The following is a 227605-nucleotide window of genomic DNA, read 5'->3' on the forward strand; positions in this document are numbered from 1 at the left end:
TATTATGATGTCGACATCGATCGTACCCTGACTCAGGAAGATATCGACCTGCTGGAAAAACGCATGCATCAGTTGGCTGAAACCAACTACGATGTGGTGAAGAAAAAGGTCAGCTGGCAGGAAGCACGTGACGTCTTTGCGGCGCGCGGCGAAATTTACAAGACCACCATACTTGATGAAAACATCAGCCATGACGATAAACCTGGCCTGTATCATCACGAAGAATATGTCGACATGTGCCGCGGTCCGCACGTGCCGAACATGCGGTTCTGCCATCATTTTAAACTGCAGAAGATCTCCGGTGCCTACTGGCGCGGCGACAGCAGCAACAAAATGCTGCAGCGTATTTATGGCACCGCATGGGCAGACAAAAAGCAGCTGGCAGCCTATCTGCAGCGTCTGGAAGAGGCGGCGAAGCGTGACCATCGTAAGATTGGTAAGCAGCTGGATCTCTACCATATGCAGGAAGAAGCACCAGGCATGGTCTTCTGGCATAATGACGGCTGGACCATCTTCCGCGAACTGGAAGTGTTTGTCCGCAGCAAATTAAAAGAGTACCAGTACCAGGAAGTTAAAGGTCCCTTCATGATGGACCGCGTCCTGTGGGAAAAAACCGGGCACTGGGAAAACTACAAAGAAGCGATGTTCACGACCTCGTCTGAGAACCGTGAATATTGCATCAAACCGATGAACTGTCCTGGGCATGTTCAGATCTTCAATCAGGGTCTGAAATCTTACCGTGACCTGCCATTGCGTATGGCGGAGTTCGGTAGCTGTCACCGTAATGAACCATCAGGTGCGCTGCACGGTCTGATGCGTGTACGTGGCTTTACCCAGGATGACGCGCACGTCTTCTGTACTGAAGAGCAGGTACGTGACGAAGTAAACAGCTGTATCCGCATGGTTTATGACATGTACAGCACCTTCGGCTTTGAAAAGATCGTGGTGAAGTTATCCACCCGTCCTGAGAAGCGCATCGGTACAGATGAAATGTGGGATCGTGCCGAGGAAGACCTGGCTGCCGCGCTGAACGAAAACAATATTGAGTTTGAGTTCCAGCCTGGCGAAGGTGCGTTCTACGGTCCTAAAATTGAGTTCACGTTGTATGATTGCCTTGATCGCGCCTGGCAGTGCGGCACAGTTCAGCTAGACTTCTCCCTGCCAAAACGCCTTGAAGCAACGTATGTGGGTGAAAACAATGATCGTCAGACGCCAGTGATGATTCACCGTGCGATTCTGGGATCAATGGAGCGTTTCATCGGTATTCTTACCGAAGAATTTGCCGGTTTCTTCCCAACCTGGCTGGCACCGCTGCAAGTCGTGGTAATGAATATTACCGATGGACAAGCGGAATATGTTGAGTCTTTGACGCGTAAGCTGCAGAATGCTGGCATTCGTGTGAAAGCAGACTTGAGAAATGAGAAGATAGGCTTTAAAATCCGCGAGCACACATTACGTCGCGTCCCTTATATGTTGGTCTGCGGTGATAAAGAGGTGGAAGCTGGCAAAGTTGCCGTTCGCACCCGCCGTGGTAAAGACCTTGGGTCGATGGATGTCGATGTGTTTGTTGCGAAATTGCAACAAGAGGTTCGCAGCCGAAATCTTCAACAATTGGAGGAATAAAGTATTAAAGGCGGAAAACGAGTACTACCTACGCGTCCGAACAAGATTAACAGTGAAATTCGCGCAACTGAAGTGCGCTTAACAGGCATGGATGGCGAGCCGATTGGCATTGTCACATTACGCGAAGCTTTGGAAAAAGCTGAGGAAGCGGGCGGCGACTTAGTCGAAATCAGCCCGAATGCCGAACCGCCGGTCTGCCGTATTATGGATTACGGCAAGTTCCTCTATGAAAAAAGCAAATCTTCTAAGGAACAGAAGAAGAAGCAGAAAGTTATTCAGGTCAAGGAAATCAAATTCCGTCCTGGAACCGATGATGGCGACTATCAGGTCAAACTACGCAACCTGATTCGCTTTCTGGAAGATGGCGATAAAGCCAAAATCACGCTGCGTTTCCGCGGTCGTGAGATGGCGCACCAGCAGATCGGTATGGAAGTGCTTAACCGCGTCCGTAAAGACCTGTGTGAAGATCTGGATTTGGCCATTGTCGAATCCTTCCCTTCGAAGATCGAAGGCCGCCAGATGATCATGGTGCTCGCTCCTAAGAAGAAACAGTAGGCTTTCAAGTAGCAGTAATCGCGCAACGCTTGCGTTGTGCGATTGTCTGTTCGCCTGTCTGGGTCATGTTATTAACAATGCGAAGTGGATATTTTTAAAATGCCAAAGATTAAAACTGTACGTGGCGCGGCTAAGCGCTTCAAGAAGACCGCTTCTGGCGGCTTCAAGCGTAAACACGCAAACCTGCGTCATATTCTGACTAAAAAATCTACTAAGCGTAAACGTCACCTGCGTCCGAAAGGCATGGTGTCTAAAGGCGATCTGGGTCTGGTTATTGCCTGCCTGCCGTACGCATAAGTAAATTTTTTTCTTTAATTCAGAATATTAAACAGGAGAGCTAAATGGCTCGTGTAAAACGTGGTGTAGTTGCTCGCGCACGTCACAAAAAAATCTTAAAACAAGCTAAAGGCTATTACGGTGCACGTTCACGTGTTTACCGTGTTGCTTTCCAGGCTGTTATCAAAGCTGGTCAGTATGCTTACCGTGACCGTCGTCAGCGTAAGCGTCAGTTCCGTCAGCTGTGGATCGCGCGTATTAACGCAGCGGCACGTCAGAACGGCATGTCATACAGCCGTTTCATCAATGGTCTGAAGAAAGCAGCCATTGAGATTGACCGTAAGATCCTGGCCGACATCGCTGTATTCGACAAAGTGGCATTCTCTGCACTGGTCGAAAAAGCGAAATCAGCCCTGGCGTAAGTCAGATGGAAAAGGGAGCTTGCTCCCTTTTTTATTGCCTGTAACTTACGCAAATGATTGACATTTTAGTCGCTGAGCATTTCAATAGTACCCCTGTATAGCATCACAAGGTAACCGCAAGCATGAATGCTGCTATTTTCCGTTTCTTTTTTTACTTTAGCGCCTGACATTCGGGGGCTTTTGCGCATAAGAGAAGAAACGAAAAATCGCGCTGAAAGCCTCCCTCGTGGAGGCTTTTTTGTTTCTGGCGCTAGCATATTGGACCGGCAGGTCCCAACGAGAACTGACCAGCCTGACTGGAAAAAGAGGAAATTATGTCCCAACTCGCAGAACTGGTGGCCAGCGCCACGGCGGCCATCGACGGGGCGACGGATATCGCCGCCCTTGACGCGGTGCGCGTCGAATACCTGGGTAAGAAAGGACATCTGACACTGCAGATGACCACATTACGCGAGCTGCCAGCCGAAGAGCGTCCTGCAGCGGGCGCTGTTATCAACGAAGCGAAACAGCAGGTCACCGAGCGTCTCAATGCCCGCAAAGATGCGCTGGAATCCGCAGTGCTGAACGCCCGTCTTGCGGAAGAGACCATTGATGTTTCTCTGCCGGGCCGTCGTATTGAGAATGGCGGTCTGCATCCGGTGACCCGCACCATGGATCGCATTGAGACTTTCTTCGGTGAGTTAGGCTTTGCTGTCGTGACCGGACCAGAAATTGAAGATGATTATCATAACTTCGATGCGCTGAATATTCCTGCCCATCATCCGGCGCGTGCCGATCATGATACCTTCTGGTTCGACGCTACCCGCCTGCTGCGCACCCAGACCTCTGGCGTACAGATCCGTACTATGCAGGCTCAGCAGCCGCCAATCCGCATTATTGCACCAGGCCGCGTCTACCGTAACGATTACGACCAGACGCATACGCCGATGTTCCATCAGATGGAAGGGCTGATTGTTGATAAAAACATCAGCTTTACCAATCTGAAAGGGACGCTGCACGATTTCCTTAACAACTTCTTCGAAGAAGATTTGCAGATCCGTTTCCGTCCTTCTTACTTCCCGTTTACTGAGCCGTCCGCAGAAGTGGACGTGATGGGTAAAAACGGTAAATGGCTCGAAGTGCTGGGTTGCGGCATGGTACATCCAAACGTGCTGCGTAATGTCGGCATCGATCCGGAAGTCTATTCCGGCTTCGCCTTTGGTATGGGCATGGAGCGTCTGACCATGTTGCGCTACGGCGTGACCGATCTGCGTGCTTTCTTCGAAAATGATTTACGTTTCCTCAAACAATTTAAGTAAGGGCAGGATATCCAATGAAATTCAGTGAACTCTGGTTACGCGAATGGGTAAATCCAGCCCTGGACAGCGCTGCGCTGTCTGAACAAATCACCATGGCTGGCCTGGAAGTAGACGGCGTTGAGCCGGTTGCGGGTGCGTTTCATGGCGTCGTGGTCGGTGAAGTGGTGGAGTGCGGTCAGCACCCCAATGCCGACAAGCTGCGTGTGACCAAAATCAATGTGGGCGGCGAGCGTCTGCTGGATATCGTCTGTGGCGCGCCGAACTGCCGTCAGGGACTGAAAGTCGCCGTCGCGACCGTGGGTGCCGTGCTGCCAGGTGATTTCAAAATCAAAGCGGCCAAACTGCGTGGCGAGCCGTCTGAAGGTATGCTCTGCTCGTTCTCCGAGCTGGGCATTTCCGACGACCACAACGGCATTATCGAACTGCCTGCCGATGCGCCCATTGGCACCGACATCCGCACATACCTGCAGCTGGATGACAACACCATTGAAATCAGCGTCACGCCTAACCGCGCCGACTGCCTGGGTCTGATCGGTATCGCCCGTGATGTCGCTGTGCTGAACGGTTTACCGCTGAACAAGCCGCAGATGCAGCCGGTCACGGCTACGCTCAACGAGACATTCCCGATCCAGGTTGACGCAACAGAAGCCTGTCCGCGCTATCTGGGCCGCGTAGTGAAAGGGATTGACGTTGCGGCGGCGACGCCACTGTGGATGAAAGAGAAGCTGCGTCGCTGCGGCATTCGCTCAATCGATCCGGTTGTAGACATCACTAACTACGTTCTGCTGGAACTGGGTCAGCCGATGCACGCCTTCGACCTCGACCGCATTGACGGCGGTATCGTGGTGCGCATGGCGAAAGAGGGCGAAAAGCTGACACTGCTGGATGGCACTGAAGCCAGTCTGCAAAGTGATACCTTAGTGATCGCCGATCACCAGAAAGCGCTGGCCATGGCCGGTATTTTTGGTGGCGAACATTCAGGTGTGAACGGCGAAACGCAAAACATCCTGTTCGAGTGCGCATACTTTGACCCGCTTTCTATCACCGGTCGCGCACGTCGTCACGGTCTGCATACCGACGCGTCACATCGCTACGAGCGTGGCGTTGACCCGGCGCTGCAACACACCGCGCTGGAGCGTGCGACCGAGCTGCTGCTGTCAATCTGCGGCGGTGAAGCGGGCCCAGTCATCGATCAGACCCATCAGACAGCACTCCCTGTACCGGCGACGATCACCCTGCGCCGTGAAAAACTGGACCGTCTGATTGGCCACGTCATTGCGGATGATCAGGTCACTGACATCCTGACCCGCCTGGGCTGTGAAGTCACTGTGGGTGAAGGGCAGTGGCAGGCTGTGGCCCCGAGCTGGCGTTTCGATATGGCGATCGAAGAAGACCTGGTCGAAGAAGTGGCGCGTATTTACGGCTATAACAACATTCCGGATGTGCCAGTACAGGCCGGGCTGGTAATGACCCAGCACCGCGAAGCGAACCTGTCGCTGAAGCGCGCTAAAAACATGCTGGTGGATAAAGGTTATCAGGAAGCGATTACCTACAGCTTCGTTGATCCAAAAATCCAGCAGCTGCTTCATCCGGGTGAAGAGGCGCTGCTACTGCCAAGCCCGATCTCCAGCGACATGTCGACGATGCGTCTGTCACTCTGGACTGGCCTGCTCAGTGCAGTGGTTTACAACCAGAACCGTCAGCAGAGCCGCGTACGCCTGTTCGAGAGCGGCTTACGTTTTGTGCCCGATAGCCAGGCGGATTTAGGTATCCGTCAGGATCTTATGCTGGCTGGCGTGATCAGTGGCAACCGCGTTGAAGAGCACTGGGATCTGGCGCGTCAGACCGTTGACTTCTATGATTTGAAAGGCGATTTAGAGTCGCTGCTCGATTTAACCGGCAAACTGGATAACATCAGCTTCCGTGCTGAAGTGAATCCGGCGTTGCATCCAGGACAGAGCGCGGCGATTTATTTGCATGATGAACATATCGGTTTTATCGGCGTGGTTCATCCTGAGCTGGAACGTAAGCTTGATCTTAATGGCCGCACCTTAGTCTTTGAACTGCTTTGGAATAAGGTCGCAGACCGCGTCCTGCCTGACGCGCGCGAGATTTCTCGCTTCCCGGCGAACCGTCGTGATATTGCTGTTGTGGTGGCTGAAAACGTCCCTGCAGCAGATATCATCGCAGAGTGTAAGAAAGTTGGCGTAAATCAGGTAGTTGGCGTAAACTTGTTTGACGTGTACCGCGGTAAGGGCGTTTCTGAGGGCTACAAGAGCCTCGCAATCAGCCTGATTTTGCAGGATACCAGCCGGACACTCGAAGAAGAGGAGATTGCCGCGACCGTTGGCAAATGCGTTGCGGCATTAAAAGAGCGATTCCAGGCAACCTTGAGGGATTGAACCTATGGCGCTTACAAAAGCTGAGATGTCAGAGTACCTGTTTGAGAAACTCGGGTTAAGCAAACGCGATGCCAAAGAGTTAGTGGAGCTGTTTTTCGAAGAGGTTCGCCGCGCTTTGGAAAATGGAGAACAGGTTAAACTGTCTGGGTTTGGTAATTTCGACCTGCGTGACAAAAACCAGCGTCCTGGCAGAAACCCGAAAACGGGTGAAGATATTCCGATTACTGCGCGTCGCGTAGTAACGTTCCGCCCAGGACAGAAGCTGAAAAGCCGCGTAGAGAACGCTACACCCAAAGAGACTGACTGAATTTCAGCGTTTCAAAAAGGCCGCGAAAGCGGCCTTTTTTCATGGTTCCGGCACACAACATCACCGCTCCCCGCGCCGTTAATCGCCACGTCAGGCCTGCGCAAACCGCCTCATCAGCCTTTCTTTTTTCTGCAATCTCTCTACAATCAAATCACTGTTTTCTCAGCTAATCCTGCTTATGTCTCTGCTCGACACGTTCGCGCGCCAGTCCGACCAGCGCGGCCAGAAATGGCTGATTGCGCTGGCTCTTACGCTCTGTGCACTGCTCTGTCTCAGCCTCTGTGCCGGAGACAGCTGGATCGCGCCCGCAGCGTGGTTCACCGAGAGCGGCAGACTCTTTGTCTGGCAGTTGCGGTTGCCCCGCAGCCTGGCGGTGGTGCTGGTGGGGGCGTCTCTGGCGATATGCGGTGTGGTGATGCAGGCGCTGTTTACCAATCCGCTGGCAGAGCCTGGCCTCCTTGGCGTCTCGAACGGCGCCGGTATTGGCCTGGTGCTCGGCGTGCTGCTGGGCAGCGGCTCGCTGTGGAGCCTCGGGTTGGCGGCGATGGCCGGTGCGTTGATTATTACGCTGATTCTGCTGCATTTTGCGCATCGTCAGCTTTCGGTCACCCGGCTGTTGCTGACCGGTGTGGCGCTGGGGATTATTTGCAGCGCCATCATGACCTGGGCGGTCTACTTCAGCACCAGTCTCGATCTGCGTCAGTTGATGTACTGGATGATGGGGGGATTCAGCGGGATTGACTGGCGCTATGGCTGGATGATGCTGGCGCTGCTGCCGGTGATGCTGGCCCTGGGAGCGACCGGGCCAATCCTCAATCTGCTGGCGCTGGGCGAGACATCCGCCCGTCAGCTCGGACTGTCCCTCTTTTACTGGCGTAACCTGCTGGTGCTGGCGATGGGATGGCTGGTGGGTATCAGCGTCGCGATGGCCGGTGCCATTGGTTTTGTCGGGCTGGTCATCCCGCATCTCCTGCGCCTGAGCGGTATCAGCGATCACCGTTATCTGCTGCCGGCCTCGGCGCTGGCGGGCGCGGCGGTGCTTCTGGCCGCCGATATCGTGGCACGTCTGGCGCTGACCTCGGCGGAATTGCCGATAGGTGTCGTGACCGCGACACTGGGCGCGCCGCTGTTTATTATTTTACTGGTGAAATCTTCGCGCTAGCTTCGGCTGGTTATTCTGGATCCACAACAGCATCCACAAAGGAAATAGCATGAACATTTATGAGACTGAACTGGTTACGCTCGATGGGGAAAAAACCACGCTGTCACAGTGGCAGGGCAAGGTTCTGCTGGTGGTCAATGTGGCCTCTAAATGTGGTCTGACGCCGCAATATGAAGAGCTGGAAAACCTGCAGAAAGCCTGGCAGGATCAGGGCTTCAGCGTACTCGGTTTCCCCTGCAATCAGTTTCTGGAGCAGGAGCCGGGCAGCAGTGAGGAGATCAAAACCTTCTGCAGCACGACCTATGGCGTCACGTTCCCGATGTTTGCCAAAACCGAGGTCAACGGCGAAGGTCGTCATCCACTCTATGCGCAGATGATCGCGGCCCGTCCTGACGCGGTGCGTCCGGAAGGCAGCGGCTTTTACGAGCGTATGGAGAGTAAAGGCCGCGCGCCGAAAGCGCAGGGCGACATTCTGTGGAATTTCGAAAAATTCCTGATTGGCCGTGACGGCAGCGTGATCCAGCGTTTTGCACCTGATATGACGCCGGAAGATCCAATCATTCTGGAAACCATTAAGCAGGCGCTGGCAAAATAGATGCTGTTACGCCTGCATCAGGCTGCTGTTCCCGGGCGGCTGCTGCCAATGAACGGTGAACTTGCCGCCGGTCAGCTGCTGCATGTGGCAGGCCCGAATGGCGCAGGTAAAAGCACCTTACTGAGTGTGATTGCGGGTCTGCAACCCGCCTCAGGGAGGGTGCTGCTGGATGAAAAGCCGCTGAGTGACTGGCGCGGCGCGGCGCTCTCCAGGGTTCGGGGCTGGCTGCCCCAGCAGCAGGCGCCGCTGAGCCAGATGCCGGTCTGGCACTATTTACGTCTGCATCTGAAGCAGGCGGGGTCGCAGTCCGATGTCCGGCTCAGTACGCTGCTGCAACAGCTGCAGCTGCAGGATAAATTAACCCGTTCCCTGACCAGACTCTCCGGCGGTGAATGGCAGCGCGTCAGGCTGGCGGCAGTCTGCGCGCAGATTGATCCTCTCATCAATCCCCACGGGCGATTGTTAATTCTCGATGAGCCAATGACGGCGCTGGATATCGGCCAGCAGAAAGCGGCAGACGATCTGATTGCGGCGCTGTGCGCGGCAGGTATCAGCGTTATCGCCAGTAGTCACGATCTCAACCACAGCCTGCAACACGCCGATCGGGTCTGGCTGATGAACAGGGGACAGGTGGTTGCGCAGGGCGAACCGGCAAAGGTCCTGACGCCGCAGCGCCTGACTCCCCTTTACCAGATAACTTTCCGGCAGATTCAACTCGAAGGACGCACGCTACTGACCGTCCTGCCCTGACACTTGCTACATGGCGGGCTTTACCGCTACATTAAGCCGGTTGTAACTTCTGATAAGGACATTTGGCGATGCGCCTGGGTTTGCTGATTTTAGTTCTGCTGCTGTCGGGATGCAGTCATCACGCTCCGCCGATTAATGGCCGTCTTTCCGATTCGATCACTGTGATAGCGGAACTGAACGATCAGCTCGGTCACTGGCGTGGCACGCCTTATCGCTATGGCGGCATGAGTCGTAACGGCGTTGACTGCTCTGGCTTTGTCTATCTGACCTTCCGCGACAAATTTTCGCTACAGCTGCCGCGCACCACCTCAGCCCAAAGCGATATTGGCACCCGAATCAGTAAAGATGAACTGTTGCCAGGCGATCTGGTCTTTTTCAAAACCGGACGTGGCGAAAATGGCCTGCATGTGGGTATTTATGACACCGATAATGCCTTCATCCACGCGTCAACCAGCCAGGGCGTAGTCCGCTCTTCGCTCGACAATGTCTACTGGCGGAAAGTGTTCTGGCAGGCGCGCCGTATTTAAACGCCGTTCGCCAAATCTGACTTAAGTCCAATTTTAAATAGAGCCGAAACAGAGAGTAAAAGCTTTATTTTAAATGACAGTTATTGACTGTGGGTTTTAATAACCAGAATAAATGCTTTTTTAATTCCACTAATAAGCGGTATTTTATCGCTATTATTTGGCTTAAGCGTGACTGCCTGTTGTCAAACGGCGGTGGAAGGGCAAAGAAGTCCGTCTCTTCAATGATTTGGCACTATTGCCTGTACCCAACCATTACTATACGATATCTCCATCGCCGCTTATTCTGGCATCAAAATGAAAATTCATCTCTCGGCCGACTATCAGTCGGAAATCTGGTTCTATCCTGTCTGTGATGTTCACGGACGGTTGACCGCTGTCGAGCTGGTAACGCAGTTGGTGCATGAAAGTGCTCCCATCACTCTGCCGCAGGATCTGTTGCTGCCGCAGCTTGATGAGTCGCAGCAGCTGCGCCTTCTGCAAAGTCAGATTGGATTGCTGGAGCAGAATCGCGCGTTATTTGAAGCGCATTCTGTGTCAGCATTTATCCGTATTGATGAAGGGATGGCCCGGACACTGCTGGCCAGTGAATTAGTTATGCGGAAAATAAAGCAGCTGCCGTTCATTCTGTTGAATATCACTGAAACGTTTCCGCAACTGAAACTGGGCACAAATAATCCCTTACTGGCTGACCTGCACGCTGAATTTAATTTAGCACTTTCACATTTCGGCGCGGGTAAGACACCCTCTAATGCAGTCTACGATAATTTATTCAGTTGTATCTGTCTGGATAAAGAGTTTATTCATTCGCTGGCAAAACGCGCGTCATTCGTGCCGTTTATTCAGAGCATTATCGATAATTTTCGCGCCCATTGTGACCGACTCATTATTTGTGGCATTGACGATGAAGTGTTGTTCGATAAAGTCAGCCAGCTGAACGGTGTCGACTTCCAGGGTGCGCTCTTCCCGGTAGTAAAATCGGATGCACTGCGTTCACTGCTCTGCGCCGATGATCGTATGCCATCTTCTCAGCATCCTGGTTGATACCCTCTTTTAATCCCCGCTATCAGCGTTACACTAGAGGACTCATCTACGTACCGCTGAGCAGCGCATGGGAGAAATAATGTCTTCTGGTAAGGCCATTTTTGACAACACCTGGTTTCGGGAACTGACAGGGTGTTACACCGCGCTAAACCCCACACCGCTGACAGGCGGACGCCTGCTGTATCACAACGCACCACTTGCAACCTCAATGGGTCTGGATAGCGAACTCTTTGCCGGTAACGGTCATGACGTCTGGCACGGCGCAGCCCTGTTATCCGGCATGCAGCCGCTGGCGCAGGTCTACAGTGGCCATCAGTTTGGCGTCTGGGCGGGCCAGCTTGGTGACGGGCGCGGCATTCTGCTGGGTGAACAGCGCCTTGATGATGGCAGTAAACTTGACTGGCATCTCAAGGGCGCAGGCCTGACGCCTTACTCAAGGATGGGGGATGGTCGCGCTGTAATCCGTTCCAGCGTGCGAGAGTTCCTCGCCTCAGAGGCGCTGCACCATCTTGGCATTCCCACCACGCGAGCATTGACCCTGTCGATAGGCGATGAGCCGGTCTACCGCGAAACCACCGAACGTGGCGCAATGCTGATGCGTATCTCACCGAGCCATCTGCGGTTCGGGCATTTCGAGCATTTCTTTTATAGTCAGCAGCAGGAGAAAGTGCAGCAACTGGCCGACTACGCGATTCGTCATCACTGGCCGCATCTGGAAGCGGAAGCGGACCGCTATCAGCAATGGTTTACCGACATTGTGTTACGTACCGCGCGGCTGATTGCCCTGTGGCAGAGCGTGGGTTTTGCGCATGGGGTGATGAACACCGACAACATGTCGATTCTTGGCCTGACCATCGACTATGGCCCCTTTGGTTTTCTGGATGATTATCAGCCTGACTTCATCTGCAATCACAGCGACTATCAGGGTCGCTACAGCTTTGAAAATCAGCCGATGATTGGCCTGTGGAATCTTAACCGGCTGGCGCACGCGCTTTCGGGTCTGCTGACCACGGAGCAGTTGCGGACGGCACTGAGCGCCTATGAACCTGAACTTATGCGGGTCTGGGGCGAGCGGATGCGGGCGAAGCTCGGTCTGTTGACACAGCAGAGCAACGATAATGAGATTCTGACCGATCTGCTGGCCCTGATGACCCAGGAGCACAGCGATTACACGCTGACGTTCCTGCTGCTAAGTGAGACTCAACAGGCTGAAAGCCGCTCACCGTTGCGCGATGAGTTTATCGATCGTGAGGCGTTTGATGGCTGGTATCAGCGCTATCGCAGCCGTCTGATGGACGAGCAGGTCAGTGATACGGAACGTCAGGCAGTGATGAAGGCCGCTAATCCGGCGGTGATTCTGCGCAACTATCTGGCACAGCAGGCGATTGAAGAGGCGGAGCGGGGCGAGCAGGATGCGCTGGCACGCCTGCATCAGGCGTTACAGCAGCCCTTTAGCGATGAGACGGCCGCTGAATATCGTCAGCGGCCGCCAGACTGGGGCAAAACGTTAGAGGTGAGCTGCTCCAGCTAACTGAAAATCAGAGGCGATGAGAAACCGCCTCGGCCAGCAGGGCGAGCACTTTTTCGCTCTCCTGCCAGCCGAGGCAGGGATCGGTAATCGACTTGCCGTAAACCAGCGGTTCGCCGCTCACCACTTTCTGATTACCCTCTTCCAGGAAGCTCTCAATCATCACACCGGCAACAGCCCGCGATCCTGCTTTAATCTGCTCCGCTACCTCTGCCGCCACATCCATCTGACGACGATGCTGCTTCAGGCAGTTGCCGTGACTGAAGTCGATTACCAACTGCTCTGGCAGATTAAAGGCAGACAGACTCTCCGCCGCTGCAGCGACATCACTGGCATGATAGTTAGGCTGCTTGCCACCACGCAGGATCACATGTCCATGCGGGTTGCCGCTGGTCTGATAGATCGTCATCTGCCCCAGCTTGTCCGGCGACAGGAACATATGGCTGGCGCGTGCGGCGCGAATCGCATCCACGGCAATCTGAACGTTACCGTCGGTGCCGTTTTTAAAGCCGACCGGGCAGGAGAGGGCCGACGCCATTTCTCGGTGGATCTGGCTTTCGGTGGTGCGTGCGCCAATCGCTCCCCAGCTGATCAGGTCGGCAATAAACTGGCCGATCACCATATCCAGAAACTCTGTGGCGGTAGGCAATCCCAGCGCGTTGATATCAATCAGCAGTTTGCGGGCGATACCAATGCCCCGGTTTACATCGTAGCTGCCATCCAGGTTCGGATCAGAGATTAAGCCTTTCCAGCCCACCACGGTGCGCGGCTTCTCGAAGTAGGCGCGCATCACAATCTCCAGCCGATCGTCATAGCGGCTGCGCAATGCGTTCAGACGCTCTGCATACTCCAGGGCTGCTTTCGGGTCGTGCAGTGAGCAGGGGCCAATCACCACCAGCAGGCGGGGATCTTCACCGGTCAGAATACGGGCTATACGTTTACGGGCAGCCGTGACATTGTCGGCAATGGCCGGGGAAACGGGATGGTCAGCCGCCAGGCTGGCGGGGGTAATCAGACTACCAATGCGTGCGGTACGCAGTTCGTCGGTTTTGTTCATGAGTTTCTCGAAAACGGTTCTTCGCAGCGGTGAAATACCGGGAAGTGATGGTGGTCACAATAAACCATTAGCCTGCGAATTCAACCCGGGATTTGATAATGAAATCAAAAGCGACGGCAGCATCGCTTTACAACTCAGCATCGATAACACTCTCAGTACATGCGGCGCGTCAGACCCATGATGTCGAGAATTTTGGTGGCAATCTCTTCCACCGAGTAGTTGGTGCTGTTGAGATAGCGGATCTGATGGGTGCGAAACAGCGCTTCTACTTCGCCCACTTCCAGTCGGCACTGACGCATTGAGGCGTAACGGGTATTTTCCGCCCGCTCCTGACGTATCGCCGCCAGGCGTTCCGGATCGATAGTCAGCCCGAACAGTTTATTCTGATGCGCGCGCAGCGCGGGCGGCAGTTTGAGGTTATCCATGTCATCTGCGATGAACGGGTAGTTGGCGGCGCGCACACCAAATTGCATCGCCAGATAGAGGCTGGTGGGAGTTTTACCACAGCGCGAGACACCCAACAGAATAACCTGCGCATCCTCGAGTCCGCGCAGCGAGATACCGTCATCATGCGCCAGTGCGTAATCGATCGCCGCAATACGCGCATCATATTTACCCAGATTACTGGCATCCAGTCCGTGAGTACGGTGAGCAACCGGTGCGGGGGACAAACCCAGCTCCTGCTGCAGCGGTGCCACCAGCGCCTGCACGATATCCTGACAAAAGCCGTCGCTCTGCACGATGATGTCGCGCACTTCCGGGGTGACGATCGAGAAAAACACCAGTGGCCGCACACCGCTCTGCTGATAAAGGGCGTTAATCTGGGCTTTAACCGCCAGCGCACGCTGGACATTTTCTACGAAGGGCAGCGTCAGACTGGTGATATTAACCGGAAATTGTGACAGCACCGCATGACCCAGTACTTCAGCCGTAATGGCCGTACCATCGGAGATATAAAAAACGCTTCTGTCAGTTGTCATAACGTAATCAGCCTCAGACAAGAGTGAGCCGTTAGCATGAGCCATGCGCTTAAATAATTCATCTCTGATTTTAGTTTCTGTAATGCCTGTCCGGATTTTTTGTCTGCTGTTTCATCAGGATAATTAAAAACTAACCGCGGTTTCGCTTCACCGGGATGCTTTAAACCCTTATTACGCTGCAAATAGTCACGCAACTGTTGCGCAACAAAACAGAGGGATTAAATGGCTGAAAATCTGTCATTTCCTGCTGCATCAATCATTTAGCGAAAAATAGCGTCATTGCGCAACAGCAAAAAATTTCGCTCACAATTCTGAAACTGTTGCTGAAATTCTGCTTTAACGATTCAACACATCGTTATTGAGGGGGTGATATGCCAGGCTGAAAAGAGATAACTCCCTGTGTCCATTCATTGTTAATTGATAAAGGATAAGCGCAATGTCCATTAATGGCGAACCGCCACTCGTGCTCTGGTATAACCAGCTTGGTATGCATGATGTTGATCGGGTAGGCGGTAAGAATGCCTCTCTGGGTGAAATGATTACTAATCTCTCTTCGCTGGGTGTTTCTGTACCCAATGGATTCGCGACGACATCCTATGCCTTTAACCTGTTTCTTGATCAAAGCGGGCTCAATCAGCGAATTTACGCGCTGCTGGACGAGACCGATATTGATGATGTGAATGCGCTGGCATCAGCGGGTAAGCAGATTCGTCAGTGGGTGGTGGAGACCCCTTTTCTGCCGGAACTGGAGTCCGCCATTCTGGATGCCTATCAGCAACTTTCTGCCGATGATGAGGCCGCGTCGTTTGCTGTCCGCTCCTCGGCCACCGCGGAAGATATGCCCGATGCCTCCTTTGCTGGTCAGCAGGAAACCTTCCTGAATGTGCAGGGTATCGACGCCGTGATGGTGGCGGTGAAGCATGTCTTTGCTTCGCTGTTTAATGACCGCGCTATCTCTTACCGCGTGCACCAGGGCTATGATCACCGTGGCGTGGCGCTCTCTGCGGGTATTCAGCGCATGGTGCGCTCTGACCTGGCCTCTTCAGGTGTGATGTTCACCATTGATACGGAGTCTGGCTTTGATCAGGTGGTCTTTATTACTGCTGCGCTGGGACTGGGTGAAATGGTGGTGCAGGGTGCCGTTAACCCGGACGAATTCTACGTCCACAAGCCCACGCTGGCAGCGGATCGTCCCGCTATCGTGCGCCGCAATATGGGGTCGAAAAAGGTTCGCATGGTCTATGCCGATTCTCAGGCGCATGGCGAGCAGGTTCAGATCGAAGATGTGCCTGAAGCCGAACGCGATCGTTTTTGCTTAAGTGATGAGGAAGTGCAGGCCCTGGCTAAACAGGCTGTCTTAATTGAACAGCATTATCAGCGTCCGATGGATATTGAGTGGGCCAAAGATGGGCACACCGGTAAGTTGTTCATCGTTCAGGCGCGTCCTGAAACTGTGCGCTCAAATGGTCAGGTCATGGAACGTTATACGCTGCAGGGTCAGGGCAGCGTGGTGGTGGAAGGCCGTGCTATCGGTCATCGTATTGGCGCAGGCGTGGTGAAGGTCATCCACGATATCAGCGAAATGCACCGCATTGAAAAAGGTGATGTGCTGGTGACGGATATGACCGATCCGGACTGGGAACCGATCATGAAAAAGGCGTCAGCGATTGTCACTAACCGTGGCGGACGAACCTGTCATGCGGCAATCATCGCGCGTGAACTGGGTATCCCTGCTGTCGTTGGCTGTGGCGATGCAACCGATCGTTTGAAGGAGGGTCATCAGGTCACGGTTTCCTGTGCTGAGGGCGACACCGGCTACGTCTACGATCAGCTGCTTGATTTTGATGTCACCAGTTCTCAGGTCGATTCGCTGCCTGAACTGCCGCTGAAAATTATGATGAATGTGGGCAACCCCGATCGTGCCTTTGATTTCGCCTGTCTGCCTAACGAAGGTGTCGGTCTGGCGCGTCTGGAATTTATCATTAACCGTATGATTGGCGTCCACCCTAAAGCGCTACTGGAATTCGATCAACAGACACCGGAACTGCAGCAGCAGATCCGTAAAATGATGAAAGGATTTGATAATCCGGTCGAGTTTTACATTGGCCGCCTGACTGAAGGAATTGCCACACTTGGCGCGGCATTTGCACCGAAACGTGTAATTGTCCGACTTTCCGACTTCAAAACGAACGAATATGCCAATCTCGTGGGCGGTGAGCGCTACGAGCCTGAAGAAGAAAACCCGATGCTGGGGTTTCGTGGTGCAGGTCGCTATGTAGCGGACAGCTTCCGCGACTGTTTCGCGCTTGAGTGTGAAGCGGTGAAGCGTGTTCGCAATGAGATGGGCCTTACGAACGTTGAGATCATGGTTCCGTTTGTCCGTACCGTGGATCAGGCGCAGGCGGTGGTGGAAGAGCTGGCACGTCAGGGACTGAAGCGCGGCGAAAACGGACTGAAAATCATTATGATGTGCGAGATTCCGTCCAATGCGCTACTGGCGGATCAGTTCCTGCAGCACTTTGATGGCTTCTCAATTGGATCTAACGACATGACCCAGCTGACGCTGGGGCTGGACCGCGACTCCGGCGTTGTCTCTGCACTGTTTGACGAGCGTAATGAAGCCGTGAAAGCGCTGCTTTCCATGGCGATCAAAGCGGCCAAAAAACAGGGTAAATATGTCGGAATTTGTGGGCAGGGACCGTCCGACCATCAGGATTTTGCCGCATGGCTGATGGAAGAGGGCATCGACAGCCTGTCGCTGAACCCGGATACCGTAGTGGAAACCTGGGTGAGTCTGGCGCAGTTAAATAAAACCGCCTGATCCCCGCTGTAGCAAGCATAAAGGCCCGCATTGCGGGCCTTTTCTATTTATAGCTGGCTTATTTCAGGCAAAAAAAAGCCCATCACAGGGGATGGGCAAAGACTACACACAGCAATTCTTTACTCTACTCAGGGGAATAAGTTTGTCTGAAAATCATCAGGTTGATTTCGAACATAGGAAACATGTTATTCATACGGCTGGCTGTCGTCTTTAAGAATCCTCTTATTAGTTTAAAGCCGATAATCTTTTGTCATCTTTACCTGGTCATTTGGCTTAAGAAACAGTGCAGAAAGTAATCTTTTTTAGCCCTGAATGGTCGTTTTTAGGTCAAAGATGGCTTTTTTATTAAAAATCGTTAATGAAAAACAGAATTTATCTGAATGATGAAGAGAGGTGCGGTTAATCATCATTAACCGCACTAATCAATGTACATCAGGGGGATTGGCGCAAAGTGCCATTGCACCGCATTATACAGCTGGTGGGGTACCCTCGTGATCGGCCAGTGCATCAGCCGAGGCCATCGGGTCTTTATCCGGGGCGGGCGCTTCATGTACCCAGACCGAAACCAGACGGTAGGAAACCGCCAGAACCACCGGGCCGATAAACAGACCAATCATGCCGAACGCGAACAGGCCACCAATCACGCCTGAGAGGATCAGAATCATCGGCAGGTCTGCACCCATACGGATTAACATCGGGCGCAGAACGTTATCCATCGTGCCGACCACACAGCTCCAGACCAGCAGCACGGTGCCCCAGGTGGTATCGCCGCTCCAGTAGAGATAGATGATGGCAGGAACCAGCACCAGCAGTGGACCGAGCTGTACCAGGCAGCAGAGGATCATCAGTACCGTTAACAGCGTGGCATAAGGAATACCGGAAATCGCCAGACCGATGCCGCCCAGCACACCCTGCACCAGCGCCGTCACCACCACACCCAGCGCTACGGCACGAATGGACTGTGCCGCCAGCAGCACCGCAGCATCACCGCGTCGTCCCGCCATACGAAACGCGAAGTGACGGATGCCCTGGGCAGCCTGTTCGCCACGCCAGTAAAGCAGCACGCTGAACAGTAACATCACGCCCAGATGGATCATAAAGCGCCCGAAATGACCGGCCTGAGCCACAAAAAAGCCTGTGGTGCGGCCGATGTAAGGCTGTATTTTCGCCATCACGCCGGCACCGCCACTCGCCACCAGCGTGTCATAACTGACATACAGCTTTTTACCCACCATCGGGATTTCCCTGAGCCACGTCAGTTTCGGCATAGTGTGGCCCTGGGTCACCCAGGCAATCACAGGCGCACTGTTATCGATCAGGCTGCTGACCAGCAGGGCAATAGGAATAATAAACAGCAAGAGCAGCAGCAGTGTCATGACGATCACCGCGAGTGAACGGCGTCCCCATAACAGTCGCTGGAATTTCAGCATCAATGGCCAGGTGGCAATCACTACCATGCTGGCCCAGGCAAAGCCCAGAATAAACGGTTGCACCACCCATAAACAGGCGACGATCAGCAGCAGAATGAACATCAGGGTGAAGAGTATTTGCGGTAAATCCATATCCCGGTACTGGCTTTTCATCATTGACTCATAACCTCGTCTTAATCCTTCATTTTCGGGCATTCGGATGCCTGTTTTTATCATGATCTATTTGCCAGGGATTAAACAGCGTCGTGGTGAAAGGTTTTTGCCTTTTCTGAAAAAAGGGCAGACGCAGGAAAAATATGATAAAACGAGAAATCGCTAACGTATAAACGCAAACGTTTACAACACCTTCGGTCAGACAATCATGATCCCACAGATTTCGCAGGCGCCGGGCCTCGTTCAACTGGTGCTGACGTTCCTTGAGTCACTGAAAGAGCAGGGTTTTACCGGTGACATGGCAACCAGCTATGCCGATCGTCTTTCACTCTCTACCGATAACAGCATCTATCAGTTGCTGCCCGACGCGGCGCTCTTTCCACGTTCAACCGCCGATGTTGCACTGCTCGCCCGCGTGGCCGGCGAAGCGCGCTTTGCCAGTCTGGTTTTTACCCCACGTGGCGGCGGCACTGGCACCAACGGGCAGTCGCTGAATCATGGGATCGTGGTGGATATGTCGCGCTACATGAACCGCATCCTGGAGATTAATACGGATGAGGGCTGGGTGCGGGTTGAAGCCGGGGTGATTAAAGATCAGCTGAATGCCTGGCTGAAACCATTTGGCTTTTTCTTCTCGCCAGAATTATCGACCAGTAACCGTGCGACACTGGGCGGAATGATCAATACCGATGCGTCTGGTCAGGGCTCGCTGGTTTACGGCAAAACGTCGGATCACGTTCTGGGCTTGCGGGCTGTGTTGCTGGGCGGCGATATGCTTGATACGCGGCCCATGGCGACGGCGCTGGCAGAAACACTGGCACAGACGGCCACCCCGGAAGGGCGGATCTATCAGCAGGTGCTGACGCGTTGCCGCGAGCATCGTGCGCTGATTCTGGAAAAGTTTCCAAAGCTGAATCGGTTCCTGACCGGCTATGATCTGCGCCACGTTTTCAGTGACGATATGCAGACCTTTGACCTGACACGCCTGTTGTGCGGCGCTGAAGGAACGCTGGCCTTTATCACCGAAGCGCGACTCGATATCACCCCGCTGCCAAAAGTGCGGCGGCTGGTGAACATTAAATATGACTCTTTTGACTCGGCCCTGCGCAACGCGCCATTGATGGTGGAAGCGCAGGCGCTCTCAGTCGAGACTGTTGACTCTAAAGTACTGAATCTGGCTCGTGAAGATATCGTCTGGCACTCGGTGAGTGAATTAATTACTGACGTACCCGACAAAGCGATGCTGGGTCTCAATATTGTTGAATTTGCCGGTGACAACGCAGCGCTGATCGATCAGCAGATTGAACAACTTTGCGCCCGCCTTGACGCGCTGATGGCGCAGCAGCAGGGAGGCGTCATTGGCTATCAGTTCTGTAACGATCTGGATGGCATTGAGCGCATTTATAACATGCGTAAAAAAGCGGTGGGTCTGCTGGGGAATGCCAAAGGCCGCGCTAAGCCGATTCCGTTTGTGGAAGATACTGCCGTTCCGCCGGAAAAACTGGCGGACTATATTGTCGAATTTCGCGCCCTGCTGGATAGCCACGGTTTGAGTTACGGCATGTTTGGTCACGTCGATGCAGGCGTCCTGCACGTGCGTCCGGCGCTGGATATGTGCGATCCGCAGCAGGAGATGATGATGAAGCAGATCTCCGACGATGTGGTGGCGCTGACTGCGCGCTACGGCGGCCTGCTGTGGGGCGAACATGGCAAAGGTTTCCGCGCCCAGTATAGTCCGGCATTCTTTGGCGAAACATTGTTTAACGAACTGCGCCGCATCAAAGCCGCCTTTGACCCGTTAAACCGTCTTAACCCAGGTAAAATCTGCACGCCCTTTAACCGCAACGACGAGATGATGCAGGTGGATGCAGTGAAGCGCGGCACCTTTGATCGGCAGATTCCGGTCACGGTGCGGGATGAATGGCGTGGGGCGATGGAGTGTAACGGCAACGGGTTGTGTTTTAACTTTGATGCCCGCAGCCCGATGTGTCCTTCCATGAAGATTACCCGCAACCGCATTCACTCTCCTAAGGGACGGGCGACGCTGACGCGGGAATGGCTGCGGCTGCTGGCTGAACAGGGTGTCGATCCCCTTGTACTGGAAAAGCAGCTGCCGGAAAACACGCTGTCGCTGCGCGGCTTGATTACCCGCACACGCAACAGCTGGCACGCCAGCAAAGGGGAGTATGACTTCTCTCACGAGGTAAAGGAGGCGATGTCGGGCTGTCTGGCCTGTAAGGCCTGCTCGACCCAGTGTCCGATCAAAATTGACGTACCCGCGTTCCGTTCGCGCTTCCTCCAGCTTTACCACACCCGCTATCTGCGGCCGGTCAGCGATCATCTGGTGGCGGCGGTTGAAAGCTATGCACCCCTGATGGCGAAAGCGCCGAAGGTGTTCAATTTCTTCCTGCGTCAGCCCTGGGTGAAAGAGTTAAGTAAAACGCATATCGGCATGGTCGATCTGCCTCTGCTCTCGGCGCCAAATCTGAAACAGCAGCTCAGCGGTCATCCCGCCATGAACATGACGCTGGAACAGCTGGAAGCGTTGCCAGCTGCCGATCGCGCAAACTGTGTGCTGGTGGTGCAGGATCCGTTTACCAGCTTTTATGAAGCCCAGTTAGTAAATGATTTTGTCAGGCTGATTGAGAAGCTGGGCTACCGTCCGGTACTGCTGCCATTCTCGCCTAACGGCAAAGCGCAGCATGTGAAAGGTTTCCTGCAGCGTTTTGCACGCACGGCAGCTCGCACCGCCGATTTTCTTAATCGGGTAGCAAAACTGGAACTGCCTATGGTGGGTGTGGATCCCGCTACCGTGCTCTGCTATCGCGATGAGTATCGTCAGACGCTGGGTGAGTCGCGCGGCGACTTCAGCGTATTGCTGGTACATGAGTGGTTAGCGCGTGCGCTGGCAGAACGTGACGTGCAGGCAACAGGCGGGGAATCCTGGTATCTCTTCGCGCACTGCACTGAGGTGACCGCGCAGCCTTCCACACCGAATGAGTGGCAGGGTATCTTTGCCCGGTTTGGTGCAAAGCTGGAAAACATCAATGTCGGCTGCTGCGGCATGGCGGGCACCTACGGCCACGAAAGTAAAAACCTCGAAAATTCGCTGGGAATCTATGCACTCTCCTGGCATCCACAGCTTCAGCGACTGCCTCGTCAGCGCTGCCTGGCCACGGGTTATTCATGCCGTAGTCAGGTCAAGCGTGTAGAAGGCAATGGCATGCGCCATCCGCTTCAGGCATTGTTAGAGATAATGTAAAAAAATTGTGCGCGACGTCACGCCGTGGCTGGATTAGAATATCCAGCCTGCGTGACGCATAAAGTCACTTTGCAGCACGGTGGCTTTGTTCCATTCTCCGACCATGGCCAGTTGATGGCAGAGTCGGGTCAGGGACAATCGCGCCAGTTGATAAGCCTGAAGGCGAAACAGGCGATCGCGATCGTTGTTTCCCATCTCCTGCAGCAGTCGGTGATGCAGTTTACCCATGGCGTGCAGGTAACTCTGATCGTCACCGTTCATCTGGCAGATTTCTGCCATATCCTGACAGGCATCATTGAACTGACGTAGCTGATGGATCGTGCAGTCGGCCCGGTCAAGTTTTGCCTGTGCCATATAAAAGTCGACGGTGATATCCCGCATCGAAAACTGGTATTCGTCGATTTTATGCTGCAGCCAGGCTGAGACAGAAAGGGTCATCGCGTCGCCCTGAATGTTAATGATAATAATTATCATATTCATCCCGGCCGTGATTGCAACGGGTGGGCAGAAAAATTTATCGATTTATCCTGCCTGTCGGTATAATCGGAAATAACAATCTGTTTACATCAAAGAAAGGCGTAACCTATCAATAAGCACTTTGATCAAAAATGGTTTTTTTAAAAAGAGTGATTTATTAATAGGTTATCACCCGCTTATTGACGCTGATTCTCTTACCGCAGGGTGAGCGGGAGCAGCTATGCTTAATAAATAAGCAGATAAAACAGCACTAGATGATTATCCCTGCAAAACAAGAGGTTGAAGTGATTGTACAGATCACTACCATAGGGGGATAGCCTGAAAAGGTCCGGACTCAAGAGGTATCAACATGGCATCCGTTAATACAGACTCTTTCTCACCCGACGATTTTGTCTGGAAAGGGTTGACGCTGACTGAAACCGCAGCACAACAAATTCTCAATCTGGCGGCTCAGGATCCTGAAGTCAAGGGTCTGCGGCTTGGCGTGAAACAATCAGGTTGCGCCGGGTTTGGCTACGTCATGGATCTGGTTAAAGAGCCTGTCGAAGACGATTTGCAGTTCTCATTCCACGGCGCAACGCTGTTTGTGCCGCTTCAGGCGATGCCATTCGTTGATGGCACCGAGCTGGATTACGTTCGCGAAGGCCTGAATCAGATTTTTAAATTCAATAACCCTAAAGCTCAGCACGCCTGCGGGTGCGGTGAAAGCTTTGGCGTCGAGTAAGTGAAATATGTCACGACACAGCGAAACATCTGACGATGTACAAATCTGGGAAGGCAAGCTCAACTATAAAGAGGGCTTCTTTACCCAACTGCAGACCGAAGAATTTGCCAACGGCATCAATGAAGATGTGGTGAGGGCGATCTCGGCCAAGCGTAACGAGCCAGAGTGGATGCTGGAGTTTCGTCTAAAGGCTTTTCGTGCCTGGCTTGAAATGGAAGAGCCACACTGGCTGAAAGCCCACTACGAAAAACTCGACTACCAGGATTACAGCTACTACTCCGCGCCCTCCTGCGGCAACTGCGATGACAGCTGTGCTTCCGAGCCGGGTGCCATGCAGGCTTCAGGCAGCGCGCCAGCCAGCGACTATCTGACGCAGGAAGTGGAAAATGCGTTTAATCAGCTGGGTGTACCGGTACGTGAAGGCCGTGAAGTGGCGGTTGACGCCATTTTCGACTCCGTGTCGGTCGCGACCACCTATCGTGGCAAGCTGGCGGAGCAGGGGATTATCTTCTGTTCATTCGGCGAAGCCATTCAGGAACATCCTGAGCTGGTGAAGCAGTACCTCGGCACGGTGGTTCCGGCGAATGATAACTTCTTTGCTGCGCTGAACTCAGCGGTCGCTTCAGACGGCACCTTCGTCTACATCCCGAAAGGGGTGCGTTGCCCGATGGAGCTGTCGACCTATTTCCGTATTAACGCGGCGAAAACCGGTCAGTTCGAGCGCACCATCCTCATTGCCGATGAAGGCAGCTACGTCAGCTACATTGAAGGCTGTTCCGCGCCAGTACGTGATACTTACCAGCTGCACGCGGCCGTGGTGGAAGTGATTATCCATAAAAATGCTGAAGTGAAATATTCGACCGTTCAGAACTGGTTCCCTGGCGGCGAAGGTGAGGGCGGTATCCTTAACTTCGTGACCAAGCGTGCGCTGTGTGAAGGTGACCACAGCAAAATGTCCTGGACGCAGTCTGAAACCGGTTCTGCTATCACCTGGAAGTATCCGAGCTGCATTCTGCGCGGGGACTACTCGGTAGGCGAATTCTATTCAGTGGCATTGACCAGCGGTCGTCAGCAGGCCGACACCGGCACCAAGATGATCCACATTGGTAAAAACACCAAATCGACCATTATCTCTAAGGGGATCTCGGCCGGTAAAAGTCAGAACACCTATCGCGGGCTGGTGAAGATCATGCCAACCGCCACCAATGCCCGTAACTTTACGCAGTGTGACTCGATGCTGATCGGTCCGGATTGCGGTGCGCATACTTTCCCGTATGTCGAAACCCGCAACAATACCGCCCAGCTGGAGCATGAAGCTACTACCTCACGTATCGGCGAAGATCAGATGTTCTACTGTCTGCAACGCGGTATCAGTGAAGAAGATGCGATCTCGATGATCGTGAACGGCTTCTGTAAAGACGTATTCTCGGAGTTGCCACTGGAATTTGCCGTGGAAGCCCAGAAATTGTTAGCCATCAGCCTTGAGCACAGTGTGGGCTGATGCCGTCACACGCCTTGCCGGAAGCAATGTGAAGGAATAAGAATGTTAAGCATTAAAGATTTGCAGGTCAGTGTTGAAGATAAAGCCATTCTGCGTGGCCTGAATCTCGAAATTAAACCAGGCGAAGTGCATGCCATCATGGGCCCGAACGGCTCAGGTAAAAGTACGCTGTCGGCTACGCTGGCAGGCCGCGAAGATTATGAAGTCACGGGCGGTTCGGTGACCTTCAAAGGCAAAGATTTGCTGGAACTGGCGCCTGAAGAGCGTGCCGGTGAAGGCATCTTTATGGCCTTCCAGTATCCGGTCGAAATTCCAGGCGTCAGCAACCAGTTTTTCCTGCAAACCTCGGTGAACGCGGTGCGCAAATATCGTCAGCAGGAAGAGCTGGATCGCTTCGATTTCCAGGACTTCATTGAAGAGAAAATTCAGCTGCTGAAGATGCCGGAAGATTTGCTGACCCGTTCAGTTAACGTCGGCTTCTCCGGTGGTGAGAAGAAGCGTAACGATATTCTGCAGATGGCAGCGCTGGAACCTGAGCTCTGCATCCTGGATGAGACCGACTCCGGTCTGGATATTGATGCCCTGAAAATTGTTGCGAATGGCGTGAACAGCCTGCGCGACGAGAAGCGCGCCTTTATCATCGTGACGCACTACCAGCGTATTCTGGACTACATCAAGCCAGACTTCGTTCATGTGCTGTATCAGGGCAAAATCGTGAAATCTGGCGACTTCTCGCTGGTGAAACAGCTGGAGGAGCAAGGTTATGGCTGGCTTACCGACGAAGAGTGATTCTGCGCTGCAACAGTGGCATCACCTGTTTGAATCACGCGGCGACGTGCGTTCTCTGCAGGCTCAGCAGCACTGGCAGCAACTGATGCGCGTTGGCCTGCCAACCCGCAAGCATGAAAACTGGAAGTACACGCCGCTGGATACGCTGCTGTCTCAGCAGTTTGTGCTGCCCGATGCGCCTCAGACCCTGAGCGCTGAACAGGTTGATGCGCTGGCACTGCCGCTGGATGCGATCCGTCTGGTGTATGTTGACGGTCAGTTTCAGCCTGAATTCAGCAGCCGCGACGTCGAACTGTTCGAGGTTCAGCACAGCATGGCCGCTGAGCGTCCTCCGCTCCCCGCTGCGGTTCAGCCGGAAATTTTCCTGCATCTGACAGAAAGTCTGGCGGAAGAGGTGACGACCCTGCGTCTGGCACGCGGTAAATCCGCTGCGCGTCCGATCTACCTGCTGCATATCACCAGCGGCCAGCAGACGGGCATGAATACGGTTCACTATCGTCATCATCTGCAGCTTGAAGAGAGTGCAGAAGCGGAAGTCATTGAGCACTACGTTTCCCTGGATGAGCGCGCCCATTTCACTGGCACGCGCTTTACCTTTGCGGTCGGCGACAATGCAAAGCTGACCCACACTAAGCTGGCCTTTGAAAGCAGTGCCAGCTACCACTTCGCGCACAACGATCTGGTTATTGGTAACGATGGCCAGGTCAGCAGCACCAGCTTCCTGCTGGGTGCCGGCCTGTCGCGTCACAACACCAGTACGCAGCTGAACGGCGAAAATACCACGCTGGCGATTAACAGCCTGGTGCTGCCGGTGAAACAGGAAGTGGCGGACACCCGCACCTACCTGGAGCACAATAAAGGCCACTGTATGAGCCGCCAGATGCATAAAACCATCGTGCGTGATAAAGGCCGTGCGGTGTTTAATGGTCACATCAAAGTGGCTCAGCATGCGCTGAAGACCGACGGGCAGATGACCAACAATAACCTGTTGCTGGGCAAACTCTCTGAAGTCGATACCAAACCGCAGCTGGAAATTTATGCGGATGACGTGAAATGCAGTCACGGTGCCACCATTGGTCGCATCGATGATGAGCAGATGTTCTACCTGCGTTCGCGCGGTATTGAACAGGATGCGGCGCAGACCATGATCATTCATGCATTTGCCGCAGAACTGACAGAAACGCTGGAAAACAGTGTGATGCGTCAGGCCGTGCTGCAGCGTATTGCTGAACGCTTTCCCGGAGGCGACGTATGATGAACTTCGATCTCGAACGCATCAGGGCTGATTTTCCTATCCTGAAGCGTGAGGTCAACGGTCATCCGCTGGCCTATCTTGACAGTGCAGCCAGCGCACAGCGTCCACTCTCGGTGATTAACGCCGAGAGTCATTTCTACCAGCATGGCTATGCGGCCGTGCATCGCGGCATTCATACGCTGAGCCAGCAGGCAACCAGCGACATGGAGAATGTGCGCGAACAGGCTGCCCGTTTCATCAATGCGCAGTCGCAGGAAGAGATCGTCTTTGTCAAAGGCACCACCGAAGGTATCAATCTGGTGGCGAACACCTGGGGTAGCAGTAACCTCCAGGCGGGCGACAACCTGATCATCACCGAGATGGAGCATCACGCCAATATCGTTCCCTGGCAAATGCTGGCACAGCGTACGGGTGCAGAAGTGCGCGTGCTGCCATTAAATGACAATGGTGAGCTGGCGCTGGAGCATCTGGCGGGTCTGATTGACAGCCGCACCCGGTTACTGGCCGTCACGCACGTTTCAAACGTACTCGGCACCGTTAACCCGGTTAAAGCGATTGTTGCCCAGGCCAAAGCCGCTGGCGTCGTCACACTGGTGGATGGCGCACAGGCGGTGATGCATGACAAGGTCGACATGCAGGATATCGGCTGCGACTTCTATGTCTTCTCCAGCCATAAACTCTATGGCCCGAACGGCGTGGGTATTCTTTACGGCCGCAAAGCGCTGCTGGATGAGATGCCACCGTGGGAAGGCGGCGGTTCGATGATTGGTCAGGTCATGCTGCCCACCGGCACCACCTGGAACAGTGCGCCGTGGCGTTTTGAAGCGGGTACGCCGAATACCGGCGGTATCATCGGCTTTGGTGCGGCACTGGACTATGTACAGGCGCTGGGGCTGGACACCATTCATCAGCGTGAAACTGCACTGATGAACTACGCGCTCGATAAGCTGGGCACCGTACCCGATATTCAGATTTACGGCCCGCAGTCACGTGCCGGTGTGATTGCCTTTAATCTGGGTAAACATCACGCCTACGACGTCGGCAGCTTCCTGGATCAATATGGTATTGCGATTCGCACCGGACATCACTGTGCGATGCCGCTGATGCAGCACTACAATGTTCCGGCGATGTGCCGTGCCTCCTTCACCTTCTATAACAGTGAAGAGGAAGTGGATCGTCTGGCTGCCGGTCTGACGCGCATTCATCGTCTGCTGGGCGGCTGAACAGTTTTAACGGAGTGAGTGATGGCGACTTTGCCTGAAAAAGAGAAACTGGTTCGCAACTTTAATCGTTGCGCCAACTGGGAAGAGAAGTACCTCTACATTATCGAACTGGGTTCAAAGCTTCCGGAATCTTCTGAAACCTTACACCAGCCGGAAAACGTGATTTCGGGTTGTCAGAGTCAGGTGTGGATCAGAATGACCCCGCAGGAAGATGGTTCGATTGCGTTTGAAGGCGACAGCGATGCCGCTATCGTTAAAGGACTGATTGCTATCGTATTTAGTCTTTATCAGAACCTTCAGCCCGCCGACATTCTGGCGCTGGATGTGCGCCACTGGTTTGGCGAACTGGCCCTGATGCAGCACCTGACGCCCACCCGGTCACAGGGGCTGGAGGCGATGATTCGGTCTATTCGCCATACCGCTCAGAACCTCAGCTAAGTTACACTCCACAGACGCCATCCGGCGTCTGTTTTTTATCTGACGAGAAAATTGCATGAAACCTGCTTTACGTTTAGCCGGTGCATTGCTGCTGACCTGTTTTGGGCTCTCTGCACCCGCGTTCGCCACCGAATATCCGCTGCCACCGCCTGACAGTCGCCTGATTGGCGAGAACGTCCTGACACAGGTTCCCGATGATAAACAACCCCTGGAATCGATCGCGTCCCGTTACCAGGTCGGCCTGCTGGGTCTGCTGGAGGCAAATCCCGGAACCGATCCCTGGCTGCCCAAAGCGGGCACCCAGCTGACGGTGCCGCTGCAGATGATCCTGCCCGATACGCCGCGCGAAGGGATTGTGGTGAATCTCGCCGAGCTTCGCCTCTACTACTATCCCAAAGGGGAAGATAAAGTCATCGTCTATCCCATCGGCATTGGCCAGCTGGGCGCAGCAACACCCGTCATGGTGACGCAAATCAGCCAGAAAATCCCGAATCCTACCTGGACGCCCACTCCGAACATCCGCAAGCGTTACGCCAAAGAGGGCATTACGCTACCCGGCGTGGTCCCGGCCGGACCGGATAACCCGATGGGACAGTTTGCCATGCGTCTGGCGCGCGGCACTGGCCAGTACCTGATCCACGGCACCAATGCGAAGTTTGGCATCGGCATGCGCGTCAGTTCAGGCTGCATCCGCCTGCGCTCAGAGGATATTGAAGCGCTGTTTAACGCGGCGCCAAAAGGCACGCGTGTTCAGATCATCAATCAGCCGGTGAAGTACGCCGTGGAGCCGGATGGGAAACGCTACGTGGAAGTACACCAGCCGCTATCCCATAGCGACAAAGACGATCCCCAGACCATGCCGATTGCGATCACCGGTGACCTGAAGAAGTTTATGAAAAGTGAGAAGAGTGATAGCGCGCTGATTAAAGCCAGCTTAACGCGCCGCTCAGGCATGCCTGTGCTGGTGAGCAGTGGAGATCCGGTACAGAGTGATACCGTGCCGCCTGCGGGGCTGGAGAGTGCCTCTGCGAGCGCGGAGAATCCGGTTTCACAGACTGAAGGTAAAGCGGTTCAACCCTGAAGCAACACGTACCCGAAAGGGTGCTGAATTCAGGCAAAAAAAATGGCGCCATAAAGGCGCCATTTTTAAACCAGAACTCTTACTTACGGTAAGAGTGAGCCTGGTTGTCCAGACGCTGGTTAGCGCGAGCTGCGTCATCTTTAGCAGCCTGAACGTCTGAACGCACTGCGTTCACGTCGTTGCTCAGCTGGTCAACTTTAGCGTTCAGAGTCTGAACGTCTGAAGACAGCTGGTCGATTTTAGCGTTGCTTGAGCAACCAGCCAGCATAGTTGAAGCCAGAACTACCGCGCCCAGTACCAGTTTAGTACGATTCATTATTTATACCCTCTAGATTGAGTTAATCTCCATGTAGCGTTACAAGTATTACACAAAGCTTTTTAAGTTGAGAATAAATTTTTGATGAGAAGATGCTTAAATTTGATCGTTCGCTCAAAGAAGCAGCGGATCACAGAATATGATAAAAAAATTAAGGGAAAACAGAGAGATTTAATCGGATTAACCTTAATATTAAGAGTATTTGAATAGTTATTTTCGATTGGAATTTTCTGGTATTTGGTTTAGGTAGAAATAAAAAAAGCGCCTGACTCAGGCGCTTCAAAATAATGGCTTAAGAAAGTTTTACAGGACGTGAACGGAAGCGGTGTTGGTAGTTCCGCTTGGTACTAATGCACCGGACACCAGAACCACGACATCACCTTTCTGGCCAAAGCCACTTTCCAGCGCCGCTTCTTTACCCAGACGATAGAAATCGTCGGTTGATGCGATCTCAGTCACCAGACGCGTCTCAATGCCTTTACTCAGGATCAGCTGACGTGCAGTGGTCGGATTGGTAGTCAGCGCCAGGATAGTTGCGTTCGGGAAATATTTACGTACAGATTTCGCCGACTTACCGCCTTCGGTAGCCACCACAATCAGAGGCGCTTCCAGCTTCTCAGCGGTCTCAACAGCACCACGGCAGACGGCTTCTGTGATACGCATTTTGCGGTTATCACTCTGGCTGTCGATGCGTGACTTCATCACACGGTCGGTACGTTCGCAGATGGTCGCCATAATGGTGACTGACTCCAGCGGATAACGGCCTTTGGCGCTCTCACCTGACAGCATGACAGCATCAGTCCCATCAAGGATGGCGTTGGCGACGTCACCGGCTTCTGCGCGGGTAGGGCGCGGGTTCTTGATCATGGAATCAAGCATCTGGGTGGCTGTGATAACCACTTTGCGTGCTTTATTACATTTTTTGATCATCATCTTCTGCGCGAAGATCACTTCTTCAACCGGGATCTCAACGCCCAGGTCACCACGTGCAACCATGATGCCGTCTGACGCTTCGAGGATTTCGTCGAAGTTGTTCAGGCCTTCCTGGTTTTCAATTTTGGAGATGATCTGGATGTGTTCGCCACCGTTCTGTTTCAGGTGCTCACGAATTTCCAGCACGTCTGAACGTTTACGGATGAAAGAGGCAGCGACAAAGTCAACGCCCTGCTCACAACCAAAAATCAGATCGCGCTTATCTTTTTCAGCCAGAGCGGGCAGCTGGATAGAAACACCTGGCAGGTTAACGCCTTTGTTCTCGCCCAGATCGCCATTGTTCAGGACTTTACACACCACGGTATTTTCAGTGACTTCGGTGACTTCCATGCCGATCAGGCCATCATCGACCAGCACTGTGTTGCCGATTTTCAGGTCAGCCGTGAAGCCTGGATAGGTAACTGCAACGCGTTCGCTGTTACCGATCACGCTCTGATCAGTCGTAAAGGTAAATGTCTGGCCGGCTTTCAACGCTGCATCGTTACCGCCTTCCAGCTTCATGGTGCGGATTTCAGGGCCTTTGGTATCCAGCAGGATCGCGGCCTGACGACCGGTTTTTTGCATAACGGCACGCATATTGGTGATGCGCTGACCATGCTCGGCATAGTCGCCGTGCGAGAAGTTAAGACGCATGACATTCATGCCAGCTTCGAGGAGCTGAGTCAGCATCTCTTCGGATTCGGTTTTCGGGCCGATTGTACAAACGATTTTAGTCTTTTTCATGACGGATTTTCTGTAAGTTGTGATGGATGAATAAGGGCGGAATTCGATGGCAGCGCATCGAAATGAAATTTCTGATTGAGACTGAAAAGGGCAGTACTGAGTAAGAATAGGTGACGAAGGCCAGGCGTGCAGGGAAGTTGTGCGGTTACGGTTGGTAACCACCACGCTGTTGTTGCGCAAATCATTTGAGTTATCGCAGTAAGCACGTGATCGCTGAAACCTTTCAAGTAAGCAACGCGGGACAGTATAGACGCTAAGTATGCGAAAACCAATCAAAAAGCAGAGGGGAGAAACGATGCAGATCAATAAAAGGAGGCGTTGCGCAAACTGAAGGAATTCTGAAAGTGGTGCGCTCTAATGGACTCGAACCATCGACCCCCACCATGTCAAGGTGGTGCTCTAACCAACTGAGCTAAGAGCGCATACTAAATATTGGTGCGTCCGAGTGGACTCGAACCACCGACCCCCACCATGTCAAGGTGGTGCTCTAACCAACTGAGCTACGGACGCACTTGGTGCGCTCTAATGGACTCGAACCATCGACCCCCACCATGTCAAGGTGGTGCTCTAACCAACTGAGCTAAGAGCGCAACATGCTGTCAGGGCGACAGCGGGGACGAATATTAACGGCAGTGTGTAAGCCTGGCAAGGGGAAAATAGTTTTTTCGCCATGACTGAGCAGCAACTGTGCTAACCGTCGTTTTTTTCGACATTGCGGGCCACGAATGACCCGCGTTTAAAAGCTATCGCGCTGCACGCGTCAGGATGATGTCCGCCGGTAACTGCTGTAACCGTCTGATACGCCAGAGCATCATCAGCGCCGCTGAAGTCAGACCGATAATAAAACCGCACCAGAAACCCGCCGGACCCATCCGCGGCACAATCCAGTCGGTCAGTGCCAGCAGGTAGCCCGCGGGCAGTCCCAGCAGCCAGTAAGCAATAAAGGTAATAAAGAAAATCGACCGCGTATCTTTATAGCCGCGCAGGATCCCGCTGCCAATCACCTGTATCGAGTCCGAAAACTGATAAATGGCCGCCAGCAGCATCAGCTGTGCCGCCAGTGTCACCACCTCGGGATTATCGTTATAGAGCAGGGCGATCTGATGACGAAACGTGACGGTAAAAATCGCGGTCAGCGCGGCCATGCTGATGCCCACACCCTGGGCGGTCCAGGCCGCGACCCGTGCCTGCTCGGTGGAACCCTGACCCAGACGATAACCGACGCGAATGGTGGTCGCGACACCCAGCGACAGCGGCAACACAAACATCAGTGAACTGAAGTTCAGCGCAATCTGGTGACCCGCCACATTGACGATACCCAGTGGCGAGACCAGCAGAGCAACAACGGCAAACAAGGTGACCTCAAAAAAGAGTGCCAATGCCACCGGCAATCCCAGCGTCATCAGGCGGCTCAGAATCGGACGCGAAGGAGGCGACCAGCGGCTCTCAAGCCGGATATCACGCATGCTGCCCATCCGGCGTACCCAGAAGCGCATACAGATAAACATCACCCAGTAAACAGAGGCGGTCGCTACACCACAGCCGACACCACCCAGGGCAGGCATGCCGAAGTGCCCATAAATAAAGACATAGTTGAGCGGGATGTTGAACATCAAGCCCAGAAAGCCCAGCACCATGCCGGGTTTGGTTTTCGACAGCCCCTCGCACTGATTGCGCAGCACCTGAAAGAAGAGATAGCCAGGCGCGCCAAACAGCAGGGCATGCAGATAGCCTTCTGCTTTCAGCGCCAGCGCAGGATCGATGTCATGCATCGCCCGGATGAGATAGCCTGCATGCCATAACAGCACCATAATCAGCAGCGAGACGAAGAAAGCGAGCCAGTATCCCTGGCGAATCTGTTCGCCGATGCGTTCGCGGCGACCTGAACCGTTGAGTTGCGCAACGGTGGGCGTCAATGCAAGCAGAAGACCATGACCAAACAGGATGGCCGGAAGCCAGACAGAGGTGCCGACAGCAACGGCGGCCATATCCGTGGCGCTGACTGCACCGGCCATAATGGTATCCACAAATCCCATTGCGGTTTGCGCCACCTGAGCAAGGATGACTGGAATCGCAAGGGCCAGCAATTGACGCGCTTCTGTTAAATACTTCTGCACGTTAACACCTGACTTGTTGAAAGAATTAAAAGGGCAGAAAAGCCCAGGAAATTGCGCGGGCTAGTGTAACTGGCGCAATAGCATTCGCCAATCTTTGTCACACAATGCGTTTTACGCCGTCATTAAATAGAGGGCGTCGGCTGAAATCTAACACCTGACCTGAGCTGTGATAAACTAGCGCAAACTTCGCAGAGGCAAAGACTATGTTTACCGGTATTGTGCAGGGCACCGCAGAAATCGTGTCCATTGAAGAGAAAGAACTGTTTCGTACCCACACTGTCCGACTGCCGGAAGCGCTTTTACCGGGTCTGGCGCTGGGCGCATCTGTCGCGCACAACGGTTGCTGTTTAACCGTGACGGCAATTGACGGCGACTGCGTCAGTTTTGATTTAATTAAAGAGACCTTGCGGGTAACTAACCTGGGTGATTTACGTCAGGGTGATGTGGTCAATATTGAGCGTGCAGCCCGATTCAGCGATGAAATAGGCGGTCATCTGATGTCAGGTCATATTATGACCACCGCTGAGATCTGCAAGATTATCCAGTCAGAACATAACCGCGAAGTCTGGTTTAAAATCCAGGACCCGACGCAGATGAAATATATTCTGCATAAAGGTTTTGTCGGCATCGACGGTATCAGCCTGACAGTCGGCGATGTGACGAAGACCAAATTCTGCGTCTATCTGATCCCGGAAACGCTGGAGCGCACCACGCTGGGCGCGAAGACGTTTGGCGATCGGGTTAATATTGAGATCGATCCACACACGCAGGCAATCGTAGAGACCGTTGAGCGGGTATTAGCACAGCGCGATGCCGCGGCAGCGATGAGCATGCTGACCGGCCAGACTGACGCCGAGAGCTAATAAGCGTCAAAGATTGCTGGGGAGCCAATCCGGGCGAATCTGGCAGCGATATAATAGCCTGAAGCACAGGGAACACAGTCAGAAGAGGAAAGCGTCCCCCGCCACGGATAACGGGTTTGTCTCTTTCAAATCTTTCTGTGTTCCTGTGCTGTTACACGCTCAAAACTGAACAGGCCCCTTTTTAAAGCCTTTAGCGCGGCAGCATCTTCTTAACATGACCCTACCGCGCCACCCGTAATCCGCCCTCAACACCGCGACTGAACACAATCTGCCACAGCTGAATATCACGCGCCCGGAAGGCACCGGCACAGGCATTGAGATAATAAGAGAACATCCGCTTAAAGCGTTCACCATATTTATCAGCCAGTTCTGGCCAGGCCTGCACAAAGCGTTCATGCCAGGCCATCAATGTTTTGTCGTAATCAGCACCAAAGTTATGCCAGTCTTCCAGAATAAAGTGGGGCTCGCTGGCATCCGCTACATGACGCACTGACGGCAGACAACCATTGGGGAAGATATATTTATCGATCCAGGGATCGACGCTCATATCGGTCTTAATTGCACCAATAGTGTGAAGCAGGAAAATACCGTCAGGTTTTAAATTACGATCGACCACATCAAAATAGGTGGCGTAATTTTTTGGCCCGACATGTTCGAACATTCCCACTGAAACAATACGATCAAACTGCTCATTCAGATCGCGATAATCCTGCAACAGAATTGTGACGTCTAATCCGTTACAGCGCTGCTGCGCCAGTTTTTGCTGTTCGGCGGAAATCGTCACGCCATGCACTTTGACGCCGTAATGACGTGCAGCAAATTCCGCGAGTCCGCCCCAGCCACAGCCAATATCCAGCAGCGACATCCCGGGTTCCAGCGCTAATTTCCGGCAGATCATATCCAGCTTGGCTTCCTGTGCTGTCGCCAGCGTCGTGGCCTCTTTCCAGTAGCCACAGGAATATTGCATATAAGGATCAAGCATCAGTGAAAAAAGATCGTTGCCGAGATCGTAATGTTCTTTACCGACAATCCAGGCCCGTTTTTTTGATTGCAGATTCGTTAAGCGAGCGGCGGCAATGCGCAACGTATCTTTAAAGTGGTGAGGCAATTGCTGATCGAGTTTATGTTTAAGTACGTGGTGAAAGAACATATCCAGCCGGTCACACTCCCACCATCCATCCATATAGCTCTCACCGAGCCCAAGTGAACCCTCCTGCAGAACACGTTTAAAAAAACCTGGATGCGTAACATGAATATCCCATGGACGTGAACCATTGATTTCGACATCCGCTGATTCCAGCAGTTCATGAACGATGCGATACCAATGGTTCTCTTCCGGGCTCACTACTTCAGCATAAGATGAACTCATAGCTTTTCCACCACCTGTCCAATCTGAACCTGAACAAAGAGTAGCCAATTTCGTCAGGCATTGAGAAACGTTACGGATGACTCCGCACACCGGTTATTGTGTGATACAGAGGACTGGAATAGCCTGCAGCTGGACGGGCAAGATGAGAATAACGCGCGCGAATACCGTCCCGGCAACAGGGTGCCAATCAGATTATTACGTTATTATATTGTTGATTTATTACAGATTTGTTGACCCGAATGAGTATATTCTCACGCGGGTCAATATTCAATGACTTATTGTTAGGATGCTAACTAAGAAGTCAGTGTGTCAGTGATTATCCTGGCAGGCAGGTTGCGCTGAGGCAACAACACTTTGTGCGCTGTCGGCACGCTGCATGGCGAAGCCGAACAGCGCGAGCACAATGGTCGCCGTCATCGTGAGTGTGGTGGTAAACAGCGCCTGAGTTAATCCGGCTGATACCGCCAGGCTTGCGGCGAAGCACAGACCTAACTGCAGTGTGTTCTGCAATGCGGCCGCTTTGCCGGTAGCATTCGGGAAGGGCATTAATGCACTGGAGACCACAATCGGATAGATCGCGCCGTTCGCCAGCGCCATGCCGCAGAATGGAACCATCAGGCTAACCAGCGTGCTGTTGCCGGCAAGCGCAACAGCAAACAGCGCCAGAATGCTCAGGCTATAGATACCCAGTAACCATGGCAGCAACTGTGAACCGTTAAAGCGGTTGAGCAGGGCGCGACAGCCGAAGCCACCTATCAAAAAGGCGAGGGTCTGTGGCACATAACTCAGGCCGATGTCGGCAGGCGAGAGACCTAAATCTGCCAGAATAAACGGCGAACCCGTCAGCCAGGCAAAGAAGCTGGCAGAACAGGCTGAGTAGATCAGCACGTTGCCGCTATAAACCCGCGATTTGAGCAGGGTAAAGAAACCCGGCTGTGCCTTTTTTTCACCTGCGACTTTGCGAACAGTGGGCAGACGCAGCGTGGTCAGAATCAGCGCTACCGCAATCAGGGTCAGCACCAGGAAGATTGAACGCCAGTGGAAATGACCAATCAGCCAGGCGCCCAGCAACGGGGCCAGTGCCGGAGAGAGTGCAACCAGCGGCATAATGGTGGCGAAAACTTTGTTGGCACGTGCGGCAGGGTAGCGATCCACGACCAGTGCCTGCCAGCTAACGGCAGCAGCACAGACGCCAATCGCCTGAACAAAACGTAGCGCCAGCATCAGATAGATATCATTGACCCACAGCATGCCTGCACAACCGATCCCAAACATGGCCAGCCCGGTCAGCAGCACAGGTTTACGGCCAATGCGATCGGAAAGGGGTCCCCAGAAGAGCTGACCCACAGCGAAGCCTCCCAGAAAAAGACTCATACTGGCGCTGATCAGGCCGGGTGAGGTGTTAAACGTTTGCTGCATCGCGCCGAAGGCGGGCAGGTACATATCGGTGGCTAAAAAGCCGAGCATGCTCAGCAGGGCAAGGTAAGGCATAAATCCTTTATTCGACAACATCTCATTCTCATTTTTGCAGGATAAACGCGGCAGAGTGTAAAAGGTGCGTTTGCTGCTGTGAAACGGTAATATTTGCCGCTTGCTGTTAAAAATTTTGAAGGCAGATTATGTGGTCAGAATATGCATTAGAAGTGGTTGACGCAGTCGCCCGTGGCGGCAGCTTTAGCGCTGCTGCGCAGGAGTTACATCGGGTGCCCTCTGCCATCAGTTACACGGTGCGGCAGCTGGAGAGTTGGCTGGCGGTGCCGCTGTTTGAGCGTCAGCACCGTGAAGTGGTACTGACTCCGGCAGGCGAGCATTTTGTCCGTGAAGGGCGCAGCGTCATCAAAAAAATGCTAGCCACACGACGACAGTGTCAGCAGCTGGCCAACGGCTGGCGCGGTCAGCTCAGCATCGCGGTTGACCGTATCGCTAAACCTCAGCGCACCCGGCAACTGGTTAAAGATTTCTATCGCCATTTCCCCGACATGGAGCTGATCATCAGTTATGAAGTTTTTAACGGCGTCTGGGATGCGCTGGCCGATGGCCGGGTAGAAGTGGCCATTGGGGCCACCCAGGCGATTCCGGTGGGCGGACGTTTTGCGTTTCGCGATATGGGCACACTCAACTGGCGCTGCGTGGTCGCGCCCGATCATCCCCTGACGCAGGCGAGCCAGATCGATGACGACACGCTGCGTAGCTGGCCGTCACTGGTGCTGGAAGATACTTCACGCGCACTGCCGCGCCGAATGACATGGACGCTGGATAACCAGCGCAGGCTGGTGGTGCCGGAATGGCAAACCGGGCTGGAGTGCGTGCAGGCGGGATTGTGTGTGGCGATGGTGCCCGGTCATCTTGCCAGGCCACTGCTCGACAGCGGCGATCTGGTTGAACTGACTCTGCCGGTGGCGTTTCCGGACAGTCCCTGCTGTGTCAGCTGGGCTGAGGATCGCGCATCACCGGCGACTGGCTGGTTGCTCAGCTACCTGGGTGATGCGCAAACGCTTAATCAGGAGTGGTTAAGCGAGGATTAACGGCGATAGTCGCGGAATGGACCGTCGGCCACCGAGCGGCGCTCAATCAGCGTAGGGTGTACTTCAATCGTCTGTGACACTTCACGCTTACTGGTGATGCGGTCCAGCAGCATATCCAGCGCTTTTTCACCTAACTGAGCTTTAGGCTGATGCACGGTGGTCAGGGCCGGTGCGAAATAGCGGGCGTTGCGCACATTATCATAACCGATCACCGAAATATCCTGCGGTACGCGCAAACCCATTTCGTCGGCGGCGCAAATTGCACCCATTGCCATGATATCACCACCGCAGAACACCGCCGTCGGGCGCTGTTTCTGTGACAGGATCTGCTGCATCGCCTGATAGCCCGACTCCGGCTCAAAGTCACCCTGGACAATCCACTCGGCGCGCGGCTGAATGCTGGCTTCTTCCAGCGCCTTCAGGAAACCGGCATGACGTCCGCCACCGGTATTACGCTCCATCTGACCGGGGATAGCACCAATGTCGCGGTGACCGCGTTCAATCAGATAGCGTCCTGCCAGATAGCCGCCCTGGAACGCGTTATCCAGAACCGTGTCGGTGAAGTCGGCGCGCGATTCGCCCCAGTCCATTACCACCATCGGGATGTTACGGTTCTCTTCCAGCATCTGCAGCAGGTCGTCTGGATATTCTGAGCACATCACCAGCAGACCATCGACACGCTTCTGCGCCATCATGCTGAGATAGGCGCGCTGTTTTTGCAGATCGTTATGCGAATTCCCCAGAATCAGCGTATAGCCTTTGTCAAAACAGTGATTCTCAATCGCTTCAATAATCTCTGCGAAATAGGGGGCTTCGCTGGAGGTCGCCAGCAGGCCCAGCGTTCTGGTGTGATTCACTTTCAGGCTGCGCGCCACGGCGCTTGGCGAATAGTGCAGTTCTTTTATCGCCTGCCAGACCGCGTTACGCGTCTCTTCTGCGACAAAGCGGGTTTTATTGATGACGTGCGAAACCGTCGTCGTTGAGACGCCAGCGCGTTTCGCCACATCTTTAATTGTTGCCATGAAAATCGGACTCCAGTGCTTATCTAACTCTATGATAAGCGTAGTGTTAAACGTTTGCGTCTGCTCAGGGTTTTTTCCGCAAAAATGCCGCGTTTTTGGCCGGTTTACAGGCCGCTGGCGGAAATAAAACGCCTGAAAACCGGCGCAAACGGAATCAGGATTGCGCGCGTTGCGCAACAAAGGCGGGATTCTAACAAGGCTGAACGGATAAAACGAGATTTTTACCGGGCCCTGTGGGAAAATGCGATATCCCCACAAATTGTGTGACTAAGGAGCAAACAATGAGTACCGATCTTAAACTGGCTTTAATGACGACTGCGGGCTGTCTGCTGATGATTGTAGCCTTTAGTTTTACCGCCATTCTGCACTAAAAAAAAGCCGGGAATCTCCCGGCTTTTTACGACTGTTTTCTGGTTAGCGTATGGTTTTCGGCGTCATCACACGACGGGCACCAATGTAATGACGCTGCCAGTAATCTTCCCCTAATGCGCTAATCTGAATGTCTTTTCCGGTACGCGGTGACTGGATAAACTTGCCATCTCCCAGGTACACGCCAACGTGATCCGCTGTACCGCGACCATTAATACGGAAGAAGACCAGATCGCCTTTCTCCAGCGACTCACGCTTGATGGGTGCGGCGTCACGCAGGTGATACATCTCATTAGCGGTACGCGGAATCTTAAACTTCACCAGATCTTTATAGGCGTACCAGACCAGGCCGCTGCAATCGAAGCCGGTATGCGGCGAAGTGCCGCCCCACTGGTAGGGTTTACCCAGCTGGCCCATCAGTTTGGTCATCGCGGTTTCGCGAGCCTTCTGATAACGCTGACGGTGGGATTTGCTCATTTTAATCGTGCCCGGCTCGCTGGTGGTGACCTCAGCGGTTTTTAGCAGGCGCTGATGGCCATAGCGTTTCTTCTCTTTGTTCTTTTGCTGGCTTTTGCTTATACGGGCGGTTTTAAGCGAGGTCTTCTTAGCAGGCGTCTGTTTGGCAGTGAGTTCGACTTTTTTCTGTTTTTTCGTTTTAAGTTTTTGAACAGGGCTGAGGCGAGTCTTTTTCGTCACCGTTTTTACCTGGCGACGTTTGCGGCGTTCATCGTCGCGCGCACTCTTTTTTTCTGCTTTATGCGTACTGACGTTCACCGGCGTGTGCGGCGAAGCAGCAGCGACGTTGAAAAACAGTTGCGCAATGGCCAGCATGAAAAGCGTAATGATTAAACGCATAGTCCGTTGATTAGTTAAGTTGTCAGGGCCACTACGCACCGCGACAAAGTTGAGATTAATCTGATCCAGGATCAGGGCCCAGGCCATTCTAGTCCAGTTCGTTTAAAAACTGTAATGCCTTTTAATATTAATCTGTGCAACCCACGTAATCGCGCTGAAAATGAACATTTTCAGCGTCTTATATCAGCGAAATTATTACGAATTATTAAACTGTTACCCGCTGTTAATAATCAGAGGGTCGTGCATCCCGCTGCAGGACTTAACAATGATGGCGGTATAATCGGTAGCGGACAAAATCTCGTTTTCAGTCACGCTGCGAAGTCGCTACAATAAACAAACACGAAGTCACGATTTAAGGAAGGCAATTATGAGTACTGTAGAAAAAATTCAGCGCCAGATCGCAGAAAATCCGATCCTGCTGTACATGAAAGGTTCCCCGAAACTGCCTAGCTGCGGTTTCTCTGCACAGGCGGTACAGGCGCTGTCAGCCTGTGGTGAGCGTTTTGCTTACGTGGATATTCTGCAGAACCCGGACATTCGTGCCGAGATGCCGAAATTCGCTAACTGGCCAACCTTCCCGCAGCTGTGGGTTGATGGCGAGCTGGTCGGTGGCTGCGACATCATCGTTGAGATGTTGCAGCGTGGTGAACTGCAGACGCTGATCAAAGAGACTGCAGAAAAATTTAAAGAAGCAGAATAAAAAAAGGCCGACATCACGTCGGCCTTTTCCATTGCAGCCTCCCTTATGCGGATGCACTGGCTTCTGCATCGCCTTCCGCGAAAGGCAGTGGCCAGCCGCCTAAGCGTTTCCAGCGGTTCACCAGCTCGCAGAACAGTGTTGCTGTCTGCTGCGTGTCATAAAGCGCCGAATGCGCCTGGGTACTGTCAAACTCCATTCCCGCCGCAATACAGGCTTTCGCCAGAACCGTCTGACCCAGCACCAGTCCGCTGAGTGCCGCGGTGTCAAAGGTGGCAAAGGGGTGAAACGGATTGCGCTTCAGGCTGGCACGCTCTGCCGCTGCTGACATAAAGTTCAGGTCAAAAGTGGCATTGTGCGCCACCATAATGGCGCGATTGCAGCCACTGTCCTTAATCCCCTTGCGCACCATTTTGAAAATGGCATGCAGCGCTTCATATTCACTGACTGCTCCGCGCAGCGGATTGCTGGGATCGATACCGGTAAACGCCAGCGCTTCAGGATGCAGCAGCGAACCGACAAAAGGTTCGACGTTGAAATGCAGCGTCTGGTCAATCTGAATCCAGCCCTCTTCATCCATTTTCAGCGTGATGGCAGCAATCTCCAGTAACGCATCGGTTTGCGCGTTGAAACCTGCGGTTTCAACGTCGATCACCACCGGATAGAAGCCACGGAAACGTTGATTGAGTGCATTAGGGGAATTCGATTCAGACATCAGGATCTCGTTGCAGAAAAAGGGCAGCGCGTATTATGGCAAAAAACGGGGCCGGGTGCAGCAGATGAAGCGCAGAGAAGGGGATTCAGCCCACCCGAACGGGCAAGCTGAGGGGCAGGTTTAGTTGCCCAGGCCGTTGCCGGCATCTTTGTTTTCGATCAGCTCGATTTTGTAACCATCGGGATCTTCAACAAAGGCAATAATGGTAGAGCCGCCTTTGACCGGGCCAGCCTCACGCGTCACGTTGCCGCCATCTTTACGGATGCGTTCGCAGGCAGCTGCCGCGTCATCCACGCCCAGTGCAATGTGACCATACGCATTACCGAGGTCATACTTATCGACGCCCCAGTTATAGGTCAGTTCGATTACCGCACCTTCGCTCTCGTCGGTGTAGCCCACAAAGGCCAGGGTATATTTATATTCGGTGTTTTCGCTCTGACGCAGCACGCGCATGCCGAGCACACGAGTGTAGAAATCGATTGAACGTTGCAGATCGCCAACGCGCAGCATGGTATGAAGTAAACGCATAACATCCTCTTTTAAATAAAACGCCATCGCCGGATGACCCAGGCGATAAGTATAGCGATGAAAATCGCCATTGAATAATGGCTGCCGTCATCGTCCCGGACGGCAGCCCAAAACGATTACAGCGTCGGGTAGTCGATATACCCTTCAGCGCCGCCGCCGTAGAAGCTTTCCGGGCGCTGTGGATTGAGCGGCGCATCCTGCTGCAGACGCTCAACCAGGTCCGGGTTAGCTATGTAATCGCGACCAAAGGCAACGGCATCGATCAGACCACGACCAATCAGGTCATCGGCTTTCTCAACGGTGTAGGCACCCGCACCGATGATGGCACCCGGGAAGAGATCACGCACTTTCTGGCGGAAAGCGTCGGTGTAAGGCTGACCACCGGCCCAGTCTGGCTCAGAGAGGTGCAGATAGGCGATATTGCGTTTTGCCAGCTCGCCGATGTACCACAACGCCGCTTCTTCTTCGTCCGGACCGTTATCCAGATTCTGGAAGCTACCGATAGGTGATACGCGAATACCAATGCGATCGGCAGACCAGTTAGCAATGACCGCATCAACTACTTCAAGCGCAAAGCGACCGCGTTTTTCAATGCTGCCACCGTATTCATCGGTACGCTGGTTGGAGTCTGGTGCCAGGAACTGGTGAATCAGATAACCGTGCGCCGAGTGCAGCTCAAGCAGATCAAAGTCCGCTTCACGTGCGTTGGCCGCAGCCTGACCGAAATCGGCCACGATCTGCTTGATCTCCGGCACGGTCAGTTCACGCGGTGTTGAGGTATCTTCGCGATAAACGCTGCCATCTTCCGCACGCAGTGAAGTACGGGTGCCTGCAGCAATCGCCGAGGGAGCCACCGGTGCTTTACCTTCCGGCTGCACGCTGTTATGAGAGATACGACCGGTATGCCAAAGCTGCACGGCGGTGTGGCCGCCAGCCTGATGCACGCCTTCGTTAATCGCTTTCCACGCTGCAATCTGTGGCTGCGTATGTAAGCCTGGTGCACCAGCATAGCCTTTCGCCTGGAAAGAGATCTGGGTTGCTTCAGTGATGATCAGACCGGCGCTGGCGCGCTGACGGTAATATTCCGCCATCATCGGGGTAGGGATGTCGCCAGGCTCGATGCTGCGCAGACGGGTCAGCGGTGCCATGAATACGCGGTTTGGGACGGTAATTGCGCCGACTTTCAGCGGATTAAACAGCTGGGTACTCGCCATAATAGCTCCTGATTAGTAGACCAGTCGTCTACAAATGCGTTTTTTAAAAATCAGTGGCTCTTAAGCCACTGTTCGATGGTACTCAATGCCAGGCGCAGTGGCTGCGCCTCGCGGGAAATTTTGCTCTGCAGGCTGGCGCCAAGCCACAGCAACGACAGTAATTCCGCCATCTGCGCGGGAGGCTGTGGCAGGTTCATCGACTCCTGCTGTTCTGCAGCGATCAGCGTCCGGGCGTAGAGGGCCGTGATTTTCGCTGCGCCCTGCTGCAGTGCGTCACGCATTGGCTCAGAAAGATCGCATACCTCAGCGGAGATCTTAACGCCCAGACAACCCATAATGTGACCCTGCTGCACAAACAGCTCAACGGCCGCACGAAAGTGGTTCAGCAGACGCTCACGCGGGGTGCCGCTGGTCTGGTTGAGCTGCAGCTCGACATCCTGCAGGAAACGCGCAAAGTAACGTTCCAGTAACGCCACGCCAAACGCTTCTTTAGAGCGGAAATAGTAGTAGAAGGAGCCTTTCGGCACCGCCGCCTGCGTCAGCAGCTCACTGAGGCCCATTCCGGCAAAGCCGCGCTGAAGACAGAGTGTCTCCCCTGTCTGGAGCAGGTGTTCACGGGTTTCATTACGTTGCAGCGTCTTATTCATGGCTCTGAGATTAGTAGACCAGTCGGTCTAACGCAACTCAGTCTGTTGCATTTGGCACAGAGTGTTCACCCCAGAGAGAAAGAAAAGGATAATTCTGACCGGTCAGGATTTTCTTCCTGCGCAACCAGGCTACGCTTTTGAGTGGACTGATTTTGCTTTTTATTTAATGAATCTGGAGTCGTGGTGGCCGAGCAGCTTGAGTTTTTTCCGGTTCCCAGCCCCTGTCGCGGCATCTGCCAGACGGATGCACGCGGTTACTGCCTGGGATGTTTACGCAGCCGCGATGAGCGGTTCAACTGGCTGCGCTTTAGTGATGCGCAAAAGCGTGAGGTGATACGCCTTTGTCAGCAGCGTCGACAGCGTCTGCAGCGTCAACAGAAAGGCGACGAGCCACCCGAGCCACAACAGCCAGAGTTATTCTGACGACTTTGCGCTTTCCGTTATACTCTCTGACACATTAATTACAGCCCACGCGCAACAGGGAGAACGTCATGTTAGAACCGCAAGCCATCGCTTCACAGGGGCCAGAATTTTCACCGCTGGTTATGGGGTACTGGCGCCTGATGGAGTGGGGCATGTCACCTCAGGAGCGCGTCGCGTTTATTGAGCACCATCTGCGGCTTGGCATTACCACCGTTGACCATGCCGACATCTACGGTGACTACCAGTGTGAAGCGGCATTTGGCGAGGCGCTGAAACTGGCACCCGGACTGCGCGACCAGCTGCAGATTGTGACCAAATGCGGTATTGCTACCCGCGCCCGGCCTGAGCATCAGATTGGCCACTACATCACCGATAAAAACCATATCCTGCAGAGCGCTGAAAACTCGCTGCGCCATCTCCACACCGATCGCCTTGATTTGCTCCTGATCCATCGCCCCGATCCGCTGATGGCGGCTGACGACGTGGCTGAAGCCTTTATGGCATTGCATCAGAGCGGCAAGGTTCTGCATTTTGGCGTCTCAAACTTCACACCCTCTCAGTTCTCCCTGCTGCAATCCCGCCTGCCGTTCTCGCTGGTCACCAATCAGCTGGAGATTTCACCGGTTCAGCAAAGCGTGCTGCTGGATGGATCGCTGGATCAATGCCAGCAACTGCGCATTCGTCCGATGGCCTGGTCCTGTCTGGGAGGAGGCCGCCTGTTTAACGATCCGCACTATCAGCCACTGCGTAACGAACTGGAAGCTGTGCGGCAGGAAACCGGCGCCACCAGCCTGGATCAGGTCGTTTATGCCTGGATACTGATGCTGCCGTCGCGCCCACTGCCCATTATCGGTTCAGGTAAAACATCCCGGGTCAGCGAAGCCGCTGGTGCACTGAATGTCATGCTGACACGTCAGCAGTGGTTCCGCATTCGTAAGGCGGCGCTGGGTTTTGATGTGCCCTGAAGCGTAAAAGTGCGTCAATCTTCAGCAAAATAGCGCAACAGCGACCAGACTTACCTCAATCCCTGGGATGAAAAAGGAGTCATCATGAAAATGAAAGCTGTTGCGCTATTCGCCCTGATCGCCTGCGGTGCAGCACAGGCTGCCAGCGAGCAGGTTACGGTCCATCAGGTTACCGCTGAAGGCATCGGAAAATCGGTTGGCACGGTAAAAATTGACGAGACACAGTATGGTCTGCAGTTCACGCCCGATCTGAAAGGCCTTCAGCCAGGCATTCATGGTTTCCATGTCCATGCTAAAGGCAGCTGTGAGCCGGGCGAGTCTGAAGGCAAAGTGGTCGCCGCCGGTGCTGCGGGCGGTCACCTTGATCCTGCCAACAGTGGCAAACATCTGGGGCCTTACGCTGAGGGACATCTCGGGGATTTGCCTGCGATTTATGTCGATGACAAAGGCAATGCAACCTATCCGGTGCTGGCACCTCGTCTGAAATCCTTAAACGAGATCAAAGGAAAAGCGCTGATGGTGCATGCTGGCGGGGATAACCACGCCGATCATCCTAAACCGCTGGGCGGCGGCGGGGCGCGTTATGCCTGCGGTGTAATCTGAGTGTCAGGGCGGCAGATAATGGCCGCCCGATTTTCTCCTGACTGTTTATGAAATGTTGTACCATCCCTGACATTTCCCCCCTATGATGTTGATTCAGGTAAGAAAGCGTGATGGGGAAAGGAGCAGGATAATGAAATTCAAGGGCGCATTACTGCTATGTCTGCTGCTGGTGGGATGCGATAAACCCAATGATACGCAGCTGGTGACCGAAACCGGTCGGGAACTTCAGCGCACCATTGATACCAGCCCGATGCGTGCCACCTGTGAAAAGATTGCTCAGGGTCGTGAATGGCTGAGTCGCAGCAGGGTGCGTAAGCTGGAGGCACAGGGTTGTGATCAGGTTTTTCGTAGCGCAACCGAAACCAATTTCACGGATACCACCATCTATCGTCGCACCATGACGATGGTGTGTGGTGGCATCCACGGTCAAAGTTTTACCGGCACTGAACTGACACGCCGGTTCATCTTTTCACCCGACGAGAAAGCGCTGGTCATTGAACCGATGACCGAGATGGATAAAACCCGCTTTGAAGGTCATAAAACGCTGCAGCAGTTGCAGGAAGATTTTAACCGGCAGCAACAGCAATATTGCCAGTAATCACGCCGGCACCGCCTGTTTCAGTTGTGCGAGCGAACAGCGCAGACGCCAGATAATGCCAGCCAGTTCGCTGGCTTCGTTGTTTTCCAGCGCCAGTAATGCGGTGATACTCTCCTCCAGTTCCCTTAGCATCTGATCCAGCGAGGTGTGGCGCACGCCACGGCTGCTGATGATCTGCTGCAGATTGTGCAGACTGCTATCACGAAACCCTGTCAGGGCCGCCGAACCGGCGCGCCATTCACGCAGTTGCCAGACAATATGTGAGCAGTTGAGTAGCACTACGCCCCAGCGAAGTAGCCAGGTGCGCGCCTGCTCATCCCGGCTATGGCTGAGCTGGCTGATGCGGTGGTAAATCTGCGATTCGAAGCGACTCTCACTGAGTCGGGGCCGCTGCCGCAGCTGATCGAGAAATGCCAGCCGCAGCGCGCGGATATGGCGTCGGCTGCGCCGCGCATCAGAGCTGGGCCGCAGAATCTGGAACGCCAGCCAGGCGAGCAGCACCCCGCAGACTTTGGCAATGTTATCGTTGAAAAAGTCCTGATAATCCCAGGTCGGTGGGTTTGTCACTGCGATAAACGAGCCCATAAAGACGATGAACTGTCCCCACATCCCGGCGCGCTGTTTCTGCTGCAGCTTGAAGAGTTGTAACGTCACCAGCAGCGGAAAGAGAAACAGTAAAAACGGCCACAGCTGACTGATCTGCACCATCAGGCCAAACTTCATCACAAAACTGAACGCAAACAGCCACAGCAGGGTTTTCAGCAGCAACGTGACGCTGCCGCCGGGTGAGGGCACGGAGGCGTAAAGCACGCAGGCAATAGCGGTCAGGGTGAGCGCGGAAGCGCCGGAAGACCATTGTGTATTGATCCAGAAGGCGCAGCCCAGCACGATCACGCAGAAGGTGCGCAGGGCGCTCCAGCCCGCTTCGGCACTGTCACTGTCGCGCGCCAGCGCCGGAACCGGCGGGGGTTGAAAGCGGGTATCGGCATCGGCACGATCCAGCAGACGAATCCAGCGCAGTACGTTGAGGTACATCCAGCAGAAGTAGCGCAGCCGCTGACAAAACGCGCGCTGCCGGTAGTCGCCGTCTGCGCCAGGCGTCACGCTGCGCAGGATTTGCGCAAGACGATATTTATCACACGCCGGTTTCGCCAGCTCAGCCAGCAGGCGCTGCAAGGCTTCAAACAGCGGCTCTGGCGCATCGGGCCAGTTCAGCAACATGCGCCGCAGGCTCGAAAGCACGCTGGTGAGTCGCAGCTGCTGATGCAGCACATAGTTCAGGACGTTGTTCTGTCGGCGAAAGCGGTAGTGGCTCCAGAACGCCTGAATCCGCAGCAGATTCATGGTCAGGATCTGGCTGATGACGTTTTCATGCGCGACACGAATGGTATCACTGGCCGAGGGCTGCAGCAGTAACACCGCATGCTCCAGCAAACGGGCATGCATCTGCTTCAGTGAGGTAATCAGCGCCTCGCCATCCGAGGTACTCGGCAGCACCATCATCATCAATCCGGCGCAGAGAATGCCGGAGATCACCTCGCAGACGCGTGCCTGCGCAATCGTCCACAGCGTGGTGATATCGGTGATATTCACGCTGCTGAAAGCGATGATGGCAGCGGTGTAACCCGCCAGTGAAAACGCGTAAGCGACGTTGTTCTGGTAGTGGTTCGAAATGCCGGTGCAGAGCGCCAGCCAGCCGGCAATGGCAAAGGTAAACAGCCAGGGCTCGTTCAGGGTGTGGCCGGCGATCAGCAGTGCGGCGGTGGCCCCCAGCAGGCTGCCGACAATGCGGCCAAGACTTTTGCTGATCGCGCCGCCAACGGTGGGAAAGCTGATCACGGCGGCAGAGGTCATCGCCCAGTAGGGTTCATCGAGATCCAGTCCATAGGCGATGCTCAGTGCCAGACACATGGCGATCGCGTTACGTAACGCATAGCGCCACTGGCCTCTGTTCGCTTTAATCCAGGGCAGTTGATCCCAGGCCAGCCACTGAACATTCATGGCTGGATGGTGATGGTGCAGCTGGTGCCGGCCACCAGATCAGCATTGGCCGGAAGCGAATCGAGACGAATGCGTACCGGTACCCGCTGCGCCAGCCGCACCCAGGGCACGTTTGGCTTGATATCGGGCACCAGGCCGCTGTCAGTCTCAATGCTCTGGTCATAGATGGCGCGGCCAATGCTGTCTACCTTGCCCTGCAGCCGCATGCTACTGCTGTAGAGCACCACCTGTGCCGTTGCGCCTGGATGAATATGGCGCAGCTTGGTCTCTTCGAAATAGCCCATGACGTAGTAAGAGTGGCTGTCGACCAGGGCAAACAGAGGCGAACCCGCAGTGGCATAGCTGCCGGGCCGAAGCGTGAGATTAGTGATCCAGCCATCCGCCGGTGCGGTCAGCGTTGTCTGTTGCAGATTCCAGCGCGCCCGTTCCCACTCCGCCTGCGCGGCTTTAGTGCTGGCAGCCGCAGCTCCGGCGCTTAAGCGTGCCGCATCGAGATCCTCGGCAGAGATGATGTTGCGCGGCAAGCTGCTGCGCCGGTTAAACTCGTGCTGCGCTTTCGCCAGGTCCGCTTGCGCTTTGCTGAGCTGAGCGGCGGCGTTGTCGAGCGCAATCTGCCACGGCACCGTGTCCAGCGTGACCAGCAGCTCGCCCTTGTGCACAAATTGATTGTCTTTGACCTTCAGTTCCGTAACCCGGCCCGAGACCTGAGGCGTGATATCCACCAGCTCTGCCCGCACTTTCCCGTCACGGGTCCAGGGCGACTGCATGTAGTAGTTCCACAGCCAGCCGCCGGCCAGTAACGCCAGTGCAAAGACAATGAGCGTTGAAAAATATTTTACCGCGTTAAATTTCATATCGATTATCCATGACCGATGAGCCAGAGAGCGGCGGTGACGCACAGCACAAACAGCGAGAGATCAAACAGGGTGGGATGCCAGATATCACCGGAGTAGATCCAGCCGCGCACCAGCGGGTGAATCAGCAGCCAGAAAAAGAAACCGAGGATCACCGCCTTGAACATCGGCGGGAAAAAGAGTGAGGCGCCAACCACCAGATCGGTCAGCGGGTTCTCACCTGAAAAAGCAGGAGTGAGCACGTGATAACATCCTTCGTTAACCCAAACAGCAGACGGGATGCGCTGCCGCGTTATCGTGGCCTGGCCCGGGATTTGTAATTTGTCCTGTAAACTCGCAGAATAGTGTAAAATCTGGCTTGATAGCTAGCAAGCTAATTATAAGGAGATGAAATGGATACGCCCCTCGGAACGGATTTATCTCGCCTGGTGCGCATCTGGCGCGCGTTGATTGATCAGCGGCTGAAACCGCTTGAGCTGACTCAGACACACTGGGTGACGTTGCACAATATTCATCAACTGCCGCCAGAACAGTCGCAGATTCAGTTAGCCAAAGCAATTGGGATTGAACAACCTTCGCTGGTGCGCACGCTGGATCAGCTGGAAGAGAAAGGACTTATAACCCGTTCGACCTGCGCTAACGATCGTCGTGCCAAGCGAATTAAGCTGACGCAGCAGGCTGAGCCAATTATCGAACAGGTTGAGACGGTAATTGATGAGACGCGGGATGACATTCTTTCCGGCATCAGCCAGGAAGAGATCCGTCAGATGGTGACGCTGATCGCCCGGCTTGAGAAAAATATTCTCGAACTTCAGAACAAAGAGAAATAAAAAAACCGACGCACAGGCGTCGGTTTTTTGTTTCACAACATCAGCGAGGTGAAACCGTCACCTGGCTGCCGTTGGATGCCATTGCAACACGCTGGCCAACAGAATAGCGCGAGGCGGCCTGCTTCTGAACCACCATGATGGTGTTGCCATCATCCTTACGGATTTCCAGCTCTACGCCATCCGTTTTATTCACTGCGCCCTGAACGCCCTGACCCGCAACGCCACCCAGAACGGCACCACCGGCTGTCGCCAGGCTACGTCCGGTGCCGCCACCAATGGTATTACCCAGGAAGCCACCTAACACCGCACCACCAATGGCACCGATGACGTTGCTCTCATCGCCGCCCTGGATCTTCACAGGACGAACGGAGACTAAGGTACCGTACGAAACGCTCTGGATTTGCTTTGCTTCACTGGCACTGTAGGTATCACCCGACAGCGTACTGGTATTGCTACAACCTGCGAGCATAGCACCGGTCAGAGCGACCACAATTACACGCTTAATCATTTGAAACTCCTTTAGTCGAGAAGGCGCCACGTTTACCGCTGTATCCTGCACACAGTATAAGACACAAACCTGGCAAATTAATCCCTGTCCGAATAAAACACGGTTGAACGAAGCATAGACTATGCAGGATTAACAATAATTCAATCGTGGTCTAAAAATAGTCCCATAACGTTATCAGTGAGCACGATTGGATAAAAACAATTTAATCATAGAATTAGCGATCATTATTTGTCAGGCTAGCCGCAGACGAATTGCACTTCCTGCCGGAAGTAAGGAATAGCTATGAAATCAGGACGCTATATCGGTGTGATGTCAGGCACCAGCCTGGATGGGGTGGATGTGGTGCTGGCTGCCATTGATGAAAATATGGTGGCACAGCAGGCAAGCTACTGCCATCCGATGCCAGCCGCGCTGCGTCAGGCGATTCTGGGAGTGTGTCAGGGGCAAACTCTGACGCTGTCGCAGCTTGGCCAGCTTGATACCCGCCTCGGCCAGCTCTTTGCTGAAGCCGTGGTGACATTGATGAAGCGTGAAGCGCTGGAGGCCAGTGACATCACGGCGATTGGCTGTCATGGTCAGACCGTCTGGCATGAGCCCCAGAGTGACGCACCTAATACGCTGCAGATAGGTGACAATAATCAGATTGTCGCGGCGACCGGCGTGACGGTGGTGGGTGACTTCCGCCGCCGTGACATGGCGCTGGGTGGGCAGGGTGCGCCGCTGGTGCCTGCCTTTCATCAGGCGCTGCTGATGGATGCCACTGAACGCCGCATGGTGCTGAATATTGGTGGCATTGCCAATCTCTCGCTGCTCATCCCGGGTCAGCCAGTGCGCGGCTTTGATACCGGCCCTGGGAATATGCTGCTGGATGCCTGGATCTGGCGCAATCAGGGGCAGCCGTATGACAAAGATGCACAGTGGGCGCGCAGCGGAACCGTGATTCAGCCACTGCTGGAGGCGCTGTTGCGTGAGCCATGGTTTGCGTTGCCGCCGCCGAAAAGCACCGGGCGCGAACACTTCAATCTTGGCTGGCTTGAACAGCATCTGCGCTATTTCCCGGGGCTGGCCCCACAGGATGTGCAGGCCACACTGGTTGAGCTGAGCGCCATCACTATCACGCAGCAGGTGTTACTCAATGATGGCTGCGACCGTCTGCTGGTGTGTGGCGGCGGGAGTCGTAATCCCCAGCTGATGGCGCGCCTGGCGGCGCATCTTCCTGGAACGGAAGTCACCCCTACTGATGCGGCGGGAATCAGTGGCGATGACATGGAAGCGCTGGCATTTGCGTGGCTGGCGTTTCGCACACTCTCCGGCCTGCCGGGCAATCTGCCTGCGGTAACGGGCGCACGGGAAAAGAGTGTGATTGGCGCAATCTATCCGGCCAATTCTCTCTATCGCCGTTAAGCGGGGATGGCGGGGGCACTTTGCCCCCGCGCTATGACAAGCGGCCGTCAGGCGGCGCCGGAGAGGTGCGTCAGATTGCGGACTCCGGTAATGACCGTAGCAACCATGGTTTCGCGTCGGGTAATCACCTCAACCTGGTAAAACCGGCTGCGGTAGGCGATAGAATAGATAATGGGATGGTACTTATTACCTTCTCCGTAGCGTGAGTAGTGCGCTTCAAGCGCACGGGTCGCTGCCAGGATATGGGAGGGCTCTTTATCACCGCGGATGATTTGCTTCATTCAGTTCCTCAAATGCTGTCCCTGGAGTCACGTCGCACGCATGGCGCGTAGCGCTGGCCTAAACACTGAACATCTGACTGCTAAACATTTAATCACTGACTGGGTAAGGTCTGACTGTGACGCGGGAAGATGACAGAAAGATGATCCCCCGGCGCTGTTAATTATTTAGCAGCCGCCGGGAAATCCAGCAAGGCAGGGGATTGAAAATTCATCCAAATCGTAGTGGAATTAAACCAGCTCGGGCCAGGCGACGGCTGCAAGGCCATTAAGTTGCGGTTGTGAGAACAGGAAACCCTGGAACTGAGTCACGCCTGCCGCTTCAAGCCACATCCACTCTTCTGGCTTTTCAATGCCCTCGGCGATAACGCCGATCTCCAGCGAGGAGCAGCATTTCAGAATGGCATGAATGATCGCCTGCTTGGGCCCGCTTTTATGCACATCCGAAATGATGGCACGATCAATCTTAATCTTGTCGGGCTGAATGCGGGTCAGCAGCGAAAGCCCGGCAAAGCCGGCACCAAAATCATCCAGCGCCAGGCTGATGCCGGCGGCTTTCAGCTGCCTGATAGCGGCTTCAAATGCCTCAGGTTGCGAGATGATTTCATTCTCGGTGAATTCCACCATAATCTGCTCCGGTACCAGCCCCTGGGCAGCAATCTCAGCCAGCAAAAACGGCACCGCGTCGGGCATTTCCACCAGAGTCATCGGCAGCAGATTGATCGACAAGGTCATCCCCTCGATCCCCAACTGCTTTGCCTGGGCAAACGCGACCTTTTTAGAGGTCAGATCAACCTGATAGAGCTGCTCCCGAGACAATCGGGAAAAATAGGCCAGCGGGGATTCACCCTGTGGGCCACGCAGCAGGGCCTCCAGCGAGACAATTTCGCAGGCAAAAGGATCGACGATAGGCTGAAAAGCAAAGCTGACGGCATTCTCAGCCAACAGTGCCGCGTCGCCTTCGCGCTGTTCTGATTCGTTACGGATAAACGTCCAGCCGCTGGCGGCTGGAATTTCAAAATAGTTCTCTTTTTCCCGCGCTTCGACAAAAGTTCGCAGGAACTGCAGGGCACGATCAGCGTAGGTCAGCTGATATTTCGTGGTGCATTTTGCCAGCACCGCTTCCAGCACCGTCTCTTTATCATGCAGCCGCAGATCGAACAGCTCCATTCCGACGTGACCAAAACGACGCGCTGGGGCGTAGTCACGCAGCAGTTCGACCAGATTATGATGGCGCGGGTCCTGGCAAATCCGGCTGTAGACCGCCTTAACCGCCGCCTCTGGACCTTCGAGCAGTTGGAAAAAGTGCGTGCCATTGAACAGCAAAATTCCGGTGACATTGGATGATTTATTGATTTTATTCGCTTTTAACGCCAGATCATTCAGGGTTTTCAGCGGCACATTCTCTGTAATGTGGCTGCGATAAATGATTGTCGACAACATAAAGTTTTCCGGAATTTTTAATTTTTGTTAACACACTTTACCAGAAGGTTCTCTACGGGAGAACGTGGGGCCGTGTGCCTTTCTCGCCAGCGCAATATTTAGTCTTTACTCGGTAACGCTGAATCGCCCAGTCCCAGAGTACGCTGCATAAAAACGGTATCCAGCCAGCGGCCCTGTTTAAAACCCACCGATCGCAGAATGCCGGTCATTTCAAAGCCCGCGGCGCGATGCAGGGCAATCGAACCCTGATTCTCGCTGTCACCAATGTTAGCGATCAACTGGCGATATCCTGCCTGCTCAGCCCACCTGATGGCATGTGCTAACAGATGTGAACCGGCTCCACGCTTTTGAAATCCGGGATCGATATAAATAGAGTCTTCCAGCGTATGCCTGTAGGCATGCCGTGGACGATAGGGGGCCAGATAGCAAAATCCACGGACGTCACCTTCACTGACAGCGACGAACCACGGCAGGCCCGCCTGCTGAACTTTACCTATCCGCTCGCCAATCGCGTCAGCGTCGGGCGGCACGGTCTCAAAGGAGCCGGTTCCGTTAATGACATGCCAGGCGTAGATTTGCTGAATCGCTGTGATGTGGCGCTCATCAGCCTCAAAAATTTCCATTATCTGGTTTTACCCCAAAAATCTGCACCTGGTGAAAAAACAACGGTATAGCGAGAGGTAAGAGGTCGCAATATAAATATTTCGCCTTTCAATGATTTTTTATAGCGCCGTTCTCCAGGAAAAGTCCTGGCAGGTATAGTTAAATAAAACAGGTGGATTTAGTGCCACGACTCAATGGCGGTTAAGCCTATTCTGAAAACGGTGTTCGTCAGATGATCCGGGCCAGAGTTAACGTTATTATCTTTGCAATCAGGGCAGGGGCGATTATTTATCTGGAGGCGTGGCGTGATGCGATTTGTGGATTTTCTGAATAGTAAGCAGGGGCTGCATGCAGCCAGAAATCACTGCTTTGAATTAAATGGCGTGGTGCTGGGCCATTTCACGGCGCTATTTCTGCACGACAATCAGATTATTTTCACTAAAGACGGTAAGCAGTGCGCTGTGCCTTATTACCTGGGTCCTGAAGACGATTTACTCCAGCAGCAAATTAATCCTCGCATTAAAAATATCCGCGCTATCTGATTCGCGCGGGTGATTGTTATCACGCGATAGAGTCCGCCACGTAAAATTATTACGCCTCATTCTCCGGATACCTATTTTCGGGCTGTCTGGCATGGCACGTTAGCGACTATTAATTACGTTTGCCGGCGATTTTATTTCTTTCATCTCCGCCTGTTTATTTAACCGCCTCACCGCTGTTCTCTGCCGGTAAAACAAACAGCAACAGCAGAGCAACGATCGCAAAGAGCGTTAAGGCCGTAGTGGCACCCCAGCAGGCGTAGAGCTGGCCAAACAGCAGCGATCCCACAACCTGACCTACCGCCAGCATAAAAAACAGGATGCCGACGCCAGTCGCCGGGTCTTCGGCGGTGGCGCGAGCGCCCCAGACCAACAGCACGCCCGACAGGGTAACGTAACCTGCGCCGCAACAGGCAACCGCGATACCTAAGCCGATAGATTCACCATGACTCAGGGCCAGCACCAGCAGCGGCAGTGCCATACCACACAATGACAGCCGGTAAACGCCATTTAGCCCTATACGGGCAGCGACCAGGCCGGTTGCCGCACCCACAATGCCTGCACTTCCCGCAATCAGCCAGAGTAAGCGGGCGGTATCTGCATCAACACCGACATGCTGACGCAGAAGCGCCGACCCAAAGCTCCACCAGGCTGCACTGACCAGGCCCGACGTCAGCGCGATACCCATCAGCTGACGCATAGCGCGGCGATACAATCGCTGCTGCCAGTGACGCACTCTGGAGGTACGTTCCGCCGCTTGATCCTTTAACACGCGTATTACCGGCTGCACACAGAACAGTGATAGCAGGGCAAACAGCAGGCAGGCCGCGCGCCAGCCGCCTGGCAGCATGCTCAGGATCACTACCGTCAGGATAATGCCCGCGCTGGTACCTGCATTAATCAGCGTATTTATGCGCGGCTGACGTGCTGCAGGAATTCTGTGACTGACTGCCGCGGCCAGTGCGGGTGAAGCCAGACCAGAACTCAATCCGGCGATAAACAGTCCGGCCGCCAGCATCAGTACTGACGAGGCACTGGCGAGCAGAAGCAGACCTGCCGTTGCACTGAGTGAGGCCAGCAGCGCGGTCACGCGTGTGCCATAGCGATCTGTCAGCGCGGCTGAAGTGAGAATAGTGAAGCAGTAAGCCGCAAAGCTGCATGCCGACAGCAGCCCCGCCTGCTGTGGGGTAAACGGGATATCTGACGAGATAGCGGGCAGCATCAATCCCCATGAGAAGCGGGCCATGCCATAAGTCGCGGCGATCAGACTGAAGCCGGTGAGTGCCAGGGCGGTAGACGATCTCATCCGGTCACGCCGTTTTGACGCAGTAGCTGACGGGCGACCTGAGCCGCCTGTCGGGCTGCGGCGGGACCGGTGAGCAGCGCCGTAGTAATCGCGCCTTCGAAGAGTATCCAGATGGCATCACTCAGTTGCCGATCTTCAGCACCGTACAGATGCGTCACACACTGTGTTATGTAGTGGCGCATTGTGGCACGGAAGGCCAGTGCCTGAGCGGCCAGCTCACTGTCACGCTCAGCGTATTCCCCCCAGGCTTTCAGGAAGAAGCAGCCGTGGGCACCGTTCGCCCTGGTCCAGTCGCCCAGCACCACAAACAGCTGCTCTATCGCCTCTGGCTGTTGCGGTGGCAGCAGTTCAGCCATAAAACGCTGCTCGCGCGCACTCAGCACGGCAGAGGTCAGTGCTTCGCGTGAAGCGAAATGATGATAAAACGTACGCGTAGAGACGCCGGCTTCCCGACAGAGTTGATCGGTGCTGGTGGCGTGAAAGCCATGTGTGTAGAAGAGCCGCTCGGCAGCCTGAATGATATCGTTTCTCTTTTTCATGACTCAAAAGTAAACCGATCGTTTTACTTTTTCAAGCCCATTCCTATTCTTTGCACACGGCGGTATTGATAAATCCCCGACGGCGGGCACACTGGCGCTTCGCTTAAAGGGGCGCTGGAGGCTGCTTTTTTTCTTTTTCAGTCTCTGTTTATCAATACTCATACTTACCCCGGCGGGGGTTAATTTTGTTAGTTGTGATTCTAATCATAACGGAGGGTACTTACAGGGAATGCTTGCCGGTTTAATCATTAGACTGTTGTTTTTAATGCATTATTTTAAGTTTTGCTGATTTATTGATGCATTAGCATTACAAATACAATCGGGGGTGTAAAACGGGTGGGAATGTTTCAGTGCGTCGAATGCCTGAAGCGATGTAAACGGCAAAAAAGGGTATATTCTCAAAGTCAGTTTGAGTTACGCAATAAAGTGGTTTTAGGGATAATTCTCAGTTAGTTTAGTAACACTTCAGATTACAACAAAAACCTCTTACGAATTTTGGTTCGTTTTTTAAGATACATACAGCAACTATCAGGATGACTACCATGCTTAAAGCCAGCTATTATTATCTGTGCCCGCGCCCCATGGGTGGATGGATTTTACACAAAGAAGGTTGCGTTAATCTGTCAAAGAACGACAAACGCATTTTTATTGGTTCACTTTATACCCGCCAGCAGGCGCTGGCCGTGGCAAAAGTTCATCACGCAAATGCTATGCTCTGTAATGCCTGCCTGAGCACGTTTATTTGCCCGACCAGTAGCAGTACGGCAATTAAAACGGCGCGTGCGGCAACGCCAACCCGTCATACGCCAAGACATTAATGTATTCACATTAATTTGCTGTATAAAAAAGAGAATAAAGCGAATTAATCAGGGCAGGTGCTCAGAATATACAGGCAGCGTAATAACGCTGCCCTGATATTTATGCCTGCTTAGGCTGACCATTTGATGCGGTAATTCCGCCATCGACCGGCAAATTAACACCTGTAATATAACTGGCTTCTTCGCTGGCAATAAACAGAATGGCATGGGCGATATCATCGGCTTTCCCGGCGCGCTGCAGCGGAATACGATCGTAAAAGCGCTCCATCAATTCCTGGTCCTGACTGGCATCTTCAGTCAGATCGGTTAAGGTAAAGCCAGGACAGATTGCATTGACCCTTACGCCATCTGCGCCGTAGTCCATAGCCAGCGCACGGGTGAAGTTGGTAATCGCCCCTTTGGCTGCATTATAAATGCTCATGCCCCAGTCGCCGCCTAAGCCGGAAACGGAAGAGATGTTGACCACGTTGCCTTTGCTTTTTAGCAGGGCAGGCATGAAATAGTGCACACCATGGAAAACGCCATCAAGGTCGGTTTTCATCAGGGTTTTCCATGCGTCGAGTCCGACTTCATGAACGCGGCCCTGCACGATAACGCCTGCATTATTCACCAGCACGTCAACACGGCCATATTTCTTCAGCACGGTTTCTGACAACTGCTTAACCTGTTCGGCTTCTGAGACGTCGCATGCTGCCACCAGGTGGTCGCCCGGTGTCATCCCAGCCAGCGTCTCTTCCAGTTTCTGTGCGGTACGTCCCACCAGCACCACTGATGCCCCTTCTTCAGCGAAGCGCTTCGCGCTGGCTTCGCCAATGCCGGACCCGGCACCTGTCACAACCACAACTTTCTGCGTAAATCTGGACATCATGCCTCCTTATCAGCATCAATTCTTACTATTAACAACCGGTTAAGCCTGGCACCCATTGGCAGAAACACAAGCGCAGCGCGAAATGCGCTGCGCCAGATGACGGCTTTTTAACCGGAGTTAACGGCTAGGGACGTCTGAAAAGGGCGAAACTGCGTCCTTCCAGTTCGAAATCCTTCTCTTTGGTGATCACCAGACCGCGCTTCGCGGTGTCGCTGGTGGTCAGCTCCAGCACCCAGCCACCTTCACCGAACTGCGGAATGCGGAACGGCACATTGCCTTCAAACGGGTTAAGCAGCATCAGTACGTCATGCCAGATGCCTTCCTCGGTCTGCAGATCCGGCCGGCCGATATAAACCCCCAGCGTTGAGCCTTCATCCCACTGCTCAGACTGCTGGAAGCCGCCACCGGCGTTAAACCATTTGATATCCATACCGTCGCGCCAGTTTTCGCGGCGCAGCAACGGCTGTTGAGCACGCAGCGTCAGGATCTGACGAGTAAACTCGCGCAGTGCCTCAGCAGACTCTGGCAGGTTATCCCAGTGTACCCAGGAGATTTCGCTGTCCTGACAGTAGCCGTTGTTGTTGCCCATCTGGCTGCGGCCAAATTCGTCGCCTGCCAGCAGCATCGGCGTGCCGTGAGAGAAGATCAGCGTTGCAAGGAAGTTACGTTTCTGACGCTCACGCACCGCGTTAATGCCTTCGTCATCGGTCGGGCCTTCAACGCCGTAGTTGTATGAGCGGTTGTCGTTGTGACCGTCGTTATTATCTTCGCCATTCTCATCGTTATGTTTGTCGTTGTACGACACCAGATCGTTGAGGGTGAAGCCATCGTGTGCGGTAATGAAATTGACGCTGGCCCACGGACGACGGCCGTGCTGATCGTAAAGGTCGCCAGACCCCAGCAGGCGGGCGGCAAAGTCGGTAGAGACGTTGTTGCCTTTCCAGTAATCACGCACGGTATCGCGGTACTGATCGTTCCATTCTGCCCAGCCAGGCGGGAAGCTGCCCACCTGGTAGCCGCCCGGACCGATATCCCAGGGTTCGCCAATCAGCTTTTTCTGCGACAGGATTGGGTCCTGCATGATGGCATCGAAGAAGCCGCCGCGCGGGTCGAATCCATCGGGCTCACGACCGAGAATGGTGCCGAGGTCAAAACGGAAACCGTCGATATGCATCGACTCTGACCAGTAACGCAGGGAGTCGAGCACCATCTGCAGCACGCGCGGATGTGAGGTGTTGACGGTATTGCCGGTGCCGGTGTCGTTGATGTAGTAACGATGCTGGTCTGGCATCGTACGGTAATAGGAAAAGTTATCGATGCCCTTAAACGACAGCGTCGGGCCCAGCTCATTGCCCTCGGCGGTGTGGTTGTAGACCACGTCGAGGATCACTTCGATACCGGCATCATGGAAGGCGCGCACCATGTCACGGAAGCCCTGAATGCCGCGCGGCCCGAAATAGCGGGTCGCGGGCGCAAAGAAGCCCAGCGTGTTGTAACCCCAGAAGTTTTTCAGCCCTTTATCCAGCAGATGCTGATCATCCGGGAACCAGTGCACTGGCAGCAGTTCAACCGAGGTAATGCCCAGGCTTTTAATGTAGTTGACGGTCGATTTATGGCTCATGCCGTCAAAGGTGCCGCGCATCTCCGGTGGCAGTGCCGTGTTGAGCTGCGTGAAGCCTTTGACGTGGGTTTCATAGATGACGGTTTTCGGCCATGGCACGTTCGGGCGGTTTTGATCGTGCCAGTCGAATTCATTAGGATCGATAACCCGGCACTTTGGTGTAAACGGTGCGCTGTCGCGGGTGTCGAACGTCAGATCTTTATCGTCGTGGTAGAGATCGTACGCGAAGTGTGCCTCGTTCCAGGCGATATCACCTGCCAGTTCACGCGCGTACGGGTCGAGCAGTAACTTGTTCGGGTTAAAGCGATGACCATTTTCCGGATCATAAGGGCCATAGACGCGATAGCCATAGAGCGCGCCGGGTTTCAGCCCCGGAATGTAGCCGTGCCACACTTCATGGGTATATTCCGGCAGTTCCAGACGGGCAATTTCCGTTTTGCCGCTGGGATCGTACAGACAGAGTTCAACCCGCTCGGCGTGGGCGCTGAACAGGGCGAAGTTCACGCCCTGACCATCAAAGTTTGCCCCCAGTAAATGGCTGTAACCCGCCGTAATTTCAAAACGCTGACTGTTTGACATTTATGCCTCGTTATTCAATGAACAGATTGACGCGTATAAAACATTAATGCCGGTTTTCATTTTGCGACCAGCACAGCGCACCACTGTGCCGCCAGCGCTGTAAGCGGCAACTGGTCGCCTGCATCAAGCGTTTTACCGCTCAGGACATCCTGATACTCACGCTGGCCCAGTGCTGCAGGCAGGGCGATAACCGTATCAGCCCAGCGCGCGGCGGGTGGCTGATCGAGATTCTCTGGCAGCGCGTTAAACACCCGGCGTGACACAATCACAATCACCGCCTGATCCTGAAGCGTGCGGGCAAAAGCCAGCACCTTATCCTGCTGCTCGCCCTCCGCCGACAGCGCCAGATAGTCGCCGCGACGGAACAGCTCAGGCTGCGCCTGACGCAGCGCCAGCAGCTTCACAATTGCCTGCTGATTGACCTGACCACGCAGCCAGTGTGCTTCGCTGCCGTCGTGCTGTGGCGCGGTAAGCATCGCCGCCAGGGCATCGAAATCAGGCTCGCGGCGGTTATCGGGATCGACCAGGCTGAAGTCCAGCGCCTCGCTGCCCTGGTAAATATCGGGTACGCCAGGTGCGGTAAGTTTCACCACGGTCTGGGTCAGACTGTTAACCAGTCCGGCACGCATAAAGGGTTGCAGCGACTGGCAGAAGTCATTGAGGAATGCGCTGTTAGCGGGCGCGAGCAGGTGACGGGCATAACCCAGCACCGCCTCTTCATAGGCGTCGTTGTTATCGGCCCAGTCGGTGCGGAGTTTGGCTTCACGCAGCGCTTTCTCCACATAGACCACAAAGCGGGCTTCCAGCGCCGCCAGGCCGTCGGCATCCTGCGGCTGAAGCGTCGTGGGCCAGACCCCGGCCAGTGCTTCATACAGCATCCACTCGACGGCCGGCTCCGGTGCCGGACCATCTTTCAGCCGAACGACATGGTCCTGATTGATCTCCCGCCAGCGGCTGACGCACTCGGCCCAGCGCTGCGGCGCTTCGGTCAGCGTATAGAGACGCGCACGGGCATCTTCACCGCGCTTGGTATCGTGCGTTGAGGTGCCTGACAGCGCATCAGGCTGATGTTCGCGCCGCGCCTGCATCTCGGCATGAAACTGATCCAGCGAGAAGTGACGTGCCAGCGGTTCAGCGCCGACTTCATTCAGCGCCAGCGCCATATGCTGACGGAAGAAGAGGGTGTCCTCGACTGACTTCGCCATCAACGGCCCGGTCAGCTGCTGGAAGCGGGTGCGGAACTGCGTGGCATCGTCGCGAGCAGCGTCGGCAACGTCAGCGCGCAGAATACGCGTCAGGAAGTCGAGCGCCTGGGTGTCTGGCGCGTGGTCGCTGGCTTTGACCTCGCTGACCACCTGTTGCAGCAGCGCGGTGTCGGCGGGTGTCAGGCCTTCTGGCGTGCCATAGGTGCGATAAACCGGAAAGGCAACCAGCAGTTCCCGCAGCGCATTTTTCAGTTCCGCCTCCGGCTGTGGTTTGCCGTCTGCATCGGCAATCTTCAGTGCCAGTTGTTGTAACCGGTTAAATTCACCGGCGAAATTGCGGTTCGCCATCAGTAGTTTGGCGGCACGCAGCTCTGCTTTCATGTCAACGGTTTTGCCGATAACGGCCTGATACGCCTTGCGCAGGCCGCTCAGGCGGTCGCTGTCGACCAGCAGATTGGCGAGAGCAGCCATAAACTCATACCCGGTGGTGCCGGAAACCGGCCACTCGTCAGGCAGCTGTTCATTGTCGCCGAGGATTTTCTCCACGGTAAGATAGCAGTCGGGACCGGCAGCCTGGCGTAACTGCTCCAGATAGCCGCGCGGGTCGGCCAGACCATCCACGTGGTCAACGCGCAATCCCTGCACCGCGCCGCTGTGGACCAGTTCGAGGATCAGCTGATGTGCGGCATCAAAGACCGTTTTATCTTCCACACGCACGCCCACCAGACCGGTCACTTCGAAGAAGCGACGGTAGGAGAGATTGTTGGGCGCATCGCGCCAGGAGATCAGTTGCCACGGCTGCTGGTCATGCAGTTCAGCAATCTGTGCGGCATCACGCAGGGCCAGTACGGCCTCTTCCCGATCCTGCCAGGTCTCCGGCTTCAGCGGATAGAAATTATCGAAGTAGGCCAGCGCCGGTTTGCCGGTTTGCGGATCCCGCTGCACGCTGATTTCACCTTTTTCCAGCACCGCCTCAAAAGTGTCACCGAGGAACGGCAGCGTCAGGCGGCGTGACCAGTCGATATCGAAATAATGGGCATAGCGACTCTGTTCGCCATGCTCAATAACGTCGCGCCACCAGGTGTTCTCCAGCGAGGCGGCCATATGGTTAGGGACGATATCGAGAATCAGCCCCAGACCGGCGGCTTTCAGTGCGCCAGCCATGCGATCAAAGCCTTCACGGCCGCCAATCGACGGCTCGATCTGGTTAACGTCGGTCACGTCATAGCCGTGAGTCGACTCTGCGGTCGCGCTGAAGATCGGCGACGCATAGAGATGGCTGATACCCAGCTGTTTCAGGTAGGGCACCAGCGCCGCCGCACGGTCAAAGGTCATGCCGTTGCGGAACTGAATGCGGTACGTTGCGGTTGGAATATTCATTCTGCTTCTCTCTTTTCCAGACGCACGACAATCGCGTTGGGAATCAGTTCGGTGGCGGTCTGCGGCCAGGCAAACAGGGTTTCGCCCGGTAAATCCGGGATCGGCTGCGTGCTGTCGCCGACGTTCAGCGCCAGTGACAGTGTACCCAGCGGGAAGTCCCAGCGAACGGCCAGGAAACCTTCTGACGTTTTCACTATCTGACCGGCATCACCCCCGGCCGTCTGCAGCAGCGGCACAATATGTTCCTGACGCAGCGCCAGCAGATGACGCGTCAGCGCCAGCCACTGCTGACCTTCCGGCGTTTCTGTGCGCGGCCAGTTAAGCTTCGACTGTTCAAAGGTGGTGACATCATTGGGATCCGGCACCGTTTCGCCGTGACCGGCATGGCCTTCAAACTCGCGGGCGCGACCTTCACGCACAGCTTTCGCCAGATCGCCGTGGAAATCGGTAAAGAACAGGAACGGCCGGGTTTCACCATACTCTTCACCCATAAACAGCAGCGGGATGTGCGGCGAGGCCAGTAACATGGCCAGCAGCACCTGCGTCCGCTCTGCACCTGCCAGCGAGACCAGCCTTTCGCCCTGTGCACGGTTACCCGTCTGATCATGGTTCTGGATAAAGTCGACAAAGGCGACAGGCGGCTGACGGCTGCTTTTCACGCCGCGTGGCTCACCCGACTGCGGTGAAACCTCGCCCTGATAGACAAAGCCTTCGGCCAGCGCCCGCGCGACCCGCTGTTCCGGCTGGTCGGCGAAATCCTGGTAGTAAGCGTGCGTTTCACCGGTTGCCAGCACATGCACGGCGTTATGGAAGTCATCGTTCCATTCGCCGGTGAACAGCGGCGCTTCTCCGTTTTCATCACGCGGATGCAGGAAGGTGACGTTACGGCAGTCTTCGGTAGTGAGATGAACAGGGCGGTCGGTAATGGTGGCGCGGATGCGCTCAGCAATCTCAATCAGCACATGTTTTTCGCTCGGATCATCAATCTGATCGATGGCGTCAAAGCGCAGGCCATCCAGATTGAACTCCTGCAGCCAGTAGAGCGGCGCTTCCACGATATAGCGGCGTACCGCATCCACGTCATAGGCGATACCCGCGCCCCACGGCGTCTGGCGCTCTTTGTGGAAGAAGTCTGGCGCCAGCAGCGGCAGATAGTTGCCCTCCGGGCCGAAGTGGTTCAGCACGATATCCAGCACAACAGACAGACCATGGCCGTGCGCCGCATCGATAAAGGCTTTGAAATCATCGGGCGAACCGTAGGCAGCATGGGGTGCATAGAGCAGTACGCCATCGTAGCCCCAGCCGCGATTACCGCCAAACTGCGACACCGGCAGCACTTCAATCATGGTGATGCCGGTTTCAGCCAGCATCGGCAGTTTTTCAATTGCCGCCCGGAAGGTGCCTTCAGGCGTAAAGGTGCCGATGTGCAGTTCGTACACTACCGACTCCTGCCACGGACGGCCCTTCCAGCCTGTGTTTTGCCACTGATACGCATCAGGATCGATCACCAGCGACGGGCCGTTAACCTCCGCTTTCTGAGCACGGGCGGCGGGATCGGGCACGGCCGTGCCATCCGCCAGCACAAAATCATATTCGGCATTTGCTGCCACACCCGCGACCTGGGTTTCAAACCAGCCATCCGCCTGCGGTGTCATTTCAATGTCTTTACCGGAGAGCCGCAGCGTCACGCGTTGCTGACCGGTTGCCCAGAGGCGGAAACGCACCTCATCACTGGCAACCCGTTCAGCGCCCCAACTTTTGAAAAAAGATTTGGATTCCATTCAGTTGCCTCATTTAGCCTGGAAATACGCGATGGTGGCCACCGCGTGAAAAGGATGTCGATGACGTAAGCGTCAGAAATCATAAACCGTGCAGCGAGACCAGGATGCCAGGTGGGCTGGCGCGTCTCTTCAGCCAGAACGCAGGACTGATGTTCAGCGTTATGCGGCGGGAAGGGGGGAGTGAGACCGCTTCCACGCGGCATACAGAAAGTAATCATAGACTAAGATGTTGCAATCGCAGGGCGGCGAGGTGTCTGGTGGCATTAATTTGCGTTAATTACCCTGAATCGGCCTCTGCCTGGGGAAAGGAGACGGTGCAGGCGCAGAAAACCCTGCCGGATAGCGAGGATTCGCTATAAGCTTAAGCGCGATCGCGCAGGTCGTACTGGATGACCTGCGGCGCTGAACACTTCAAAAGGATGTTACGTGAGGAAACGCGTTCTGTTAGCCACGCTTTTACTGCTCGCCGCCTGTTCTAATCGGGTCGGACATCGGCTGGACAACAGTAATCTGCAGCAGATTCATGCCGGTCAGACCACCAAAGCTCAGTTGATTGCGCTGTTTGGTCAGCCTGACAGTGAAACGCCTTACCCGGACGGACAGCGGCTGCTGAAATGGACCTACAGCGAGGCGCGCACCCTGAACACCACCGAGGGGCAGACGCTGACCGTGCAGATGAAAAATGACAAAGTGCTGAACTATGCGCTCAGCAAGAGCTAAGGCTTAGCTAAGTTTACTACGGCGGTGGCAGGAGATTGCCACCGCGCATCATCGGTTACTGTATGCCGCTCTGCTGCGCATCCCGGCTCTCGGGCCGTGGCTGAGCCAGTCGGGCGAAATCGGAACCTGCCGGATGCTGGTAGATTTGCAGTTCAAACACGCGGGCTATTGCATAGATATACTCAAAAATCGCCGCCTGGGTATTTTCATAATCCGCCCAGAAAATTGATGAGGTGAAGCAGTAGATCTCCACCGGCAGCCCATCCGGCGACGGCTTCAGCGGTCGTACCACGATATACATCTCTTTCATAATGTCATCGCGTTGGGCCAGCCAGGCAGACAGGTATTTACGGAACACCATCAGATTAGTGATGCCGTTCTCCATAAACCAGCGTTCGCCGACGGCATTGATATCGCGTCCATCCAGCAGCTCAGTGATCGTTTCGCCTGCAAGGCGGATCTGGCTCATCGATTGCAGCATCTCCTGATTCACAAAGGTGATCGACTTCTGATCCAGATGAAAGCTGCGCATGATGCGGCGCGCACCCGACGAGAACATCGCCTGCCAGTTGGTGTAGGTTTCGGTCAGGAAGTTCTTGGTCGGAATACGTGAAATAGTGTTATCCCAGTTGCGGATAGTGATGGTATGCAGCGCAATGTCGATCACTTCGCCGCTGATGTTTCTGTCCGGCATCTCAATCCAGTCGCCCAGTTGCAGGACATCGTTGGAGGAGAGCTGAATGTTCGCCACCAGCGACAGCAGCGTATGCTGGAAGATCAGCATCAGCACCGCGGCAACCGCACCCAGCGAGGAGATAATAATGGCAGGTGACTTATTGGACATAATCGCCAGAATCATGATTGCGGCGATGATATGCACCAGGATTTTGCCAATCTGGATATAGCCCTTGATCGAGTGATTCTTGCGCTTGGATTTGCGCGTATAGGAGTTGTTAACAATCTCCAGCACTTCGTTGAAGAAGATCGACAGATAGACAAAAAACAGGATGCCGCAGATGGTCTGAATCGCCACTTTCAGGTTTTCAGGCAGGCCTGGCATAAATTGCAGAAAGTTGTAGACCACAATTACCGGCACAAAATTTGACAGCTTCTGAGAGAGGCGAATGTCCTTATCCAGTGGCACACCCTTTTTATGGCTGCTGAAAAAGACCTTCCTGATCACTTTGACGATGAAGAATTTGCAGATCAGGTGAGTGACCAGCCCGGCCACGATCAGCAGCAACAGGCTAAAGCTGATCGACAGCACTCTGTTTCCCTCTATAAAACTCATCAGACTCTGAATGTAATGCATGTTAACCACGTGCGAAAAAGTAAGGGGCGAATTCAACCACAGCACAGGGTCGGTTGTTAAGCGTCAAATGCGTTCAGGCAGAGCCGCAACTTTATTCTGTCCTGAGCGGCGCGCTGGCTGCGCCCGGCAGGTGGCGTCTTGTTAACTTCTTTGTTCGCAGACTCAGATAAATCTCAAGCCAGCCGATAACCACTCTAACTTCTCTGATATGAGCCTGCAGACATGCTTAAAAATCTTAAAATAACCCACGGTATTCTGGCGGTGCTTGCCGTCTTTATTACGTTACTGACCCTGACCGGATTTCTGTTTTACAACGGCGTCTCAAACGCCGACAAAAACTTCGTGGCAGCAGAACAGCTGACCCTGCAGCAGCAGCACCTGAGCGATGCGGTGAAAACCCTGATTAAAACCCGCGTGACCATCAACCGCGTCGCTATCCGTTTCCTGAAAAACCAGCAGGATCCTAAATCACTGGCCGCCATCGCCACGCTGCTGGAGCAGGCGGGCCAGTCTGCGGACAGAGCCGATGCCGACTTTAAAGCCTGGCAGGCGATGCCACGCAAAGAGGGGCAGAGCGAAGCGCAGTCGGCGCAGGTTCAGACCGCCTATCAGCAGATGCATGAGACCATGCTGGCCTCAATTACCTTTTTAAAGCAGGGTAATTACGCGGCCTATGGCAACCTCGAAGCACAGGCGGCGCAGGACCAGCTCGACAGTGCCTATGAGGCCTGGCGTGCGGTGAACATCCAGTTGATGAAAGATACTTCAGAACATAACCAGCGTAGTCTGACAGATGCGCTCTGGGCGCTGCTGACGATTAGCCTGATCACTGGCGTGATTGGCGTGGCGGTCTGGTTGGGACTGCAAAAATTGCTGATTAGTCCGCTGGCCAGGCTGACAGGGCATATGCGCACCATTTCGGCAGGTGATTTAACCTCTGATATTCAGCACGAAGGCCGCAATGAGATGGGCCTGCTGATTCAGGAGCTGCAACAAATGCGCGATGCGCTGGTGGTGACCATTACTTCGGTCGATGACGCGACCCGCTCTATTTTTACCGGTGCCGCGGAAATTTCTGCTGGCAGCACCGATCTCTCTTCCCGTACTGAACAGCAGGCTGCTGCACTGGAACAGACCGCCGCCAGCATGGAGCAGCTCACCTCAACGGTGAAGCTCAACGCAGACAATGCGCAGCAGGCGACAACGGTGTCGAAAGAGGCGTCAGCCACCGCCCTGCAGGGCGGCGAAACCGTTGCCCGCGTTATCGCCAACATGGATCAGATCAGCGAAAGCTCGAATCAGATCGCCGGTATTATCGCCATTATCGACAGCATCGCCTTCCAGACCAATATTCTGGCGCTGAACGCTGCGGTTGAAGCCGCGCGTGCCGGTGAGCAGGGGCGTGGATTCGCCGTTGTCGCAGGTGAAGTACGCTCGCTGGCCGGACGCAGCGCCAGTGCCGCGCAGGAGATTCGTGGATTGATTGACCGCTCAGCCGAGCGCATTAAAACCGGTGCCGGTCACGCTTCCCAGGCGGGTATCGCCATGGAGAGCATCGTGAAGTCGGTGAGCCGGGTGACGCAGTTGATCGAAGAGATCGCTGCCTCCTCCACTGAACAGACCCGTGGTATTGAGCAGGTCTGCATTGCGGTTTCTGAGATGGATGGTGTGACGCAGCAGAACGCCGCGCTGGTAGAGGAGTCCGCGACTGCTGCTGCCTCACTGGAAGAGCAGGCGAGCTACCTGCGTAAAACGGTATCGGTCTTTAAAACCGGCAGCATGCACGCCGCGTTCTCCGCCGCACCGGTTGCGAAGGCGATTGCCGTGCCCAAACGTCAGCCTGTCGCCGTGACAGACAATGAGAACTGGCAGACTTTCTGATAACGGAATATCTGACGGATCACTGCGCACGCGGCCGTGCTACAGTTTCAGCATAAAAAAACCGCCCCCAGGGGCGGTTTTTTATTCACTTAACGCATCAGGCAGGAACGGACTGTGCCTTCTGGCTGCGTGACCAGACGCGGTGCGCTTTCATCGCCTGCGTAAAATCAGACATCAGTGCGTCCTCCGCCGCGTCGCCCTGCACAATGCCTTCTTCCTGATCGGCATCTTCCAGACCGAACTGCGCTTTAAAGCGACGCGCGTCGCCCACCAGACCAATCACCTTGAGGTGTTTGTAGGCTTCCAGCAGGAAGTAGCGGGCATCGCCGCTTAACAGCAGGGCATCAATATTACCATTCGGCACCATCACCGCATCAAAAGTCAGAGACGGCAGGCCGGCGAAGGTGGCATCGATCGGCAGCACAGAACCGTCATCCGCGCGCACCTGGCCCATATGCGGCGCCAGCAGTTTTGTGTGCACACCTTCCGCTTTCAGCGCCTGCAGAATCGCCAGCACATCCGCCGCCTTCACACCATCGCTCAGCAGTAGTGCCACCTGACGGCCTTTAATCTCACCATCCGGGATAGCGTAGAGGCTCAGGCTGTCATCTTTCGTCAGGCCATTCACCGCCGCAGGAGGCTGGATATTGCGCTGCTCATCGGTCAGGGCGAGGCCCAGATTATCCGCTACGCCCTGTGCCAGTTTAGTATCGATGCGTGCCAGAAGATCCACCACGCGCTCACGGATGTAGGCACGGCCCACTTTACTCAGTTCAAATGAGTAGGCACCAATGATGTGCTGCTGTTCGACTTCCGTCTGGCTGTTCCAGAACAGGCGCGGCTGGGAATAATATTCACCGAATGACGGGCTGCGCTCGCGCACTTTGTGGCCCTCAACGCGCTCCTGATAGCTCTCGAAACCGCCGCCTTTCGCAGCCGGTGGCGTTTCGCGCGGCCAGTTGTCGTTGATCGAGTTTGGCTCGTAGTTCGCCGGGTTGGTGTCGATGTCCTGGCGATGCATGCCCTGACGCTGGAAGTTATGGTACGGGCAGGTTGGACGGTTAATCGGGATCTCATGGAAGTTCGGTCCGCCCAGACGACTGATCTGCGTGTCGGTATAGGAGAACAGACGGCCCTGCAGCAGTGGATCGTTGGAGAAATCCAGGCCCGGCACGATATGGCCCGGGTGGAACGCCACCTGCTCGGTTTCCGCAAAGAAGTTATCCGGGTTACGGTTCAGCACCATCTTGCCGACAATTTCCACCGGCACCAGCGCTTCCGGGATCAGCTTGGTGGCATCCAGAATATCGAAGTCGAATTTGAATTCATCCTCTTCCGGGATTAGCTGCAGACCCAGTTCATATTCCGGGAAATCACCGGCTTCAATCGCTTCCCACAGATCGCGGCGATGGAAGTCGGGATCGCGACCGGTCAGTTTCTGCGACTCATCCCACAGCAGCGAAGCTTTACCGGCCACCGGCTTCCAGTGGAAGCGGACAAAGGTCGCTTTGCCTTCGGCGTTGATCAGGCGGAAGGTGTGAATGCCAAAACCTTCCATGGTGCGATAGCTGCGCGGAATACCCCGGTCAGACATCGCCCAGATGACGTTGTGCATGGTTTCCGGCTGCAGAGAGACGTAATCCCAGAAGGTGTCATGGGCACTCTGACCCTGCGGGATTTCATTGTGCGGCTCCGGCTTAACGGCGTGCACAAAGTCAGGGAATTTATGGGCATCCTGAATAAAGAATACCGGCGTGTTGTTACCGACCAGGTCAAAGACACCTTCTTCGGTGTAGAACTTGGCGGCGAAACCGCGGATATCACGTACGGTATCCGCAGAGCCAGCACCACCCTGAACCGTGGAGAAACGCACGAACACCGGCGTGGTCTGCTCGGGGTCGCTCAGGAACTGCGCTTTGGTCAGATCTTTCAGTGAGCGGTAAGGCTGAAAATAGCCGTGTGCGGCAGAACCACGGGCGTGAACGATACGCTCCGGGATACGTTCATGGTCAAAATGCGTAATTTTCTCACGCAGTATAAAGTCTTCCAGCAGCGTCGGACCTCGCGAACCCGCGAGCAGTGAGCTTTGGTCATTGGCGATGCGCGTGCCCTGGTTCGTGGTGAGGGCCTGATGGGTGCCGTTTTTACGGCTGGCTTCAAGCTGGTCAAGTTTGGCGCTGTGTGTCTGTGGCGCTTTCAGGCTGCCCGGGGCGGTGGGCTGTTTGCCTGGCGGGGTCGGTTCGGCTGGGGGCTGATGCGAACCATCTTTCGGTGCCAGCGATCCCAGACCCGGTTCTGATGATTCCGGACCGGTGGTGGGGGCGTGTTCGCTCAGGGGTTTCTTCTCTGTTTCTTTCGACATGAATCTATGCTCCAGCTGTTATTTTACTTTCGACGACACTAAATATAGAACAACCTGAACAATACTGAGGGTAAACCGGCCATTTAACCGCTGTCACTGTCCCTTTTTTGTCCGGCAGAAAAACCACGCTTACGTCTGAATGTCTGTTATCGCTTCGCTTATCCACGCCTTGTGCCGTCTGGCTTAGCGGCGTGTCAGCCCGCACCCGCTATGCTGGCTACCTGCTTTGTAACCCTGTCAGATTCGCCTCTCGCCGGACTGCGTGATATTCCGCGAGAGGGTGAAAATCTATAAATAAAATTAATAGGGAGAGGTGTCATTCCTGATTGAGTTTAGAAATGTTATATCATAACATTTCATTTTGTAATGTTGACTGAGGATCAGGCTTTGACGAATCATGCAGGTAAATGGATGGGAATCATGGGCGCGCTGCTCATCAGCCAGCAGGCGCTGGCACATAGCACGCATACACATGGCAAACCGCTATCAGTAATGGAGCAGAAAGCAGCCGAAGGGGTTTTTGCTGACAGCGACGTGAAAGATCGCCCACTCTCTGACTGGGACGGGCTGTGGCAGTCAGTTTATCCGCTGCTGCAAAGCGGCGAGCTGGATCCGGTCTGGCAGAAGAAAGCGCAGCAGGACAAGAGCAAAACGGCAGAGGAGATTAAAGCTTATTATCGCAAAGGCTACGCCACCGACGTCGATACTATCGGTATTGAAAACGGGGTAATGGAGTTCCATGTCGGTGATCGGGTCAGCGCCTGCCACTATCGCTATGCAGGCCACAAAATCCTGACCTATACCTCAGGTAAAAAAGGGGTGCGTTACCTGTTTGAGTGTCAGGACGCCAGCAGCAACGCCCCGAAATATGTGCAGTTCAGCGATCATACCATCGGCCCACGCAAGTCTGCTCACTTCCACATCTTTATAGGTAATCAGTCTCAGCAGACGTTGCTGGCTGAAATGGACAACTGGCCAACTTATTACCCTTACCAGATGACAAATCCACAGGTCGTGGAAGAGATGCTGCACCATTAAGTGAAGGGCCGGGATCGGATGGCCCGCTGATGACAGCGGGGTTTCTGTGACGCGCTGCCACCGCCGTCATCCCACCCAGGCCTGACGGCGTGAGGCGGGGATGCCGCGCACCACTCGCTGATACGACTCTTCAACCAGTTGCTGAATCAGGCCGGGTGAGAGGCCGTCACCCGGATACACCGTGATCCAGTGACGTTTATTCATATGATAACCGGCGGTGATCGAGGGATAGATCACCCTGTGCAGCTCTGCCTGCTGCGGTTCACACTTCAGGGTGATAATCGGCACGCCCCGCAGTTCCGTCAGCAGTAAAAACACTTTTCCACACACTTTATAAACCTGATGTTCCGGCCCGAAAGGATAGCCTGATTCGGCGGCGGGCAGCCGTTCAGCCGCGTCGATAGCGGTGCGCTGGATCTGGTGACCCTGCATGGTGATTCTCCCTGTCATGGTTAACCCCGATCTCTGTGGCCCGCGACTGGCTGGTCGCCAGAGGCCTGTTACACTTCTGATAAGCATAAATCAGGAGCAGACATGAAATTAGGTTTTGCATGTAAGTATCTCAATAGCGACGGTAAACAGTTTTTCCCGTTTCGCGCCACCACCCGTAAACGATTTCTGAGTTTACCTCAGGCTGAACGTCATCAGCTGATTCATGAGATTACCGTTACTAACCTTAATAATCTCTACCTGACACTGGAGCATCTGGCTACGTTACCGGCGCCACTCAGAATGATGCGCATCGGCAGCGACCTGCTGCCGCTCTATACGGTTCCCGAAGCCACGCCGCTCTTTGCGGAATTTCTGCCTGAGCTTTATCCACTCTTTGCCCGCTGTGGCGAGCTGGCGCGGACGCATCAAATCCGGCTCTCATTCCATCCGGGACAATATACGGTGCTGGCTTCCGATAATCCGGATGTGGTGACGCGCGCACTGGAAGATGTGGAGTATCACGCGCTTTGCGCCTGTCTCATGGGCTACGGTAAGACCTTCCAGGATTTTAAAATCAACATTCATATGAATGGCAGGGCGGGATTCGACGGTTTTAAACGCGCGTTTACTCAGCTCAGCCCGGAAGCGCGGCGGATGCTGACGGTTGAAAATGATGAGATTTCCTGCTCGCTGGATGATGTGCTGCAGGCGGCACCCCTCTGTCCGGTGGTGCTGGATATTCACCATCACTGGGTAAAAGAGAGTGAGTTTATTCAGCCGGATGACGCGCGTGTTGCCAGCGTCATTGACTCATGGCGGGGTATGCGGCCGGTGCTGCACTATTCGATTTCTCAGGAGGGAATTATTCCGGAGGAGGGCTGGCCCGATCAGCAGCAGCTGGGTGTGAGCAAAAGCAAACTGCGGGCGCACTCCGACTACTTCTTTAATCCGACGCTGAATGCGTGGGCACTGTCGTTCCAGGATTTCGATATCATGTGCGAAGTGAAAATGAAGAATCTGGCGCGGGACCCGCTTTATCAGTGGGGGATCGCGCAGAAACTGATAGGAAATTCCCTGGCCGAAGAGACCAGGGAAGCGGCGAACGTTAAATAATAGCCACGCCGCCCGTAACGGCGATAGTCGCGCCGGAAATGTAGCTGGCTTCGTCACTGGCCAGCATCACGTAGGTGGGTGCCAGCTCAGCAGGTTGACCGGCACGCTGCAGCGGCACTTCACTGCCAAAGTTTTTCACCTGTTCAACCGGCATGGTCGAGGGGATTAGCGGTGTCCAGATAGGACCGGGCGCGACCACATTAGCTCGGATACCTTTCTCTGCCAGCAGGGCAGCCAGGCCTCCGGAGAAGTTAATAATGGCGGCTTTAGTCGCGGAGTAGGCGAGCAGCTTCGGTTTCGGCTGGTCGGCATTGATCGAGGCGGTGTTGATGATCGATCCGCCCGCTGGCATGTGCTTTGTGGCCGCTTTAGTGATGTAGAACATCGCGTAAAGATTCGTTTTCATGGTGCGATCAAACTCGTCGTCGCTGATCTCCTCCAGCGACTCGCGTGTCATCTGATATGCCGCATTATTGACCACAATGTTAATCTCACCAAAGGCTTCAACGGCTTTATCAACCAGCGCATTACAGTGTGAGGCATCGGTGATGTCGCCTGGCACCAGCAGCGCTTTCTGACCGGCGGCCTCGACAAGCCGGGCGGTGTCCTGCGCATCCTCATGCTCATCAAGATAAGAGATCAGCACATCGGCACCTTCCCGGGCAAAGGCAATGGCCACGGCCCGGCCAATGCCAGAATCCCCGCCGGTAATAATCGCTTTTTTACCCGCCAGACGGCCGGAACCCTGATAGCTCTCTTCGCCGTGATCGGGCTGTGGCTGCATCGCGGCAGTACTGCCTGGCCACGTCTGCTGCTGCGCGGCAAAAGGGGGGAGTGGACGCTGAGTGGATGACATGACTTTTCCTCCGTAAAAAGGGATCAACCCTGTCAGGGCATTGGACCCTGACAGGCGAGGGATTAAGGTTTTGGTGGTGTGACGCCATCGATCTGTTCTGACTGTGCACCGGAACCGGGACGGGCATTGCCGAGTATCGGTTCATCACCCAGAATATCGGGCTGCTGTTTCGCGCTGAACTGACCATGACCATCGTAAGCTGGACCACTGCTCCAGCGACCTTCCGGCAGCGGTTTATCCAGCGAGGTATTCAGGCAGTAGTAAGCGTGCTCCTGCGCTTCATGTTCCTGCGGGAAGCTGTTGGGGATCGGCAGCGACGCGTTCAATCCGCCCATCTCTTCGATCACCGCCAGCCACTGCTGCTGGTGCATGGTGTCACGGGCAATCAGGAAGGAGAGGAAATCCTTCATGCCTTTGTCTTCGGTCATGTTGTAGAGGCGGGTCGCCAGAACACGACCGGTGGCTTCTGCGGTGACATTAGCCAGCATATCGGCGGCCACGTTGCCGGACGCGTAGATGTGGCTCATGTCGAACGGCATGCCGTTGGCGTTTACCGGCATCGCGGCCAGACCGGAAGAGAGAATATGGCGTGGGTTCATGCCGCCCAGAATGGCATTAACCACCGGGTCTTTGGCTGATGCTTCCTGGTAAGAGAGCGGTGCGCCTTCAAGGTTCAGCGCCACAGCGTAGCCCAGCATTTCGATATGACTCAGCTCTTCGGTGGCGGTGGAGATCAGCAGATCCCGAATCCGCGCATCACCTCGCGCGCCCATCGCCTGGAAAAAGTATTGCATCGCTACACGAATCTCACCTTCGACGCCGCCGATGGCTTGCTGTAACAGCATGGCAAACTCTGGGTCGGGCTTCTCTACACGAACCGGGAATTGAAGTTTTGATGAATGATGAAACATAGCTATTTTCCTCGCCTGTGTTTGCAGTAGATGCAGGAAAAGCCTGGACACAGATATCGGATAAATAAAGCGAAACGAGAGCAATTAATCGGAATTTACGGTAAAAAAAGCGGGGAAATAGGTCATTTTCGGAGCTATATCTGGTACGACAGGACAGGCAATATCAACGATGAGAAAGTGACATATGACTCAGTGCAGAAGAGATAAAAAAGCCCCCATTAAAAGGGGCTGATTCAGTACGGGAAAGCATCCTCACTTCCGCTATAGCTGTTTAACAATTCAGCTTTCACTGGTGGCCGTTGCACGTTGCAAAACGTGTTCCAGAGCCTGACGGTAAATATCCTGCTTAACTACGTCACGCTCGCTCTCCAGGCGATGAATCAGGCCCAGCACAATGTCTTTATCTGAGACATGGGCTTTTGAATGGGCGAGTTCAGCGTGAACCGCAGCGATAACCTGTTTTTCTGTCGTCATCGCGGCGCCAGAGTTCATAAAGTAATCAGAAATCTGAGACTCTGTATTCATTGTTGTTTGCATGTCAGGCCTCATAAAGAATTGGGGAGTGTGCGTCGGTTGATAGCCGGTTGCCGGCTGACGCAAAAAAATTGCATCTGAAGGTGGAAATCCACAACACCTTCAGATGCGGTGCAAAGCACCTCGTTACAAGTGATTTAACATCACGAGATAAAGTTATACAGGAATTTAAAAGTTGTACAAGAAACTTTGACAGAATATTTCATTTTTTTAGCCTGGTATAAGCCGTGGTAAAGTGCGCTGAATGCGATTTTTTTATTTAATTAAACTAATACAATAAGTTATGAGTTTTTTTGTCAGGCGGGTTTTTTTGAGGCGGCCGTTTCTGCGTTTTTTACCCGGATTGTCTGACGGGGTGAAAACGGTTTTTCAGGAGAATTTTAGCAAAAGCTGTACAGCTTTTTACACCACAAATGGAGAGCAGTGTCAGAGTGCGGTGGCAGGCTGCTGCAATCTTGTGCTTCTGACGGCACAGGCTGCATAATTCACTTCCCACGCCTGATGCAGAAAGCTAAGGTGGCCTCTTATTCATCACAAGGAAATGATCATGGTTCACGACTATTTCGCGATTCCGCCTGCGGGCGTGACTCAGGAACAACATAAACGTTCAGTTGCTGTGGCGGCCGCGCTGTCAGTGGCAAAGGAGTCCGTCAGCGCTTCTACGTCGGCAACCGGCTCAAAAACCTCCTGGGACCTGCAGGCTGTGGCGAATGAAATTGGTAATCTGGCCGATGCGATTCAGGATGCGCTGGAGAGTGACAGCCAGCCTTAATCTCTGACCGCTTCGCCTGAAACGGCTGCTGAAGCAGGCCGATCAGGGAAGGGCAGCGTTCAGGAGCCGATAACGTCGTCGGCAAGCGAACGTTGCCCAACGTTTGCTTATTCCATTGCGGGCGGTTCATATTTAATATATTCACGCAGGGCATCATGGATGGCCTGATTATTACCTTCCTCCAGACCGCGTTCGGCATATTCTTTCGCCAGCGCCGCCAGTACATCGTCAAACTTCCCTTTGTAATTGAGATTATTCAGTGCAATTTGCTGACCGAGTATCGCTTTTAATACCGTCGTCTCAACGGTTAACTGTGCGACTGCCTCTTCCAGATGTTTGATGCGATCGTCGTCTGCCATAACCCCTCCATGCTTTAAAAAGGCAGAATAACCAGCCCGCGCTAAATATTCAAACCTCACCCCATGCCAGAGAGTCGTTGTCGGATTTTCCTTAAGTCAAAATAATCGGCGGATTAATTTATAAGAGGCGTGACTGTAAGTAAAAAGCGAGACTATTACCGCAGTGCGGCGAAAGTAACCTGTTTCCGTTTATTCTCACACCAGTAAGAGAAAAACGGTTAAAAAAAAGTGCATTACCATCAATCTCTTCGCGTAAAAGGGGTCCACGTCACTTGATTAAAAGGGGGATTAGCTATTACTGTATTTATATACAGTAATCTGAAAAAGGAGTGTAATTGTGGAATTCATTAAACCTGCGGACGTCCGCGCCGTCATGTCTTTACCGCTTTATATCGAACGTGTGCCGTGTGGATTTCCCTCACCGGCGCAGGATTATGTCGAACAACGTATCGATCTCAATGCGCTCATGGTTCAGCATCCCAGCGCCACCTATTTTGTGCGGGTCAGCGGTGAATCAATGATTGAGGCGGGCATCAATGATGGTGACATGCTGGTCGTCGACAGCTCGCTCACCGCCTCACACGGCGATATCGTGGTCGCTGCCGTCGACGGTGAATTCACCGTTAAACGTCTTCAGCTTCATCCCTGCCTGCAACTGATGCCGATGAACACCAAATTTAAACCGATCGCTATCCAGACCGAAGATGCGCTGGAGGTGTTTGGCGTAGTGACGTTTGTGATTAAAGCGACACATTGAGCATGTTCGCGCTGGTGGATGTGAACTGCTTTTATGCGTCGTGCGAAACCGTTTTCCGGCCTGACCTTAAAGGCAAGCCCGTCGTCGTGCTATCGAACAACGACGGCTGTGTGATTGCGCGCAGCGCCGAGGCGAAGAAAGCCGGCATCAAAATGGGCGCGCCCTATTTCAAAATGCGCGAAGCGCTGACCCATCACAATGTACAGGTTTTCAGCTCAAATTACGCGCTTTACGCCGACATGAGCCTTCGGGTGATGACGATTCTGGAAGAGATGGCGCCGTCGGTGGAGATCTACTCGATCGATGAGGCCTTTATGGATCTCACCGGCGTGCAGAACTGTATGGCGCTGGAGAGCTTTGGTCACCAGGTCAGAGAGCGGATACGCAAAGAGACCCATCTGACGGTGGGCGTTGGCATTGCACAGACCAAAACGCTGGCCAAACTGGCGAATTTTGCGGCCAAAAAGTGGAGCAAAACCGGCGGCATTGTCGATCTGTCGGATCCCGAACGGCAGAAAAAACTACTGGCCCTCGTCGATGTGGCTGAGGTCTGGGGTGTCGGTCACCGTATCGGCAAGCGGCTCAACGCCATGGGCATTACGACGGCGAAAGATCTGGCCTGCCAAAGCACCGAGTCTATTCGCAAACAGTTCAGCGTAGTGCTGGAACGTACCGTCAGAGAGCTGCGTGGTGAATCCTGCCTGGAGCTGGAGTCGGTGATACCGGATAAACAGCAGATCATGTGTTCGCGTTCGTTCGGCAGCCGTATTTCCAGCTACGACCAGATGCGCGAAGCCGTCTGCGCCTATGCTGAACGTGCGGCAGAGAAACTACGTCGTGACAATCAATATTGCCGTCAGGTAGGGGTCTTTGTGCGTACCAGCCCCCATGCTACGGATGAACCCTTTTATGGTAATCAGTCTACCGGTCAGTTGCTGATCCCGACGCAGGACACGCGCGACATTGTCGGCGTTGCGATGGCGTGTCTGGATAACATCTGGATTGAGGGGCATCGCTACATGAAAGCGGGCATCGTACTGGGAGATTTTTTCAGCCATGGCGTGGCTCAGCTTGATCTGTTTGACGAACATCAGCCACGCCGCAATAGCGAAGAGCTGATGACGCTGATCGATAATATTAACAAAAGCGGCAGCGGCAAACTCTGGTTTGCCGGGCAGGGGATCAACAAGGCCTGGGCGATGAAGCGCGAGATGCTGTCACCTGCCTATACCACGCGGGTAACGGATTTGCCGGTGGCGGCGGTTAAGTAGGTTGGGTGGTTTTCCTCAGCTACTGAAACCGCAAGGTCTGCTAAATTTCTCTTAACCTGGTTTCTTCCGCAAAGCACTGCTCCAGCGCCGTAATCACTGCCCTGATACGTGCGACTTTTTGCAGATCCGGATGGAGCACCAGCCAGATATCAACCGGGTCGCGCTTTTCAGGAAATACCGGGATTAATTGCGGATCGCAGTTAGCTAAAAATGTCGAAAGCAGGCCGATGCCAATCCCGCGTTTAATAGCGGATTGCATCAGCAGTTGTGTATTACATTCCAGCACGACTTGCTGGCTGTTTACTGCAAAGCCACACAGGTTTTGTCGATGACGAGGCACCATGTCTGCCGGAAACATGACCAGTTGATGATCAGTCAATCCGCTTTCTTGCTGCGGTTCTCCGAGCCGATCAAAATAACGCTGGCTGGCGTAAAGCCCCATATCAATGGTCGCTAGTCGTTTAACTATTAACTCTTCAGAATCGGGTCGGGCACCACGAATGGCTATATCCACACTACGGTAAGAGATATCGGAGAGGCCTATTCCGGTCAATAAGGTTACGGTGATATCCGGGTATTGTTCGCGCAGGCGCTGAATGGCAGGTATGACAAACACAGTGGCGAGTGTGTCTGTGCTGGCGATGCGAACGTTACCTGCAGGGATGCTATCGCCGCAGGCGGCTTTACGACTCATCGCCTGCATAGCGCTTTCCATAGCACTGGCTTCTGCCATCACCTGTTCGCCAAACTCGCTCAGCATAAAAGCGCGGGGCGTACGTATAAATAACCGGGAACTGAGCGCGCTTTCGAACGCGGCGATACGGCGCCCGACTGTCGCCTGATCGACGTTCAACGATTTTGAGGCACCCCGCAACGTTTTTTGTCTCGCTAATGCGAGGAAAAAGCGAACATCATCCCAGTTCATCCACTGCTCCATGTTATTTTTAACTAAACGGATATCTTCAGCGTGGCTAAAAAATTATCAAAACTCATAAGCCATATCATAAACAGCACCATAAAATTATAAGTATTTTTGCATTGTTGCGAAGCATTAATGCAACTTTAATAATTTCGAATTGTGACTATGATGGGCCGTTTTTTGGATATAGGCGCGATGTGTTTTGTTATGTGAAGCCTTTCATATAACGCACATTTTTTCCTCATTACTTCTGATTATCTTTATTTTTATTCTAATGGATTTAGAAAATGAAATTTTTTGAAGATGATTTTTTTAACACTACCTGCCCGGCGTTTACCTCAGATAAAGTTGTTGGAAGAGAAACTATCAAAGCAGATGTTGCTTTGAATTATGCCGAGGCCCTTATTGCTCAATTACAGAATAAGCAAATCAGTCACATTTATACGAGTGGTTATCTATCCTTCCATATGTTTGAGCTTATGGGGATCGAAAAGCGGTAGTTATAAATGATTAATAGCAGCGCTAATTAATCATTTTTTTATGGGCAGGCCTTATTAGCGATTTGCATTGCTATAACCCGTATCCAGCGTAACACGACACATTCAGTGCGGATTATCAAGCTGCATAAATGAATGCTTGTGATGCAATCTTGTCTCTACCATAGGGAATAAGCAGGTTTTATCATCACTTTGTTTGCTGCTCTGTGGTATTCGCATTCGCTGCACAGAGTTGATTTATCTACAGCTCAGGAAATAAAAATGTCAGAAGTGTTAACTATTGATAGTCGTCCGACAGACAAAAAGAATTCTGCTTCCAAAAAGAGCGTTTTATTCTTTCTTGCACTGGCGCTAGTCGCTGCCTTATTGAACAGCAGTGCACCAACGCCGCTTTATCCCCTCTATCAACAGCAGTTGGGCTTAACCGCCGTCAGCCTGACAATCATTTATGGCGCGTATGCGGCAGGTGTTTTGATTGCGTTGTTCAGTGTAGGAAATCTTGCAGGGAAAGTTGCTGACCTGCGCAGCCTGATGATGCCTGCACTACTGGCCGTCTTCGCAGGTGCATTGCTGTTTTCACTCGCCGATTCGTTTGCCTGTCTGTTTATGGCACGCCTGCTGGCGGGCGTAGGAACCGGGGCATTAACCGGCGCAGCTAATATTGCCCTTTTGCGTTTTGGCCCTAAAGATGGCGGTAAAGCTGCAGCTCTGCTCGCAACGCTTTCTTTCACCACCGGTCTGGCACTGGGGCCAGTTTTTAGCGGCGTGGCGATTCAGACAAATTTCCACAGCCAGACGTTGCCGTTTCTGCTGATTATGATCACGGCTGCGATTGCCCTGATCGGATTACGTTTTAGCTGGCCAGTGCGTCATCACGATCAACCCAAGGCTGCGCCATCCTCGTCTGCCATTTCAGCGGGTACGACACTTAAAGCCGGACTGAAAGCGACTGGCATACGTTTTTTCCTGTGCGCTGGCGCTCTGTTTATGAGCTGGGAGTTTGCCGCCAGTATTTTGTCGATTGGACCGGCAGTATCGGAGCATCTGCTCGGCATTCATAGTCAGGGCGTTTATGGCTATGTGATTGCGGTATACTTAATGGTGGCCGGTATCAGTCAGATTTTGAGCCGCCGGATTAGCGCTCGCACATCTCTTGCTGCCGGCTGTCTTACTCAGGCCATTTCGATTGTGTTTTTTACCTGGGCTATTAGCACCCACTCTTTAGTATGGGCATGCACAGGACTGCTTGTGGCTGGATATTCCTATGGCGCCATCTTTGTGGGAAGTGCGACCCTGCTAAATATGATCTCTCCTGCAGCCAGTCACGCAAAACTGATTTCATTGTTCTACGTCATTGCCTATATCGCTAACTGGGTGCCCGTGCTGTTAGGTGCGGTGGTGGATCATGCCAGCCTGAATCTGGCTGTTGATTTGCTGTTCAGCGTCGGTGCTGTTATCTGTCTACTGCTGAGCATCGCGGTATTTTGGATAAAGATGGAAAAACGCGACTAATTCAGAATCAGACCGTGCCTGATTCCTCCCAGGCCGGTCTGAGGACCGTCGAATGGACGCTTAAAATCACATCAACTGACTGTCTCGATCAGCAAAGCCGTGCTTCACATCATTTTGCTATTGAGGAATACACCACTCATCGTCTGATGCCGCTGATTAATAAAATTAACAAACCTGGCAGCAGAAAACTCTGGTTTGCCGGGCAGGGGATCAACAAGGCCTGGGCGATGAAGCGCGAGATGCTGTCACCTGCCTATACCACGCGGGTAATGGATTTGCCGGTGGTTGTGCTGAAGTAGGTGCTGGCCCGCCATCATCATGAATATGAGCTTTACGCGGTCGACGATAACAGCGATATAAAAAACCGACTCTTTTTATATTTTGCTGACAATGAGAACCACGCCAGGCTGTTAATTAAGCCGCTCAGATTATGGCTGACCATAATAAACACACAGCAACGGGCTGATTGCCGCAAAAAAAACGCGTTACTACCTGAGTGAATCATGAGCGGTTTGTCCTGTAACCTGAGCCGGATTGCAGGTCACAACCGGTTACACCCCCTCTGCCATTCAGCGACAGGAACAGAGATCTGTCCGAATGTATGCTGCGGGCTGATCGCCGCCAGCTATACTTGTTACCCGAGCCTGGGATAGAATCCCTGTTGATTCTGACAGGAACGCACTTCTTCAGGCCGGTAATTAATGAGCACGACAGCGACAGCGCATAAAAACAAAGAGCGGGGACGGCCCAGGGAGTTCGACATTGAACAGGCTCTGGATCGTGCCATGATCGTTTTCCGGCAAAAAGGCTATCACGCGGCATCAATAGGCGATTTGGGGGAGGCGATGAACCTCTCCGCAGGCAGCATCTATAAAGCGTTTAAAGACAAACGCTCCCTCTTTCTGCTGGTGTTCGAACGTTATCTGTTGCTGAGAAATACCGAACTGCGCCGCCGTCTGGCACCCTGTGTCAGCGGACGGGATAAAATCACGGAGTTGTTACAGTTCTACCTGGATTCGGCGCGTGCCATTGAGGGGCGATGCGGCTGTCTGGTGGTGTCCAGCGCCATTGCGCTGCAGACGATGGATGAAGACCTTGCGCAGCGCATTGATGATGTCATCAAGCGTAGTCAGCGCTTCCTGGTTTCATTGCTGGAGTTGGGACAACAGGATGGCTCTATCAATCGCACGCTGGACAGTGAAGCGGCAGCCGGTTTAATTCTCTGCATCGCATACGGTATGCGCGTGTCGGGCAAAGTCAGTGATGTGATCCATGAAGAGCAGACGCTGGCGCTGGCATTGAAAATACTGGGATAAGTGTTCTGAGTGGGGACAGCAGCATCCGTAAACAGGCGCTTCTCTGATATACGCTTTCCGGACAGAGGAATTCTTCCGCTTCCTTTCCCCGGGTCTGATTATGTGCCAGGCTTTTACGCTTTATTCTATTGCGTGGAAAATTAAGGCCCGTTTCGTGAAAACTTCAATCTTACTGACACTCGTGGCAGCCATTGGCTGTTCTGTTTTTGCCGCCCGTGGTGGGTTTGAAACCCAGACAGCGAAACATCCTCAGGCACAGCGGGTGACGGAGAGTGGGGAGCCACTGACGCGCTGACCGGGGCGAAGCGTGGCGATGATTAACGACCAAACAGCAGGCTGATGAGCGCGCGATAGTGGCGCTCTTCTTCCTCAGTGGACGCTGTTTCGAGGCGACGCAGGAGTTTGGTACAGATCGACTTACGGTTCACATTCCCGCCGGCATGCAAAATTTCCACGACTACCTGTCCCAGTGTCTCCTGCTGTGAGGGCAGGCTTGCCGCATTGAAATAACGGGCGATATCGTCTGCCGTCCGCGGCAGTCTCGGGTTCGGGTACATGGTGCGTTTCCTGGCTGTTGATGTAAAAACGATCGAATAGCCGCGAAGTTATACGCAAAAAGTGAATCTGTACAGTTATTTCAGCGTAATGATGAATGACGTTTTTTGGTCAGGATGCCGGGCAGCGAGAGAGCGGCCGTAAAGAGAAGCAAAGGGACAGCAGTATGAAGCGCATGAGAGCCAGAAGGGCGTCCGGCTCTCATGAGAAATAAACGTCGAAGCCTTATGACTACCGATAATCTTTCAGGGAAACCGGTGCCTGCCCGGTCTCGACCAGCCAGTTTAATTCGGCGCGGTCACGAGGCGAATCTTCAATGAAACCTTTGAGCCAGTGTCGTGCATCAGCAATCTGCTCTACACGTTCATCGCTGCACTCCTTTTCGGCCATTTCGCCCAACTGACGAATCAGCGATACCAGCGTAATATCCTGTTCTTCAAATGCCAGATTAATTGCTGCTTCACCAAGAATCATATGACCAGTCGTTGTATCGTGATAAATCATTTATAGCCTCCTGATTGATAGCGATATAAATAGTCTAGTTAAAGAGGCGCTGGACTAAAAGGTCATAAGTTACAGACGGCACCAGATAATTATGTTAAAAATAAAGGGAACCTTTGTGTCATGATATAACTTCATGATAGTAAATAATAAAAAACAATAGATTATTTTTGAAGTGAACAGGTTGAACTATTGTTCTGGTTAAAGAAGCAGACGTTTGCCTGAAATTCAGATAAGTGATGTGGCCTGTGCGCAACAGCATTTTCCAGTCGGTTTTTTACGCCTGTATAAACGATAAATTGCACAGTTCCTTATAATGCTCTGCAATATTATTGCCATATCGCATCGGATATTTCTGCTTTAAAAAAGCCCGCTCTGAGAGTGGGGCTATATCAGGTAAAAGGCGAAAAAAAGGCAAAAATAAAGCCGCTCTTAAGCGACTTTATTAACGCGAGAACAGCATTGCGATTATTTGTGCGGAACTTCAGAGACGGCTTTAACGTCTGCTTTATTAATCTGCTGCTTCACACCATTGGCATCGGTATAGGCCAGCAGGCCAGCGTCCGATTCAGAAGGCTTGCCATCACTAATAATGGTGCGTCCATCGTTAGTCTGAATCGCATAACTGGTACGGGTGCAGCCAGTTAATACGGTCATACCAATCAATGCGGCGAGAGGTAAAATCAGCGCTTTTTTCATCGTCTTCACCTTATATTAGTTGTCGAGTTCGCTCATATTACTGATTTCATTACGATTGATCTGCTCAGTTTTTCCTGTCTGAGCATCACGGTAAGAAACAAGACCGGTATCTGAATCAATCTGCGGTTTGCCGTCAGTCACAATCGTGCGGCCATCGGTCGTCTTAATAGACTGATTCGAGGCGCAACCTGCAAGCGTACCTAAAGAGAGTGCCAGCAGCGCGATGGCTGACAGGGTTTTCATTTTCATTTTTCTGCTCCATGAAGTATATCCAGACGTTTACAGCATAGACGGCTTTATAAATTTTGCTGGCTCTGTCGCGCGTCGATGCCTGTTTTTTATACAAAAACAGAGTGTATTGCGTTAATTAGCAGGCATGGCGCCGGCGAATAGCATTTATTGCAAATGCATGCGGCTGTTTATGCGTTTCAGCTGAGCCCTGACCGCATCGAAATAAAAAACGGAGCAAAAGCGGGAAATAGAGAGCGCAGATAATTCCGTTAACGCGGAAGAATCGCATGCAGGATGCCACGTCGATGGCGGCACCTGGCGCTATTCGCGGGTCCGACGCCTGAAGGGCTATCGGACCCGTGAAAAAAGGATCAGAGAATAGAGTCTTCGCCCGCTTTGGCGGCCGCTTTTTCCGCTTTCATGGCGCTGACCGGGTCAGATGCGCTCAGCCAGCGGTCAAACTTCTGGTAGGTGTCGATAAAGGTTTTAAAGTAGCTGCTGGCGATGGTGGCATTCTCTTTATGGTTCATAAACGCCACGGCCAGCTTAAATGCATCTTCGTTATCAAATTTCATGTTTGTCTTCCTCGCTTAAGATCTATAGAGCGTAGCCTGATAACACGGCCTGTGCATTCAGACAACCGTCTGAAAAGGCGCAATAATTCAGCCTGGCTGACAGCATCCTCCAGATTGGCGCGGATTCCCACTTACTTCGCGACAAATCCTTCTTATAATGCCAGCTTCACTCGTGAAGGAGACCCGCTTATGTTGAAAGGATTAACCGTTGTCGCGGTGCTGCTATTGTCAGGCTGTAGCCTGATGCATAAACAGCCGGCATCGCCACAGACCCTGCATTATCGCTGCGGAACAATGCCCCTGACCGTGACGCTGGACGAGGCGCAGGAGCAGGTAAGTTTCATTATGGATGGCAAGCCTTTAACGTTGAAGCAGACCGTCTCCGCCTCCGGCGCGCGCTACAGCGATGACACCTATGTTTTCTGGTCCAAAGGAAACGGCGCATTTATCGAACGTAACGATAAAATTGTCGTGAATGATTGTGAGCTGCAACCTGCCAGCTGACTTTATCTCTGAATAGGCGAGCATTAATGAGCGACAGCGAAACGCTACACACCATTGCCCATCTGCGGCGTGAATATACCCGCGGCGGATTGCGTCGCAAGGATCTGCCGGACAATCCGATCGCGCTGTTTGAACAGTGGCTGAGCCAGGCCTGTGAGGCAAAACTGCCCGATCCTACTGCCATGACCGTGGCCACCGTGGATGAGCAGGGTCAGCCGTGGCAGCGTATTGTGCTGCTGAAACACTTTGATGCGCAGGGCATGGTGTTTTACACCAACCTCGGCAGCCGTAAGGCGTTACAGCTGGCGCACAATCCGCGCATTTGCCTGCACTTCCCGTGGCACTTTCTGGAACGTCAGGTGATGGTGCTGGGCGAAGTGGAAAAACTGTCGCCGCTGGAGGTGCTGAAATATTTCCACAGCCGCCCGCGTGACAGTCAGATTGGTGCCTGGGTATCGAAGCAGTCGAGCCGGATTTCGGCGCGCGGGATTCTGGAAGGGAAGTTCCTTGAGCTTAAACAGAAGTTTCAGCAGGGCGAGGTGCCGCTGCCCAGCTTCTGGGGCGGTTACCGGGTGAAATTTCACACAATGGAGTTCTGGCAGGGGGGCGAACATCGTCTGCACGATCGTTTCATCTACCAGCGCGACAATGACGGCTGGAAAATCGACCGTCTGGCTCCCTGAATCTGCACGATTTCTCCCTATCAGCGCTGGCACAGAAAGCGCCAGCGCTTTATGCTATAGCCCTGATTTTTTTCGATTCCGCAAGTCAGCGGAAAGCTGTGTACCAGCATAGGTGCAGTCTGATCAATTTGGAGTCAGTAATGACCAGCAGTAACCTGATACAACAATTGCAGGAGAGGGGCCTTATCGCCCAGGTGACGGATGAAGCCGCGTTAACAGAGAAACTGGCACAGGGGCCAATTTCGCTCTATTGCGGCTTCGACCCCACTGCTGACAGCTTGCATTTGGGTCATCTGGTACCGCTGCTCTGCCTGAAGCGTTTTCAGGATGCCGGCCACAAGCCGGTAGCCCTGGTCGGGGGTGCAACCGGCCTGATTGGCGATCCAAGCTTTAAAGCCGCAGAGCGTAAACTTAATACCAGTGACACCGTCAACGAATGGGTTGAAAAGATCCGCCAGCAGGTGGCGCCATTCCTCGACTTCGATTGCGGCAGCAACAGCGCCATCGCCGCCAACAACTACGACTGGTTCGGCAGCATGAACGTGCTGACCTTCCTGCGTGATATCGGCAAGCACTTCTCTGTTAACCAGATGATTAACAAAGAAGCAGTGAAGCAGCGTTTGAACCGTGACGATCAGGGCATCTCCTTTACCGAGTTCTCCTACAATCTGCTGCAGGGTTATGACTTTGCCTGCCTGAATGAACTGCACGGCGTATCGCTGCAGATCGGCGGCTCCGATCAGTGGGGTAACATCACCTCTGGTATCGATCTGACCCGTCGTCTGCATCAGAACCAGGTCTTTGGCCTGACCGTTCCGCTGATCACCAAGTCTGACGGCACCAAATTCGGTAAAACGGAAGGCGGCGCAGTCTGGCTGGATGCGAAGAAAACCAGTCCGTACAAGTTCTATCAGTTCTGGATCAACACCGCGGATGCTGACGTCTATCGTTTCCTGAAGTTCTTCACCTTCCTGAGCATAGAAGAGATCAACGCGCTGGAAGAAGAGGACAAAAACAGCGGTACCGCGCCACGCGCGCAGTATGTGCTGGCTGAGCAGGTCACGCGTCTGGTGCATGGCGAAGCGGGCCTGACGGCGGCGAAACGCATCACCGCCAGCCTCTTCTCCGGTTCTGTAAGCGAAATGACGGAAGCTGACTTTGAGCAACTGGCGCAGGATGGTATGCCAACTATCGCGCTGGGCGCAGACGATGACCTGCAGCAGGCGCTGGTGAAAGCGGAGCTCGTGCCGTCTCGCGGCCAGGCTCGCACCATGATCGGTTCGAATGCCGTCTCACTGAACGGTGAAAAACAGTCCGATGCGGAATACCGCTTCAGCGACAGCGACAAACTGTTTAACCGCTACACGCTGCTGCGTCGCGGTAAGAAACATTACTGCCTGATTAACTGGCAGTAAGATTTAGGGCCGGTTTCCGGCCCTTTTTTATGGCAAGGCAGGACAGGGCAAACTAGTGAAAAATATCTTAGCGATTCAGTCGCACGTTGTATTTGGTCATGCAGGTAACGCGGCAGCTGAATTTCCGATGCGTCGCCTGGGTGCAAACGTCTGGCCGCTGAACACCGTGCAGTTTTCCAACCATACGCAGTATGGGCACTGGACCGGCACGGTCATGCCTGCAACGCATTTAACCGACATCGTTAAAGGCATTGCGGATATCGACCGCCTGAAGACCTGTGACGCGGTGCTGAGCGGTTATCTGGGCTCGGCGGAGCAGGGCGAGCAGATTCTGCAGATTGTTCGTCAGGTCAAAGCGGCTAACCCACAGGCCTGGTATTTCTGCGACCCGGTGATGGGTCATCCGGAAAAAGGCTGCATCGTGGCACCGGGTGTGGCGGAGTTCCACTGCAAGATGGCGATGCCAGCCAGCGACATTATCGCCCCGAACCTGCTTGAGCTGGAAATGCTAAGTGAACGTACAATCACTGACGTCGACGCGGCGGTAGACGCTGCGCGGGCACTGATTGCCCAGGGACCACGTGTGGTGCTGGTGAAGCATCTGGCACGCGCAGGGCGTCGCAGCGACCGTTTTGAGATGCTGCTGGTAACAGCAGAAGACGCGTGGCACATCAGCCGTCCGCTGGTCGATTTCGGTGTCCGTCAGCCCGTCGGCGTGGGCGATCTTACCAGTGGTTTGCTGCTGGTTAATCTGCTGCACGGCAAATCACTGCAGGATGCGCTGGAGCACGTCACTGCCGCGGTGTATGAGGTGATGCTGAAAACTCATGAGATGGGCGAGTATGAGCTGCAGCTGGTGGCGGCACAGGATGCCATTGCCCGTCCGACGCAGCACTTCACGGCAGAAAAGCTGTAACGCATCAGGGCCGGTTAACCGGCCCTGTTCTCTCAGGCTAAGCCTTCCGCTTTCAGCGCCGCCTGCACCGCAGGACGTTCCGCGACACGATCAAACCATGCCCCAAGTGCCGTAAAGCCGGACAAATCCAGCCCCAGCGCTTTTGCCCAGCGCGTCACCACAAACAGATAAGCATCCGCGACGCTGAAATGCATCCCCATCAGCCACTGCCTGTCACGTAATGACTCATCGACATAGCGGAATTTCGCTTCCAGCTGGTTGCGGGTCTGCGCTTTCACCTCATCGGAGTATCCAGGGCGAAACAGCGGCCCAAAGCTTTTGTGCAGCTCGCTGCCGATGTAGCTCAGCCACTCCAGAGTGTGATAACGCGTCAGGCTGCCAACCGGCGCCAGAAGATGGCGATCGGGTTTGAGGTCTGCCAGATACTGTACAATCGCGGCGCCTTCCGTCAGCACGGTACCATCGCTGAGCTGCAGCGCGGGCACCTGACCTTTAGGGTTGATTTGGCGAAAATCGTCGCCCCGTTCGGTGAGTTTGGTTGCCAGATCAACATTCACCTGCGTGAAGTCCAGCCCGCATTCGCGCATAACAATGTGGGGAGAGAGAGAGCAGGCTCCTGCTTTGCAAAACAGTTTCATGACCATGTACTCCTTGTTGCAGTGGGATCACAGCATAGTAAAGACTCAGGATGGAATTACCAGTGATAAGGATCAGGGATCTGTTAAGGGGGAGTGTGAGGCATAAAAAAGCCGGGCAGAGCCCGGCTGATTTGTCACGTGGCAGCGATTACGCTTTCACATCGTTTGATCTGGCGTCGCTATCCTGCGCCTGTGTCATGCGGTTCAGCAACGGCGCCGTAATCAGCATCAGCAGAGCAATCACCGCCGTCACGATACCAATCTGCTGGAATACGCGACTGTAGGTTGCCAGCGAAATCAGCGGATCGGTTACGTTTTCAGGCACGGCCATCAGGTTTGCTACTTTACCTGCAATCACAGCTGCACCTGCCGTGGTCAGGAACCAGGAACCCATAATGAAGCCCATCAGGCGCTGTGGCACGAGCTGCGCGACCATCGCCAGGCCGAGGCCGGAGATCATCAGCTCACCAATACTCTGCAGCGCATAGCTCAGGATCAGCCAGTTTACAGAAACGATGCCTGCATCACTGGCGAACTTTGCACCCACCGGCAGCACCAGGAACGCAGCGGAGCAGAGCACCATACCAAAGGCAAACTTGTGCGGCATGGGCAGTTTATCGCCCAGCTTGTTATAGAGCGCCGCCAGCAGCGGACTGGCCAGCATGATCCAGAACGGGTTCAGTGCCTGGAACTGCTCTGGCGCAAACGTAATACCAAGAATGGTGTGTTCAACGTTACGGATAGCGAAGAAGTTGAGCGATGTTGGCATCTGCATATAGAGGACGAAGAACAGAATCGCTTCGACCATCAGCAGGAAGGCCACAATCATCTTACGACGCGCCGCGCCGTGCAGCGCAAAGGCTTCTTTGGCAAACACCAGCAAAATACCCAGCGCAATCACCGCCAGCACCAGTCGTGCAATAACCTGATGATGCAGCATCCAGTTGGCCAGCGCGATCAGCACAACGACGCCCATAAGAGTCATCAGCAGTTTACCGATCTGCAACGGCGCAAAGTCTGGCTTAGAGCCGTAATCCTTAACCATATGTTTACAGAACAGGAAGTTAAACAGGGTAATAACCAGGCCAATGACGCACAGTGAGAAGGCGACGCTGTAGCCATATTTCGCGGCTAACCACGGTGTCAGCATCATCGAAAACAGGGAACCGATGTTGATCGACATATAGAACATGGTGAACGCACCGTCGAGACGCGGATCATCTTTGTCGTAACAGGTCGAGAGCAGCGAAGAGGGGTTTGCCTTGAACAGGCCGCTACCAACCGCGATGGTCGCCATGCCAATATAGACAATGCTGACGTTATGACCGGAGAACGCGACCAGCGCATAACCCAATGCCAGCACCAGCACGCCCAACACGATGACGCGTTTGGTGCCCAGCACTTTATCACCGAGCCAGCCGCCAATCGCGACCAGCCCATAAACCAGCGCACTGAATGAAGAGAACAGGGTAATGGAGTCTGATTCAGACAATCCCAGTTGCTTCACCAGGTAAACCGCCATAATGGCCTGCAGGCCATAGAATCCAAAACGTTCCCATAATTCGATCGAGAAGATTAAATAGAACGCCTTCGGCTGTTTAAACGCATTGAGACTGACAGCCTCATCAGTGTGTTTGTTTGCAGTTGACACATGTACCTCAGTTTTTTCATACCCTGTTTCGGGACAGGAATTAAGTCCGCGTCATGTGAGTTTTCCATGCGCAAGATTGTTATTAGAAGGGAAAAGCGGCGACTAATTTGGCTGATTACGGGCGTCAGGGCAAGAATTTTCTGGCAACCTGTTGAATCCAGGGATGTTGGGTTAAAAAACTTATAACAAATCGTTAATTGGTTTTAAATGTTGAAGCAGCAAAAAATATTAGTACAGATACTCTGAATGAGCACCTTGCACTAGCGAGTAATGATATTAACTGCTAAATCGAAGCTAACCAGATAAATCGGTTGTTGAATAATAATCAGACAGTGCTAATGACAGGTTACTGGCTGAATCGCAGTCAATCTGACGAATTATCAGACATTACCTGCCCGGCATTGGCGAAAAAAGAGTCAAAAGGCGATCCGGCGCACAATCAGATGATTTATTTCAGAAAGCAAAAAAAGAAACCGATTGCGTCGTGAGATCGGGAGGGGAAGTGGAGGTCATGGGGCGGCCAGCAGGAAGTTAAAATGACCTCAGAGCGCCGGTGAAAAACCGCGCAGTCATATTAAAATCTTATCAATACGCGGAAGCGCAATGTCACCCTCGACAGAAAATTAACATTACTGTAACCTCTCAATTTCTCCAGGAAGGATCAGTTCATGTCGTCTCCACTGCATTTATCTCTCGTCGGTGACTACCGCGCCGATGCGGTTGCCCATCAGGCTATCCCCCTTGCTATTGAACGTGCTTCACGTCGGCTAAATCTTATCGTTGAAACGAACTGGATCGCTACTGACCACCTCGAACAGACAGACCTGACGCGCAGTGATGCGGTCTGGGTTGTTCCTGGCAGTCCTTACCGCAACGATAATGGCGTATTTGAAACCCTGCGCTGGGCGCGGGAGAGCGGTAAACCTTTCCTGGGTTCCTGTGGGGGATTCCAGTATGCGGTGATCGAGTATGCGCGCAACGTCCTGGGCTGGCACGATGCCCGTCATGCTGAAACGGATACCGGCGGACGGATGGTCATTGCCCCGCTGAGTTGCTCTTTGGTGGAGCAGCGTGGCAAGGTGAGGTTTGAAGCGGGTTCCCGTATTGCTCTGGCTTACGGGACGCTGGAGAGCGACGAGGGCTACCACTGTAACTTTGGCGTTAACCCGGAATTCAGTGACGCGCTGGGCGATAATACGCTGCGCATTACCGCCTGGGATGATGCCGGTGACGTTCGCGGCGTGGAGTTACCGGATCATCCTTTCTATGTGGCTACGCTGTTCCAGTCTGAGCGCGCGGCACTGCAGGAAAAAGACTCTCCGCTGGTGATTGCATGGATGCAGGCGGCACTGGCGCAACGCTAAACAAAGCCATCCTGTGACACTGTCACAGGATGGCGGTCATCAGCGCAACAGGGCCGGTCGTTTCGCGTTGAACGTCCAGTTATCAATCAGAAACTGCATGCCCAACGCGTCGTTTCGGTTTTTATCAGGTAGCGAATGGTAGAGTTCATGGGCAGCTTCGACCCGCGCCATGTCCAGGGTAATACCCAATCCTGGCCCCTCAGGCAGTTCCAGAAAGCCATCCCGAATCTGCGGCGCATGCTGCGTCAGCTGCTGACCATCCTGCCAGATCCAGTGGGTATCAAACGCAGTCAGTCTGTCGCCCGGTGCCGCGCCTCCCAGATGCGCCACCATTGCCAGTGATACATCAAAATGGTTGTTTGAGTGGCAGCCGGTTGTCAGGCCCCATTCATGGCACAACTGCGCCACGGTATGTGCATTACGCATCGTCCAGAAATGCGGGTCGGCCAGGGGGATGTCAATGGCATTAAGCTGTAAGGCATGCTGCAACTGTCGCCAGTCATTGGCGATCATATTGGTGGCGACCGGAATACCCGTGGCTCGCTTAAACTCCGCCAGCGTTTCCCTGCCGGAATAGCCCTGCTCCGCGCCGCAGGGATCTTCCAGATAGGGAATCCGGCCCGCCAGCTGTTTACCATAATAAATGGCCTCATCCAGCGACCAGCTGGCATTGGGATCAACCGTTACCCGTGCCTGAGGAAAACGTGTCAGCAGGGCGTTAACCGTCTCCACTTCCACTTCGGCATGATGAACGCCGCCCTTCAGTTTAAAATCCCGGAAGCCATAGCGATCGGCTGCCGCCTCCGCCAGCCGCACCACGCTATCCGCATCCATCGCTTTCTCATGACGCAGTTGCAGCCAGGCATCACCACCAGCGTGGCCCGCCTGATAGTCCATGCTGGTCAGGTTACGGTCGGCGATATAGAACAGATAGCCAAGTACCGGCACGCGATCGCGCTGCTTGCCGCTGGCAAGTAACTCGGCAACCGGCAGATTCAGGTGCTGGCCCAGCAGGTCAAGTAGCGCAGCTTCAATGGCTGCGGTGGCGTTGTAAAACTTCTCGGGATTCATCTGCGGAATATGAATGTCGTCGGTGTGCGCGGTCTGCTGGTGTCGTGCGTCGCTGGCAAATAGCGTCGCGACGGTGGCATTCAGACGCAGCAGATCGCTGCCCTCAATCTGCGGACGAAAGCGCGCCAGCAGCGCCAGTGTTGAGGCGTGGCAGGGACTTTCGCCGACGCCGGTACGGCCAGCGGAATCGGTCAGGATCACCAGAATGCGGGTAAAATAGCAGTTGTGCGCGCCGCCAATGTTCAGCAGCATGCTGTCATATCCGGCGACAGGCACCACCCGCATTGTTTTAATGACTGGACTGTCTGACATTGTGATTCTCCATAGGATCAAGGGAAGGCGGGGAGGGCTTGCGGCGCAGCAGCAGCCACAGCCCGGTCAGCAGCGAGACGCTGGTCAGGGCATAGAGACCGCCGGTGGTGGAGCCTGTCTTCATCTCCAGATAGCCAAACACCGTCGGTGCGAAGAAGCCGCCAAGGTTGCCAACAGAGTTCACCAGCGCAATCCCAGGCGCAACAATTGAGGCAGGCAGTTCTCCCTGCGGCATCGGCCAGAAAAAGGTGGCGCTGACTTTCGAGCCGATACAGGCCACGATCATCGCCAGGAAGCCAAACCATGGAGAACCCAGCGTAGCCATAAAGGTGCCGCAGGCCGCGACCAGCATGGCGACGCCCAGCGCTTTATCGAGTTTGTCGCGGTGGCGGTCTGAAAAGCGACTCAGCAGGTTGATGGCAATAATGGCGCAAAGCCATGGTACGGCGGTGAGAATGCCGATGCCAAAACTGCTGAAGCCCTGAATACGCTGAATAATCTGCGGCAGCCAGAACACCAGGGTATAGCCTGTCATGGTCATGGTGAAGAAGATCGCGCAGAAGAACAGCAGGCTGCGATTACGTAACAGCGACATTTTACCGGGCGCGCGGTTAAGCTCGTCACGCTGTGCCTCTTCACTATTCAGCTGCTGTATCAGGGCCTGTTTCTCCGCATCGCTCAGCCAGCGTGCGTCGCCGGGGCGTGACACCAGTACCCATGCGGCGAGAATACCGACCAGCACGGAAGCACCGCCTTCAAGAAACATCACCCATTTCCAGCCGGCAATGCCTGAAAAATCGTGCATCATCAGAATGGCGCCAGTGATTGGCCCGGAGAAGAGGAAGGCGCCTGCAGTTGCACTCAGCACCATCGCAGTGGCCCGGCCGCGCCAGGCATTCGGGACCCACTGACGGAAATAGAACAGTACGCCGGGAAAGAAACCTGCTTCAGCCACGCCGAGTAAAAAACGCAGCAGGTAAAACTGGATGGGTGAGGTGACGAAACCCGTCATGACCACCACCAGTCCCCAGGTAATCATAATGCGTGTCAGCCAGACGCGGGCGCCAAAGCGCTTCATCATCAGATTACTGGGAACTTCAAACAGCGCATAGCCGATAAAAAACAGGCCCGCACCCAGACCAAAAGCCGCCGCGCTGATCCCGGCATCGGTACGCAGTTCCGCCTTGATAAAGCCAATATTGGCGCGATCGATCTGGTTAATGATCAGCATCACCACCAGCATGGGGATGATATGGGTGAAGAATTTTTTGATGGCGGAGGCGATCAGCTCATCTTGCTGGGGGGACAAGGCGCTATCCATCGGTCTTCCTCGTAAGAAACGTAAAGAAGAGCAAAGTGTAGGGCGCGCAAAAGGGCAGCTCTATGGGCATTCGCCCAGGACCCGATGGGCGTCCGGCCTGGGTGGCTGTGTTATCAATATGTTATTGGATATGGCTGGCGCAGCGGCTAAGCAAAAGTGTGGCAGCGATCAATGTCGGCATCCCCGCCTCCGCAAGGAGAAAAGCGGAGGACCGACAGCCACAACAGGCAGGTTTCAGCCGTTAACCTGACGGCATCCGGCAATCTCTTCGGCTCGCAGCAGCAATTCCTGCAGATCGTCTTCATCAATATCCAGCAGTTCACCGTCCTGTAAAGCCTGATGCAGATCGGCGCGCGTCAGCGAGACCGGCATCGCGATCGGCTCCGGTTTAACCTCCTGCGGCGCCAGTGGGTGGGGATAGCGGCGACCGGCCAGATTATTAAACAGCAATGCAAGCAGCGCCAGTGTCAGTGAGTTAAGCATGATCGGCGTAAGGACAAACTGATAACCCAGTTGCTCCACGGAAGGTCCGCCCAGAATAGCGGTTAGCGCGACTGCGCCGCCGGGTGGATGCAGACAGCGCAGTTGAAACATCAACAGGATCGCCACGCAGGCCGCGACGCCGCAGGCAATCGCCGGATCGGGGATGAGCTGGCTGACGGTGACGCCCGCCAGCGCGGACAGGGTGTTGCCGCCGACGATGGCCCACGGCTGCGCCAGCGGACTGGCGGGCAGACCAAAGAGTAAAACGGCCGAAGCACCCACCGGGGCAACAAACCACAGATTCAGCTCCCCCAGCATCCAGTGACTCAGCAGACTGGTGAGTACCAGGCCAATGCCCGCACCCAGTCCGGCAATCACCACATGCTTTTTACTTACTGTCAACGGATGTGGCCAGAATCGTGCCAGAAACAGGCGCAGCGGATGTCTCTCCGCAGAAGAACCTTTGATCATTACTTTACTCACCGTGTCATAACATTTTCTTATCGTCAGGGGCGGCGATTTTCTATCATCAACCTCAATGTAACAACCCGACAAACTGTGGAGGTATTCAGACGAGCCAGAGCGTGCGGCGAAAAGGGGAATCGGACTGGAAAGAAGGTTACAGAGGGTTCAACCAGACAATAAAAAACCCGCCGCAGCGGGTTAGTCAGGCGAATCACTCGACTTTGTCGGGATACTCGCAGAGGTCTTCAATCAGGCATGAGCCGCAACGGGGCTTGCGCGCCACGCAGGTGTAACGGCCATGCAGAATCAGCCAGTGGTGGCAGTCAACTTTATAGGCAGCCGGAACCACCTTCAGCAGCTTCTGCTCCACCTCTTCCACATTCTTACCCGGCGCAAATTTTGTCCGGTTGCTGACGCGGAAGATGTGAGTATCAACGGCAATTGTTGGCCAGCCAAAGGCGGTATTCAGCACCACATTGGCCGTTTTACGGCCAACACCAGGCAGGGCTTCCAGCGCCGCACGATCTTCCGGCACTTCTCCGTTGTGCTGCTCAAGCAGAATGCGGCAGGTCTTAATCACATTTTCCGCTTTGCTGTTAAACAGGCCGATAGTCTTGATGTATTCCTTTACGCCATCCACACCCAGCGCCAGCATCGCGGCAGGCGTATTCGCCACCGGATAGAGCTTTGCGGTGGCTTTGTTGACGCTGACATCGGTCGCCTGCGCCGACAGCAGTACCGCAATCAGCAGCTCAAACGGCGAGCTGAAGTTCAGCTCGGTGGTGGGATGCGGATTGTTCTGCTGCAGGCGATGAAGAATCTCGGTGCGTTTAGTCTGGTTCACACCGGCTTCCCGACGGCGTTCTGAGGTGCCGCGTTTTCAGCAGCCTGAGCACGCAGGGCAGCCCGCTGTTTCATCTTCTGATCGATCAGGTATTTACCCGCCAGCATCATGCCCAGGCCGATAAACGCACCAGGCGGCAGCATCGCCAGCAGCATCGGCGAGTCGAAATGCACCACTTCGATACGCAGCGATTTCGCCCACGGGCCAAGCAGCTGATCGGCACCGTTAAACAGTGTGCCACTGCCGATGATTTCCCGCAGCGAACCCAGCACCACCATGGCGCAGGTCGCGCCCATGCCGATGGCAAAGCCATCCAGCGCGGCAAGCGGGATGCTGCTTTTGGAGGCGACCGCTTCAGCGCGACCAACCACAATGCAGTTGGTGACAATGAGCGGGATAAAAATCCCCAGCGACTGATAGAGACCATAGGCGTAGGCGTTGATCAGCATCTGCACGCAGCTCACCACGGAGGCGATGATCATCACATAAATCGGGATACGAATTTCAGACGGCACCCAACGGCGCGAGGCCGAAATAAAACTGTTGGTCAGGGTCAGCACCAGCGTGGTGGCCAGCCCTAAACCCAGCGCATTCGTTGCCGTCGCCGTAACCGCCAGCAGTGGGCACAGGCCCAGTAACTGCACCAGTGCCGAGTTGTTTTTCCACAGTCCACCCACCAGCAGACTTTTAGCTTCACTCATTTGCGTCTCCACATGCCGGTAACGAAGAGAGTTTCTCCGGAAGCGTTTTCATCAACAGCGCGGTGCGTTTGGTCGCATTGACCACCGCGCGTGGGGTAATGGTGGCGCCGGTGAACTGATCGAAGTCGCCGCCATCTTTCTTAACCGCAAACGCTTTATCCGCCGGACCATGAACCACTTTGCCATTAAAGCTGTTGATCCAGTCAGAAATGCGTAATTCAATCTTATCGCCCAGACCAGGCGTCTCATGGTGTTCGATCACCCGCACGCCCAGTACTTTACCCTGGAAATCAGCACCGACCAGCATCTGTATCGCACCAGAGTAGCCGTCAGGCGCAGTTGTCTCCAGTGCGGCAGCGACCGGCTGGCCGCCTTTACGCGCCAGGAAGAGGTGGTGCGGGGCGCTATTCCCCAGTGCAGCATCTGTGACAACGTAACAATCCTGCTGAATATTGTTGTCATAAAGGTCTTCAGGCACCACCTGATCCAGCAAATTTTTCTGCTGCAGCAGGGTCTGATGCTCCACTGTCGGTTTAGTGACCGTATTGACTACTGCAGTAGCAGCCGTGGTAATTGCGGCGAAAATCGCCAGCGTCACACCATTTTTGCGAATCGTCTCCAGCATCGCTTAATCCTTCTGATGGCCGTAAACGCGCGGCTGGGTGTAGTAATCGATGAGCGGCACGCAGATGTTTGCCAGCAGCACAGCAAATGCCACGCCATCAGGATAGCCGCCAAAGCTGCGAATCAGCCAGACCAGCAATCCAATCAGCGCACCATAGATCAGGCGACCCCGATTGGTGGTGGAGGCGGTCACCGGATCGGTGGCAATAAAGAACGCCCCCAGCATGGTGGCACCGGAGAACAGGTGAATCAGCGGACTGTTGAGTGATTCCGGTGAGAAGAACCAGCCCAGCGTGGCGCAGAACGCCAGTGACAGCAGCATGGCTGCAGGGATATGCCAGCGAATCGCACTTTTCCACAGCAGGAACAGGCCGCCCACCAGATATCCGACATTGACCCACTGCCAGCCCAGGCCCGCCAGCACGCCGCTGTAAATCGGCTGGGCCAGCAAATGCTCTGCGCTGTGACCGGCGCGTAAACCGGTTTTAAAGGTATCAAGCGGCGTCGCCTGGCTGATGCCATCCACTCCCATCTGCAACTGCTGCATGGTTTCGCCCGCCAGCGTATGGCCACTGAACACCATGCTAAGACTGTCCATCAGCCCCGGTTTGATCGCCTGAAGGGTGTCAGGCGGCAGCCAGCTGGTCATTTGCACCGGGAAGGAGATCAGCAGCACCACATAGCCGACCATCGCCGGGTTAAACGGGTTCTGTCCCAGACCGCCATAAAGCTGTTTAGCAATGACCACAGCAAACAGCGTACCGATCACCACCAGCCACCAGGGCGCCAGCGGGGGCAGGCTGATACCAATCAGCACAGCAGTCAGTAACGCAGAGTTATCCGCCAGGGTGCTGCCAACGGGCGCTTTACGCAGCCGCAGAATGGCCGCCTCGGTCAGCCAGGCGGTGAGCGTCGCAAGCAGGACCTGCAAAAAGGTGCCGTAACCAAAGAAATAACATTGTGCAGCAAAACCCGGCACTGCAGCCAGCACCACCAGCAGCATGATGTTGCCTGTGCTGCGGCGGTTATGGGTGTAAGGAGAACTTGCGATACGAAAAGCCATTTAATCCTCAAGCGTCTTAGACGACTGCGCTTTACGCGCTTTGGCACGGGCGATGGCGGCAGCAATAGCGGCCTTGCGCGCATCATCGGGTTGATTCAGTTCAGGTGCCTGTTCAGGTTCAGCATTCGCATTGTTTGCCTGCTCCTGCGCCTCTTCAGCTTTCTCCACCGCAAAATGCGCGGCAGTAGCGACTGCTGCGGCATCGCGTGAAGCCATCTCCGCGTCATGTTCAGCCTGCGCGGCTTTCTTCGCTTTGGCACGGGCAATCGCCGCCTGAATGGCAGCTTTGCGCGGGTCAGTTTCGGCAGCGGCGTCTGGCGCGGCTTCCGAAACGCTCGGGGTGTCAGCCGGAGCCGTGGCTTCAGCCTGTGCGGCTTTCTTCGCTTTGGCGCGGGCAATCGCGGCCTGCACCGCAGCTTTGCGCGGGTCAGTTTCGGCAGCGGCGTCTGGCGCGGCTTCAGACACGCTCACGGTGTCAGCCGGAGCCGCCGCATCCGCGCCTTCAGCCTGTGCGGCTTTCTTCGCTTTGGCGCGGGCAATCGCGGCCTGTACCGCAGCTTTACGCGGGTCGGTTTCGGCAGCGGCGTCTGGCGCGGCTTCAGAAACGCTCGCCGTGTCAGCCGGAGCCGCGGCTTCAGCCTGCGCGGCTTTCTTCGCTTTGGCGCGGGCAATCGCGGCCTGCACCGCAGCTTTGCGCGGGTCAGTTTCTGCAGGGGCGTCTGGCGCGGCTTCAGAAAAGCTCGCCGTGTCATCCGGAGCCGCGGCTTCAGCCTGCGCCGCTTTCTTCGCTTTGGCGCGGGCAATCGCGGCCTGCACCGCAGCTTTGCGCGGGTCGGTTTCAGCAGCGGCGTCTGGCGCGGCGTCAGAAACGTTCGCCGTGTCAGCCGGAGCCGCGGCTTCAGCCTGTGCAGCTTTCTTCGCCTTAGCGCGGGCTACCGCCGCTTCGACAGCGGCTTTGCGCGGATCGACGCTGGCTTCAGCCACGGTCTCCACCGCATCAACCGGTGACACTTTCTTCGCCTTAGCTCGGGCAATGGCCGCTTCAACCGCTGCTTTGCGCGGATCGACAGTCTGACGCGTCACCGGTTGGGTTTCCGCCTGAGCCTCGGCCTGACGCAGACGCGCCTGCGCATGACGGGCTTCACGTTGCGCTTCAAGCGTCGCTTCATCCGGTTCAGCGGCCTGGCGGGCTTTCACCCGCGCTTTCGCAGCCGCCAGCTCACTGGTATCGGTACGGGCTACACGCTGTTTTGCCTCCTCATGACGCGCTTCACGGGCCTGTTTCTCGCGCTCCAGCCTTGCCTGACGGGCTTCGAAGCGAGCTTTGGCTTCCAGCGTGCGTTTCGCTTCCAGATCGATGGCGCGCAGCTCCGCTTTTTCCTGGCGATAATATTGCACCAGCGGAATATTGCTCGGGCAGACATAGGCGCAGGCGCCACATTCAATACAGTCATCAATGTGGTGTGAGCGCGCTTTATCGTGATCGCCGCCCTGGCTGAACCAGTAAAGCTGCTGAGGCAGCAGCTTAGCCGGACAGGCATCGGCACAGGCGGAACAGCGAATGCAGGACTGCTCTTCATCGTTGTTACCCATCTCACTGGGAGAGGGGGCGAGAATACAGTTGGTGATCTTCACCACCGGCACATCCAGCGACGGCAGGGTAAAGCCCATCAGCGGGCCGCCCATGATCACCATCTGACGCGGTGCTGGTGTAAAACCGACATGGTGCAAGAGATGGCTGATTGGGGTGCCGAGACGACTCCAGACGTTACGCGGCTGGGCAATTGACTCGCCAGTCAGCGTCACGACACGTTCGGTAATCGGCTCACCATTAATTATGGCGCGTTTAACCGCCCAGGCGGTGCCAACGTTTTGCATCAGCACACCGATATCGGTGGAACGTCCGCCGTGTGGCACTTCCATGCCGGTCAGAATACGGGTCAGCTGCTTTGCGCCGCCAGAAGGGTATTTAGTCGGGATGACGCGAATGTGCAGATCGCGTTCGTTACCCAATGCCTGTTTCAGCGCGGCAATCGCCTCTGGTTTATTATCTTCAATACCAATCAAAACCCGCTCAGCCTGCAACACCCATGCGAGAATGCGACTGCCTTCCAGCACTTCAGCGGCGTAATCCTGCATCAGACGATCGTCCGCGGTGATGTAGGGCTCGCACTCGGCCGCATTAATAATCAGGGTTTTCACCCCGCGCAGGCCGCCTTTGAGTTTGGTGGCGGTAGGGAAGCCCGCGCCACCCAGGCCCGCAACGCCGGCGTCGTGAATACGTTGCACAATGTCGGCGCGCGGATGCTGACGGTAGTCAGGCAGAGGATCAAGCGGTATCCAGCGGTCGTCGCCGTCGGGCGTCAGAAAAATACACAGTTCTGACAAACCCGAAGGATGCGCGGTCATATGCTGACCAATATCATCAATGACACCAGAAGTGGGTGCATGGACCGGCAGCATACGGCCCGTGCCAAACGTCAGGGGCTGACCGCGCAACACCTTGTCGCCAGGCGCAACGCAGATCTCACCTTCATGTCCGATATGCTGTTTCAGCGGGATAATAAAACGGTGTGGCAACGGCAGTTCGCTGAGCGGCGTACCGTTAGACTGGGTTTTCATTTCCGGCGGATGAATACCGCCCTGAAAATCCCAGACCTTTTCTTTTTTCAGGAAGTTAAACAGATTAAGCATGAGTATCTACCGGAATCACCCGTACAGGAATGGTATTCAAATCCCACTTCCAGTTAGCTGGTGTGGTGGCAACCGGACGCATTTCAATACAGTCTGTCGGGCAGGGTGCGACGCAGAGATCGCAGCCGGTACAGACATCGCTCAGCACGGTGTGCATGGCGCGGGTTGCCCCGACAATCGCATCCACCGGACAGGCCTGAATACATTTGGTGCAGCCAATACAGTTGGCTTCGTCAATGAACGCCACCGTGCGCACCGGCTCTTTCGCCGATTCATCGCCATCAATCGGCTGCGGATCAACGTTAAGCAGCGCAGCCAGTTTGAGCATGGTCTGCTCGCCGCCTGGCGCGCATTTATTGATCGCTTCGCCGTTGTTGCCGACCGCATCCGCATAGGGACGGCAGCCTGGATAGCCACACTGACCACACTGGCTCTGCGGCAGAATGGCATCAATCTGCTCAACGATAGGATCTTCTTCGACTTCAAAGCGGCGCGAGGCGTAACCCAGCAGCGCGCCGAACACCAGGCTCAGCGCACTTAATACGGCAACAGCAATCCAGATCGCGGTCATCAGAATTTCACCAGACCGCTGAAGCCCATAAATGCCAGCGCCATCAGGCCCGCAGTGATCAGGGCGATGGAGTTGCCTTTGAACGGGGCCGGAACATTCGCCAGCACCAGGCGCTCACGCATACCGGCGAACAGGACCATCACCAGCGAAAAACCGATGGAAGCACTGAAACCATACAGCGCAGCCTGCATAAAGGTGTGGTTGAGGTTAACACTCAGCAGCGGCACGCCCAGCACCGCACAGTTGGTGGTAATTAGCGGCAGAAAAATACCCAGCAGGCGATAGAGCGACGGGCTGGTCTTACGTACTACCATCTCGGTGAACTGCACGACAACCGCGATCACCAGGATATACGCCATGGTGCGCAGATAGACCAGATCCAGCGGCAGCAGGATCAGATGATTGACCAGCCAGGCGCAGATCGACGCCAGCGTGATGACGAATGTCGTGGCGAGGCCCATGCCAATTGCCGTTTCCAGTTTTTTGGAAACGCCCATAAAAGGACAAAGGCCGAGAAACTTCACTAATACGAAGTTATTCACCAGCACAGTGCCAACAAAGAGAAGCAGATAATCGGTCATTTTTTCGCCTGGGAGCCAGAAAGCGGCTTATTATCATTGATAGCGCGACGTATCTCAACACCCGCGCCACCCGCAAGGCGGCAGACCGCACTCAGAATTAAATTCCTGACACAACTCACCGCGTTACGGCGCGATAAAGGTCTTTTTTACCCGTTCTGAGCGTTTGAAATAGGGCACAAACACCGCCGCGGCCAGCAGCGACAGCAGTAATGTCTGAAGGGCTCGGCTATCAGCGACGGGTGTGAAAGCAAAGGTTTTCAGCGCCAGTAGCACGGTAATCAGCAGCCAGAGCAGATAATGGCGCGGCAGGCGTCGGGAGCGCTTCAGGAACAGCCAGCTGATCCAAAGACTATAGGCCCAGACCGCCACGGCGGTAAGCAGGGAAATGGCCCAGTATGAGAAGAGGGTGCTGCCGTGAGAAAACAGCGCCACACGCCACGCCGGATTAAACAGGGGAGTCAGATACATCGCCAGCACCAGAACGGTGGTTAACAGGGTCATTATCAGCCAGGCCAGAGGCAGCAAAAGCCAGCCACCAATGCGCGGCGCAGCAACCTGTTCATTCATCGTAGTTATTCCTGTCTCGGAGAGTCAAAGCGCAGCAGAATAACATGTCCAGAGAGGCACGCCCATCCGGACAACGTCAGCAGTAAACGAAGCGATAAATCAGTGAGAAATCAGACCACGTAGCGCCACACCGTTTTTGGTACGCAGCCCAGATCATATAACCGTCCGCCAGAGACCAGTTCAGCGCGTCGATGGTCGGCAGCCCGGTACATATTGATAATTTCCAGATCATTGGTCAGGGAGTAATTAAGATGATCGAAAAGCTTTTCCAGACTGTCTGAATTATTTACTTTGCGGAATTTAAGCAGGTAATCGTGCGCAGTCATCATTGCCATAATAGATAGAAGTAACAAAGGAGTGCTCAGTATAGGGGGCGGGCTTGGTCTGTCCAGATCATGCAGGTGAAAAAAGCCGAAAATCAGACAAAATCACCTTATTAGTCACTAAAAGTCCATATTCCTCGTTCTGATTATGCACGATGTTGGTAACTCAGCGCCTTAGTTTACTACGTCAGCCTGACTGGTTCGGGTTACTGCGGCAATTAAACGTTAAAAATAAGCAGCACAATATTATTTTTTATTCCATTTGACCCTGACAGCACATGAATACCTTATTTATTACACTTTAACCGCAGGAAATTTAACCGTTAAATAACGAATGCCATAGAAACGTTTCGCGCCTGATTCGTCTTCACCATCGATTGTGCGGACAATCACAAATCCCATTTTTTGTTCACCGCAAACCGGATAACCCATTTTGTACGCCTGCCTGTAATCGTTTCCAGTGGCATTAAACATAAGCGATTCTGTTTATTACATTTATTTAACCGGCATTGTAATTTTACTCAGCGATTTTATCCATAACACCCCTGTTGGAAAACTGCTCGCTCTGCACGTAACTCCTTTAAATTGCTCTGTTTTGTGAAGTGTGTCGCCATTATGCACGCTTTTTTAGTCCAGTCTAAGCAGGCTCTCTACCCTAAACAGCAAACGCCTTTCAGAGGATTAAAAACTATGTGGAAACGTTTACTTCTGACCACGCTGGTCAGCGCCGCGTTAACCGGCCCGGTACTCGCTGCTGATATGACGGTCGGCTTCTCGCAGGTCGGTTCAGAATCTGGCTGGCGCTCAGCGGAAACTAACGTAGCGAAAAGCGAAGCCAAAAAACGCGGAATCACCCTGAAAATCGCCGACGGACAGCAGAAACAAGAGAATCAGATCAAAGCCGTGCGTTCGTTCATTGCTCAGGGCGTTGATGCCATCTTTATCGCGCCTGTGGTACAGACCGGCTGGGAGCCGGTACTGGAAGAAGCCAAAGATGCCAAAATACCGGTTTACCTGCTGGATCGCGCCATCGTGGTGAAAGACAAATCGCTCTATCAGGCGGTGGTGACAGCTGACAACGTGCTGGAAGGCAAGCTGATTGGCGACTGGCTGGTAAAAACCGTAGGCGACAAAAAATGTAACGTGGTCGAACTGCAGGGCACGGTCGGTGCCAGCGTGGCAATCGACCGCAAGAAAGGCTTTGCCGAGGCAATCAGCAACCACCCTAACATTAAAGTGATCCGTTCTCAGTCCGGTGACTTTACCCGCAGTAAAGGTAAAGAGGTGATGGAGAGCTTTATCAAGGCGGAAAACAACGGCAAAAACATCTGCATGGTTTACGCGCATAACGATGACATGGCGATCGGTGCCATTCAGGCCATTAAGGAAGCCGGTCTGAAACCGGGCAAAGATATTCTGACTGGCTCAATTGATGGCGTACCGGATATCTACAAAGCGATGCTGGCGGGTGAGGCTAACGCCAACGTGGAACTGACGCCAAATATGGCGGGTCCGGCGTTTGATGCGCTGGAAAAATTCAAAAAAGATGGCACGCTGCCGCCAAAAGTGATCAAGACCGAATCGAAGCTGTTCCTGCCTGCTGATGCACAGGCGGAGCTGGATAAGAAAAACGGTATGGGTTACTGATTCACCGACCCGTCAAAGACCAGCCGCAGACCGCCCTCCGGGGCGGTTTTTCATGACGTAAGGCGGAGTGAGCAGAATGACCACGCAAAATGAAACACCGCTGCTATCCATCAGCGGCATTAGCAAAGGTTTTCCAGGCGTCAAAGCGCTGAATAATGTTTCCTTTGATATACGCAAAGGGGAGATCATGGCGCTGCTGGGCGAGAACGGTGCCGGTAAATCCACGCTGATTAAAGTGCTGACCGGTGTTTACAGCCGCGACGCCGGCACCATTACCCTGAACGGCGAGCCGATTACACCGCACAATACGGCGCAGGCGCAGGAGATGGGTATCGGCACCGTTTATCAGGAAGTGAATATGCTGCCGAACATGTCGGTGGCAGATAACCTCTATATAGGGCGTGAGCCGCGTCGTTTTGGCATGATTGACCGTCGGAAGATGGTGCGTGATGCCGATGCGCTGATGCGAAATTACGGTTTTTCCCTTGATGTCACGCGTCCGCTGGGCCACTACTCGGTGGCAATGCAGCAGATTATTGCTATCTGTCGCGCGGTCGACCTTTCTGCTCAGGTGCTGATCCTCGACGAGCCAACAGCCAGTCTGGATGCCAGTGAAGTCGAGATGCTGTTTACCCTGATGGCGCAGTTAAAAGCCAAAGGGATGAGCCTGATCTTTGTGACCCATTTTCTTGACCAGGTGTACCGAATTACTGACCGGATTACCGTGCTGCGTAACGGGCAATTTATCGCGACTCGTGAGACCGCCACGCTGCCACAGATTGAACTGATTAAGCTGATGTTAGGACGTGAACTGCTTGAGACGGCGTTACAGCGTCAGGGCAGCACGCTGCGCAACAATCAGCCGGTGGTGTCATTTGAAGATTACGGCAGAAAGGGCACCATTGAGCCTTTTAACCTGGCTGTGCGTCCCGGTGAGGTGGTGGGACTGGCGGGGCTGCTGGGCTCAGGCCGCACCGAAACCGCAGAAGTGTTGTTTGGTATTCGTCGCGCCGATCGCGGAACCGCGAAGATCAAAGGTAAAGTGCAGCGTATTACCAACCCGGCGAAAGCCTCACAGCTTGGCATGGGGTTTTGCCCGGAAGATCGTAAGACAGACGGGATTATTGGCGCGGCCTCCGTGCGCGAAAATATTATTCTGGCATTGCAGGCGCAGCGCGGCTGGTTACGGCCCATTAAAAAACGCGAGCAGCAGGCGATTGCCGATCGTTTCATCAAAAGTCTGGGCATTCGCACGCCGCACGCTGAGCAGCCGGTAGAGCTGTTATCGGGTGGCAATCAGCAGAAGGTGTTGCTGTCGCGCTGGCTGGTGACCAAACCGCAGTTTTTGATCCTCGACGAGCCGACGCGCGGTATTGATGTGGGTGCGCACGCCGAGATTATCCGTTTAATCGAATCCCTTTGCGCCGATGGTCTGGCGCTGCTGGTGATCTCCTCTGAACTCGAAGAGCTGGTCGGTTATGCCGATCGGGTGCTGATCATGCGCGATCTGAAGCAGGTGGCAGAAATTCCGCTGGAGCAGCTTTCGGTGGCGTCGATCGTGAATGCTATCGCGGACGGAGGGGCAAAACATGCTTGAGTCACCTATGACATCTGAAAAAACGCCACGTCGTAAGCTGAAACTCCCGCCGGGGATGCCGCAAATCGCCGCGCTGCTGTTGGTGCTGTTAATCGACAGTCTGGTGGCCAATAACTTTTTTGCAGTGCATCTGCAGGATGGCCGTCTGTTCGGCAGTCCGATCGATATTCTTAACCGTGCGGCACCGGTTGCCCTGCTGGCGATAGGGATGACGCTGGTGATCGCGACTGGCGGCATCGATCTTTCCGTAGGGGCGGTGATGGCGATAGCGGGCGCAACGGCCGCCACACTGACCGTCGCCGGGCACGGTGTGCCGTTTATTATTCTCTGCACGCTGGCAACCGGTTTAGCCTGTGGTTTGTGGAACGGGGTGCTGGTGGCGCTGCTGCGTATTCAGCCATTTGTTGCGACGCTGATTCTGATGGTTGCCGGGCGCGGTATTGCTCAGCTGATTACCCAGGGGCAGATTGTGACGTTCGACAGTGACAGTCTTGGCTGGTTTGGTAACGGCTCGCTGTGGATGTTGCCGGTGCCGGTCTGGATCACGCTGGTGGTCGCGCTGGCCGTCTGGCTGCTGACGCGCAAAACCGCGCTGGGTCTGTTTATCGAAGCGGTGGGGATTAACCTGCGCGCTGCCCGCAATGCGGGTGTGACGGGCTGGCTGGTGGTGATGTCCACCTACGCGATCAGTGGCGTCTGTGCGGCAGTGGCCGGGCTCATCGTCGCGGCGGATATTCGCGGTGCAGATGCCAATAACGCCGGTTTGTGGCTGGAGCTGGACGCGATTCTCGCCGTGGTGATAGGCGGTGCATCCCTGATGGGTGGCCGTTTTAATCTGGTGCTGTCGCTGATTGGTGCGCTGATTATTCAGTCGATGAATACCGGGATTCTGCTCTCCGGCTTCCCGCCTGAGCTGAATCAGGTGGTGAAAGCGGTGGTGGTGATGTGCGTGTTGTTACTGCAGTCACCGCGATTTATTGCGATGTTAAAACGGAGGCGTCCGACATGATTAAACGTCATCTTCCGCTGATGATTACCTTGCTGGTGTTTGTGGCGGGTTATCTGTTTTGTCTGAGTCAGTTTCCGGGTTTTGCTTCTACCCGGGTAATTTGCAATATCCTGACCGATAACGCGTTCCTTGGCATTATCGCCGTCGGCATGACTTTTGTGATTTTATCTGGCGGTATCGATCTGTCGGTCGGCGCAGTGATTGCTTTTACCGGTGTGTTTCTGGCGCGGGCAATTGGTGATTTCCATGTCGATCCGCTGCTGGCCTTTGCGTTGATTCTGTCAATGGGCGCGCTGTTTGGTGCCATGATGGGCTGGTTGATCGATGCGCTTAAGATCCCGGCGTTTATTATTACACTGGCAGGAATGTTTTTCCTGCGCGGCTGTTCTTATCTGGTGTCTGAGAACTCGATTCCTATTGATCATCCGCTTTATACCATGCTTTCCAGTCTGGCGTGGAAAGTGCCGGGTGGTGGGCGTCTGAGCCTGCTGGCCGTGATTATGCTGGTGGTGGTGATTGGCGGGATTATTCTGGCGCACCGCACGCGCTTTGGTAATCGGGTTTATGCTATTGGCGGGAATCTGACCTCCGCTCAGCTGATGGGTGTTTCAACCCGTGCGACCACCATTAAGATTTATATGCTTTCCACCACGCTGGCGACGCTGGCTGGCATCGTGTTCTCGATCTATACCTCGGCAGGTTATGCGCTGGCCGGGTTGGGTGTGGAGCTGGATGCGATTGCATCGGTGGTGATTGGCGGCACGTTGTTGTCGGGTGGTGTCGGTACGGTGCTGGGTACGCTGTTTGGTGTGTTGATTCAGGGGCTGATTCAGACGTGGATTAATTTTGACGGCACGCTGAGTTCGTGGTGGACCAAGATCGCCATCGGGATTCTGCTGTTTGCGTTTATCGCGCTGCAGCGGTTACTGACGGTGATTTGGGATCGTCAGCAGAACGCACCGGTTAAACGCATCCCAACCTGAGTATTGCGTATCCCGGTTAATGGCGGCTCTCAGGAGCCGCCTTTTACGGCGCCAGATGCAGCACCATCACTGTGACTTCTTCTCCCGCTATGTGCCGCTGTTCCACCGCCTGCCATCCTGAACGCTGATAGTACGCCTGCTGATCGGGAGTATAGAGCCAGAGTTCACTAATTCGCTTTTGTCTGGCCCGCGCAATTACCTGTTGGATCAACGCGTTTGCTACGCCCTGACCGCGAAATTTTTTGTCCGTCACCACTTCACCCATCCAGTATTCTCTTGCCGGGATGTCGTCCAGTTCATAGCGGATGACGCTACAGGTCGCGATGACCGTTTCGCCATCCGGCGTGGCAACAAGGGTAAATTCCGCCGAGCCTGTCTGATTCCTTTGGTGTAAACGTGCAAGGATGGTGGGTTGATGTGACCAGGCTGGATGATGTGACCATTCAGTGTGCAGCAGTTTTGCTGTTTGTCTGGCGTAGTCGGGATGTTGGTTCAGATCGACAACTTGCATGGCGCTGGTTACCTTCGTTTTGTCAGGCTACAAGCAATACAGGCTGGTGGGGGAAAGTGCAAGATGATGAAAGAGTTGAGTTTTAGCAAAGAGACCGGTGCTCTTATGTATTACCGGGAAAACAATCGCTATGGGATTCAGGTGTAAGGTCAGGAAAGGTAGGCCTGATCGCAAAGGATTCCCGCATCCATGCGGATCGGCCGCGCCATCCCTGGCGCGGACGCTTTGCTCTTCAGGCATACCATTCCTTCCCGGTTGGGCTTGATCATTGCTGTAATGGACAGTGCGAGATTGAAAGAATGGAGTGCACAGTTGCAGCGAAATGGGACTTTCGCAGTAAGGGCTTTTATTACATGCTGAGCTTTTGAATATTCGCAAAAATGCAAAATTAAGGAGGGGATGGCGGGCAGTGGAGTAAAGCGTCCGCCGCAGGGACGCGGCGGCCGAGCCTACAGGGATGTATTTACGGCGACTTTACGGAACGCCCGCCATTCCCGACTGAATAGCACGAACCTGCAAACAAACGGCGCTTTATCGATCCTGAACCGATTTCTTTTCAGAACCCCTAAAGCGCCGTTTAATCACTTATTAACGTTTCAGACGGTAGTACGCTTCGTTCCAGCGCAGCGCGTCTTTAAACGCAGGCAAGGTGGTGTGCTCATCAATCACCAGCACTTCAATATCGTTCATCTCACCGTACAGATACATATCCTCCAGCGTCAGCGCCTGGCTGAACACCGTATGGTGTGCACCGCCGCCCAGAATCCATGCTTCAGAGGCGGTCGCCAGTGATGGCTGCGCTTTCCACAGCGCGCGCGCAACCGGCAACTTCGGCAGCGGTTTCGGCTGTTCGATAGCATCCACCACGTTAACCAGCAGACGGAAACGGTCGCCCATATCAATCACGCTGGCGTTAACCGCACGGCCCGCTGGGGTGGAGAAAATCATACGCGCCGGATCGGCTTTATCACCAATGCCCAGGAACTGCACATCGATTAAGGGTTTCTCTTCAATGGCAATTGACGGGCAGACTTCCAGCATGTGCGAGCCAAGCACTAAATCGTTGCCTGGTGAGAAGTGATAGGTGTAATCCTCCATAAAGGAGGTGCCACCTTTGCGGTCACCGGCCAGCACTTTGAAAATGCGCAGCAGGGCAGCGGTTTTCCAGTCGCCTTCGCCGGCGAAGCCATAACCCTGACCCATCAGACGCTGAACCGCCAGACCGGGCAACTGCGTCATGCCGTGCAGCGTCTGGAAGTTAGTAGTAAAGGCGTGGCAGCCTTCTGCTTCCAGAAAACGCTTCAGACCGAGTTCGATGCGTGCAGCATCCAGCACGTTCTGACGTTTCTCACCGCCAGATGCGGCGACATCGGTAAAGCGATAAAGACTTTCATATTCGTCGATCAGCGCATTCACGTCGCCATCGCTGACGCCATTGATCACCTCAACCAGATCGCCAACGCCCCAGCCATTCACTGAATAGCCGAACTGAATCTGCGCGGCGACTTTATCGCCTTCGGTTACGGCCACTTCACGCATGTTGTCGCCAAAGCGAGCGACTTTCAGCTGCTGGCTGGCCTGTTTAGCCAGTGCTGCACGCATCCAGTTGCCCAGGCGCTGCTGGCTGGCGCTGTCTTTCCAGTGACCGGTCACCACGCTGTGTTGCAGACCCATGCGCGCGCCGATGAAACCGAACTCACGGCCGCCATGTGCGGTCTGGTTCAGGTTCATAAAGTCCATGTCCATGCTGTCCCACGGGATCTCGGCATTGAACTGGGTATGGAATTGCAGCAGCGGCTTATTCAGTACGCTCAGGCCGCCGATCCACATTTTGGCCGGGGAGAAAGTGTGCAGCCAGGTAATGATCCCAACGCACTGCTTGTCATAATTAGCATCGCGACACAGGGCCAGCGCTTCATCCGGTGACTTCACCAGCGGTTTCAGCTCCAGACGCAGTGGTAAACCGGCCTGATTTAAACCCTCGACGACCTGACGTGCATTCTGTTCAACCTGGCGTAACGTTTCCGCCCCATAGAGATGCTGCGTGCCGATAACAAACCACACGCTGTAATTGTTTGACTGTTCCATAAAACCACTCCTTCACTTAGCGCCTACCTGATAGGCTATTTTATTTGTCATTCCGAACCTGGGCAGCGCTCACACAGGCTGCTTTAGCAACCTGAACGCCCGTCAGGGCGGCCCTGAAGGGGCGAGCGCAGCGAGTAATCCTCACGTACGTCCTCTACGCTCCGGTTGCTCCGCACTGTCCGTGTCCAGACTGCCTGCAACAATTACGCCTGTTGGGAGAGGCTCGTCGCGGAAGCGGGGCGGGCGGCGTATTGCGGTTCAGCCGTCACGCACCATTGTTGATAGCGTTGATACAGTTGTTGATAGCGGGCAACGCGCGCCGGATCGGGCTGCAGCGTCACGGCAATCGGACTGGCCATGACCTGCTGAGCATCCGGGACGCTGGCGTGAACACCGGCGGCAACGGCGGCGAAAATGGCCGCACCCAATGCACAGCACTCGTCAGAGGCGACGATATCCAGTGGCCGATTCATCACATCGCAGCAGGCCTGCATAATCGCCGGAGATTTTCGCGCGATGCCGCCGAGAGTCAGAATGCTCTCGACCGGGATCTGCTGCTGCTCGAAGCACTCCATAATGGCGCGCGCGCCAAACGCGGTTGCTGCGACCAGACCACCAAACAATGCAGGGGCATCAGTGCCCAGATTCAGGTCGGTAATCACCCCTTTCAGACGCTGATTTGCATTCGGTGTGCGGCGCCCGTTAAACCAGTCCAGTACCACCGGCAGGTGATCGAGCTGCGGATTGGCAGCCCAGGCCTCGGTTAAATCCTTAATCAGCGTTTTTTGCATCTCAGCCAGCTGAGGCTTCAGTTCCGGATGCTGCTGCGCCGCCAGCTGTAATGGCCAGCCCAGCAAACGGCTGAACCAGGCGTAGATATCACCAAAGGCAGACTGACCCGCCTCCAGTCCGATAGCGCCAGGTACCACGCTGCCATCAACCTGACCACAGATGCCCTTGATATCGCGATCGCCGACCTTTTCTGCGTCAGCAATCAGAATGTCGCAGGTTGAGGTGCCGATGACTTTTACCAGCGTATAAGGTTTAGCTCCGCCGCCGACCGCGCCCATGTGACAGTCAAACGCGCCACCGGAAAGTGTCACGGTCTGCGTCAGACCAAGACGCTGCGCCCATTCCGGGCTGAGGGTGCCCACCGGCATATCAGCGGTCCAGGTGTCAGTAAACAGCGGGGAGTCGAGCTGCTGCGTTAACAGCGGGTCGAGCGCATTCAGGAAATCGACATCGGGCAGGCCGTTCCAGTCGCCGTGCCACAACGCTTTATGTCCGGCGGCACAACGGCCGCGACGCAGCTTATCTGGTGCGGTGGTGCCGCTTAACAGGGCGGGCACCCAGTCGCACAGCTCCACCCAGGAGACGGCGGCTTCGCGCACAGCCGAATCTTCACGCGACACGTGCAGAATCTTCGCCCAGAACCACTCCGAAGAATAAATGCCGCCGATATAGCGGCTGTAATCCTGGAAGCGGCCACTGTGGCAAAGCTGATTAATCTCTTCCGCTTCTTCTATAGCCGTGTGATCTTTCCACAACACGAACATCGCGTTGGGGTTCTCAGCGAACTCCGGACGCAGCGCCAGCACGTTGCCGTCGCGGTCAATAGGAGCCGGGGTAGAACCGGTGCTGTCAACGCCAATGCCGACCACGGCGTTGCGCTGATCTTCACTCAGTGCATTCAGAACGCCGAGCAGCGCCTGCTCCATAGCGTCAATATAATCCTGTGGATGGTGGCGAAAACGGTTGGTGTGCGGATCGCTGTATAAGCCCTGTTGCCAGCGCGGATAGCTGAACACCGCACTCTGCAGCTCTTTGCCGCTATGACAATCCACGGCCAGCGCACGCACCGAATCACTACCAAAGTCCAGCCCAAGGGTGATGGCTCCAGCACGCATCGGAATCTCCTGTAGTTAGTTAACGCCTTTATCCTGGGTTCGGTGCGCCAAATCAGTTAGTCATGGCTGGCTGACAATATGCACTTTTCTGTCATCGGCAGTGATTTTGTGATCCATTGCATAAGTTAAGGACCGGTTAAATTTGCTGAATATATGGATGATTTTGCCGTGATTTTAAGATGTGATACCGCTCTACATTTTTCTTCGCTAATACCGCTAAAACTAGCCCAGCGTCTGGACACTCTGTCAGCACATGCCAGCCTAACGCACTGATTTATGGCTGTACCCACAAAACAAAACTTACTGGTAGCGTTTACACCGATTCGTTATTAGCAGCGAAAAATAACCTGGTACCGGAGAGCATCATGCATAAATTCACTAAAGCATTCGCGGCCATCGGCCTGGCAGCGGTTATGTCACAATCCGCTATCGCCGAGACCATGAAGCTGGGTTTTTTAGTCAAGCAACCAGAAGAACCCTGGTTCCAGACTGAATGGAAATTCGCCGATAAAGCGGGCAAAGATCTTGGCTTTGATGTCATTAAAATTGCCGTGCCGGATGGTGAAAAAACCCTGAATGCCATCGACAGCCTGGCGGCGAACGGCGCAAAAGGTTTTGTCATCTGTACGCCCGATCCAAAACTCGGTTCCGCCATCATGGCAAAAGCGCGCGGCTACGGCCTGAAAGTCATCGCAGTGGATGATCAGTTCGTCACCGCCAAAGGCAAGCCAATGGATACCGTGCCACTGGTGATGATGGCGGCCACTAAAATTGGTGAGCGTCAGGGTCAGGAGCTTTATAAAGAGATGCAGAAACGCGGCTGGGATGTGAAAACCACCGGCGTGATGGCCATTACCGCCAACGAACTCGACACCGCTCGTCGTCGTACTGGCGGCTCAATGGACGCGATCAAAGCCGCTGGCTTCCCGGCAGCCCAGATCTACCAGGTCCCAACCAAATCTAACGACATCCCTGGCGCGTTTGATGCCGGTAACTCCCTGCTGGTGCAGCATCCTGAAGTCAAACACTGGCTGATTGTCGGCATGAACGACAACACCGTGCTGGGCGGCGTACGTGCGACTGAAGGTCAGGGCTTTAAAGCGGCTGACGTCATCGGTATCGGCATCAACGGCGTCGATGCCATCAGCGAACTGTCGAAAGACAAGGCGACCGGCTTCTACGGTTCGCTGCTGCCAAGCCCGGATATCCACGGCTACAAAAGCAGCCAGATGCTCTACAACTGGGTCAGCAAAGGTGAAGAGCCACCTAAATTCACCGAAGTTACTGATGTGGTGCTGATCACCCGTGACAACTTCAAAACTGAACTGGCGAAAAAAGGACTGATGTAACTGTGAGCCTGCCGGGCTGTTCGTTGCCCGGCATCCTTAATAGCCCATTTCGCGTCGCCCGCCATAACCGGCCGGTGGCGCGAAAGAGTGAGGATTAACATGAACACTGATTCAGCATTTCTGTCGTTTCATGGCATCAGTAAAACTTTCCCTGGCGTGAAAGCGTTGCAGGATATCTCCTTCGACTGCCGTGGCGGTGAAGTTCACGCTCTGATGGGCGAGAACGGCGCAGGCAAATCGACGCTGTTAAAAATACTCAGCGGCAGTTATCAGCCGAGCGGCGGTGAGATTCGTATTAAAGGCAAGCCGATGAGTTTTCAGCGCACGACGGATGCACTGGACGCGGGCGTCGCCATTATTTACCAGGAACTGCATCTGGTGCCGGAAATGAGCGTGGCGGAGAACATCTATCTCGGTCAGATTCCGCACAAACATGGACTGGTCAACCGTAAGCTGATGCGTTTTGAGGCGGGCGTACAGCTGAAAAATCTCGGCATGGATATCGATCCCGATATGCCGCTGAAATACCTGTCGCTGGGCCAGTGGCAGATGGTGGAGATTGCCAAAGCGCTGGCGCGCAATGCACGTATTATCGCCTTTGATGAGCCAACCAGCTCCCTGTCGGCGCGTGAAATCGACAACCTGTTCCGCGTCATTCGCCAGCTCCGCGAGGAGGGCCGGGTGGTGCTCTACGTGTCTCACCGTATGGAAGAGATTTTCGCCCTTAGCGATGCCATCACCGTGTTTAAAGATGGCCGCTACGTGCGGACATTTACTGACATGGCGAACACCCATCACGACGATCTGGTGCAGGCGATGGTAGGGCGCAACCTGGGCGATATCTATGGCTACTCACCGCGTCCCAAAGGGGAAGTGCGGCTGGAGCTGGACAAGGTTGAAGCGAAGGGCGTGCGTACGCCAATTTCACTGAAAGTCCATGCCGGTGAAATCGTTGGACTGTTTGGACTGGTCGGTGCCGGACGCAGTGAACTGCTGAAGGGCCTGTTCGGCGGCACGCGTTTGCGTGGTGGTCAGGTCATCCTGGACGGCAAGCCACTGCCGCTGCGTGAGCCGATTGACGCCATTCGTGCCGGCATCATGCTCTGCCCGGAAGATCGTAAAGCTGAGGGCATTATTCCGGTGCACTCGGTGCGCGACAACATCAACATCAGCGCCCGCCGTCACAACCTGACTGCCGGTTGCCTGATAAAAAACGGCTGGGAAAACAAGAACGCCGACAGCCATATCCGCTCGCTGAATATTAAAACGCCCAGCGCCGATCAGCTGATCATGAACCTTTCTGGCGGTAATCAGCAGAAGGCGATCCTGGGACGCTGGCTCTCTGAGGATATGAAAGTGATCCTGCTGGATGAGCCAACGCGCGGCATCGATGTCGGTGCCAAACATGAAATTTATAACCTGATTTATCAGCTGGCGAACCGGGGCATTGCGGTGCTGTTCGCCTCGAGCGATTTACCGGAAGTGATGGGCCTGGCCGATCGCATCGTTGTGATGCGTGAAGGTGCCATTGCCGGTGAACTGCTGCACGACGACGCCACGGAGCAGCAGACGCTGAGCCTGGCGATGCCCAAAACCACTCAAGCGGCCGCCGTGGCCTGACAGGAGATCATCATGGCTTCATCTACGACCTCAAATACACCGCAGCCCGCTTCACGCGGCGGCCTGCAGTTAGGTCGCATCTGGGACAACTTCGGCATGCTGGTGGTATTTGCACTGCTGTTTATTGTCTGTGCGATTTTTGTGCCGAACTTCGGCTCGTTTATCAATATGAAAGGCTTAGGGCTGGCGATGTCGATGTCCGGCATGGTCGCCTGCGGCATGCTGTTCTGTCTGGCTTCCGGTGACTTTGACCTGTCGGTCGCTTCCGTCATCGCCTGTGCGGGTGTCGTCACCGCCGTGGTCATCAATATGACGGAAAGCCTGTGGATTGGTGTGGGTGCCGGACTGGTGCTCGGCATGATCACCGGCTTTATCAACGGCTTTGTGATTGCGCGACTGAAGATCAATGCCCTGATCACCACGCTGGCGACGATGCAGATCGTACGCGGCCTGGCTTATATCTTCTCTGACGGTAAAGCCGTTGGTATTGAAGATGAGCGCTTCTTTGAACTGGGCTTTGCCAACTGGCTGGGTGTGCCCGCGCCGATCTGGCTGACTCTGGCCACCATGGTGATCTTCGGCTTCCTGCTCAACAAAACCACCTTTGGTCGTAATACGCTCGCGATTGGTGGCAATGAAGAGGCGGCGCGCCTGGCGGGTGTACCGGTAGTGCGCACCCGTATCATCATCTTTATCCTCTCCGGCCTGGTCTCTGCGGCGGCGGGCATTATTCTGGCGTCACGTATGACCAGCGGCCAGCCGATGACCTCCATCGGCTATGAACTGGTGGTGATTTCTGCCTGCGTACTGGGTGGTGTTTCACTGAAGGGCGGCATCGGTAAGATCTCTTACGTGGTGGCGGGGGTATTGATCCTCGGCACGGTAGAGAATGCGATGAATTTATTGAATATCTCGCCATTCTCACAGTATGTGGTGCGCGGTCTGATACTGTTAGCTGCGGTGATTTTTGACCGTTACAAACAGAAAAAAGCCTGATTGAGCGAGCCGTTGGCCTGCGGACGCAGAGGTGTCTGCAGGCTATCCGAACAATAACAGACTGAGTGAGGACGCTATGTATCACCGCGAATTACCGGCTGAGCAGCAAAACCCCTTGTTGCCGGGCTATTCATTCAATGCCTGGCTGGTGGCAGGGCTGACGCCCATCACTGCCGATGGTCCGCTCGATTTTTTTATCGACCGCCCGCACGGCATGAAAGGTTACATTCTGAATCTCACCATTAAAGGCAAAGGGCGGGTATTCGACGGCGAGCGGGCATTTGACTGCGAGCCCGGCGAAATGCTGCTGTTTCAGCCAAAAACCGCCCACTACTATGGTCGCGCGCCGGACAGTCCGCAGTGGTTCCACCGCTGGGTCTATTTCCGTCCGCGCGCCTACTGGCACGACTGGCTGCGCTGGCAGGATGAGCAGGAGGGTGTGGGACGACTGCTGCTGCCTGAGTCACTGCGTGGCGAGTTTGACCGACTGTTTGCCAGTATCGAACAGACCCATAATTCGGGTCGGCGCTTTGCGGAAGAGCTGGCGATGAACCTGCTGGAGCGACTACTGCTACGTGCCGTTGAAGAAGATCCGCGTAGTCATCAGCTCATCCGCGATCCACGCGTAATTGAAGCCTGCCAGTATGTGACCAACCATCTTGCCAGCGAAGTGAAGATTGAAGAGGTGGCGCGTCACGTCTGCCTGTCACCGTCGCGGCTGGCACACCTGTTCCGCGAGCAGATGGGTGTAAATCTGCTGCGCTGGCGTGAAGATCAGCGCGTTATTCGCGCCAAACTGTTGCTGCAGACCACCCAGGAACCGATCGCCTCGGTAGGGCGTGAAGTGGGTTACGACGACCAGCTCTACTTCTCGCGCGTGTTTCGCAAGCGTGTTGGTGTCAGTCCCAGCGATTTCCGCCGCCGCAATCAGGACGCACATGACAGCCTGGCGGCGCAGACGGCCTGGCCCCTGGCGCGGAGTGCTATCTCTTAGTTTTTTCGGGAGATTCCGCCTTGTCCTCACCTGGTTAATAGTCTTAAATCATTCAGGTTAGCGACAAAGAGGAATCAAAATGAGCGATAAATTACGTGTTGGTCTGATCGGCTACGGTTTTGCCAGTAAAACGTTTCACGCCCCGCTGATTGCAGGGACACCGGACGTCGAGCTGGCAGCCATTTCCAGTAGCGACGCCAGCAAAGTCCACGCCGACTGGCCTGCTGTTAAAGTGGTGGCCGATCCTCAGGCGCTGCTGGACGACCCTACGCTGCAACTGATTGTTATTCCTACCCCCAACGACACCCACTTCCCGCTGGCAAAAGCGGCGCTGAACGCCGGTAAACATGTGGTGGTCGACAAGCCGTTTACCGTGACGTTGTCACAGGCGCGCGAACTGGATGCGCTGGCGAAAGCCAAAGGGTTGCTGCTATCGGTGTTCCATAACCGCCGCTGGGACAGTGACTTTCTGACGCTGAAATCCCTCCTTGAGACAGGCTCACTGGGTGAAGTGCGCTATTTCGAATCGCACTTTGACCGCTTCCGTCTGGAAGTGCGTAATCGCTGGCGCGAAATGAAGGGCGCAGGCAGCGGAATCTGGTATGACCTGGGGCCACATCTGCTGGACCAGGCGCTGCAGCTGTTTGGCCCGCCGGTCGCTATTAATGTCGACCTGGCCGAGATGCGTCCGGGCGCGCAGACCACCGACTACTTCCATGCCACGCTGACCTACCCGCAGCGCCGCGTGGTGCTGCACGCCAGCATGCTGGTGGCAGCAGAATCTGCCCGTTATACCGTCCACGGCACGCGCGGCAGTTACGTCAAATATGGTCTGGACCCACAGGAAGATCGCCTGAAGTCGGGGGATTTCCCGCCGCAGGAGGACTGGGGTTATGACATGCGCGACGGCACGCTGACGTTAGTTGACGGTGATTCACTGACGGAAACTACTCAACTGACTCAGCCGGGCAACTATCCCGCTTACTATGCGGGCATCCGCGATGCGATTGCCGGACGCGGTAACAATCCGGTGACGGCGGAAGAGGCGATTCAGGTGATGGAGCTGATTGAACTGGGTCTGCAATCCGCTGAGAAACGCCAGACGATGTCGCTGAAGCGCGTCTGATCTGCAGGTGCTTAATGCAGAAAGCAGAACGGGCCGGTTATCCGGCCCGTTTTATTAGCAGCGCCAACTGCAAGACCGAGCCAGCGAAGGGAGCACGGCCAGATCGGAAAGACGCAAAAGCCGCCATCCATGGCATGCTCGGCCCTCGCCGTCCTGGCGCGGGACGCTTTCCACTTCTGACCGTGTTCCCTGCGCGTCAAGCATATGCGTGGCTGTCAGAATTGCCCGGAGTGTGTTGGGGCAGCAGAGTGACGGGCCGGTTATCCGGCCCGTTTTTTGTCGCTACGCTTCAGGATTACTGCACGCGTGCGCGGATAGCCGCTTTCTCAGCCTCGCTGAGGAAGGCAATCGTCAGACCATTCTCCTGCGCCTGACGCATCTGCGCTGCGCTCAGACCGGCAGCCGGTGCGGCGTGCTGATACTCATGCGCCAGTTCAATGCCCTGAACCGCCGGATCATCCGTGTTGATGGTCGCCAGAATGCCATGCTCCAGGAAGGTTTTCAGCGGATGCTGCGCCAGTGAGGGCACAGTGCTGGTCTGAATATTGGAGGTCAGGCAGGATTCAATACCAATCCGGTGCTCCGCCAGGAAATCCATCAGCGCGCGATCTTCGATCGCTTTCACACCGTGACCAATACGTTCAGCGCCCAGCTCCCGAATCGCCTGCCAGATGCTCTCTGGTCCAGCCGCTTCGCCCGCATGTACGGTAACGCGGAAGCCGGCATCGCGCGCCTGGGTAAAGTGGCTCAGGAACTCGCTGCCCGGGAAGCCCAGCTCATCTCCCGCCAGATCGACCCCAGTGATGTGATCGCGATGGGCAAGCAAACCTTCCAGCTCGCCGAGGCAGGCATCTTCGCCAAAGGTACGGCTCATAATACCAATCAGACGCACGTCGATATCGTGTTGCTGCCGACCTGCGCGTACGCCCTCGATCACCGCTTCGACCACACCGGCAATCGGCAGGTTGTGGGTCATCGCCATATAACCAGGGGAAAAACGCAGTTCAGTGTAGTGAATGCCGGCGCGCGCGGCATCTTCGACATTCTCCTGCGCGATCCGGCGGCAGGCATCCAGATCGCCCAACACTTTCACGCCCCAGTCGAGCTTCTGCAGGAAGCTCACCAGGTCAGGTTCATTCTCGCCGACCTGCACGTGCGGAAGCAGAGTCTCAAGCGTGGTGGCGGGCAGGGTAAGGTTAAACTGGCGACCTAAATCGAGAATGGTTTGTGCACGAATGTTGCCATCAAGGTGGCGGTGAATATCAGTCAGTGGGATTTTTGAATCGATCATGGCGCACTCGCTCAGTTGTCGGTGAAGTGCAGAGCATTATAAAAATATCTTGCGCAACAGCGCCAGCTATTTGCGCAACAGCCTCGCCGGATGCTGCTTAATTACCCATAACCAGCGAGTGAGAGCCACTTCGCCGATGGATGTCAGCCCTGCAACTGATGTATCGCCGCAATAAGGCGCGAAATGCCATCTTCAATCTTACTACGCGGACAGCCAACGTTAAGACGCAGAAACCCGCTGCCTGCGTCGCCGTAGGTTGAGCCGGGCATAATCGCCACCCGTTGCTGGATCAGCGCCTGTTGCAGTGCCTCTTCAGGAATACCCAGCGCATTCATATCGATCCAGGCGAGATAGGTCGCTTCAGGGATGTGCCAGTTAAGTCCGGGAAACTCAGTGTTGAGGCGATCGGCAACCCGCGTGAAATTGCCGTAAAGATAGCTGCGTAGCGCATCCAGCCACGGCTCGCCATGTCGGTAGGCGGCAACGTGTGCCGTGACGGCCAGCACCGCCGGAGACGAAAGGCCGTCAGCATTTTTCAGCGCCTGAAACCAGGCTGCTCTGTCCGCCGCATCCGGGATGATGCCCCACGCACCCGTCAGGCCCGGCACGTTGAAGCTTTTAGACGCCGAGGTAAACAGCGCCCAGTCACTGCGTGCCACGCTGGCCCACGGAGTATGGGGTTGATTACCCATGATCATATCCATATGGATTTCATCGCTGATCACCCGCACGCCGTGACGATCGCAGAGCGCCGCCATCTGTTGCAGCTCCGTTGTCGTCCAGACTTTGCCGGTGGGATTGTGGGGGCTGCAGAGCAACAGGATTTTGCAGCGCGGGCGCGCCAGTCGCGTCTCCAGCGCGGCCATATCACATCGCCAGCGCCCGCGATCCCGCTGCAACGGCATCTCCAGCACCTGTCGCTGATTGCCGCGTACAGTTTTATAAAAGGCATCGTAGGCGGGAGTATGAAGTACCACTTCATCATCCAGGTGACTCCAGCGACGCAGCATCTGCGCCACCATATAGATCACTGACGGGCCATAAACCAGCGTGTCAGCATCGGGCTGGTAGCCGAAACGACTGGACATCCAGTGACAGCAGGCGGAAAGAAAATCGTCATGCTGCCAGCGACTATAACCCAACACGCCGTGTGCCACGCGCTGCGCCAGCGCCTGCTGAACCGCTGGTGCTGTTCTGAAGTCCATATCGGAAATGGTAAATGGCAACAGATCGGATACGCCAAAGCGGTCAGCCACAAAATCCCACTGCGTAGACCAGCTGCCACGGCGATCGATGACTTCGTCAAAGTTAAACATTATCGGCTCCAGCGCATCATGCAGTCACATTCATCAGGTGTGACAGTTCATCTTTCACCGACTGCACCTGCGGGCCAATGACCACCTGCAGGCTGGTCTGATTGAGATGCACAACCCCAATCGCGCCGTTGGCTTTCAGCGCCGCATCGTCCACCTTACTCATATCCGCCATGGTTAAACGCAGACGTGTCAGGCAGTTGTCCAGCGAGGTAATATTCTCAACGCCGCCCAGCGCCGCCAGGATAGCCGGTGAGTTATAGCCCGATTTACCTTTACCGGCATTGCTGACCTGCTGCGCAACCGCACTGGTATTTTCTACTTCCCGGCCCGGCGTTTTGATGTTGAAGTGCAGAATGGCGAAACGGAAAATCAGGTAGTAACCGGCAAACCATATCGCTGCAACAACCGGTACCCAGTACCACTTTGTCGACAGGCCGTGTAGTACACCAAACACGACAAAGTCGATGATATTGCCATCTGTATTGCCGATAGTAACCCCGAGTATCGCCATGATGGTGAAGCCAACACCGGTCAGCAGAGCGTGGATAAGATAGAGGAAGGGGGCGACAAACAGAAACAGAAATTCGATCGGTTCAGTGGTGCCGCCGACCACGCAGGCCACTACGCCAGAGATTAACAGACCTTTAATCTTATGGCGATTCTCCGGCCGGGCGCAGTGATAGATGGCCAGGGCGGCACCAGGCAGACCACCGAGGAAGGCCGGCATTTTGCCCTGAGACAGGAAGCGGGTCGCGCTTTCAGCAAAACCGTGGGTTTCCGGGCAGGCGAGCTGCGCCTGGAAAATGGTTAACGCACCGCTGACGCTCCTGCCACACACATCCAGTGTGCCGCCTGCATCGGTAAAGCGCATGATCGCCACCAGAATATGCTGCAGGCCAAACGGCAGTAGCAGGCGTTCGCCGGTACCAAAAATCATCGGGCCAAAGTCACCCGCGCTATTAATCATCCAGCCTAATCCGGTAATGCCCCGTGCGAAAAATGGCCAGATCAGCGGCACGACCAGCCCCATTAACCCAATCACCAGCGTGGTGATAATCGGGACAAACCGGGTGCCGCCAAAAAAGGCCAGCGCATCGGGTAGTCGGATGTTATGGAAGCGCTCGTGTAGCCAGAACACGACGATACCCACAATCACCGCACCCAGTATGCCTGTATCGATCGACGGAATCCCCATGATCGGCTGAACGTTATTCGCTTTCAGCAGGGCGGCATCAGTGGTCGGCAGAATGCCATTGATATTTAGCCAGAAGTTGATGCTGAGGTTTAATACAGCATAACCCACGAAACCGGCAAACGCTGCAACACCTTTGTTCTCGCGCGCCATACCCAGCGGAATCGCAATAGCGAACATCAGCGGCAGATAGCTGAAGGCAAACGATCCCAGCTTGGCCATCCACAGAAAGAGATATTGGAGCCAGGAGTGATCAAGCACAGGTAACAGAGTCAGAACGTCATGGCTGCTCAGTGAACTGCCAATCCCGAGCATGATGCCGCAGAATGAGAGCAGGGTAACCGGCAGCATAAAGGTTTTCCCCAGACTCTGGAAAAATTCCCAGACGGACATTTTTTGGTGAGAGGGTGACATGAACGCTCCTGGATAAAAGGACCATTGAGTAAAGTGGCGGGATGATAAAACGTTTTACCTGGATCTTATGCGCGCTGAATCACAATCCTCAGGTCATGGGTGATATTATTCTGACGTCATAAGGTGTAACGTTTTACCTTGTTTTCTAATGCTGTAGTTCAGTTGAGTAATCTGATGAGTAAAATCACCATCAATGATGTTGCGGCGGCGGCGGGCGTCTCGGTGACCACGGTATCGCTGGTGTTATCCGGTAAAGGACGGATCTCTGTGGCCACCATGTCACGCGTGAATGAGGCCATTGAGCAACTCGGCTTCGTCCGTAACCGTTCAGCGACCATGCTGCGTGGCGGTGAGAGTGGTGTGATTGGATTGATTGTCCGCGATCTCAGTCAGCCGTTTTATGCCGAGATGACGGCAGGTCTGAGCGAAGCGCTGGAGAAGCAGGGCAAATTGCTGTTCCTGACGCAAAGCGGTGCTCAGGGGCAGCATCTGCATCGCTGCTTTGAGTCACTGGTCGCTCATGGGGTGGATGGTATAGTGCTGGGAGGCGGTGCCGACAAGGCCAGCCAGATTGTGACGAGAGCCAGCGAACTGAATATGGCGTTAGTCTGCGCCGCGCGCGCCAGTAGCCTGGAAGAGGTGGACGCTATCCGTCCCGATAATGCTCAGGCTGCGCGTCTTGCCACTGAATACCTGATTCGTCAGGGACATCAGCGGATTGCCTGGCTGGGCGGCCATAGCGCTTCACTGACGCGGGCGGAACGGCTTGGCGGCTATTGCGCCACACTGCTGCAATATGGTCTGCCGTTCAGGCCTGAATGGATTATTGAATGCGGCAGTACCCAGAAAGAGGCGGCCGAAGCGGCGGTCCAGTTGTTTCAGCACCATCCCCGATTGACCGCCGTGCTGGCTTACAATGCCACTACCGCGCTGGGGTGTTATTTTGGGCTGATGCGCACCGGGCGCACATTTTCCCGTGGTGCAGTCGACAGCTATTACGATCAACAACTGGCTTTAATGGGGTTTGGCGATGAACCGCAGGCGGAACTCACCGATCCCCCTCTGACGTTTGTCACCAGTTCCGCACGGGAGATTGGCCGCGTGGCCGCAGATCGTATCCTGCAGCGGATGGCGCATCCTGACGCCGCCCGGCAAAACGTGATTATGCCGCCACAGCTGGTTATTCGCGGGTCGGCATAAAAAAGGCGACCCGGAGGTCGCCTTTGATGGAAGACAGCGCAATTACTGTGGCATGCCTTCGCTGGTGGGCATGCCCAGCATATAGCGGGACATGAACTGCTCCAGCGTCATCTTGTCGCCGTTCATGTTCACCTGACCGTTGGCATACTGCAGGCTGGTCACGATGTTGTTATCCTGCTGCTGAGTCAGGCGGAACATCTGACCCATCGCCGCCAGACCCTTCACCTGCTGATCCGCCAGCTTTTGCGCGTCGTCGGCCTGATAACCTTCAGCCAGACCTACCTTACGCATGGTTTCGGTGGCCATCGGCATGTTGATGACCAGTTTGCTATCCAGGCTTTTCAGCACCCGATCAACCATGGCGCTGAGGGTCTGCGCTTCGCCGGTGACGGTGGACGGATCGTTGAAGCTGGCGGTCAGATTGAAGGTACTTTCACCTTTTTCGTTTTTCCAGCTCAGCGGAGCGATGCTGATGGATGGCGAGCCTTTCAGCAGCATCGACAGGTTGTTCATCAGAATCTGATGAACGCCCGCCTGATAGCGGATAGGGTCTTCCGCAACGCCAGGCTGGCTCAGCAGTTCCTGCATCTGCGCGTTGTAACGATCGGAGAAGGCTTTGACTGCCTGGGCATCAAACTGAGACAGCTTCATTTTCAGGGCTGCCTGACCAAAATCCTGTTTCTGCAGCTGAACGCCTTCAACCTTGTAATCGATATTGCCGCCAATTTTACCGGCGCTGTTATCGAATGAGGAGGTGCCTTTCATTTTATTCAGCGTCAGGGCATCCTGGCCATTGATGCTGGCATTCACCTTCTCAATGTCGACCGACTGGTCGCCGATACGCACGCCTTCCGGGCTGAGATGTGTGTTACCGCTTAGCTTCAGACCATTAATGGTGAAGAGGACAGGCTGGCCCATCTCATTTTTGCTGGTCAGCGCGAGGCTATCAACGTCACCGTCCAGCGACACTTTATCGCCTTTGTTATCTGCACTGACGTTGAAGGTGCCGCCATTGGTGGCCAGGCGTTCGCCGGTTTGGGCATTCTGATAGTCAACCGGCAAGACGCGCAGCGCGGTATCCGTGGCGCCGCTGTAACCAATGCGGGTGTCTGCGTTAATCAGAGACTTGTTCCCGGTCAGTTCAAACAGTTTTTTCACCGCATCGGTGTTAGCCAGTTCGGTATGAACGGACGCCATGCTTGGAATCAGATTGAAATGCTTCAGCTGCGCGAACGGGAAAGGACCATGATCGATAGTCTCATTCAGGATGATGCTCTGACCCGGTTTCAGCAGCGGATTATCTTCCGTCTGTGAGCTGGCCTGAACCACCAGATTCACTTTGCTACTGAACATGCCGCGCTGATAGTCCTGATAGCTGATCTTCAGTCGGCTGTTTGGAGCATAAGCATTCAGCTGAGCGTTGGCATTTTGCACCAGCTCGTCCCTGTGGCTTTCAATCTGCTTGCCGGTGAACCATGCCGCGCCAGTCCAGACTACGCCCAGTGCGATGATCACACCTACGGCAACATTGGTCTTTTTCATTGCTGATTCGTCCTTATCCTTGAGTCCGCTTATGCCGCAGGTTTAGCCTGGCGACCGAAGAAAAACGCCCGCAGGCGTTTAAAAGCTAATAGGTTGAAATAATAGCAGTTAACAGGCATGTCGTCAGCCGCTTCACCCTAAGTCGTTAAACACCCGCGCCAGTCGGCCCGTGCCAGCCGCCGTAACCGGTGATTCGCTGGCGGCAATGAAGCAGGACTCGCCAGGCTTCAGCGTCACCTGCTGCTCGCCTTTGGCGATCACGGCCTGGCCTTCGATGCAGAACATTATCGCGGCGCTCTGCTGCGCCAGCGACTGGGGTTGTGCATTGAGACTGTGAATAGCAAAGGCAAAATCGTCGACCGGAATCGGGAAGCGCAGTGTGTTGCCCTGGTGCTCCGGCGCTGTCAGCAACGCATTAGCGGGCTTCTCATCGAACTTCAGATTAGCCATCAACTCGGCAATATCGATATATTTCGGGGTTAAACCGGCCCGCAGGACGTTATCGGAGTTTGCCATCACCTCCAGTGCCACGCCTTTCAGATAGGCGTGCGGGGTTTCCGCGTAGAGGAACATCGCCTCGCCAGGTTGCAGGGTAATGACATTCAGCAGCAGCGGTGAAAACAGGCCACTGTCGTCAGGATACTCTGCCGCAATCATACGGATGGTTTCCCATGGCTCGCCCTGTTGCACGTCAAGCGCAGATTTCAGCACGCCCAGCGCCAGCGATTTCGCCTCGCCCTCCAGTGACAGCAGGGTAGAGAACAGCGCGGCCAGCGTATCCTTTTCAGGGTGCTGCAAAAAATGCGCAATCTGTGGATGTGCGCCCGCCACCGGTTCCAGCAGTGAAACCATCTGCGTCAGTGTGCGAAAGCCATTCATCGCCTGAAACGCAGTCAGCGCGTAGACCAGCTCTGGCTTGTGGTTGGCATCTTTATAATTGCGCTCAGCCGCAGCCAGTGGAATACCCGCTGCATTCTCACGCGCAAAACCCACTTCGGCGGCATGCTTGCTGGGATGAACCTGAATCGACAGCGGTTGATCGGCACATAACACTTTGAACAGGAAAGGCAATTCACCAAAACGCTGCGCCACCGCATCGCCCAGCATCGCCGCAGGCGAAGCATCAATCACGTCACGCAAAGAACGCTCGCTGCCCTGATCAATAACGGTTGAAGGGCTTTTCGGATGTGCGCCCATCCAGAGTTCCGCCATCGGCAGCCCTTTGGGGTTCTCAACCCCATAAAGTTCAGTCAACGCAGTTTTGCTGCCCCACGCGTAGTTTTGCAGCGAATTGTTCATTTTTTGCATCGCATAATCCTTTATCACGGGAAATTATTGCGGCTATTAAAGCAGAAACTACCGGTAAAAATACATATCCAGCGCAAAAGGACGCTAAGCTCTGATAATGTTAAATTATTGTATATTACTATTCTGACTGCCTGGCAGCCGATCGTGATCACGGACCAGGCGGTCATTCTTTAAAACAAGGTGAAGGAGACGTATTCATGGCAGCCAACCGCATTGAGAAAGATTCAATGGGCCCCATCGACGTACCGGTAGACAAACTGTGGGGCGCGCAGACGCAGCGCTCACTGGAACACTTCCGCATCTCAACTGAAAAAATGCCGACCGCGCTGGTGCATGCACTGGCACTGACCAAGCGCGCCGCCGCCAGCGTGAACCGCGATCTGGGCCTGCTGCCCGCAGATCGCGCCGATGCGATTATCAGCGCGGCGGATGAAGTGCTGGCGGACAAGCATGCGGATGAATTCCCGCTGGCAATCTGGCAAACCGGTTCCGGCACGCAGACCAATATGAACATGAACGAAGTGCTGGCGAATCGCGCAAGTGAAATCCTCGGCGGCGAGCGCGGTATGTCGCGCCTGGTCCATCCCAACGACGATGTGAACAAGAGCCAGAGCTCCAACGATGTCTTCCCGACGGCGATGCATGTCGCCGCCGTGATTGCCCTGCGCGAACAGCTGATCCCACAAATTCAGGTACTGAAAAAGACGTTGAGCCAGAAGTCTGACGCCTTTAAAGATATCGTCAAAATTGGCCGTACTCACCTGCAGGATGCGACGCCGCTGACGCTGGGCCAGGAGATTTCCGGCTGGGTGGCGATGCTGGAGCATAATCTGAAGCATATCGAACAGAGCATTCCGCACGTGGCGGAACTGGCGCTGGGCGGAACCGCAGTTGGCACCGGCCTGAATACCCACCCGGAATATGCAGTGCGCGTGGCGAAGGCGCTGGCCGACCTCACGCAGCAACCGTTTGTCACTGCGCCTAACAAGTTTGAAGCGCTGGCCACCTGTGATGCGCTGGTGCATGCGCATGGCGCGTTGAAAGGGCTGGCTGCTTCACTGATGAAGATCGCCAACGATGTGCGCTGGCTCTCATCCGGTCCGCGCTGCGGCATCGGCGAAATTGCTATTCCTGAAAATGAACCGGGTAGCTCCATCATGCCAGGCAAAGTGAATCCAACGCAGTGTGAAGCGATGACCATGCTCTGCTGCCAGGTGATGGGCAACGATGTCGCCATTAATATGGGCGGCGCGTCCGGTAACTTTGAGCTCAATGTGTTCCGTCCGATGGTGATCCATAACTTCCTGCAATCGATTCGTCTGCTGGCAGATGGCATGGACAGCTTTAATCATCATTGCGCTGTCGGCATTGAGCCGGTGCGCGAGCGTATCGACCAGCTGCTGAACGAGTCACTGATGCTGGTGACGGCGCTCAATACTCATATTGGCTATGACAAAGCGGCAGAAATTGCCAAGAAGGCGCACAAAGAGGGGCTGACGTTAAAAGGCTCCGCGCTGAAGCTGGGTTATCTTACCGAAGAAGAGTTTGATGCCTGGGTCCGGCCGGAAGAGATGGTCGGCAGCATGAAGTCCTGATATTCAGGATGAGTCAGAGGCCAGCAGATGCTGGCCTTTTTTATTCAGAGGGGGCAATCAACCCACAGATGCAGGCGGGGTATCAGCAGATTCAGTGGCTCAGCGGCCGGTTTATGACGATGCGTTATGTTATCGGCGTCGTAATTGAGTAACTCGCCCAGCGCCGGAACCTGAGTGCGATCGCGACAGATCACCAGTATTGGCGACGGGCAGGCGAGTTGCGTTTGCTTCTGTTCATCCGCGCGCCAGACACGAGCCACCGGCTGAACTTTTACGGGACGCTTGATTTTCAGCCGTGCCGAAGCGGGCAGGGCGCGTACGCTTGCCAGCTCTTCCTGCACTTTTTCCGCCCACTGTTCCCGTGACCACGGTGCCTTCGCCCGTCCCGACTTCAGGCTTTTTTCCAGCTGGGCGATCACCTCTTCGCGCCTGAGATTCTTGATAATGTGCTTGTTGGCCCAGCCGAAACGCAGGCTGTCTGGCGCGCTCAGCAGGGTAATGGTGCGATAGGCATTCAGGGTAATCAGCCCGCGCAGGTGCTGGTGGACAAACTCAAAACGCGCTTCACTCGGCAGCCCTGAATCCACGGTAATCAGCTGCTCCAGCCTTGCTTTCAGCTGGTTGATAAGTTCGACCAGCGAGACGATTTCCGCTTCCTGTTGCGCATCACATTCAATACAGAGTGCGCCGGGTAAGCGTACGGCTGCTTTCGTGCTCAGCTGTTCAGACTGGTGCTGCATAAAAAGGCGGCAGTAGTGGTCAAGCGCCATCTTTAACGCGCGCTCACCGAGATGCTGCTCAACGGCAATCCGGGTAATCGCCTCATGTTCGCGGCCTTTAACCACGGGCGGCAGGCTGAAGACACGGGCGATCAGCAAGGGTGTCGCTTCAATCTGCTGACGCAATTCACCCAGTGCCAGTTCCAGATCGTTAACACACTGATGCATATCAGCCACTAAGTCATAGCGCGTCATGTTGTGCCTCCATAGTTACAACGTCCACAATGTGGCAGAAGCTTCGGAAGGATGCAAGCGCTATATAGTTACAACATACTATAAGGTTTAATCAAAAAACCGTGCGGTCTGTCTGGCCTGCCAGCGAAAAGGAGATCACGCATTTTGGCTTATCGCAGAACATGTTATAAAACGGTTCGCCTGCTAATGAAGAGACCCCTTGTGAATCAGAACATCAAACCCGGCATCGCCGCCATTTTTACCCTTGGCTGGGTACAGATACTTTCCTGGGGCGGGTCGTTCTACCTGATGGCGGTAATGGCGAATCCGATTGCCGCAGAGACCGGCTGGTCACAGCAGTGGATTTACGGCGCGCTATCAACCGGCATTCTGGTGTCGGGCCTGCTGTCACCGCTGGCGGGCAGAATTATCGCCCGAACCGGTGGCCGCCTGCTGCTGGCACTGAGTGGCGTCGTGATGGCGGTGGGGCTGGTGATAATGGCTTACAGCGTCACGCTGCCGCTGTTTCTGTTCGCATGGGTAATTATTGGCATCGGAATGGCGATGGGCCTCTATGATGCGCTGTTTGCCACCCTCGGCACCTGCTATGGCGGTAAGGCGCGTTCCGCGATTACCAGCATTACACTGATTTCGGGCTTCTGCACCACGCTGGTCTGGCCAGGCACGGCGTTGTTAATTCACGGCTTTGGCTGGCGGGATGCCACGTTGATTATTGCAGCCATGATGGTGGTCTGCGTTTTGCCTGCTTATCTGTTTGCCATACCGGCAAACCACGCGAAGCAGCCTGTGAAAAGACGGAGCAGGGAGCCTGCCTCAGCGGAGATCGAACCTGCGCTGTTCTGGCTACTGTGCGCCATTTTTACGCTGGCGTCCGTGATCATGACAGCGATTTCGGTCCAGCTCATCGCTTTGTTGCAGGCGACGGGCCATACGCTGACCTCGGCGCTGGCGATCAGTGCTGTGATGGGTCCGTGTCAGGTGGGATCCCGACTCGTCGACATCGCCTTTAAGCGCAGTCATCCCATTCGAACCACCTTTTTCTCCGTCGGACTGGTCGCCGCAGGCTTGCTGTTGCTGGCGATCTTTCCACAGATGGCGATACTGAGCATGGTGTTGTATGGCGCAGGAAATGGCTTACGTGCCATCGTGCGCGGAACTTTGCCGCTGGTGATGGTCAAACCAGAGTCTTACGCAATCGTGGTGGGCAAAATGGCCCGCCCGGCATTAATGGGACAGGCGCTGACACCGCTGATTGGTGGATATGTGTTTGAAAGAATGGGCGCGCCGGCGACGCTGTGGTTGCTTTGCACCTTAGCAATCTTTAACGTGGTACTGGTTATGGCGCTGAAGCAGCGATTACCGGCGGTATCGGTCACCACCGCCCGATAGCAGGGGCCATTAAGTTTTGAGAGAAGCGGGCCGTTAGCAGGCTAAGCACCTTGTGCTATCGGGCCTCCGCCTTTGGTGAATACGTGCCTTGTCACCGCTGGCTTGCTTCAAAAAAGCAACAGTGTTTGTTATATTTATTGCTCATTGATTGTTCACTTATGCGGCAATAAAACAATAAGATCCACCGCAACTCAGGATAAAGAAATGCTTGATTATCGCTTCCCGACAGCTTTGCAAATGGTTCTGAGCGTAGCGATGGCGGAGCAAATGGGTAAACGCTCTACCAGCGCGATTCTGGCCTACGGGCTTGAAGCGAATCCCAGTTTCATACGAAAATTAATGGTTCCGCTGACCCGTGACGGCATTATCGTCTCGACGCTGGGCCGTACAGGCTCCATTCACCTGGGCCGTCCTGCTGCGGAAATTACCCTGCGGGATATCTATGTCTCCGTCATTGAAGACAAAAAAATCTGGGCCGCGCGTCCTGATGTCGCACCGCGTTGTCTGGTCAGTGCCAACCTCTGCTGGTACTTTAAGTCGATAGCTGATGAAGCCGAGCAGGCGTCGCTGGATGTGCTGGCAAAACGCACCGTGGCAGACGCGCTGAATGAGCTGAAGGTACGCGATACCAGCAACTGCACTGCCGTGCCAGAGCCTGAACCCGAAGAGATTGATGACCTCTGCAAAAAGAGCCGCTGATAGCGGCTTTTTTTATGCCTGCTGAGCCGTAACAGCCTGCCTCAAAACCACCATAAGCCAATAACTCACTTCCTGGGGCGGTTATCACGCTGAACCTGAGGGAACATTTGAAAGTTCAGCATCCATCAAAATATAAATGTTGTTTTCGTTTTCTGAAATGACAAGAGAACACGTTCACGAAAATCTGTTTTCTGGCTTTTGATGGAAGTAAAATTTGAGGGGAAGAGAAAATTAACGGAAAACCCTATTATTTTCTGACTTCATATCCTTCTTTCTGAGGCTATCAATGAATAAAAGCTATAAAAATACTGGAACGCTTATTCGGGTTTTTTTTTGGTCAGGATTATGATCTTTTTGGGGAAACGGTAGAAGAAATACTGGACAGTTATTTAGAAACTGAGAATCCAAAAACAGCAGCAAAAGTCTGTCAGGAAGCAGAGTATTTACTATCGTCGAATGATCAGGTACTTACAGAGACGTTTGAATCCATCAGCCAGGGAGAGTTCTATCCTGAACCCTGGGGGGAAACGGTGCGAACTTTTCTGGAAAAGATAAAAAGTCATTTAAGTGCCAGACTTTAACTCTCATGATTAACGGGTCATGTGGTTAATGACTGTGAGTAGAGTTTTTGCCCTAGTGAATAGCGAATGAAATGAGGGAGCGTAAGATGAGTCAGATCACGTTCGCTTCCACTGAAGTGTACCGATATATGTATGGTAAGTTTTATATTATTAATCAATTTATTATTTAGAAAATCCATTGCTGATATTCAGGTAATTAGAATGCAGGAGGCCAAAGATGGATAATCATTCAGATCTGGCTAACGTCGCCGGGCAACCCGCGGTGATCACCTATGTCCCCGAACTCAATATGTTCCGTGGACGCTTTACTGGCCTGTCAGGTTACTGTGATTTTGTCTCTGACAGCGTACAGGGCCTCTACAAAGAGGGCGACATTTCGCTGCGCGAATACCTGGAAGATTGTGCAGCCTCCGGCATCAATCCTTACGCTGAGCAGGAAAAAATCAAAACCTTCACGCTGCGATACCCTGAATCGCTGGGAGAGCGCCTGACTCAGGCGGCAGCTGAAAATGAAACCTCACTCAATGCGTTTATCATTGAAACGCTGAATGAAAAATTAGGTCAGCGTTAACCCGCGAAGCCGGATTGACAGGCAATCAATGAATCACAAATAAAAAAAGGGCGATCAGTTGATCGCCCTGATTAACTTCTGTGGTTTACACCGTCACTGACTCTGCATTGCCAGACCGGCGCGTCACCAGTTTGCGCAGGGCGACATAGAACACCGGCGTCAGGAACAGGCCGAACAACGTCACGCCGAGCATACCGGAGAAAACGGTGATGCCGGTCACGCCGCGCACTTCTGCACCTGCGCCTTCACCCAGAATCAGCGGTATGGTGCCAGCGATAAAGGCGATGGAGGTCATCACAATCGGACGCAGACGCAGGCGACACGCTTCCAGCGCCGCTTCCACAATGCCTTTGCCCTGAATCTCCAGCTCCCGTGCGAACTCCACGATAAGAATCGCGTTCTTACAGGCCAGCCCCATCAGCACCACCAGTCCGACCTGCACGAAGACGTTGTTGTCACCGCCGGTCAGCCAGACGCCAAACAGCGCAGAGAGCATCGTCATAGGGACAATCAGGATCACTGCCAGCGGCAGCGTCCAGCTCTCATAAAGCGCCGCCAGCACCAGGAACGCCAGCAGGACAGCCATCGGGAAGACAATCAGCGCGGTATTGCCCTGAGTTGACTGCTGATAACTCAGGTCAGTCCACTCGATGTTCATGCCGTTCGGCAACAGCTGACCGGACATCGCCTCAAGCTGGCTCATTGCCTGCGCTGAAGAGAGCACGCGCGGGTCGGCATCACCAATCAAATCCGCCGCCGGATAGCCGTTATAGCGGATCACCGGGTCGGGGCCATAGGTGGTGGTGATGTTAACCATGCTGCCAATCGGCACCATCTCACCGCGGTCGTTTCGGGTGCGCAGGTTAGCAATATCTTCCACGCTGTCGCGGAAATCGCCATCCGCCTGCGCCATTACACGCCAGGTGCGGCCAAAGCGGTTGAAGTCATTCACATACGATGAGCCAAGATAGGTCTGCAACGTGCTGAACAGGGCAGTCAGCGACACGCCCTGTGCCTTGGCTTTATCCCGATCAACCTTCACATCAAGCTGCGGAACGTTGGCCTGATAGGAGGAGATAGGGAAGTGCATCCCTGGAGTCTGCATGATGCTGCCCGACAGCGTATTGATTGCCGTCTGCAATGCGCCATAGCCCAGACCGGCACGGTCCTGCACATAGAGCGAATAACCGGAACCCTGACCTAGCCCCAGAATCGGCGGTGGCATAATTGAGAAGCCAAACCCCTGCTGGATTTGCGAGATCTTCGCATTGATCTCCGCGTTGATCTCCGCTGCCGTATGTTTGCGCTCATTAAACGGTTTCAGGCCGAAGAAGACCGTTCCGCTGTTTGGCGTATTAGTGAACTGCAACGCATTCAGGCCGGGGAACGCCACCGCATAGGCGACGCCTTCGGTCTGCATACCGATTTCACTCATCTTACGAATCACTTCATCGGTGCGCGCCAGTGACGAGCCTTCCGGCATCTTCACGCCGCCAATCAGGTAGAGCTTATCCTGTGTTGGGATAAATCCACCTGGCACGGTGTGGAACATAAAACCAGCACCGGCCAGCAGCAGCACATACACACCAAACACCGCACCACGGCGACGCAGCGTGCGACCAACCAGTGATTCATAGCCATGCGCACTGCGCTGGAAGAAGCGGTTAAACGGACGGAACAGCCAGCCAAACAGCGCGTCAATGATCCGCGTTAACCGATCTTTCGGCGCATCATGACCTTTCAGCAGCATCGCTGCCAGCGCAGGCGAGAGCGTCAGTGAGTTTATAGCCGAGATGACCGTGGAGATCGCAATGGTGGTGGCAAACTGCTTGTAGAACTGCCCGGTAACGCCCGACAGAAACGCCATCGGCACAAACACCGCGCAAAGCACCAGCGCAATCGCAATGATCGGCCCGGAGACCTCTCGCATTGCCTGATGCGCCGCTGCGCGTGGCGAAAGTCCCATCTCAATATTACGTTCGACGTTCTCCACCACCACAATGGCGTCATCCACCACGATACCAATCGCCAGCACCAGTCCGAACAGGCTCAGGGTGTTCAGCGAGAAGCCGAGCAGATAGAGCACGCTAAACGTACCGACGATAGAAACCGGCACCGCCAGCAACGGAATGATCGAGGCGCGCCAGGTCTGCAGGAACAGAATCACCACCAGCACGACCAGGATCACCGCTTCAAGCAGAGTCTGAACCACCGCTTTAATAGAGTCCCGGACAAACACCGTCGGGTCATAAGGCGCGGCCCATTTCACATCGTTGGGGAAGCGGGTCGCCAGCTCATCCATTTTGGCGCGAACCGCATTGGAGAGGTCAATGGCGTTAGCACCAGGCGCCTGGAAGATACCAATACCAACGGCGTCTTTGTTATTCAGCTGCGAGCGCAGGGCATAACTGCCTGAACCCATCTCAATCCGCGCCACATCACGCAGGCGCACCAGCGAGCCATCTTCTGAGGTTTTCAGGATGATGTCGCCGAATTCCTGCTCGCTCTCCAGTCGTCCCTGCGTGTTGATCGACAGCAGGAAATCGCTCTGCTTTTTCAGTGGCTCGGCACCCAGCTGACCGGCAGAAACCTGCACGTTCTGCTCCTGCATCGCCGTCACCACATCAGAGGCGGTCAGACCACGCGCCGCGACTTTATTGGGATCAAGCCAGACGCGCATCGCATATTCGCCTGCGCCGAAAATCTGGATCTGACCGACGCCCGGCAGACGCGCAAGCTCATCTTTCACCTTCAGCGTGGCGTAGTTACGCAGGTAGAGCGAATCATAGGTATTGTTGGGTGAGAACATGTGAACGACCAGCGTCAGGGTCGGCGACATCTTCTGGGTTGTTACCCCCAGACGACGCACATCTTCCGGCAGACGGGCTTCCGCCTGTGCCACGCGGTTCTGCACCTGCACCTGTGCCTGATCGGGATCGGTGCCTGGACGGAAGGTGACGGTAGTCACCAGCACGCCGTCCGAACCGGCCACAGACTTCATGTACATCATGTTCTCGACGCCGTTAATCGCCTCTTCCAGTGGCGTCGCCACGGAGTCTGCAATCACCTTCGGGTTAGCGCCAGGATACTCAGCACGCACCTGCACACTGGGTGGCACGACGTCGGGATATTCACTGATCGGCAGTAACGGGATGGAAATGACGCCGGTGACAAAAATCAGGATCGACAGCACCGCAGCAAAAATTGGCCGGTCGATAAAAAAGCGGGAAAAGTCCATAGCGGCCTCGAATTATTGAGCGGCTGCCGCACGCATGGCGACCTGCTGAGCAGTGACCGGCATGCCGGGCATAAACACTTTTTGCAGACCGGCGATGATTACCTTGTCACCGGCGTGCAGACCCGACTTAACAATACGCAGGCCATCTATCATCGCGCCGGGCTGGATATCGCGCCGCTGCGCTTTGCCTTCTCCATCCACCACGTAGACATATTTCCGATCCTGGTCGGTTAACACCGCTTTATCATCGATCAGCACCGCCTCGAACTGCGCGCTGCCTGGCAGACGCACGCGGGCAAACAGACCCGGCGTAAACTGACGCTGTTGATTGTCGAGCAGGGCGCGCATCCGAATAGTGCCCGTGCTGGCGGTCAGCTGGTTATCCGTGAAATCGATTTTGCCCTGATGCGGAAAACCCTGTTCGCCAACCAGCGCAATCTCGACCGGCAACGCATGACGCTGCTGGCCCTGACGCGCCATCGCCTGATAGTTGAGGAACGTGTTCTCATCGACATCGAAGTAGACATACATCTGCTGCTGCGACACCAGCGTGGTCAGCACGCTGGCGCTGTCGCCAGCGGTGACCAGGTTACCAGCGGTGATCTGCGCGCGGCTGGCGCGACCATCAATCGGTGCGGTGACGCGGGTAAAGTCCAGGTTAAGCTGCGCCATATCGACCGCGGCTTCTGCGGCCAGCACATCGGCCTGCGCCTGACTGGCAGCAGAACGACGCTGTTCCCACGCCTCGCGGGAAATCGCCTGTGTGCCGATCAGCTTCTCGCTGCGGCCGGACTCACTGCGGGCCAGACTCGCCTGGCTGCGTGCACGAGCCAGTTCCGCTTTGGCCTGCTCCAGCGCCGCGCGGTAACTCCGGTCATCAATGGTAAACAACACCTGACCTTTTTTGACTTCATCGCCTTCCCGATAGTTAACCGAGTCGATGTAGCCCGAGACGCGCGGACGCAACTGCACGCTTTGCACTGCTTCAACCCGTCCATTGAAGTTGTCCCACTGACTGACTGGCTTGATCAGCACGGGTGCGGCGCTCACTTCAGGCGGTGGCGGCGGGGCGTTTTGCGCCACACCCTTGTCGCAGCCGCTCAGTTGAGTGATGAGCAGTACCATCCCTAAGAGGGTTAAACCCTGACGAACCCGGTTCGTAATCATTGTTGTTATTCCGCGATAGATATAAACAGGCGGCCTGCAGGCCAATATTTGCAACTTTTAAGATTGCAATTAATCGCGGTGAGTGTAGGCTTGCGGGGCTGGCAACTGCAAGAATAACAGATACACTTTATGTGCGGTTTAGGGCAGGGCGATGAAGACCTGAACAGATCAGCATAAACCCTACAAAGAGTGCGGCATTTAATGTACTAATAAAACTTGCATTAAATGGCATAGTCAGCCACCCTTAAGTGTAACTGCAACTGATACTAATACTTTTCGCCACGGCGACAGGAGAGACTGGAATGATGAGTGATGCCTTTATTCACGATTTAATCGACTGGATTGATAACAACATCGAAGCACGTCTGGATCTGGATACCGTTTCAGAGCGTGCGGGTTACTCCAAATGGCACCTGCAGCGTATGTTCAAAGAGCACACCGGTTATCCATTGGGTGAATATATCCGCGTTAAGAAGCTGAAAAAATCAGCCGATCGCCTGACCACCACCGATGAGCCGATTCTCAATGTGGCGATCTCGTTAGGTTTCGACTCGCAGCAATCCTTTAACCGCAGTTTCAAACGTCAGTATGGTGTCGCGCCGGGTGCATGGCGTCGTCACAGCGGGGAATCGCACGCAGCTTAACCTCGCCAGGGCCAGCTTGTCTGGCCCGCGCTTTTCTCTGTGCATAAAACTGGTATCATCTGCGTCCTGTTGTCTCGGATGCCATCATGTCAAAAAAACTCTGGATTGGACTTTTCCTTGTCCTCGCGGCCTGTTTCTACGGCCTGAAACCTTATCTGAACACGGGTTCTACACCTGCCCAGGCGGATATCGCCACCCTGACCGATGCCCATACCGTGGCCCGCTGGGTGCTGCAGCATCAGCAATTGCCGGACTACTACCTCACTAAAAGCGATGCGCGTAAGCGTGGCTGGAATCCAGCCAAAGGCAATCTTTGCGAAGTTCTGCCAGGAAAAGCTATCGGCGGCGATCGATTTACCAACCGTGAAAAACGTCTGCCATCGCGTGCAGGTCGTCAGTGGTATGAAGCGGATGTGAATTATCGCTGTGGTCATCGCGACGCCGATCGTCTGGTCTACTCCACTGACGGGCTGGTGTTTCTCTCCACCGATCACTACCGCAGCTTCAGACAGGTACCCTGATCATGCTTAATCTGACCTTTGACCTGCGTCAACTCACCACGCGCGCGGCCTTTTATCAGGCGCTTGCTGATCAGAGCGGCTGTCCGCAGACGTTCGGACATAATCTTGATGCGTTATGGGACTGGCTGACGGGTGGGATGGCGCTGCCAGCCACGGTCTGGCTGCAGCACTATGCTGCGCATCAGGCCGATTTAGCGCCAGTGCTGGCGCTGCTGGAAGAGGCGGCGCAGTCGCTGGAGGGCGAACTGCGCCTGATCATTGATTAAGCGCGCAGTGGCCTGAGCAGGGCAACCAGCGCTTCACGGGCTGCCAGTGGCAGATCGCCGCCGCCGGTATAACCATTGTTCTCAATGATGACCTGATTCAGCCCCACCAGCCAGTCGTAGATATAATAGGCAGTATGGTTAGCCGGGGCCGCTGAGAGTTTGGTCAGACGCTGACCGGCACTGAAGCTGACGCTGGGCGCCGGAGGACGTGAGAATATCACCTGACCCCGGTTAACGCGGCTGTCGGGGCGTTCGCTTTCAGGGCGCTGTAAAAAGCCGAGCCAGGCAACAAAATCCCCCAGCACCGTCATCGCCCGCGTCACCTGACGATCGGCGCGTGATTCATGGCTGACGCTCTGCGAATCGGGTTCATGCAGCGCCTGCTGCAGTTTCTGCGCGATATCGGTACGGAAACCGGCCGTAATTAACTCTTCAACCAGCCACTCCATCGTCGCCTTGTCCACGTTGAGCAACGCCAGCAGGCTGCGGTTTTCCGGCAGCTGACGCAGATGATCCAGCCACAGCAGCAGCACCTGACGCGGGAACTGCTGAGCGCTTTGCAGGCTCTGACGCGGCTGAACCGGCTGAACCGGTGCTTCGGCCGGGCTTTCACTGAACAGGTCAAATTCGAACCCGATGCCGAACTGATTTTCCGGTGCCTGGCTGTTCGCGGGTTTGCTGCCCTGTAATGCTGACTGATTAAGCCAGAGCTGGCGCAGCGCCTCACGCGGCGGCTGCAGGCGTTCCAGCAGTTCGCCATGCAGGCCAGTACGATGCTGCAAACACTTCAGCAGCGTGTCGGCGATGTTCTGTTTGCGTGCCGCCTGTTCCGGACTGGCACCCGCTTCGGTCCAGGGCAGTAAACGCCGCTCAACCACGGTGTGCTGAATCTGCGCCAGCTGAGCCAGCAGCAGGTCGCGGCGGGCTTCCGGCTGCATCTCATCCTGTAACCAGCTTGCCATGCGGTCGACGCCCGCACGATCCAGTGCCAGCATCGATCCCCAGTGCTGACCCGGTTGTCCCATCTGACGCTGCACCGCTTCATCCACATTGACCAGCTGATGACGGGCATCGAACGGGGTAATCGCCCAGATCAGGCGCGGTTTCTCTGCCGATTCCTGAGCGGGCTGCTGACGCTGCCATTCGCGCAGCGTTTCGCTGGCGAGATCCACATCCTGACGGTGACTGGCTGCGGTACAAACCAGCAGCAGGTCAATCGCCTGACGCGCGGCATAAAGACCAGGCAGCAGGGCGCGTTTCTGCGCCAGCAGCTCCGCACGCAGGGGATCCTGCTGTTGCAGACGCTGACGATCTTCCTGGGTGGCCGCATCACCGGACTGACCCGGCGCGGGCAGCTCCAGCATGTCGGCATCATCATAGAGCGCAGTGCGCGGTGTGGAGCTCAGCGGCACCAGCACTTCCAGCGTCAGCAGCGCCAGTAATCCCAGCGGCACGTTTTGCGCCTTGCCGATGCGGTTACCGTTCAGCGGGCAGACTTCGACCAGCTGCTGCTGATCCTGCTCGCTGGCTGGCACAATCAGCTGTTCAGCCGGCAGCAGCGAGGCGTCGGTCAGCAGGCTCAGTGGCGCGATTACGCGGGTGCTGTTACGCAGCTGATGACGAAGATGCAGCAGGCTGCGCAGCATTTCGTTCAGTTCCGGCTGAGCAGGCCACAGCAGTGAAAAGAGCTGCACCCGGTCGTCAACGCTGAGCCACGGCGCCAGCTCAACCGCCTGCGGCCAGAAGTGACGGTCCAGCCGCACATCGTGGTGTGAACGACGACGGCACCAGGACCAGAGCGTGACCAGTGCATCACCGTCAAGACCGGCCAGCGGCGTAGCGAGGCGATGACGCTGCAGGCGCTGCAGTGCGCTGTCAATCTGCGCGGTGTCAGGCGACGTCTCTCCGGCACACGCGACCATCAGCCGCACAATCTCCGCTTCGCTCAGCAGCGTCAGTTCAACCGGCCACTCATTTGAGAGCGGCTCGCGCTGATGGCTGAAACGGGTCGCGGTAGCAAAGTCGAGATTGCCGGGATTGATGTGCTGAAACCAGCTCAGCTGTTTATCGCCCATGCGGGTCACGAGCTGGCCCTGCGCATCGGCCACCATTTCGTTCAGCAGCCAGGCTTTGCCCGCCTGTGACTGACCAAACAGTGCCAGCGTCACCGGACGTGCGACCTGCTGCGCCAGTGCCTGCGCCTGCACGCGCGCCTGACGCAGCTGCAGCGTCAGGGTTTCGGCTTCCAGCGCCAGACGTGGTGACTGCTCGCGGGTAGTTTCAATCCACGTCAGGCTGTTATTCAGGGCGTCCTGCAGCAGGCTAAGGCGTTTTGCCAGCGTTTGCGGCTGACGAGGTTTCAAAGCTTTCATCGTTTACACACGCTCCCGCTGTCAATCCAGTATTGCGCATTGGCATTGCCGGTCGCCGACAGGGTATTCAACTTCAGACTTAACTGCTCCAGCGGCACGCGGGTGCCATCATCCAGGCGCGCATCGCTCAGCACCAGGGTTTCCGGGCCGGAGGCATCGGGGCCGGCTTTTACGGCCAGTTTGATGCGCAGCACGCTCTCACCGGCCACTTTACGCGCCAGCGTGGTGTCGTTCAGCGTCAGGCTATAGAGCGGCGAGGCGGGCCAGCGCTCGTTATCAAGCTGACGGAAGCCGAGACAGACGTTACCACGAATACGAAAACTGCTTTTTTTATCCAGCGCATAGCCAGGATTGTCGAGGTCAATTTCGCTGTAGCACAGGTTCTCATCCGTTAGCGCCTGGTTTTCGTCAAGCATGCCAAGATAGCGAATGGTCGAATAGGGTTCAAAATCGCCTGCGCGGAACCAGAAGCTGCTGAGGCGGAGATCCAGCGCCAGCAGACAGAGCATCGCGCCGACTGCCGCTGTAGATTTCGGGTTGTCGATGCGGCCATGTTTGTTAAACGGATACCAGTCGCTGGTGTGATAGCCTTCCAGCGACAGAATACGGCTGCCCGGCAGCGGCTGCAGATGACGGACCAGCGCCTGAATACCCGGGAAGCGCGACGGGCGACCGGTCAGCAGCAGCACGTCGCACTGATAGAGCGACACCACTTCACACATTGAGCGCAGCGCCGGAATAATTGCCATCCGGTGCTGCATAAATTCGCCATGCAACTGGGCCAGACTGACCACCAGCGGCACCTGCAGCAGGTCAAAACGGCTATTGCCACCCAGTTCACGTTGGATCTCACCGTTAACAAACGCCAGCACCGCGTCGCCCGGAGGCTGATCGACCAGCTCGCCAAACAGCGCGTTGATCTCGGCGTGACTTTCCAGCGGATCCCAGTTTTCGTAACGCTCCAGCACTGCCTGCGCCAGCGGAATAAACAGCTGTAAGGTGACCTGCTGACGCAGTGTCGCCTGACCGTCCATGCGGCTGTCATGACCAAACAGCTTGTTCATCAGCGGTTCTGCCAGCGTCAGACCTGCTTTCTGAAGATGCTGCTGCAGCGCCGGTAAAATCCACAGCTGAATCACATCCAGCAGGATATCGTCGCCTGCCACTTTAAAGCCTTCGCGGAACAGCAGGCGCGGGGTGATTTTGACATTGTTGCCCTGACCATCGTCCAGACGATACTGGGTGATGGCGAGGTCAGTGGTGCCGCCGCCGATATCAATCGAGGCGATACGCAGGCTTTTTCCTGGCAGTTCGTCGGCCTCACGCGGACGGTCCGGACGCGCCATGCTGCTGAAGAAGTCTTCGGCACGACCGGCAAAGTTGACCTGGGTTTCATTGAACAGCCAGACCATCTGACCACAGGTCGCTTCATCCCACTCCATCTGCACATCCGGCAGCGGTTTCGGGGTCTGACGCGACAGCGAGGGGGTAAATTCATCTTCGTCCGCCAGCCAGCCTTCCGCTTTCCAGACCAGCGCCAGCGCTTCCTGCATCCGGCGGCGGAAAATTTCACGCTCCGGCTTTGGCATCGCCGATGGCAGCGTCAGGATCACATGGCGCAGCTGACGCGGCGCGTGGCTCTGTGGCATGCGCTGACGCTGTGCCGCGCTGTTCATCTGCATCAGCGCCTGAGCCAGCAGCTCACACAGCATAAAGGTCATTAGCGAACTGCGGCTGTAGTGCGGCGAAAAGACCGGCAGACGATCGTCCGGTGCCAGCGTAGAGAGCGGCTGGCCTTCGTCGTTCAGCAATGTGGTAAAGGGTGCGGCGTAGGCCAGCGGTTCAGCCTGATCGCCAGGGGTGTTAAAGCGCCAGCCTGGCTGATAGCGCGCTTCATCCCACAGATAGCGGCGCGGGCTGGAGAGGCCGGTGCTGCCTTCCAGTCCCACACGCTGCAGGGCCAGACGGCTTGCTTCACGTCCAACGCGCGTCAGAGACGGCCACATAAAGGCCTGTTCACGACCGCTTTCCAGCGAGAAATTCGCTTTACCAAAACGGGTTTCGGCAAACTCCAGACGGCTGTCAAACAGCTCGTTATAAACCTGATGCGGCTCGGAGAGATCGCGCAGCTGCAGCTCATAGGTCTGCTTCAGGCCGTTGCTCTCTTCCGGGTGATCTTCCACCAGAACGCCGCAGGTATGGGAGTTGCCGACATCCAGAATGATATCGACATTGACCGCGGGGGTCTGCAATGTAGCGGCCTGAATGTGAATTTCGCTGAGGTCGAGCTGTTCGCCCAGCAGCTCCAGCAGATTGAGGTAGTGCGCCTGATACTCAAACTCGCGCAGTGCCTGATTAATCGCCTGTTCGCGGCGATCGGACACGCGGTCGGTAAAGGATTCGCGCAGCCAGCCGTCAACCCAGGTCAGATCAAGAAATTCGCCCAGCTCGTAGTTGTGCCAGGCGAGCGCAAAGGTCACGCCATTTTGTGCATCAGCAGGGCTCAGGCCGAGCTGCTCGCCACCGTCCTGTTCCGCCACGCAGCGGGTGTCGAAAGCCAGGCTGACGCGATGGGTATTGCCCGCCGCATCAGGAGTGGGCAGGGCAACCAGGCGCATCCGCGCCCAGTTTTCAGGGCCACCAATAAAGCGACGTCCGCTGGCACAGCGCAGCATCGGCAAGGGCAGCCAGCAGGCTGACAGCAGGGTCAGGGAGTCTGCCAGGGCGATATCGGACTCCGGGCGCACCACTTCAGCGGCACCCCCATCTTCCGGATAGAGCAGAAACTTACCGCTGTTGCCATCGACCTTCAGGCGCAGCAGCGGGCCATTGGCGGTCTGGCGCACAAACTGGCGGCGCGCCGGGGTATCGGAGAGTTGCAGGCCAAAATCCAGAAACTGCACACCGCTATTTTCAATCAGCGTAATTTTTTGTTTGTCATCGATCAGGGGAGCCAGCATCGTTATTTACTCTCACGCTTAATCGTCATCGGGAAAACCCGGTCTTCAGCATACTGCGCTTCACACACAGCGGCGCCTATACTCGCATGGCAGACCAGCAGCGGCATACGGTAGCGCGAATTGTTCTGGCACTTCGCCGTATAGCGGCTCTCAATAACCAGGTTACCCGCGCTGGTCATGGCGGCGCTGACATCGGCTTTACAGGTGGTATTACCCTGAGCGACCTGCACGCTGCCTTTGCCATTTTTAAACTGGAAGCGCATCACAGGCGGCTTACCGGTTGGCGTTTGCATCTGGTCGATAGTGACCCGCCAGCGGCCATCAATCACCTGTACCTGGCCTTCACGCACGGCGTCCGGCGTTACAATCAGATCATCAGCTTTAGCTGGCACCGGCGGCGTTACCACACTGGCAAGGGTAGCAGATGAGGCAGCAGGCGCGGCGTCGGTGGTGCCCGCGTTTGCCGGGACCTGAGGCAGCGACTCGGGTGGTTTCTCGGCCGTTACTGTCTCCGCAGGAGGCGTCGCAGCTGACGGTGTTGCCGCAACTGGTGCCTGACTCGCAACCGGTGTTGGAGTAGATACCGGTGCTGGCGTTGTAATCGTCGCTGTGGCTGGCTTCGTTGTCGCAACCGGTGTAACCACAGGCTCAGGCTTATGCAGCAGCACGGCCACCGTCACGGCAGCGGCAATCGCCACGGGCGGTAACAGATACCAGATGCGGAAAGGGCGGCGAGCCGCTACAGGCGCGGCTGGCTGAGGTTCTGCAGGCACCACAACCGGCAGCGGTTCAGCCGCCGCTTCGGGTTCAGGTTCGGGCTCAGCGATAATGATCGGCTCAGCGACCACGGGCGTGGCAGGCAGCTCAGGCAGCGGTTCAACCAGTGTAGCCGGCAGGTTTTCATCCAGCGTCTCACGCAGACAGGCCAGTGCATCATCACGACTGCGTGCCTGGGCATCGACAAAGCCCCAGAAGGTGATAACCGGTTTACCATCAACCAGATAGACATACTGCTGGTCGGGGAATTGCAGGGTTTTGCTCAGCAGGGCACCAAACAGGCGCATCGACGGGTTCTCTGCCGCGCGCGCGCGCGTACTGAGTGCCTGCATATCCTGCTGACAGGCGGTAAGCTGCTGCAGTGCGGCGCGACGTTCATGATCGCTGGCGCCCAGCCAGGATTTCACCCGGCCGTTAAAAGGGGAATACCAGTCGAGGCGATCGCCCCGATCATTAGCCTGGGGTATCGCCAGGCAATCTGCCAGTGCGCCCTGACGGCGCAGACGCAGGGTTTCACGAATTTGCAGTGCGGAGGCGTAGACCGGCTGGCCATTTTCACCTAACGCCAGAACCGCATCCAGATTACCGCTGCGCAGAATAGTTTTTGCCACCTGTTGGGCCCTTATCGGTCGTTGTCTGAGGCAGAAAATCGCGTGTTATCGACGATTAGGTTGATTTTACGCGGGGCAATGACAAATCAAACGGCAGAAAAGGAGGTAAATCCAGTGTTTTTTTCATCGGCGGGTGGAAAAATAACCGATATTTCAGCGGGTATCACGTCATCAGACGGTTCTGCGCACCAGCACCAGGTGAGCAATGATACCGCCTGCCAGTCCCCAAAATGCCGGACCAATACCCAGCAGCGAAACACCCGACGCAGTGATCAAAAAAGTCACTAACGCGCTGTCTCGTTCGGCAGGCACATCGAGTGCGCGATGCAGGCTGCCGCCCAGCGTTGCCAGGAGTGCCAGACCTGCCAGCGCCTCGATCAGCACCGCAGGCAGCGCACTGAACAGCACGGCAATGAGCGCACCGGACACGCCCGCCAGCAAATAAAATATGCCGGCCAGCACCGCCGCCCGCCAGCGCTGCTGAGGATTTTCGTCGACCTCATCGCTCATGCAGATCGCCGCTGTAATCGCCGCCACGCAGACCGAAAAGCCTCCAAACGGCGACAGCAGCAGGCCAGTCAATCCTGTCCAGCTCATCAGTGACGAGACCGGCGGTCGGTAGCCGTGCGCCTGTAATGTGGCGATGCCGGGGGCATTCTGCGAGGCCATTGTCACCAGGAAGTAGGGCACGCCCATCCCCAGCTGCGTGGCCAGGGTAAAGTGCGGCATCACCGGCTCCGGCAGAGCCAGCATAATCGACTGCTGCGGAAAGTGGATGGCGTGCTGCGCCAGCGCAATCACAACGCCCACCAGCAGCGTCACCAGAATGGCATAGCGGGTAAGCCAGCGACGCGCCAGCAGCCAGGCCAGGCACATGCTGCCGCACAGCACAAAATTGCTCTGTAAATCGGCAAAGGTCTGAAGTCCGAAGCGCAGCAGAATACCCGCCAGCATCGCCGCTGCCAGTGAAGCGGGAATGTGGTTCATCAGCCGGGCAAACAGACCCGTCACACCCGACACGACAATCAGCAGGTTGGCGAAAACAAAGACGCCAACCGCCTCATTCAGCGAAATGCCGTGGAAACTGGTCGCCAGCAGTGCGGCGCCCGGCGTGGACCAGGCGGCCAGCACCGGCATGCGATAACGCAATGACAGCCCGATTGAGACAATTCCCTGCGCGAGGCCCAGCACTGACAGCCAGCCCCCAATCTGTGCGGGCGAGGCACCTGCCGCCTGAAACATCTGATAGATGATTGCGCCGCTGCTGCTGTAGCCCACCAGCACAGCAACAAAACCCGAGACCAGCATCGGCAGGGTAAAACGGGACGATTCCGCTCTCGTCATGATCAGACTCTCAGTAAGGTTGTGCGTTATAGCGCACATGGTCGCATGATGCGCTATAACGCACAAGTGTTACACTATTACCCTGGTGTCATAGACCCGTGACCGGAATTCAGGAGAGAAAATGGCAGATTTTCAGCAACACCTGAGCGGCGCGCTCAGACAGTTGCGCCAGGCCAATGGCTGGAGCCTGACACTCACGGCGGAGCGAACCGGCGTCAGTAAAGCGATGCTGGGGCAGATTGAGCGAGGTGAATCGAGTCCCACTGTGGCGACGCTATGGAAGATCGCCACCGGTTTTAACGTGCCTTTTTCCTTTTTTATCGACGGCAGCGCGCTACCTCCCGGCACAGCGACAGGATTCAGTCAGCCTAATGCCGAAATGTCCGTGCGCTCGCTGCTGCCTTACGATCCACACCTCCGATTTGATCTGCTGGCAGTGGAGCTGGCCGCGGGCGCGCAGAGTCATTCTTCGCCCCATGAAGCAGGCTGCGTGGAGCAGGTAGTGGTGATTGAAGGTGAACTGCTGCTGGGTGTCGGGGATGTCTGGCGGCGTCTGCTTACCGGTGAAGCCTTTCAGTTCAGGGCCGACGTGCCGCACAGCTACCGGAACCCGCTCAGCACACCGCTGCGCTTCCACAGCCTGATTCACTACCTGCAACGCCCGGACGTTACAAATTGATACTGCAGCAAACTACACAGTTTACCTTCCTATCTTTATACTTTCGCTTATCGATGGAGACGAGTAATGAGCGATCTGACTGAATCTGCTGCCATGCTGCGGATGCTGGTGGGCAAACTGGGCCGCCGGTTACGCGAGTCGGCACCGCCTGGCGAACTCACCTGGTCGCAGGTGGCGGTGTTGGGCCATCTGGTGCGCGACGGGGCAATGACGGTAACGCAACTGGCGGCTGCCGAGGGCGTACGTACTCAGTCAATGGGCACAACCGTCGCTGGGCTGGTGGCGGCAGAACTGGTGACCGGCGAGCCGGATCCCCACGATGGTCGTAAAACCCGCTATCGGCCCACCGAATCAAGCCTCGCGGTGATTAGCTCAAGTCGCGCGATGCGCGATGACTGGCTGGTCCGGACGCTGGATGCGCGGCTTAGCCCGGCAGAACAGCAGCAGCTGACCGACATTCTCCCTCTATTGCAACGACTTACTGACGATTAACCCCGAGGATTCAACATGGCTGTCACCACACTTGATGCAAAAACTGCGCTGATTGTTATCGACCTGCAACATGGCATTGTGGCGCTGCCGCTGGTTCACGAACCGCAGCCAGTGATCGAACGTTGTGGCGATCTGGCCGAAGCGTTTCGCGCACACGATTTGCCGGTCGTGCTGGTTAATGTGGCCGGTGGAGCGCCAGGCCGCAACGAGCAGGCGCGTCACAGCGGCGAATTCCCTGCCGACTGGGCGACGCTGGTTCCGGCGATGACCCCGCAGCAGAATGATCTCACCGTCACCAAAAAAACCTGGGGTGCGTTTCATGCCACGTCACTGCACGATGAGCTGCAACAGCGCGGCATCACTCAGGTGGTGATTTGCGGTATTGCGACCAGCATCGGCGTGGAATCGACCGCGCGTCAGGCGTATGAGTTGGGTTACAACGTCACGTTAGCAACGGATGCGATGACCGATCTGAACATGGATACCCACAACAACAGCGTAAAATTGATCTTCCCGCGTCTGGGTGAAACCGGCAGCTGTGAGGATATTAAGGCGCAGTTGAAAACGCGCGGCTGATTAGCGAGTAGATCCGGGCCACCGCCAGGGTGGCCCGGATGCTTTTAGCGGAAGGCATAACCCAGCGTTAAACCGACACTGTAGTTACGGCCAGGTGCTGACTCGAAGTAGCGACCATTACTCTCATTCACAATCACTGAACCCACATAGTGCCGGTCAAACAGGTTATCGACCCGACCAAACAGATCCAGCGTCCAGTTCTCAACCAGCCACTTATAGCCACTGTTCACCGCCGCCACGGTGTAAGACGGGGTATTCACGTTGTTCTGATCTTCAGCGGCGATCTGGCTCAGATAGCGAACCTCACTGCCTGCGTAAAATCCCTGTTCCGGCAGATAGCCGAGTCCGGCATAGGCCATGTTGCGGGCGATGCCAGGGATGCGATTGCCGTCACAGCTGTCGCTGCCACAGGCGTTACTGCGGTAGCGCGCATCCAGCAGCGTATAGGCCATCTTCAGCCGCCAGTCCCAGGCGAACTGTTGATCCAGGCTTAACTCCAGACCGCGACGACGGGTCTGACCGGCATTCTTATAGGTCGTGCGTCCGCCGCTGCTGGCATCCGCCACAATCTCATCACGGGTGTCGGTCTGGAACAGCGCCGCGCTGACCAAGCCATTGCCGATGCGTTTTTTGCTGCCGATCTCCAGCGTGTCGCTGGTGGCCGGTTTCAGGCCCAGATTCAGGCCCGTCGCGTCATCTGAACGGTAAGACAGCTCATTAATGGTCGGAGTTTCAAAGCCGCGACCGGCAGAAACATAGGCATTCCAGCCCGGGTCAAAGGCATATTTCAGCGCCGCAGCGGGCAGCCATTTGTGATAGCGCGCCTCACCGCTGTCGTCACCGTTACCAGGCCGGATATAGAAGTCATTGGAGTCAAAGTTTACGGTGCTGAAGCGCACGCCGGCATCCAGCGACAGCTTATCGGTCAGCTGCCAGGCCGTCTGCAGATAAGGATCAAGCGTCCACATCAGATTGCGTTCATTGCGGCGCAGATTGCCCTGTTCACCCAACTGCGTCACGCCGTTGCTGACCGTGAAATTCTCATAACCCTTGCGGCGCTCGGTCATGGTTTCGTAGTCGAGGCCACCGGTCACGGCCACCGGAATCGACAGCAGCGTGTCGCGATGGGTCCAGCGGGTATCGACGCCCTGATAGTGGCGGGTCAGGGCGATGACGCCACCCGGATGAGACGGAGTGCGCTGAACAGCGGCAGGAATTGACTGGAACTGCGTGGTTTCGCGCATCCCGGCATAGAGCATCACGCTGAGGTCGTCGTTTTCACTCATCTGGCGCTGATAACGCAGGCCACCCTGAGTCTGATCCACCGTTTTACGGGTGTTATAGAGCGAAACGTTACTCACCACCTGACGCGGATTGTCACGCCATTGCGCTTCGGTTAAACCGCCAGGATCCTGTGCATCAATGTGAACGCTGTTAAACAGCAGCGTCAGGGTACTGACATCATCGATTCGCACGCCCAGCCGGGCATTGCCGAGGTTCTTTTGGGCAGCACTGTGATCGCGATAGCCGTGAGTGGTGAAGCGGGAGGCGGAGACCGTGTAGTTCACATCCCCGGCGTGGCTGCCGTCACCGGTCGCACCACTGGCTTTGACGCTGTTGCGCCAGCTGCCATAACTGCCGTACCAGTTGCTGGCTTCAAGCGTGGTTGGCTGCTGTCCCTGCTGGGTCGTCACGTTGATCACGCCGCCCGAGGCATTGCCATACAGCGCAGAAAAGGGGCCGCGCAGCACTTCGACATGATCAATTGAGCCGATATCAATATTGGAGGTTTGTGCCTGCCCATCCGGCATGGTGGCCGGGATGCCATCCACGTAGATGCGCAGACCGCGCACGCCGTAGGTTGAACGGGAGCCGAAGCCACGCATCGACAGCTGCAGGTCCTGTGCGTAATTCTGCCTGTTCTGGATCTGCAGACCCGGCACGCTGCTGAGGTTTTCCGACAGATTAACGCGCGGTGCTGCCTGACGCATATCGTCGCCGCTGACCACACTCAGGGCGGCAGGCGTGTCGAGTTCGTTAAGGCCCGTTTCCGGCGGCGCGGCCGTTACGACCAGCGTATTTTGATTATCTGCCGCCAGCAGCGGCAGCGGCAAAATGGCAGGCAACATCAGCAGCGTCGCCTGACGCAGAGAGATTATTTTCATTATCAGAGGCCTAAAAAAGAAGCGTAAATGAATCAGGTGGAACAATCGCCGCGTATGGTAAGGGTTTGATGCGATGGGGTACACCGTTTCGGGCTGGATTTTTTTTCGGTTTACCGCCAGGCTGGAATTCAGCTTTTCCGTGATAAATCATCCGACAGGGTCGGATACAGACAGATAAACCAGGGGAGTCAACATGCAACAACCTGAAGTGGCGGTTCTGGGATTAGGCGCAATGGGGCACGCATTTGCCGCCAACCTGCTGAAAAAAGGCTTTCGCGTACACGGCTGGAACCGTACCCGCGCACGCGGTGAGGATCTGCTGGAGGCCGGTTTACAGCTGGCTGACTCGCCGGAAGAGGCGGTGCGTCAGGCGGATGTGGTGATTGCCATGCTCTCCGATGGCGACACCACCGAGCAGGTGCTGCATCAGGCGAAAGAGGCGTTTAAGCAGGGCGCGACGCTGTGCCAGATGGGTACCATTGGCATCGAGAAAACCGACGCGCTGATCGCCTTTTTCGCAGAAAAACGGCCCGATCTTTTACTGATCGACGCACCGGTCTCCGGCACCAAAGCGCCCGCAGAGAACGCACAGATTCTGGTGCTGGCCAGCGGCGATCAGAGCCGGGCGCAGGCGGCAGAAGCGGTGTTTGCCGCCATCAGTAAAGGGACAAAGTGGCTGGGTGAGGCGGGCAAGAGCAGCCGCATGAAACTGGTCATCAACAGCTGGCTGATCGGCATGATGCAGAGCCTGGCGGAGAGTACCCAACTGGCCGGGCAGTTCGGCTTCTCCACCGACGATCTCTGGCAGGTGCTGGAGGGCGGTCCACTGGCTGCGCCTTATGCGAAAATGAAGCTTGGGATGATCGCCAGCGACGACTATACACCGCAGATGCATCTGATCTGGGCGCTCAAAGATGCCCGCCTGGCGCTGGATGCGGCAGAGACGCCATTACCGGCGCTGGAGAACATCGCGCAGCTCTGGCAGCAGGCGGTTGACGCCGGACACGGCGAAGAGGATCTGGCGGTCATCTACCGCTACCTGAAGGCGCAATGAGTCAGCAGCATTTTGACTTCAGTACGCGCCCGCTGGTGCCACTGGCGCACGACTACCTGCACGGTGCCAGCGAACCCTGGCATCATCACGCCTGCGCCCAGCTGATCCATACTTTAAGCGGCGTGGTGCGGGTCGAGACAGAGTTTGGCAGCTGGGTTGTGCCGCCGAGTCGCGGCGTCTGGCTCCCGGCTTTTACCCGCCATGCGCTGCAGATTACCGGCAGCGTGGCGGCACGTACCCTGTTTATCGACCCACTGGCGCGCGCCGATCTGCCCGCCAGTTGTCAGGTGGTACAGATCTCGCCGCTGCTGCGTGAGTTAATCGTCACGGCCCTCAGCCTGCCGGAGCACTACAGCGCCGGGAGCCGGGCTGAGCGGGTGATGGAGTTAATTCTGGATGAGATTCGCGGCATGGATGTGCTGCCTTTTGCACTGCCGACACCCAACAGCCCCCGTTTACAGGCGCTGTGCGAGCAGATCAAGCAGACACCCGGTGAAAACTGGACGCTGCTGCGCGCCAGCGCCCACCTTAACGTTTCGGGCCGCACCCTGGCCCGTCATTTCATGCGCGAAACTGGCCTGCAGTTCAGTGACTGGGTGCGGCGCGCCCGTCTGGCCATCGCCCTGACGCGACTGGCGCAGGGCGACTCCGTGCTGCGGGTGGCACTGGAGCTGGGCTATGAAAGCCCCAGTGCGTTTAGTGCGATGTTTCGTCGTCTGCTGGGCGTTGCGCCCACGGACTATTTTCCCCCTCTAGAAACTGGCCTGCCGCGCTGAGCAGCGCCTGCAATGCGGCACGGGCCGTGTCGTTATCAATACTCACTCCCCAGGCCCGCACACCACGGACATCCACGCAGCTGATATAGGCCACCGAGCGGCTGTCACTGCGCCGTCCCAGCGTGTGCTCGTGATAGTCCTCAATGGTCAGATGCAGATCAAACGCGCTGCGCAGAGCATTCACCGCCGCTGAAAGCCAGCCATTGCCGCTGCCGGTCAGTGTCAGTGAGCGGTCCTGAACCACTACGCTGGCGCTGATCTGCGTCTGCCCGCCGCTGTCGCTCTGGCTGTCCGCCCGCTGTAACGCCACCATGGGCTGTGTGACACCATACTGACGGCAGAAGAGCTGCCACAGCGCGTAGTGCGTCATCTCGCCGCCGTGCCGGTCTGTCTCATGCTGAACACAGCGGCTGAAATCCTGCTGCAGCGAACGTGGCATTTGTAATCCATGATTCTGCTCCAGCAGCCAGGCCGCACCGCTTTTTCCCGACTGGCTGTTCACACGGATCACCGCCTCATAGCTGCAGCCAATGTCGGCTGGATCCAGCGGCAGGTAGGGCATCTGCCACGCTTTCTCCTGCCGTTCGGCGCGGATGGCGAAGCCTTTTTTTATTGCATCCTGATGAGAACCCGAGAAGGCAGTAAAGACCAGTTCACCCGCATAGGGATGACGGGGATGAACCGGCAACTGGTTGCAGCGTGTCACCACCTCAATCACCTCATGCATCTGGCTGAAATTGAGCTGCGGCGAAATGCCCTGGGTATAGAGATTCAGCGCCAGCGTCACCAGGTCCACATTGCCAGTACGCTCACCGTTACCAAACAGGCAGCCCTCGACCCGGTCAGCGCCCGCCAGCAGCGCCAGTTCGGCACAGGCTACCCCGGTGCCGCGATCGTTGTGCGGATGCACGCTGATACAGACGGCGTCACGACGGCTGAAGTGACGGCAGAAAAATTCAATCTGATCGGCATAGACATTGGGTGTGTTCACCTCCACCGTGGCGGGCAGATTAATAATCATCGGCCGCTGCGCGTCAGGCTGCCAGACATCGGCTACCGCCTCGCAAATCTCCAGCACAAACTCCGGCTCGGTAAAGCAGAAGGTCTCAGGCGAATATTCAAAGGTCCAGTCAGTCCCGGGTTGCGCCTCGCATTCCGCGCGGATCTGGCATGCGCCCGCGATGGCCAGCTCTACGATTTCCGCTTTGCTCTGTTTAAATACCCGCTCGCGGAACAGCGGCGCGGTGGCGTTGTAGAGATGAACGATGGCACGCGGAACACCCTGTAATGACGCAAACGTGCGGGTAATCAGATCCTCGCGTGCCTGAGTCAGCACCTGTAACGTCACATCCGCCGGGATGCGTTGCTGCTCAATCAGGTCGCGCACAAAATCGAAATCCGTTTGTGACGCCGAGGGAAAGGCGACCTCAATTTCGCGGAACCCGCAGCGCAGCAGCAGATCCCAGAATGCCATCTTCCGCTCCCGATCCATCGGTTCTGCCAGCGCCTGATTGCCGTCACGCAAATCGGTGGAGAGCCAGCGCGGGGCCTGGGTGAGCTGGCGTGAAGGCCACTGGCGATCGGGCAGAGACACGACCGGAGAGGCACGATATTTATCAGCAGGTTGGGTCAGCATAGTATTCTCCTTGTGTTTTTTACCAGTCTGACGACAAGCCCTGCAAACCGCGCGCGCAACGCTGACAACCTGATGTGCAAAAGTGACAACACCCTCCGTGCGCTCTGGTTTGATGAATCCGCCTGGTGGGGTTAGCATGGTCGCCTGTTTAACTGGGTGGACGCTTATGCTGATTTTTGACGGTCACAACGATCTGTTGCTTAACCTCTGGCTGCATCATCGTGATGCGCCCGCGCAGGCGTTTTATCAGGGTATTGAGCGGGGGCATCTCGACTTTCCGCGCATTCAGCAGGGCGGAATGGGTGGCGGGCTGTTTGCGATCTTTGTGCCGCCGCAGGAATATATCGCCCGCACCGTTCCGGTTCGGGCCGATGAGCCGTATCGCCCGCTGGAGATCATGTGGCAACAGCTTGAGATCCTGCAGCAGCTGGCCGATGCGTCAGGCGGGCGGGCGCGACTCTGCCGTAGCAGTGAAGATATTATTGCCTGTCGCGCCGACGGTGTACTGGCGATGGTGGCTCACATTGAAGGTGCTGATGCGCTGGACGAGGAGGGCGAACAGCTGCACGCCTTCTGGCAGGCGGGGGTGCGCAGCATCGGGCCATTCTGGAATCTGCGCAGTCGCTTTGGTGAAGGCGTCAGCGGCAGTTTTCCCGGCTCGCCCGACACCGGACCGGGCCTGACCGCCGCCGGCGAAAGGCTGATTCAGCAGGCGGGTGAGCTGAAGATGATGATCGACGTGTCGCACATGAACATGAAGACGTTCCGGGAAACCGCCCGGCTTTCCCGCGCGCCGCTGGTCGCCAGCCACTCCAACGCGCACGCCCTCTGTCCGCAGCCGCGCAATCTGACCGATGACCAGCTGCTGGCGATCCGCGACAGTGGCGGTCTGGTCGGCATTAATTTCGGCAATGCGTTTCTGCGTGCCGACGGTAAACGCGACGCTGACACGCCATTAACAGAAATTGTTAAGCATTGTGATCACCTCCTGAAGATAATGGGCAGCGAACATGTGGCGTTTGGCTCCGATTTCGACGGAATTACCCCGCCAGCAGCGCTGGGCGATGTCAGCGGAATGCCGCGATTGCTCGCTGCATTTCAGGAAGCAGGCTATGATCAGACACTGACTGAGAAACTGGCATGGGGAAACTGGCAGCGGGTTTTACAACTGACCGGGCTGTGATAACAATTTCCTTACGTTCCGGACTTGATCCCGACGCGCCATTGGCGCAACATCTGCCTGGAAATTGTGACGGCCGTCTCATTCATTGCCGGTCACGCTGATTTCAGACAGCTTTTTTACTGTTAACCAAGAGGAAGTAACTCATGTGGAAAAAACCAACTTTCGTTGATATGCGTCTCGGTCTGGAAGTCACTCTGTACATCTCCAACCGTTAATCGTTCTGCCCGCCCTCTGAGCGGGCATTTTTTTTCAACTTCTGGTTTTCCTCTATGTTTATCAAAATCCTCGGTTCCGCCGCGGGTGGCGGATTTCCGCAGTGGAATTGTAACTGCGCCAACTGCCACGGCGTGCGTAATGGCACGATTCAGGCCCAGGCACGCACGCAATCGTCAATTATCCTGAGCGATAACGGCGAAGACTGGGTGCTATGCAACGCTTCACCCGATATCAGCCAGCAGATCCTGCATACGCCAGAACTGACCCGCCAGGGCGTGCTGCGCGGCACGGCGATTGGGGGGATTATCCTCACCGACAGCCAGATCGATCACACCACCGGGCTACTGAGCCTGCGTGAAGGCTGCCCGCATCAGGTGTGGTGTACGCCGGAAGTGCATGCTGACCTCAGCACCGGCTTCCCGATCTTTCCGATGCTCACCCACTGGAATGGCGGCTTACAGCACCGGCCGATTGCGCCACTGACGCCGTTCAGCGTCGATGTCTGCACAGATCTGCAGTTCACGGCGATTCCCATTATCAGCAATGCACCGCCTTACTCGCCCTTCCGCGACAGGCCGCTTGCCGGCCACAACGTGGCGCTGTTTATTGAAAACCGGGCGAATGGCCAGACGCTGCTCTACGCACCCGGTCTGGGCGAGCCCGATGCGGTGATATTACCGTGGCTGCAAAAAGCGGATTGCCTGCTGATTGATGGCACCGTCTGGCAGGATGATGAGCTGCTGGCTACCGGCGTGGGTCACAACACCGGCAAGGCGATGGGCCATCTGGCGCTGGCGGAAGAGCAGGGACTGATGGCGTTGCTGGCGTCTCTGCCGGCCAGACGCAAAATTCTGATCCACATTAACAACACCAATCCGATCCTTAACGAGCAGTCACCGCAGCGTCAGTTTCTGACGGAGCAGGGAATAGAGGTGAGCTGGGACGGGATGGCGATCCACCTTCAGGGCTAAATCATGCAGATCACTGACACGCTGTCACCACAGGCTTTTGAACAGGCCCTGCGCGACAAAGGCGCTTACTACCATATCCATCACCCGTATCACATTGCGATGCATAACGGTCAGGCCACGCGCGAGCAGATTCAGGGCTGGGTGGCAAACCGCTTCTATTACCAGACCACCATTCCGCTAAAAGATGCGGCGATCATGGCTAACTGTCCCGATCCGGCGACCCGCCGCAAATGGGTTCAGCGCATCCTTGACCACGACGGCAGCAATGGCGAAGAGGGCGGCATTGAGGCCTGGCTGCGGCTGGGCGAGGCGGTCGGTCTGACGCGCGAAGAACTCTTGTCAGAGCAGCATGTGCTGCCGGGCGTGCGTTTTGCGGTGGATGCTTACATTAACTTCGCCCGCCGCGCCAACTGGCAGGAGGCGGCCTGCAGCTCGCTCACCGAACTGTTCGCTCCGCAGATCCACCAGTCACGGCTTGAGAGCTGGCCGCAGCACTATCCGTGGATCAAAGAAGAGGGCTATTTCTACTTCCGCAGCCGCCTGGGTCAGGCGAACCGCGATGTGGAGCATGGTCTGGCGCTGGCGCTGGAGTACTTCACTACCGCTGAAACGCAGAACCGGATGCTGGAAATTTTGCAGTTTAAGCTCGATATTTTATGGAGCATGCTGGACGCCATGACCATGGCTTACGAGCTGAAACGTCCGCCTTATCACACCGTCACAGACAAGGCGGCGTGGCACACCACCCGACTGGTATAACAGATGAATGAAAACTCGATTGCCGCCTTTCGTCGCGGCTACCGTATGCAGTGGGAAGCTGCTCAGGATACGCACGTGGTGCTTTATCCTGAAGGCATGGCAAAGCTGAACGAAACCGCCGCCGCCATTCTTGAGCTGGTGGATGGCAAACAGAATATCGCCGCGATTATCGCGACCCTGGATAACCGTTTTCCGGAAGCGGGCGGCGTGGGTCCGGACGTCTTAGAATTCCTGCAGTCAGCCTATGAACAGAAGTGGATACAGTTCCGTGACCCCGCATAAACCTGGTGTGAATCCGCCGCTCTGGCTGCTGGCAGAGCTGACCTATCGCTGTCCGCTGCAGTGTCCCTACTGCTCTAACCCGCTGGATTTCGCCCAGCAGGAGAAGGAGCTGACGACTGAGCAGTGGATCGAAGTCTTTCGTCAGGCGCGCGCGATGGGCAGCGTTCAGCTCGGATTTTCCGGCGGCGAGCCGCTGGTGCGAAAAGATCTGCCTGAGCTGATCAAGGCGGCGCGCGACCTTGGCTTCTATACCAACCTGATCACCTCCGGCATTGGCCTGACCGAGAAGAAGCTGGATGCGTTCAGCGAAGCGGGTCTGGATCATATCCAGATCAGCTTCCAGGCGAGTGACGAAACCCTGAATGCGGCGCTGGCGGGATCGAAAAAAGCGTTTCAGCAGAAGCTGGAGATGGCGAAAGCGGTGAAAGCCCACGGCTATCCGATGGTGCTGAACTTCGTGCTGCATCGTCATAACATCGATCAGATCGATAAAATCATTGACCTCTGTATTGAGCTGGAGGCAGATGACGTTGAACTGGCGACCTGTCAGTTCTACGGCTGGGCGCAGCTTAACCGTGAAGGTCTGCTGCCGACACGTGAGCAGATCGCCCGTGCGGAAGCCGTGGTGAAAACCTACCGTGAGCGGATGAGCACCACCGGCAATCTGACCAACCTGCTGTTTGTGACGCCAGACTACTACGAAGAGCGACCCAAGCCCTGCATGGGTGGCTGGGGCGCTATCTTCCTCAGCGTGACGCCAGAGGGCACGGCGCTGCCGTGTCACAGTGCGCGCCAGCTGCCGGTGGAATTTCCCTCTGTATTGACGCAAAGCCTGGACGATATCTGGTATAACTCGTTTGGCTTTAACCGTTATCGCGGTTTCGACTGGATGCCGGAGCCGTGCCGCTCCTGTGATGAGAAAGAGAAAGATTTTGGCGGCTGTCGCTGTCAGGCTTTCATGCTGACCGGCAATGCCGACAACACCGATCCGGTCTGCAGCAAATCGCCGCATCACGGCAAAATCCTTGAAGCCCGGCGTGAGGCGGATTGCAGCGACATTAAAATTGGTCAGCTGCAGTTCCGTAACCGCAGCAACTCGCAACTGATCTACAAAACACGGAACCTCTGATGAAAACGCGCGGCCTGGTGATAAACGGTCTGATGATTGAACTGGTGCATCAGGCAGATGCCAGCCAGGCCGCTGCCCTGATTCAGGTGGGTGCAGGGAGCCACGATGAGCCAGAACGCTGGCCCGGACTGGCGCATCTGCTGGAGCATCTGCTGTTCACCGGCAGCAGCGGCTGGCCTGATGAGGGCCGGCTGATGAGCTGGATTCAGACCCAGGGCGGGAAGGTCAACGCCACCACGCTGGCCCGGCGCAGCGCGTTTTTCTTTGAGGTGACGCCGTCGTTGCTGGCTGACGGGCTGGCCCGACTTCAGGATATGCTCGTCTCTCCGCTGCTGGATAATCAGGCCATCGCGCAGGAAGTGGCGGTGATTGACGCCGAGTATCAGCTGTTGCAGCGCCATGAGCCATCCCGCATCGAAGCGGCACTGCTGCATTCCGCGCAATCACCTGCGGAATTTCAGCGCTTCCATATCGGCAGCCGGGCGAGCTTTGGCGACGAGATGTCTGCGCTGCAACGGGCGCTGCGTCAGTTCCATCAGCGTTACTATTTCGCCAGTAATATGCGGCTCTGGCTACAGGGACCGCAGTCACTGGATGAACTGGAGCAGCTGGCACGTCAGTTTGCCAGCGCGCTGCCTGCTGGTCAGTGGCAACAGGATCTGCCCCCGCCGCAGCTGAACAGCCAGACCTGCTGGCAACTGGCGGGTAGCGCCTCGCCAGCATTATGGCGCACCTGGCTGATTGAAAGCAGTGACGGTGTCACTTTGTGGCGTGAATTTTTACTGGATGAGGCGCCCGGATCGCTGCTGGCAACGCTGCGTGAGCAGGGGCTGGCGGAGACGCTGGAGCTGAAGTGGATCTATCAGGCGGGCGGTGCGCTCTGGCTGGCGCTGGGCGTCGAAACTGAGATGCCAGAAACCGTGAATGCGCTGATTGATAGCTACGTGCAGGCACTGAGCCAGACCGGTGAGGCACAGCATCAGCACTATCATCAGCTTGCTCAGCAACGATTTGTGACGTTGTCACCTATGGAGCAACTCCGTCAGCGCGCCGTTGGCTTTGCGCCTGATGAAGCGCTGCCAGCACTGTTGCTGTTGCTGGAGAGGCTTAATGCCGCGCCGGGCACCCTGCTCTGCTGTACGCCGCAACCGGCAGCAGAAAATCTCATCACACAGGGTTACAGTCTGGCACTGACCCACTGGCAGCCAGCACCACCTGACGCGCTGCCCGCGGTGAATTTCACATTCTATCCGCTTGATGCCGCCATTACGCCTGATCCTCTGCCCGAAGAGTCGGTGGCGTTACCGCATTATCAGTCAGATAACCCGAACCCCGTGCTGATTCTGCGACCCGAGTTTTACTCAACGTTTACCGCCGAGGTGGGCGAAGCGCTGGGGCGGCGGTTGCGTCCGCTGTTTGCTGCGCTGCGTCACCAGGGCGGTAACGGCTGCTGGCAGGAAGTAGAGGGCGTATGGCAGCTCACGCTTCAGCTGACGACAGATGAGGCGGTCACTGATCAGGCGCTGAGCCAGATTGTCTGTGCACTGTCGCTGCCGGTTGAGGCAAACCTGCCGTCACCTGTCGAAAGCATCGCAATCCGCGCGCTGCAGCAGCAGCTGCCTTATCAGCTGGCAGCGACCTTTGCGCCGGATTGCTGGCGGGCGGCGCTTAAAGGCGGCAACGCGGCGCTGCATTCGCTGATTGCCCGGCGGCTGAGCGCGCTGTCGCTGCCGGTTAACCCTGACACGCCACCAAAACGTATGACCACACAAACGGGCATGACGCGTCTGCTGCACGCCAGTACGGATAACGCGCTGTTGCTGTTTATTCCACTGCACCGTCCTGAACAGCTTGCGGCATTACGTGCGCTGGCGCTGATCTACGAGCCGCGTTTCTTCCAGCGCTATCGGGTTGAACAACCTATAGGGTATGTCGTTAACAGCCGCTATATGCGCTGTGCCGATGAAGACGGCGTAGTGTTTGCGCTGCAGTCGCCCGATTACAGCGCGCTGTCACTGTTGCGCTACTGCCGCAACTTCCTGCGTTCCCTTAACGAGACGCTGGCAGAGTGTGACCTGGTGGCACTGAAAACGCGTCTGCTGAGCCGGGAAGTGGCGCAGCCACTGGCGCAGTTACGCCGTGAAAATGGTCTGGCAGAACCGGATGCGGCGCAGATAGAGGCGCTGACCCTTACCGATCTGCAACAGCTGCACCGCACACTGATTCAGGATCGCCGCCGCTGGCGCGTGCTGTTTACCGGGGGAGAAAATGTATAGCGCCCGATATAAAGTTGCTGAATTTATTTGAAAATTACGGACAAATCTCTTCACTGTCTATTCCGGGCTAACTGAACCACACTCAGTTCACTTTTGTCCGGATAAGGAATTGACTGTGAAGAACTTCAAACGTATCGCACTGCCCCTGTTAGCCGCTGCTACCCTTTACGCCCCGTTATCTCAGGCTGAGGCGATGCACTACCAGCTGAATCCTGAGCATACGTCTGTCATTGTGGCCTGGAACCATTTTGGCTTCTCAAATCCTACCGCGGATATTCCGGATGCAACCGGTACGCTGGTGTTTGATAAAGATCATCCGGAAGCATCACGCGTTGACGTAACCCTGCCAGTCAGCAAAATCGACAGCCATGTTGCGGCGCTGACCAAAGAGTTCAAAGGCGCTGAGTATTTCGACACGGCCAAATACCCAACTGCGACCTTCCACAGCACCAAAGTGGTTGCAAAGGGCGACAACAAATTTGACGTTGAAGGTAACCTGACCCTGAAAGGGATCACTAAGCCTGTTACGCTGCACGCCACGCTGAACAAGCAGGGCGAGCATCCGATGGTGAAGAAGCAGGCGATTGGTTTTGATGCCACCGGCACCATCAAGCGTTCTGACTTCAGGCTGGACAAATATGTCCCGGCGGTAAGCGACGACGTCACCCTGACGCTGTCTACCGAAGCTTACGCGAAATAAGTGTGTGGGGCGCAGCAGCTCGCTGCGCCCCTGATTCATTTTTCTTCCTTTCCTGCCTCTCCTGAAATATTCCCTTTTTTACGTGCACTGAATAATCCAGCCCTCCCGATAAAAACTATTTTAATCGCCTGAACCGGGCCAGAACCGGGAAAAATGAGGTGAAAGTCACAAATTCGCAATGCCATTTTTATGCCCGATCATTCGTAATTCTGTTGGCCAAATCAAAAACCTGTTCGGCAACCTAAGCTGATGATTTGTATTGATTCGTCCGTGAAGTAATAAGTTGGAATAGAGTGACTCTGCTCACAAATAAAGGCCTTAAGCTACTGCTGTCAACACGCCTGACCGAAAAATACCGCGCGTAACTGTGATCTCCTCTGCAAATAGCAACGCCGTGAACCGGAAGAATGGCCCTCAGCAGAGTAAGTCAGCGGGGTGAGGGAAATGCGCATTGGAATGGTGATCAGTGGCGGGGATGTCACCGGAATAAATAACTTTGTCTTCCAGATAGGGCGTCTCGCGCAGGCTGAGATGGTGATATTTGACGGCGGCATTCCCGGCCTTCTGGCAAATAACCATCGTGATATCAGCCAGCGCGATCTGCTCGACTTTGCCATCGCCCCGATTCCGGTGATGCAGTCCGGAAGGACGGAAAAGAAACTGGTGCGCAGCGAATATGATTTAATTGCGCGCCAGCTGAAAAGCGCACGTATTGACGTATTAATCATGGCGGGTGGTGACGGATCGCTGCAGTTTCTCCACATCCTGTCGGAGTCTGGCGTTAATTGTTTCGGCGTCGGTATGACCATCGATAATGATGTCTTCGGCAGTGATTACACGCTGGGATTTTCTACCGCCTGCGAGCAGGTATTAAAAGAGGTCGCAAAGCTGCGTAATACCGGCCGCGCCTTACCGGGCCGGGTTTTTATGCTGGAGTTACTCGGCGGCTATTGCGGTGAATTAACGCTGCAATCGGCGATTAAATCCAATGCGGATATCGCCCTGATTCCGGAGTGCCAGATTCCTTTGCCACAACTGGCACAGCGCATCACCGGACGGCTGGCCGAACAGAACAGCGTGGTCATCCTCTGTTCAGAAGGCTACACCCGTGAATATTCGCCCGGTTTTCAGGGGGCGATCGACACCTTGATCAAACAGCTTGAGCCGCTTATTGGCGTACGCATCCGTAAAACTATTCTCGGTTACGGACTGCGCAATGGTGATCCCACCTGCGAAGAAATTTATCAGGGCACCATTATGGCCAGTGAAGTGGTGCGTTGTATTCAGTCAGGCATGCGGAATAAAGCGGTCATTATTAATGGCAGCAATAAACCGATCCCGATTGATTTAATAAGCATGCAAAAACGCCTGGTCGATATTGACGGGCACCATTACAAACTCGCTAAACAACTCAATATAGTGTGAGGAAAAACCATGCTGAAAATATTATGTGTCTGTGGTTGTGGATTAGGCTCCAGTTTTGCGATTGAGATGAGCGCAAAAGCAGTATTAAAAAAACTGGAAATTGAGGCCGATATCGATCACACCACCATTTCAGAAGCGAATGCATTTAAGTCAGATATGATCCTGACGCAAAAAGCCTTTGCCGATGTATTAAATGCCGACGCCAGTCCGGAGCAGATTAAACGGGTCATTATTCTTAACCGGCTCACCGATAAAGTGGAAATAGAGCAGAAGATCCTGGCCTTTTTAAAAGAACGTAACGAGAAGGTCGCTGCCCATGAATAGTGTGATCGACTTCCTGGTAAAAGATCTGCTGGGGCAGGCCTCAATTCTGATCGCGTTTATTGCGCTGAATGGTCTGCTGCTGCAGAAGAAATCAGCAGGCAAGGTGGTGGAAGGCACCTTTAAAACCCTTCTCGGCTTTTTAATTATGATGGCGGGTATCAATATTATTGTGGGGACGCTGACGTTCCTCAATACCATTTTTACCCACGGTTTTGGCATGCGCGGTTATATCACCGATGTAGCCGCTATCGCCGGACTGGCTAACCGTGAGCTGGGATCTGAAGTGGCGCTGACGCTGCTGGTGATCTTTATCGTCAATATCATCATCGCGCGGCTGACACCGTTTAAGTACATCTTCCTGACCGGCCAGGCCCTGTTATGGATGGCGACGATTGGCGCTGTCATCGGCTACAAAGCGGGGCTGACTGGCCTGCCGCTGATCCTGACCGGCGGCATCTTCGGCGGGATTATGGCGGTCGTGATGCCCGCACTGGCACAGCCGGTGGTGCGGCGTATCACCGACTCCGACGATGTGGCGCTGGGTCACTTCTGCACCATTGGCTATCTAGTCACGGCGGCGGTCGCCAAAGTGGTGGGCAAAGGATCGCGCTCCACCGAAGACCTGAAGCTGCCCGATAACTTTAAGTTTCTGCAGGATACCTATCTGTCGATGGCGCTGGTGATGGTGCCGATGTACCTGATCCCCGCCGTGGCGGCCGGTCCGGCATTCATTGCCCAGTACAGCAACGGCATGAACTACCTGATGTACGCCTTTATGCAGTCGATTCAGTTCGTGGCCGGGGTCTTTGTGCTCTACAGCGGTGTCCGCCTGCTGCTCAACGAGCTGGTGCCTGCCTTCCGGGGCATCGCCATGCGCGTGGTACCCGATGCCAAACCGGCGCTGGACTGCCCGGTGATGTTTCCTTACGCCCCGAACGCGGTGATTGTCGGATTCCTCGCCACCACGCTCGGCTCCATCGTTGGCATGCTCGTCTTCCCGATGTTTGGACTGGCGATGATCCTGCCGGGACTGCTGACCAACTTCTTTGCCGGGGGCACCGCCGGGGTCTTTGGTAATGCCATGGGCGGACGACGCGGCGCGATGATCGGCGGCTTCGTCCACGGACTCTTTATCACCATTCTGCCCGCCATCCTGGTGCCAATGCTGGAGAGCTACGGCTTCACCGGCGTGACCTTCAGTGACTCCGACGTCATCAGTACCGGCCTGGTGCTCGGCCACGCCTTCCAGAATAACTGGCTGTTCGTCGCCCTGTTTATTGCTTTTGTTACCGCGCTTGCCTGGTTTGTTAACGGCAAATCCACCAAACCTCAAGAGGAAAAAATCCATGAAACTTTATAATTTCGCCGACCTGTTAAAGCTGGCTAAACAGCGTGACTTTAAAGCGGTGGGTTCTTTTAATCTTCACTGCCTGGAAATGTTGCCCGCTTATTTTAAAGCGGCAGAGAAGACCAACAGTCCCTTAATGATTCAGATCTCCACCGGCACGGCGAAATATCTCGGTCATAAGTTGCTGGTCGATGCCATTAAATCGCTGTCGGAGAGTATGAATGTGCCGACCTGTTTGCATCTCGATCACTGTTCCGATTTAGCGGCGATTCAGACGGCGATAGATGCCGGATTCAGTTCCGTGATGTATGACGGGTCACATCTGCCGATTGAAGAGAATATTGCCAATACCCGCCGGGTGATTGATATGGCGCGTCCGCATAATGTTTCAGTTGAAGCGGAACTGGGTGCGATTGGCGGTTCGGAAGATGGTAAATGTGTGGAGATGGAGGCGATCGCGTTTACGCCGGTGGAAGATGCACGCCGTTTCGTTGAAGAGACCGGCGTTGATATGCTGGCAATCTCAATCGGCACCGTACATGGCCTTTACACCGGGAAGGCGCATATTCAGCATCAGCGCCTGGCGGATATTACGGCGGCAACCCACACGCCACTGGTGCTGCACGGTGGCACCGGCGTCAGCGATGAAGATATGCGACTGGCGGTAAGCAGCGGGATTGAGAAGGTCAATGTCGGCACCGAAATGAATGTGCAGTGGGTGGCGCAGTGCAAATCGACCTTTGAGAAAGGCAAGGTCAATGACAGCGTGCGTAATTTCCTGGTGCCCGCCAATGATGCAGTGACCAATGTGCTGGTAGAGAAGATGCAGTTATTCCGTTAATTACCCGCGTCGCCATCACCGAATTATTGCGTTAAACGTTTTTATCATCACTATTAATCTGAGACACCCCGGCATATAGGGGGCAGGAGAGCCTATGTTTGGATTCTTAAAAAAGTCTCCGGCTGCGGAACAACCCAGCGAGCAGCAGCAGGATCATCTGGCGGAAGTCAGTCGCGAGAAAATAACGCAACTGGAGCAGCAGCTCGCAATTAATCCGCGTGATGGTGAAACGCAAAAACAATTAATGCTGGAATATAACCGGGCATTAAGTTTATTTGCGAAAAGCCGTCGCTATCGTAATGAAATTGATGCGCTGTTTGTCAAAATCGATGAATTACGCAATGTGGTTCGCCAGTCGATTTAAGGAGAGCTGATGACGATTAAGCAGTTATTGCAAGAGGCCAACGCCATTCAGATTGGCATCGACGCCACGGACTGGCGTCAGGTTATCGCGCTGGCCGCCGAACCGCTGGTTAGCGGCGGCTATCTCAATGCCACCTATCCGGATGCGGTGATCGCGAACACCCTGGCCCATGGGGCGTATTATGTGTTTGAGGAGGGAATTGCCATTCCTCATGCACGGCCGGAAGCGGGGGTGATCCGCGACTGTTTCAGTATGATCCTGCTGAATGAACCGATCTCGTTTGAGGGCAGTGATAAAGCGGACATTGTGATTATGTTTGGCGCGCGCGACAGCAACGCCCACATTGAAGAGGGGATCCGCGCGATTGTGTCGCTGCTGGAGGATGAGGAGACGCTGGTCCGTTTACGTCGGGCCAGCAGTGTCGCGGAGGTTATTGATATCCTATGACACAAAACATCCCCCCTAAACGCGTGGTGCTGGTTAACGGCATTCCGGCATCGGGTAAGAGCACCCTGACGCACGCGCTATCACAACACTTTGGCTGGCCTATGCTGACGCTGGACAGCCTGAAAGAGCCTTTTATGCACGCTTTTGCGCCGGTCGATCGGCAGCGTAACCGGCAACTGGGCTGCGCGGCCTATCAGGCGATCTGGAACATCGTCGAACAGGCACCCGCCAGTCAGGTCTGGCTGATCGATGCCTGGTTTGGTTTTCAGCCGCGCGCGCTGCTGGAGCAGGGACTGCAACAGGCGGGCGTCGAAGAGGTGCTTGAGCTGTGGCTGAAGATTGAACCGGAGGTGGCGGTGGCGCGCTATCAGGCGCGACTGACCCAGCGACTGCCGGGGCATCCAGGCGCTGAGTACCTGCCTGAACTTCATCAGCTGGCACAACAGGCCAGGCCAATGACGCTGGGGCCGTTGTTTGAGGTGGATGCCTGCGCCCAGGATCACGCTGCCGTTATCCACTGGCTGCAACAGCAACTGACCAGAACCCGCTACACTTCAGCTCATCATCAGAGGAGTGAGGAGTTGCAGGATGTCGTCGCCCCCGTATCTGCAAACCGGTGAAAGCGCCGTGCTTTATGATGGCGTCTGTAAGCTGTGTAACGGTTGGGTTCAGTTTCTGCTGCGCCACCATCTGGCGCGGCAGGTCCGTTTTGCCTCGGTGCAGAGCGAGCAGGGCAAAGCGCTGCTGCGCTGGGCCGGACTGCCGGAGGAGAATATCACCACCCTTGTCTACATTGACGGTAATCAGCACTGGCTGCGGGCGCAGGCGGTTTTCCGTGTTATGCAGCACCTGCCAGCACCCTGGCGCGGGCTGGCGGTGCTGCGTCACTTTCCGGACGTGATCAATAACGCGGCTTACGACCGCATCGCGTTAAACCGCTATAAGCTGTTTGGCCGCTATAGCGAGCAGCATGCTCTCACGCCCGATTATCCTGACCGTTTTCTGCATCCGATGCCGTCCGAAGGTTAGTGGCGGCTTGTCCGACAGGCAGGCCCGCGCTGTTGATGCCGCGGGAGACTACAGCGTAAACACTGTTCGACAGCGGCTGTCATCTTCATCCCATGCTGTATCCACCTCAGAAAGAGGCCGTGGTTTAAAAGGCACCGAAAAGCCGTGCTGCCCGGCAGCCTGTAGTAGTTCTGCCAGTGAGTCAATCAGGTCTGCGTTGGATACGCTGCCCAGACCACTCCCCATCAGTGTCAGCCCGGATGCACGCAGCAAATGACTGTGCAAAGGAATCTCCTGTGCGCTGAGTGAGCCAATCTGAACGAAGCGAACGACATGATCACCGCCTCGCACCGCCGCTTCCATGATCGCCAGCGCGCTCTCACCCCAGAGATAATCCAGCACCACATCAATGCCGTCTGCCATCAGGGCAGGAAGTTCAGCGGCCATAGCATCCAGTGTCACGACGCTGTCTGCGCCCTCATTAAGCAGTTGCTGCAGTATCTCCGGGTTCCGGCCGGTCGCAATAATTTTGCCCGCGCCAAGACTGCGGGCGATGCGAATCGCCAGGCGGCCGGATGTGCCGGTTGCGCCGTTAATCAACACGGTTTCCCCTTTGCGCAGTTCAGCCCGGCGGGTGAGTGCGGCCCATGAAGACATGCCTGGATTGGCAAGCGCGGCGGCGACCACGGGGTCCAGCGCTGGAGGAAGCGGAATGACGCAGCGGGCATTGACCACCACACTTTCCGCCATGCTGCCCGACGCGGTACCAAAGGTCAGAAAGTAAACGGCATCGCCGTTTTCGAGGTAACCGGTGCCGTCAATGCCTGGCACCAGAGGATAGGGCGCAGTGGCGCTGTAATGCGTGCCTGCCGCCCGTGCTTTGACCAGCTGGCTCATGGCGGCGGCTTTCACGCGAACCAGCAGTTGGTTTTCAGCGGGCTGAGGAGTGGGGAAATCCCCATAGTGTGGTTTCTGACCGGCCTGACGAATGATGGCTGCTTTCATAGGTTGCTGTCCTTCTAATAATAAGCAATTAAGTGTAAAGTACACACATTATTCCTGCCTCTGGATGGCGTCAATGAAAAGTGTGCAAAATACACATAAATACGATGCGCTGCACAATTGTCTGCTGACGATTGCTGGCGCGCTTAACCGGCCCCAGCGCGATGTAGCGATGATTAAAGCGGCGGGTATCGACCTCGATCGGGCGCTTTTTCCGCTTCTGGTGCAGGTCAGCCGGTTCGGGCCGATCGGCGTGGGTGAACTGGCCGATCGGGTAGGGCGTGACTACAGCACGGTCAGTCGTCAGGTCGCGAAACTGGAAGAGACCGGACTGGTCCGGCGGCAGAAAAACCGGCAGGACAAAAGAATTAACGAGGCAGCAATCACCTTGGATGGCAGAGCGATGACGGATAAAATCGATGCGCAACGTGTGCAGGTTTATCAGCGTGTCTTCCGGCACTGGCCGGAAAGCGATCGTGAAACGCTGGAACAACTGCTCAGCAGATTCGTGTCCGACTTTGGTCAAACGGAAGGCGATGAAAATGATGAACAAAAGTCTGATGCAGGTTAAGGGAAGAGAAAACCATGCCGGTTAATTTCGATCTCAACGATCTCTACGCCTTTCGCGCGCTGGTGGAGTTTGGTAATTTTCGCCTGGCGGCGGAATCGATCTGCCTTTCACAGTCGGCGCTAAGCCGCCGCATCGATAAGCTGGAAACCACGCTGGGTATTAAGCTGTTTGAGCGGACCACACGCCGCGTCACGCTGACGCTGAAAGGGCATGCGTTTGCTCAGCGTTCGGAAAAGCTGCTGGCCGATTTTGAAGAGGTCATGGCCGATCTGAGTGAGGTGAGCTTAGCCCGCACCGGACTGATTACTGTGGCCTGCGTGCCGTCAGCGGCCTACTATTTCATGCCCAACATCATCCGGCTGTTTCAGGTGCGCTATCCCCGCGTACGCGTGAAACTGATCGACAGCAGTGCGGCTAACGTCTATGACGCGGTGATTGGCGGGCAGGCTGACTTCGGCATCAGTTTTTCCAGCCGCTCGCAGCCGGATGTGCATTTTCAGCCGCTGATGGATGACCCGTACGTGGCGGCCTGCAGGCGAGACCATCCGATAGCAGGCAAAAAGAGCCTGAGCTGGCAGGCGTTTTATCAGCATGAATGGATTGGGCTGGATAAAACCTCCGGCAACCGTAACCTGCTCGATCAGGCGTTACAGGCTGTTATGCCGGAGAAGCCCTGTGTCTGTGAAACCCGGCACGTGACAACTATGCTGGGGATGGTTGAGGCGGGGCTCGGCATTGCTGCCGTCCCCGCCATGTCGCTACCTGGCTACGAGCACGCGCTGCTGACGGCGGTGCCGTTAACCGATCCACCGGTGAAACGCACTGTGGGCCTGCTGCGCAAAAATGGCCGGATACTGTCACATATCGCCAGCGAACTGGAGAACCTGATCATTGAACAGTATCAGCGACTTTAACCGGTTTTGACGCTTTCACGGTGTGCAGGCCGCTGGCGTGGACAGCCTGCTGAGCCTCGGGCGAGGCGAGCCAGTGCAGCAGCTTCGCTGCCTCATCTGGCTGTGCTGACCTGCGCACCACGGCACCGGCAAAACGAGTGGTGTATTGCAGCTTGTCCGGCAGTTCACCAATGAAGGTTACGCCTGAAACAGGCAACAGCTCACTGACCTGCTGAAACCCGATGGCGTATTTACCTTCAGCAACCTGGGAAGCGACCGGGATGCGTTCAACTTCTACCGCCTTGCCTTTAACCTGATCCTCAATGCCCAGCCGTTTGAACAGCTGACTGCTGACATATTTGCCGCTGGCGCTGTCAGAATAGGCGATGGAAGAGGCATTCAGCAGGGCAGTACGCAACTCACTTTCGCTGCCGATTTTAATGGGTGTGGCACCCTTTTTAATGACGGCGCCAATGCGGGAGTCCGCCAGTTCAACCCGTGAGCCTGGCAGCGTCGCGCCCTCTTTTTGCAGATTGCTTAGCGCATCGCCAACCATGATGACCACATCAGCCGGTTCACCGCGTGCCAGCCGGGCTGGAATGGCTTGCGGTGTTTTACCCATTGACGGACCAGCAACGGTGTTGATGGTGATCCCTTCCTGTTTTGCGAATTGTGGCGACAGCGTATCCCACGCCGCTTTAAACCCGCCGGAGATCATTACCGTCAGTTCTTTTGCCTGCGCCGTGGCGCTGCCTGCCACGCTAAACAGCAGGGCAGCATAAAGTGACATCGTTTTCAGTTTCATCTTCCGTTCCTCAGCTAACAGTTTCATGGGCAGGCGTGACGGCACTGCGGGTACGACGATAGAGGTAGAGTGTCGCGCCCAGAGCGCAAACTGCCGCAAAACTCATCCAGTAACCTGGCGAGGCTTTATCGCCGGTCATCTCAATCAGGCCGGTTGACATCACCGGGGTAAAACCACCGAACAGCGCTGTTGCCAGGCTGTAGGCCAGTGAGAAGCCCGCAACACGGACTTCCGCGGGCATAATTTCGGTCAGCGCCGGGATCATCGCGCCGTTGTAGAGCCCGTAGATCATCGACAGCCACAGCAGTACACCCAGCATCATCGAAAAGCCTGGTGCCGCCACCAGCATGCTCAGGGCCGGATAGGTGGTGACGATCGCCAGCAGTGTCATGGCGACCAGTACAGGCTTACGGCCAAAGCGGTCGGAGATCGCGCCGCCAATCGGCAGCCAGATAAAGTTCGACACTGCTACCAGCAAGGTCACCAGCAGGCTGTCAGAGGCGCTGAGCAGCAGCACTTTTTTGCCAAAGGTCGGCGCATAAACCGTAATCAGGTAAAACGCCGTGGTGGTCATCGCCACCATCAGCATCCCGGCAATCACCACCTGCCAGTTAGCCAGCAGGATGCGGAACACCTGCTTCACATCGGGATGGCTGCGACGGTTGTTGAACGCCTGTGTCTCTTCAAGTTTGCGACGCAATATGAAGATAAACGGCACAATCAGACAGCCAAACAGGAACGGAATACGCCAGCCCCATTCACGGATGGCGCTCTCTTCCAGCACGGCGTTGAGGATAAAGCCCATCGCCGCCGCCACCATAATGGCGACCTGCTGGCTACCCGACTGCCAGCTGGTGTAGAAGCCCTTGCGGCCCGGCGTAGCGATCTCCGCCAGATAGACCGACACGCCGCCCAGCTCTGCTCCGGCGGAGAAGCCCTGTAACAACCGACCGATCAGCACCAGCATCGGCGCCCACAGGCCAATGCTCTGGTAGGAGGGGATCAGCACGATCATAAAGGTGCCTGCCGCCATGATGGAGAGCGTGACAATCAGGCCCTTACGGCGACCGACCTTATCAATGTACGCTCCCAGTACCACTGCGCCAATCGGGCGCATCAGGAATCCTGCGCCGAACACGGCAAAGGTCATCATCAGTGAGGCGAACTCACTGCTGGCCGGGAAAAAGGTATGGGCGATGTAAGTGGCATAGAAACCAAACAGGAAGAAATCGAACTGTTCGAGGAAATTGCCGGAGGTAACACGAAATATGGCGCCAATCCTGGCGCGATGAGTCATGGGTGAGGTCGTTTGCATCAGTAACTCCAGTAAGGTTTGACGCTTTTTGCCGCGCCTGTTACTGAAGAGTGGATCAGCGCCCGTCGCTAAATAAGTGCAAAAAAGGCATTGATTGATGTGTGGGGAACATGATTTCTGGGGGTTATCATATAAAACCTATTTTATTCAGCAAGTTGAAGCGGATGGCTGTTTTTCTGCTCGTGTTAACGTGCGTGAGATAAGTTTGCGGAATTGTGACAGATTTCATATGCGTGTTACCGTCTAAAACGGAGATTCTGGCGTGACCAGAGGTCAGCGATGCTGGGGGCAAAGAGGTTCAGGACCGAGGTGGCGTGGAGGCATCAGGCAACGGTGATGTCGAAAAACGTACGTAGAGTTGCAGGTAGCGCATCTGATGTTCGGGTCGTGCCTCGGCTTCAAACAGTACGGCAATCATCGCTATTTCCTTTGGGTAAGATCAAAAAGGGCTGTAGCGCAAAAATAGCGGGCGGGGCAAAGCCATGCTTCGGCCAGTGACGAAATATGACTGTACAGGTGATAACCAGCCCGAACAGTCTCATGATGGAGCAAAGCGTATGTTCAGCGGACTCAGTGCCTTTCCCCTTACTCCTTTTGCCGATGGCAAACCCGATGAAGCGGCCTTTCTTCGGATCCTGCGCAGGCTGACGGAGGCAAAAGTCGATTCTCTGGGCGTGCTGGGGTCCACCGGCAGCTACGCCTGGCTGACACGGGCACAGCGCAGGCGCATTGCTGAGCGGGCCGTTGAAAATGCGGAGGCGATTCCAGTGATGATCTGCATTGGCGCGATAAATACTGATGAGGTGCTGGCGCTGGCAGAGGATGCGCAGCAGGCGGGCGCAGCCGCTTTACTGCTGCCACCGCTGGGGTATCAGACGTTGAAAGAAGATGAGGTGTTTACGCTGTTTGAAACCGTGACGCGACACGCCTCGGTGCCAGTCTGCATTTATGACAATCCGCGCACCACCCATTTTACGTTCTCCGATGCGTTACTGAGCCGGATTGCCTCACTTCCCGGTATCGGGTCGGTAAAAATTCCCGGTGTTCCGGCGGCGCAATCGGCAGCAAATGATCGCCTGGCCCAACTGCGCGACATACTGCCTGCTTCCGTGTCGGTTGGCATCAGCGGCGACGCGTCTGCTGCCAATGCGTTGATTGCAGGCTGTGATGGCTGGTATTCCGTGTGCGGTGGGCTGTTCCCACGTGTCGCGAAAGCAATGACCGACGCAGCAGCAGCAGGTGATCATGAGAGCGTCAGGGCGCAGTCGGAGCGCCTGCAGCCTTTGTGGTCGCTGTTCCGCCAGCACGGCGGCAGCTTCAGGGTGATGAATGCCGCAGCAGGTCTGCTGGGACTGACGGCACGCGACTGCCTGCCGCGTCCGCTGTTGCCACTCTCTGATGCGGATAACCAGCAGATTGCTGAGGTGCTTGCGGCACTCGATCTCTCGTAAATTTGCAGAAGATGTTAACTGTGCCGCACCAGGTTAAAGCCTTCCTCCTCCTGCGGCGGTTCAAAATAGCGGGTAATCAGCGTGAACTGCTCGTCCGTGGCGGCAAAGGCGTGTTCGCCGCTCTGATTACGGGCGTGCAGACGCGCTTTACACAGCGCGTCCGGCACATCCAGGTAATGCATGCGATGGTCGGCAGAGGATGCCTCAATCACCGAGCGCATCCAGTCACGATTCCCCCGGGTGTTGGCCGGAAAATCGAGCACAACCGATACGCCTGCGTTAAGCAATGCGACCAGATGCGGCGTCATCGCCTTCCTGAGCTTTGCCGCAACACGCACGTAATCAGCCACCGATTGCATCTCATCCTTATAGAGTGCGGCCAGCCACTGATCTTCGCTGATCACTACGTAACCGGGCGCAGCACCCAGCTGTGCTGCCAGCGTCGATTTCCCGGACGCTATTTTTCCACACAGCAGATGCAGCGTGGCGGAGAAAGAGGTCATGGTCATAGCACGCCTGTGGAACCTGATAATAAATCGGGAAGATTAAGGCTAACAAAAGAGTTGAAAGAGAAGCAATGAGAGTCGTCGGGTCGGTTTAACAAGGTCGTACACGTATATCAGCTATCAGCTATCAATATTCGCGTCGGTGTAAATTACGGTGCAAAAAAGCGGCAGCTTTTCAGCAGAGGTGACGCGCCTGAACGGGGAAATACGGTCAGGCGGGTTTTCGTGGTAATGCCCGGTGTTGAATCTGTGCTGAACAGCCAGCCACAGACTTCATTTTTGGGCCATCAGCAACGTCAGCAGTTCACGGCAACAGGCTTCTTCTTCAGCACTGTCCGCAGAGGCCAGATGACGCAGTAACTCCATACAGCTTTTTTCCTTGCCCGCTTCCAGTAACTCTTCGATTAGAAAATTAAGTTTATCCTGCTCAGATGCAGCAAAGGATGAACGGAACTCACTATTAACCGGCGCGTTGTGATTCAGCGGCAAGGTAAGGGTGTTTTGCATCGGCATATTATTATCCTTTTACGGGTTAAAAAACGAACTGGCGTTGTCATTAAACTTATACAACGATCTTCATTTTGTACAGAAGTGAGCCCGAATGATTTTTTACAGGAAGCTAAGCGCAGCGCGGCCTGAGGGGAAACTGTGGTGAATCATTCAGTTAGCTGGGAAGGGAATGGTGGAAAAATTGTACGCGTTTTAAGTCAAATTTTTCGTGCAGGCAAAATGGGCATTCATGCGGCAGTTCATGAGGCGGCCCGCCGGGCCGCCTGCACTATTGCGTGGTCAGGAAATCTTCGCGCTGTGGCGTAAAGGTATCCAGCAGCACGCCAGCCTCAAGACAGACACAGCCATGAACCACATTGGGTGCTTTATAGAGTGTGTCCCCAGCGCCAACTTCCCGGGTTTCACTGTTGATGGTGAAGGCAAAGCGTCCGCTCAGCACATAGGTCAGCTGCTCATGGGGATGATGATGTAGCGGACCGATGGCGTCTTTTTCAAAACGCACTTCAACTGCCATCATTGTGCCGCCATGTGCCAGTACGCGGCGGGTCACGCCGTTACCCAGATCTTCCAGTGGTCGCTCTTTGTGGTAGATAAACATCATTGTCCTCAAGCAGTCGTGGGCGCTGCAATGGCCGTTTTGTGATGGGCCTCACAGCACCAGGGTGAATTAATCCATGCACTTTAATGGTTTTTCTCTAAAATGAAACGGTGTTTCATTTATTTTACGAGGGTAGATCATGAAAATCGCGTTAATGATGGAAAACAGTCAGGCCGCTAAAAACGTTACCGTGCTGAAAGAACTGGAAGGCGTCGCGCAGCCGCTGGGCCATCAGGTCTTCAACGTCGGGATGAGCGATGAGCAGGATCATCATCTGACCTACATTCACCTCGGCATCCAGGCCAGCGTGCTGCTTAACAGCCAGGCAGTGGATTTTGTCGTTGCGGGCTGTGGCACCGGCCAGGGCGCGCTGATGTCGCTTAACATCCATCCGGGCGTGGTCTGTGGCTACTGTATCGATCCGGCGGATGCTTACCTGTTCGCTCAAATCAACAACGGCAATGCCTTATCTCTGCCATTTGCTAAAGGTTTTGGCTGGGGCGCTGAGCTGAACCTGCGCTTTATCTTTGAAAAAGCGTTCACGGGCGAGAAGGGCAATGGCTATCCGCCAGAGCGCAAAGAGCCGCAGGTGCGAAACGCCGGTCTGCTGAATCAGGTCAAGGCTGCGGTGATCAAAGAGAACTACCTTGATACCCTGCGTGCCATCGATCCTGAACTGGTTCGCACCGCCGTCAGCGGCCCGCGTTTCCAGCAGTGCCTGTTTGAGCATGGCAAAAACCAGGAGATCGTTGCCTTTGTGCGTCAGCTGACCCACTAACGCATTCGATATCACAGGGCCGGTCCAGCCGGCCTTTTTTGATTCTTTTCAGATACCCGCTGATATTCAGCCCGGCTGCGCCAGCGCCGCATGATTGTGGCGACTCGCTTCCACCAGCATCCGCGTATAGGGCATTGCGGCGCGATCGGCCACCAGCGTCGGCACATCCAGCGTCTCCAGCACTTTGCCCTGTTGCATGACGGCTACGCGATGGCAGAGATGCGCCACCACGCCAAGATCGTGCGTCACCATCAGATAAGTCAGGTTCTCCTGCTGCTGCAGATCGCTGAGCAGATTCAGGATCTCTGCCTGCACCGAAACATCCAGTGCGGAGGTCGGCTCATCCAGCAGCAGCACGCGTGGCTCCAGAATCAGCGCCCTGGCAATTGCCACGCGCTGACGCTGACCACCGGATAGCTGGTGGGGATAACGCGTCTGCCAGGCACGGTTCAATCCGACTTTATCCAGCATCGCCACGACCCGCTGCTGACGCTGCCCGATACCCTGAATCTGCAACGGCTCTTCCAGAATGTCGCCCAGCGTGTGACGCGGATGCAGCGAACCGTAAGGGTCCTGAAACACCATCTGCACCTGCCGACAGCGCGCCCGAACGATGTGATGCGCCAGTGGCTGACCATCAATCATCAGCTCTCCCTGCCAGTGAGTGAACAGCCCCGCCAGACACTTCAGCACCGTGGTTTTGCCCGAGCCAGATTCACCGACCAGCCCGAAGATTTCACCCTGATTAACCTGCAGATTTACGTCGAACAGCACCTGATTCCGCGCGCCTTCATCGCCAAAGCTGAGGTTGAGATTTTTTACATTAATCATCACCACTCCTTAATCGGTTAACCAGCTTGCGTGACGTTGTAACACTGGCAGGCGTGTGCGGCGGTGATCAAGGTCGGGCAGCGCCGCCAGCAGTCCCTGCGTGTAAGGATGCTGTGCGCGATCGAGGTCACAGGCGGCCAGTGACTCCACGACGCGCCCGGCATACATCACCAGCACCCGATCGCAAAAGCTGCGCACCAGATTGATATCGTGACTGATAAAAATCAGCCCCAGTCCGCGCGCTTTCACCAGATCATCGAGCAGTGCCAGCACCTGCAGTCTTACTGAGACATCCAGCGCAGAGGTCGGCTCATCGGCAATCACCAGTTCCGGTTCGGTGATCAACATCATGGCAATCATCACGCGCTGACCCTGACCGCCGGAAATCTCATGAGGATAGAGCTGATAAACCCGTTCTGGATCGCGGATCTGCACTTCCTCCAGCATTGCCAGCGCCCGCTGACGTGCTGCCGATTTCTGATCGCGATGATGACTACGCCAGGCCTCGGCGATCTGCTCACCAACCCGAATCACCGGATTCAGCGAATATTTCGGGTCCTGCATAATCATTGAGATGCGTTTGCCACGAATGGCGCGCATCTGCGCCGGGCTGGCGTGCAGCAGGTCGATATCGCCAAACTGCATCCGGCTCGCCTCAATGCGCGCCTTCGCCGGATGCAGCTGCAGCAGGGCGCGACCCACGGTCGATTTACCGGAGCCAGACTCGCCGACTATCGCCAGCTTCTCCTGACCGAGCTGAAAAGAGACGCCGCGCACCGCCGGGGTTGCCTGGCGTCCGTTAATAAAGTTCACGTGCAAATCGCGCACGTCGAGCAACGGCGTGGCGTTACTCACTGCGGGGATCAAGCAGGTCACGTAGGCCATCTCCTAAGAAATTAAATGCCAGGCTGTTAATCAGGATCGCCAGACCGGGCACGGTGACCACCCACCAGCACTCAAGCATGTAGGTGCGGCCGCTGGCGATCATCGCGCCCCATTCCGGATCGGGCGGCTGTGCGCCCAGCCCGAGAAATCCCAGCCCGGCGGCAGTGAGGATAATGCCCGCCATATTCATGGTGATGCGGATAATCACCGACGGCAGGCAGAGCGGAATAATATGTTTCCACAGCACCCGCAGCGGCGATGCGCCCTGTAAACGGACCGCTGAGATAAAGTCCGCCTGACGCAGCGACAGCGTTTCGGCGCGCGCCAGACGGGCGATAGGCGGCCACGCGGTGAGCGTAATGGCAATCACCACATGCTCCAGACCCGGGCCCAGGGCGGCAACAAACGCCAGCGCCAGTACCAGGCTCGGGAAGGAGATAAAGATATCGGTGACGCGCATCAGCACGCTATCGACTTTGCCGCCGAAGTAACCGGCGGTGACGCCCAGCAGCAGGCCCAGTGGCCCGACGGTGACCGACACCAGCAGTACAATGTAAAGCGTGATGCGCGCGCCCCAGACCAGACGGCTGAAAATATCGCGGCCAAACTCGTCGGTGCCAAACCAGTGGGCTGCACCGGGCGGTGTCAGGGCGTTGTTCAGATCCTGAATCAGCGGATGATATGGCGCGATCCAGGGCGCAAACAGTGCGACGATGCAGAGCAGCAGCACAATGCCGCCGCCAATGGCGGTGAGGGGATTACAGGCCATGCGCCAGAGGAAATAGCCGCAGCGGGCTGCAAACCGCTGGCAGCGTGCCAGACGCTCGCGGGAGTGACTTACAGAGGCAGTGTCAAAGGAGATCGTCATACTTTGGTCCTCGGATCAAACACCTGATAGAGCAGGTCGGAGATCAGGTTAAGCAGTACAAAAATCAGGCCCACCACCAGCACACAGCCCATCACCGCATTCATATCGCCCAGCATCAGGCTGCCGGTGAGGTAAGAACCAAAGCCGGGCCAGGAGAAGACCGTTTCGATCAGTACCGCGCCCTCCAGCAGCGAGCCATAGGCCAGCGCCACGACGGTCAGTAGCTGCACCAGGATGTTGCGGAAGGCGTGCTGCCAGATCACCTGCCATTCGGTCAGGCCTTTGACCCGTGCGGTCAGGATGAACTCCTGCGAGAGCTGCGCCAGCATAAAGCTGCGCGTCATGCGGCTGATGTAGGCCATAGAGTGAAAACCCAGCAGCGAGGCGGGCAGTACCAGATGGTTGAGTGCGTTCCAGAATACCTGGCTGTTGCCGGCCAGCAGGGCGTCGATCAGCATGAAGCCGGAGCGATGGGGCACAATGCCATCCAGGCTGAAATCCACCCGTCCTGCGCCGCCGACCCAGCCGAGATGGGCATAGAACAGCAGCAGGCCCATCATGCCGACCCAGAAGATCGGCGTGGAGTAACCGGCCAGACTGAGCATCCGCACCACATAGTCGATGACGCTGTTACGGCGTGCCGCCGCCAGCACACCCAGTGGTACGCCGAGGCCCGCACCAATCACAATTGCCAGCGTGGCCAGCTCTACTGTGGCGGGAAAGACGCGCAGAATGTCGTATACCACCGGCTGACCGGTGAGCAGCGCATGGCCGAGATCGCCATGCAGCAGCGCGTTAAGGTAGATGCCAAACTGTACCCACAGCGGTTTATCAAAGCCGAGCTGGTGGTAGACCTGCTGGTAAGTGGCCTGATCGGCGTCGGGGCCGACAATCGCCAGCACCGGATCCAGCGGCATTACCCGGCCAATAAAAAAGGTCAGCAGCAGCAGGCCGAACAGGGTAATCAGCACCTGCACCGCGCGATGGCTGATGCGACGGCACTGATGTCGGGTCAGGGTCAGAATCATGGGGTGCCTCCCGCCAGGGCTTCAGGGGTTTTCCAGACGTCGCGCAGAAAGGTGGTCGCGGAGGGATGGGGCTGATACGCCTGCACCCGGTTACTGACCACCACGGAGTCGAGCATTTGTGAAATCGGCATCAGCGCAGGCACCAGCTGGTCATAGCGTTGCTGGATGGCGAAATAGTCCTGCTGCTGACGGGATTTGTCGCGTTCAACCAATGCCTGATCGATCATGCGGTTAAGCTGCGCGTCGTAGAAACCGGTGCGCCAGCCCTGAAAGTTAGTCAGCCGGGCGCTGTCCGCATTGTTCGGGTTGTAGACCAGCGAACGCAGGCTGGAGTGGGGATGCGGCTCTACACCGCTGCCGCCGCGTCCGACCAGCAGATTAAACTGACGATCGCGCATCGCGCCATAAATCTGGTTGCCGGTGCCGGTAATGATTTTTGCGCGAATCCCGCCCTGCAGCAGCGTTGACTGCACCGCGATGGCGATATTCAGGAACGGCTGATCGGCCAGCACCCGCAGCGTGGTGTTGAAGCCGTCCGGATAACCCGCCTCAGCCAGCAATGCCCGGGCACGCGGCACATCAAGCCGGTAACCGGGGTCGGGTAGCGTGGCGGGCATCCCGGCCTGAATCGGGCGCTGATGGAGTTCGCCGTAGCCGGTCATCAGGCTCTTATTGATGCCCTGATAATCGACCAGATAGCGGACCGCCTCACGCACTTTGCTATTCCCGAAGTGCGGATCTTTCATGCTCATCGCCAGGTAATAAATCGTCCCTTTTCTGACTGCGTCGATGGTGAGGTCGGGATCGTGGCGCAGGGCGCGCACGTCGGGGATCGCCATGTTACTGGCAATATCCAGGTCGCCTTTCTCCATCATCAGCCGCAGGGTCTGCGACTCCTGAAGGTGGCGGAACACCACCCGCGATATTTTTGCCTCTCCGCGCCAGTAGTCTGCCGCGCGACTCATCCGCAGCACATCTTTTGCCTGCCAGACATCCAGCCGGAACGGGCCGGAACCCGCTTCATGCGTGGTCAGCCAGCGGTTGCCCCAGTCGCCATCAACCTCATGCTGCTGCACCGTTTTGCGGTCCAGGACCACCATGCTGCCCAGCGCCGCCAGCGAGTAAATCACCAGTTGCGGATCGTTTGGCTTAGGAAGTGTGATCACCAGCGTGCGGTCGTCGGGGGCGGTGATCATCTGGTCAACGTTGTCGCGGCTGAAACCGTACGATTTCCACACTGAAGCCTGCGCCAGATTCAGATGCAGCACCCGCCGCATCGACCAGACCGCATCGGCGCTGGTGAGCGGATTACCGGAATGAAACCTGACGTTGTCACGCAGGTGAAAGGTCAGGGTGCGGTTATCGGGGCTCACTGACCAGCGTTCGGCCAGCGCCGGGCGCACCTCGGTGAGCTGCTGCGGGTTCAGCTCAACCAGGCCGTCATAAAGATTCACCACTATGCCGACCACCTCGTTGCCGGTCATGGCGGCCGGATCCAGGGTGAGCAGGTTATTCATGTTCATGCCGACGATTAGCTGATCATCCGGCGTTTTTGCCTGGATAGACGCGCTGCTCGTCAGCACCAGCAGCGTGATCAGCCACGCGCCACATCGTTGTGTCAGGGTCATAAGTGAAGTCCAGCAGGTCAGAGGTTTTTTCCCGTTTACCGCGTCGTCAGAGGTGCGCGGTAAGGGGGTTCTTATTGTGTGCCGTACTTTCGGAAGTGCGATTTACCAGCGATTCAGCGTATGAGTCTCAATCCAGCTGAAATTAATATCTTCACCCAGTCCGTTTCCCGTGGGCAGGGTGACAAAGCCCTGATCGTCCATCGGATCAATCAGGCTATTGAGGTAGGCAGGCGGCGTCTCATAATCCAGGAAGGGATGCAGCAGGCCGCGCTCATACCAGCGGCAGTTACGAATCGCGCCGACCACCGCCAGGCTTGCTGCACCGTTGCCGTGGACTTCGCAATCCATACCAAAGGCTTCAGCCAGACTGGCCACTTTCAGCGTGGCAGAGATGCCGCCTACGCCATTGGCACCCGCACGCAGAATGTCGCACGCGCCGGCGCGAACCCAGTCGGCACGGCTGTGATGTTTACCGCCCAGACTTTCCGGGCCGAGCACGTCGATAGAGAGCTTGTCCGCCAGCCAGGCGTAAGAGGCCATGCTCTCTTCTTCCATTGGCTCCTCAAACCAGGCGAAATTAAGTTTTTCCAGTGCCTTGCCGATGGTCAGCGCGTCACTTCGGCTATACCAGTGGTAGCCATCCAGCATCAGTGCGATATCAGGGCCGACCGCTTCGCGCACTGCCGCGCAGGCTTTGATATCCATCGCCGGGCTGGGCGCAAAGGAGACCGGCGGCATCCAGGTGTGCAGCTTGATCGCCTGATACCCGCGCGCCACCAGCTTTTCAGCAAACTGTGCATACTCATCGGGCGTCGATAAACCACCTTTCAGCTCATCGCCACACATGGTGCTGCCGTAAGCCGGGATCTTCTCGCGATAGCCGCCCAGCAGCTTGTGGACCGGCTGTTTCAGTTTGCGCCCAATCAGATCCCACAGTGCCTGCTCCACAGCAGATAGCGCCCGTTCGGTGAGCTGGTGGGCACTGCCGCGCTGCCAGTGCACCAGGTCCTGCCACAGACGCTCGCGGTCAAAGGCGTTCTGACCGATCAGCACCTTGCGGAAGAAGGCATTAACCACGTGAGAACGCACCACTTCCGGCGGCGCAAAGGCGTAACCGCAGTCGCCATCCTCGCTGGTCAGGGTCAGTAACGCCATCTGGGCATCATTCTCCGGACCCGGATGAGAGTGTCCTGCGCTGTCGGCGCAACGCTGGGTGGGATAAGTAAAAAGGGTGACATCAATGGCGCTGATCTTCACGGTTAAGCTCCTGTGGCAGGCTGTCCAGATGAATTATTAAAACGCTGTTTCATTTTAAATTTAGCGATCACAATTCATTAACGCATTAGCCAAAACGATACGATTAATGGCTAAAATATGTGCAGCCGCCCAGGCCGTTGTGAGCATATTCACGAAAGATGCGCGTTTTGTGAGCCGCGACACGCTGCGCTTTTTTGTGCCCGGAGGGAGCATTGTTTACCCTCTTCTCAGCCTGTTAACGCCGCGCTGCAAAAACATTTATTTGGATGACTTCCCCTGACCCCGGTTTTAGGTAATAGTAACGCCGTTTTACATTAATAATTCTCATTATCATTTGTGCGGGTTTTTACAATGAAAAAATGGTTTTTAGCGCTGGGGCTGTTGACGTTAGCCGGGACGGCTTCGGCCAAAATGATTACCGATGTTGCAGGCCGTCAGGTCGAGGTGCCGCAGGAGGCAAAACGCATCATTCTGGGCGAAGGGCGTCAGATCTATCTGCTGGCGGCGTTTGATACGGGTGCGCCGTTTAAGCGGGTGATTGGCTGGCGTGATGACCTGCATAAAGCGGACTGGGACGGTTATCAGGCTTATGAAAAACGCTATCCGGAAATTAAAAAATTACCGACCTTTGGTGGCGCAAAAGATGGCACCTTCAACGTGGAACAGGCGTTAACCCTGAAGCCCGATCTGGTGCTGATGAATCTGGAATCCAAAGCTGCCACCGATGAAGGCAAGCTGATTGAAAAACTGCAGGCGGTGGGTGTGCCTGTTGTGTTTATCGATTTCCGCGAAGCCCCGATGGAGAACGCGGAGAAAAGTATCCGCATCATGGGCGAACTGGTGAATAAACCAGAGCGGGCGCAGGAAATTATTACCTTCCGCCAGCAGCAGATTGACCTTGTCACCTCGCGTCTGAAAAACTTTACCGGCTACCGGCCGAAAGTGATGATTGACCGTGCAGGCGGCTACAGCGACGAGTGCTGCATGTCGTTTGGTAATGAGAACTTTGGTCAGATGGTAGAGATAGCAGGCGGTCGCAATATCGCTAAAGATCTGATTCCTGGTACCTTCGGCACCGTTAACCCGGAGCAGATCATCGCCAGCCAGCCGGATGCGGTGGTGGTGACCGGCGCGAACTGGAAGAACTACAATACCGTGGGCAAATGGGTCGGCGTGGGTCCGGGTGCCAACGTCACTGAAGCCACGGCGCGTCTGAAAGCGCTGATGATGCGCGATGCTTTCAAAACTCTGCCGGTGGCGCACAACGGCAACGTCCACGCCATCTGGCATCAGTTCTATGATAGCCCGTATCAGTTTGTGGCGATTCAGGCGCTGGCGAAATGGCTGCACCCCGATCTGTTTGCTGATTTGGATCCGGACGCCACGTTCCGCACCTTCCACGAGAAGTTTCTGCCGCTGCCTTACCAGCCAGGATACTGGGTCACGTTACCCGCGGATAAGTCCTGACAGACCGGCGATGACAGGGACGTCATCCGCCTGATTTGCAATTCCCTTCGAATAAACCCTCTGTTTCTCTTCAGATTTACTAATCTTTTACAGGCGCGGCGTCGGTTGCTCTGAGCAGCGCGACGTCTGACCCGATCCGCATTCACGTTAAAAATGGAGAGAAACATGCGCAATACCCTGGGAAGATCGGCGTTTGCCGTGACGCTTTATGCCTTGCTGGAGCCTGTGCCGCTGGGCTTTTTTGTCGCCGCCTGGCTGTTCGACATTCTCTACATGCAGACCTTTGTACAGTTCTGGACGGATGCCGCCAGCTGGCTGATTGCGCTGGGACTGATACTGGCGATTGTGCCGCGACTCATCGCGCTGGTTTATCTGTTTCGTGGCAGTGACAGTGCGGAAAAGGGCCATTTCTGGCTCTGGCTGGTGGCGATTGCGATCGCTATCGTCAATGCGTTTATTCACAGCCGTGATGCCGCCGCTGTGATCCCGCTGGGTGTGACGCTTTCGACGCTGGTGGTAGCACTGCTGCTGCTGGCGAATGTGCAACTTGCGTTACGTCAGCGTAGCGCTTAAGGAGGAGCCACCATGAACATACCGCATAAAACGCTGCTCGCGCTGACCCTGACCGCCTTGCTGGCAGGCTGTGATGAGGGTGCGCTGGTCGATCCGCAAAAGCAGACGGGACCGAACCCTGAACTGCCGCAGGCGAAGAATTTCTTTATGCCGCCAATGCAGGTGCCGGAAGGCACGCCCTGGAAAGCGGGTGAAATGCCAAAAGTGGCTGACGGGTTAAAGATTGAAAAAATTGCTGAGAATCTGCAGCATCCGCGTCAGGTCTATGTGCTGCCAAATAACGATGTGCTGGTGGCGGAATCCAACGGACCACCGAAGCCAACGACACGGCCTAAACAGCTGATCATGGGCATTGTGCAAAAAGCGTCAGGCAAAGGGGGAGAAGGCGGCAATCGCATTACGCTGTTGCGCAATGTTAACGGTAAATGGGAGCAGCATCGCTTTATTGAAAATCTGCATTCGCCGTTTGGTATGCAGCTGATTGGTAATACGCTCTATGTCGCGAACGCTGACAGCCTGGTGAAATTCCCCTATCGCGAAGGGGAAACGGAGATTCGCACCGCACCAGAAGAGGTGACAGAATTGCCGGGTGGACCGATTAACCACCACTGGACCAAGGCGCTGTTAGCCAGCCCCGATGGCAGCAAGCTCTATGTCGGTGTCGGCTCCAACAGTAACGTCACCGAGAACGGCATTGGTGCCGAATATCGTCGTGCGGCGGTGCTGGAGGTGGACGCAGCCAGTGGTGCCAGCCGTATCTTCGCCAGCGGACTGCGCAATCCAACCGGCTTACAGTGGGAGCCGCAGAGCGGCAAGCTGTGGGCTGTAGTCAATGAGCGTGATGAAATCGGCTCCGATCTGGTGCCTGATTACATGACCTCAGTGCAGGATAAAGGCTTCTACGGCTGGCCCTACAGCTACTATGGCCAGCATGTGGATACCCGTGCCGAACCGCAGCGCCCCGATCTGGTAGAGAAAGCGATCAAGCCCGATTATGCCCTGAGTTCACATGTCGCGCCGCTGGGTCTGCTGTTTTATGGCGCCGATAACATGCCGCAATACCGTGGTGGCGCGTTTATCAGTGAGCATGGCAGCTGGAACCGGACACCGCTGAATGGCTATAAAGTGGTGTGGGTGAAATTCGAGAATGGCAAGCCAGTAGGGCAGCCGCAGACGGTGGTCTCGGGCTTCCTGACGGATGACGAAAAGCAGGTGCGCGGTTTGCCGGTGGGTCTGGCCAGCGACAAACAGGGCGGTGTCCTGATTGCTGACGATGCAGGTAATACCGTCTGGCGAATCAGCGCCGCGAAGTAAGTTCCGTGCTGCTTTTTTAAGCAGGAAGCAGGCATAAAAAAAGGATTTGGCATGTCGCCAAATCCTTTATTTTTTTGTTCGCTACCCGGCTGGTAACCGCGCTGCGAACGAGGTGCTCAGCACTCTCCACAGACAAGATTGTAAAATGTGCGGCTAAGGATTTCAAGTTTCGCCAAAATGCTGTATGTTTATACAGGTGTTGAGTGTTGAGCATCGCCTCATTGTCGACTGGCCGCTCCCAGGGGCACGGTTTTAAAATCCCGGCAGGCATCAGGTGGTGCTGGCCTGTGGCTTTAACCATGAGTGCCGCTCAGCCCTCTCCACAAAGATGTGCTTAGGCACCCGGCGGGTAGAGTCAAAGCCCTGGTTTGCCGAACAGCGCGCTCCTGTAAAAGGAGAAGGAAAGTGATGGAACTGACTAAGCTGATTCTGGATCTTATCCGGGTCATCTTGCAGATCATCGTTGCCCTTATGCAACTGACCGGTCACGCAGGTTAACCGGAACTTGAAACAAGGCGGAGCTAACCACTCCGCCTTTTTTCTTTGTCAATTCTCTGTCATCGGCGTTGTGTAAGGTGGTAAGGCAAAAAGCAGGCCGCCGGGGCGCTGCTTATCCAGACCGGGAGTAATATGTCCATTGCCGCCGTTGTACCTGCCCGTTTAGCGCACACCTGGATTGATGACACTGTGAAGATGCGGGAAACCACCGTGGGTCAGCAGTGTGAGATCCTGGCGCACAGTTCACTGGAATATAGCGAACTGGGTGACTTCTCCTATGTCGGCGAGCACTGCTGCCTGGCCGACACCAAGGTAGGGCGATTCTGCGCCATTGCCAATCAGGTGCGTATCGGTGCGCCAAATCATCCCATGGACCGCGCCTCTCAGCATCGCTTTACCTACTGCCCGGAGTATTATCATCATGATGCCCGACGGGACCAGGGCTTCTTTGCCGCCCGTCGCGCCGACCGTGTAGTGATCGGAAATGATGTCTGGATCGGTCACGGTGTCATTGTGCTGCCTGGCGTTACGATTGGAGATGGTGCGGTGCTGGCTGCGGGCGCCGTCGTGACGAAAAACGTTGCGCCTTACAGCGTGGTTGGCGGTGTGCCGGCCCGGCCACTGCGGGTGCGGTTTACCCCAGCGATTGCGGCCCGCCTTCAGCGCATTGCCTGGTGGAACTGGCCGCTGGAGAAATTGATGGCGAATCTGCCCGACTTTCAGCACGGCGACATCGACGCGTTCTGCCAGCGGCACGATAGTTAATTTGCTCATTATCCCGCTGACTGAGGGCGCGTCTGCCTATTTAAAAATGAGCCAGCCCGCCACGCTAAGCAGTCCCACGGTCAAAATGGCAAACACTTCCCCGCGAGCAAATGCATTCGCACGCTGCTGATCGTCATTATGAATGTCATGAAAACGTGCCAGCGCACGATTTTCATCAGGGGCGGTCACTTCTTCGAATTGTTTCTCGTAGCCGCGCTGAGACAGTTCAGCCGCGCCTGCGCTGTCGCTTCTCTCCAGCACGGTAATCTGGCGTCCATTCTTAAAAAAACAATATTCCGGCATGTGCTCCTCCTGGAACAGGGTGGCTGTGAGAAATAACCTATATGAACCGGCCGCGCGTTGTATAGCGAAGTCTTGAGACTCTGAATACTGGCGTCGCTTACCGCAAAGCATATCTGTCACGGATGATAACTTCCAGGCTGTTGAATGGTCTGCTGTGCCGGTCTGTCCCTCGCACCACACCAGAGAGTCTTACCGAGCCATAAGTGGAACAATGCCCTGCAGAGGTAATGTCATTAGTGACGCATACCGTACCAGCAGAGAAAGGCAGAGGCGCTGGCAGTTGCCCCGGCATAGCAGACCGCCTGCCATCCCCAGTGGGCGTAAAGCTGGGTAGCTGCAATCGCGCCCAGTGCACTGCCCAGCGAGTAAAAGCACATATAGGCACCGACCAGACGACTGGCTGCCTCGGGCCGGGCAGCCACCAGCAGGCTCTGATTAATCACATGTACCGTCTGAATAGCGAAGTCGAGCAGGACCACCCCGACTATCAGCAGCAGTAGCGAGCTTTGCAGCGCGGCTATCGGCAGCCAGGAGAAGGTCAGCAGCACCAGGGCGAAGCCGGTGGCTTGCTGCCCCCGTCCCTGGTCAGCCCATGAGCCTGCTCTGGAGGCCGCCAGCGCCCCGGCCAGACCCGCCAGTCCGAACATCCCAATCGCGGTGTGAGTCAGCGACAGGTCCGTCAGCGGCAGTACCATCGAAGACCAGAGCATACTAAAGGCCGCAAAAATCAGCAGCGCGAGGATGCCTCGCCTGCGCAACAGCGGTTCCGTCCGGAACAGCCGAAAAACCGACAGTAACAGCTGAGTGTAGGGGGTGCGCTGCGGCTGGCCGGTTGTGGCGGGCAGCACTTGCACCAGTACCAGCGAGATCAGCAGTAACAGACAGGCGGCCGTCAGAAAGACCGCCCGCCAGCCCGCCAGATCGGCAATCATCCCGGAAATAAAGCGCGCCAGCAGAATGCCGATCACGATGCCACTGGTCACGCTACCCACCACCTGTCCACGCTGCGTGGGTGACGCCAGCATGGCGGCCCAGGCCACCATCAGCTGCGTGACTACCGCCATTAACCCCACCAGCAGCATCGCACAGAGCAGCGTCATCAGGTCGGGCGCGAAAGCCGCGGCGGTTAACGCCAGCACGGAAAGCACCAGCTGGGTGAGCACCAGTTTTTTGCGGTTGATGCAGTCGCCTAACGGCACCAGAAAGAGTAATCCGAGGGCGTAGCCGGTCTGAGTGACCGTGACCACCGTGCCAATGGTGCCGGGAGAAACCTGCAGGCTGGTGGCTATCAATTCCAGCAACGGCTGCGCCGAATAAACATTGGCGACCGCCAGTGCAGAGGTGAGTGAGAACAAAAAGATCATCCGGGGTGAGAGCACCGGCATCGCGGCGGGCGATGGATCGGCTTCCTGAGCCTTGCATGTCGTCGTGGTCATAATTATGCCTTCTGGTTTTTATTTGAAACTGGATTGACATTATCATTAATCGAGCTGGTTTTTTTTTGCAACTTCTTTTCAAGGTGGCTAAGCTGGGTTCATCAGACAGGCAGAGTGAGAGAATAAAAATGGCTAAGCAGGAATCCCTGAGAACCAGCGAGTGTCCGGTTGCAAGAACCCTGGAGTCTATAGGTGAGCGCTGGTGCATGATGATCGTGCGTGAAGCCTTTGATGACGTCCGCAGATTCAGTGACTTCCAGCGCAACTTAGGGCTGGCGAAAAATATCCTGGCGTCGCGCCTGAAGCAGCTGGTGGAGATTGGGGTGTTTGAGATTGCGCCGGCCTCGGATGGCAGCGCCTACAGCGAATATGTCCTGACCGAAAGAGGCCGTTCACTGTTTCCGGTTGTGGTGGCTATGCGCCAGTGGGGCGAACGCTATCTGTTTGAAAAGGGCGAGACCCACTCGGTGTTGCTGGATAATGCGGAAGGCAAACCGCTGCCGCGTCTTGAAGTTTACTCGTCTCAGGGGCAGAAACTGGATCCCGCCGACTGCCATCGTCAGCGGGTCGTTGCTGAGGGTTAACCGTCGGAGTATCGCCTCCTCCCTGCACGCTGAGCCTGACCTACCTGGCATCGCACGCGATCCCGATCGGCGTTATCAGCCTGTCGATATCATCACATTTTCCAATGACAGGTTGCCTTGTAACTTTCAGATGTGCATGACATTCTCGCTAATTGTATAGACATGTAATTGCAACCAGGGATAGGGCAAATCACGCTTTCCGTTAACGCGTCTCTTACCGTTTCAGCGAGGAATCTATGTCGGTCAAATCATCCGTATCAGATTATTCAGGCGCAGAGAAACCGCGCCTGTCAGAAACCCGTTCTATTGATTACATCCCATTGCGTGAACGGCATGGTCATCCTTTTAGCCAGTTCACGCTCTGGTTTGGTGGCAACCTGCAAATTACCGCGATTGTTACGGGTGCGCTGGCCGTGGTACTGGGCGGCGATGTCATATGGTCCCTAATCGGCTTACTGGTGGGACAGATTCTGGGTGCAGCGATCATGTCGTTGCATGCGATCCAGGGTCCGCGTCTTGGGTTGCCGCAGATGATCACCAGCCGTATGCAGTTTGGCGTCTTCGGTGCCGTGATTCCTCTGGTGCTGGTCTGCATGATGTATGTGGGGTTTTCAGCCAGCGGGACGGTCCTGGCGGGGCAGGCCCTGGCTAAACTTGTCGGTGTCAGCAATGCAACCGGGATGATCCTGTTCAGCACCCTCATCGTGATCATTGCGGTGCTGGGCTATCGCGTGATTCATCAACTGGGGAAGGTGGCGAGCGTCATTGGCGTGTTAGCCTTTGCTTATCTGTTTATCACGCTGTTCACTACGCATGATTTATCCGCCGTGTGGCAGAATCAGCACTTTACCCCGGCAAATTTTCTGCTGGCGGTCTCTCTCTCTTCCTCCTGGCAGATTGCCTTCTGTCCTTATGTCTCGGACTATTCGCGCTACCTGCCAGCAGATGTCTCTGCGAAGAAACTCTTCAGCGCGGTATTTTTGGGCACCGTACTGGGCACCCAGGCGTCAATGACGCTGGGCGTGATCGTCGCGGCCATTGCCGGAAGTGCGTTTGCAGGCAATGAGGTCGGTTACATCGTGAGTATGGGCAGCACAACAACCATGGCTATGGTGATTTATTTCGCCATTTGCTTTGGGAAAATCACCTTTACCACGCTGAATGCGTACGGCAGTTTTATGTCACTGACCACTATTGTCTCTGGCTTCCGTCAGCAGACCACACTGAGTCGCGGCGGGCGCATACTGTTTGTGGTACTGATGGTGGCGCTGGCCTGCGTTATTGCTCTCCTCAGTGAACCGGCCTTTCTGAAATCCTTCACGCACTTCCTGCTCTTTTTGCTGGCTTTCTTTGTGCCCTGGAGCGCGATCAGCCTGACCGATTTTTATCTGATCACCAAAGGCAGCGTTGATGTCCCGGCGCTGTCTCAGCCGGACGGACGCTATGGACGCTGGAACCTTGCCGGTATTACCGTCTATTTTCTGGGGGTGCTGGTGCAACTGCCGTTTATCGATAATCCGCTGCATCACGGATCGCTGACCTGGATTTTTGCCGGTAATGATGTCTCGTGGATCGTCGGCTGGTTTGCGACGGCACTGTTGTGGCTTGTCGCCAGCCGCTGGGATCGCCGTGGCACACCTGAACAGTCAGTTTATCCTGCGGGGTGACAGATTAAGCCGCCGGGCGGCTGGCATTCAGGGAGAGTCAGCGCGGGTGAGTGATCACCCGCGTGTCAGGCAATCTGCGCGTTTTAAATCAGGCTGCTGAAACATCCGCCGTGCCGGTCTGCGCCTCAGCCACCAGCGGCTTCTCAGGCTGTAGCAGCGTCATCGCCAGCATGCTGCCGAAGGCGATGACTGCGGTGACGGTAAACATGGCGTTATAGCCGTAATATTCCGCCAGCCAGCCACAAAGCATCGGGGAGATAATTGCCGCCAGATTGGCTATCGCCAGTGTCATACCGCTGTAGGTACCCACCGACGCCTTCGGGGTGACATCAATCACCACCGACCAGTAGACATTATTCACCAGTGCATTCAGCGCATTGCCCAGGGTCATCAGTGCAATAATTCCGGCTGCCGACTGGACATAGGGAATGGCCATAAAGCAGCAGGCGGTGCCGCACAGCGTGACTGCGGCAAAGAGATTGCGCGCCAGACGCAAATTACGAAAGCGGGCCAGCAGGGCATCAGCAATGCGACCGCCCAGCAGCACTGTAATACAGGCACCGCTCCACGGAATCATCGCCACGTACCAGAGCGAGTGCAGGTCATAATGAAAATTATCCTGCAGATACTTCGGCATCCAGGTCACCAGGGTAAAGGTGATGTAAAGGAAGGAGAAGTAGCCGAGTGCGTTGCAGACCAGCGTGCGGCTGGTAAAGAAGCGCCACCAGGGCAGTGGAACGCCATCGCCGGCGCTGCGGCGCTGACCGCTCAGGATCAGCGTGCGTTCTGCTGCGCTGGTGTGGGGACTTTTATCCGGGCTGTCGCTGAACGTGCGGGCAAACAGCAGCATTGCCAGCAGAGAGAACACCCCAAGCAGGATAAACATCATGCGCCAGTCATGGGTCAGAAGCAGCAGGCCTACCGCAATCGGCGCTGTCAGCAGTGCGCCAACCTGCGTCGAGAGCAGGCCGATGCCCAGCGCAAAGCCGCGCTCGTTATCGGGTGCCCAGTGGGCGATCGCCTTGTTCATCAGCGCATAGGCCGGGCCTTCGGAAAAACCAAACAGGATGCGCAGGGCAGCAAAGCCCATAATGGCTGAGCCGCCAAACAGCGCCATGCCTAACTCTCCAGCCCAGGCGGTCGCGATTTCCAGCAGCGACCAGAGCACACCTGCCAGCAGCCAGACCTTTTTCGTGCCGATACGATCGGCAAGGAAGCCGCCACATAGCGAACCAAACAGATACCCAAAGCCAAAATATCCCAGCACTGCGCCAAGCTGGACTTTGCTGAAGTGGTACTCGGTCGCAATGGCGTTGGCTGCAAATGACAGGGCGCCACGATCGATGTAATTGATCAGGGCGATCAGGAACAGCAGTGAAAATATGGTGTAACGGTAACGACGGGTATTCATCTTACTTCTCCTGATTAAGTGTCTCAGGAGGACTCAAGCAAGATTGATGCCGGAAAGAAAATTTGCCCGGCTAACACTGGCAGGTAGCGTGCCCGGGCAGTTTACTCTGCCCGAAACGGTATTCGCTGATCTCGCTAATTATTTGCCTGCGCATCAATGCGGTGCAGTTGCTGCCTGACAATGGTGAGTCTTACGCGGCGTTATGATGGCTCGGGCTGACGTGGGGCAGTGGGATAACCACGGCTTCTGCTTCGCCTTCTGTGTCCGGCATTTTGTTCAGTGATTCGCCGACGTGTTGCAAAATCTGCCGCTGGTAAGTTGCATCGGCCACGGTAGTCTGTTCACTCAGCAGCACGCCCGCCTCATTGACGTTTTTACCTTCTACTTTTATTTTTGTAGTGGCACTGGCCAGCATCCACTCATATTCAATGTCAACGTGACCGCTATCGATACAGCGGATACCTCGCTGACTTAAATCATACGCCAGTACCGTTGCCGTCGGCCCTAAAGAAATCAAGACCAGATCAAAGTTGACGGCATTCTCTAATACGGTATCAAAAAGACGGTCATAAACGGAAAAGGCATTACGGTTCAGCGTGGTAATACGTTTAACGTCGCTTGCGCCATCAAGTAAATCATTGCCTAAACCGAGACGTGTGCCACTGCCCTCAACAATTAATACCCGACGGCCCTGATAAAGCTGTTTGAATTTATCAAATATCGTCCGGGAAAGTTTTTTTTCTTTATAATCGTGATAAGGGCGGGTGACAGACGTATTTCCATACCGGACCTGTTGATTCAGCAGAGTCTCATAATGTTTAAAGTAAAATGATTTATGGAAGAACCAAAACAGGGCCGATCCATTTTTCATATTACGGGTAGTGCGAAAGGCATCAGGCAGACAAATCAGGCAGTTCGGATTAGCCGCGGCGTCCTGTTGCAGCAAGGCTTTGAGCCGCCCTGACAGTTTTGGATCAAAGGGCTGAAAACCGATATTTTTATACCAGGTCATTTCAAGTTCGCCGTCGCCGTAACGGGCCAGAGATAATTGTGGATTACGTAATAACAGATCAATTGTTTCTTCTATCGACATTACGGAATAACGCTTTACTCGTGCCTGAGCAGCAGGGTAGCGAATAGCTGCATTTAAAAACTTAAACGGAAAACGAAACTTGCGATAAATAGCGTTGAGTGCGGACATAGTCAACCTGCCTGGGTTATTGCTGCCAGAGAAAATCCTGCCTGCTGGCTGGATAAAGAGAAGTGAGAAGGATGAAATATATCACAATTAGATTTCGCGTCATGCTACGGAATGTCTGAATTACTCTTCAGTCCCGGAACGACTTCTTTTATTAATCTATATATTTTTGAGGTTAAAGTGACAGAAATCATGACAGCGTAAAGTCAACTGCCAGATTTAATAATGTGAAAATCATTGACGCCGCATGAGTGCTGATACTCTTTCTGTTTAAAAAAGGAAAAGAATAACATTCCCGCTTTCAGCAATAAGAGTTATTGCAGGGCGGTGCAAACAAACCATTATGATTATTTGACGTTAAAAATTGTCCATCAATTACACTTAAGCCAGCTTTATAGAAGCGATGCTTGTCTGATATTTGTTCGCCTTTGAACAAAAGATGCGATAGTTAGCGGCCTATGGTTAACATTTTGTGATGTATATCTCGTTATTCTGCCTTCAGAAAGTAAAAAAAGCGGTCTGAATACCTCTGCAGGTAACATTTACAATAAATATTGCTAATGATTTACGCCTGTACACGTTTTTACATATTTCACACGTAAGTTAAAATCTCGTTGAATTTATGTTTCCAGCTTAACTTACCTATCATCGCTAATGACCCGAGGAAGGATCATGATCAATAAATTAACCAGTATAATCATGGTGATATTTGCTATCGCCCTGATTTACATGGGAGGACAACTCCTGCTGGCAGGAGGCAGCGCGTTCTATGCGCTGATGGGTGCAGGCATTTTGCTCAGCGCTATTCTGCTATTAATGAACAAGCGCAGTGCGCTGACCCTCTATGCGCTGCTGATGTGGGTCACACTCTTCTGGACTATCTGGGAAGTGGGCTTCGACAAATGGCAGTGGATCCCGCGCGGTGACCTCTTTGGTGTGCTGGGCGTCTGGCTGGCTCTGCCGTGGGTGGTGCGTCCGCTTTATCAGGGACAGCGTCGCTTCCATCCGTTCCTCGGCGGTTCAGTGGTGCTGATGGTATTGCTGGTGGCTGGCCTCTGCTTCTACGATCCGTTGCCGCAGCAGGGCGCTATCAATACACCGCGTAACGCCTCTGCGACCGGTGGTGCCGCTGACGAGTGGAGCGCCTATGGCGGAACCGCGGATGGCCAGCGCTTCTCGGCGCTGAAGCAGATCACCAAAGATAACGTCAACGATCTGGAAGTGGCCTGGACCTATCACACCGGCGATCTGCGTCAGGGTGATGATGCGACCGAATACACCTTTGAAGCGACGCCGCTGAAAGCCAACGGCATGCTTTACTTCTGTACGCCGCACAACGAAGTCCATGCGCTTGACCCGGAAACGGGTGCGGTGAAGTGGAAAACCGCTCCGGATAAAAACCGCTCTTATCTGCAGCAGCATCAGACCTGTCGCGGCGTGAGCTATTTCGATGCCGGTCAGCAGGTGCAACAGCAGACGGGCGCAGCACCGGCCATCTGCCGCAAGCGTATCTTTAACGCGACCACCGATGCCCGCCTGCTGGCGCTGGATGCCGACACCGGCAAGCCGTGCGCTGACTTTGGTGACAACGGTGTGGTGAACCTGCGCGCCAACATGGGCGAGGTGCGTCCGCATGCGCTGATGCAGACCTCAGCACCGCTGGTGGCAGGCAATCTGGTGATTGTCGGCGGCTCAGTGATGGATAACGGCTTCAACAGCGGCAACCCATCGGGTGTGATCCGTGCCTATGACGCCGTCAGTGGTCGTCTGGTGTGGAACTTCGATCCGGCTAACCCGGATAACACCGCGCCCGTCGCTGCAGGAGCCACCTATCCGCAGGATAGCCCGATCGCCTGGGCTACCCTTAGCGCGGACCTGAAAAACGGCCTGGTCTATGTGCCGTTTGGTAATGCCTCGCCGGATGAAGTAGGGATTGAACGCGATCCAGCCAGCAACACCGAGAAATTCCGTGATGCGCTGGTGGCGCTTGATCTGAAAACCGGTGCGTTCAAATGGCGCTATCAGAGTTCGAACCACGACTTGTGGGATCGTGATAACCCATCACAGCCCTCGCTGGTAGATATTAACTATCAGGGCAAGCCGCAGCCTGCGGTGATCCTGCCGACCAAAACCGGCAACCTGTTTGTGCTGAATCGCCTGACTGGCGAACCGGTTTACCCGGTAGAGCAGGTTAAGGTCTCTACCGATGGCATTAAGGGCGAGCAGTATGCGGCGACCCAGCCGGTCTCCAGCCTGAACTTCATCCCGCAACCACTGACTGAGAAGTCGATGTGGGGCATCACGCCGTTTGATCAGATGGCCTGCCGCACCACCTTCCGTGAGTTGCGCTATGACGGTAACCCGTGGACGCCGCCCACCGAGAAAGGCTCGCTGATCTTCCCGGGCAATATCGGGGTGTTTAACTGGGGTTCCGTGGCTGTTGACCCACAGCGTCAGATGCTGATTGCGGCACCGGTACGCCTGGCTTACAAATACAACCTGATTAAGCGCACGCCGGAAACCGAAACGCAGCGTACTTTCACCAAAGATGGCACGCCGTACTGGAATGAGAACTTCCACGGTGACTACGCGATTCACATCCAGCAGATGGCGTCGGGACTGGGTATTCCCTGCATCGCGCCACCGTGGGGACGGATGGTGGGTGTGGATCTGACCACCGGCAAAACCGAATGGCTGCGCCGCGTCGGCACCACCAAAAACCTCAAGACCAGCTTCCTGCCTGGCCGCTTCCCGATCGGTTTCCCGATGGGGATGGTGGCGCACGGCGGACCGCTGCTGACGGCGGGTGATCTGGTGTTCCACGGCGCAACGGCAGATAACTTCTTCCGTGCTTACGACAGCACCACTGGCGAACTGCTGTGGCAGACTGAACTCAGCGCCGGAGCGCAGGCCACGCCATCCACCTTTATGGGTAAAGATGGCAAGCAGTACGTGGTGATTGCCGCAGGCGGCCACGGCTCGCTCGGCACCACGCAGGGCGACAGTGTTGTCGCTTTCCGTCTGAAGTAAGTCATCTCGTCCCGCTGAGCGCCGCCCTGGCGCTCAGCTTTTTTCATTTCTTTCTCTGCCAGATTCCACGCCCGGCTTCTCACGACAACCCGTTGTCTTTCAATTAAATTCTCCCTCCACTGCCTGTTATTCATCTGATAACACACCGAAACTATTTCGTGACAGTGCTCCCGGTTTAGAGATTTCCCCATCCTGACAGACTTGCGCATTAAGCCGCGAGGCGTAGATTAATATATAACTTCACAATTAATCGTGAATATGAAAAGTACTTCACAATACGCACTCTGAAGGATTGAGCCTCATGTCGGAACTGAAATTTGCTACCCGTCTCAACTCGTTCGCCTCGGGCGCACACCTCTACTGGCCTGACCTGCAGGGCAAGCCGTCGGTTCTCCAGATGGTTGCCCGTGCGGGAAAGGTAAATGGCTTAACACATCTCGATCTTAACTTTCCGCAGCATCTCACCACTGACATCGCCACTCTGCGCCAGGCGATTGAGGATGCGGGCCTGGCGGTAAATGGCATGCAGATGCGCTGGGATGCACCTCAGTTCAAAATCGGTGCATTTACGCATCCGGATGCGAAAGTGCGTCGTGAAGCGATCGAGCTGACCAAGCGCGGTATCGATGCGGGTCGGGAGTTTGGTTCCCGACTGATGACCCTGTGGATGGGGCAGGATGGATTTGATTACTGCTTCCAGGCCGACTACAAAAAGATCTGGGAGGATGCGGTCAGCGCTGTACGTGAAGTGGCAGAGTACGCGCCGGATGTCGATGTCAGCATCGAATATAAACCGAATGAGCCTCGCGCCTACAGCATCTTCCCCAACGCGACCACCTGTCTGCTGGCAGTGGAAGAGGCCGGCTGCGCCAATCTGGGTATCACGCTGGATTTCGCGCACGTCCTGTTTGCCAATGAGATCCCGGCTTACGCTGCTGCGATGGTGGCACGCCGCTCACGGCTGCTGGGACTGGACCTGAATGACGGCTGGGGCAAACGTGACGACGGACTGATGGTTGCCTCCGTGAATCCGCGCGCCACGCTGGAGTTTCTCTGGCAGATGCAGCGTGACAGCTACAGTGGCGCTTACTACTTCGATACCTTCCCGGATGCCAGCGGTCTGGACCCGATTCGTGAAGCAGAGAGCAACATCGCCACCGTTAAGCGCCTGCTCAGACTCTGTGACCAGCTGCACGGTAACGCGGCATTACTGGCGGCCATTGCGCGTCAGGATGCGGTGGCTTCCCAGCAGATAGTCAACGACATCATGCTGGCTCGCTGACAGTCGATTAATCCTAAGAACATCACACCTCTACCCACATGCTGAGACTATAAAAATGAAAAAACGCCTGCTTGCCTTTATCGCTTCTTCACTGCTCTGCAGCACAGTTTATGCGGCAGATCTGGCACCGCTGCAATCCGACACTGAACCGGATCGCACCGACTGGACCCAGCTTGATACTAAATATGGCGCGCTGCCGAAAGTCGACAAGTCGCTGAAAATTGGCGGGGTATCAAAAACCCTCACTAATGAGTACTGGCGCCTGCTCGGCCAGGGCTACCAGGACGCGGCGAAAAAGTATGGCATTACCGTCGAGTACCAGGCGGCAGCCAATGAGGACGATCAGCTTGGTCAGCTGTCGATTGCAGAGACCCTGATCTCCCAGGGCTTTAACGGCCTGCTGGTTTCGCCGCAGACCGACATCAACCTGCAGCCTGCGCTGGAGAGTGCGAACAGCAAGAATATCCCGGTGGTGAACGTCAACGATGCGGTGATGCCGAATGCGCGTTACTACGTCGGCAACGTGCAGAAAGATAACGGTGTGCGGGTCGCGAAGTGGTTTATTCAGCATCATCCGCAGGGCGGGAAAGTCGCGGTGATTGAAGGGCAGCCAGGCGTGTATGCCGCCGGACAGCGTACCCGTGGCTTCAAAGAGACACTGGACGCAAATGGCAAGTTCACCATTGTTGCCAGCGTGCCGGCGAACTGGAGTCGCGAGCAGGCCTTTAATGCGGCGTCAACCATCCTTCAGCAGCATCCTGACCTGATCGGCTTCTATGCGAACAACGACACCATGGCGCTGGGCGTGGTGGAAGCGGTGAGGGCGCAGAACAAAGCGTCACAGGTGGCGATTTTTGGCACTGACGGCATTTCGGATGCGTACGCCTCAATCAAGCGCGGCGAGCTGACCGGCACGGTGGACAGCTTCCCGGTGCTGACCGGTGAAGTGGCGATGGACGTCATGATCCGTCTGATCAATGGACAGAAACTGTCGCGCGTTATCTCCACGCCACAGGCGTTGATCACTAAAGAGAACGTCGACGCGTTCTCGACCAAAGACAACAACCGGTTGCGTGAGCTGCTGGCTCAGCAATAGTCGGCGGAGGCGGGTATGGAACAGTTTCGCTTAATGATGCGCGGCATCAACAAAAGTTACGGTAACGCCGCCGCACTGCAGGAGGTCGATTTTTCAGTGCGACCCGGCGAGGTGCATGCGCTGATTGGGGAAAACGGCGCGGGTAAATCGACACTGCTGAATATCCTCTCAGGCGTGCGCGGCGCTGACAGCGGAGAGATCAGCGTTAATGGCAACAGAGTGCAGATTCGCAGCCCGCTCAGTGCACGTCAGGCCGGTATCGCCATGATTCACCAGGAGTTGCAGCATGTTCCTGAGCTTTCCGTGGCGCAGAACATGTTCCTGGGTCGCCCGCTGACCCGTGCCGGTGGCTGGTGGGTGGATAAAAAAGCGCAGCTGGCGCGGGCGACGCTGATTCTGAAGACGCTGGATCCCACTATCGATCCCGATACGCCGATCAGAAATCTCAAGGTGTCGCAGCAGCAGATTGTTGAGATCGCCCGTGCGCTGCTGGATGACGCAAAAATCATCGCCATGGATGAGCCGACTTCCAGTCTGACGCCCCGCGAGTTCGACCGGCTGGCGGAGCTGATAGGCGATCTGAAGTCGACCGGCGTCTCGCTGATCTATGTGTCGCACAAGATGAATGAGATTTTCCGGGTCTGCGACCGCGCCACCATTATGCGTGACGGAAAGCAGGTGGGTGTGGTCAACATCAGTGATGAGGATGAAGAGAGCATTGTCGCCAAAATGGTCGGACGGAAGATCGACAAACTCGACCATCAGGCGTTTGTCAGCGAACGCGAGGTGCTGCGGGTAGAGGATCTGACGCGGGGCAATGACGTGGTAGCCGCCAGTTTCAGCGTGCGAGCTGGTGAAGTGCTGGGCATTGCCGGGCTGGTGGGTGCGGGACGGACCGAACTGCTCAAGCTGATTGCCGGCATCGACAGGCGTACCGGTGGCACGGTGAGCGTCAACGGCACCGCAGTGCAGAACCACAACGTGCGTGCGGCGATCAAAGCAGGTATTGGCCTGGTGCCGGAGGACCGCAAGAAAGAGGGCATCATTAAAGAGCGGGCGGTGAAGATGAACATGGCGCTGCCGTCGATGCACCGCTTCACGCTGGCGGGGCTGATGAACCATGCCCGGCTCGACCGTGAGGCGCTGAGGGTGATGGGCGACCTCAAACTGCGTCCGCTCGACATTGAGAAAACCATCGGCACGCTGAGCGGCGGCAATCAGCAAAAAGTGATTATTGGCCGCTGGGTGGCGGCGGATTCCAACGTGTTTCTGTTTGATGAGCCGACGCGTGGCATCGACATTGGCGCTAAGTCTGAGATCTATCACCTGATTGAGAAACTGGCGCAGGCGGGCAAAGCCATTGTCGTGGTGTCGTCAGAGATGACCGAGATTATGCGCATCTCTGACCGGGTGCTGGTGATGCGCGAGGGGCGTATCACCAAAGAGCTCACTGGCAGCGCGATCACCGAAGAGAACATTGCCCGCTATGCCATTAAAGATATCGACCAGACCGCCTGACCGCTTACCTGACACTATTTAAGGTTAATATTATGACGACTCAGACCTCCACCGCGCCAGGTACCCGACCCGCGCTGCGGCTTAAATTTAACGTGCGTGATGCCGGTACTTTAATTGGCCTGTTGATTATCGTGGTGACATTTTCGTTTCTGTCGCCGGTCTTTTTCACGCTGCCAAATCTGCTGAATATATTGCAGCAGTCTTCGATCAACGCCCTGATTGCTCTGGGCATGACGCTGGTGATTATCTCCGGCGGGATTGACCTTTCGGTTGGCCCCACCGCGGCGCTCTCAGCGGTGCTGGGTGCCACGCTGATGACCCTGGGTGTGCCGGTGCCGCTGGCGATTCTCGCGACGCTGGGCGTCGGCGCGATGTGCGGGCTGTTCAGCGGTTCGCTGATTGCCTATGCCGGGCTGCAGCCGTTTATCGTTACGCTGGGCGGCCTGTCGCTGTTCCGGGCTATCGCGCTGATTTATACCGGCGGCAATCCGGTCTTTGGCATTCCGCTGGCGTTCCGCAGCCTGATCAATAGCACGGTGCTGGGTATTCCGACGCCGATTGTGATTGTGGCGGTGATTGCGCTGCTGCTCTGGACGGTGATGAATAAGACCCCGCTGGGGGAATATATTCTGGCGATCGGTGGTAATGAAGAGGCGGCGCGGGTCGCGGGTGTGCCGGTGAAGCGCACCAAGGTGACGGTTTACATCTTCTCCGGTCTGCTGGCGTCACTCGCTTCGCTGATTCTGATTGGTCGTCTGGGCGCTGCCGAGCCGACTATCGGCAACCTGTGGGAGCTGGACGCTATCGCGGCGGCGGCCATTGGCGGTGCATCATTGATGGGCGGCAAGGGCAGTATTTTCGGCACGCTGATTGGCGTGGTGATCCTCGGGGTGTTACGTAATGGCCTGACCTTACTGAACATTCAGGCCTTTTACCAATTGCTCGCTACCGGCCTTATTATTATCATAGCGATGTTGATTGACCGGGCGACCCGAGGCAAGTAATGAAGCAAGATCCGCGAGCCATTGGCGCTCAGATTCGTATGCGTTTGCCCCAACTGACGCCGTTAGAACGCCGTGTGGCGGAGGCGATAATTGCCCGAACCGACATGACTGAGCAGTCGTCTTTAAAGGAGATTGCGCAGGAGAATAATGTCTCTGAAGCGATGATCGTTAAGATTACAAAAAAACTTAACTTCACCGGCTTCAGGCATTTCAGAAGTGGTCTGATCTATTACAACCAGTCTGAAGTGGCGGGACTGCATGCGGAAATTGAGCCGGATGATTCGTCGGAGCAGTTGCTGGCCAAAGTCTTCAGAACCTCTATCCAGGCCATCGAAGAAACATTATCGATTCTGGATGTCTCTGAATTCAATCGTGCGGCGGATATCATCTTTAAAGCGCGTCATATCGATCTCTATGCTGTCGGCGGCTCTGCCGCCGTGGCGCGGGACCTGTCGCACAAGATGCTGAAGATTGGCATCAAGTCGACCGCCTATGACGACGCCCACATCATGCTGATGTCAGCCGCCGTGTTATCTGATGACGATGTGGTTATCGCCATCAGCCATTCGGGTGCGACACGTGCAGTGAACGATCCGGTTAAACTGGCGGGAAAGAATGGCGCGAAAGTGATCGCCATTACTAACTACGCCGAATCCCCGATCGCGCAGAGTGCGCATGTGGTCCTCAATTCAACCTCTCAGGGATCGCATCTGTTGGGTGAAAACGCCGCGTCACGCATCGCCCAGCTCAATATTCTGGATGCGCTGTTTGTCGCTATCGCCAAGAAAGATCTGAAGCGGGCGGAGAAGAACCTGATGAAAACCCAGCATGCGGTTCAGGATCTGCGGGAATTCTAGCTATGAGCAAAATTGCAGTCACCGGCAGTCTTCATTACGACATTATGCTGGACGCACACCATCGCCCGGAGAAAGGCGAAACGGTGATGGGCAGCGCCTGTCACTATAAGTTCGGCGGCAAGGGCGGGAATCAGGCGGTCGCGGCGGCCCGTGCGGGCGCAGCAGTGCGTTTTGCCGGTTTGGTGGGGCGCGATCAGCAGGGGAAATTCCTGCTGGATCATCTGCAGCAGGCCGGTGTCGATTGTACGCAGGTGAGTGTGACCGATGCGCTTCCCTCCGGCATGAGCGTGGCGATTACCGATGCTGAAGGGGATTACGGCGCGGTAGTGGTTTCTAATGCCAATCAGCAAATCCCGCTTGAGACCTTTGCACAGCCAGGCTTCTGGCAGGATGTTTCGCTGCTGGTGCTGCAAAACGAAGTCCCGGAGGCGGTAAATCTCTGCGCGGCACAGGCGGCACGGCAGCGGGGGATTACGGTCTGTGTGAATGCTGCACCTGCCCGGACATTGTCGGCGGGGTTTGAGGGCTGTATCGATCTGCTGGTGGTGAACGCCATCGAAGCGCGCGATATGTGCGGGATTAACGTGCAGGATCTGACTTCAGCGCGTGCTGCTGCGGCATCGCTGGCGGGACGCTTTGCCCGCGTGGTGGTGACAGCAGGTGAACACGGAGTGGCTTACAGCGAGGCAGGAGAGACGCACACGCTGGCGGCGCAAAAGGTGACGCTGGTCAGTACACACGGTGCCGGGGATTGCTTTGTCGGGGTGTTGTGTCAGCGCCTGAGTCTTGGCGCAACGCTGGGAGAGGCGGTCAGTGACGCTAATCGTGCGGCTGCCGAACACGTTTCACGGCAGCCGCATTGATTCATCGCATTGATTAATAGATAGCGTGCCACGTCACTGACGCGGCACGCTAACGCGATTACTCGCTGACTTTCACCACGGTTTTACCGAAGTTTTTGCCATTCAGCATGTCGATAAACGCCTGTGGTGCATTCTCTAATCCCTCAATCATATGCTCGCGATAGTGGATTTTTTTGCTCTCCACCAGCGGGCTCATTGCTTTGAGGAACTCAGGATAACGGTCACCGTAATCCTGGAAGATGATAAAGCCCTGCATACGGATACGACGCTTAAGGATACCTGCCATGATCAGCGAGGTTCTGTCCGGACCGTCCGGCAGCTCACGCTGGCTGTACGCGGAGACCAGACCACAGACCGGCACGCGTGCCGCGGTGTTCAGCAGCGGGAATACGGCATCAAACACTTTGCCACCGACGTTTTCGAAGTAAATATCGATGCCATCCGGGCAGGCGTTTTTCAGTTGCTCTTCAAAGTCTGCGCTGTGGTGATCGAGGCAGGCATCAAAACCCAGCGTATCGACCGCATAACGGCATTTTTCTTCGCCACCGGCGACACCGACTACGCGGCACCCTTTCTGTTTGCCCAACTGACCGACCGTTGCGCCCACTGGACCGGTTGCGGCGGCAACCACCAGGGTTTCGCCCGCTTTCGGCTGACCGATATCCATCAGACCCATATAGGCGGTAAAGCCAGGCATACCGAGAATGCCCAGCGCCCATGAAGGATGTGGCATATCGTTGTCCAGCTTCGCAATCTCTTTGCCATCGGAAACGGCATATTCCTGCCAGCCGCTCTGCGCCAGCACCCAGTCGCCGGTTTTAAAGTTGCTGTTTTTCGATTCTGCAACCTGACAGACGGTGCCGCCCACCATTGGCTCATCCAGCTCTGCGGGCGCAGCGTAGGATTTACCCTCATCCATCCGGCCACGCATGTAGGGGTCAAGCGAGAGGTAGATGGTTTTCAGCAGCACTTCACCCTCTTTGATTTCCGGAACGGGCTGAGCCACATGGCGGAAATTCTCTTTGGTCGGCTCACCGTGAGGGCGTGATGCCAGTAACCAGGCGTGGTTCTGGGTAGCATGTTCAGTCATATTGTCTTCCTTTTATAGCCAGGCAATGCACAGGACATTGCCGTATGAATACCGGGAAAGTGTAGATGACCGCAGCGGGAATGCGTTTAGCGCTGTGAGCGGTAAGGTGATTTTCCGGATAACCGGAACAGGGTGCCGACCGCAGCGGCACGCCGACTGCAGAGCGATTTCAGGGTCAGGACTGCGCGGAAGGGTATTCACATCTTTTTGCAAAAAACGGTGGTTTGATGGAAGTGCCGGGGAAGTGGTTACGCATCCAGCGTCACGGGAAGCTCAGAGGATTGTGATAAATATCAGTGAACTCAACAAGGAGAGAAGCATGACTATCCCGCATCTGCGTATTGCCCGTCCAGTGACTGACCTGACGCAAAGCTGCCAAATCTATTGCCTTGGGCTGGGGTTGCAAAAAATCGGTGAGTTTACTGACCATCAGGGGTTCAGTGGTGTGATACTGGGCGCTGACGGGCTGGCCTGGCATCTCGAATTCACGCTCTGTCACACGCATCCCGTCCGGCCATCGCCAACGGATGACGATCTGCTGGTGCTCTACATCCCACAACAGCCTGACTGGCTGGCTCGCTGTAACAGCATGGATGAGGCAGGCTTCCGGCGGGTGCCATCATTTAATCCCTACTGGGATCAACGGGGCGTGACATTTATGGATGGGGATGGTTATCGTGTCGTTATCCAGCAGGCCGCATGGTCGCCCGCACGCTAACTTTATGAAGAACCGGAGCTCACCCTGAACATTCTTTGCTTCCATACCGCCGCCAGTAATATCGCGATCTTTGATGATGCCGCCCGCGCACTGGCTCTTGATATTCTGCCCCTGAATCATCTGGTGATGCCTGCGCTGCTGACTGAGGCGGAGCGAAGCGGCGGGATGACAGTGGAATTACGCCGCCGTATTGCACAGCTGATTGAATCGCTGCTGCCGCAGTTTGATGCGGTTCTGATCACCTGTTCGACGCTGGGGCCGGTTGCTGATGATTTCAGTACGCATGCTGGGGTAATGCGCACTGACCGGATGTTAGCGGAGACACTGCGGCGTCTTACGGGGCCGACGGTGGCGCTGTGTGCAGCAGAATCGACGCTGGCTGCGACACGGACACTCTTCTGTCATCCAGACAGTCAGATCGAGGTCATGCTGGTGGAAGATGCGTGGGCAGCGTTTAAAGCGGGAGACACAGCACGCTATTTTGCCCTGATTGGGGCAGCAGCAGAGCAGGCTTATCAGCAGGGCGCGGTTGCCGTTGCCCTGGCACAAAGTTCAATGACGCCCGTTGCAAAGCAGTTTCCCCCTGCGCAGAGACCGCTGACCGGCCCGTATCTTGCGCTGCAGGCTTGCTGCGATCTCAGATGATCGTCACACCATGCTGGCTGAGCGCCTTTTTCAGCGCCTTGTCCGGCTCTGTTTCCACTACCAGCGTACTCGTAAGTGACAGATCGCCAATGGCAAATGCCGACGCTGAATTGAGCTTTTCGGCGGACGCCAGTACCACGGTTTCTGCTGCGCGTCCTGCCAGCGCCCGCTTCACCGTCGCTTCTTCAAAATTCCCGGTTGTCAGGCCCGCCGCCGGATGCACACCGGTAACACCCATAAAAAAGAGATCGGCGTTAATGCGGTTTATCGACTCCAGCATGGCTGCGCCTACCGCCACCACCGAATGCTTATAAAGTTGCCCGCCAATCAGTATAACCTCCACGAGTGGGTGATCGGCTAACGCCAGCGCCACGCTGGGACTGTGTGTCACGGCGGTAAAGCTCAGCGTTGTCGGCAACTGTCGTACCAGTTCTGCGCTGGTGGTCCCGCCATCAATCAGCACAATCTGGCCTGGCTGGATCAATGAGGCCGCTTTTCTGGCGATAATCTGTTTAGACGCCGTCTGCACGCTTTTTCGTGTTTCAAAGGTGCCCAGTGCAGCGGATACCGGTAACGCACCGCCATGCACCCGTTGCAGTAATCCTTCCGCCGCCAGTTCACGCAGGTCACGCCGGATAGAGTCTTCGGAGAGACCAAATCGCTGGCTCAGGTCGCGCGACTGAACCTGTTTTTCCTGGGCGAGCAGGGCGAGAATTGTCTGTTTTCGTTGGCTGGATAGCATCATTCCATTCTGCATGTTTTTTCTTGAATTTGCACGATTGTGCATGATAGCGTGTGGGCTGTCCACTTATCCTGGAGAGTATCATGCAGCAGAATCATCCCCGCGTACGCATCATCAACGAGCAGTTGCTGTCAGATAACTGGTATACCCTGAAGAAGTACACCTTCTCGCTACTGCGCAGCGATGGACGCTGGCAGGAGCAGAGCCGTGAAGCCTACGATCGGGGAAACGGCGCGGTGATTCTGCTCTATAACCGTGATAAACGCACAGTCGTGTTGACCCGGCAGTTTCGCTTTCCCATTTTCCTGAACGGGCATGATGGCTTTCTGATTGAAGCGGCAGCTGGTCTGCTGGATAACGCCTCGCCTGAGACGCGTATTGTTGCCGAAGCGGAAGAGGAGACGGGCTTTCGCGTCAGTCGCGTAGAAAAGGTTTTTGAGGCTTTTATGAGCCCCGGTTCAGTGACGGAAAAACTCTACTTCTTTATTGCTGAGTATGACGATCAACAGCGCAGCGGTGAAGGCGGCGGAATAGTGGAAGAGGGCGAAGATATCGAGGTACTGGAGATCGGTTTCGACAAGGCCTTACAGGCGATTGATCAGGGTGAGATCGTGGATGCCAAGACCATTATGCTGCTCCAGCATCTGCGGCTGAAAGGCATTCTTTAAAATCGCGGGCAGACCACGGTAACGCGGCCTGCCCGTTAACGCTTACTGATCCTGCGTCAGGATGCCTTTGACATCGTGCGGTTCAGAACGCAGATACTGCGGCGGAACCTGCACTTTGCCATCCAGTGCGGCGGCGGCGTGCCACGGCCAGCGGGGATCATAGAGAATGCCGCGCGCCAGCGCCACCAGGTCAGCGTCGCCCTGTTGCAGAACACCTTCTGCCTGCTGAGGTTCAGTAATCAGGCCAACAGCAATCACCGGGATTGACACCTGCTCGCGAATATCGCGGGCGAAAGGCACCTGATAATTGGGTCCGACGCTGATTTCCTGTTTTTCCGACAAACCACCACTGGAAACATGAATATAGGCGCAGTTAAGCGCTTCCAGCTCACGTGAGAGGGCGATCGACTGCTTGATTTCCCAGCCGCCTTCCACCCAGTCCGTCGCGGAAATACGCACACCCACCGGAATGGCAGCGGGAACGGCTTCACGGACGGCTTTGAACACCTCAAGCGGGAAACGCAGTCGGTTTTCCAGCGAGCCGCCATATTCATCACTGCGTTGATTCGAGAGCGGTGACAGAAACTGATGCAGCAGATAGCCGTGCGCGGCATGCACTTCAATCAGTTGAATACCCAGGCGCACTGCACGGCGGGCACTCTCAACAAAAGCCTTTTTTACCCGCTGCAGATCGTCAATGCTCATGGCAACCGGTTTAACTTCATCCGCGCTGTAGCTCAGTGCCGACGGGGCTACGGTTTGCCAGCCGCCTGCATCGGGTGCAATCTGCTTACCGCCTTCCCAGGGAACCGCACACGACGCTTTACGTCCCGCATGGCCCAGCTGCATACCAATCGGGATAGAGGAGTAGCGGCGCACATCATCCAGAACTGTTTTTAGTGCGGCTTCATTATCATCATTCCACAAACCGAGATCGCCGGGAGAGATACGGCCAATGTCCTCAACGGCAGTGGCTTCAATAATCATCAGACCGGCGCCGGAAAAGGAGAGCTGGCCAAGATGGATCCGATGCCAGGCGGTCGCATTGCCTGCTTCAGCGGAGTACTGACACATCGGGGCAATCACAATGCGGTTATCCAGCGTAAGTTCGCCGAGCGAGACAGTGGAAAAAAGTTGGCTCATGTTATCTCCATGGTGTTATGACGGACGTGACAGGCAATAACTATAGCGGGGGATTTACCGGACGGGATGACTGCAACGTGACATTTTATGACTGCGTGCCGGACGACGGAGAGATCGCAGCTTTTCCTTCGGGTTATGAAACAGGGAGTGACTGGCTAGCGGTCAGCCAGCCAGGCTGTGCTGGTCTGGCTGAACCGGGATTTCGGGTTATCACTGTTGTGGCAGCGTTCAGGCTGGCTTAAACCTCAGACCTGTGCCATGCCGCCATCGACAAACAGCTCTGTCGCGTTAATAAAGCTGGCGGCATCAGACGCCAGAAACGCAACGGTACGGGCAACCTCCTGTGGTTCACCCAGACGGCCAAGCGGTATCTGTGCCGCCAGCGCATCAAACAGACCCTGACGCTGCTCTTCACTCACCAGATCACCCAACCCAGGCGTGCGAACCGGGCCAGGACTCACGACATTAACCCGGATGCCGCGATCTTTCAGATCCAGCGCCCACGAACGGGCAACATCTCTCCGTGCGGCTACTGCAACGCACCACCCGGCGCGTGACCGTCACCGCAGAAGGGCAGGAATACTATGAGAAAGCACTGCGTATCCTGCACAATCTCGAGGATATTGATGCCTGTTTTAATGCGCGGCGCAGTAAACCGCGCGGGCAGTTACGCGTTGATATCGGCGGGTCTACCGCACGGGATATTCTTATTCCGCTGCTGCCCGATTTCTTTGCCCGCTATCCGGACATTACGCTGGATCTTGGCGTCTCGGACCGCCCGGCTAATCTGATTAGCGACAGCATTGACTGTGTCATTCGTGGCGGTCCTTTGGCCGATTCCTCACTGGTGGCGCGTCTGATAGGGCACGCCACGCTGATCACCTGCGCGACACCCGCCTATCTCAAAGCCTTTGGGATTCCTGCTTACCCTGATGAATTGCGCAACGGGCACCGGCTGGTGAGTTATCTTTCGCCGCAAACCGGCAAACCGTTTCCGCTAAAGTTTGAACGTCAGGGTGAGAAAATAGAGATCACCAGCGCGCATCGCATTGGCGTTAATGAAAGTAATGCACACCCGGCGGCGGGTCTGGCCGGGCTGCGGATCATTCAGACGTTCAGTTATTCACTGTCGTCGATTCTGCGGCAGGGCGATATGGTGGAGATACTGCGCGACTGGCGGCCTGCGGGTTATCCGTTTCATCTGGTTTATCCGCAAAACCGGCACGTAACGCAACGGCTGCGGGTGTTTATCGACTGGCTGGTGGCGTGTTTTCCGGCTCGCGTCGCGGGGGAATCCGGCACCTGAGTGCCGGATTAGCAGATTAGTTGCCGCGATAGGTTGAGTAACCAAACGGGCTCAGCAGTAACGGGATATGGTAGTGCTCGCCACTGGCTTCCATGTTGAATTCAACCGGAATCTCCGGGAAGAAGGTTTTCTGGTTGGTTTTTTTGTAGAAGTCACCGGTTTTAAACACCACACGGTAGCTGCCCGCACTGGCCATCTTGTCCTGCGGGAACAGGGCGCTGATACGACCGTTATTGTCGGTAACGCCTGAGGCCAGTTTTACCCAGTTATCCTGCTGCTTTTGATCCAGCTCGACTTCGATGCCCGCTGTAGGCTGACCGGTTTGCAGATTAAGAACGTGTACGCTCAGCGGATTTTTAGCGGCAGCGGGCTGAGCTGCGATAGCGGACGCGCCAGAGGTCATCAGTAATGTTGCGATCAAAGCGTATGATGTTTTCATCAATGTTTCCTTTATTGATTGGTTGAAGTCGTGTAGCAGTGCAGAGAGAGTAAAGGGCCTGAGACCAAAGCGAAAATCAGCCGCGGTAAATGTGAAATTTCTGAGGGAATTAATCTATTTAGTTACATCATACAAAAGTTGTTTTTTTAATTAATAGTCCGGCATTTGTGCGATAAAAGTTGATCAGAGAAAAGTGCCGCCAGGTTGAATTCACCGGGATTGGCAGCCAAAGCAGGGCACCAGGAGTTCAGTGCTGAGCAGAGAGCTGGATCAATTCAGGATTTTTCCGCTTCTGAAATGTCGCGCTCAATGACTGCAATTCGATACAGATAGCTGCAATTTGCCACGTTAACCCCGATGATTTCCAGGAAGACTGGTTCTGCCATTTAAATGGCGCGCTATTTAGTTGTTTACAATGAAGAGGTGCCGTGTCATTGTCCGGTCAACCAGATAGCACACTATTAAATAGCAAGTTAATCGGAGTCCTGTAATGAAAATGAAACTGATCGCCAGTGCATTACTGTTAAGCAGCCAGATAAGTAGCGCGTTTGCTGCGCCAACTGAAAACAGCCCGCAACCGACCGTAGGTGTTGCCGCCTTTCTGAAAGCGCTCAACAGCGGAACGGGTAAACCAATTGAGCAACTCTCTGTCAACGATGCCCGGGCAGTATTGACCGGAGCACAGAAGGGCGCAGAAAACTGCCGCCGGCACAGATTTCACAGAAGATCATTACTGTACTGGGCAAGCCTCTGACGCTGACCATCGTTAAACCTGAGCACGCCAGCAGCACATTGCCGGTGTTTATGTTCTTCCACGGCGGCGGATGGGTGCTGGGCGATTTTCCAACCCATGAACGTCTGGTTCGTGACATGGTGAATGCATCCGGTGCTGCAGCGGTATTCGTTAACTATCAACCTTCGCCAGAAGCCCATTTCCCGGTGGCAATCACTCAGGCCTATGAAGCCACTAAATGGGTCGCCGACCATGGTGCTGAAATTGGCGTTGACGGAAAACGTCTGGCGCTGGTTGGTAACAGCGTTGGCGGTAACATGGTGGCGGCAGTTGCGTTACAGGCGAAGCAGTTTAAAACGCCAGCTATCCGTTATGATGTGATGCTGTGGCCGGTTACCGATGCGCGTTTCGACACGCCGTCATATGAGCAGTTTGCTGACGGACATTTCCTGACGAAGAACATGATGAAGTGGTTCTGGGATAATTACACGACGTCGGAAAAGGATCGTAATAACATTCTGGCATCGCCGTTGCGCGCCAGCACTGAACAGCTGAAGGGGTTACCGCCAACGCTGATTCAGACTGCAGAGCTGGATGTATTACGGGATGAAGGTGAAGCATTCGGTCGTAAGCTGGATGCAGCAGGCGTGCCGGTGACCGTTACACGGTACAATGGCATGATTCATGACTTCGGTTTGCTGAACGCCTTGAGCCAGGAACAGACAGTCAGAACAGCCATTGACCAGGCGGGTGAAGCACTGCGTTCGCATCTGAAATAATCTGATGACAAACCCCGGACTGCATCGTTGTTCGGGGTTTCAGGCGATCTGTTTGAAGGCATCACTATGAAGGTGCAGGGCAGTGGTAGTAACGTAACTGCAGGTACGGAAGTACAGGAATGAATGACGCAGTATCACAGCGATAAGTGCACTGTTAATCTCTTATTTAACATAATATACATTATGCGCTCTTTGGTCAGGTGTCTGTCTTATCCTGTTTTCCACCTTTCCCAGGGAATCTCTGCGGATGCCTGATGATTCTGTCTGACAATGAATCTCTCCGTCTTTTCATCATTCAGGCTGTAATCGATAAACATCTGCGTTGCCGTGTTGCACCTCTCAGCCTGTTCTCTTCTGACACTGTGTTCAGTGGGAAATTTTAATCGGCGCTAATTTCCGGCCAGACGCCTGCATTGCTGCGTTATGCCATCAAACACGCGTTCTGCCAGTTCTGACGGGAACTGATCTGGCAGTTGAGCGCGAACACGCTCGATGACGTCCGGTGCGTCAGAAATTATTTCATCCATCATCATCTCAACCTGCTTTTTACTCAGGCCGGTCTGCTCACCGTGGTTAATCCAGTGCCGTCTTTGTATTCTGTAGAGTTTGTAATAGTTGCTGCTGCCGCGAGCGGCCATCGCCAGTTTGCATTTTTGCCAGGCTATCTGATTATTGCCATTTCCGATGACCGGCCATGCCGATAAAACATCATAAAGTGGCGTAAGGCAATAATGCCCCTGAGGCCCTATCGCAATACTGAAATTTTTAGCATGGCCATCTGTGGCCGCCAGTACCCAGAAAATTATCTGTGCTTTAAAGAAATGCAATCTGTCCTGTTCTGCGTGATCTGAATGACTCAGAATCTCCATAATTTCAGAGATACCTGGCCCGCCGTCGGCCTGATATTTGCGTAATGGTGACATCCCCGCAGCCTGACACATATCTTCCTGAGGTAAACGAATGATCCAACGCTGATCACCTGACCATTTGCGGTCAAAACGTTCAACCACCAGGACTTTCTGATCTTCGAATTGAGCGATTTCTGTTCTTGCGACCGGGATGCCGAATTGTTCAAGTAGCAGCGAACAGAGCCATTCGTTTTCCACGGATGTACTCATATCAGCTTTCATATTGCCGACCAGGCCAAGCGGCAACTTGAAAATATGCGTCGTTGGCGTATTCCCTTCAGGCCTGCACCACCGATCGTCATGCCATAATAACGCTGTTTTTTCCTGCGCACCGGCAATGGATAGCCGTAAGTCGCCTGTATCACTCTGTCTGCCGGGTAATGATGCCGCCGTGGTATTTCGCAATGTCATTGCGATCTCTGATTCAGAGAGCGGCCGATATTTTACGCAATATAAATCCGTGGGTTCATCGCCCTCTTTCAGTAACTGTATCGCGCCTACGCAATCTTTTCCCAGCTCGGTCAACAGGTCAAAAGGGTCGAGACTTTCTGCCTGATACCGCATTGCCAGACGCCTGCGAATCCCTTCACTATCCGGTAATAAATTATCAAAGTAGTCACGTACCACATTTCCGCGCCAGATTTGATCGCCGGGGGTAAAAGGCAAAGAGAGCGATAACGGTCTTCCTTGCGCGTCGGCACTCCATTCAGGAAGATATTGCAGCGTATCTTCTCCTTTGCTTTTGTTCCAGAATCCAACCTGAATACCGTTCATCCATATCACTAAACGCTGCTGTCTCCGGCTCATAGCGTCACCATTTCTCCCGTCTCGCAGGTGAATTTTCTAACGTCCCCTTTTCTTCTGTCTGCTTTCCTGCGGATGAGCTTATTCCCGAAGAGAGAGTCATCTCCACGCCCAGCAGTGTGAAGATTTTGAAGAGGCGTTCAATGCTGGCTCTGGCCGGGTTGGCTTCCAGACGCGCATAAGTCTGCTGAGTGACGCCTAATCGTTCAGACAGATCTTTTTGTGTCAGTCCATTTGCTTTGCGAAAACCAATAAGCAAAGGACGCAACTGACTGAGTGTTTTTATCGGATAGACATTTTTCATCGTGCGCTGACCGCTTTAACAGGTGATACAGCCTGTACGCTGTTTAATCAAAATACACTCTAAAAGCTGTTAAAGCAATATAACAGCTTAAAAGCTGTAATTTGCTAATACAGCCTTCAGGATGTTAACGACGGCTTTCCTGTTTTAAATGTGTGCTCCAGGACCGGGATGCGGGCACCAGCTGTAGAATTTTTGTGCTCCGCAGGCGCTGCTACGTCAATTCTGAATAACTGGCGTGACGTCAGGGCTGCAGAATTTATCACAACGCGTTAAAGTAACCGGCTTTGAGTCTGGAAAACGAGGAAAAATGGAACGCTTATTTGTCTATGGCACGCTCTGTCCGGGCCGCGAGAATGCCCATATTCTTGAAAACATTGGCGGCGAATGGCTGGCCGGCTCGGTAAACGGCACCTTCTATGAGCGTGGCTGGGGTGCAGCGGCTGATTTTCCTGGCATTGTTCTGGATGAACATGGCCCCGCTGTACCAGGATACTTGTTTATCTCTGAGCAGCTGGATGCGCACTGGGCAATGCTGGATGCGTTTGAAGATGGCTATGATCGCGTCGAAGTTCGCGTAACTGCCGGGGATAACCAGTATTACACTGCGTGGATTTATCAGTTACAGCCACAGGTAAACAGCTAATTCTCTCAGCCTGTAATGCGCCAGGCGCACCCTGCTCTTATTGCGAGTTTCAGCCGCTGCGTGATGCGAATTTGACGAATCCTCAAATGACGGCAACAGTGTCAGGCGGGCATGAAAAAGTATGCAACACGCTGATTTTAAATGGGTATAATGTCCGCTTTACTCAGCAATACACCCCAGCGTTTTCCTATCATCCCGGCTCGTTTTACTGTAAGACATGACAAACAGGCACCCTGTCTGACATCTTTTTTAAATTAAGATCTAATGTATGATGTAACTAAAAGGTATTCTCTTTACTACACTTCAATCCCGGTTCGAAACACCACCAGCCAGCCCCTGTTACTCCGGCCAACGCTGATGGGGAAAAAGTGATACCCGAATATTAAAAAGATGGATTAATGGCGCGACAGCTGCACTCTCCTCGCGGGCAATTTTCTCTATCCGCAACAGTAACAGATCCAGTTCATCCAGCAGATCCTGATGCGGCGCTAATTGCAGTGACTTCATTTTGCGTTTCAGATAAAGCGCCAGCTCGTGAAACATCTGACCGCTATCAATCCGATGGCTCTCCAGCACTTCCCTGTATCGTGCGTAAAAGTCATAACAGTTAGCACCCAGCCAGGTTTCGGTAATCAGATACCCACCCACCACGATATCCGGCACAGGATCGAGACGCTTACGCGGCAAAATAATGTTCACCCTGTCGAGCATTCGGGCAATAAATTGTTGCCGTGACAGCAGCGTGGCGGAATTACGTTCCACCATTTTGATAAAGCCTAACAGGTCGCGCAGTCCCCGTTGCACCGCTCTTCTGGCAATCCAGGAGGGCCGCTTATTGCGAATCAACGCCGTCAGCACCACAGCAAACATAATCCCCACCATTGAGGAGATGGCCGCGTTCAGCGTGACGATCAGGTTTGGCACATAGTGATGGCTTAAGCCGATAAAGCCGGGGATCTGAATAGCGACACTCAGCCCCACCATATTGGTTGCCGGATTAGCGATCACCAGACTTAGCAGCATCAGGCCAGGCAGCAGACAGATCATCAACGCCTGTAAGGTATTGGCCTGTGGAATCAGGAACGCGATATAAAACAGGCTGACCACCAGTGCAATCACCACCCCTTTCACGAAGAGTTTCATCGGCGTCACCGGGGAATCAACACCCGCGAAAAAAGAGCTGATAATCGCCGCCATCAAAGGCGCATTCGCCCCATCGGCCCAGCCGCTGCCAATCCAGAACAGGCTGGAGAGAAAGGTGGCCAGAAAAGCGGTCAGCGCGGACAACCGCAGCAGGCCTTTATCAATATGACGATGTTCCCGGATATTGCGGATCGCCGCCCCATCCCCGTGGCTGTAGAGATCCCCGGCTCGCGCGCTGACATTTTCATAGGCATCGGCAATACGTACAAAGTTAGCCAGCCGCTCCAGCAGACCAATCAGCAGCAGACTCTCTTCAGTTGGCAGACGCCCTGCCCGCCATTCCTCTTCCAGCGTCGCCTGACTGGAGGCAATCGCCTCACGCAGTCCGGCAATATCGTTAATACGGTCATGATGCAGCCACAACAGAAATTCCTGAAACACGTCGGTGACGCACGGCGGAAAACGAATGTTCAGTTCGGCCAGTACGCCCAGCCGTGACTCAATCGCGGTCAGCGTCGGCAGCAGATAACTCAGATGCTGATACTGCACGCTGACCAGACGGATGACATTACGCGCCGCTTCGCCCTCATAAACACAGTGTGTCAGCAATGTTTCAACATTCAGCGGATAGCCCGCCATCTGAATCAGGATATCTTCCCGCTCCAGCGATTTGTTCTTCGCCATTCCGCTGATCAGTTCATCACAGAGTTTGCGCGCGTTGAGAAACCAGTGATTAACGCTCTGCCCCAGCAGATGGTGCATCGAAACCGGAAATACCAGCCGGTGAACCAGCGTACTGCAGAGGATACCCAGCGTAATCTCCTCAATACGTGAAATGACGGTATTAATAATCGCCGACGGCGTATCCACATCAGGAAAGCCCATAATCGCCGCACTGTAACCCGCCAGCATAAAGACATAACTCTTCGGCGTGCGGTCATGCAGAGAAAGATAAAGGCAAACCGTTACCCACAGTGACACACAAAGACTGAACAATACGGGTGACTGCACGGTTTCAGGATAGATCAGCAGAATGAAGATGCCGCCAAGCAGCGTGCCCATCAGACGAAACAGTGATTTCGAGACGGTCGATGCCGCATAAAGCTGTGACGTGACAAAAACGGTGGTCAGCGCCCAGGCGGGTTTTTCGAAGTTAAGAAAGAGCGCGACAGAGAGTGCGATAAACGCGGCCAGAGAGGTTTTGCAGGCAAACAAAACCGCGTTTTTGGTAAACCATTTCATCGAATGAGAGCAACCAGGAACTTTCTGAGGCGCGTATCCTGACAGATGCGCCTCTGTTTTACTCTCAGTTAAATTTTACAAATTATTACCGGCCTCCTCAGGCCGGGTAATCGTCTACTGACGCACCAGCGCGCGGCCCTTATCCAGTAAAAAAGGGCGTAAATACCCTACCGTATTTGAGAGCAAAATCACCTCCTCCGGCAACCGGATCCTCAGCACCTCCGCCAGGTAGGTTTTGCGCTGCGTCATACGCTGCCAGACATCCGGATAAGCGCGCGCCAGCTCATCACGCAATGCCGCATCTGCCAGCCCGACCGTATCCTCAATACTGCAGCCTCCGTAACCCGATACCGACGGAATGATATCAATCTGCAGCAGCATACCGCTCTTCAGTGTCACGGCAGAGTCGGGATAGACAGGTGAGCTTAACCACTCTTCGTCAGCCACCAGATGCCCCGGATTCAGATGCCAGCCATACTCTGCTTTGGGCAACACGCTCTCAATAAGTGAATAGAGTTCGCCGCCGGTCATACCGATGTGCAGATGTTCCAGCCAGCTGACCACCGCATGATAATAGGGGATCGCCAGACGGGTTAACCAGTCCGAAACGTTACACTGTAACTCAGAAGCCTCACTGACTACATAAGCGGAACGACTTGTCAGCCCGCCTTTATAGCCGGTAGTAAGAGAAAGCTTATCGCCAGTGACTAACTGTTTATCCGATGGATATAGCCGGGCATGCGCAAAACGATCGCCGGTTGCCGCAATCGTCACCACCGTATTAGGCTGACCTTCTGCGTTAAGCTGTGCGCCTAACGCCTTCTCCGTGTTGCCTGGCTCTACGCTATCCAGCGCAGCCAGCATGGCGGTTGACGCAAGATTTGCCCCAGCCTCATAAAACGCCACTTCATCGGCGCAATTCACGCAGCGCGCACCGTTATCCGGCGAAATAAACAGCCCGGTCGCGTTAACCAGCAGCGCATCACTGCCCGCCGCCTGCGCCGCTGCAGCGTAAACGAACTGCGGCAAATCACACATTCCTTGTTGCCTGCCGGTAAACAACTTCCAGCCCACCAGCCCGGTGCGTTCTCCCGCGACAATCCCGGCCTCATTTAACAGCTGATCCAGTGGCTGCTCACCGCGCATCGGCTGATTAGGCAACGAAAAGAGCGGCGCATGCAGACAGCGCCCCGGATTGCGGGCAAAAGGCACCAGCTTTAGATTCTCATTACCCATGATATAAGTGAGAGCGCCCTGCTGATTCACCACCAGCAGCGCCTCCTCGAAGCGAGGAATGAATCCCGCCAGATACTCAAAATTGCTGCCGTGCTCTTTGTCGGCATAGATAATCAGCTGTGCAATCTTCTGCTCCTGCATGCGCTGAATAATAGCGGCCAGACGACGATGCAGCGTTTCATCAGACAACACAGGACTGGCGACACCGGGAAACACCGGCGGCGAAGCAATGACTTCCAGGGCATAGCGATTGGCATCCATAACGCACTCCAGTGTCCGCATTGACAGAGTCAGGTTCCCGTTCCCGGGGTAAACCTAATGTTTCTCCTGTAGGGTGCCACCATCACACAACTTACTCGTTGCGTGTTATCAAAAGATGGACATTCCCTTATAACGATTTGCCTGCCTTGTGCAGGCTTTTTTATGGGTGATTCGTCGCAGGAGACATTATTCGCTGTGACCGGCGAGCGACGCAGGACCCAATAAGAGTGAGCCGATCAGAAGAGTATATAAAGCGATAAGCAGAGCCCGCTTTACGCGGGCTCCTGATATTATTTGATGGGAACGCCGGCATTCTCCAGCGCTTCAGCCTTTTCGGGATACTGCTCTGCCGTGCCGGCATTCATGATCACAGCCCCGCAACGGATGCAGTGATCGCCCTTCACATCGTGCACAACATCATCCGGATTACCGGTATTGAGACTGACATCACGCGTGGCGTAAACAAACGCCTCTCCTTCACATCCCGGACACTTCATACCCATACTACTCCTTTGTTATGCCTGTCAGATAAGCATAGCTGACCCGCTTTTAACGAGACATGGGCAGACTGGCTTTTCAGCATAGTGCCAGCTCCGTGCCCTCACTCTCCATGCCGTAACCGCTCCAGCATAATCAATGCATGGCTGAAAATGGCGTCGGCGATATGCTGAGGAAAGTCGGGCGGCAACGCATCACGCACCAAAACGATTGCCTGGGGAAGCGCTTTAATGAAGAAGTCAAAGATCTGCTGCAGGCTGTCACGATCAAAACTCACCTGCTTCGCCGTGGCGATAAAATGGCGCGGGTAAATTTTGTCGATCTCCGTCCTCTTCTCCTGAGTGGCACCCAGCCCCATCGCCAGTGTCAGCGTTTGCGTGTTCATGCCGGAACCCGACTGCACCGGGTACGCGGAGATCACATCATAAAAAGGGGTCAGACGGTAACTGCCGCCGCGCTCAATAAACAGTGAGAAATTCCTGGCGTGACCGTCGGTGGCACCAATCAGCCACTGAAATACCTGGAACATCATAAAGCGATAGCGATCTTCAATGGCGTGACGTGATCCCATCAGTATCTGCATGATCTCTGCGATGCCCGGCCCGCCATCCGATTCATATTGGGTTGACGAGGTCAGTCCCAGCGCCTGACAGAAATCCTCCTGTGGCAGGCGAATCAGCCGGGTTTTGTCACGTGACCAGCGGCGATCAAAGCGCTCAACGGCGAGGGCGCGCATCTTTCCGGCCCGGATAATGGTCGCCTGCGGCACATTGATACCGAGTGCGCGGGCCAGCGTCAGACAAAGATACTCATTCTCTACGCTTTCACGCATATCCAGCGTAGCGGTCGGCTGTTTAATCTCACCGACTGGCAGCTTAATGATGTGTGAGGCAGACGTGCCCCCGGCAGGAATGCTCCAGCCTTCCTGCGTCAGCAGCAGCGCGGTTTTCTCCTGTGCACCCGCAACTGAGAGGCGGAAATCGGGCTCCTCATGCACCATTCCCAGCGGAATATCGTACCTGGCCGACAGTACGCTTTCGAGCCGGGCTTCATCCAGCACCTCATAACGAGCCTGCACGGCAGGCAATGGCCTGTCGGGCGGCAACAGCATGATTGCTCCGACGGTGTCACGTCCCACCTCCTGCAGTAAATCAAAGGGCTCACAGGATTGAGTCTGGTAACGCGCTGCGATTCTCTCACGAATCAGTGGGCTGTCCGGCAGCAGGTTATCGAAGAAGTTAATCACAGCGTGTGATGTGATCGCCTTAACCTGCAATGGCATTGAGAGTGACAGCGGCCGGGAGAGCGGATTACTCAGCCAGCCGGTATCATACTGAAACGCATGGGTGCCGTTTCGCTGCCGTGTCAGTACACCCACCCGTTCGCCGTTCATCCACGCAATCAGCCTTTGCATTACCACTCATCCTCATCATGCAAATGAGTCGCCGTGACCGCCTCTTTTTCCTGAACGGCCAGACTCACTTCCAGCGCCTGTAACAGCTTAAACAGCGTGGCCAGTGAGGTGCTGTCAGGCGCATTTTCAAAATGAGAAATGGTAGCCTGTTTCAGGCCGACCTTTTTTGCCAGCTCACTCTGCGTCCAGCCATTGCGCTGGCGGATAAACTTGAGCTGGTTTGCCAGTTGTATCGGGCTGTATATCATGGGGTGACTCCTTAAGGATCACAGGCTGTCAGCATAACGCAGATGCATTATCCTTTATAGGGGATAAAGAGAAATTATACCCGCAAAGGGATAATTTGCCTATTATACCCTACAGGGGATAAACGCTAAAATATCCCTTTAAGGGGATAAAAACACACAGATAGAAGAGACACAGAATGCACACATTTACCCTTACCTATCAGGAAAACGATAATGATCGGGACGCGTTGCTGGCAGGATTAGGCGCTTACAACCGGCAGTTTATCAGCCGCGAGAACTGGGGCCCGCTGTCGGTTTATCATAAAGATGCAGAAGGCGTGTTGCGCGGTGGAGTCATCGCCTCGCGCAAAGGCAACTGGCTCTGCATTGATTTTCTCTGGGTGGACGAAACTGTGCGTGGCAGTGGTCTGGGTCGCGCGCTGATGGAAGCCGCGGAACAGGAGGCGGCTAAGAGGGGATGTCTCTTTGCGCTGGTGGATACCTTCAGCTTTCAGGCTCTGCCGTTTTATCAGAAGCAGGGGTATCAGCAGCAGATGTCCCTGCCCGACTTTCCAGAAACCGGGATGCAGCGTCACTATCTGACGAAAACGCTCAGGGTAACAGACTCACGCTGACCGCCATTAAAGCAGTCAGCGTGACAGCGTCACAAACCCGCAATACGCTTAAGGTCTGCTTCGGCGCCGGGAGCAACGGCCAGAACCTGCGCCCCTTTGATGATGCGGTCGCCTTCGGTATTGAACGGGTGGTACCAGCCGCCCGCCTCTTTCACCAGACAGTAACCCGCCAGGCAATCCCAGGCGTGCATATAGGGTTCGTAATATCCCACAACCCGACCGGCGGCGACCCACGCCAGCATCAGCGCGCCCGAACCAATGCGGATAAAGTTACCGCCCGCCGACAGCAGCGCCGCCACAATCTCGCCAACCTGCTGCGGACTGACATAACTGTTAGCGCCAAAGCCGGTAACATGGTTTTGCAGTGTGCGGGTGGGATCAACCTGCAGACGACGACCGTTCAGCGTCGCGCCCTGCCCCAGTGCCGCCACATAGCACTCCTCATAAGTGGGTGCGAAAATCACACCGATAACCGGCACATCGCCACGCAGCACTGCCACCGAAACGCACCAGCTCGGCATCCCATTGAGAAACGGGCTGGTGCCATCGATCGGATCAACCACCCAGGTGTAGTCAGAGTGTCCCGCCTGCAGCCCCGACTCCTCACCCAGAAAGCCATCATCGGGAAACGCATCCTTTATGCGGCTGGCGATCAACTGCTCTACTTCACGGTCGGCAATTGACACCACATCCTGCAAATCGTACTTGGTCTCTACCACCAGCGTGTCGCGACGGTTAAACCAGCCTAGCGCTTTCGCGCCACCTTCGCGGGCCACAGCCTCCGCTAAAGCCAGTCGCGCCATTATTTCATCATGCGATGCCATGCAAACTCCTCGGGTTAATCAGATTAACGGGCAATCAGGGCAAGGCCCTGCGGCTTAAAGTTGACGCCTACCAGGGTGGCGAGAGGCAGACGCTGTTCCATCTGCGGATCGATAATGAACAACGCGCCCAGCTCGGTCGCGACTTCATATTCAATATGGTCACCCAGCCAGGTGCTGTGGATCACTTCACCCTGCAACGCGCCCTGGCCATCGCCAGACAACGTAATAAACTGGGGTCTCACCGCCAGCTGGGCACTGCCGGTTTTAGCGCCCGCACCCCGCACCCGAAAGCGCTGGTTACCCAGACGAACCAGTGCGTCATCTGCATCCGCCTGCTCCACTTCACAGGGCAGAATATTGGCTTCCCCCATAAAGTCCGCAATAAAGACCGAGTTGGGCGAATGATAAAGCGTCTCCGGCGCGCCCTGCTGGGCAATATCCCCCTCTTTCATGACAATAATCTTATCGGAGACTGCCAGCGCCTCTTCCTGATCATGGGTGACATAGACCGCCGTAAATCCGAGCCGCTGCTGCAAATCACGGATATCGGTGCGCACCCGACGGCGCAGACGCTCATCAAGGTTCGACAACGGCTCATCGAGCAGCAGCACCTGCGGTTCCAGCACCAGCGCACGCGCTACCGCAATACGCTGCTGCTGTCCGCCAGAAAGTTCAGACGGCAACCGCTCTCCCTGACTCTCTAACCCCACCAGCTTCAGCCCCTCACGCGCCCTGTCCTGCGCTTCGCGTTTGTTCATGCCCGAGGAGAGCAGCCCGTAAAGAATGTTGTCGATAGCGTTCATGTGGGGAAACAGCGCGTATGACTGAAACACCATCGCCACATCCCGTTCGTTAGCGGGCAGATGCGTTACCTCTTTGCCGCCAATCAGAATCCTTCCCGAGGTGGGATGCTCCAGCCCGGCCAGTAGCCGCAGCGTGGTAGTCTTGCCGCAGCCGGACGGCCCGAGCAGCGTCACCAGCGTGCCTGGCTCTACGGTGAGCGACAGATCCGGCACGGCGGTAAAACCAGCAAAACGCTTCGCGACATGTTCAAACACCACCGATCCGGCGTTAATGGTCGTCATAGGGCTCTCTCCTGAGTCAGTGTGGAGGCAGAAGGTGCGGTAACCATCACCGCCGGTTGGGTTGTACGGCGCAGGCGACGTTCGCCCACCAGCAGCTGGAACAGGCCTATGATTAGCAGCATCACGACAATCAATACCGACGAGTAGGCAATGGCGACGCCATACTCACCGTTCTCCACCAGCCCGACGATGTAAGAGGTCGCCATGTTGTACTGGGCGCTGACCAGGAAAATCACCGCGCTGATCGAGGTTATCGCCCGCACAAAGGCATAGACCAGCGCGGCGCTGATCGCCGGTTTCAGCAACGGCAGCACGACTTTGCGCAGCGTCCGAAAACTGTTAGCGCCCAGCGTCAGTGAGGCTTCATCCAGGCTTTTATCCAGCTGGCTCATCGCCGCAATCCCGCCACGCACGCCGACCGGCATATTACGGAAGACAAAGCAGGCGATCAGGATCATCGCGGTACCGGTCATCTCCAGCGGCGGCAGGTTATAGGCCATGACATAACTCACGCCGATGACCGTACCGGGAATGGCAAAGCTCAGCATCAGCATGAATTCAAAGGTCTGACGGCCGGCAAACTTCTGCCGCACAAGCAGCCAGGCCGTCAGCAGCCCCACAATGGCCGTGAGCGGCGCAGCGATAAGGGCAATCTCCAGCGTGGTCCAGAAGGAGTTCCAGGCGACGCCGCGCCAGACCAGCTGCCCCTGATTGACGCTGACGCTGAAGGCGCGAATGTAGTGATCCAGCGTCAGGTTGTTATTCAGCCCCCACGACTGTACAAAGCCGCCAATCATGATCATGCCGTAGATCACCAGCGTGAAGAGTCCCCACGGGATGACCATGCCATAGACGCTGTAGCGCACCGGACGCGGCAGCATCACGTGACGGCCACCGTCGCCTTTGCCGGTGACGGTGGCAAAGCTTTTTCCGGCGAGCCAGACGCGCTGCACCAGAAAAGCGGTCAGCGTAAAGCCCAGCAGGATCATCGCCAGCACCGCCGCGCGGCTCGGGTCGTTCTGTGCGCCGACCACAGAGAAGAAGATTTCGGTGGAGAGCACGCCATGACTGCCACCCAGCACCATCGGGTTACCGAAATCGGCCATGCTTTCGATAAAGCTGATCAGGAAGGCGTTGGCCAGACCGGGCGCCATCAGCGGCAGCGAGATGCGGGAGAAGGTGCGCCAGCGACTGGCGCGCAGCGTCTGAGAGGCCTCTTCCAGTGACGGACTGACACCCTCGACCACGCCAATCAGCACCAGGAAAGCGATAGGGGTAAACGACAGCACCTGCGCAATCCAGATGCCGGTCAGGCCATAGAGCCAGCGGCCCGGTTCGATGCCGAACAGCGTTGCCAGTGATTCTGTTACGACACCGGAGCGGCCAAACAGCAGGATAAGCGCCAGTCCGATAACAAACGGTGGTGTGATAATCGGCAGAATGGTCAGCATCCGCAGCGCTTTCTTGCACGGCAGCGACGTGCGCGTAGCCGCCAGCGCAAAAGCCAGCCCCAGCAGCGTCGAACCGCTGGCGGTCATCAGCGCCAGTCCCAGCGTGCGCCAGGCCGTGCCGCAGGTGCCACCGGTGAAACAGGAGAGACTCCAGATCGCAGGGTCCTGCATATTGGCAATCAGCCCATCCGGTTTGAAGCTGCCATCAATATCCTGCACCGAGGCGACAAACAGGCTCAGCACCGGATAGAGCACAAAGGTGGTCACCAGCGCCACCAGCAGTACAATCGACGCCACGACAAAGGCATCACCTTTCAGCACACCCCGCTCCGCCAGGGCAAATGCGAAGATCAGCAAAAACACGGTCAGCAGCAGCAACGCGCCCGCGCCCATTGCTGGCTGGCCCAATGCCTGCGGACCCGCGATATGTTCCAGCCACAGCCAGTTCCAGCCACTGAAACCAATGGCATGCCCTTCCAGCACCAGAAACAGGATGCCCGTGACGCTGAAAAGCAGCAGGAGCGTGCTACGCGTGCGGCCCGGCGGCAGAAAGACGCTGGCCGCAGAGAGAAGCCACAGCGCGACAGCAATACTCAGCCAGCTGCGTAACGCGAGCTGCCCCAGCGCCGGTGCACTGTTCTCATCGGTCCATAAGCTGAACAGCCACTCTCCGCTGAAGAAGCCCTGCTCCAGGCTGTACCAGGGCAGCAGCGTCAGCGCGACGGCGCCCGCCAG

The 227605-nt window shown here is 55.3% G+C and carries 216 protein-coding genes, 3 tRNA genes, 1 other RNA gene, 4 pseudogenes and 1 other annotated feature (2 of these 225 running past the window's edge); of the genes and pseudogenes, 116 read left to right on the forward strand and 108 right to left on the reverse strand.

The annotated features are described in order from the left end of the window. From thrS to AC6I77_RS08085, 14 genes are all read left to right on the forward strand, one after another. On the forward strand, positions 1-1623 hold the 3' portion of the coding sequence (gene thrS, locus AC6I77_RS08020) for a threonine--tRNA ligase (protein ID WP_078804353.1). Its footprint begins 306 nt before the window's first position; 1623 of the gene's 1929 nt are visible here — the last part of the coding sequence; the start codon falls outside the window, past its left edge; it ends in the stop codon at positions 1621-1623. A gap of 3 nt (positions 1624-1626) precedes the next feature. Continuing rightward, positions 1627-2178: a translation initiation factor IF-3 gene (infC, locus tag AC6I77_RS08025; protein ID WP_033732471.1), complete on the forward strand. Its 552-nt coding sequence runs from the start codon at positions 1627-1629 to the stop codon at positions 2176-2178. Positions 2179-2277: 99 nt separating this feature from the next. Continuing rightward, positions 2278-2475, forward strand: coding sequence for a 50S ribosomal protein L35 (gene rpmI, locus AC6I77_RS08030; protein ID WP_004157374.1), 198 nt, complete (start codon positions 2278-2280; stop codon positions 2473-2475). 44 nt (positions 2476-2519) lie between these two features. Next, complete coding sequence (gene rplT / locus AC6I77_RS08035) at positions 2520-2876, forward strand: 50S ribosomal protein L20 (protein ID WP_003853267.1); 357 nt, start codon at positions 2520-2522, stop codon at positions 2874-2876. A gap of 117 nt (positions 2877-2993) precedes the next feature. Next, positions 2994-3119, forward strand: a sequence feature (Phe leader region). Then, on the forward strand, positions 2999-3043 hold the full coding sequence (gene pheM / locus AC6I77_RS08040) for a pheST operon leader peptide PheM (RefSeq protein WP_106120997.1): 45 nt from the start codon (positions 2999-3001) through the stop codon (positions 3041-3043). Its footprint overlaps the feature before it by 45 nt. A 71-nt stretch (positions 3120-3190) precedes the next feature. Further along, entirely contained in the window at positions 3191-4174 is a 984-nt protein-coding gene (gene pheS / locus AC6I77_RS08045) for a phenylalanine--tRNA ligase subunit alpha (RefSeq protein WP_003853264.1), read from the forward strand. Positions 4175-4188: 14 nt separating this feature from the next. Beyond that, a complete protein-coding gene (gene pheT / locus AC6I77_RS08050) occupies positions 4189-6576 on the forward strand; it encodes a phenylalanine--tRNA ligase subunit beta (protein ID WP_497816809.1) in 2388 nt (795 codons plus the stop codon). Positions 6577-6580: 4 nt separating this feature from the next. Further along, positions 6581-6883, forward strand: coding sequence for an integration host factor subunit alpha (gene ihfA / locus AC6I77_RS08055; protein ID WP_003853259.1), 303 nt, complete (start codon positions 6581-6583; stop codon positions 6881-6883). Positions 6884-7061: 178 nt separating this feature from the next. After that, positions 7062-8045 carry a vitamin B12 ABC transporter permease BtuC gene (gene btuC, locus AC6I77_RS08060; protein WP_039660368.1) on the forward strand — a complete coding sequence of 328 codons (984 nt, stop codon included), beginning with the start codon at positions 7062-7064 and terminating at the stop codon, positions 8043-8045. A gap of 49 nt (positions 8046-8094) precedes the next feature. Next, entirely contained in the window at positions 8095-8640 is a 546-nt protein-coding gene (locus AC6I77_RS08065) for a glutathione peroxidase (RefSeq protein ID WP_008926185.1), read from the forward strand. Next, the gene (gene btuD / locus AC6I77_RS08070; RefSeq protein WP_105099233.1) at positions 8641-9390 is read left to right on the forward strand and encodes a vitamin B12 ABC transporter ATP-binding protein BtuD; all 750 of its coding nucleotides are present in this window, start codon (positions 8641-8643) and stop codon (positions 9388-9390) included. A 68-nt stretch (positions 9391-9458) separates the two neighbouring features. Beyond that, positions 9459-9917 carry a C40 family peptidase gene (locus AC6I77_RS08075; protein ID WP_105099232.1) on the forward strand — a complete coding sequence of 153 codons (459 nt, stop codon included), beginning with the start codon at positions 9459-9461 and terminating at the stop codon, positions 9915-9917. A 294-nt stretch (positions 9918-10211) separates the two neighbouring features. After that, positions 10212-10958, forward strand: coding sequence for an EAL domain-containing protein (locus AC6I77_RS08080; RefSeq protein WP_497816810.1), 747 nt, complete (start codon positions 10212-10214; stop codon positions 10956-10958). Positions 10959-11037: 79 nt separating this feature from the next. Further along, positions 11038-12489 carry a protein adenylyltransferase SelO gene (locus AC6I77_RS08085; RefSeq protein WP_497816811.1) on the forward strand — a complete coding sequence of 484 codons (1452 nt, stop codon included), beginning with the start codon at positions 11038-11040 and terminating at the stop codon, positions 12487-12489. Positions 12490-12496: 7 nt separating this feature from the next. On the opposite strand, the gene AC6I77_RS08090 is transcribed toward AC6I77_RS08085, so the two are convergent. Together AC6I77_RS08090 and ppsR are read right to left on the reverse strand one after the other, a co-directional pair. Then, complete coding sequence (locus AC6I77_RS08090; RefSeq protein WP_039660358.1) at positions 12497-13543, reverse strand: 3-deoxy-7-phosphoheptulonate synthase; 1047 nt, start codon at positions 13541-13543, stop codon at positions 12497-12499. A 152-nt stretch (positions 13544-13695) separates the two neighbouring features. Beyond that, complete coding sequence (gene ppsR, locus AC6I77_RS08095) at positions 13696-14523, reverse strand: posphoenolpyruvate synthetase regulatory kinase/phosphorylase PpsR (RefSeq protein WP_003853242.1); 828 nt, start codon at positions 14521-14523, stop codon at positions 13696-13698. 436 nt (positions 14524-14959) lie between these two features. On the opposite strand from ppsR, the gene ppsA reads away from it, so the two are divergent. Beyond that, positions 14960-17344 (forward strand): phosphoenolpyruvate synthase, encoded by a 2385-nt coding sequence (gene ppsA / locus AC6I77_RS08100; protein ID WP_497816812.1) that lies wholly within the window; start codon positions 14960-14962, stop codon positions 17342-17344. A 67-nt stretch (positions 17345-17411) separates the two neighbouring features. Here ppsA and rprA read toward each other — a convergent pair. Both rprA and ydiK read right to left on the reverse strand, forming a co-directional pair. Beyond that, positions 17412-17519: antisense sRNA RprA (rprA, locus tag AC6I77_RS08105), an RNA gene on the reverse strand. Positions 17520-17811: 292 nt separating this feature from the next. Further along, the gene (ydiK, locus tag AC6I77_RS08110) at positions 17812-18930 is read right to left on the reverse strand and encodes an AI-2E family transporter YdiK (protein ID WP_003853236.1); all 1119 of its coding nucleotides are present in this window, start codon (positions 18928-18930) and stop codon (positions 17812-17814) included. Positions 18931-19135: 205 nt separating this feature from the next. Here ydiK and ydiJ point away from each other — a divergent pair, with 205 nt between their 5' ends. Beyond that, a complete protein-coding gene (gene ydiJ / locus AC6I77_RS08115) occupies positions 19136-22189 on the forward strand; it encodes a D-2-hydroxyglutarate dehydrogenase YdiJ (RefSeq protein ID WP_154926192.1) in 3054 nt (1017 codons plus the stop codon). Positions 22190-22222: 33 nt separating this feature from the next. Here the strand turns inward: ydiJ and AC6I77_RS08120 are convergent, their stop codons facing one another. Then, positions 22223-22627, reverse strand: coding sequence for a hypothetical protein (locus AC6I77_RS08120; protein WP_033743294.1), 405 nt, complete (start codon positions 22625-22627; stop codon positions 22223-22225). 388 nt (positions 22628-23015) lie between these two features. Between AC6I77_RS08120 and sufA the strand changes: the two genes are divergently transcribed. Genes sufA through AC6I77_RS08155 form a run of 7 tightly spaced genes read left to right on the forward strand, consistent with a single transcriptional unit; the run spans position 23016 to position 29677 of the window. Beyond that, positions 23016-23390, forward strand: a complete 375-nt coding sequence (sufA, locus tag AC6I77_RS08125) for a Fe-S cluster assembly scaffold SufA (protein WP_003853229.1) — start codon at positions 23016-23018, stop codon at positions 23388-23390. A 7-nt stretch (positions 23391-23397) separates the two neighbouring features. After that, a complete protein-coding gene (sufB, locus tag AC6I77_RS08130; protein ID WP_485523066.1) occupies positions 23398-24891 on the forward strand; it encodes a Fe-S cluster assembly protein SufB in 1494 nt (497 codons plus the stop codon). Between the two features lie 42 nt (positions 24892-24933). After that, positions 24934-25680, forward strand: a complete 747-nt coding sequence (sufC, locus tag AC6I77_RS08135) for a Fe-S cluster assembly ATPase SufC (RefSeq protein WP_003853225.1) — start codon at positions 24934-24936, stop codon at positions 25678-25680. Further along, positions 25655-26935 carry a Fe-S cluster assembly protein SufD gene (gene sufD / locus AC6I77_RS08140; RefSeq protein ID WP_105099227.1) on the forward strand — a complete coding sequence of 427 codons (1281 nt, stop codon included), beginning with the start codon at positions 25655-25657 and terminating at the stop codon, positions 26933-26935. Before sufC ends, sufD begins: the two co-directional genes overlap by 26 nt. Next, complete coding sequence (sufS, locus tag AC6I77_RS08145; RefSeq protein ID WP_039660498.1) at positions 26935-28158, forward strand: cysteine desulfurase SufS; 1224 nt, start codon at positions 26935-26937, stop codon at positions 28156-28158. Before sufD ends, sufS begins: the two co-directional genes overlap by 1 nt. A 21-nt stretch (positions 28159-28179) precedes the next feature. Then, positions 28180-28596, forward strand: coding sequence for a cysteine desulfuration protein SufE (gene sufE / locus AC6I77_RS08150; RefSeq protein WP_003853221.1), 417 nt, complete (start codon positions 28180-28182; stop codon positions 28594-28596). 55 nt (positions 28597-28651) lie between these two features. Continuing rightward, positions 28652-29677, forward strand: a complete 1026-nt coding sequence (locus tag AC6I77_RS08155) for a L,D-transpeptidase family protein (RefSeq protein ID WP_497816813.1) — start codon at positions 28652-28654, stop codon at positions 29675-29677. 79 nt (positions 29678-29756) lie between these two features. On the opposite strand, the gene AC6I77_RS08160 is transcribed toward AC6I77_RS08155, so the two are convergent. From AC6I77_RS08160 to AC6I77_RS08185, 6 genes are all read right to left on the reverse strand, one after another. Continuing rightward, the gene (locus tag AC6I77_RS08160) at positions 29757-29993 is read right to left on the reverse strand and encodes a major outer membrane lipoprotein (protein WP_003853216.1); all 237 of its coding nucleotides are present in this window, start codon (positions 29991-29993) and stop codon (positions 29757-29759) included. Between the two features lie 303 nt (positions 29994-30296). After that, positions 30297-31709, reverse strand: a complete 1413-nt coding sequence (gene pykF / locus AC6I77_RS08165; protein WP_003853214.1) for a pyruvate kinase PykF — start codon at positions 31707-31709, stop codon at positions 30297-30299. A 345-nt stretch (positions 31710-32054) separates the two neighbouring features. Further along, positions 32055-32131: transfer RNA gene (locus AC6I77_RS08170), tRNA-Val, on the reverse strand. An 11-nt stretch (positions 32132-32142) separates the two neighbouring features. Further along, positions 32143-32219, reverse strand: a tRNA-Val gene (locus AC6I77_RS08175). A 3-nt stretch (positions 32220-32222) separates the two neighbouring features. Further along, positions 32223-32299, reverse strand: a tRNA-Val gene (locus AC6I77_RS08180). A 153-nt stretch (positions 32300-32452) separates the two neighbouring features. Next, positions 32453-33826, reverse strand: a complete 1374-nt coding sequence (locus AC6I77_RS08185; RefSeq protein WP_003850300.1) for an MATE family efflux transporter — start codon at positions 33824-33826, stop codon at positions 32453-32455. Between the two features lie 203 nt (positions 33827-34029). Here AC6I77_RS08185 and AC6I77_RS08190 point away from each other — a divergent pair, with 203 nt between their 5' ends. Beyond that, positions 34030-34689 carry a riboflavin synthase gene (locus AC6I77_RS08190; protein WP_003850299.1) on the forward strand — a complete coding sequence of 220 codons (660 nt, stop codon included), beginning with the start codon at positions 34030-34032 and terminating at the stop codon, positions 34687-34689. A 220-nt stretch (positions 34690-34909) separates the two neighbouring features. On the opposite strand, the gene cfa is transcribed toward AC6I77_RS08190, so the two are convergent. Then, positions 34910-36058 carry a cyclopropane fatty acyl phospholipid synthase gene (gene cfa, locus AC6I77_RS08195; protein ID WP_003850297.1) on the reverse strand — a complete coding sequence of 383 codons (1149 nt, stop codon included), beginning with the start codon at positions 36056-36058 and terminating at the stop codon, positions 34910-34912. Between the two features lie 309 nt (positions 36059-36367). Further along, positions 36368-37570 (reverse strand): purine nucleoside transporter PunC, encoded by a 1203-nt coding sequence (gene punC / locus AC6I77_RS08200; RefSeq protein WP_105099223.1) that lies wholly within the window; start codon positions 37568-37570, stop codon positions 36368-36370. Positions 37571-37677: 107 nt separating this feature from the next. Here punC and punR point away from each other — a divergent pair, with 107 nt between their 5' ends. Continuing rightward, a complete protein-coding gene (punR, locus tag AC6I77_RS08205; protein WP_003850292.1) occupies positions 37678-38583 on the forward strand; it encodes a DNA-binding transcriptional activator PunR in 906 nt (301 codons plus the stop codon). Here punR and purR read toward each other — a convergent pair. Next, positions 38580-39605, reverse strand: coding sequence for an HTH-type transcriptional repressor PurR (purR, locus tag AC6I77_RS08210; protein ID WP_003850290.1), 1026 nt, complete (start codon positions 39603-39605; stop codon positions 38580-38582). The two genes, punR and purR, sit on opposite strands and share 4 nt — an antisense overlap. Before the next feature lie 281 nt (positions 39606-39886). On the opposite strand from purR, the gene cydH reads away from it, so the two are divergent. Continuing rightward, the gene (gene cydH / locus AC6I77_RS08215; protein ID WP_010245592.1) at positions 39887-39976 is read left to right on the forward strand and encodes a cytochrome bd-I oxidase subunit CydH; all 90 of its coding nucleotides are present in this window, start codon (positions 39887-39889) and stop codon (positions 39974-39976) included. A gap of 43 nt (positions 39977-40019) precedes the next feature. Here the strand turns inward: cydH and AC6I77_RS08220 are convergent, their stop codons facing one another. Next, positions 40020-40829, reverse strand: coding sequence for a C40 family peptidase (locus tag AC6I77_RS08220; RefSeq protein ID WP_078804509.1), 810 nt, complete (start codon positions 40827-40829; stop codon positions 40020-40022). 364 nt (positions 40830-41193) lie between these two features. On the opposite strand from AC6I77_RS08220, the gene AC6I77_RS08225 reads away from it, so the two are divergent. Beyond that, positions 41194-41529, forward strand: coding sequence for a Grx4 family monothiol glutaredoxin (locus tag AC6I77_RS08225; RefSeq protein WP_170933470.1), 336 nt, complete (start codon positions 41194-41196; stop codon positions 41527-41529). A gap of 43 nt (positions 41530-41572) precedes the next feature. Here the strand turns inward: AC6I77_RS08225 and rnt are convergent, their stop codons facing one another. The 4 genes from rnt to AC6I77_RS08245 all read right to left on the reverse strand — a co-directional run bounded on the left by rnt (position 41573) and on the right by AC6I77_RS08245 (position 44630). Further along, positions 41573-42241, reverse strand: a complete 669-nt coding sequence (gene rnt, locus AC6I77_RS08230) for a ribonuclease T (protein WP_003850282.1) — start codon at positions 42239-42241, stop codon at positions 41573-41575. A 120-nt stretch (positions 42242-42361) separates the two neighbouring features. Further along, a complete protein-coding gene (gene gloA / locus AC6I77_RS08235; RefSeq protein ID WP_008926200.1) occupies positions 42362-42769 on the reverse strand; it encodes a lactoylglutathione lyase in 408 nt (135 codons plus the stop codon). A 116-nt stretch (positions 42770-42885) separates the two neighbouring features. Beyond that, complete coding sequence (locus tag AC6I77_RS08240) at positions 42886-43983, reverse strand: alkene reductase (RefSeq protein ID WP_003850277.1); 1098 nt, start codon at positions 43981-43983, stop codon at positions 42886-42888. A gap of 50 nt (positions 43984-44033) precedes the next feature. Next, positions 44034-44630 carry a TetR/AcrR family transcriptional regulator gene (locus AC6I77_RS08245; RefSeq protein WP_008926201.1) on the reverse strand — a complete coding sequence of 199 codons (597 nt, stop codon included), beginning with the start codon at positions 44628-44630 and terminating at the stop codon, positions 44034-44036. Positions 44631-44813: 183 nt separating this feature from the next. On the opposite strand from AC6I77_RS08245, the gene AC6I77_RS08250 reads away from it, so the two are divergent. The 4 genes from AC6I77_RS08250 (at position 44814) to AC6I77_RS08265 (ending at position 47219) form a co-directional block, all read left to right on the forward strand. Continuing rightward, complete coding sequence (locus tag AC6I77_RS08250; RefSeq protein ID WP_003850275.1) at positions 44814-45053, forward strand: DUF1289 domain-containing protein; 240 nt, start codon at positions 44814-44816, stop codon at positions 45051-45053. A 68-nt stretch (positions 45054-45121) separates the two neighbouring features. Then, the gene (locus AC6I77_RS08255; RefSeq protein ID WP_003850274.1) at positions 45122-46018 is read left to right on the forward strand and encodes an aldo/keto reductase; all 897 of its coding nucleotides are present in this window, start codon (positions 45122-45124) and stop codon (positions 46016-46018) included. Between the two features lie 84 nt (positions 46019-46102). Then, complete coding sequence (sodC, locus tag AC6I77_RS08260) at positions 46103-46621, forward strand: superoxide dismutase family protein (RefSeq protein ID WP_003850273.1); 519 nt, start codon at positions 46103-46105, stop codon at positions 46619-46621. Between the two features lie 130 nt (positions 46622-46751). Next, positions 46752-47219, forward strand: coding sequence for a hypothetical protein (locus tag AC6I77_RS08265; RefSeq protein ID WP_003850272.1), 468 nt, complete (start codon positions 46752-46754; stop codon positions 47217-47219). On the opposite strand, the gene AC6I77_RS08270 is transcribed toward AC6I77_RS08265, so the two are convergent. From AC6I77_RS08270 to AC6I77_RS08280, 3 genes are read right to left on the reverse strand one after another with little or no spacing between them, the layout of a single operon-like run. Then, positions 47220-49220, reverse strand: a complete 2001-nt coding sequence (locus tag AC6I77_RS08270) for an FUSC family protein (protein WP_039660341.1) — start codon at positions 49218-49220, stop codon at positions 47220-47222. It abuts the gene before it with no gap. Continuing rightward, complete coding sequence (locus AC6I77_RS08275) at positions 49217-50074, reverse strand: efflux RND transporter periplasmic adaptor subunit (RefSeq protein ID WP_003850270.1); 858 nt, start codon at positions 50072-50074, stop codon at positions 49217-49219. Before AC6I77_RS08275 ends, AC6I77_RS08270 begins: the two co-directional genes overlap by 4 nt. 5 nt (positions 50075-50079) lie before the next feature. Next, complete coding sequence (locus AC6I77_RS08280; protein WP_003850269.1) at positions 50080-50316, reverse strand: DUF1656 domain-containing protein; 237 nt, start codon at positions 50314-50316, stop codon at positions 50080-50082. Positions 50317-50466: 150 nt separating this feature from the next. Here AC6I77_RS08280 and slyA point away from each other — a divergent pair, with 150 nt between their 5' ends. After that, positions 50467-50904: a transcriptional regulator SlyA gene (gene slyA / locus AC6I77_RS08285; protein WP_003850268.1), complete on the forward strand. Its 438-nt coding sequence runs from the start codon at positions 50467-50469 to the stop codon at positions 50902-50904. Between the two features lie 40 nt (positions 50905-50944). Here the strand turns inward: slyA and slyB are convergent, their stop codons facing one another. Further along, a complete protein-coding gene (gene slyB, locus AC6I77_RS08290) occupies positions 50945-51412 on the reverse strand; it encodes an outer membrane lipoprotein SlyB (RefSeq protein ID WP_003850267.1) in 468 nt (155 codons plus the stop codon). A gap of 282 nt (positions 51413-51694) precedes the next feature. On the opposite strand from slyB, the gene anmK reads away from it, so the two are divergent. After that, positions 51695-52816: an anhydro-N-acetylmuramic acid kinase gene (anmK, locus tag AC6I77_RS08295; protein WP_003850265.1), complete on the forward strand. Its 1122-nt coding sequence runs from the start codon at positions 51695-51697 to the stop codon at positions 52814-52816. 47 nt (positions 52817-52863) lie between these two features. Here anmK and AC6I77_RS08300 read toward each other — a convergent pair whose 3' ends face one another. From AC6I77_RS08300 to AC6I77_RS08310, 3 genes are all read right to left on the reverse strand, one after another. Continuing rightward, on the reverse strand, positions 52864-53097 hold the full coding sequence (locus tag AC6I77_RS08300) for a DUF4060 family protein (protein ID WP_003850264.1): 234 nt from the start codon (positions 53095-53097) through the stop codon (positions 52864-52866). Positions 53098-53325: 228 nt separating this feature from the next. Beyond that, positions 53326-54537 carry a diguanylate phosphodiesterase gene (locus tag AC6I77_RS08305; protein ID WP_003850263.1) on the reverse strand — a complete coding sequence of 404 codons (1212 nt, stop codon included), beginning with the start codon at positions 54535-54537 and terminating at the stop codon, positions 53326-53328. A gap of 98 nt (positions 54538-54635) precedes the next feature. Then, complete coding sequence (locus AC6I77_RS08310) at positions 54636-55160, reverse strand: GNAT family N-acetyltransferase (protein WP_003850262.1); 525 nt, start codon at positions 55158-55160, stop codon at positions 54636-54638. A 288-nt stretch (positions 55161-55448) separates the two neighbouring features. Between AC6I77_RS08310 and AC6I77_RS08315 the strand changes: the two genes are divergently transcribed. Next, complete coding sequence (locus tag AC6I77_RS08315; RefSeq protein ID WP_003850261.1) at positions 55449-55682, forward strand: hypothetical protein; 234 nt, start codon at positions 55449-55451, stop codon at positions 55680-55682. 154 nt (positions 55683-55836) lie between these two features. On the opposite strand, the gene AC6I77_RS08320 is transcribed toward AC6I77_RS08315, so the two are convergent. Both AC6I77_RS08320 and AC6I77_RS08325 read right to left on the reverse strand, forming a co-directional pair. Then, entirely contained in the window at positions 55837-56985 is a 1149-nt protein-coding gene (locus tag AC6I77_RS08320; protein ID WP_497816814.1) for an MFS transporter, read from the reverse strand. Next, positions 56982-57524, reverse strand: a complete 543-nt coding sequence (locus AC6I77_RS08325) for a TetR/AcrR family transcriptional regulator (RefSeq protein ID WP_003850258.1) — start codon at positions 57522-57524, stop codon at positions 56982-56984. The genes AC6I77_RS08320 and AC6I77_RS08325 overlap by 4 nt, the downstream gene beginning before the upstream one ends. Positions 57525-58066: 542 nt before the next feature. Here AC6I77_RS08325 and AC6I77_RS08330 point away from each other — a divergent pair. Next, a complete protein-coding gene (locus AC6I77_RS08330; protein WP_003850257.1) occupies positions 58067-58342 on the forward strand; it encodes a hypothetical protein in 276 nt (91 codons plus the stop codon). 100 nt (positions 58343-58442) lie between these two features. Here AC6I77_RS08330 and budC read toward each other — a convergent pair whose 3' ends face one another. The 4 genes from budC to treZ form a co-directional block, all read right to left on the reverse strand. Next, positions 58443-59207 carry a meso-2,3-butanediol dehydrogenase gene (gene budC, locus AC6I77_RS08335; RefSeq protein WP_003850255.1) on the reverse strand — a complete coding sequence of 255 codons (765 nt, stop codon included), beginning with the start codon at positions 59205-59207 and terminating at the stop codon, positions 58443-58445. Positions 59208-59334: 127 nt separating this feature from the next. Further along, positions 59335-61410 (reverse strand): glycogen debranching protein GlgX, encoded by a 2076-nt coding sequence (glgX, locus tag AC6I77_RS08340; RefSeq protein WP_003850253.1) that lies wholly within the window; start codon positions 61408-61410, stop codon positions 59335-59337. A 56-nt stretch (positions 61411-61466) separates the two neighbouring features. Beyond that, entirely contained in the window at positions 61467-63995 is a 2529-nt protein-coding gene (gene treY, locus AC6I77_RS08345) for a malto-oligosyltrehalose synthase (protein ID WP_140915572.1), read from the reverse strand. Further along, positions 63992-65776: a malto-oligosyltrehalose trehalohydrolase gene (gene treZ, locus AC6I77_RS08350; protein ID WP_003850248.1), complete on the reverse strand. Its 1785-nt coding sequence runs from the start codon at positions 65774-65776 to the stop codon at positions 63992-63994. The genes treY and treZ overlap by 4 nt, the downstream gene beginning before the upstream one ends. A gap of 426 nt (positions 65777-66202) precedes the next feature. On the opposite strand from treZ, the gene AC6I77_RS08355 reads away from it, so the two are divergent. Continuing rightward, on the forward strand, positions 66203-66496 hold the full coding sequence (locus AC6I77_RS08355; protein WP_003850246.1) for a hypothetical protein: 294 nt from the start codon (positions 66203-66205) through the stop codon (positions 66494-66496). A 55-nt stretch (positions 66497-66551) separates the two neighbouring features. Here the strand turns inward: AC6I77_RS08355 and AC6I77_RS08360 are convergent, their stop codons facing one another. Further along, the gene (locus AC6I77_RS08360) at positions 66552-67808 is read right to left on the reverse strand and encodes a mechanosensitive ion channel family protein (protein ID WP_003850244.1); all 1257 of its coding nucleotides are present in this window, start codon (positions 67806-67808) and stop codon (positions 66552-66554) included. 222 nt (positions 67809-68030) lie between these two features. Here AC6I77_RS08360 and AC6I77_RS08365 point away from each other — a divergent pair, with 222 nt between their 5' ends. Continuing rightward, positions 68031-69689, forward strand: coding sequence for a methyl-accepting chemotaxis protein (locus AC6I77_RS08365; protein ID WP_008926208.1), 1659 nt, complete (start codon positions 68031-68033; stop codon positions 69687-69689). A 97-nt stretch (positions 69690-69786) separates the two neighbouring features. On the opposite strand, the gene katE is transcribed toward AC6I77_RS08365, so the two are convergent. Continuing rightward, positions 69787-72051, reverse strand: a complete 2265-nt coding sequence (katE, locus tag AC6I77_RS08370; RefSeq protein ID WP_003848945.1) for a catalase HPII — start codon at positions 72049-72051, stop codon at positions 69787-69789. Between the two features lie 387 nt (positions 72052-72438). Here katE and zinT point away from each other — a divergent pair, with 387 nt between their 5' ends. Further along, positions 72439-73089: a metal-binding protein ZinT gene (zinT, locus tag AC6I77_RS08375; RefSeq protein ID WP_497816815.1), complete on the forward strand. Its 651-nt coding sequence runs from the start codon at positions 72439-72441 to the stop codon at positions 73087-73089. A gap of 66 nt (positions 73090-73155) precedes the next feature. Here zinT and AC6I77_RS08380 read toward each other — a convergent pair whose 3' ends face one another. After that, the gene (locus AC6I77_RS08380) at positions 73156-73521 is read right to left on the reverse strand and encodes an MmcQ/YjbR family DNA-binding protein (RefSeq protein ID WP_376750949.1); all 366 of its coding nucleotides are present in this window, start codon (positions 73519-73521) and stop codon (positions 73156-73158) included. Positions 73522-73623: 102 nt separating this feature from the next. On the opposite strand from AC6I77_RS08380, the gene AC6I77_RS08385 reads away from it, so the two are divergent. Continuing rightward, on the forward strand, positions 73624-74634 hold the full coding sequence (locus AC6I77_RS08385; RefSeq protein ID WP_312545889.1) for a UV damage endonuclease UvsE: 1011 nt from the start codon (positions 73624-73626) through the stop codon (positions 74632-74634). Here the strand turns inward: AC6I77_RS08385 and AC6I77_RS08390 are convergent. The 3 genes from AC6I77_RS08390 to AC6I77_RS08400 all read right to left on the reverse strand — a co-directional run bounded on the left by AC6I77_RS08390 (position 74627) and on the right by AC6I77_RS08400 (position 76875). Further along, entirely contained in the window at positions 74627-75490 is an 864-nt protein-coding gene (locus AC6I77_RS08390; protein ID WP_003848953.1) for a glucose 1-dehydrogenase, read from the reverse strand. The two genes, AC6I77_RS08385 and AC6I77_RS08390, sit on opposite strands and share 8 nt — an antisense overlap. 62 nt (positions 75491-75552) lie before the next feature. Next, a complete protein-coding gene (locus AC6I77_RS08395; protein WP_003848955.1) occupies positions 75553-76401 on the reverse strand; it encodes a manganese catalase family protein in 849 nt (282 codons plus the stop codon). Positions 76402-76680: 279 nt separating this feature from the next. Further along, positions 76681-76875, reverse strand: a complete 195-nt coding sequence (locus AC6I77_RS08400; protein WP_223296455.1) for a biofilm development regulator YmgB/AriR family protein — start codon at positions 76873-76875, stop codon at positions 76681-76683. 607 nt (positions 76876-77482) lie between these two features. Here AC6I77_RS08400 and AC6I77_RS08405 point away from each other — a divergent pair. Continuing rightward, positions 77483-77707, forward strand: coding sequence for a hypothetical protein (locus AC6I77_RS08405; protein ID WP_003848959.1), 225 nt, complete (start codon positions 77483-77485; stop codon positions 77705-77707). A gap of 107 nt (positions 77708-77814) precedes the next feature. On the opposite strand, the gene AC6I77_RS08410 is transcribed toward AC6I77_RS08405, so the two are convergent. After that, a complete protein-coding gene (locus tag AC6I77_RS08410; protein WP_003848961.1) occupies positions 77815-78066 on the reverse strand; it encodes a hypothetical protein in 252 nt (83 codons plus the stop codon). A gap of 337 nt (positions 78067-78403) precedes the next feature. On the opposite strand from AC6I77_RS08410, the gene umuD reads away from it, so the two are divergent. Further along, complete coding sequence (gene umuD, locus AC6I77_RS08415; protein ID WP_003848963.1) at positions 78404-78823, forward strand: translesion error-prone DNA polymerase V autoproteolytic subunit; 420 nt, start codon at positions 78404-78406, stop codon at positions 78821-78823. A 2-nt stretch (positions 78824-78825) separates the two neighbouring features. Then, positions 78826-80094, forward strand: a complete 1269-nt coding sequence (gene umuC, locus AC6I77_RS08420; RefSeq protein ID WP_497817217.1) for a translesion error-prone DNA polymerase V subunit UmuC — start codon at positions 78826-78828, stop codon at positions 80092-80094. Positions 80095-80134: 40 nt separating this feature from the next. Here the strand turns inward: umuC and AC6I77_RS08425 are convergent, their stop codons facing one another. After that, complete coding sequence (locus AC6I77_RS08425) at positions 80135-81019, reverse strand: LysR family transcriptional regulator (protein WP_312545461.1); 885 nt, start codon at positions 81017-81019, stop codon at positions 80135-80137. 281 nt (positions 81020-81300) lie between these two features. On the opposite strand from AC6I77_RS08425, the gene AC6I77_RS08430 reads away from it, so the two are divergent. The 5 genes and pseudogenes from AC6I77_RS08430 (at position 81301) to AC6I77_RS08450 (ending at position 84633) form a co-directional block, all read left to right on the forward strand. After that, positions 81301-81513, forward strand: a complete 213-nt coding sequence (locus tag AC6I77_RS08430; RefSeq protein ID WP_008926216.1) for a hypothetical protein — start codon at positions 81301-81303, stop codon at positions 81511-81513. A 258-nt stretch (positions 81514-81771) separates the two neighbouring features. After that, the gene (locus AC6I77_RS08435; protein WP_497817218.1) at positions 81772-83022 is read left to right on the forward strand and encodes an MFS transporter; all 1251 of its coding nucleotides are present in this window, start codon (positions 81772-81774) and stop codon (positions 83020-83022) included. 143 nt (positions 83023-83165) lie between these two features. Continuing rightward, positions 83166-83321, forward strand: a pseudogene (locus AC6I77_RS08440) (DUF4113 domain-containing protein); the annotation flags it as partial. A 402-nt stretch (positions 83322-83723) separates the two neighbouring features. Further along, positions 83724-84338, forward strand: coding sequence for a TetR/AcrR family transcriptional regulator (locus AC6I77_RS08445; protein ID WP_008926218.1), 615 nt, complete (start codon positions 83724-83726; stop codon positions 84336-84338). A 154-nt stretch (positions 84339-84492) separates the two neighbouring features. Continuing rightward, entirely contained in the window at positions 84493-84633 is a 141-nt protein-coding gene (locus tag AC6I77_RS08450) for a hypothetical protein (RefSeq protein ID WP_223296456.1), read from the forward strand. Between the two features lie 22 nt (positions 84634-84655). Here AC6I77_RS08450 and ycgZ read toward each other — a convergent pair whose 3' ends face one another. From ycgZ to AC6I77_RS08475, 5 genes are all read right to left on the reverse strand, one after another. Continuing rightward, positions 84656-84895: a regulatory protein YcgZ gene (gene ycgZ, locus AC6I77_RS08455; RefSeq protein WP_003848978.1), complete on the reverse strand. Its 240-nt coding sequence runs from the start codon at positions 84893-84895 to the stop codon at positions 84656-84658. Positions 84896-85124: 229 nt separating this feature from the next. Further along, the gene (locus tag AC6I77_RS08460) at positions 85125-85397 is read right to left on the reverse strand and encodes a hypothetical protein (protein ID WP_008926219.1); all 273 of its coding nucleotides are present in this window, start codon (positions 85395-85397) and stop codon (positions 85125-85127) included. Positions 85398-85862: 465 nt separating this feature from the next. After that, positions 85863-86093, reverse strand: a complete 231-nt coding sequence (locus AC6I77_RS08465; RefSeq protein WP_003848985.1) for a YgdI/YgdR family lipoprotein — start codon at positions 86091-86093, stop codon at positions 85863-85865. 15 nt (positions 86094-86108) lie between these two features. Continuing rightward, entirely contained in the window at positions 86109-86342 is a 234-nt protein-coding gene (locus AC6I77_RS08470) for a YgdI/YgdR family lipoprotein (protein WP_003848987.1), read from the reverse strand. 353 nt (positions 86343-86695) lie between these two features. Further along, positions 86696-86899, reverse strand: a complete 204-nt coding sequence (locus AC6I77_RS08475; protein ID WP_003848989.1) for a hypothetical protein — start codon at positions 86897-86899, stop codon at positions 86696-86698. Between the two features lie 189 nt (positions 86900-87088). On the opposite strand from AC6I77_RS08475, the gene AC6I77_RS08480 reads away from it, so the two are divergent. The 4 genes from AC6I77_RS08480 (at position 87089) to pdxY (ending at position 90417) form a co-directional block, all read left to right on the forward strand. Next, entirely contained in the window at positions 87089-87403 is a 315-nt protein-coding gene (locus AC6I77_RS08480) for an MliC family protein (protein ID WP_003848990.1), read from the forward strand. Between the two features lie 26 nt (positions 87404-87429). After that, positions 87430-88086, forward strand: a complete 657-nt coding sequence (gene pdxH / locus AC6I77_RS08485) for a pyridoxamine 5'-phosphate oxidase (protein WP_003848991.1) — start codon at positions 87430-87432, stop codon at positions 88084-88086. Positions 88087-88226: 140 nt separating this feature from the next. After that, positions 88227-89501 (forward strand): tyrosine--tRNA ligase, encoded by a 1275-nt coding sequence (gene tyrS, locus AC6I77_RS08490; RefSeq protein WP_008926220.1) that lies wholly within the window; start codon positions 88227-88229, stop codon positions 89499-89501. Between the two features lie 55 nt (positions 89502-89556). Then, positions 89557-90417 carry a pyridoxal kinase PdxY gene (gene pdxY / locus AC6I77_RS08495; RefSeq protein ID WP_003848993.1) on the forward strand — a complete coding sequence of 287 codons (861 nt, stop codon included), beginning with the start codon at positions 89557-89559 and terminating at the stop codon, positions 90415-90417. 32 nt (positions 90418-90449) lie between these two features. On the opposite strand, the gene gstA is transcribed toward pdxY, so the two are convergent. Continuing rightward, complete coding sequence (gene gstA / locus AC6I77_RS08500; protein WP_003848994.1) at positions 90450-91055, reverse strand: glutathione transferase GstA; 606 nt, start codon at positions 91053-91055, stop codon at positions 90450-90452. 148 nt (positions 91056-91203) lie between these two features. Beyond that, a complete protein-coding gene (gene dtpA, locus AC6I77_RS08505) occupies positions 91204-92706 on the reverse strand; it encodes a dipeptide/tripeptide permease DtpA (protein WP_008926221.1) in 1503 nt (500 codons plus the stop codon). 668 nt (positions 92707-93374) lie between these two features. Between dtpA and AC6I77_RS08510 the strand changes: the two genes are divergently transcribed. Further along, positions 93375-94070: a CTP synthase C-terminal region-related (seleno)protein gene (locus tag AC6I77_RS08510; protein ID WP_003848997.1), complete on the forward strand. Its 696-nt coding sequence runs from the start codon at positions 93375-93377 to the stop codon at positions 94068-94070. A 39-nt stretch (positions 94071-94109) separates the two neighbouring features. Here the strand turns inward: AC6I77_RS08510 and AC6I77_RS08515 are convergent, their stop codons facing one another. From AC6I77_RS08515 to AC6I77_RS08575, 13 genes are all read right to left on the reverse strand, one after another. Then, positions 94110-95453 (reverse strand): enolase C-terminal domain-like protein, encoded by a 1344-nt coding sequence (locus AC6I77_RS08515; protein WP_497816816.1) that lies wholly within the window; start codon positions 95451-95453, stop codon positions 94110-94112. Continuing rightward, complete coding sequence (locus tag AC6I77_RS08520; protein WP_003848999.1) at positions 95431-96774, reverse strand: MFS transporter; 1344 nt, start codon at positions 96772-96774, stop codon at positions 95431-95433. Before AC6I77_RS08520 ends, AC6I77_RS08515 begins: the two co-directional genes overlap by 23 nt. A 234-nt stretch (positions 96775-97008) precedes the next feature. Then, complete coding sequence (locus AC6I77_RS08525; protein ID WP_039660309.1) at positions 97009-97728, reverse strand: HPP family protein; 720 nt, start codon at positions 97726-97728, stop codon at positions 97009-97011. Positions 97729-97933: 205 nt separating this feature from the next. Next, the gene (gene nth / locus AC6I77_RS08530) at positions 97934-98566 is read right to left on the reverse strand and encodes an endonuclease III (protein WP_003849001.1); all 633 of its coding nucleotides are present in this window, start codon (positions 98564-98566) and stop codon (positions 97934-97936) included. Then, complete coding sequence (locus AC6I77_RS08535) at positions 98563-99267, reverse strand: electron transport complex subunit E (RefSeq protein ID WP_003849003.1); 705 nt, start codon at positions 99265-99267, stop codon at positions 98563-98565. The genes nth and AC6I77_RS08535 overlap by 4 nt, the downstream gene beginning before the upstream one ends. Continuing rightward, positions 99260-99892 carry an electron transport complex subunit RsxG gene (gene rsxG / locus AC6I77_RS08540; protein ID WP_003849005.1) on the reverse strand — a complete coding sequence of 211 codons (633 nt, stop codon included), beginning with the start codon at positions 99890-99892 and terminating at the stop codon, positions 99260-99262. The genes AC6I77_RS08535 and rsxG overlap by 8 nt, the downstream gene beginning before the upstream one ends. 3 nt (positions 99893-99895) lie before the next feature. Then, the gene (rsxD, locus tag AC6I77_RS08545) at positions 99896-100954 is read right to left on the reverse strand and encodes an electron transport complex subunit RsxD (protein ID WP_039660307.1); all 1059 of its coding nucleotides are present in this window, start codon (positions 100952-100954) and stop codon (positions 99896-99898) included. After that, positions 100955-103648, reverse strand: a complete 2694-nt coding sequence (gene rsxC, locus AC6I77_RS08550; RefSeq protein ID WP_497816817.1) for an electron transport complex subunit RsxC — start codon at positions 103646-103648, stop codon at positions 100955-100957. Continuing rightward, positions 103641-104219, reverse strand: a complete 579-nt coding sequence (gene rsxB, locus AC6I77_RS08555; protein ID WP_008926226.1) for an electron transport complex subunit RsxB — start codon at positions 104217-104219, stop codon at positions 103641-103643. The genes rsxC and rsxB overlap by 8 nt, the downstream gene beginning before the upstream one ends. Beyond that, complete coding sequence (gene rsxA / locus AC6I77_RS08560) at positions 104219-104800, reverse strand: electron transport complex subunit RsxA (RefSeq protein WP_003853423.1); 582 nt, start codon at positions 104798-104800, stop codon at positions 104219-104221. The genes rsxB and rsxA overlap by 1 nt, the downstream gene beginning before the upstream one ends. A 123-nt stretch (positions 104801-104923) precedes the next feature. Next, on the reverse strand, positions 104924-105367 hold the full coding sequence (locus AC6I77_RS08565) for a DUF2569 domain-containing protein (protein ID WP_003853425.1): 444 nt from the start codon (positions 105365-105367) through the stop codon (positions 104924-104926). A 110-nt stretch (positions 105368-105477) separates the two neighbouring features. Then, on the reverse strand, positions 105478-105693 hold the full coding sequence (gene ydgT, locus AC6I77_RS08570) for a transcription modulator YdgT (RefSeq protein WP_003853427.1): 216 nt from the start codon (positions 105691-105693) through the stop codon (positions 105478-105480). 291 nt (positions 105694-105984) lie between these two features. Next, entirely contained in the window at positions 105985-106164 is a 180-nt protein-coding gene (locus AC6I77_RS08575; RefSeq protein WP_140033476.1) for a hypothetical protein, read from the reverse strand. Positions 106165-106380: 216 nt separating this feature from the next. Here AC6I77_RS08575 and ytfQ point away from each other — a divergent pair, with 216 nt between their 5' ends. From ytfQ to yjfF, 4 genes are all read left to right on the forward strand, one after another. After that, positions 106381-107337, forward strand: coding sequence for a galactofuranose ABC transporter, galactofuranose-binding protein YtfQ (ytfQ, locus tag AC6I77_RS08580; protein WP_008926228.1), 957 nt, complete (start codon positions 106381-106383; stop codon positions 107335-107337). 76 nt (positions 107338-107413) lie between these two features. Then, complete coding sequence (locus AC6I77_RS08585; protein ID WP_497816818.1) at positions 107414-108934, forward strand: sugar ABC transporter ATP-binding protein; 1521 nt, start codon at positions 107414-107416, stop codon at positions 108932-108934. After that, entirely contained in the window at positions 108927-109943 is a 1017-nt protein-coding gene (gene ytfT, locus AC6I77_RS08590; RefSeq protein WP_008926230.1) for a galactofuranose ABC transporter, ATP-binding protein YtfT, read from the forward strand. The genes AC6I77_RS08585 and ytfT overlap by 8 nt, the downstream gene beginning before the upstream one ends. Next, positions 109940-110926 (forward strand): galactofuranose ABC transporter, permease protein YjfF, encoded by a 987-nt coding sequence (gene yjfF / locus AC6I77_RS08595; RefSeq protein WP_003853433.1) that lies wholly within the window; start codon positions 109940-109942, stop codon positions 110924-110926. The genes ytfT and yjfF overlap by 4 nt, the downstream gene beginning before the upstream one ends. A gap of 43 nt (positions 110927-110969) precedes the next feature. Here yjfF and AC6I77_RS08600 read toward each other — a convergent pair whose 3' ends face one another. The 3 genes from AC6I77_RS08600 to AC6I77_RS08610 all read right to left on the reverse strand — a co-directional run bounded on the left by AC6I77_RS08600 (position 110970) and on the right by AC6I77_RS08610 (position 115432). After that, complete coding sequence (locus AC6I77_RS08600) at positions 110970-111437, reverse strand: GNAT family N-acetyltransferase (protein ID WP_105099208.1); 468 nt, start codon at positions 111435-111437, stop codon at positions 110970-110972. Positions 111438-112025: 588 nt separating this feature from the next. Continuing rightward, positions 112026-113525, reverse strand: a complete 1500-nt coding sequence (araA, locus tag AC6I77_RS08605) for an L-arabinose isomerase (RefSeq protein WP_039660298.1) — start codon at positions 113523-113525, stop codon at positions 112026-112028. Positions 113526-113728: 203 nt separating this feature from the next. Then, positions 113729-115432 (reverse strand): ribulokinase, encoded by a 1704-nt coding sequence (locus AC6I77_RS08610; protein ID WP_154926210.1) that lies wholly within the window; start codon positions 115430-115432, stop codon positions 113729-113731. Positions 115433-115797: 365 nt separating this feature from the next. Here AC6I77_RS08610 and AC6I77_RS08615 point away from each other — a divergent pair, with 365 nt between their 5' ends. The 5 genes from AC6I77_RS08615 (at position 115798) to AC6I77_RS08635 (ending at position 121517) form a co-directional block, all read left to right on the forward strand. Continuing rightward, positions 115798-116781: an arabinose ABC transporter substrate-binding protein gene (locus AC6I77_RS08615; protein WP_003853437.1), complete on the forward strand. Its 984-nt coding sequence runs from the start codon at positions 115798-115800 to the stop codon at positions 116779-116781. 99 nt (positions 116782-116880) lie between these two features. Then, on the forward strand, positions 116881-118401 hold the full coding sequence (gene araG, locus AC6I77_RS08620) for an L-arabinose ABC transporter ATP-binding protein AraG (protein ID WP_003853438.1): 1521 nt from the start codon (positions 116881-116883) through the stop codon (positions 118399-118401). 12 nt (positions 118402-118413) lie between these two features. Beyond that, positions 118414-119397: an L-arabinose ABC transporter permease AraH gene (araH, locus tag AC6I77_RS08625; protein ID WP_003853439.1), complete on the forward strand. Its 984-nt coding sequence runs from the start codon at positions 118414-118416 to the stop codon at positions 119395-119397. Between the two features lie 76 nt (positions 119398-119473). After that, complete coding sequence (gene araC / locus AC6I77_RS08630; protein ID WP_003853440.1) at positions 119474-120391, forward strand: arabinose operon transcriptional regulator AraC; 918 nt, start codon at positions 119474-119476, stop codon at positions 120389-120391. A 79-nt stretch (positions 120392-120470) separates the two neighbouring features. Further along, complete coding sequence (locus AC6I77_RS08635) at positions 120471-121517, forward strand: oxidoreductase (RefSeq protein ID WP_003853441.1); 1047 nt, start codon at positions 120471-120473, stop codon at positions 121515-121517. Between the two features lie 295 nt (positions 121518-121812). On the opposite strand, the gene add is transcribed toward AC6I77_RS08635, so the two are convergent. From add to malX, 3 genes are all read right to left on the reverse strand, one after another. Continuing rightward, positions 121813-122808 (reverse strand): adenosine deaminase, encoded by a 996-nt coding sequence (gene add, locus AC6I77_RS08640; RefSeq protein ID WP_003853442.1) that lies wholly within the window; start codon positions 122806-122808, stop codon positions 121813-121815. A 143-nt stretch (positions 122809-122951) separates the two neighbouring features. Further along, complete coding sequence (locus AC6I77_RS08645) at positions 122952-124124, reverse strand: MalY/PatB family protein (protein WP_008926236.1); 1173 nt, start codon at positions 124122-124124, stop codon at positions 122952-122954. Between the two features lie 16 nt (positions 124125-124140). Continuing rightward, entirely contained in the window at positions 124141-125730 is a 1590-nt protein-coding gene (gene malX / locus AC6I77_RS08650) for a maltose/glucose-specific PTS transporter subunit IIBC (protein ID WP_497816819.1), read from the reverse strand. Positions 125731-125904: 174 nt separating this feature from the next. Between malX and malI the strand changes: the two genes are divergently transcribed. Continuing rightward, positions 125905-126930: a Mal regulon transcriptional regulator MalI gene (malI, locus tag AC6I77_RS08655; protein ID WP_457171679.1), complete on the forward strand. Its 1026-nt coding sequence runs from the start codon at positions 125905-125907 to the stop codon at positions 126928-126930. Positions 126931-126972: 42 nt separating this feature from the next. Here the strand turns inward: malI and AC6I77_RS08660 are convergent, their stop codons facing one another. Both AC6I77_RS08660 and manA read right to left on the reverse strand, forming a co-directional pair. Beyond that, a complete protein-coding gene (locus AC6I77_RS08660) occupies positions 126973-128472 on the reverse strand; it encodes a YdgA family protein (protein ID WP_497816820.1) in 1500 nt (499 codons plus the stop codon). A 132-nt stretch (positions 128473-128604) separates the two neighbouring features. Further along, positions 128605-129780: a mannose-6-phosphate isomerase gene (manA, locus tag AC6I77_RS08665; protein WP_003853447.1), complete on the reverse strand. Its 1176-nt coding sequence runs from the start codon at positions 129778-129780 to the stop codon at positions 128605-128607. 197 nt (positions 129781-129977) lie between these two features. Between manA and fumC the strand changes: the two genes are divergently transcribed. Further along, positions 129978-131375 carry a class II fumarate hydratase gene (fumC, locus tag AC6I77_RS08670; RefSeq protein ID WP_003853448.1) on the forward strand — a complete coding sequence of 466 codons (1398 nt, stop codon included), beginning with the start codon at positions 129978-129980 and terminating at the stop codon, positions 131373-131375. Between the two features lie 44 nt (positions 131376-131419). Here fumC and tus read toward each other — a convergent pair whose 3' ends face one another. Next, positions 131420-132349, reverse strand: a complete 930-nt coding sequence (gene tus, locus AC6I77_RS08675) for a DNA replication terminus site-binding protein (RefSeq protein ID WP_003853450.1) — start codon at positions 132347-132349, stop codon at positions 131420-131422. Between the two features lie 186 nt (positions 132350-132535). Here tus and AC6I77_RS08680 point away from each other — a divergent pair, with 186 nt between their 5' ends. The 4 genes from AC6I77_RS08680 (at position 132536) to AC6I77_RS08695 (ending at position 135589) form a co-directional block, all read left to right on the forward strand. Then, positions 132536-133738: an MFS transporter gene (locus tag AC6I77_RS08680; RefSeq protein ID WP_225613735.1), complete on the forward strand. Its 1203-nt coding sequence runs from the start codon at positions 132536-132538 to the stop codon at positions 133736-133738. Positions 133739-133942: 204 nt separating this feature from the next. Beyond that, positions 133943-134437: an RrF2 family transcriptional regulator gene (locus AC6I77_RS08685; RefSeq protein WP_003853455.1), complete on the forward strand. Its 495-nt coding sequence runs from the start codon at positions 133943-133945 to the stop codon at positions 134435-134437. A gap of 308 nt (positions 134438-134745) precedes the next feature. Next, positions 134746-135018 (forward strand): contact-dependent growth inhibition system immunity protein, encoded by a 273-nt coding sequence (locus AC6I77_RS08690; RefSeq protein WP_231572333.1) that lies wholly within the window; start codon positions 134746-134748, stop codon positions 135016-135018. Positions 135019-135235: 217 nt separating this feature from the next. Then, complete coding sequence (locus tag AC6I77_RS08695) at positions 135236-135589, forward strand: type II toxin-antitoxin system HicB family antitoxin (RefSeq protein WP_039660293.1); 354 nt, start codon at positions 135236-135238, stop codon at positions 135587-135589. 85 nt (positions 135590-135674) lie between these two features. Here AC6I77_RS08695 and oqxB read toward each other — a convergent pair whose 3' ends face one another. Beyond that, the gene (gene oqxB, locus AC6I77_RS08700; RefSeq protein ID WP_003853459.1) at positions 135675-138827 is read right to left on the reverse strand and encodes a multidrug efflux RND transporter permease subunit OqxB; all 3153 of its coding nucleotides are present in this window, start codon (positions 138825-138827) and stop codon (positions 135675-135677) included. A 12-nt stretch (positions 138828-138839) separates the two neighbouring features. Beyond that, the gene (locus AC6I77_RS08705) at positions 138840-139994 is read right to left on the reverse strand and encodes an efflux RND transporter periplasmic adaptor subunit (RefSeq protein WP_003853461.1); all 1155 of its coding nucleotides are present in this window, start codon (positions 139992-139994) and stop codon (positions 138840-138842) included. A gap of 302 nt (positions 139995-140296) precedes the next feature. Between AC6I77_RS08705 and AC6I77_RS08710 the strand changes: the two genes are divergently transcribed. The 3 genes from AC6I77_RS08710 (at position 140297) to AC6I77_RS08720 (ending at position 141425) form a co-directional block, all read left to right on the forward strand. Further along, the gene (locus tag AC6I77_RS08710) at positions 140297-140638 is read left to right on the forward strand and encodes a helix-turn-helix domain-containing protein (RefSeq protein WP_003853463.1); all 342 of its coding nucleotides are present in this window, start codon (positions 140297-140299) and stop codon (positions 140636-140638) included. Positions 140639-140724: 86 nt separating this feature from the next. Beyond that, positions 140725-141159 (forward strand): ribonuclease domain-containing protein, encoded by a 435-nt coding sequence (locus AC6I77_RS08715; protein ID WP_039660292.1) that lies wholly within the window; start codon positions 140725-140727, stop codon positions 141157-141159. Between the two features lie 2 nt (positions 141160-141161). Next, on the forward strand, positions 141162-141425 hold the full coding sequence (locus AC6I77_RS08720) for a barstar family protein (RefSeq protein WP_008926242.1): 264 nt from the start codon (positions 141162-141164) through the stop codon (positions 141423-141425). On the opposite strand, the gene AC6I77_RS08725 is transcribed toward AC6I77_RS08720, so the two are convergent. The 4 genes from AC6I77_RS08725 to AC6I77_RS08740 all read right to left on the reverse strand — a co-directional run bounded on the left by AC6I77_RS08725 (position 141422) and on the right by AC6I77_RS08740 (position 149489). Then, positions 141422-143797, reverse strand: coding sequence for a virulence factor SrfC family protein (locus AC6I77_RS08725; RefSeq protein ID WP_497816821.1), 2376 nt, complete (start codon positions 143795-143797; stop codon positions 141422-141424). The genes AC6I77_RS08720 and AC6I77_RS08725 overlap by 4 nt on opposite strands. Then, a complete protein-coding gene (locus tag AC6I77_RS08730) occupies positions 143794-146757 on the reverse strand; it encodes a virulence factor SrfB (RefSeq protein WP_039660289.1) in 2964 nt (987 codons plus the stop codon). The genes AC6I77_RS08725 and AC6I77_RS08730 overlap by 4 nt, the downstream gene beginning before the upstream one ends. Before the next feature lie 2 nt (positions 146758-146759). Next, positions 146760-148145: an SrfA family protein gene (locus AC6I77_RS08735; protein WP_187512632.1), complete on the reverse strand. Its 1386-nt coding sequence runs from the start codon at positions 148143-148145 to the stop codon at positions 146760-146762. A 171-nt stretch (positions 148146-148316) separates the two neighbouring features. Further along, a complete protein-coding gene (locus AC6I77_RS08740; protein WP_008926246.1) occupies positions 148317-149489 on the reverse strand; it encodes a benzoate/H(+) symporter BenE family transporter in 1173 nt (390 codons plus the stop codon). Positions 149490-149610: 121 nt separating this feature from the next. Here AC6I77_RS08740 and AC6I77_RS08745 point away from each other — a divergent pair, with 121 nt between their 5' ends. The 3 genes from AC6I77_RS08745 (at position 149611) to AC6I77_RS08755 (ending at position 151236) form a co-directional block, all read left to right on the forward strand. Then, positions 149611-150168, forward strand: a complete 558-nt coding sequence (locus tag AC6I77_RS08745) for a helix-turn-helix domain-containing protein (protein WP_008926247.1) — start codon at positions 149611-149613, stop codon at positions 150166-150168. 66 nt (positions 150169-150234) lie between these two features. Continuing rightward, positions 150235-150660 carry a MarR family winged helix-turn-helix transcriptional regulator gene (locus AC6I77_RS08750; protein WP_003853479.1) on the forward strand — a complete coding sequence of 142 codons (426 nt, stop codon included), beginning with the start codon at positions 150235-150237 and terminating at the stop codon, positions 150658-150660. Positions 150661-150675: 15 nt separating this feature from the next. Further along, a complete protein-coding gene (locus AC6I77_RS08755) occupies positions 150676-151236 on the forward strand; it encodes an isochorismatase family protein (RefSeq protein ID WP_457171676.1) in 561 nt (186 codons plus the stop codon). Between the two features lie 44 nt (positions 151237-151280). Here AC6I77_RS08755 and pqqU read toward each other — a convergent pair whose 3' ends face one another. Continuing rightward, positions 151281-153401: a TonB-dependent receptor PqqU gene (pqqU, locus tag AC6I77_RS08760; protein WP_375150565.1), complete on the reverse strand. Its 2121-nt coding sequence runs from the start codon at positions 153399-153401 to the stop codon at positions 151281-151283. 193 nt (positions 153402-153594) lie between these two features. On the opposite strand from pqqU, the gene AC6I77_RS08765 reads away from it, so the two are divergent. Together AC6I77_RS08765 and AC6I77_RS08770 are read left to right on the forward strand one after the other, a co-directional pair. After that, positions 153595-154455, forward strand: coding sequence for an NAD(P)-dependent oxidoreductase (locus AC6I77_RS08765; RefSeq protein WP_003853485.1), 861 nt, complete (start codon positions 153595-153597; stop codon positions 154453-154455). Continuing rightward, the gene (locus AC6I77_RS08770) at positions 154452-155231 is read left to right on the forward strand and encodes an AraC family transcriptional regulator (protein WP_033762954.1); all 780 of its coding nucleotides are present in this window, start codon (positions 154452-154454) and stop codon (positions 155229-155231) included. The genes AC6I77_RS08765 and AC6I77_RS08770 overlap by 4 nt, the downstream gene beginning before the upstream one ends. Here the strand turns inward: AC6I77_RS08770 and leuA are convergent. After that, on the reverse strand, positions 155152-156867 hold the full coding sequence (leuA, locus tag AC6I77_RS08775) for a 2-isopropylmalate synthase (RefSeq protein ID WP_497816822.1): 1716 nt from the start codon (positions 156865-156867) through the stop codon (positions 155152-155154). The two genes, AC6I77_RS08770 and leuA, sit on opposite strands and share 80 nt — an antisense overlap. Before the next feature lie 166 nt (positions 156868-157033). Between leuA and AC6I77_RS08780 the strand changes: the two genes are divergently transcribed. The 16 genes from AC6I77_RS08780 to AC6I77_RS08855 all read left to right on the forward strand — a co-directional run bounded on the left by AC6I77_RS08780 (position 157034) and on the right by AC6I77_RS08855 (position 170161). Beyond that, a complete protein-coding gene (locus AC6I77_RS08780) occupies positions 157034-158050 on the forward strand; it encodes a dipeptidase (protein WP_497816823.1) in 1017 nt (338 codons plus the stop codon). 143 nt (positions 158051-158193) lie between these two features. After that, positions 158194-158265: a pyrroloquinoline quinone precursor peptide PqqA gene (pqqA, locus tag AC6I77_RS08785; RefSeq protein WP_010245082.1), complete on the forward strand. Its 72-nt coding sequence runs from the start codon at positions 158194-158196 to the stop codon at positions 158263-158265. A gap of 54 nt (positions 158266-158319) precedes the next feature. Further along, complete coding sequence (gene pqqB / locus AC6I77_RS08790; RefSeq protein WP_003853493.1) at positions 158320-159237, forward strand: pyrroloquinoline quinone biosynthesis protein PqqB; 918 nt, start codon at positions 158320-158322, stop codon at positions 159235-159237. Between the two features lie 3 nt (positions 159238-159240). Further along, complete coding sequence (gene pqqC / locus AC6I77_RS08795) at positions 159241-159996, forward strand: pyrroloquinoline-quinone synthase PqqC (protein WP_003853494.1); 756 nt, start codon at positions 159241-159243, stop codon at positions 159994-159996. Between the two features lie 3 nt (positions 159997-159999). Next, complete coding sequence (gene pqqD, locus AC6I77_RS08800; protein ID WP_003853497.1) at positions 160000-160278, forward strand: pyrroloquinoline quinone biosynthesis peptide chaperone PqqD; 279 nt, start codon at positions 160000-160002, stop codon at positions 160276-160278. Beyond that, positions 160241-161407, forward strand: coding sequence for a pyrroloquinoline quinone biosynthesis protein PqqE (gene pqqE, locus AC6I77_RS08805; RefSeq protein ID WP_003853499.1), 1167 nt, complete (start codon positions 160241-160243; stop codon positions 161405-161407). The genes pqqD and pqqE overlap by 38 nt, the downstream gene beginning before the upstream one ends. Then, positions 161407-163683, forward strand: coding sequence for a pyrroloquinoline quinone biosynthesis protein PqqF (gene pqqF / locus AC6I77_RS08810; RefSeq protein ID WP_140033464.1), 2277 nt, complete (start codon positions 161407-161409; stop codon positions 163681-163683). Before pqqE ends, pqqF begins: the two co-directional genes overlap by 1 nt. Positions 163684-163798: 115 nt before the next feature. Beyond that, on the forward strand, positions 163799-164383 hold the full coding sequence (locus AC6I77_RS08815) for a YceI family protein (protein ID WP_003853502.1): 585 nt from the start codon (positions 163799-163801) through the stop codon (positions 164381-164383). Between the two features lie 444 nt (positions 164384-164827). Then, entirely contained in the window at positions 164828-165808 is a 981-nt protein-coding gene (locus AC6I77_RS08820; RefSeq protein ID WP_008925154.1) for a 6-phosphofructokinase, read from the forward strand. A 9-nt stretch (positions 165809-165817) separates the two neighbouring features. After that, the gene (locus tag AC6I77_RS08825; protein ID WP_003853506.1) at positions 165818-166132 is read left to right on the forward strand and encodes a PTS sugar transporter subunit IIB; all 315 of its coding nucleotides are present in this window, start codon (positions 165818-165820) and stop codon (positions 166130-166132) included. Further along, entirely contained in the window at positions 166125-167492 is a 1368-nt protein-coding gene (locus AC6I77_RS08830) for a PTS sugar transporter subunit IIC (RefSeq protein WP_497816824.1), read from the forward strand. The genes AC6I77_RS08825 and AC6I77_RS08830 overlap by 8 nt, the downstream gene beginning before the upstream one ends. Further along, positions 167479-168321 carry a class II fructose-bisphosphate aldolase gene (locus tag AC6I77_RS08835; RefSeq protein WP_003853511.1) on the forward strand — a complete coding sequence of 281 codons (843 nt, stop codon included), beginning with the start codon at positions 167479-167481 and terminating at the stop codon, positions 168319-168321. Before AC6I77_RS08830 ends, AC6I77_RS08835 begins: the two co-directional genes overlap by 14 nt. Before the next feature lie 94 nt (positions 168322-168415). Further along, a complete protein-coding gene (locus AC6I77_RS08840; protein ID WP_003853512.1) occupies positions 168416-168685 on the forward strand; it encodes a hypothetical protein in 270 nt (89 codons plus the stop codon). Positions 168686-168694: 9 nt separating this feature from the next. After that, entirely contained in the window at positions 168695-169132 is a 438-nt protein-coding gene (locus tag AC6I77_RS08845) for a PTS sugar transporter subunit IIA (RefSeq protein ID WP_003853514.1), read from the forward strand. Next, positions 169129-169752, forward strand: a complete 624-nt coding sequence (locus tag AC6I77_RS08850; RefSeq protein ID WP_497816825.1) for a P-loop nucleotide/nucleoside kinase family protein — start codon at positions 169129-169131, stop codon at positions 169750-169752. Before AC6I77_RS08845 ends, AC6I77_RS08850 begins: the two co-directional genes overlap by 4 nt. After that, entirely contained in the window at positions 169721-170161 is a 441-nt protein-coding gene (locus tag AC6I77_RS08855) for a thiol-disulfide oxidoreductase DCC family protein (protein ID WP_182629777.1), read from the forward strand. The genes AC6I77_RS08850 and AC6I77_RS08855 overlap by 32 nt, the downstream gene beginning before the upstream one ends. A 48-nt stretch (positions 170162-170209) precedes the next feature. On the opposite strand, the gene AC6I77_RS08860 is transcribed toward AC6I77_RS08855, so the two are convergent. After that, on the reverse strand, positions 170210-171145 hold the full coding sequence (locus AC6I77_RS08860) for a quinone oxidoreductase family protein (RefSeq protein WP_008925159.1): 936 nt from the start codon (positions 171143-171145) through the stop codon (positions 170210-170212). A gap of 73 nt (positions 171146-171218) precedes the next feature. On the opposite strand from AC6I77_RS08860, the gene AC6I77_RS08865 reads away from it, so the two are divergent. After that, complete coding sequence (locus AC6I77_RS08865; protein ID WP_105099195.1) at positions 171219-171713, forward strand: MarR family winged helix-turn-helix transcriptional regulator; 495 nt, start codon at positions 171219-171221, stop codon at positions 171711-171713. Positions 171714-171727: 14 nt separating this feature from the next. Continuing rightward, entirely contained in the window at positions 171728-172627 is a 900-nt protein-coding gene (gene psrA / locus AC6I77_RS08870) for an L-proline-binding transcription factor PsrA (RefSeq protein ID WP_003853527.1), read from the forward strand. On the opposite strand, the gene AC6I77_RS08875 is transcribed toward psrA, so the two are convergent. Further along, positions 172602-173411, reverse strand: coding sequence for a molybdate ABC transporter substrate-binding protein (locus tag AC6I77_RS08875; RefSeq protein WP_003853528.1), 810 nt, complete (start codon positions 173409-173411; stop codon positions 172602-172604). The two genes, psrA and AC6I77_RS08875, sit on opposite strands and share 26 nt — an antisense overlap. Positions 173412-173421: 10 nt before the next feature. Further along, a complete protein-coding gene (locus tag AC6I77_RS08880; RefSeq protein ID WP_497817219.1) occupies positions 173422-174729 on the reverse strand; it encodes an MFS transporter in 1308 nt (435 codons plus the stop codon). 554 nt (positions 174730-175283) lie between these two features. Between AC6I77_RS08880 and AC6I77_RS08885 the strand changes: the two genes are divergently transcribed. Next, positions 175284-176177: a dihydrodipicolinate synthase family protein gene (locus AC6I77_RS08885; RefSeq protein ID WP_008925162.1), complete on the forward strand. Its 894-nt coding sequence runs from the start codon at positions 175284-175286 to the stop codon at positions 176175-176177. Positions 176178-176191: 14 nt separating this feature from the next. On the opposite strand, the gene AC6I77_RS08890 is transcribed toward AC6I77_RS08885, so the two are convergent. The 3 genes from AC6I77_RS08890 to AC6I77_RS08900 form a co-directional block, all read right to left on the reverse strand. Beyond that, complete coding sequence (locus tag AC6I77_RS08890) at positions 176192-176686, reverse strand: P-loop nucleotide/nucleoside kinase family protein (protein WP_008925163.1); 495 nt, start codon at positions 176684-176686, stop codon at positions 176192-176194. A 270-nt stretch (positions 176687-176956) separates the two neighbouring features. Then, positions 176957-177196: a hypothetical protein gene (locus tag AC6I77_RS08895; RefSeq protein ID WP_008925164.1), complete on the reverse strand. Its 240-nt coding sequence runs from the start codon at positions 177194-177196 to the stop codon at positions 176957-176959. A 265-nt stretch (positions 177197-177461) separates the two neighbouring features. Continuing rightward, positions 177462-177791, reverse strand: coding sequence for a cupin domain-containing protein (locus tag AC6I77_RS08900; protein ID WP_110411418.1), 330 nt, complete (start codon positions 177789-177791; stop codon positions 177462-177464). Between the two features lie 139 nt (positions 177792-177930). Here AC6I77_RS08900 and AC6I77_RS08905 point away from each other — a divergent pair, with 139 nt between their 5' ends. After that, positions 177931-178569 carry an RpiB/LacA/LacB family sugar-phosphate isomerase gene (locus AC6I77_RS08905; protein ID WP_003853539.1) on the forward strand — a complete coding sequence of 213 codons (639 nt, stop codon included), beginning with the start codon at positions 177931-177933 and terminating at the stop codon, positions 178567-178569. Between the two features lie 66 nt (positions 178570-178635). Here AC6I77_RS08905 and AC6I77_RS08910 read toward each other — a convergent pair whose 3' ends face one another. From AC6I77_RS08910 to AC6I77_RS08935, 6 genes are all read right to left on the reverse strand, one after another. Continuing rightward, positions 178636-179400 carry an ABC transporter ATP-binding protein gene (locus AC6I77_RS08910; protein WP_033762966.1) on the reverse strand — a complete coding sequence of 255 codons (765 nt, stop codon included), beginning with the start codon at positions 179398-179400 and terminating at the stop codon, positions 178636-178638. Positions 179401-179409: 9 nt separating this feature from the next. Continuing rightward, positions 179410-180276: an ABC transporter ATP-binding protein gene (locus AC6I77_RS08915; protein ID WP_008925168.1), complete on the reverse strand. Its 867-nt coding sequence runs from the start codon at positions 180274-180276 to the stop codon at positions 179410-179412. After that, a complete protein-coding gene (locus AC6I77_RS08920; protein WP_003853540.1) occupies positions 180248-181153 on the reverse strand; it encodes an ABC transporter permease in 906 nt (301 codons plus the stop codon). Before AC6I77_RS08920 ends, AC6I77_RS08915 begins: the two co-directional genes overlap by 29 nt. Beyond that, positions 181150-182181 (reverse strand): ABC transporter permease, encoded by a 1032-nt coding sequence (locus AC6I77_RS08925; protein ID WP_497816826.1) that lies wholly within the window; start codon positions 182179-182181, stop codon positions 181150-181152. The genes AC6I77_RS08920 and AC6I77_RS08925 overlap by 4 nt, the downstream gene beginning before the upstream one ends. Next, complete coding sequence (locus tag AC6I77_RS08930) at positions 182178-183704, reverse strand: ABC transporter substrate-binding protein (protein WP_225613765.1); 1527 nt, start codon at positions 183702-183704, stop codon at positions 182178-182180. The genes AC6I77_RS08925 and AC6I77_RS08930 overlap by 4 nt, the downstream gene beginning before the upstream one ends. A gap of 207 nt (positions 183705-183911) precedes the next feature. Next, positions 183912-185066: a mandelate racemase family protein gene (locus tag AC6I77_RS08935; RefSeq protein ID WP_497816827.1), complete on the reverse strand. Its 1155-nt coding sequence runs from the start codon at positions 185064-185066 to the stop codon at positions 183912-183914. Between the two features lie 351 nt (positions 185067-185417). Between AC6I77_RS08935 and AC6I77_RS08940 the strand changes: the two genes are divergently transcribed. The 4 genes from AC6I77_RS08940 (at position 185418) to AC6I77_RS08955 (ending at position 189683) form a co-directional block, all read left to right on the forward strand. Then, the gene (locus AC6I77_RS08940; RefSeq protein WP_003853552.1) at positions 185418-186533 is read left to right on the forward strand and encodes an ABC transporter substrate-binding protein; all 1116 of its coding nucleotides are present in this window, start codon (positions 185418-185420) and stop codon (positions 186531-186533) included. Positions 186534-186698: 165 nt separating this feature from the next. Beyond that, positions 186699-187106, forward strand: coding sequence for a DUF2231 domain-containing protein (locus tag AC6I77_RS08945; RefSeq protein ID WP_003853554.1), 408 nt, complete (start codon positions 186699-186701; stop codon positions 187104-187106). A 12-nt stretch (positions 187107-187118) separates the two neighbouring features. Next, complete coding sequence (locus AC6I77_RS08950; RefSeq protein ID WP_003853556.1) at positions 187119-188420, forward strand: PQQ-dependent sugar dehydrogenase; 1302 nt, start codon at positions 187119-187121, stop codon at positions 188418-188420. 630 nt (positions 188421-189050) lie between these two features. Beyond that, positions 189051-189683 (forward strand): DapH/DapD/GlmU-related protein, encoded by a 633-nt coding sequence (locus AC6I77_RS08955; RefSeq protein WP_039660257.1) that lies wholly within the window; start codon positions 189051-189053, stop codon positions 189681-189683. 36 nt (positions 189684-189719) lie between these two features. Here the strand turns inward: AC6I77_RS08955 and AC6I77_RS08960 are convergent, their stop codons facing one another. Then, the gene (locus AC6I77_RS08960; protein WP_039660253.1) at positions 189720-189986 is read right to left on the reverse strand and encodes a hypothetical protein; all 267 of its coding nucleotides are present in this window, start codon (positions 189984-189986) and stop codon (positions 189720-189722) included. 233 nt (positions 189987-190219) lie between these two features. Further along, positions 190220-191422: an MFS transporter gene (locus AC6I77_RS08965; protein ID WP_008925174.1), complete on the reverse strand. Its 1203-nt coding sequence runs from the start codon at positions 191420-191422 to the stop codon at positions 190220-190222. A 128-nt stretch (positions 191423-191550) separates the two neighbouring features. Here AC6I77_RS08965 and AC6I77_RS08970 point away from each other — a divergent pair, with 128 nt between their 5' ends. After that, a complete protein-coding gene (locus AC6I77_RS08970; RefSeq protein WP_008925175.1) occupies positions 191551-192006 on the forward strand; it encodes a winged helix-turn-helix transcriptional regulator in 456 nt (151 codons plus the stop codon). A 236-nt stretch (positions 192007-192242) separates the two neighbouring features. Continuing rightward, positions 192243-193673, forward strand: coding sequence for a purine-cytosine permease family protein (locus tag AC6I77_RS08975; RefSeq protein WP_003853564.1), 1431 nt, complete (start codon positions 192243-192245; stop codon positions 193671-193673). Between the two features lie 88 nt (positions 193674-193761). Here AC6I77_RS08975 and AC6I77_RS08980 read toward each other — a convergent pair whose 3' ends face one another. Further along, entirely contained in the window at positions 193762-195084 is a 1323-nt protein-coding gene (locus tag AC6I77_RS08980) for an MFS transporter (protein WP_003853566.1), read from the reverse strand. Positions 195085-195274: 190 nt separating this feature from the next. Beyond that, a complete protein-coding gene (locus tag AC6I77_RS08985) occupies positions 195275-196285 on the reverse strand; it encodes a GT-D fold domain-containing glycosyltransferase (protein WP_497816828.1) in 1011 nt (336 codons plus the stop codon). A 669-nt stretch (positions 196286-196954) separates the two neighbouring features. Here AC6I77_RS08985 and AC6I77_RS08990 point away from each other — a divergent pair. The 7 genes from AC6I77_RS08990 (at position 196955) to AC6I77_RS09020 (ending at position 205932) form a co-directional block, all read left to right on the forward strand. After that, positions 196955-199312, forward strand: a complete 2358-nt coding sequence (locus AC6I77_RS08990) for a membrane-bound PQQ-dependent dehydrogenase, glucose/quinate/shikimate family (RefSeq protein WP_497816829.1) — start codon at positions 196955-196957, stop codon at positions 199310-199312. A 301-nt stretch (positions 199313-199613) separates the two neighbouring features. Further along, positions 199614-200594, forward strand: coding sequence for a TIM barrel protein (locus AC6I77_RS08995; RefSeq protein WP_497816830.1), 981 nt, complete (start codon positions 199614-199616; stop codon positions 200592-200594). 55 nt (positions 200595-200649) lie between these two features. Continuing rightward, on the forward strand, positions 200650-201690 hold the full coding sequence (locus AC6I77_RS09000; RefSeq protein ID WP_003853575.1) for a sugar ABC transporter substrate-binding protein: 1041 nt from the start codon (positions 200650-200652) through the stop codon (positions 201688-201690). Positions 201691-201705: 15 nt separating this feature from the next. Then, positions 201706-203208 carry a sugar ABC transporter ATP-binding protein gene (locus AC6I77_RS09005; protein ID WP_485523034.1) on the forward strand — a complete coding sequence of 501 codons (1503 nt, stop codon included), beginning with the start codon at positions 201706-201708 and terminating at the stop codon, positions 203206-203208. Between the two features lie 32 nt (positions 203209-203240). Beyond that, positions 203241-204212, forward strand: coding sequence for an ABC transporter permease (locus tag AC6I77_RS09010; protein WP_003853579.1), 972 nt, complete (start codon positions 203241-203243; stop codon positions 204210-204212). Then, positions 204212-205069, forward strand: a complete 858-nt coding sequence (locus AC6I77_RS09015; RefSeq protein WP_008925181.1) for a MurR/RpiR family transcriptional regulator — start codon at positions 204212-204214, stop codon at positions 205067-205069. Before AC6I77_RS09010 ends, AC6I77_RS09015 begins: the two co-directional genes overlap by 1 nt. Before the next feature lie 2 nt (positions 205070-205071). Continuing rightward, positions 205072-205932 carry a PfkB family carbohydrate kinase gene (locus AC6I77_RS09020; RefSeq protein ID WP_497816831.1) on the forward strand — a complete coding sequence of 287 codons (861 nt, stop codon included), beginning with the start codon at positions 205072-205074 and terminating at the stop codon, positions 205930-205932. Between the two features lie 58 nt (positions 205933-205990). Here AC6I77_RS09020 and curA read toward each other — a convergent pair whose 3' ends face one another. Continuing rightward, positions 205991-207022 (reverse strand): NADPH-dependent curcumin/dihydrocurcumin reductase, encoded by a 1032-nt coding sequence (gene curA, locus AC6I77_RS09025; protein ID WP_003853584.1) that lies wholly within the window; start codon positions 207020-207022, stop codon positions 205991-205993. Between the two features lie 319 nt (positions 207023-207341). On the opposite strand from curA, the gene AC6I77_RS09030 reads away from it, so the two are divergent. Together AC6I77_RS09030 and AC6I77_RS09035 are read left to right on the forward strand one after the other, a co-directional pair. Next, positions 207342-207740: a VOC family protein gene (locus tag AC6I77_RS09030; protein ID WP_182629788.1), complete on the forward strand. Its 399-nt coding sequence runs from the start codon at positions 207342-207344 to the stop codon at positions 207738-207740. A gap of 165 nt (positions 207741-207905) precedes the next feature. Beyond that, the gene (locus AC6I77_RS09035) at positions 207906-208385 is read left to right on the forward strand and encodes a glutamate racemase (protein ID WP_497816832.1); all 480 of its coding nucleotides are present in this window, start codon (positions 207906-207908) and stop codon (positions 208383-208385) included. On the opposite strand, the gene AC6I77_RS09040 is transcribed toward AC6I77_RS09035, so the two are convergent. After that, complete coding sequence (locus AC6I77_RS09040; RefSeq protein ID WP_497817220.1) at positions 208378-209127, reverse strand: DeoR/GlpR family DNA-binding transcription regulator; 750 nt, start codon at positions 209125-209127, stop codon at positions 208378-208380. The two genes, AC6I77_RS09035 and AC6I77_RS09040, sit on opposite strands and share 8 nt — an antisense overlap. Positions 209128-209210: 83 nt before the next feature. Between AC6I77_RS09040 and AC6I77_RS09045 the strand changes: the two genes are divergently transcribed. Continuing rightward, the gene (locus AC6I77_RS09045; protein ID WP_003853592.1) at positions 209211-209795 is read left to right on the forward strand and encodes an NUDIX domain-containing protein; all 585 of its coding nucleotides are present in this window, start codon (positions 209211-209213) and stop codon (positions 209793-209795) included. Between the two features lie 42 nt (positions 209796-209837). On the opposite strand, the gene AC6I77_RS09050 is transcribed toward AC6I77_RS09045, so the two are convergent. Beyond that, a complete protein-coding gene (locus AC6I77_RS09050) occupies positions 209838-210938 on the reverse strand; it encodes an NADH:flavin oxidoreductase/NADH oxidase (RefSeq protein ID WP_003853594.1) in 1101 nt (366 codons plus the stop codon). Between the two features lie 17 nt (positions 210939-210955). Here AC6I77_RS09050 and AC6I77_RS09055 point away from each other — a divergent pair, with 17 nt between their 5' ends. Then, the gene (locus tag AC6I77_RS09055; RefSeq protein WP_152333564.1) at positions 210956-211180 is read left to right on the forward strand and encodes a hypothetical protein; all 225 of its coding nucleotides are present in this window, start codon (positions 210956-210958) and stop codon (positions 211178-211180) included. A 3-nt stretch (positions 211181-211183) separates the two neighbouring features. Here the strand turns inward: AC6I77_RS09055 and AC6I77_RS09060 are convergent. Continuing rightward, positions 211184-211468, reverse strand: a pseudogene (locus tag AC6I77_RS09060) (SDR family oxidoreductase); the annotation flags it as partial. Between AC6I77_RS09060 and AC6I77_RS09065 the strand changes: the two are divergent. Further along, positions 211453-212244 (forward strand): annotated as a pseudogene (locus AC6I77_RS09065) (LysR substrate-binding domain-containing protein); the annotation flags it as partial. The pseudogenes AC6I77_RS09060 and AC6I77_RS09065 sit on opposite strands and share 16 nt — an antisense overlap. Positions 212245-212260: 16 nt before the next feature. Here AC6I77_RS09065 and uraH read toward each other — a convergent pair. Continuing rightward, a complete protein-coding gene (gene uraH / locus AC6I77_RS09070) occupies positions 212261-212683 on the reverse strand; it encodes a hydroxyisourate hydrolase (protein WP_003853600.1) in 423 nt (140 codons plus the stop codon). 490 nt (positions 212684-213173) lie between these two features. Here uraH and AC6I77_RS09075 point away from each other — a divergent pair. Then, positions 213174-214195, forward strand: a pseudogene (locus AC6I77_RS09075) (alpha/beta hydrolase). Positions 214196-214584: 389 nt separating this feature from the next. Here the strand turns inward: AC6I77_RS09075 and AC6I77_RS09080 are convergent. Both AC6I77_RS09080 and AC6I77_RS09085 read right to left on the reverse strand, forming a co-directional pair. After that, a complete protein-coding gene (locus tag AC6I77_RS09080) occupies positions 214585-215910 on the reverse strand; it encodes a type II toxin-antitoxin system HipA family toxin (RefSeq protein ID WP_039660233.1) in 1326 nt (441 codons plus the stop codon). 4 nt (positions 215911-215914) lie between these two features. After that, the gene (locus tag AC6I77_RS09085) at positions 215915-216211 is read right to left on the reverse strand and encodes a helix-turn-helix transcriptional regulator (RefSeq protein WP_008925195.1); all 297 of its coding nucleotides are present in this window, start codon (positions 216209-216211) and stop codon (positions 215915-215917) included. Between the two features lie 307 nt (positions 216212-216518). Here AC6I77_RS09085 and AC6I77_RS09090 point away from each other — a divergent pair, with 307 nt between their 5' ends. Continuing rightward, on the forward strand, positions 216519-216854 hold the full coding sequence (locus tag AC6I77_RS09090; RefSeq protein ID WP_312544713.1) for a gamma-glutamylcyclotransferase family protein: 336 nt from the start codon (positions 216519-216521) through the stop codon (positions 216852-216854). Between the two features lie 339 nt (positions 216855-217193). Here the strand turns inward: AC6I77_RS09090 and AC6I77_RS09095 are convergent, their stop codons facing one another. The 5 genes from AC6I77_RS09095 to hipB all read right to left on the reverse strand — a co-directional run bounded on the left by AC6I77_RS09095 (position 217194) and on the right by hipB (position 222896). Continuing rightward, positions 217194-219239 carry an FUSC family protein gene (locus AC6I77_RS09095; RefSeq protein ID WP_497816833.1) on the reverse strand — a complete coding sequence of 682 codons (2046 nt, stop codon included), beginning with the start codon at positions 219237-219239 and terminating at the stop codon, positions 217194-217196. A gap of 114 nt (positions 219240-219353) precedes the next feature. Further along, entirely contained in the window at positions 219354-220736 is a 1383-nt protein-coding gene (locus AC6I77_RS09100) for a M24 family metallopeptidase (protein WP_497816834.1), read from the reverse strand. A 290-nt stretch (positions 220737-221026) separates the two neighbouring features. Beyond that, positions 221027-221239, reverse strand: coding sequence for a type II toxin-antitoxin system MqsA family antitoxin (locus AC6I77_RS09105; RefSeq protein ID WP_497816835.1), 213 nt, complete (start codon positions 221237-221239; stop codon positions 221027-221029). A 98-nt stretch (positions 221240-221337) separates the two neighbouring features. Next, positions 221338-222648, reverse strand: a complete 1311-nt coding sequence (locus tag AC6I77_RS09110; protein WP_039660229.1) for a type II toxin-antitoxin system HipA family toxin — start codon at positions 222646-222648, stop codon at positions 221338-221340. Continuing rightward, entirely contained in the window at positions 222648-222896 is a 249-nt protein-coding gene (gene hipB / locus AC6I77_RS09115; RefSeq protein WP_003853619.1) for a type II toxin-antitoxin system antitoxin HipB, read from the reverse strand. The genes AC6I77_RS09110 and hipB overlap by 1 nt, the downstream gene beginning before the upstream one ends. Before the next feature lie 176 nt (positions 222897-223072). On the opposite strand from hipB, the gene AC6I77_RS09120 reads away from it, so the two are divergent. Then, positions 223073-223510, forward strand: a complete 438-nt coding sequence (locus AC6I77_RS09120; RefSeq protein WP_497816836.1) for a GNAT family N-acetyltransferase — start codon at positions 223073-223075, stop codon at positions 223508-223510. A gap of 29 nt (positions 223511-223539) precedes the next feature. Here AC6I77_RS09120 and AC6I77_RS09125 read toward each other — a convergent pair whose 3' ends face one another. The 3 genes in view from AC6I77_RS09125 to AC6I77_RS09135 are tightly spaced (at most 23 nt apart) and all read right to left on the reverse strand, a layout consistent with a single transcriptional unit that may run on beyond the window. Next, entirely contained in the window at positions 223540-224334 is a 795-nt protein-coding gene (locus tag AC6I77_RS09125; protein WP_497816837.1) for an inositol monophosphatase family protein, read from the reverse strand. 23 nt (positions 224335-224357) lie between these two features. Then, on the reverse strand, positions 224358-225419 hold the full coding sequence (locus AC6I77_RS09130) for an ABC transporter ATP-binding protein (protein ID WP_003853623.1): 1062 nt from the start codon (positions 225417-225419) through the stop codon (positions 224358-224360). Beyond that, positions 225416-227605 carry the 3' portion of an ABC transporter permease gene (locus AC6I77_RS09135; RefSeq protein WP_497816838.1) on the reverse strand. Its footprint extends 36 nt past the window's final position, so the window shows 2190 of its 2226 coding nt (coding positions 37-2226); the start codon falls outside the window, past its right edge; the stop codon is at positions 225416-225418. The genes AC6I77_RS09130 and AC6I77_RS09135 overlap by 4 nt, the downstream gene beginning before the upstream one ends.

This window comes from Pantoea sp. X-Soil-ISGK-259, assembly GCF_059730705.1.

What these genes read in the sequence shown, in the direction of transcription:
- AC6I77_RS08330 (WP_003850257.1), top strand. Translation starts at nt 58,067, where the DNA reads ATGCTTAAAGCCAGCTATTATTATCTGTGCCCGCGCCCCATGGGTGGA.
- AC6I77_RS08220 (WP_078804509.1), bottom strand. Translation starts at nt 40,829, where the DNA reads ATGCGTTTAATCATTACGCTTTTCATGCTGGCCATTGCGCAACTGTTT.
- AC6I77_RS08845 (WP_003853514.1), top strand. Translation starts at nt 168,695, where the DNA reads ATGACGATTAAGCAGTTATTGCAAGAGGCCAACGCCATTCAGATTGGC.
- AC6I77_RS08460 (WP_008926219.1), bottom strand. Translation starts at nt 85,397, where the DNA reads ATGATTTATCACGATACAACGACTGGTCATATGATTCTTGGTGAAGCA.
- AC6I77_RS08365 (WP_008926208.1), top strand. Translation starts at nt 68,031, where the DNA reads ATGCTTAAAAATCTTAAAATAACCCACGGTATTCTGGCGGTGCTTGCC.
- AC6I77_RS08895 (WP_008925164.1), bottom strand. Translation starts at nt 177,196, where the DNA reads ATGCCGATGCAAAACACCCTTACCTTGCCGCTGAATCACAACGCGCCG.
- AC6I77_RS08510 (WP_003848997.1), top strand. Translation starts at nt 93,375, where the DNA reads ATGTCGTCTCCACTGCATTTATCTCTCGTCGGTGACTACCGCGCCGAT.
- sufE (WP_003853221.1), top strand. Translation starts at nt 28,180, where the DNA reads ATGGCGACTTTGCCTGAAAAAGAGAAACTGGTTCGCAACTTTAATCGT.
- AC6I77_RS08410 (WP_003848961.1), bottom strand. Translation starts at nt 78,066, where the DNA reads ATGGCAGACGACGATCGCATCAAACATCTGGAAGAGGCAGTCGCACAG.
- leuA (WP_497816822.1), bottom strand. Translation starts at nt 156,867, where the DNA reads ATGCTGACCCAACCTGCTGATAAATATCGTGCCTCTCCGGTCGTGTCT.
- AC6I77_RS08585 (WP_497816818.1), top strand. Translation starts at nt 107,414, where the DNA reads ATGACCACGCAAAATGAAACACCGCTGCTATCCATCAGCGGCATTAGC.
- AC6I77_RS09100 (WP_497816834.1), bottom strand. Translation starts at nt 220,736, where the DNA reads ATGGATGCCAATCGCTATGCCCTGGAAGTCATTGCTTCGCCGCCGGTG.
- ihfA (WP_003853259.1), top strand. Translation starts at nt 6,581, where the DNA reads ATGGCGCTTACAAAAGCTGAGATGTCAGAGTACCTGTTTGAGAAACTC.
- btuD (WP_105099233.1), top strand. Translation starts at nt 8,641, where the DNA reads ATGCTGTTACGCCTGCATCAGGCTGCTGTTCCCGGGCGGCTGCTGCCA.
- slyA (WP_003850268.1), top strand. Translation starts at nt 50,467, where the DNA reads ATGGATACGCCCCTCGGAACGGATTTATCTCGCCTGGTGCGCATCTGG.
- pqqB (WP_003853493.1), top strand. Translation starts at nt 158,320, where the DNA reads ATGTTTATCAAAATCCTCGGTTCCGCCGCGGGTGGCGGATTTCCGCAG.
- AC6I77_RS08430 (WP_008926216.1), top strand. Translation starts at nt 81,301, where the DNA reads ATGAAATTTTTTGAAGATGATTTTTTTAACACTACCTGCCCGGCGTTT.
- sufB (WP_485523066.1), top strand. Translation starts at nt 23,398, where the DNA reads ATGTCACGACACAGCGAAACATCTGACGATGTACAAATCTGGGAAGGC.
- AC6I77_RS08385 (WP_312545889.1), top strand. Translation starts at nt 73,624, where the DNA reads ATGAAATTAGGTTTTGCATGTAAGTATCTCAATAGCGACGGTAAACAG.
- hipB (WP_003853619.1), bottom strand. Translation starts at nt 222,896, where the DNA reads ATGATATACAGCCCGATACAACTGGCAAACCAGCTCAAGTTTATCCGC.
- AC6I77_RS08475 (WP_003848989.1), bottom strand. Translation starts at nt 86,899, where the DNA reads ATGAAATTTGATAACGAAGATGCATTTAAGCTGGCCGTGGCGTTTATG.
- AC6I77_RS08400 (WP_223296455.1), bottom strand. Translation starts at nt 76,875, where the DNA reads ATGACGACAGAAAAACAGGTTATCGCTGCGGTTCACGCTGAACTCGCC.
- AC6I77_RS08890 (WP_008925163.1), bottom strand. Translation starts at nt 176,686, where the DNA reads ATGACCATGACCTCTTTCTCCGCCACGCTGCATCTGCTGTGTGGAAAA.
- araC (WP_003853440.1), top strand. Translation starts at nt 119,474, where the DNA reads ATGTATCACCGCGAATTACCGGCTGAGCAGCAAAACCCCTTGTTGCCG.
- AC6I77_RS08720 (WP_008926242.1), top strand. Translation starts at nt 141,162, where the DNA reads ATGCTTAATCTGACCTTTGACCTGCGTCAACTCACCACGCGCGCGGCC.
- AC6I77_RS08270 (WP_039660341.1), bottom strand. Translation starts at nt 49,220, where the DNA reads ATGAATGTTCAGTGGCTGGCCTGGGATCAACTGCCCTGGATTAAAGCG.
- AC6I77_RS08685 (WP_003853455.1), top strand. Translation starts at nt 133,943, where the DNA reads ATGCTTGATTATCGCTTCCCGACAGCTTTGCAAATGGTTCTGAGCGTA.
- ycgZ (WP_003848978.1), bottom strand. Translation starts at nt 84,895, where the DNA reads ATGTACCCGAACCCGAGACTGCCGCGGACGGCAGACGATATCGCCCGT.
- AC6I77_RS08960 (WP_039660253.1), bottom strand. Translation starts at nt 189,986, where the DNA reads ATGCCGGAATATTGTTTTTTTAAGAATGGACGCCAGATTACCGTGCTG.
- AC6I77_RS08360 (WP_003850244.1), bottom strand. Translation starts at nt 67,808, where the DNA reads ATGCATTACATTCAGAGTCTGATGAGTTTTATAGAGGGAAACAGAGTG.
- anmK (WP_003850265.1), top strand. Translation starts at nt 51,695, where the DNA reads ATGAAATCAGGACGCTATATCGGTGTGATGTCAGGCACCAGCCTGGAT.
- AC6I77_RS08520 (WP_003848999.1), bottom strand. Translation starts at nt 96,774, where the DNA reads ATGGATAGCGCCTTGTCCCCCCAGCAAGATGAGCTGATCGCCTCCGCC.
- AC6I77_RS08615 (WP_003853437.1), top strand. Translation starts at nt 115,798, where the DNA reads ATGCATAAATTCACTAAAGCATTCGCGGCCATCGGCCTGGCAGCGGTT.
- oqxB (WP_003853459.1), bottom strand. Translation starts at nt 138,827, where the DNA reads ATGGACTTTTCCCGCTTTTTTATCGACCGGCCAATTTTTGCTGCGGTG.
- AC6I77_RS08725 (WP_497816821.1), bottom strand. Translation starts at nt 143,797, where the DNA reads ATGAAAGCTTTGAAACCTCGTCAGCCGCAAACGCTGGCAAAACGCCTT.
- AC6I77_RS08635 (WP_003853441.1), top strand. Translation starts at nt 120,471, where the DNA reads ATGAGCGATAAATTACGTGTTGGTCTGATCGGCTACGGTTTTGCCAGT.
- tyrS (WP_008926220.1), top strand. Translation starts at nt 88,227, where the DNA reads ATGACCAGCAGTAACCTGATACAACAATTGCAGGAGAGGGGCCTTATC.
- fumC (WP_003853448.1), top strand. Translation starts at nt 129,978, where the DNA reads ATGGCAGCCAACCGCATTGAGAAAGATTCAATGGGCCCCATCGACGTA.
- AC6I77_RS08930 (WP_225613765.1), bottom strand. Translation starts at nt 183,704, where the DNA reads ATGAACATGAATAACCTGCTCACCCTGGATCCGGCCGCCATGACCGGC.
- pqqU (WP_375150565.1), bottom strand. Translation starts at nt 153,401, where the DNA reads ATGAAAATAATCTCTCTGCGTCAGGCGACGCTGCTGATGTTGCCTGCC.
- AC6I77_RS08300 (WP_003850264.1), bottom strand. Translation starts at nt 53,097, where the DNA reads ATGAAGCAAATCATCCGCGGTGATAAAGAGCCCTCCCATATCCTGGCA.
- ydiJ (WP_154926192.1), top strand. Translation starts at nt 19,136, where the DNA reads ATGATCCCACAGATTTCGCAGGCGCCGGGCCTCGTTCAACTGGTGCTG.
- glgX (WP_003850253.1), bottom strand. Translation starts at nt 61,410, where the DNA reads ATGTCAAACAGTCAGCGTTTTGAAATTACGGCGGGTTACAGCCATTTA.
- gstA (WP_003848994.1), bottom strand. Translation starts at nt 91,055, where the DNA reads ATGAAACTGTTTTGCAAAGCAGGAGCCTGCTCTCTCTCTCCCCACATT.
- AC6I77_RS08310 (WP_003850262.1), bottom strand. Translation starts at nt 55,160, where the DNA reads ATGGAAATTTTTGAGGCTGATGAGCGCCACATCACAGCGATTCAGCAA.
- AC6I77_RS08065 (WP_008926185.1), top strand. Translation starts at nt 8,095, where the DNA reads ATGAACATTTATGAGACTGAACTGGTTACGCTCGATGGGGAAAAAACC.
- AC6I77_RS08980 (WP_003853566.1), bottom strand. Translation starts at nt 195,084, where the DNA reads ATGAATACCCGTCGTTACCGTTACACCATATTTTCACTGCTGTTCCTG.
- rnt (WP_003850282.1), bottom strand. Translation starts at nt 42,241, where the DNA reads ATGTCTGAATCGAATTCCCCTAATGCACTCAATCAACGTTTCCGTGGC.
- slyB (WP_003850267.1), bottom strand. Translation starts at nt 51,412, where the DNA reads ATGATTAAGCGTGTAATTGTGGTCGCTCTGACCGGTGCTATGCTCGCA.
- AC6I77_RS09055 (WP_152333564.1), top strand. Translation starts at nt 210,956, where the DNA reads ATGACGGACGTGACAGGCAATAACTATAGCGGGGGATTTACCGGACGG.
- AC6I77_RS08395 (WP_003848955.1), bottom strand. Translation starts at nt 76,401, where the DNA reads ATGTTTCATCATTCATCAAAACTTCAATTCCCGGTTCGTGTAGAGAAG.
- gloA (WP_008926200.1), bottom strand. Translation starts at nt 42,769, where the DNA reads ATGCGTTTACTTCATACCATGCTGCGCGTTGGCGATCTGCAACGTTCA.
- uraH (WP_003853600.1), bottom strand. Translation starts at nt 212,683, where the DNA reads ATGAAAACATCATACGCTTTGATCGCAACATTACTGATGACCTCTGGC.
- AC6I77_RS08950 (WP_003853556.1), top strand. Translation starts at nt 187,119, where the DNA reads ATGAACATACCGCATAAAACGCTGCTCGCGCTGACCCTGACCGCCTTG.
- AC6I77_RS08830 (WP_497816824.1), top strand. Translation starts at nt 166,125, where the DNA reads ATGAATAGTGTGATCGACTTCCTGGTAAAAGATCTGCTGGGGCAGGCC.
- AC6I77_RS08575 (WP_140033476.1), bottom strand. Translation starts at nt 106,164, where the DNA reads ATGTTTAATGCCACTGGAAACGATTACAGGCAGGCGTACAAAATGGGT.
- pqqD (WP_003853497.1), top strand. Translation starts at nt 160,000, where the DNA reads ATGAATGAAAACTCGATTGCCGCCTTTCGTCGCGGCTACCGTATGCAG.
- AC6I77_RS09050 (WP_003853594.1), bottom strand. Translation starts at nt 210,938, where the DNA reads ATGAGCCAACTTTTTTCCACTGTCTCGCTCGGCGAACTTACGCTGGAT.
- AC6I77_RS08535 (WP_003849003.1), bottom strand. Translation starts at nt 99,267, where the DNA reads ATGAGTGAAGCTAAAAGTCTGCTGGTGGGTGGACTGTGGAAAAACAAC.
- punC (WP_105099223.1), bottom strand. Translation starts at nt 37,570, where the DNA reads ATGTTGTCGAATAAAGGATTTATGCCTTACCTTGCCCTGCTGAGCATG.
- AC6I77_RS08945 (WP_003853554.1), top strand. Translation starts at nt 186,699, where the DNA reads ATGCGCAATACCCTGGGAAGATCGGCGTTTGCCGTGACGCTTTATGCC.
- AC6I77_RS08695 (WP_039660293.1), top strand. Translation starts at nt 135,236, where the DNA reads ATGGATAATCATTCAGATCTGGCTAACGTCGCCGGGCAACCCGCGGTG.
- ydiK (WP_003853236.1), bottom strand. Translation starts at nt 18,930, where the DNA reads ATGATGAAAAGCCAGTACCGGGATATGGATTTACCGCAAATACTCTTC.
- AC6I77_RS08755 (WP_457171676.1), top strand. Translation starts at nt 150,676, where the DNA reads ATGGCTGTCACCACACTTGATGCAAAAACTGCGCTGATTGTTATCGAC.
- AC6I77_RS08565 (WP_003853425.1), bottom strand. Translation starts at nt 105,367, where the DNA reads ATGAATGAACAGGTTGCTGCGCCGCGCATTGGTGGCTGGCTTTTGCTG.
- budC (WP_003850255.1), bottom strand. Translation starts at nt 59,207, where the DNA reads ATGTCCAGATTTACGCAGAAAGTTGTGGTTGTGACAGGTGCCGGGTCC.
- AC6I77_RS08075 (WP_105099232.1), top strand. Translation starts at nt 9,459, where the DNA reads ATGCGCCTGGGTTTGCTGATTTTAGTTCTGCTGCTGTCGGGATGCAGT.
- AC6I77_RS09030 (WP_182629788.1), top strand. Translation starts at nt 207,342, where the DNA reads ATGACTATCCCGCATCTGCGTATTGCCCGTCCAGTGACTGACCTGACG.
- rpmI (WP_004157374.1), top strand. Translation starts at nt 2,278, where the DNA reads ATGCCAAAGATTAAAACTGTACGTGGCGCGGCTAAGCGCTTCAAGAAG.
- cfa (WP_003850297.1), bottom strand. Translation starts at nt 36,058, where the DNA reads ATGAGTTCATCTTATGCTGAAGTAGTGAGCCCGGAAGAGAACCATTGG.
- ytfT (WP_008926230.1), top strand. Translation starts at nt 108,927, where the DNA reads ATGCTTGAGTCACCTATGACATCTGAAAAAACGCCACGTCGTAAGCTG.
- curA (WP_003853584.1), bottom strand. Translation starts at nt 207,022, where the DNA reads ATGACTGAACATGCTACCCAGAACCACGCCTGGTTACTGGCATCACGC.
- manA (WP_003853447.1), bottom strand. Translation starts at nt 129,780, where the DNA reads ATGCAAAAAATGAACAATTCGCTGCAAAACTACGCGTGGGGCAGCAAA.
- sufS (WP_039660498.1), top strand. Translation starts at nt 26,935, where the DNA reads ATGAACTTCGATCTCGAACGCATCAGGGCTGATTTTCCTATCCTGAAG.
- AC6I77_RS09035 (WP_497816832.1), top strand. Translation starts at nt 207,906, where the DNA reads ATGACAGTGGAATTACGCCGCCGTATTGCACAGCTGATTGAATCGCTG.
- AC6I77_RS09010 (WP_003853579.1), top strand. Translation starts at nt 203,241, where the DNA reads ATGACGACTCAGACCTCCACCGCGCCAGGTACCCGACCCGCGCTGCGG.
- AC6I77_RS08995 (WP_497816830.1), top strand. Translation starts at nt 199,614, where the DNA reads ATGTCGGAACTGAAATTTGCTACCCGTCTCAACTCGTTCGCCTCGGGC.
- add (WP_003853442.1), bottom strand. Translation starts at nt 122,808, where the DNA reads ATGATCGATTCAAAAATCCCACTGACTGATATTCACCGCCACCTTGAT.
- AC6I77_RS08255 (WP_003850274.1), top strand. Translation starts at nt 45,122, where the DNA reads ATGTTAGAACCGCAAGCCATCGCTTCACAGGGGCCAGAATTTTCACCG.
- AC6I77_RS09085 (WP_008925195.1), bottom strand. Translation starts at nt 216,211, where the DNA reads ATGAAAAATGTCTATCCGATAAAAACACTCAGTCAGTTGCGTCCTTTG.
- pqqF (WP_140033464.1), top strand. Translation starts at nt 161,407, where the DNA reads ATGAAAACGCGCGGCCTGGTGATAAACGGTCTGATGATTGAACTGGTG.
- ppsA (WP_497816812.1), top strand. Translation starts at nt 14,960, where the DNA reads ATGTCCATTAATGGCGAACCGCCACTCGTGCTCTGGTATAACCAGCTT.
- AC6I77_RS08645 (WP_008926236.1), bottom strand. Translation starts at nt 124,124, where the DNA reads ATGTTTAACTTTGACGAAGTCATCGATCGCCGTGGCAGCTGGTCTACG.
- sufA (WP_003853229.1), top strand. Translation starts at nt 23,016, where the DNA reads ATGGCATCCGTTAATACAGACTCTTTCTCACCCGACGATTTTGTCTGG.
- AC6I77_RS08680 (WP_225613735.1), top strand. Translation starts at nt 132,536, where the DNA reads ATGAAGAGACCCCTTGTGAATCAGAACATCAAACCCGGCATCGCCGCC.
- AC6I77_RS08435 (WP_497817218.1), top strand. Translation starts at nt 81,772, where the DNA reads ATGTCAGAAGTGTTAACTATTGATAGTCGTCCGACAGACAAAAAGAAT.
- purR (WP_003850290.1), bottom strand. Translation starts at nt 39,605, where the DNA reads ATGGCAACAATTAAAGATGTGGCGAAACGCGCTGGCGTCTCAACGACG.
- yjfF (WP_003853433.1), top strand. Translation starts at nt 109,940, where the DNA reads ATGATTAAACGTCATCTTCCGCTGATGATTACCTTGCTGGTGTTTGTG.
- AC6I77_RS08940 (WP_003853552.1), top strand. Translation starts at nt 185,418, where the DNA reads ATGAAAAAATGGTTTTTAGCGCTGGGGCTGTTGACGTTAGCCGGGACG.
- rsxD (WP_039660307.1), bottom strand. Translation starts at nt 100,954, where the DNA reads ATGGCTTTTCGTATCGCAAGTTCTCCTTACACCCATAACCGCCGCAGC.
- sodC (WP_003850273.1), top strand. Translation starts at nt 46,103, where the DNA reads ATGAAAATGAAAGCTGTTGCGCTATTCGCCCTGATCGCCTGCGGTGCA.
- AC6I77_RS09110 (WP_039660229.1), bottom strand. Translation starts at nt 222,648, where the DNA reads ATGCAAAGGCTGATTGCGTGGATGAACGGCGAACGGGTGGGTGTACTG.
- AC6I77_RS08955 (WP_039660257.1), top strand. Translation starts at nt 189,051, where the DNA reads ATGTCCATTGCCGCCGTTGTACCTGCCCGTTTAGCGCACACCTGGATT.
- AC6I77_RS08925 (WP_497816826.1), bottom strand. Translation starts at nt 182,181, where the DNA reads ATGATTCTGACCCTGACCCGACATCAGTGCCGTCGCATCAGCCATCGC.
- AC6I77_RS08480 (WP_003848990.1), top strand. Translation starts at nt 87,089, where the DNA reads ATGTTGAAAGGATTAACCGTTGTCGCGGTGCTGCTATTGTCAGGCTGT.
- AC6I77_RS08465 (WP_003848985.1), bottom strand. Translation starts at nt 86,093, where the DNA reads ATGAAAAAAGCGCTGATTTTACCTCTCGCCGCATTGATTGGTATGACC.
- ppsR (WP_003853242.1), bottom strand. Translation starts at nt 14,523, where the DNA reads ATGACAACTGACAGAAGCGTTTTTTATATCTCCGATGGTACGGCCATT.
- AC6I77_RS08160 (WP_003853216.1), bottom strand. Translation starts at nt 29,993, where the DNA reads ATGAATCGTACTAAACTGGTACTGGGCGCGGTAGTTCTGGCTTCAACT.
- araA (WP_039660298.1), bottom strand. Translation starts at nt 113,525, where the DNA reads ATGGAACAGTCAAACAATTACAGCGTGTGGTTTGTTATCGGCACGCAG.
- AC6I77_RS08710 (WP_003853463.1), top strand. Translation starts at nt 140,297, where the DNA reads ATGATGAGTGATGCCTTTATTCACGATTTAATCGACTGGATTGATAAC.
- AC6I77_RS08750 (WP_003853479.1), top strand. Translation starts at nt 150,235, where the DNA reads ATGAGCGATCTGACTGAATCTGCTGCCATGCTGCGGATGCTGGTGGGC.
- rsxG (WP_003849005.1), bottom strand. Translation starts at nt 99,892, where the DNA reads ATGCTGGAGACGATTCGCAAAAATGGTGTGACGCTGGCGATTTTCGCC.
- sufD (WP_105099227.1), top strand. Translation starts at nt 25,655, where the DNA reads ATGGCTGGCTTACCGACGAAGAGTGATTCTGCGCTGCAACAGTGGCAT.
- AC6I77_RS09125 (WP_497816837.1), bottom strand. Translation starts at nt 224,334, where the DNA reads ATGGCATCGCATGATGAAATAATGGCGCGACTGGCTTTAGCGGAGGCT.
- AC6I77_RS08600 (WP_105099208.1), bottom strand. Translation starts at nt 111,437, where the DNA reads ATGCAAGTTGTCGATCTGAACCAACATCCCGACTACGCCAGACAAACA.
- AC6I77_RS08245 (WP_008926201.1), bottom strand. Translation starts at nt 44,630, where the DNA reads ATGAATAAGACGCTGCAACGTAATGAAACCCGTGAACACCTGCTCCAG.
- AC6I77_RS08835 (WP_003853511.1), top strand. Translation starts at nt 167,479, where the DNA reads ATGAAACTTTATAATTTCGCCGACCTGTTAAAGCTGGCTAAACAGCGT.
- AC6I77_RS08610 (WP_154926210.1), bottom strand. Translation starts at nt 115,432, where the DNA reads ATGCGTGCTGGAGCCATCACCCTTGGGCTGGACTTTGGTAGTGATTCG.
- AC6I77_RS09005 (WP_485523034.1), top strand. Translation starts at nt 201,706, where the DNA reads ATGGAACAGTTTCGCTTAATGATGCGCGGCATCAACAAAAGTTACGGT.
- AC6I77_RS08825 (WP_003853506.1), top strand. Translation starts at nt 165,818, where the DNA reads ATGCTGAAAATATTATGTGTCTGTGGTTGTGGATTAGGCTCCAGTTTT.
- AC6I77_RS08885 (WP_008925162.1), top strand. Translation starts at nt 175,284, where the DNA reads ATGTTCAGCGGACTCAGTGCCTTTCCCCTTACTCCTTTTGCCGATGGC.
- AC6I77_RS09120 (WP_497816836.1), top strand. Translation starts at nt 223,073, where the DNA reads ATGCACACATTTACCCTTACCTATCAGGAAAACGATAATGATCGGGAC.
- btuC (WP_039660368.1), top strand. Translation starts at nt 7,062, where the DNA reads ATGTCTCTGCTCGACACGTTCGCGCGCCAGTCCGACCAGCGCGGCCAG.
- AC6I77_RS08765 (WP_003853485.1), top strand. Translation starts at nt 153,595, where the DNA reads ATGCAACAACCTGAAGTGGCGGTTCTGGGATTAGGCGCAATGGGGCAC.
- AC6I77_RS08730 (WP_039660289.1), bottom strand. Translation starts at nt 146,757, where the DNA reads ATGCTGGCTCCCCTGATCGATGACAAACAAAAAATTACGCTGATTGAA.
- AC6I77_RS08320 (WP_497816814.1), bottom strand. Translation starts at nt 56,985, where the DNA reads ATGAGATCGTCTACCGCCCTGGCACTCACCGGCTTCAGTCTGATCGCC.
- AC6I77_RS09015 (WP_008925181.1), top strand. Translation starts at nt 204,212, where the DNA reads ATGAAGCAAGATCCGCGAGCCATTGGCGCTCAGATTCGTATGCGTTTG.
- rsxA (WP_003853423.1), bottom strand. Translation starts at nt 104,800, where the DNA reads ATGACCGATTATCTGCTTCTCTTTGTTGGCACTGTGCTGGTGAATAAC.
- malI (WP_457171679.1), top strand. Translation starts at nt 125,905, where the DNA reads ATGAGTAAAATCACCATCAATGATGTTGCGGCGGCGGCGGGCGTCTCG.
- umuC (WP_497817217.1), top strand. Translation starts at nt 78,826, where the DNA reads ATGTTCGCGCTGGTGGATGTGAACTGCTTTTATGCGTCGTGCGAAACC.
- AC6I77_RS08920 (WP_003853540.1), bottom strand. Translation starts at nt 181,153, where the DNA reads ATGACGATCTCCTTTGACACTGCCTCTGTAAGTCACTCCCGCGAGCGT.
- AC6I77_RS08405 (WP_003848959.1), top strand. Translation starts at nt 77,483, where the DNA reads ATGGTTCACGACTATTTCGCGATTCCGCCTGCGGGCGTGACTCAGGAA.
- AC6I77_RS09040 (WP_497817220.1), bottom strand. Translation starts at nt 209,127, where the DNA reads ATGCTATCCAGCCAACGAAAACAGACAATTCTCGCCCTGCTCGCCCAG.
- AC6I77_RS08990 (WP_497816829.1), top strand. Translation starts at nt 196,955, where the DNA reads ATGATCAATAAATTAACCAGTATAATCATGGTGATATTTGCTATCGCC.
- AC6I77_RS09090 (WP_312544713.1), top strand. Translation starts at nt 216,519, where the DNA reads ATGGAACGCTTATTTGTCTATGGCACGCTCTGTCCGGGCCGCGAGAAT.
- AC6I77_RS08515 (WP_497816816.1), bottom strand. Translation starts at nt 95,453, where the DNA reads ATGTCAGACAGTCCAGTCATTAAAACAATGCGGGTGGTGCCTGTCGCC.
- AC6I77_RS08985 (WP_497816828.1), bottom strand. Translation starts at nt 196,285, where the DNA reads ATGTCCGCACTCAACGCTATTTATCGCAAGTTTCGTTTTCCGTTTAAG.
- AC6I77_RS08900 (WP_110411418.1), bottom strand. Translation starts at nt 177,791, where the DNA reads ATGTTTATCTACCACAAAGAGCGACCACTGGAAGATCTGGGTAACGGC.
- tus (WP_003853450.1), bottom strand. Translation starts at nt 132,349, where the DNA reads ATGACGCGCTATGACTTAGTGGCTGATATGCATCAGTGTGTTAACGAT.
- ydgT (WP_003853427.1), bottom strand. Translation starts at nt 105,693, where the DNA reads ATGACTGCGCACGATTACCTGCTTAAATTCCGCAAAGTAAATAATTCA.
- pykF (WP_003853214.1), bottom strand. Translation starts at nt 31,709, where the DNA reads ATGAAAAAGACTAAAATCGTTTGTACAATCGGCCCGAAAACCGAATCC.
- AC6I77_RS08080 (WP_497816810.1), top strand. Translation starts at nt 10,212, where the DNA reads ATGAAAATTCATCTCTCGGCCGACTATCAGTCGGAAATCTGGTTCTAT.
- treZ (WP_003850248.1), bottom strand. Translation starts at nt 65,776, where the DNA reads ATGGAATCCAAATCTTTTTTCAAAAGTTGGGGCGCTGAACGGGTTGCC.
- AC6I77_RS08965 (WP_008925174.1), bottom strand. Translation starts at nt 191,422, where the DNA reads ATGACCACGACGACATGCAAGGCTCAGGAAGCCGATCCATCGCCCGCC.
- pheT (WP_497816809.1), top strand. Translation starts at nt 4,189, where the DNA reads ATGAAATTCAGTGAACTCTGGTTACGCGAATGGGTAAATCCAGCCCTG.
- AC6I77_RS08315 (WP_003850261.1), top strand. Translation starts at nt 55,449, where the DNA reads ATGCGATTTGTGGATTTTCTGAATAGTAAGCAGGGGCTGCATGCAGCC.
- AC6I77_RS08120 (WP_033743294.1), bottom strand. Translation starts at nt 22,627, where the DNA reads ATGACCCTTTCTGTCTCAGCCTGGCTGCAGCATAAAATCGACGAATAC.
- pqqC (WP_003853494.1), top strand. Translation starts at nt 159,241, where the DNA reads ATGCAGATCACTGACACGCTGTCACCACAGGCTTTTGAACAGGCCCTG.
- AC6I77_RS08740 (WP_008926246.1), bottom strand. Translation starts at nt 149,489, where the DNA reads ATGACGAGAGCGGAATCGTCCCGTTTTACCCTGCCGATGCTGGTCTCG.
- AC6I77_RS08190 (WP_003850299.1), top strand. Translation starts at nt 34,030, where the DNA reads ATGTTTACCGGTATTGTGCAGGGCACCGCAGAAATCGTGTCCATTGAA.
- AC6I77_RS09020 (WP_497816831.1), top strand. Translation starts at nt 205,072, where the DNA reads ATGAGCAAAATTGCAGTCACCGGCAGTCTTCATTACGACATTATGCTG.
- AC6I77_RS08390 (WP_003848953.1), bottom strand. Translation starts at nt 75,490, where the DNA reads ATGTCATCCACTCAGCGTCCACTCCCCCCTTTTGCCGCGCAGCAGCAG.
- AC6I77_RS08840 (WP_003853512.1), top strand. Translation starts at nt 168,416, where the DNA reads ATGTTTGGATTCTTAAAAAAGTCTCCGGCTGCGGAACAACCCAGCGAG.
- AC6I77_RS08975 (WP_003853564.1), top strand. Translation starts at nt 192,243, where the DNA reads ATGTCGGTCAAATCATCCGTATCAGATTATTCAGGCGCAGAGAAACCG.
- AC6I77_RS08155 (WP_497816813.1), top strand. Translation starts at nt 28,652, where the DNA reads ATGAAACCTGCTTTACGTTTAGCCGGTGCATTGCTGCTGACCTGTTTT.
- AC6I77_RS08820 (WP_008925154.1), top strand. Translation starts at nt 164,828, where the DNA reads ATGCGCATTGGAATGGTGATCAGTGGCGGGGATGTCACCGGAATAAAT.
- AC6I77_RS08660 (WP_497816820.1), bottom strand. Translation starts at nt 128,472, where the DNA reads ATGAAAAAGACCAATGTTGCCGTAGGTGTGATCATCGCACTGGGCGTA.
- araH (WP_003853439.1), top strand. Translation starts at nt 118,414, where the DNA reads ATGGCTTCATCTACGACCTCAAATACACCGCAGCCCGCTTCACGCGGC.
- rplT (WP_003853267.1), top strand. Translation starts at nt 2,520, where the DNA reads ATGGCTCGTGTAAAACGTGGTGTAGTTGCTCGCGCACGTCACAAAAAA.
- AC6I77_RS09045 (WP_003853592.1), top strand. Translation starts at nt 209,211, where the DNA reads ATGCAGCAGAATCATCCCCGCGTACGCATCATCAACGAGCAGTTGCTG.
- AC6I77_RS08275 (WP_003850270.1), bottom strand. Translation starts at nt 50,074, where the DNA reads ATGAAATTTAACGCGGTAAAATATTTTTCAACGCTCATTGTCTTTGCA.
- sufC (WP_003853225.1), top strand. Translation starts at nt 24,934, where the DNA reads ATGTTAAGCATTAAAGATTTGCAGGTCAGTGTTGAAGATAAAGCCATT.
- AC6I77_RS08325 (WP_003850258.1), bottom strand. Translation starts at nt 57,524, where the DNA reads ATGAAAAAGAGAAACGATATCATTCAGGCTGCCGAGCGGCTCTTCTAC.
- AC6I77_RS09095 (WP_497816833.1), bottom strand. Translation starts at nt 219,239, where the DNA reads ATGAAATGGTTTACCAAAAACGCGGTTTTGTTTGCCTGCAAAACCTCT.
- AC6I77_RS08865 (WP_105099195.1), top strand. Translation starts at nt 171,219, where the DNA reads ATGAAAAGTGTGCAAAATACACATAAATACGATGCGCTGCACAATTGT.
- AC6I77_RS08380 (WP_376750949.1), bottom strand. Translation starts at nt 73,521, where the DNA reads ATGCAGGGTCACCAGATCCAGCGCACCGCTATCGACGCGGCTGAACGG.
- AC6I77_RS08265 (WP_003850272.1), top strand. Translation starts at nt 46,752, where the DNA reads ATGAAATTCAAGGGCGCATTACTGCTATGTCTGCTGCTGGTGGGATGC.
- katE (WP_003848945.1), bottom strand. Translation starts at nt 72,051, where the DNA reads ATGTCGAAAGAAACAGAGAAGAAACCCCTGAGCGAACACGCCCCCACC.
- AC6I77_RS08910 (WP_033762966.1), bottom strand. Translation starts at nt 179,400, where the DNA reads ATGATTAATGTAAAAAATCTCAACCTCAGCTTTGGCGATGAAGGCGCG.
- AC6I77_RS08705 (WP_003853461.1), bottom strand. Translation starts at nt 139,994, where the DNA reads ATGATTACGAACCGGGTTCGTCAGGGTTTAACCCTCTTAGGGATGGTA.
- AC6I77_RS08425 (WP_312545461.1), bottom strand. Translation starts at nt 81,019, where the DNA reads ATGAACTGGGATGATGTTCGCTTTTTCCTCGCATTAGCGAGACAAAAA.
- AC6I77_RS08780 (WP_497816823.1), top strand. Translation starts at nt 157,034, where the DNA reads ATGCTGATTTTTGACGGTCACAACGATCTGTTGCTTAACCTCTGGCTG.
- AC6I77_RS08770 (WP_033762954.1), top strand. Translation starts at nt 154,452, where the DNA reads ATGAGTCAGCAGCATTTTGACTTCAGTACGCGCCCGCTGGTGCCACTG.
- pheS (WP_003853264.1), top strand. Translation starts at nt 3,191, where the DNA reads ATGTCCCAACTCGCAGAACTGGTGGCCAGCGCCACGGCGGCCATCGAC.
- treY (WP_140915572.1), bottom strand. Translation starts at nt 63,995, where the DNA reads ATGAATATTCCAACCGCAACGTACCGCATTCAGTTCCGCAACGGCATG.
- cydH (WP_010245592.1), top strand. Translation starts at nt 39,887, where the DNA reads ATGAGTACCGATCTTAAACTGGCTTTAATGACGACTGCGGGCTGTCTG.
- AC6I77_RS08905 (WP_003853539.1), top strand. Translation starts at nt 177,931, where the DNA reads ATGAAAATCGCGTTAATGATGGAAAACAGTCAGGCCGCTAAAAACGTT.
- AC6I77_RS09000 (WP_003853575.1), top strand. Translation starts at nt 200,650, where the DNA reads ATGAAAAAACGCCTGCTTGCCTTTATCGCTTCTTCACTGCTCTGCAGC.
- AC6I77_RS08240 (WP_003850277.1), bottom strand. Translation starts at nt 43,983, where the DNA reads ATGGCGAGTACCCAGCTGTTTAATCCGCTGAAAGTCGGCGCAATTACC.
- ytfQ (WP_008926228.1), top strand. Translation starts at nt 106,381, where the DNA reads ATGTGGAAACGTTTACTTCTGACCACGCTGGTCAGCGCCGCGTTAACC.
- AC6I77_RS09080 (WP_039660233.1), bottom strand. Translation starts at nt 215,910, where the DNA reads ATGAGCCGGAGACAGCAGCGTTTAGTGATATGGATGAACGGTATTCAG.
- AC6I77_RS09130 (WP_003853623.1), bottom strand. Translation starts at nt 225,419, where the DNA reads ATGACGACCATTAACGCCGGATCGGTGGTGTTTGAACATGTCGCGAAG.
- AC6I77_RS08745 (WP_008926247.1), top strand. Translation starts at nt 149,611, where the DNA reads ATGGCAGATTTTCAGCAACACCTGAGCGGCGCGCTCAGACAGTTGCGC.
- pdxH (WP_003848991.1), top strand. Translation starts at nt 87,430, where the DNA reads ATGAGCGACAGCGAAACGCTACACACCATTGCCCATCTGCGGCGTGAA.
- AC6I77_RS09105 (WP_497816835.1), bottom strand. Translation starts at nt 221,239, where the DNA reads ATGGGTATGAAGTGTCCGGGATGTGAAGGAGAGGCGTTTGTTTACGCC.
- AC6I77_RS08305 (WP_003850263.1), bottom strand. Translation starts at nt 54,537, where the DNA reads ATGTTGTCGACAATCATTTATCGCAGCCACATTACAGAGAATGTGCCG.
- punR (WP_003850292.1), top strand. Translation starts at nt 37,678, where the DNA reads ATGTGGTCAGAATATGCATTAGAAGTGGTTGACGCAGTCGCCCGTGGC.
- AC6I77_RS08085 (WP_497816811.1), top strand. Translation starts at nt 11,038, where the DNA reads ATGTCTTCTGGTAAGGCCATTTTTGACAACACCTGGTTTCGGGAACTG.
- AC6I77_RS08445 (WP_008926218.1), top strand. Translation starts at nt 83,724, where the DNA reads ATGAGCACGACAGCGACAGCGCATAAAAACAAAGAGCGGGGACGGCCC.
- rsxC (WP_497816817.1), bottom strand. Translation starts at nt 103,648, where the DNA reads ATGCTTAATCTGTTTAACTTCCTGAAAAAAGAAAAGGTCTGGGATTTT.
- AC6I77_RS08525 (WP_039660309.1), bottom strand. Translation starts at nt 97,728, where the DNA reads ATGATCAAAGGTTCTTCTGCGGAGAGACATCCGCTGCGCCTGTTTCTG.
- pqqE (WP_003853499.1), top strand. Translation starts at nt 160,241, where the DNA reads ATGAACAGAAGTGGATACAGTTCCGTGACCCCGCATAAACCTGGTGTG.
- AC6I77_RS08970 (WP_008925175.1), top strand. Translation starts at nt 191,551, where the DNA reads ATGGCTAAGCAGGAATCCCTGAGAACCAGCGAGTGTCCGGTTGCAAGA.
- AC6I77_RS08715 (WP_039660292.1), top strand. Translation starts at nt 140,725, where the DNA reads ATGTCAAAAAAACTCTGGATTGGACTTTTCCTTGTCCTCGCGGCCTGT.
- psrA (WP_003853527.1), top strand. Translation starts at nt 171,728, where the DNA reads ATGCCGGTTAATTTCGATCTCAACGATCTCTACGCCTTTCGCGCGCTG.
- AC6I77_RS08855 (WP_182629777.1), top strand. Translation starts at nt 169,721, where the DNA reads ATGTCGTCGCCCCCGTATCTGCAAACCGGTGAAAGCGCCGTGCTTTAT.
- AC6I77_RS08850 (WP_497816825.1), top strand. Translation starts at nt 169,129, where the DNA reads ATGACACAAAACATCCCCCCTAAACGCGTGGTGCTGGTTAACGGCATT.
- rsxB (WP_008926226.1), bottom strand. Translation starts at nt 104,219, where the DNA reads ATGACCGCGATCTGGATTGCTGTTGCCGTATTAAGTGCGCTGAGCCTG.
- AC6I77_RS08090 (WP_039660358.1), bottom strand. Translation starts at nt 13,543, where the DNA reads ATGAACAAAACCGACGAACTGCGTACCGCACGCATTGGTAGTCTGATT.
- AC6I77_RS08470 (WP_003848987.1), bottom strand. Translation starts at nt 86,342, where the DNA reads ATGAAAATGAAAACCCTGTCAGCCATCGCGCTGCTGGCACTCTCTTTA.
- AC6I77_RS08860 (WP_008925159.1), bottom strand. Translation starts at nt 171,145, where the DNA reads ATGAAAGCAGCCATCATTCGTCAGGCCGGTCAGAAACCACACTATGGG.
- AC6I77_RS08875 (WP_003853528.1), bottom strand. Translation starts at nt 173,411, where the DNA reads ATGAAACTGAAAACGATGTCACTTTATGCTGCCCTGCTGTTTAGCGTG.
- araG (WP_003853438.1), top strand. Translation starts at nt 116,881, where the DNA reads ATGAACACTGATTCAGCATTTCTGTCGTTTCATGGCATCAGTAAAACT.
- malX (WP_497816819.1), bottom strand. Translation starts at nt 125,730, where the DNA reads ATGTCACCCTCTCACCAAAAAATGTCCGTCTGGGAATTTTTCCAGAGT.